General features: G+C 71.0%; 172 protein-coding genes, 1 tRNA gene, 1 other RNA gene and 4 pseudogenes. 79 read left to right on the top strand and 99 right to left on the bottom strand.

The features are described 5' to 3' along the window. A pseudogene (locus ACFU5K_RS00890) lies at positions 1 to 167 on the top strand (transposase); the annotation flags it as partial. 568 nt (positions 168 to 735) lie between these two features. Here the strand turns inward: ACFU5K_RS00890 and gdhA are convergent. The 5 genes from gdhA to ACFU5K_RS00865 all read right to left on the bottom strand — a co-directional run bounded on the left by gdhA (position 736) and on the right by ACFU5K_RS00865 (position 6,548). After that, positions 736 to 2,115, bottom strand: a complete 1,380-nt coding sequence (gene gdhA, locus ACFU5K_RS00885; protein ID WP_384055082.1) for an NADP-specific glutamate dehydrogenase — start codon at positions 2,113 to 2,115, stop codon at positions 736 to 738. 236 nt (positions 2,116 to 2,351) lie between these two features. After that, positions 2,352 to 3,035 carry an ABC transporter ATP-binding protein gene (locus ACFU5K_RS00880; RefSeq protein ID WP_384055079.1) on the bottom strand — a complete coding sequence of 228 codons (684 nt, stop codon included), beginning with the start codon at positions 3,033 to 3,035 and terminating at the stop codon, positions 2,352 to 2,354. A 40-nt stretch (positions 3,036 to 3,075) separates the two neighbouring features. After that, complete coding sequence (locus tag ACFU5K_RS00875; RefSeq protein WP_384055076.1) at positions 3,076 to 4,551, bottom strand: ABC transporter permease; 1,476 nt, start codon at positions 4,549 to 4,551, stop codon at positions 3,076 to 3,078. Positions 4,552 to 4,699: 148 nt separating this feature from the next. Next, the gene (locus tag ACFU5K_RS00870; protein ID WP_384055073.1) at positions 4,700 to 5,965 is read right to left on the bottom strand and encodes an Ig-like domain-containing protein; all 1,266 of its coding nucleotides are present in this window, start codon (positions 5,963 to 5,965) and stop codon (positions 4,700 to 4,702) included. A 181-nt stretch (positions 5,966 to 6,146) separates the two neighbouring features. Beyond that, complete coding sequence (locus ACFU5K_RS00865; protein ID WP_384055071.1) at positions 6,147 to 6,548, bottom strand: hypothetical protein; 402 nt, start codon at positions 6,546 to 6,548, stop codon at positions 6,147 to 6,149. Between the two features lie 108 nt (positions 6,549 to 6,656). Between ACFU5K_RS00865 and ACFU5K_RS00860 the strand changes: the two genes are divergently transcribed. Further along, positions 6,657 to 6,977: a hypothetical protein gene (locus tag ACFU5K_RS00860; RefSeq protein WP_384055068.1), complete on the top strand. Its 321-nt coding sequence runs from the start codon at positions 6,657 to 6,659 to the stop codon at positions 6,975 to 6,977. 179 nt (positions 6,978 to 7,156) lie between these two features. Here the strand turns inward: ACFU5K_RS00860 and ACFU5K_RS00855 are convergent, their stop codons facing one another. Continuing rightward, on the bottom strand, positions 7,157 to 7,591 hold the full coding sequence (locus ACFU5K_RS00855) for a MarR family winged helix-turn-helix transcriptional regulator (RefSeq protein WP_384055065.1): 435 nt from the start codon (positions 7,589 to 7,591) through the stop codon (positions 7,157 to 7,159). Between the two features lie 114 nt (positions 7,592 to 7,705). Here ACFU5K_RS00855 and ACFU5K_RS00850 point away from each other — a divergent pair, with 114 nt between their 5' ends. Together ACFU5K_RS00850 and ACFU5K_RS00845 are read left to right on the top strand one after the other, a co-directional pair. After that, positions 7,706 to 8,728, top strand: a complete 1,023-nt coding sequence (locus tag ACFU5K_RS00850) for an NADP-dependent oxidoreductase (RefSeq protein ID WP_384055063.1) — start codon at positions 7,706 to 7,708, stop codon at positions 8,726 to 8,728. Positions 8,729 to 8,817: 89 nt separating this feature from the next. Further along, entirely contained in the window at positions 8,818 to 9,246 is a 429-nt protein-coding gene (locus ACFU5K_RS00845) for an organic hydroperoxide resistance protein (RefSeq protein WP_384055060.1), read from the top strand. A 103-nt stretch (positions 9,247 to 9,349) separates the two neighbouring features. On the opposite strand, the gene ACFU5K_RS00840 is transcribed toward ACFU5K_RS00845, so the two are convergent. From ACFU5K_RS00840 to ACFU5K_RS00810, 7 genes are all read right to left on the bottom strand, one after another. Then, on the bottom strand, positions 9,350 to 10,507 hold the full coding sequence (locus ACFU5K_RS00840; RefSeq protein WP_384055058.1) for an aldose epimerase family protein: 1,158 nt from the start codon (positions 10,505 to 10,507) through the stop codon (positions 9,350 to 9,352). 28 nt (positions 10,508 to 10,535) lie between these two features. Further along, positions 10,536 to 11,780: a multiple monosaccharide ABC transporter permease gene (mmsB, locus tag ACFU5K_RS00835; protein WP_384055055.1), complete on the bottom strand. Its 1,245-nt coding sequence runs from the start codon at positions 11,778 to 11,780 to the stop codon at positions 10,536 to 10,538. Next, the gene (gene mmsA, locus ACFU5K_RS00830) at positions 11,777 to 13,327 is read right to left on the bottom strand and encodes a multiple monosaccharide ABC transporter ATP-binding protein (RefSeq protein ID WP_384055053.1); all 1,551 of its coding nucleotides are present in this window, start codon (positions 13,325 to 13,327) and stop codon (positions 11,777 to 11,779) included. The genes mmsB and mmsA overlap by 4 nt, the downstream gene beginning before the upstream one ends. Before the next feature lie 32 nt (positions 13,328 to 13,359). After that, entirely contained in the window at positions 13,360 to 14,469 is a 1,110-nt protein-coding gene (gene chvE / locus ACFU5K_RS00825; protein ID WP_384055051.1) for a multiple monosaccharide ABC transporter substrate-binding protein, read from the bottom strand. A 130-nt stretch (positions 14,470 to 14,599) separates the two neighbouring features. After that, the gene (locus ACFU5K_RS00820) at positions 14,600 to 15,583 is read right to left on the bottom strand and encodes a hypothetical protein (protein WP_384055048.1); all 984 of its coding nucleotides are present in this window, start codon (positions 15,581 to 15,583) and stop codon (positions 14,600 to 14,602) included. 107 nt (positions 15,584 to 15,690) lie between these two features. Continuing rightward, complete coding sequence (locus ACFU5K_RS00815; RefSeq protein WP_384055045.1) at positions 15,691 to 16,710, bottom strand: zinc-binding dehydrogenase; 1,020 nt, start codon at positions 16,708 to 16,710, stop codon at positions 15,691 to 15,693. Further along, entirely contained in the window at positions 16,707 to 17,861 is a 1,155-nt protein-coding gene (locus ACFU5K_RS00810; protein WP_384055043.1) for a mandelate racemase/muconate lactonizing enzyme family protein, read from the bottom strand. Before ACFU5K_RS00810 ends, ACFU5K_RS00815 begins: the two co-directional genes overlap by 4 nt. Before the next feature lie 111 nt (positions 17,862 to 17,972). On the opposite strand from ACFU5K_RS00810, the gene ACFU5K_RS00805 reads away from it, so the two are divergent. Beyond that, complete coding sequence (locus ACFU5K_RS00805; protein ID WP_384055040.1) at positions 17,973 to 18,761, top strand: EI24 domain-containing protein; 789 nt, start codon at positions 17,973 to 17,975, stop codon at positions 18,759 to 18,761. Positions 18,762 to 18,861: 100 nt separating this feature from the next. Here ACFU5K_RS00805 and ACFU5K_RS00800 read toward each other — a convergent pair whose 3' ends face one another. Beyond that, the gene (locus ACFU5K_RS00800) at positions 18,862 to 19,854 is read right to left on the bottom strand and encodes an aldose epimerase family protein (protein ID WP_384055037.1); all 993 of its coding nucleotides are present in this window, start codon (positions 19,852 to 19,854) and stop codon (positions 18,862 to 18,864) included. An 11-nt stretch (positions 19,855 to 19,865) separates the two neighbouring features. Then, positions 19,866 to 20,777 carry a GDSL-type esterase/lipase family protein gene (locus tag ACFU5K_RS00795; RefSeq protein WP_384055034.1) on the bottom strand — a complete coding sequence of 304 codons (912 nt, stop codon included), beginning with the start codon at positions 20,775 to 20,777 and terminating at the stop codon, positions 19,866 to 19,868. 363 nt (positions 20,778 to 21,140) lie between these two features. On the opposite strand from ACFU5K_RS00795, the gene ACFU5K_RS00790 reads away from it, so the two are divergent. Next, on the top strand, positions 21,141 to 21,635 hold the full coding sequence (locus ACFU5K_RS00790; protein ID WP_384055031.1) for a DUF3145 domain-containing protein: 495 nt from the start codon (positions 21,141 to 21,143) through the stop codon (positions 21,633 to 21,635). Between the two features lie 436 nt (positions 21,636 to 22,071). On the opposite strand, the gene fabF is transcribed toward ACFU5K_RS00790, so the two are convergent. The 5 genes from fabF to ACFU5K_RS00765 form a co-directional block, all read right to left on the bottom strand. Then, on the bottom strand, positions 22,072 to 23,334 hold the full coding sequence (gene fabF / locus ACFU5K_RS00785) for a beta-ketoacyl-ACP synthase II (protein WP_384055028.1): 1,263 nt from the start codon (positions 23,332 to 23,334) through the stop codon (positions 22,072 to 22,074). Positions 23,335 to 23,413: 79 nt separating this feature from the next. Continuing rightward, positions 23,414 to 23,662, bottom strand: a complete 249-nt coding sequence (locus tag ACFU5K_RS00780) for an acyl carrier protein (protein WP_384055025.1) — start codon at positions 23,660 to 23,662, stop codon at positions 23,414 to 23,416. A 63-nt stretch (positions 23,663 to 23,725) separates the two neighbouring features. Continuing rightward, positions 23,726 to 24,757, bottom strand: coding sequence for a ketoacyl-ACP synthase III (locus ACFU5K_RS00775; protein ID WP_147963269.1), 1,032 nt, complete (start codon positions 24,755 to 24,757; stop codon positions 23,726 to 23,728). A 13-nt stretch (positions 24,758 to 24,770) separates the two neighbouring features. After that, on the bottom strand, positions 24,771 to 25,685 hold the full coding sequence (locus ACFU5K_RS00770) for an ACP S-malonyltransferase (protein ID WP_384055096.1): 915 nt from the start codon (positions 25,683 to 25,685) through the stop codon (positions 24,771 to 24,773). Between the two features lie 89 nt (positions 25,686 to 25,774). After that, positions 25,775 to 26,974, bottom strand: a complete 1,200-nt coding sequence (locus tag ACFU5K_RS00765) for a PucR family transcriptional regulator (RefSeq protein WP_384055022.1) — start codon at positions 26,972 to 26,974, stop codon at positions 25,775 to 25,777. 78 nt (positions 26,975 to 27,052) lie between these two features. Here ACFU5K_RS00765 and ACFU5K_RS00760 point away from each other — a divergent pair, with 78 nt between their 5' ends. Next, a complete protein-coding gene (locus ACFU5K_RS00760) occupies positions 27,053 to 27,724 on the top strand; it encodes a pirin family protein (RefSeq protein WP_384055020.1) in 672 nt (223 codons plus the stop codon). 50 nt (positions 27,725 to 27,774) lie between these two features. On the opposite strand, the gene ACFU5K_RS00755 is transcribed toward ACFU5K_RS00760, so the two are convergent. Continuing rightward, complete coding sequence (locus ACFU5K_RS00755; protein WP_384055017.1) at positions 27,775 to 28,593, bottom strand: serine hydrolase domain-containing protein; 819 nt, start codon at positions 28,591 to 28,593, stop codon at positions 27,775 to 27,777. Between the two features lie 76 nt (positions 28,594 to 28,669). Here ACFU5K_RS00755 and ACFU5K_RS00750 point away from each other — a divergent pair, with 76 nt between their 5' ends. Together ACFU5K_RS00750 and ACFU5K_RS00745 are read left to right on the top strand one after the other, a co-directional pair. Next, positions 28,670 to 29,125: a MerR family transcriptional regulator gene (locus ACFU5K_RS00750; RefSeq protein ID WP_384055014.1), complete on the top strand. Its 456-nt coding sequence runs from the start codon at positions 28,670 to 28,672 to the stop codon at positions 29,123 to 29,125. A gap of 4 nt (positions 29,126 to 29,129) precedes the next feature. Further along, positions 29,130 to 30,146 carry an aldo/keto reductase gene (locus tag ACFU5K_RS00745; RefSeq protein ID WP_384055011.1) on the top strand — a complete coding sequence of 339 codons (1,017 nt, stop codon included), beginning with the start codon at positions 29,130 to 29,132 and terminating at the stop codon, positions 30,144 to 30,146. 68 nt (positions 30,147 to 30,214) lie between these two features. Here ACFU5K_RS00745 and ACFU5K_RS00740 read toward each other — a convergent pair whose 3' ends face one another. The 3 genes from ACFU5K_RS00740 to ACFU5K_RS00730 all read right to left on the bottom strand — a co-directional run bounded on the left by ACFU5K_RS00740 (position 30,215) and on the right by ACFU5K_RS00730 (position 33,349). Then, positions 30,215 to 31,129, bottom strand: a complete 915-nt coding sequence (locus ACFU5K_RS00740; protein ID WP_384055009.1) for a DUF4429 domain-containing protein — start codon at positions 31,127 to 31,129, stop codon at positions 30,215 to 30,217. A 97-nt stretch (positions 31,130 to 31,226) separates the two neighbouring features. Beyond that, the gene (locus ACFU5K_RS00735) at positions 31,227 to 32,447 is read right to left on the bottom strand and encodes an alpha/beta hydrolase (protein WP_384055006.1); all 1,221 of its coding nucleotides are present in this window, start codon (positions 32,445 to 32,447) and stop codon (positions 31,227 to 31,229) included. Between the two features lie 236 nt (positions 32,448 to 32,683). Beyond that, positions 32,684 to 33,349, bottom strand: coding sequence for a TetR family transcriptional regulator (locus ACFU5K_RS00730; protein ID WP_384055003.1), 666 nt, complete (start codon positions 33,347 to 33,349; stop codon positions 32,684 to 32,686). Between the two features lie 238 nt (positions 33,350 to 33,587). Here ACFU5K_RS00730 and ACFU5K_RS00725 point away from each other — a divergent pair, with 238 nt between their 5' ends. Together ACFU5K_RS00725 and ACFU5K_RS00720 are read left to right on the top strand one after the other, a co-directional pair. Continuing rightward, entirely contained in the window at positions 33,588 to 35,075 is a 1,488-nt protein-coding gene (locus tag ACFU5K_RS00725; RefSeq protein ID WP_384055093.1) for an MFS transporter, read from the top strand. Between the two features lie 208 nt (positions 35,076 to 35,283). Beyond that, on the top strand, positions 35,284 to 35,712 hold the full coding sequence (locus tag ACFU5K_RS00720) for a peptidase inhibitor family I36 protein (RefSeq protein ID WP_384055000.1): 429 nt from the start codon (positions 35,284 to 35,286) through the stop codon (positions 35,710 to 35,712). Between the two features lie 101 nt (positions 35,713 to 35,813). Here the strand turns inward: ACFU5K_RS00720 and aceE are convergent, their stop codons facing one another. Continuing rightward, positions 35,814 to 38,555 carry a pyruvate dehydrogenase (acetyl-transferring), homodimeric type gene (aceE, locus tag ACFU5K_RS00715; protein WP_384054997.1) on the bottom strand — a complete coding sequence of 914 codons (2,742 nt, stop codon included), beginning with the start codon at positions 38,553 to 38,555 and terminating at the stop codon, positions 35,814 to 35,816. A gap of 483 nt (positions 38,556 to 39,038) precedes the next feature. On the opposite strand from aceE, the gene ACFU5K_RS00710 reads away from it, so the two are divergent. From ACFU5K_RS00710 to ACFU5K_RS00685, 6 genes are all read left to right on the top strand, one after another. Then, on the top strand, positions 39,039 to 39,476 hold the full coding sequence (locus ACFU5K_RS00710; protein ID WP_056784969.1) for a DUF3052 domain-containing protein: 438 nt from the start codon (positions 39,039 to 39,041) through the stop codon (positions 39,474 to 39,476). Positions 39,477 to 39,643: 167 nt separating this feature from the next. Further along, a complete protein-coding gene (locus ACFU5K_RS00705; RefSeq protein ID WP_384054994.1) occupies positions 39,644 to 40,102 on the top strand; it encodes a peroxiredoxin in 459 nt (152 codons plus the stop codon). A 221-nt stretch (positions 40,103 to 40,323) separates the two neighbouring features. Further along, positions 40,324 to 40,899, top strand: a complete 576-nt coding sequence (locus ACFU5K_RS00700) for a TerD family protein (protein WP_329036966.1) — start codon at positions 40,324 to 40,326, stop codon at positions 40,897 to 40,899. Between the two features lie 148 nt (positions 40,900 to 41,047). Further along, positions 41,048 to 41,623: a TerD family protein gene (locus ACFU5K_RS00695; protein WP_014156474.1), complete on the top strand. Its 576-nt coding sequence runs from the start codon at positions 41,048 to 41,050 to the stop codon at positions 41,621 to 41,623. 70 nt (positions 41,624 to 41,693) lie between these two features. Next, positions 41,694 to 42,842, top strand: a complete 1,149-nt coding sequence (locus tag ACFU5K_RS00690) for a DUF475 domain-containing protein (protein ID WP_384054989.1) — start codon at positions 41,694 to 41,696, stop codon at positions 42,840 to 42,842. A gap of 158 nt (positions 42,843 to 43,000) precedes the next feature. Next, positions 43,001 to 43,735, top strand: a complete 735-nt coding sequence (locus ACFU5K_RS00685) for a Tellurium resistance (RefSeq protein WP_384054986.1) — start codon at positions 43,001 to 43,003, stop codon at positions 43,733 to 43,735. A 33-nt stretch (positions 43,736 to 43,768) separates the two neighbouring features. On the opposite strand, the gene ACFU5K_RS00680 is transcribed toward ACFU5K_RS00685, so the two are convergent. Next, positions 43,769 to 44,647 (bottom strand): TerD family protein, encoded by an 879-nt coding sequence (locus ACFU5K_RS00680; RefSeq protein ID WP_384054984.1) that lies wholly within the window; start codon positions 44,645 to 44,647, stop codon positions 43,769 to 43,771. A gap of 211 nt (positions 44,648 to 44,858) precedes the next feature. Between ACFU5K_RS00680 and ACFU5K_RS00675 the strand changes: the two genes are divergently transcribed. Genes ACFU5K_RS00675 through ACFU5K_RS00665 form a run of 3 tightly spaced genes read left to right on the top strand, consistent with a single transcriptional unit; the run spans position 44,859 to position 49,359 of the window. Beyond that, positions 44,859 to 46,019, top strand: coding sequence for an HpcH/HpaI aldolase/citrate lyase family protein (locus ACFU5K_RS00675; RefSeq protein ID WP_384054981.1), 1,161 nt, complete (start codon positions 44,859 to 44,861; stop codon positions 46,017 to 46,019). 8 nt (positions 46,020 to 46,027) lie between these two features. Further along, a complete protein-coding gene (locus tag ACFU5K_RS00670; protein WP_384054978.1) occupies positions 46,028 to 48,520 on the top strand; it encodes a phosphoribosyltransferase in 2,493 nt (830 codons plus the stop codon). Beyond that, the gene (locus tag ACFU5K_RS00665) at positions 48,517 to 49,359 is read left to right on the top strand and encodes an HAD family hydrolase (protein WP_384054974.1); all 843 of its coding nucleotides are present in this window, start codon (positions 48,517 to 48,519) and stop codon (positions 49,357 to 49,359) included. Before ACFU5K_RS00670 ends, ACFU5K_RS00665 begins: the two co-directional genes overlap by 4 nt. Before the next feature lie 22 nt (positions 49,360 to 49,381). On the opposite strand, the gene ACFU5K_RS00660 is transcribed toward ACFU5K_RS00665, so the two are convergent. From ACFU5K_RS00660 to ACFU5K_RS00645, 4 genes are all read right to left on the bottom strand, one after another. Then, a complete protein-coding gene (locus ACFU5K_RS00660) occupies positions 49,382 to 49,597 on the bottom strand; it encodes a zinc ribbon domain-containing protein (RefSeq protein ID WP_384054971.1) in 216 nt (71 codons plus the stop codon). A gap of 9 nt (positions 49,598 to 49,606) precedes the next feature. Then, positions 49,607 to 50,179: a DUF4383 domain-containing protein gene (locus tag ACFU5K_RS00655; protein ID WP_384054968.1), complete on the bottom strand. Its 573-nt coding sequence runs from the start codon at positions 50,177 to 50,179 to the stop codon at positions 49,607 to 49,609. A 218-nt stretch (positions 50,180 to 50,397) separates the two neighbouring features. After that, positions 50,398 to 51,768, bottom strand: coding sequence for a hypothetical protein (locus ACFU5K_RS00650; RefSeq protein ID WP_384054965.1), 1,371 nt, complete (start codon positions 51,766 to 51,768; stop codon positions 50,398 to 50,400). Positions 51,769 to 51,838: 70 nt separating this feature from the next. After that, positions 51,839 to 52,612 (bottom strand): DUF4097 family beta strand repeat-containing protein, encoded by a 774-nt coding sequence (locus ACFU5K_RS00645; protein ID WP_384054962.1) that lies wholly within the window; start codon positions 52,610 to 52,612, stop codon positions 51,839 to 51,841. 215 nt (positions 52,613 to 52,827) lie between these two features. Here ACFU5K_RS00645 and ACFU5K_RS00640 point away from each other — a divergent pair. Beyond that, positions 52,828 to 52,902, top strand: a tRNA-Val gene (locus ACFU5K_RS00640). Positions 52,903 to 53,272: 370 nt separating this feature from the next. Continuing rightward, positions 53,273 to 53,794, top strand: coding sequence for a DUF3592 domain-containing protein (locus ACFU5K_RS00635; RefSeq protein ID WP_384054959.1), 522 nt, complete (start codon positions 53,273 to 53,275; stop codon positions 53,792 to 53,794). A 463-nt stretch (positions 53,795 to 54,257) separates the two neighbouring features. Here ACFU5K_RS00635 and ACFU5K_RS00630 read toward each other — a convergent pair whose 3' ends face one another. Then, entirely contained in the window at positions 54,258 to 54,467 is a 210-nt protein-coding gene (locus tag ACFU5K_RS00630) for a hypothetical protein (protein ID WP_384054957.1), read from the bottom strand. Positions 54,468 to 54,674: 207 nt separating this feature from the next. On the opposite strand from ACFU5K_RS00630, the gene ACFU5K_RS00625 reads away from it, so the two are divergent. The 4 genes from ACFU5K_RS00625 to ACFU5K_RS00610 all read left to right on the top strand — a co-directional run bounded on the left by ACFU5K_RS00625 (position 54,675) and on the right by ACFU5K_RS00610 (position 57,159). Further along, positions 54,675 to 54,890, top strand: a complete 216-nt coding sequence (locus tag ACFU5K_RS00625) for a hypothetical protein (RefSeq protein ID WP_384054954.1) — start codon at positions 54,675 to 54,677, stop codon at positions 54,888 to 54,890. Positions 54,891 to 55,042: 152 nt separating this feature from the next. Next, a complete protein-coding gene (locus ACFU5K_RS00620; RefSeq protein WP_384054952.1) occupies positions 55,043 to 55,477 on the top strand; it encodes a hypothetical protein in 435 nt (144 codons plus the stop codon). 1 nt (position 55,478) lies between these two features. Beyond that, the gene (locus tag ACFU5K_RS00615) at positions 55,479 to 56,855 is read left to right on the top strand and encodes a DUF1254 domain-containing protein (RefSeq protein WP_384054949.1); all 1,377 of its coding nucleotides are present in this window, start codon (positions 55,479 to 55,481) and stop codon (positions 56,853 to 56,855) included. Between the two features lie 82 nt (positions 56,856 to 56,937). Further along, positions 56,938 to 57,159 (top strand): DUF2277 domain-containing protein, encoded by a 222-nt coding sequence (locus tag ACFU5K_RS00610; RefSeq protein ID WP_384054946.1) that lies wholly within the window; start codon positions 56,938 to 56,940, stop codon positions 57,157 to 57,159. Positions 57,160 to 57,176: 17 nt separating this feature from the next. Here the strand turns inward: ACFU5K_RS00610 and ACFU5K_RS00605 are convergent, their stop codons facing one another. From ACFU5K_RS00605 to ACFU5K_RS00590, 4 genes and pseudogenes are all read right to left on the bottom strand, one after another. Continuing rightward, on the bottom strand, positions 57,177 to 57,836 hold the full coding sequence (locus ACFU5K_RS00605; protein WP_384054943.1) for a DedA family protein: 660 nt from the start codon (positions 57,834 to 57,836) through the stop codon (positions 57,177 to 57,179). 245 nt (positions 57,837 to 58,081) lie between these two features. Next, complete coding sequence (locus tag ACFU5K_RS00600) at positions 58,082 to 58,360, bottom strand: DoxX family protein (RefSeq protein ID WP_384054940.1); 279 nt, start codon at positions 58,358 to 58,360, stop codon at positions 58,082 to 58,084. Between the two features lie 65 nt (positions 58,361 to 58,425). Next, a complete protein-coding gene (locus ACFU5K_RS00595; protein WP_384054937.1) occupies positions 58,426 to 60,102 on the bottom strand; it encodes an alkaline phosphatase D family protein in 1,677 nt (558 codons plus the stop codon). Between the two features lie 96 nt (positions 60,103 to 60,198). After that, positions 60,199 to 60,480: pseudogene (locus ACFU5K_RS00590) on the bottom strand (HNH endonuclease family protein); the annotation flags it as partial. A 14-nt stretch (positions 60,481 to 60,494) separates the two neighbouring features. Between ACFU5K_RS00590 and ACFU5K_RS00585 the strand changes: the two are divergent. Genes ACFU5K_RS00585 through ACFU5K_RS00575 form a run of 3 tightly spaced genes read left to right on the top strand, consistent with a single transcriptional unit; the run spans position 60,495 to position 64,298 of the window. Beyond that, complete coding sequence (locus tag ACFU5K_RS00585; RefSeq protein ID WP_384054934.1) at positions 60,495 to 61,652, top strand: tyrosine-type recombinase/integrase; 1,158 nt, start codon at positions 60,495 to 60,497, stop codon at positions 61,650 to 61,652. After that, entirely contained in the window at positions 61,642 to 63,894 is a 2,253-nt protein-coding gene (locus tag ACFU5K_RS00580; RefSeq protein WP_384054932.1) for a tyrosine-type recombinase/integrase, read from the top strand. Before ACFU5K_RS00585 ends, ACFU5K_RS00580 begins: the two co-directional genes overlap by 11 nt. Further along, a complete protein-coding gene (locus tag ACFU5K_RS00575) occupies positions 63,891 to 64,298 on the top strand; it encodes a DUF6262 family protein (RefSeq protein ID WP_384054929.1) in 408 nt (135 codons plus the stop codon). Before ACFU5K_RS00580 ends, ACFU5K_RS00575 begins: the two co-directional genes overlap by 4 nt. Positions 64,299 to 64,309: 11 nt before the next feature. On the opposite strand, the gene ACFU5K_RS00570 is transcribed toward ACFU5K_RS00575, so the two are convergent. From ACFU5K_RS00570 to ACFU5K_RS00555, 4 genes and pseudogenes are all read right to left on the bottom strand, one after another. Next, complete coding sequence (locus ACFU5K_RS00570; protein ID WP_384054927.1) at positions 64,310 to 65,755, bottom strand: hypothetical protein; 1,446 nt, start codon at positions 65,753 to 65,755, stop codon at positions 64,310 to 64,312. A 145-nt stretch (positions 65,756 to 65,900) separates the two neighbouring features. After that, positions 65,901 to 66,286, bottom strand: a pseudogene (locus ACFU5K_RS00565) (hypothetical protein); the annotation flags it as partial. Between the two features lie 661 nt (positions 66,287 to 66,947). Further along, positions 66,948 to 67,610, bottom strand: coding sequence for an HAD-IA family hydrolase (locus ACFU5K_RS00560; protein ID WP_384054924.1), 663 nt, complete (start codon positions 67,608 to 67,610; stop codon positions 66,948 to 66,950). 186 nt (positions 67,611 to 67,796) lie between these two features. After that, positions 67,797 to 68,765 (bottom strand): peptidoglycan-binding protein, encoded by a 969-nt coding sequence (locus ACFU5K_RS00555; protein ID WP_384054922.1) that lies wholly within the window; start codon positions 68,763 to 68,765, stop codon positions 67,797 to 67,799. 138 nt (positions 68,766 to 68,903) lie between these two features. On the opposite strand from ACFU5K_RS00555, the gene ACFU5K_RS00550 reads away from it, so the two are divergent. Further along, positions 68,904 to 70,949: a DHA2 family efflux MFS transporter permease subunit gene (locus tag ACFU5K_RS00550; RefSeq protein ID WP_384054920.1), complete on the top strand. Its 2,046-nt coding sequence runs from the start codon at positions 68,904 to 68,906 to the stop codon at positions 70,947 to 70,949. A 103-nt stretch (positions 70,950 to 71,052) separates the two neighbouring features. On the opposite strand, the gene ACFU5K_RS00545 is transcribed toward ACFU5K_RS00550, so the two are convergent. Then, positions 71,053 to 71,529, bottom strand: a complete 477-nt coding sequence (locus ACFU5K_RS00545; RefSeq protein ID WP_384054917.1) for a GNAT family N-acetyltransferase — start codon at positions 71,527 to 71,529, stop codon at positions 71,053 to 71,055. Between the two features lie 322 nt (positions 71,530 to 71,851). Here ACFU5K_RS00545 and ACFU5K_RS00540 point away from each other — a divergent pair, with 322 nt between their 5' ends. Then, positions 71,852 to 73,894: a bifunctional glycosyltransferase 87/phosphatase PAP2 family protein gene (locus ACFU5K_RS00540; RefSeq protein WP_384054914.1), complete on the top strand. Its 2,043-nt coding sequence runs from the start codon at positions 71,852 to 71,854 to the stop codon at positions 73,892 to 73,894. A gap of 25 nt (positions 73,895 to 73,919) precedes the next feature. Here ACFU5K_RS00540 and ACFU5K_RS00535 read toward each other — a convergent pair whose 3' ends face one another. The 5 genes from ACFU5K_RS00535 to ACFU5K_RS00515 are packed head-to-tail and all read right to left on the bottom strand — an operon-like array spanning position 73,920 to position 79,573. Next, complete coding sequence (locus ACFU5K_RS00535) at positions 73,920 to 74,774, bottom strand: ECF transporter S component (protein WP_384054911.1); 855 nt, start codon at positions 74,772 to 74,774, stop codon at positions 73,920 to 73,922. Then, complete coding sequence (locus ACFU5K_RS00530; protein WP_384054909.1) at positions 74,771 to 76,489, bottom strand: ABC transporter ATP-binding protein; 1,719 nt, start codon at positions 76,487 to 76,489, stop codon at positions 74,771 to 74,773. Before ACFU5K_RS00530 ends, ACFU5K_RS00535 begins: the two co-directional genes overlap by 4 nt. Continuing rightward, the gene (locus tag ACFU5K_RS00525; RefSeq protein ID WP_384054907.1) at positions 76,486 to 77,631 is read right to left on the bottom strand and encodes an energy-coupling factor transporter transmembrane protein EcfT; all 1,146 of its coding nucleotides are present in this window, start codon (positions 77,629 to 77,631) and stop codon (positions 76,486 to 76,488) included. The genes ACFU5K_RS00530 and ACFU5K_RS00525 overlap by 4 nt, the downstream gene beginning before the upstream one ends. After that, positions 77,628 to 78,317, bottom strand: coding sequence for an SCO2322 family protein (locus ACFU5K_RS00520; protein WP_384054904.1), 690 nt, complete (start codon positions 78,315 to 78,317; stop codon positions 77,628 to 77,630). Before ACFU5K_RS00520 ends, ACFU5K_RS00525 begins: the two co-directional genes overlap by 4 nt. Then, a complete protein-coding gene (locus ACFU5K_RS00515; protein ID WP_384054901.1) occupies positions 78,314 to 79,573 on the bottom strand; it encodes a prenyltransferase/squalene oxidase repeat-containing protein in 1,260 nt (419 codons plus the stop codon). The genes ACFU5K_RS00520 and ACFU5K_RS00515 overlap by 4 nt, the downstream gene beginning before the upstream one ends. Positions 79,574 to 79,840: 267 nt before the next feature. Here ACFU5K_RS00515 and ACFU5K_RS00510 point away from each other — a divergent pair, with 267 nt between their 5' ends. Further along, the gene (locus tag ACFU5K_RS00510) at positions 79,841 to 80,350 is read left to right on the top strand and encodes a hypothetical protein (protein ID WP_384054898.1); all 510 of its coding nucleotides are present in this window, start codon (positions 79,841 to 79,843) and stop codon (positions 80,348 to 80,350) included. Between the two features lie 207 nt (positions 80,351 to 80,557). On the opposite strand, the gene ACFU5K_RS00505 is transcribed toward ACFU5K_RS00510, so the two are convergent. Beyond that, on the bottom strand, positions 80,558 to 82,045 hold the full coding sequence (locus ACFU5K_RS00505) for a PHB depolymerase family esterase (RefSeq protein ID WP_384054895.1): 1,488 nt from the start codon (positions 82,043 to 82,045) through the stop codon (positions 80,558 to 80,560). 272 nt (positions 82,046 to 82,317) lie between these two features. On the opposite strand from ACFU5K_RS00505, the gene ACFU5K_RS00500 reads away from it, so the two are divergent. Together ACFU5K_RS00500 and ACFU5K_RS00495 are read left to right on the top strand one after the other, a co-directional pair. Further along, complete coding sequence (locus ACFU5K_RS00500; RefSeq protein ID WP_384054892.1) at positions 82,318 to 83,103, top strand: 3-hydroxybutyrate dehydrogenase; 786 nt, start codon at positions 82,318 to 82,320, stop codon at positions 83,101 to 83,103. Between the two features lie 39 nt (positions 83,104 to 83,142). Further along, on the top strand, positions 83,143 to 85,122 hold the full coding sequence (locus tag ACFU5K_RS00495; RefSeq protein ID WP_384054889.1) for a helix-turn-helix domain-containing protein: 1,980 nt from the start codon (positions 83,143 to 83,145) through the stop codon (positions 85,120 to 85,122). A 42-nt stretch (positions 85,123 to 85,164) separates the two neighbouring features. On the opposite strand, the gene ACFU5K_RS00490 is transcribed toward ACFU5K_RS00495, so the two are convergent. From ACFU5K_RS00490 to ACFU5K_RS00460, 7 genes are all read right to left on the bottom strand, one after another. Continuing rightward, on the bottom strand, positions 85,165 to 86,052 hold the full coding sequence (locus ACFU5K_RS00490) for an alpha/beta fold hydrolase (protein ID WP_384054886.1): 888 nt from the start codon (positions 86,050 to 86,052) through the stop codon (positions 85,165 to 85,167). Then, positions 86,049 to 87,137: a branched-chain amino acid ABC transporter permease gene (locus tag ACFU5K_RS00485; protein WP_384054883.1), complete on the bottom strand. Its 1,089-nt coding sequence runs from the start codon at positions 87,135 to 87,137 to the stop codon at positions 86,049 to 86,051. Before ACFU5K_RS00485 ends, ACFU5K_RS00490 begins: the two co-directional genes overlap by 4 nt. Beyond that, positions 87,134 to 88,021, bottom strand: a complete 888-nt coding sequence (locus ACFU5K_RS00480; protein ID WP_384054879.1) for a branched-chain amino acid ABC transporter permease — start codon at positions 88,019 to 88,021, stop codon at positions 87,134 to 87,136. The genes ACFU5K_RS00485 and ACFU5K_RS00480 overlap by 4 nt, the downstream gene beginning before the upstream one ends. Next, complete coding sequence (locus tag ACFU5K_RS00475) at positions 88,021 to 88,770, bottom strand: ABC transporter ATP-binding protein (RefSeq protein WP_384054876.1); 750 nt, start codon at positions 88,768 to 88,770, stop codon at positions 88,021 to 88,023. The genes ACFU5K_RS00480 and ACFU5K_RS00475 overlap by 1 nt, the downstream gene beginning before the upstream one ends. Next, complete coding sequence (locus ACFU5K_RS00470; RefSeq protein ID WP_384054873.1) at positions 88,767 to 89,558, bottom strand: ABC transporter ATP-binding protein; 792 nt, start codon at positions 89,556 to 89,558, stop codon at positions 88,767 to 88,769. The genes ACFU5K_RS00475 and ACFU5K_RS00470 overlap by 4 nt, the downstream gene beginning before the upstream one ends. Before the next feature lie 3 nt (positions 89,559 to 89,561). Then, positions 89,562 to 90,797, bottom strand: coding sequence for a substrate-binding domain-containing protein (locus ACFU5K_RS00465; RefSeq protein WP_384054870.1), 1,236 nt, complete (start codon positions 90,795 to 90,797; stop codon positions 89,562 to 89,564). Between the two features lie 127 nt (positions 90,798 to 90,924). Continuing rightward, positions 90,925 to 91,530, bottom strand: a complete 606-nt coding sequence (locus ACFU5K_RS00460; protein ID WP_384054867.1) for a TetR family transcriptional regulator — start codon at positions 91,528 to 91,530, stop codon at positions 90,925 to 90,927. A 232-nt stretch (positions 91,531 to 91,762) separates the two neighbouring features. Between ACFU5K_RS00460 and ACFU5K_RS00455 the strand changes: the two genes are divergently transcribed. The 3 genes from ACFU5K_RS00455 to ACFU5K_RS00445 are packed head-to-tail and all read left to right on the top strand — an operon-like array spanning position 91,763 to position 94,930. Then, a complete protein-coding gene (locus ACFU5K_RS00455; protein ID WP_384054864.1) occupies positions 91,763 to 93,076 on the top strand; it encodes a glycosyltransferase family 4 protein in 1,314 nt (437 codons plus the stop codon). 52 nt (positions 93,077 to 93,128) lie between these two features. After that, a complete protein-coding gene (locus ACFU5K_RS00450; RefSeq protein WP_384054861.1) occupies positions 93,129 to 93,860 on the top strand; it encodes a class I SAM-dependent methyltransferase in 732 nt (243 codons plus the stop codon). Then, complete coding sequence (locus ACFU5K_RS00445; RefSeq protein WP_384054858.1) at positions 93,857 to 94,930, top strand: prenyltransferase; 1,074 nt, start codon at positions 93,857 to 93,859, stop codon at positions 94,928 to 94,930. Before ACFU5K_RS00450 ends, ACFU5K_RS00445 begins: the two co-directional genes overlap by 4 nt. 115 nt (positions 94,931 to 95,045) lie before the next feature. Here ACFU5K_RS00445 and ACFU5K_RS00440 read toward each other — a convergent pair whose 3' ends face one another. Beyond that, positions 95,046 to 95,336 carry a hypothetical protein gene (locus tag ACFU5K_RS00440; protein WP_384054856.1) on the bottom strand — a complete coding sequence of 97 codons (291 nt, stop codon included), beginning with the start codon at positions 95,334 to 95,336 and terminating at the stop codon, positions 95,046 to 95,048. A gap of 135 nt (positions 95,337 to 95,471) precedes the next feature. Between ACFU5K_RS00440 and ACFU5K_RS00435 the strand changes: the two genes are divergently transcribed. After that, on the top strand, positions 95,472 to 96,251 hold the full coding sequence (locus ACFU5K_RS00435; protein WP_384054853.1) for a maleylpyruvate isomerase family mycothiol-dependent enzyme: 780 nt from the start codon (positions 95,472 to 95,474) through the stop codon (positions 96,249 to 96,251). 82 nt (positions 96,252 to 96,333) lie between these two features. On the opposite strand, the gene ACFU5K_RS00430 is transcribed toward ACFU5K_RS00435, so the two are convergent. The 4 genes from ACFU5K_RS00430 to ACFU5K_RS00415 all read right to left on the bottom strand — a co-directional run bounded on the left by ACFU5K_RS00430 (position 96,334) and on the right by ACFU5K_RS00415 (position 100,574). Then, complete coding sequence (locus tag ACFU5K_RS00430) at positions 96,334 to 97,164, bottom strand: hypothetical protein (protein ID WP_384054850.1); 831 nt, start codon at positions 97,162 to 97,164, stop codon at positions 96,334 to 96,336. Positions 97,165 to 97,349: 185 nt separating this feature from the next. Beyond that, on the bottom strand, positions 97,350 to 98,240 hold the full coding sequence (locus ACFU5K_RS00425) for an N-acetylmuramoyl-L-alanine amidase (protein ID WP_384054848.1): 891 nt from the start codon (positions 98,238 to 98,240) through the stop codon (positions 97,350 to 97,352). Positions 98,241 to 98,263: 23 nt separating this feature from the next. Then, positions 98,264 to 98,920 (bottom strand): class I SAM-dependent methyltransferase, encoded by a 657-nt coding sequence (locus tag ACFU5K_RS00420; RefSeq protein ID WP_384054845.1) that lies wholly within the window; start codon positions 98,918 to 98,920, stop codon positions 98,264 to 98,266. A 112-nt stretch (positions 98,921 to 99,032) separates the two neighbouring features. Further along, entirely contained in the window at positions 99,033 to 100,574 is a 1,542-nt protein-coding gene (locus ACFU5K_RS00415; RefSeq protein ID WP_384054842.1) for an MFS transporter, read from the bottom strand. A gap of 259 nt (positions 100,575 to 100,833) precedes the next feature. Between ACFU5K_RS00415 and ACFU5K_RS00410 the strand changes: the two genes are divergently transcribed. After that, positions 100,834 to 102,357, top strand: a complete 1,524-nt coding sequence (locus ACFU5K_RS00410; protein WP_384054840.1) for an MFS transporter — start codon at positions 100,834 to 100,836, stop codon at positions 102,355 to 102,357. A 3-nt stretch (positions 102,358 to 102,360) separates the two neighbouring features. Here ACFU5K_RS00410 and ACFU5K_RS00405 read toward each other — a convergent pair whose 3' ends face one another. From ACFU5K_RS00405 to ACFU5K_RS00385, 5 genes are all read right to left on the bottom strand, one after another. Continuing rightward, positions 102,361 to 102,993, bottom strand: coding sequence for a response regulator (locus tag ACFU5K_RS00405; RefSeq protein WP_384055090.1), 633 nt, complete (start codon positions 102,991 to 102,993; stop codon positions 102,361 to 102,363). 25 nt (positions 102,994 to 103,018) lie between these two features. Next, positions 103,019 to 104,230 carry a sensor histidine kinase gene (locus tag ACFU5K_RS00400; protein WP_384054837.1) on the bottom strand — a complete coding sequence of 404 codons (1,212 nt, stop codon included), beginning with the start codon at positions 104,228 to 104,230 and terminating at the stop codon, positions 103,019 to 103,021. Further along, on the bottom strand, positions 104,227 to 104,949 hold the full coding sequence (locus ACFU5K_RS00395) for an ABC transporter permease (RefSeq protein ID WP_384054834.1): 723 nt from the start codon (positions 104,947 to 104,949) through the stop codon (positions 104,227 to 104,229). Before ACFU5K_RS00395 ends, ACFU5K_RS00400 begins: the two co-directional genes overlap by 4 nt. Then, on the bottom strand, positions 104,949 to 105,914 hold the full coding sequence (locus ACFU5K_RS00390; RefSeq protein WP_384054831.1) for an ABC transporter ATP-binding protein: 966 nt from the start codon (positions 105,912 to 105,914) through the stop codon (positions 104,949 to 104,951). Before ACFU5K_RS00390 ends, ACFU5K_RS00395 begins: the two co-directional genes overlap by 1 nt. A 132-nt stretch (positions 105,915 to 106,046) precedes the next feature. After that, the gene (locus tag ACFU5K_RS00385; protein WP_384054829.1) at positions 106,047 to 107,522 is read right to left on the bottom strand and encodes a hypothetical protein; all 1,476 of its coding nucleotides are present in this window, start codon (positions 107,520 to 107,522) and stop codon (positions 106,047 to 106,049) included. A gap of 185 nt (positions 107,523 to 107,707) precedes the next feature. Between ACFU5K_RS00385 and ACFU5K_RS00380 the strand changes: the two genes are divergently transcribed. The 4 genes from ACFU5K_RS00380 to ACFU5K_RS00365 all read left to right on the top strand — a co-directional run bounded on the left by ACFU5K_RS00380 (position 107,708) and on the right by ACFU5K_RS00365 (position 111,648). Then, positions 107,708 to 108,748 (top strand): ABC transporter substrate-binding protein, encoded by a 1,041-nt coding sequence (locus ACFU5K_RS00380; protein ID WP_384054827.1) that lies wholly within the window; start codon positions 107,708 to 107,710, stop codon positions 108,746 to 108,748. Between the two features lie 85 nt (positions 108,749 to 108,833). Continuing rightward, positions 108,834 to 109,670, top strand: a complete 837-nt coding sequence (locus ACFU5K_RS00375; protein WP_384054824.1) for a Nif3-like dinuclear metal center hexameric protein — start codon at positions 108,834 to 108,836, stop codon at positions 109,668 to 109,670. After that, positions 109,667 to 110,410 (top strand): zinc ribbon domain-containing protein, encoded by a 744-nt coding sequence (locus ACFU5K_RS00370; protein ID WP_384055088.1) that lies wholly within the window; start codon positions 109,667 to 109,669, stop codon positions 110,408 to 110,410. The genes ACFU5K_RS00375 and ACFU5K_RS00370 overlap by 4 nt, the downstream gene beginning before the upstream one ends. Then, on the top strand, positions 110,410 to 111,648 hold the full coding sequence (locus ACFU5K_RS00365; protein ID WP_384054821.1) for a bifunctional RNase H/acid phosphatase: 1,239 nt from the start codon (positions 110,410 to 110,412) through the stop codon (positions 111,646 to 111,648). Before ACFU5K_RS00370 ends, ACFU5K_RS00365 begins: the two co-directional genes overlap by 1 nt. An 84-nt stretch (positions 111,649 to 111,732) precedes the next feature. Here the strand turns inward: ACFU5K_RS00365 and eda are convergent, their stop codons facing one another. Both eda and yaaA read right to left on the bottom strand, forming a co-directional pair. After that, a complete protein-coding gene (gene eda / locus ACFU5K_RS00360) occupies positions 111,733 to 112,380 on the bottom strand; it encodes a bifunctional 4-hydroxy-2-oxoglutarate aldolase/2-dehydro-3-deoxy-phosphogluconate aldolase (protein WP_384054819.1) in 648 nt (215 codons plus the stop codon). Between the two features lie 61 nt (positions 112,381 to 112,441). Then, complete coding sequence (yaaA, locus tag ACFU5K_RS00355; RefSeq protein ID WP_384054817.1) at positions 112,442 to 113,242, bottom strand: peroxide stress protein YaaA; 801 nt, start codon at positions 113,240 to 113,242, stop codon at positions 112,442 to 112,444. Between the two features lie 317 nt (positions 113,243 to 113,559). Between yaaA and rnpB the strand changes: the two genes are divergently transcribed. From rnpB to ACFU5K_RS00330, 5 genes are all read left to right on the top strand, one after another. Further along, positions 113,560 to 113,961: RNase P RNA component class A (gene rnpB / locus ACFU5K_RS00350), an RNA gene on the top strand. A 979-nt stretch (positions 113,962 to 114,940) separates the two neighbouring features. Next, positions 114,941 to 117,838 (top strand): S8 family serine peptidase, encoded by a 2,898-nt coding sequence (locus ACFU5K_RS00345; RefSeq protein WP_384054814.1) that lies wholly within the window; start codon positions 114,941 to 114,943, stop codon positions 117,836 to 117,838. Positions 117,839 to 118,008: 170 nt separating this feature from the next. Continuing rightward, entirely contained in the window at positions 118,009 to 118,518 is a 510-nt protein-coding gene (locus tag ACFU5K_RS00340; RefSeq protein ID WP_384054811.1) for a hypothetical protein, read from the top strand. A gap of 781 nt (positions 118,519 to 119,299) precedes the next feature. Next, the gene (locus tag ACFU5K_RS00335) at positions 119,300 to 120,136 is read left to right on the top strand and encodes an alpha/beta fold hydrolase (RefSeq protein ID WP_384054809.1); all 837 of its coding nucleotides are present in this window, start codon (positions 119,300 to 119,302) and stop codon (positions 120,134 to 120,136) included. A gap of 918 nt (positions 120,137 to 121,054) precedes the next feature. Beyond that, positions 121,055 to 124,816: a S8 family serine peptidase gene (locus ACFU5K_RS00330; protein WP_384054806.1), complete on the top strand. Its 3,762-nt coding sequence runs from the start codon at positions 121,055 to 121,057 to the stop codon at positions 124,814 to 124,816. A 178-nt stretch (positions 124,817 to 124,994) separates the two neighbouring features. On the opposite strand, the gene ACFU5K_RS00325 is transcribed toward ACFU5K_RS00330, so the two are convergent. From ACFU5K_RS00325 to ACFU5K_RS00295, 7 genes are all read right to left on the bottom strand, one after another. Continuing rightward, positions 124,995 to 126,914, bottom strand: a complete 1,920-nt coding sequence (locus ACFU5K_RS00325) for an FHA domain-containing protein (RefSeq protein WP_384054803.1) — start codon at positions 126,912 to 126,914, stop codon at positions 124,995 to 124,997. Between the two features lie 55 nt (positions 126,915 to 126,969). Next, positions 126,970 to 128,646, bottom strand: coding sequence for a protein kinase (locus ACFU5K_RS00320; RefSeq protein WP_384054800.1), 1,677 nt, complete (start codon positions 128,644 to 128,646; stop codon positions 126,970 to 126,972). A 228-nt stretch (positions 128,647 to 128,874) separates the two neighbouring features. Continuing rightward, positions 128,875 to 132,321, bottom strand: a complete 3,447-nt coding sequence (locus ACFU5K_RS00315) for a phosphodiester glycosidase family protein (RefSeq protein ID WP_384054798.1) — start codon at positions 132,319 to 132,321, stop codon at positions 128,875 to 128,877. 349 nt (positions 132,322 to 132,670) lie between these two features. Further along, positions 132,671 to 133,573: a glycosyltransferase family 2 protein gene (locus tag ACFU5K_RS00310; protein ID WP_384054796.1), complete on the bottom strand. Its 903-nt coding sequence runs from the start codon at positions 133,571 to 133,573 to the stop codon at positions 132,671 to 132,673. Positions 133,574 to 133,673: 100 nt separating this feature from the next. Beyond that, positions 133,674 to 133,847 carry a GNAT family N-acetyltransferase gene (locus ACFU5K_RS00305; protein WP_384054793.1) on the bottom strand — a complete coding sequence of 58 codons (174 nt, stop codon included), beginning with the start codon at positions 133,845 to 133,847 and terminating at the stop codon, positions 133,674 to 133,676. Between the two features lie 13 nt (positions 133,848 to 133,860). Beyond that, on the bottom strand, positions 133,861 to 134,715 hold the full coding sequence (locus ACFU5K_RS00300; protein ID WP_384054790.1) for a PhzF family phenazine biosynthesis protein: 855 nt from the start codon (positions 134,713 to 134,715) through the stop codon (positions 133,861 to 133,863). A gap of 129 nt (positions 134,716 to 134,844) precedes the next feature. Then, a complete protein-coding gene (locus ACFU5K_RS00295; protein ID WP_384054787.1) occupies positions 134,845 to 135,600 on the bottom strand; it encodes an SDR family oxidoreductase in 756 nt (251 codons plus the stop codon). A 143-nt stretch (positions 135,601 to 135,743) separates the two neighbouring features. Between ACFU5K_RS00295 and ACFU5K_RS00290 the strand changes: the two genes are divergently transcribed. After that, positions 135,744 to 137,411, top strand: a complete 1,668-nt coding sequence (locus ACFU5K_RS00290; protein WP_384054785.1) for an alkaline phosphatase D family protein — start codon at positions 135,744 to 135,746, stop codon at positions 137,409 to 137,411. 9 nt (positions 137,412 to 137,420) lie between these two features. Here ACFU5K_RS00290 and ACFU5K_RS00285 read toward each other — a convergent pair whose 3' ends face one another. After that, the gene (locus ACFU5K_RS00285; RefSeq protein ID WP_384054783.1) at positions 137,421 to 138,425 is read right to left on the bottom strand and encodes a Gfo/Idh/MocA family protein; all 1,005 of its coding nucleotides are present in this window, start codon (positions 138,423 to 138,425) and stop codon (positions 137,421 to 137,423) included. A gap of 84 nt (positions 138,426 to 138,509) precedes the next feature. Between ACFU5K_RS00285 and ACFU5K_RS00280 the strand changes: the two genes are divergently transcribed. Together ACFU5K_RS00280 and ACFU5K_RS00275 are read left to right on the top strand one after the other, a co-directional pair. Then, positions 138,510 to 139,811 (top strand): multidrug effflux MFS transporter, encoded by a 1,302-nt coding sequence (locus ACFU5K_RS00280; protein WP_384054780.1) that lies wholly within the window; start codon positions 138,510 to 138,512, stop codon positions 139,809 to 139,811. A gap of 323 nt (positions 139,812 to 140,134) precedes the next feature. Continuing rightward, positions 140,135 to 141,139: a small ribosomal subunit Rsm22 family protein gene (locus ACFU5K_RS00275; protein WP_384054778.1), complete on the top strand. Its 1,005-nt coding sequence runs from the start codon at positions 140,135 to 140,137 to the stop codon at positions 141,137 to 141,139. On the opposite strand, the gene ddaH is transcribed toward ACFU5K_RS00275, so the two are convergent. Further along, a complete protein-coding gene (gene ddaH / locus ACFU5K_RS00270) occupies positions 141,136 to 141,951 on the bottom strand; it encodes a dimethylargininase (RefSeq protein WP_384054775.1) in 816 nt (271 codons plus the stop codon). The genes ACFU5K_RS00275 and ddaH overlap by 4 nt on opposite strands. A gap of 183 nt (positions 141,952 to 142,134) precedes the next feature. Between ddaH and ACFU5K_RS00265 the strand changes: the two genes are divergently transcribed. Both ACFU5K_RS00265 and ACFU5K_RS00260 read left to right on the top strand, forming a co-directional pair. Then, a complete protein-coding gene (locus ACFU5K_RS00265) occupies positions 142,135 to 142,746 on the top strand; it encodes a TetR/AcrR family transcriptional regulator (RefSeq protein WP_384054773.1) in 612 nt (203 codons plus the stop codon). Positions 142,747 to 142,887: 141 nt separating this feature from the next. After that, entirely contained in the window at positions 142,888 to 143,631 is a 744-nt protein-coding gene (locus ACFU5K_RS00260; RefSeq protein ID WP_384054770.1) for a bifunctional DNA primase/polymerase, read from the top strand. Positions 143,632 to 143,668: 37 nt separating this feature from the next. Here the strand turns inward: ACFU5K_RS00260 and ACFU5K_RS00255 are convergent, their stop codons facing one another. Genes ACFU5K_RS00255 through efeO form a run of 4 tightly spaced genes read right to left on the bottom strand, consistent with a single transcriptional unit; the run spans position 143,669 to position 147,972 of the window. Next, positions 143,669 to 144,667: a hypothetical protein gene (locus ACFU5K_RS00255; RefSeq protein ID WP_384055085.1), complete on the bottom strand. Its 999-nt coding sequence runs from the start codon at positions 144,665 to 144,667 to the stop codon at positions 143,669 to 143,671. Beyond that, on the bottom strand, positions 144,555 to 145,523 hold the full coding sequence (efeU, locus tag ACFU5K_RS00250; RefSeq protein ID WP_384054767.1) for an iron uptake transporter permease EfeU: 969 nt from the start codon (positions 145,521 to 145,523) through the stop codon (positions 144,555 to 144,557). Before efeU ends, ACFU5K_RS00255 begins: the two co-directional genes overlap by 113 nt. Positions 145,524 to 145,563: 40 nt before the next feature. Further along, complete coding sequence (gene efeB / locus ACFU5K_RS00245) at positions 145,564 to 146,823, bottom strand: iron uptake transporter deferrochelatase/peroxidase subunit (RefSeq protein ID WP_384054764.1); 1,260 nt, start codon at positions 146,821 to 146,823, stop codon at positions 145,564 to 145,566. A gap of 12 nt (positions 146,824 to 146,835) precedes the next feature. Further along, complete coding sequence (efeO, locus tag ACFU5K_RS00240) at positions 146,836 to 147,972, bottom strand: iron uptake system protein EfeO (protein ID WP_384054761.1); 1,137 nt, start codon at positions 147,970 to 147,972, stop codon at positions 146,836 to 146,838. Between the two features lie 349 nt (positions 147,973 to 148,321). Here efeO and ACFU5K_RS00235 point away from each other — a divergent pair, with 349 nt between their 5' ends. After that, a complete protein-coding gene (locus tag ACFU5K_RS00235; protein WP_384054759.1) occupies positions 148,322 to 149,041 on the top strand; it encodes a PhzF family phenazine biosynthesis protein in 720 nt (239 codons plus the stop codon). 51 nt (positions 149,042 to 149,092) lie between these two features. Here the strand turns inward: ACFU5K_RS00235 and ACFU5K_RS00230 are convergent, their stop codons facing one another. Together ACFU5K_RS00230 and map are read right to left on the bottom strand one after the other, a co-directional pair. Beyond that, on the bottom strand, positions 149,093 to 149,758 hold the full coding sequence (locus tag ACFU5K_RS00230; RefSeq protein ID WP_384054756.1) for a heme oxygenase (biliverdin-producing): 666 nt from the start codon (positions 149,756 to 149,758) through the stop codon (positions 149,093 to 149,095). A 174-nt stretch (positions 149,759 to 149,932) separates the two neighbouring features. Continuing rightward, positions 149,933 to 150,790, bottom strand: coding sequence for a type I methionyl aminopeptidase (gene map / locus ACFU5K_RS00225; RefSeq protein WP_384054754.1), 858 nt, complete (start codon positions 150,788 to 150,790; stop codon positions 149,933 to 149,935). Positions 150,791 to 150,848: 58 nt separating this feature from the next. Here map and ACFU5K_RS00220 point away from each other — a divergent pair, with 58 nt between their 5' ends. Further along, entirely contained in the window at positions 150,849 to 151,082 is a 234-nt protein-coding gene (locus tag ACFU5K_RS00220) for a hypothetical protein (RefSeq protein ID WP_384054751.1), read from the top strand. On the opposite strand, the gene ACFU5K_RS00215 is transcribed toward ACFU5K_RS00220, so the two are convergent. Together ACFU5K_RS00215 and ACFU5K_RS00210 are read right to left on the bottom strand one after the other, a co-directional pair. Continuing rightward, positions 151,083 to 152,405: an MFS transporter gene (locus ACFU5K_RS00215; protein ID WP_384054748.1), complete on the bottom strand. Its 1,323-nt coding sequence runs from the start codon at positions 152,403 to 152,405 to the stop codon at positions 151,083 to 151,085. It abuts the gene before it with no gap. A 44-nt stretch (positions 152,406 to 152,449) separates the two neighbouring features. Further along, positions 152,450 to 153,052, bottom strand: a complete 603-nt coding sequence (locus tag ACFU5K_RS00210; RefSeq protein ID WP_384054745.1) for a hypothetical protein — start codon at positions 153,050 to 153,052, stop codon at positions 152,450 to 152,452. A gap of 152 nt (positions 153,053 to 153,204) precedes the next feature. On the opposite strand from ACFU5K_RS00210, the gene npdG reads away from it, so the two are divergent. Both npdG and ACFU5K_RS00200 read left to right on the top strand, forming a co-directional pair. Continuing rightward, entirely contained in the window at positions 153,205 to 153,915 is a 711-nt protein-coding gene (npdG, locus tag ACFU5K_RS00205) for an NADPH-dependent F420 reductase (protein WP_384054743.1), read from the top strand. Between the two features lie 79 nt (positions 153,916 to 153,994). Next, complete coding sequence (locus ACFU5K_RS00200) at positions 153,995 to 154,180, top strand: hypothetical protein (RefSeq protein ID WP_384054741.1); 186 nt, start codon at positions 153,995 to 153,997, stop codon at positions 154,178 to 154,180. A gap of 15 nt (positions 154,181 to 154,195) precedes the next feature. Here the strand turns inward: ACFU5K_RS00200 and ACFU5K_RS00195 are convergent, their stop codons facing one another. Next, positions 154,196 to 155,008 carry a site-2 protease family protein gene (locus ACFU5K_RS00195; protein WP_384054738.1) on the bottom strand — a complete coding sequence of 271 codons (813 nt, stop codon included), beginning with the start codon at positions 155,006 to 155,008 and terminating at the stop codon, positions 154,196 to 154,198. A gap of 135 nt (positions 155,009 to 155,143) precedes the next feature. Between ACFU5K_RS00195 and ACFU5K_RS00190 the strand changes: the two genes are divergently transcribed. Beyond that, positions 155,144 to 158,473: a BTAD domain-containing putative transcriptional regulator gene (locus tag ACFU5K_RS00190; RefSeq protein ID WP_384054735.1), complete on the top strand. Its 3,330-nt coding sequence runs from the start codon at positions 155,144 to 155,146 to the stop codon at positions 158,471 to 158,473. A gap of 3 nt (positions 158,474 to 158,476) precedes the next feature. Here ACFU5K_RS00190 and ACFU5K_RS00185 read toward each other — a convergent pair whose 3' ends face one another. The 3 genes from ACFU5K_RS00185 to panB all read right to left on the bottom strand — a co-directional run bounded on the left by ACFU5K_RS00185 (position 158,477) and on the right by panB (position 161,359). Then, complete coding sequence (locus ACFU5K_RS00185; protein WP_384054732.1) at positions 158,477 to 159,334, bottom strand: ABC transporter permease; 858 nt, start codon at positions 159,332 to 159,334, stop codon at positions 158,477 to 158,479. Continuing rightward, complete coding sequence (locus ACFU5K_RS00180; protein ID WP_384054729.1) at positions 159,331 to 160,341, bottom strand: ATP-binding cassette domain-containing protein; 1,011 nt, start codon at positions 160,339 to 160,341, stop codon at positions 159,331 to 159,333. The genes ACFU5K_RS00185 and ACFU5K_RS00180 overlap by 4 nt, the downstream gene beginning before the upstream one ends. A gap of 130 nt (positions 160,342 to 160,471) precedes the next feature. Continuing rightward, entirely contained in the window at positions 160,472 to 161,359 is an 888-nt protein-coding gene (gene panB / locus ACFU5K_RS00175; RefSeq protein ID WP_384054727.1) for a 3-methyl-2-oxobutanoate hydroxymethyltransferase, read from the bottom strand. A gap of 184 nt (positions 161,360 to 161,543) precedes the next feature. On the opposite strand from panB, the gene ACFU5K_RS00170 reads away from it, so the two are divergent. The 4 genes from ACFU5K_RS00170 (at position 161,544) to ACFU5K_RS00155 (ending at position 166,666) form a co-directional block, all read left to right on the top strand. After that, entirely contained in the window at positions 161,544 to 163,136 is a 1,593-nt protein-coding gene (locus ACFU5K_RS00170) for an MFS transporter (protein WP_384054725.1), read from the top strand. 101 nt (positions 163,137 to 163,237) lie between these two features. Further along, positions 163,238 to 163,948: a TetR/AcrR family transcriptional regulator gene (locus ACFU5K_RS00165; protein ID WP_384054722.1), complete on the top strand. Its 711-nt coding sequence runs from the start codon at positions 163,238 to 163,240 to the stop codon at positions 163,946 to 163,948. A gap of 156 nt (positions 163,949 to 164,104) precedes the next feature. After that, positions 164,105 to 165,124 carry an endonuclease/exonuclease/phosphatase family protein gene (locus ACFU5K_RS00160; RefSeq protein WP_384054719.1) on the top strand — a complete coding sequence of 340 codons (1,020 nt, stop codon included), beginning with the start codon at positions 164,105 to 164,107 and terminating at the stop codon, positions 165,122 to 165,124. Positions 165,125 to 165,436: 312 nt separating this feature from the next. Then, positions 165,437 to 166,666: an MFS transporter gene (locus tag ACFU5K_RS00155; protein WP_384054716.1), complete on the top strand. Its 1,230-nt coding sequence runs from the start codon at positions 165,437 to 165,439 to the stop codon at positions 166,664 to 166,666. A 127-nt stretch (positions 166,667 to 166,793) separates the two neighbouring features. On the opposite strand, the gene ACFU5K_RS00150 is transcribed toward ACFU5K_RS00155, so the two are convergent. The 5 genes from ACFU5K_RS00150 to ACFU5K_RS00130 form a co-directional block, all read right to left on the bottom strand. Next, a complete protein-coding gene (locus tag ACFU5K_RS00150; RefSeq protein ID WP_384054713.1) occupies positions 166,794 to 168,548 on the bottom strand; it encodes an NAD+ synthase in 1,755 nt (584 codons plus the stop codon). A gap of 91 nt (positions 168,549 to 168,639) precedes the next feature. Next, on the bottom strand, positions 168,640 to 170,208 hold the full coding sequence (locus ACFU5K_RS00145) for a multicopper oxidase family protein (protein ID WP_384054710.1): 1,569 nt from the start codon (positions 170,206 to 170,208) through the stop codon (positions 168,640 to 168,642). 116 nt (positions 170,209 to 170,324) lie between these two features. After that, positions 170,325 to 170,750 carry a CBS domain-containing protein gene (locus ACFU5K_RS00140; RefSeq protein WP_384054707.1) on the bottom strand — a complete coding sequence of 142 codons (426 nt, stop codon included), beginning with the start codon at positions 170,748 to 170,750 and terminating at the stop codon, positions 170,325 to 170,327. Positions 170,751 to 170,891: 141 nt separating this feature from the next. Continuing rightward, positions 170,892 to 171,635, bottom strand: a complete 744-nt coding sequence (locus ACFU5K_RS00135) for a DUF305 domain-containing protein (protein ID WP_384054704.1) — start codon at positions 171,633 to 171,635, stop codon at positions 170,892 to 170,894. Beyond that, positions 171,632 to 172,306, bottom strand: a complete 675-nt coding sequence (locus ACFU5K_RS00130; protein ID WP_384054702.1) for a DUF3105 domain-containing protein — start codon at positions 172,304 to 172,306, stop codon at positions 171,632 to 171,634. The genes ACFU5K_RS00135 and ACFU5K_RS00130 overlap by 4 nt, the downstream gene beginning before the upstream one ends. Before the next feature lie 245 nt (positions 172,307 to 172,551). Between ACFU5K_RS00130 and glnA the strand changes: the two genes are divergently transcribed. Next, a complete protein-coding gene (gene glnA / locus ACFU5K_RS00125) occupies positions 172,552 to 173,913 on the top strand; it encodes a type I glutamate--ammonia ligase (protein WP_384054699.1) in 1,362 nt (453 codons plus the stop codon). Positions 173,914 to 174,011: 98 nt separating this feature from the next. On the opposite strand, the gene ACFU5K_RS00120 is transcribed toward glnA, so the two are convergent. Beyond that, complete coding sequence (locus ACFU5K_RS00120) at positions 174,012 to 175,877, bottom strand: LamG-like jellyroll fold domain-containing protein (protein WP_384054697.1); 1,866 nt, start codon at positions 175,875 to 175,877, stop codon at positions 174,012 to 174,014. 306 nt (positions 175,878 to 176,183) lie between these two features. On the opposite strand from ACFU5K_RS00120, the gene ACFU5K_RS00115 reads away from it, so the two are divergent. Together ACFU5K_RS00115 and ACFU5K_RS00110 are read left to right on the top strand one after the other, a co-directional pair. After that, positions 176,184 to 177,041, top strand: a complete 858-nt coding sequence (locus ACFU5K_RS00115) for a putative protein N(5)-glutamine methyltransferase (protein ID WP_384054695.1) — start codon at positions 176,184 to 176,186, stop codon at positions 177,039 to 177,041. Positions 177,042 to 177,086: 45 nt separating this feature from the next. Beyond that, positions 177,087 to 180,083: a bifunctional [glutamine synthetase] adenylyltransferase/[glutamine synthetase]-adenylyl-L-tyrosine phosphorylase gene (locus ACFU5K_RS00110; protein WP_384054691.1), complete on the top strand. Its 2,997-nt coding sequence runs from the start codon at positions 177,087 to 177,089 to the stop codon at positions 180,081 to 180,083. Positions 180,084 to 180,128: 45 nt separating this feature from the next. On the opposite strand, the gene ACFU5K_RS00105 is transcribed toward ACFU5K_RS00110, so the two are convergent. Together ACFU5K_RS00105 and ACFU5K_RS00100 are read right to left on the bottom strand one after the other, a co-directional pair. Further along, positions 180,129 to 181,001, bottom strand: a complete 873-nt coding sequence (locus ACFU5K_RS00105) for a phosphatase PAP2 family protein (protein ID WP_384054688.1) — start codon at positions 180,999 to 181,001, stop codon at positions 180,129 to 180,131. 187 nt (positions 181,002 to 181,188) lie between these two features. Further along, positions 181,189 to 182,232: a LacI family DNA-binding transcriptional regulator gene (locus ACFU5K_RS00100; protein WP_384054685.1), complete on the bottom strand. Its 1,044-nt coding sequence runs from the start codon at positions 182,230 to 182,232 to the stop codon at positions 181,189 to 181,191. A 358-nt stretch (positions 182,233 to 182,590) separates the two neighbouring features. Between ACFU5K_RS00100 and ACFU5K_RS00095 the strand changes: the two genes are divergently transcribed. The 8 genes from ACFU5K_RS00095 (at position 182,591) to ACFU5K_RS00060 (ending at position 196,913) form a co-directional block, all read left to right on the top strand. Continuing rightward, positions 182,591 to 183,862: an extracellular solute-binding protein gene (locus tag ACFU5K_RS00095; protein WP_384054682.1), complete on the top strand. Its 1,272-nt coding sequence runs from the start codon at positions 182,591 to 182,593 to the stop codon at positions 183,860 to 183,862. Between the two features lie 21 nt (positions 183,863 to 183,883). Beyond that, positions 183,884 to 184,900, top strand: a complete 1,017-nt coding sequence (locus ACFU5K_RS00090; protein ID WP_384054679.1) for a carbohydrate ABC transporter permease — start codon at positions 183,884 to 183,886, stop codon at positions 184,898 to 184,900. Then, positions 184,897 to 185,775 (top strand): sugar ABC transporter permease, encoded by an 879-nt coding sequence (locus tag ACFU5K_RS00085; RefSeq protein WP_384054676.1) that lies wholly within the window; start codon positions 184,897 to 184,899, stop codon positions 185,773 to 185,775. The genes ACFU5K_RS00090 and ACFU5K_RS00085 overlap by 4 nt, the downstream gene beginning before the upstream one ends. Before the next feature lie 97 nt (positions 185,776 to 185,872). Beyond that, positions 185,873 to 187,549, top strand: a complete 1,677-nt coding sequence (locus ACFU5K_RS00080; RefSeq protein WP_384054674.1) for an alpha-amylase family glycosyl hydrolase — start codon at positions 185,873 to 185,875, stop codon at positions 187,547 to 187,549. Next, entirely contained in the window at positions 187,534 to 188,592 is a 1,059-nt protein-coding gene (locus tag ACFU5K_RS00075; protein WP_384054671.1) for a LacI family DNA-binding transcriptional regulator, read from the top strand. Before ACFU5K_RS00080 ends, ACFU5K_RS00075 begins: the two co-directional genes overlap by 16 nt. A gap of 692 nt (positions 188,593 to 189,284) precedes the next feature. Further along, positions 189,285 to 190,997 carry a carbohydrate-binding module family 20 domain-containing protein gene (locus ACFU5K_RS00070; protein WP_384054669.1) on the top strand — a complete coding sequence of 571 codons (1,713 nt, stop codon included), beginning with the start codon at positions 189,285 to 189,287 and terminating at the stop codon, positions 190,995 to 190,997. Between the two features lie 95 nt (positions 190,998 to 191,092). After that, complete coding sequence (pulA, locus tag ACFU5K_RS00065) at positions 191,093 to 196,399, top strand: pullulanase-type alpha-1,6-glucosidase (RefSeq protein WP_384054666.1); 5,307 nt, start codon at positions 191,093 to 191,095, stop codon at positions 196,397 to 196,399. 163 nt (positions 196,400 to 196,562) lie between these two features. After that, positions 196,563 to 196,913, top strand: a complete 351-nt coding sequence (locus ACFU5K_RS00060; RefSeq protein ID WP_384054664.1) for a 5-carboxymethyl-2-hydroxymuconate Delta-isomerase — start codon at positions 196,563 to 196,565, stop codon at positions 196,911 to 196,913. Positions 196,914 to 196,922: 9 nt separating this feature from the next. Here the strand turns inward: ACFU5K_RS00060 and ACFU5K_RS00055 are convergent, their stop codons facing one another. Further along, positions 196,923 to 197,048, bottom strand: coding sequence for a hypothetical protein (locus ACFU5K_RS00055; RefSeq protein ID WP_384054661.1), 126 nt, complete (start codon positions 197,046 to 197,048; stop codon positions 196,923 to 196,925). A gap of 10 nt (positions 197,049 to 197,058) precedes the next feature. Beyond that, a complete protein-coding gene (locus ACFU5K_RS00050; RefSeq protein ID WP_384054659.1) occupies positions 197,059 to 199,008 on the bottom strand; it encodes a hypothetical protein in 1,950 nt (649 codons plus the stop codon). Positions 199,009 to 199,118: 110 nt separating this feature from the next. Between ACFU5K_RS00050 and ACFU5K_RS00045 the strand changes: the two are divergent. Then, positions 199,119 to 199,595, top strand: a pseudogene (locus tag ACFU5K_RS00045) (hypothetical protein). 96 nt (positions 199,596 to 199,691) lie between these two features. On the opposite strand, the gene ACFU5K_RS00040 reads toward ACFU5K_RS00045, so the two are convergent. Both ACFU5K_RS00040 and glnII read right to left on the bottom strand, forming a co-directional pair. Further along, entirely contained in the window at positions 199,692 to 201,176 is a 1,485-nt protein-coding gene (locus ACFU5K_RS00040; protein ID WP_384054656.1) for a DUF1996 domain-containing protein, read from the bottom strand. A 342-nt stretch (positions 201,177 to 201,518) separates the two neighbouring features. Further along, positions 201,519 to 202,553 carry a glutamine synthetase gene (gene glnII, locus ACFU5K_RS00035; RefSeq protein ID WP_384054653.1) on the bottom strand — a complete coding sequence of 345 codons (1,035 nt, stop codon included), beginning with the start codon at positions 202,551 to 202,553 and terminating at the stop codon, positions 201,519 to 201,521. Between the two features lie 206 nt (positions 202,554 to 202,759). Between glnII and ACFU5K_RS00030 the strand changes: the two genes are divergently transcribed. Next, positions 202,760 to 203,689, top strand: coding sequence for a Gfo/Idh/MocA family protein (locus ACFU5K_RS00030; RefSeq protein WP_384054650.1), 930 nt, complete (start codon positions 202,760 to 202,762; stop codon positions 203,687 to 203,689). Between the two features lie 12 nt (positions 203,690 to 203,701). Here the strand turns inward: ACFU5K_RS00030 and ACFU5K_RS00025 are convergent, their stop codons facing one another. Then, positions 203,702 to 204,061, bottom strand: coding sequence for an arsenate reductase family protein (locus tag ACFU5K_RS00025; protein ID WP_384054647.1), 360 nt, complete (start codon positions 204,059 to 204,061; stop codon positions 203,702 to 203,704). Between the two features lie 119 nt (positions 204,062 to 204,180). Here ACFU5K_RS00025 and ACFU5K_RS00020 point away from each other — a divergent pair, with 119 nt between their 5' ends. The 4 genes from ACFU5K_RS00020 (at position 204,181) to ACFU5K_RS00005 (ending at position 208,332) form a co-directional block, all read left to right on the top strand. Then, entirely contained in the window at positions 204,181 to 204,450 is a 270-nt protein-coding gene (locus tag ACFU5K_RS00020; protein WP_384054645.1) for a hypothetical protein, read from the top strand. A 301-nt stretch (positions 204,451 to 204,751) separates the two neighbouring features. Next, the gene (locus ACFU5K_RS00015; protein ID WP_384054642.1) at positions 204,752 to 205,621 is read left to right on the top strand and encodes an arpA protein; all 870 of its coding nucleotides are present in this window, start codon (positions 204,752 to 204,754) and stop codon (positions 205,619 to 205,621) included. 52 nt (positions 205,622 to 205,673) lie between these two features. Next, positions 205,674 to 206,480: a class I SAM-dependent methyltransferase gene (locus tag ACFU5K_RS00010; protein ID WP_384054638.1), complete on the top strand. Its 807-nt coding sequence runs from the start codon at positions 205,674 to 205,676 to the stop codon at positions 206,478 to 206,480. Positions 206,481 to 206,520: 40 nt separating this feature from the next. Continuing rightward, entirely contained in the window at positions 206,521 to 208,332 is a 1,812-nt protein-coding gene (locus tag ACFU5K_RS00005) for a choline/carnitine O-acyltransferase (RefSeq protein ID WP_384054635.1), read from the top strand. The last annotated feature ends 42 nt before the right edge of the window (positions 208,333 to 208,374 follow it).

The following is a 208,374-nucleotide window of genomic DNA, read 5'->3' as shown; positions in this document are numbered from 1 at the left end:
ACCTCCGCCGGAAGGCGGCCCGTCCCACAGCCGCACCGAAACCGGGCAGGCCCGGCCCTGGGCGTCCGCCCGGCAGCCGCAACCAGCACAAGGCCCGCATCCAGGACGTCGGCAAAACCGTGAAACGCGCCGAAACGATCAAGGAACACGAACAGCAGCGAGGTTAAACGTCAAGCTAAGCTAAGAGCCGCACCGGAAGATATCCGGACCCTCTTTGCAGGTAGAGCCGTCGTTGCTGTGCTCTGAAGTCGGCGCATTCCCAGAGGGGAATACGCCGGGTTGAAGCGGGGGGGCGCAGAACGTGGACATCTTCGAAGCACGGAATCAGTTGGTTGCTGACTACCGCGCATCCACCTCTGGTTTCGTCTCCGTCCGTGACCCCAGGATCGCCGAACATGTGCAACGGGCACTCGACGAGGGCAGTCAGTGGCCCGAACCCTGGCTGTCACTCAATCCGGATTCTGCGACCGGCAGTGCGATCGGCGATGGCGAAAACGTGGGCTCCGGACAGGAACCGTGGCTGCCCGCTCCGACGACACTCGTCGCAGGAGCTTGCACCTCTACTGCGCCCGTTGGGACTGACCGGCTACTGGGTACAGGATTCCGGCCCCTGAACCACGGCGCCCGCCGGGGCCGGACCTCATTCGATCGAACGCACCCACGAGGAGTCCGGCCAACCCGGTGCGACTCGCGGGGAAGGCCCGGGGCGCCGCGTCGCGCCCCGGGCCGGGCGGATCAGATCAGGCCCTGCGCCAGCATCGCCTCGGCGACGATCTCGAAGCCCGCGATGTTCGCGCCCACCACGTAGTTGCCCGGGCTGCCGTACCTCTCGGCGGTCGTGTGGCAGGACTCGTGGATGTGGCGCATGATCTGCGCGAGTCGCTCCTCGGTGTGGGCGAAGGTCCAGGAGTCGCGCGAGGCGTTCTGCTGCATCTCCAGGGCGCTGGTGGCCACGCCGCCCGCGTTGGCCGCCTTGCCCGGTCCGAAGGCCACGCCCGCCTCCTGGAAGACGTGGACGGCCTCGGGGGTGGTGGGCATGTTGGCGCCCTCGGCGACCGCCTTCACCCCGTTGCGCACGAGGGCGAGGGCGTCGGCCTCGTGGAGCTCGTTCTGGGTGGCGCAGGGCAGGGCCACGTCCACGGGGACGCTCCAGACGCCCGTGCCCTCGACGTACTTCACGTGCTCGCCGCGCCGCTCGGCGTACTCGGAGACGCGGCCGCGGCCCCTCTCCTTGATCTCCTTGAGCACGTCGAGGTCGATGCCCTTCTCGTCTACGACGTAACCGGCGGAGTCCGAGCAGGTCACCACGGTCGCGCCCAGCTGCTGCGCCTTCTCGATGGCGTAGATGGCGACGTTCCCGGAGCCGGACACCGCGATCCGCTGCCCGTCGAGGGACTCGCCGCGCACGCGCAGCATCTCGGCGGTGAACAGCACGCAGCCGTATCCCGTGGCCTCGGTACGCGCCTGGGCGCCACCCCAGCCGAGGCCCTTGCCGGTGAGCACACCGGACTCGTAGCGGTTGGTGATCCGCTTGTACTGGCCGAAGAGGTAGCCGATCTCCCGGCCGCCGACGCCGATGTCACCGGCGGGGACGTCGGTGTACTCGCCCAGGTGGCGGTGGAGTTCGGTCATGAAGGACTGGCAGAAGCGCATCACCTCGGCGTCGGAGCGGCCCTTGGGGTCGAAGTCCGCGCCGCCCTTGCCGCCGCCGATCGGCATGCCGGTGAGGGCGTTCTTGAAGATCTGCTCGAAGCCCAGGAACTTCACGATCCCGAGATTGACCGAGGGGTGGAAGCGCAGTCCGCCCTTGTACGGGCCCAGCGAGCTGGAGAACTCGACCCGGAAGCCGCGGTTGACGTGGATGTCGCCGGAGTCGTCCGCCCACGGCACCCGGAAGATGAGCTGGCGTTCGGGTTCGCAGATCCGCTCGATGATGCGGGCGTCGACGAACTCGGACCGCCGCGCCAGCACGGGGCCGAGGGTTTCGAGGACCTCTCGTACCGCCTGGTGGAATTCGAGCTCCCCCTGGTTGCGCCGCAGGATCTCCGCGTAGAGCGGCTCGATGACACGGTTGACGGCGGTACGCGGGGCGAGGGAATCGGAACGGGCAGGCATCAGATCAAGACCTTCCGTGGGTGGACTCGTGCGCGTCGGCGCCCCCGGTCCCCCGGAGGCGCCTGCGGCCCGTGCGGGCCGTTGCACCCGGCAAGTCTCCCAGCGCGGCCCCGTGCCGCCCGGACGACATCCACATAGTGGCCACGGTTGTTGTCCCCGGAGCACCGCCGGGGTTCGCGGGTGGCGAACCTCACAGCCGATCAGGAGGGCTGTGAGGTCTTCGTGTCCGCCGTGGTTCAGGCAGCCGCGTTCTCCGTCACCGTCACCTTCCCCTTGCGGATGGTCGCGACTCTGGGCGCCTTGCGGGCGAGGGAGCTGTCATGAGTGACCATCACGAAGGTCAGCCCGTGCTCCTTCCACAGTCCGTCGAGCAGTTCCATGATCTCGTCGCGCATGGACTCGTCGAGGTTTCCGGTGGGTTCGTCGGCGAGCAGCACCTTGGGGCGCTTGACGAGCGCGCGGGCGATGGCGACGCGCTGCTGCTGTCCGCCGGACATCTCGCTCGGCAGATGGGTGGGCCGGTCGCCCAGGCCCACCGACTCCAGGGCCTCGGCGGCGCGTTCGCGCCGGGCCTTCGCACCGAGGCCAAGGGGTACGAGCGCGGTCTCGACGTTCTCCTGCGCGGTGAGCGTGGGGATCAGGTTGAAGCTCTGGAAGACGAAGCCGATGGACTCGGCGCGGACCTTGGTCAGCCGGGACTCGGGGAGTCCGGCCAGATCGACGCCGTCGAGCTCGATGGTGCCGGCGGTGGGCCGGTCGAGTCCGCCGAGCATCTGGAGGAGCGTGGACTTGCCCCCGCCGGTCGGCCCCTGGATGACGAGCCGTCCGCCGTCCTCGATGGTCAGGTCGACGCCGGCGAGCGCGTCGACGGGGTTCTTGCCGCGCATGTAGCGCTTGGTGACGCCCTTGAGCTGGTACACGTGGGACTCCTGCGTTACGTACGAGAGGGGATGGGCGGTACTACGCGACGCGTCGCAGCGCGTCGGCCGGGCGCAGCCGGGAGGCCCGCCAGCCGCCGAAGGCTCCCGCGATCAGCCCGCCGGCGACGGCCAGGGCGACGGCGACGAGGATCGTGGTGAGCGAGACCGGTGCGGTCAGCGCGATGTCGAGGGTCTTGGAGGCTGCCTGGCGGCCGGGGCCGCCCCCGCCCATGGGGCCGCCGCCCATGGGGCCGCCGCCGCCCATGGGGCCGCCGCCGCCCGAGGAGCCGAGCTGGGCGGTGAGGGTGGGGCTGATGGCGGTCACGGTGTAGGCGCCGGCGAGGCCCACCGCGATGCCAAGGACGCCGCCCATCAGGCCGTTGACGAGGGCTTCGCCGACGACCTGGCGGGTGACGCGTCCGCTCTTCCAGCCGAGGGCCTTGAGGGTGCCGAACTCCCGCACACGGCGGCTGACGGCGGAGGAGGTCAGCAGTCCCGCGACGAGGAACGCGGCGACCAGGACGGCGATGGAGAGCCACTTGCCCACGCTGGAGGCGAGATCGGAGGCGGTGGACAGGGAGCCGGACACCGTGTCGGCGAGGTCGGCGGAGGTGGTGACGGTCGTGCCGGAGATGTTCTTCTGGATGGCGGCCTTGACGGTGTCGATCTGCTGGGAGTCGGCGGCCTGGACGTAGACCGTGGTGACCTTGTCCTCGGAGTCGGCGACGGTCTGCGCCTGCTTCAGCGGGATGTAGACGTTGGCGGCCGCGTCACCGCTGTCCGCCGTGGAGATGCCCACGATCGTGTATTTGGTGCCGGAGATGGTGACGGTCTTGGCGACCGCGAGCGACTTCTCCTTGGCGTAGGCGGAGTCGACGACCGCGACCTTCGCGTCGGTCTCGGAGGTCTTGAAGGTCCGGCCCTCGGTGATCTTGGAGGAGGTCAGCGGCCCGAGGCCCTGCCGGGTGACGTCGGTGCCGTACACGGTGAAGGAGTTGACGTCGAAGGAGGCGCCGCCGCCCCGGACCTCGCCCTGTGGCCGGCCGTTCGGGCCACCGCCGGGCCCGCCCTGCCCGGTGGAGCCCTCCTCCTGCTTGAACTCGCCGCGCTTGAACTGGCCGTCGACCTTCACGACGGTCAGGCTCAGCCCGCCGACGGCGTCCGCGACGCCCGTCTGGTCGCCCACCTTGTCGACGGTGCTCGCGGCGAGTGTCTGGAAGCCCTGGACCATGACCCGGTCCGTGCTCTGGGTGGCGTCCTCGTCGTCCTTCGCGTCGAACTCGAACCGGCGCCGCTCGGTGCCGCCGGAGCCCGGTGCGGCGGCGGCCTTGGTCACCGTCATGTCCGTGCCCAGGCCGTACAGCGATTGGAGGACCTTGTCCTGGGCCTTGCTCATGCCCGAGGAGACCGAGCTGACGATGATGACCAGCGCGATGCCGAGGGCGAGCCCCGAGGCGACGACGAGCGCCGCCTTTCTGCGGCGGCGCAGCTCGCGCCGGAGGTAGGTGAAGAACATGGCGTGAAGGTATGGACCGGGTGTGATGAGGAGTTAAGTCTCCGATGAGAGCGGAATGAGAACACGGGCGGCGCGCATACGCCGAAGGCGGCGGTACCCGGATCATCCGGGTACCGCCGCCTTCGGGCGGGGAGGGGAATCGCTCCGATCAGGCCTCGGAGCCCGCCGTCCACTGGGCCCAGTCCATGTTCCAGCCGTTGAGGCCGTTGTCGGGGGCGATGGTCTTGTCGGGGGAGTTCTTGACCACGACCACGTCGCCGACGATGGAGTTGTTGTACAGCCAGGCCGCCGACGTGTTGGGGTCGCCCGCGCCCTTCGTGTCGGACAGGCCGATACAGCCGTGGCTGGTGTTCACGCTGCCGAAGATCGACTTCGCGCCCCAGTAGTTGCCGTGGATGAAGGTGCCCGACGTGGACAGCCGCATGGCGTGCGGCACGTCCTTGATGTCGTACTCGCCCTTACCGTCGTCGTCCGTGAAGCCGACGGTCGCACCGTCCATCCGGGTCTCCTTGAACTTCTCGGAGATGACCATCTGGCCGTTGTACGTCGGGTTGTCCGGGGATCCGGCGGAGATCGGGATCGTCTTGACCGTCTTGCCGTCACGGGTGACGGTCAGAATGTGCGACTTGGCGTCCACGGTCGAGACCTGGTTGCGGCCGACCTTGAAGGTGACCGTCTTCTGCTGGACGCCCATGACGCCGTCGGCACCCTCGACGCCGTCGAGAGCCAGCTTCAGGGTGACGGTGGAGCCACCCTGCCAGTAGTTCTCGGGACGCAGGTCCAGGCGCTGGTTGTTGAACCAGTGGCCGACGACCTCCTGGCCGCTGCTGGACGTCACCTTGATGCCGTCCTGGACGGCCTTCTTGTTGGTGATCGCCTTGTTGAAGTTGATCGAGACCGGCATGCCGACGCCGACGGTGGAACCGTCCTCGGGGGTGAAGTTCCCGATGAAGCTGTTCTCGGGCGAGACCGTGGTGAAGGAGCTGTTGGCGTGCGCCACGCGGTCCTTCGAGTCCGACGCGGCGGCGCTGACCTTGTACGTCGTCGAGCGCTCGAGCTGGCCGCTGGGCTTCCAGCTGGAGCCGTCGGCCGCGAGAGTGCCCTCGACGGCGTCACCCTCGGCCGTGGTCATGGTGACCTCGGTCAGCTTGCCCTTGGCGACGGTGACCAGCGCGGCGTTGTTGATGCTCGCGTTGGTGGCGCCGTTCTTCGGCGCGATCGTTATCTGCGCCTCGGAGGTGTCCTTGGCCGCCGCTTCGTCGACCTGCGCCTGTGACGTCTTCGAGCTGTCCGCGCTTGCGCCCGTGTTCCCGTCGTCGCTGCAGGCCGAAAGCACCAGCACGCCGCCGAGCAGTGCGGAGGCCGCCACCAGGCCCCGGCGCCGCTTGCTGTCCGTCATCACACGCTTCTCCATCGTTGCCGATTCCCCAAGATCCCCGGACGAGGCCGCCTGACGGCGAACATCCGTCAATGTTCCAAGAACACCGCGACCGGGTCTTCCGTTCCACATCCGTCGAGGATGTGGGGAACACCACTCATCGACGCGGTCGCGACCGCGGTGGTTCCCGTCACCCGTGAGGAGTGCCCCGCGAGCGTCAGCGTTCCGTGTTCCCGCCGCCTTCTTCGTCGTCCGTCTCATTGTCCTCGATCCCGTAGTGCGCCTCGTCCCCGTCCTCTCCGGCAGCCCAGTCCTCGGCGTCGGGGTCGTAGTCGATCGTCTCGCTGCTCCAGGAGGCCTGGGCGAGCTCGACCCCGGGTACCTGGCTGACCAGATCGAACGGATCGATCAACGAGGCGAGGGCTTCGGCTGCGTCTTCCCTGACCGTCTCCTCGGCATGCGTACGTTCCTCCGCCGAGTCGCCGGCGGAGGGGCCGGAGGCCGTGTAGTCGGCGGCGATGCTCTCCAGCGCCGTACCGGTCAGTGCGTCCGCGTCGCTGATCTCCAGCACCATCTCCACGCGAAGCCGAACAAATGAGGGTGTCTCCGATGCAGTCATACGCCGGAGCGTAAGGGTCCCGGGAGTCACGGCTTTCCTCCGACCCGCTGCTTTGCTTAGCATCGGCGCACGGGGCTAACTGATGGCTGTCGCAAGGGGATCGATTCTGTGTCCATCGCTCGTCGCACGCTGCTGACTTCCACAGCGGCAGGCACCCTGCTCTGTGCTCTCTGGTTCGTCCCGTCCGCCAACGCGACCGACGGATCAGGGCCGCGGAGCGCTTCCACCGGCTCGTCCGCCGGTTCCACCACCGGGGTCCGCCAGGCGTCCGCCGCGGGGGATCTCACCTCAGGCAGCACCCTCGCCGAGACCGGTACGGGCATCGACACCACGCCGTATCTCATCGGCGGCACGGCGCTGCTGTGCATCGGGGCGGGATTCGTCGCCCATTCGGTACGCCGGGGCGGCGCACCGGGCGCCGGCATCTGAGAGCCTGTCGGGTGGCCTTCGATCGGAAAGTGGGCGCGGTCCGGTGCGTGCGATTCCAAGGCGCCGGAGTGTCCTCGTAGCGGAGCTACTAGGGCATTTCGGCAACGCGGGAAGCGTGCGTGCCGGGGCGTGACCGCCCGATCAGAGGTCACCCGACAGGCTCTGAGGCCTTCCGTGCCTCAGTCCGTCTCGTCGCCGAGCATCCTGCGCAGCAGGTCGCGCAGTACGGTCCGCTCCGTCTCGGACAGCTCGGCGAGCGGCTCCCGGGCGAAGTCCAGGGCGTCCCGCAGCTGAGCTGCCGTCCGGACGCCCTCCTCGGTCGGGGCGGCGAGCTTCACCCGCCGGTCGGCCGGATCCGGGCGGCGCTCGACCAGGCCTCGGAGCTCCAGACGGTCGACTATGCCGGTGATGTTGGACGGTTCACACTTCAGCTTCCGGGCGACCTTGCGCATGGGCATCGGCTCCAGCGAGAGCAGCCCGAGCACCCGCGCCTGCGCGCCGGTGAGGGCGTGGGTGGCGGCAGCACGGTCGTACTCCTCGTGGTAGCGAGCCACGACGCCGCCGATGAGCTGGATGACGTCGAGGGTCACGGGGTCGGTGTGCGGGTCGGCCATGACACCCAGCGTAGCGAATTACTTGACAAGATGAAATAACGCGACGCATGGTTGTTTCATGTCCTGAAGCTTTCCGGCTTCCCGCACGTACGACATCGAGGAGAACCCGAGCCCATGTCTGCAGCACTTCCCACGTCCAGCCGTGAATGGCACCTCGTCGCCCGCCCGCACGGCTGGCCCGAGGCCAAGGATTTCGCGCTGCGCGAGGCGTCGGTGACCGCTCCCGGCGAGGGCCGCGTCCTCGTCCGCAACCTGCACTTCTCCGTCGACCCCTACATGCGCGGCCGCATGAACGACGTGAAGTCGTACGCCCCGCCCTTCAAGCTCGACCACCCGATGGAGGGCGGCGCGGTCGGTGAGGTCGTGGCGTCGAACGCCGAGGGCTTCGCCGTCGGCGACCACGTCCTGCACGGCCTCGGCTGGCGCGAGTACGCCGACGTCCCCGCCAAGCACGCGGTCAAGGTGGACGCCTCCCTGGCTCCGCTGTCGGCCTACCTCGGCGTACTGGGCATGACCGGGCTCACCGCCTACGCGGGCCTGTTCGACGTCGCCTCCTTCAAGGAGGGCGACGCCGTCTTCGTCTCCGGCGCGGCCGGTGCGGTCGGCAGCCAGGTCGGCCAGATGGCGAAGATCAAGGGCGCGTCCAGGGTCATCGGTTCGGCGGGCTCCGACGAGAAGGTCAAGCTCCTCGTCGAGGAGTACGGCTTCGACGCCGCCTTCAACTACAAGAACGGCCCCGTCAGGGAGCAGCTCGCCGAGGCCGCGCCCGACGGCATCGACGTCTACTTCGACAACGTCGGCGGCGAGCACCTGGAAGCCGCGATCTCCTCGCTCAACGTGCACGGCCGTGCCACCATCTGCGGGATGATCGCGCAGTACAACGCCACGGAGCCCACCCCGGGCCCGCGCAACCTCGCCCTCGTCATCGGCAAGCGCCTGCGCCTGCAGGGCATGCTCGTGGGCGACCATGCCGCGCTCCAGCCGCAGTTCGTCCAGGACGTGGCCGGGTGGCTGGCCTCGGGCGAGCTCAAGTACAACGAGACGAACGTCCAGGGCATCGAGAACGCCTACGACGCGTTCGTCGGTCTGCTCCGGGGCGAGAACACCGGAAAGATGATCGTTTCGCTGGACGCCTGACCCTCCCGGCCCGTCAACCGTTAGGCTCGGCCCAGGCCGTCGCGGTCGTGGGCGCGAGTCGCGGCGCATCAGCAGGAGGAATCACCGTTATGACCATCCAGCACATAGACGTTGCCTACACCGCCGTCGCCACCGCTTCGAGCGGCCGTGACGGCCGCGTCGCCTCCGACGACGGCAACCTCGACGTCGTCGTCAACCCGCCGAAGGCGATGGGCGGCAGCGGCGCGGGCACCAACCCCGAGCAGCTCTTCGCGGCCGGCTACAGCGCCTGCTTCCAGGGTGCGCTCGGTGTGGTCGCCCGCAACGAGAAGGCCGACATCTCCGGATCGACGGTGACCGCCTCGGTCTCCCTCGGCAAGACGGAGGCCGGCGGCTTCGGCCTGGAGGTCGCGATCAGCGCCTCCATCCCGAACGTCGACAAGGCCACCGCCCAGGCGCTCGTCGAGAAGGCGCACCAGGTGTGCCCCTACTCGAACGCCACCCGGGGCAACATCAAGGTCGAGCTGTCCGTCGGCTGACCTGACAGCCCGTTCGTACGGGTGCGGGGGCCGCACCCCGATCCACGTGGGGTGCGGCCCCCGGCCGTGACCGCGGCTCCTGTGGTGGGGGCCGCAAGCGCGCTCAGCGCGCCGAGAAGGCGTGCACCGTCGTCGAGCGGTAGGTGTCGCCGGGGCGCAGCACCGTCGAGGGGAACGACGGCTGGTTCGGTGAGTCCGGGAAGTGCTGGGACTCCAGGCAGAACGCGTCGCCCTGGCGGTAGACACGCCCCGAGGTGCCGGTGAGCGTGCCGTCCAGGAAGTTCCCGGAGTAGACCTGCATGCCCGGCTCGGTCGTGTACATCTTCATCACCCGGCCCGAACCGGGGTCCGTCACCGTCAGCGCGTACTCCGGGCGGGACGTGATCCCCTTGTCCAGCACGAAGTTGTGGTCGACACCCTGCCCGTGGCCGATCTGCTCGTGCGGGGTGCGGACGGCGTCGCCGATGGCGCGGGCCCTGCGGAAGTCGAAGGGCGTGCGTGCCACCGGGGCGAGCTCGCCCGTCGGGATGAGGGTCGCACCCACCGGGGTGTAGCGCGCCGCCGCCATCTCCAGCAGATGCCCGTCGACGCTGCCGCTGCCCTCGCCCGCCAGATTGAAATAGGTGTGGCTGGTCAGGTTGAGGACGGTCGCCCGGTCCGTCGTGGCCGTGTAGTCGATGCGCCACTCGCCCCTGGAGGTGAGGGCGTAGACGACACGGACGGCGAGGGCGCCCGGATAGCCGGCCTCGCCGTCCGGACTGGTCCGGGTCAGGACCAGCCCGACCTCACCCCGCGAGGTGAAGGGCTCGACGTGCCAGATCCGCTTGTCGAAGCCCTGGTCGCCGCCGTGGAGGCTGTTGGGGCCGTCGTTGAGAGGGAGTTGGTGGGTGACCCCGTCGAGGGTGAAGCGTCCCTCGGCGATGCGGTTGCCGTACCGGCCTATGAGGCCGCCGAAGTAGGGCGACTTCGCCACGTAGTCAGGCAGGCCGCCGAAGCCGAGCGCGATGTTCGCCGTACGCCCCCTGCGGTCGGGTGTCTCCAGCGACTGGATGACACCGCCCCAGGAGAGGACCTTCAGCCGGGTCCCTCCGTTGGCGAGGGTCCAGCGGTACACCTTCGTCCCGTCGGCGAGCGTGCCGAAGTGCTCCCGGAACGGGGTGCGTCCACCGGGCGTGGCGTGGGCGGTGGGAGTGCCCGCCGCCACCGCCAGCCCGGTGGCGGCCGTGGCCGCCAGAACGGTGCGTCTGCTGGTACCGGTCATGAGACAACTCCTTCTCGAAGGGGAAGTGTTACGAGCCGACCTTGCGTTTGTTCCAGACGTCGAAGCCGACCGCGGCCAGCAGGACGAAGCCCTTGATGACCTGCTGGTAGTCGGTGCCGATGCCGACGAGGTTCATGCCGTTGTTCAGCACACCCAGGACGAGACCACCGATGATCGCGCCGAGGACCGTGCCGACGCCGCCGCTCATCGAGGCACCGCCGATGAACGAGGCGGCGATGGCCTCCAGTTCGAAGTTGAGACCAGCCTTGGGCGAGGCCGCGTTGAAGCGGGCTGCGAAGACCAGACCCGCCACGGCCGCGAGCATGCCCATGTTCAGGAAGACCAGGAAGGTGACCTTCTTGTCCTTCACACCCGACAGCTTGGCCGCGGGCAGGTTGCCGCCGATGGCGTAGATGTGGCGGCCGATGATCGCGTTGCGCATCAGGTAGCCGAACCCGACGACGAGCACGCCGAGGATGAGCAGCACGACCGGGGCGCCCTTGTAGCTGGCGAGCAGCAGTGTGACGACGAGGACGGCCGAGACCAGGGCGACCAGCTTCAGCAGGAACAGCTTGGCCGGCAGCACGTCGAGCGCGAACTCCTGCTGCCGCTTGCGGTCACGGACCTCCTGGAACACCACGAAGGCGATCAGGGCGAAGCCGAGCAGCAGGGTGAGGTTGTGGTAGTTCGTGGTGGGGCCGACCTCGGGGAGGAAGCCGTTGGCGATCTCCTGCAGGTCCTTCGGGAAGGGGCCGAGCGTCTGGCCCTTCAGGAAGATCTCGGTCAGCCCGCGGAAGAGCAGCATCCCCGCGAGGGTCACGATGAACGACGGTATGCCGAGGTAGGCGATGAAGAAGCCCTGCACCGCACCGGCGACGGCACCGATGGCCAGGCACAGCACCACCGCGAGCGGCCAGGGAAGATCGTGTTCGACCATCAGTACGGCGGCCATCGCGCCGATGAACGCGGTCAGTGAGCCGACCGAGAGGTCGATGTGGCCCGCGATGATGACGAGCATCATGCCGATCGCGAGGATCAGGATGTAGCTGTTCTGCAGCACCAGGTTGGAGACGTTGCGCGGCAGCAGCAGGTCACCGTCCGACCACACCGCGAACAGCACCACGATCAGGCCGAGGGCCATCAGCATGCCGTACTGGCGCATGTTGCGGCGCATGCCGCCGAGCACCAGTTGCAGCAGGCCGTCGCCGGAGGCCGGCCCGCTCCTGCCGGGCGGCGCCGGGGCCGGGGTCTTGGCGGTCAGGTCCGTGCTCATCGGGATACCTCTTTGTCCTTCGTCATCTGACGCATCAGCGCTTCCTGCGAGGCCTCGGCCCGCGAGAACTCACCCGTCAGCCGTCCCGCGGCCATCGTGTAGATGCGGTCGCACATACCGAGCAGCTCCGGCAGCTCGGAGGAAATGAAGACGACCGCCTTGCCCTGGGCGGCCAGGTGGTCGATGACCGTGTAGATCTCGTACTTGGCGCCCACGTCGATGCCGCGTGTGGGCTCGTCCAGGATCAGCACCTCGGGACCCGCGAAGATCCACTTGCTGAGGACGACCTTCTGCTGGTTGCCGCCGGACAGCTTGCCCACCGGCTCGAAGACGGTCGGCGCCTTGATGTTCATGGACTTGCGGAAGTCCTCGGCGACCTGCCGCTCACCGTGCTCGTCGACCACACCGCGCCTGGCGACCTTGCCCAGGGCGGTCAGCGAGATGTTCCGGTTGATGGTGTCGATGAGGTTGAGGCCGTAGTGCTTGCGGTCCTCGGTGGCGTACGCGATGCCGTGCTTGACCGCCTCGGGGACGGACTTCGTACGTATCTCGGTGCCGTCCCGCAGGACGGTACCGCCCGCGTACCGGCCGTAGGAGCGGCCGAAGACGCTCATCGCCAGCTCGGTGCGGCCGGCGCCCATGAGCCCGGCGATCCCGACGATCTCGCCGCGCCGCACCTCGATCGAGACGTCGTCGACGACCTTGCGCTGCTGGTCGATGGGGTGGTGCACGGTCCAGTTGCGGATCTCCAGGGCGGGGGCGGCCCCCTCTTCCGGGTGGTGCGGGGTGCGCTCCGGGAACCGGTGCTCCAGGTCGCGGCCGACCATTCCGCTGATGATCCGGTCCTCGGTCGTCTCCGCCGCCTTCACGTCGAGCGTCTCGATGGAGCGCCCGTCGCGGATGATCGTGACCGAGTCGGCGACCCGGCGGATCTCGTTCAGCTTGTGCGAGATGATGATCGAGGTCATGCCCTGTTCCTTGAGCTGCAGGATCAGGTCGAGGAGCTTGCCGCTGTCCTCGTCGTTGAGTGCCGCCGTCGGCTCGTCGAGGATGAGCAGCTTCACCTTCTTCGACAGCGCCTTGGCTATCTCCACCAGCTGCTGCTTGCCCACGCCGATGTCGGCGACGCGGGTCTCCGGGTGCTCGTCCAGACCGACCCGGCGCAGCAGTTCGCCCGCGTGCCTGAGCGTGTCGTTCCAGTTGATGAGCCCGCGCCTGGCGTGCTCGTTGCCGAGGAAGATGTTCTCCGCGATGGAGAGGTACGGCACCAGCGCCAGTTCCTGGTGGATGATCACGATGCCGTGCTGTTCGCTCGCCCGGATGTCCTTGAACCGGCAGGTCGTGCCCTCGAAGAGGATGTCCCCTTCGTAGCTGCCGTGAGGATGGACGCCGGAGAGGACCTTCATCAAGGTCGACTTGCCGGCGCCGTTCTCTCCGCAGATGGCGTGGACCTCGCCCTGCCGGACGGTCAGTGTGACGTCCGAAAGCGCTTTGACGCCGGGGAAGGTTTTGACGATCGAGCGCATTTCCAGGACGGGTCCCGCCATGGTCTTGCCTTCCAATCCTTGAGGGGGCCCGGTTACTTGAGGTCGTTCTCGGTGTAGTAGCCGCCGTCGACGAGGACCTCCTTGTAGTTGGCCTTGTCGACGCTGACCGGCTGCAGCAGGAAGGCGGGGACGACCTTGGCGCCGTTGTTGTAGGACTTGGTGTCGTTGACCTCGGGCTTCTTGTCCTTCAGGACCGCGTCGACCATGTTCGACGCGACCTTGGCGAGCTCGCGCAGGTCCTTGTAGACGGTCTGGGTCTGCTCACCTGTGATGATCGACTTCACCGAGGCGACCTCGGCGTCCTGGCCCGTGACGACGGGCATCGGCTTGGCCTTGGTGCCGTAGCCGTCCGACTTCAGCGCGGAGAGGATGCCGATGGAGATGCCGTCGTACGGCGAGAGCACGGCGTCGACCCGGGCGCTGCGGTAGCTGGACGTCAGCAGGTCGTCCATGCGCTTCTGCGCGGTGCCGCCGTCCCAGCGCAGCGTGGTGACCTGGTTGAGGGCGGTCTGCTTGGACCTGACGACCAGCTCGCCCTTGTCCACGTACGGCTTGAGGACGTTCATCGCGCCCTGGAAGAAGTACTTGGTGTTGTTGTCGTCGTTGGACCCGGCGAACAGCTCGATACTGAAGGGGCCCTTCTTGCCGTCCGCCAGGCCGAGCTTGTCCACGATGTACGTGCCCTGCAGCTCGCCGACCTTCTCGTTGTCGAACGAGGCGTAGTAGTCGACGTTCGAAGAGCCGAGGATCAGCCGGTCGTAGGAGATCACCGGGATGTCGGCGTCCTTGGCCTGCTGCAGGACGTTGTTGAGGGACTTGTTGTCGATCGCGGCCACGATCAGGGCGTCCACACCCTGCGTGATCATGTTCTCGATCTGCGAGACCTGCTGGTCCGGGTCGTCCTCGCCGTAGGCGAGCTTGGTCTTGTACCCCTTGCCCTTCAGTTCCTTCACGACGTTGGCGCCGTCGGCGATCCAGCGCTCGGAGGACTTGGTCGGCATCGCGATGCCGATGGTGGCGCCGTCACTGCCTTCCTTGTTCTCGTCGCTGCCGCCCTCGCTGTTCTGGCCGCAGGCGGTCAGGGTGAGGGCGAGGGAGGCGGCGGAGGCGATGGCGGCAAGTGCGGCTCTGCGGTTGCGCATAGTCATCATCCTTGATGTGGGTGGGGGCGCGGTCCGGAGATGCCGGAACGCTGGAAACGGATCTACCGAGAAGGGGTGTGTGGGATTGTGCGCGGCTGTGTCGTCTTTTGGGGAGGCTGTTTCCGGAACGTTATGACGAGATCTCGAAGCGGTTGAGTGAGCCCGGCAGGCGGGTGCCGAGGGCGGCCATGCCTCCGTCCGCGCCGTGCCGCGCGAGCAGGTCCAGGGCGAGGCGACCGCGCCGCACCCGCTCCTTGGCGGTGGTCAGCGCCAGCTCCCGCAGGTGCTGGCCGTACGGGTAGATCCCGGGCGATTTGGAGAGGCCGAACTTCAGGTACAGCGGGGCGCCGCGCCGGATCAGTTCGGCGACCTCGTACATCCGCACATAGCCTCCGAGGTCGTCCGGAGCCTCGATGTAGACGTCCATCGGAGCCCCCGAGACCCGGCGGATCTCGGTGAACTGAGCAAGGGTCAGGTCGGACGGGACGTTGACCGAGTCGGCGCCCAGTCCCTCGAAGACGGCGTACGACGCCGGGTTCACGGGCCCGATCAGCGCCGACACCTTGAAGGTGGTGTCCGCGGGCAGGCCCCCCCGGTCGCGGAGCCGGTGCAGGGTCCACAGGACCCCCTCGTCGGCCACGAGGAGGCACTTCACCCCCAGCCCGGTCGCCCGCAGGGCGTCCTCGACGCAGCCGGCCAGGGCGTCGTGGCCGCGTGCGCGCAGGCCCGCGCCACCGGAGTCCGTGCGCACCGACGCGCCGGTGTCCCAGGTGCCCCGCGGTCCCGTGAACAGGCAGAGTTCGATGTCCCGTTCGGCGCAGCCCTCCACCATCTCGGTGATCTCGGCGTCGGTCAGCATCCAGATGCCGCTGCCCTGGCTGATGCGGTGAACGGGCACGTCGAGCCTGGCGGACTCCTTGAGTACGACGCCGAGGGCCTCCGGGCCCTCCACGGACGGCACCTCGGTGCGCCAGCTCCCGCCGTCGGGGAAGGAGTGCGGGGAGGCGTCGGCCGGGGAGAGCGGCGCCGGGCCGAGGCCCAGCGCGGGGAGCACGGCGTCGCCGGGACGGCGGGGGCCGGCTGTGCCGGGGGAGGGGGCAAGCGCGTCGTTCACGGAAGGTCCTTCATGTTCGGTATTTCGGACGACATTCGGATCTCGGTGTGTGCGCCGGTACGGAAGCGGTCAGGGCGCCGCCGTACCGGCGCACGGATCAGGGGCGGTCAGGGCCGCAGCAGTACCTTCCCGGTGTCCGGAGCCCCGGACCCCACCAGTGCCACGGCTTCGGCGAACCGGTCGAGCGGGAACTCGTGGGTGATCAGCGGTGCCGGATCGAGCAGCCCGGCCGTGAACGCCCGCACGGCGTGGGACCAGGCCGCCGACGGCGCCCCGAACACGCTGCGCACGGTGAGCTGGCTGAGCGACAGATGCACCGGGTCGATCCCCACGGCACCCGGGGTGAACATCCCGGTCAGCACGACCCGCCCCCCGCGGCGCGCCAGCAGGCACGCGTCCGCGGCGGTGGAAGGCGCCCCGGCCGTCTCCACGACCAGGTCATAGCGTCCCCGGACCTCCTCCGCTTCCTTGGGTCCGAGGGCCTGGTCCGCTCCGAAGTCCATTGCCCGGGAGGCACGTTGCTCCCTCGGGTCGATCACCGTGAGCTCGGCGGGCGACACCGCTGCCAGAAACTGGACCGCGAGCAGCCCGAGCGTGCCCGCGCCCAGCACGGCGATCCGCTCACCGGGCTCCGGGGCCCCGGCCCGCACCGCGGCCGCGATCACCGCGGCCGGTTCCAGCAGCGCGGCGGCCCGCAGGTCCGCGTCGTCGGCCAGCGGGTGGAGCAGCCGGGCGGGGACGACCACATGGTCGGCGAACGCGCCGGGCCGGGTGAACCCCGTCTCGTCGTAGCCCGTCGTGCACAGGGACGTCTCGCCGTACCGGCACCGCTCGCAGCGCCCGCAGGCCCGGAAGCCCTCGGCGACGGTGCGCCGTCCTTCCAGCGCGGGGTCGACGCCCTTGCCGACGGCGTCGACCGTCCCGGACCACTCGTGTCCCGGCACCACGGGGTAGCGCACATAATCCGGATCGCGGTGGCCGTCGTACAGCTCGCGGTCGCTCATGCAGATCCCGGCCGCGGCGACGCGCACCCGGACCTCGCCGGGACCCGGCTCCGGGACAGGCCCCTCGGACAGCCGGTGGCTGCCGGGCCGCTCGACGACCAACGAGCGTGACACGAGGCTCACTTGGGCTGCCTCTTCTCCCAGCCGTCCGCCCACAGGTCGAACCGCGCCTGCTGCTGCGGGAACTCCGCCGCCGCGTCCACGTCCAGCTCCACGCCGAGCCCGGGGGCGTCGGAGAGTTCGAAGCAGCCGGTGGCGGGGTCGACGGCGGGAGCGCCCTTGACGACCTTCTTGATGTCGGCGTCCGCGAAGTCGTTGAAGTGTTCGAGGATCTTGAAGTTGGGCGTGCAGCCGGCGACCTGGAGGCTGGCCGCGGTCAGCACCGAACCGCCCACGTTGTGCGGCGCGATCAGCGTGTAGTGGGTCTCCGCCGTCGCCGCGAGCTTGCGGGTCTCCAGGATGCCGCCGATGTGACCGACGTCCGGCTGGATGATGTCGGCCGCCTGGGACTCGAACAGCTCGCGGAACTCGATCCGGTCGTGGATGCGCTCACCGGTCGCGATCGGCAGGTCGACCTTCTCCGCGACCTTCGCGAGCGCCTTGAGGTTCTCCGGCGGCACCGGCTCCTCCAGCCAGGCCGGACGGAACGGCGCCATCTCGCGGGCGATCCGCACCGCCGTCGACGGGCTGAAACGTCCGTGCATCTCCAGCATCAGCTCGGTGTCGGGCCCGATGGCGTCCCGCACGGCCTCGATGAGGGACACCGCGTAGCGCGTCTCCTCCTGGCCGAGCTCGAAGTGGCCCGTACCGAAGGGGTCGATCTTCAGCGCCCGGTAACCGCGCTCCACGACGCCCTGCGCCGCCTTGTGGTACGCCTCCGGGGTCCGCTCCGTGGTGTACCAGCCGTTGGCGTACGCCTTGACCCGGTCGGTGACCTTCCCGCCGAGCAGCTGCCACACCGGGACGCCGAGCGCCTTGCCCTTGATGTCCCAGCAGGCCATCTCGACGACCGCGATGCCGGACATCACGATCTCCCCGGCCCGCCCGTAGTCGCCGTACTTCATCCGCTTGACGAGGTCCTCGACCGCGAACGGGTCGGACCCGGCGATGTGGTTGGCCGTGGCCTCCCGCAGATAGCCGAGCAGCGCGTCGGTGCGGCCCAGCATCCGGGTCTCACCGACACCGGTGAGGCCCTCGTCGGTGTGGACCTGGACGTAGGTGAGGTTCCGCCACGGCGTGCCGACGACATGCGTGCTGATTCCGGTGATGCGCACGGGTGTTGCCTCTCGTGGTGTTCGGTATTTCGTCACTCGTTCGAAATGCTGGCGTGACCGTAATGACGGGCCAGGGGCGGTGTCAATGGTTCGCGCAAGTACGCTGACGCCATGAGTGATCTCGGGGCGGGTTTCGGGTACTTGATAAAGGGGCAACGCTGGGCCTTCGGGCACGGCCGCTGGTTCGGCTTCGGTCTCCTGCCGGCGCTGATCACCCTCGTCGTCTACGCGGGCGCGCTCGTCGGACTCGGCTACGGTGCCGATGACTTCGCCGGATGGGTCACACCGTTCGCCGACGACTGGTCCTCGCCCTGGCGGGGTCTCCTGCGCAACACCCTGGTCGTCCTGGTCTTCGTACTCGGACTGTTCCTCGCGGTGATCACGTTCACCGCCGTGACCCTCCTGGTGGGCCAGCCGTTCTACGAGTCGCTCTCCGAGGAGGTCGACCGCAGCGAGGGCGGCGAGGTGCCCGAGTCGGGCCTGCCGCTCTGGCGGGAGCTCTGGATCTCCGCCCGCGACTCCGTCCGCATCCTGCTGCGCGTCGCGTTCTACGGGGTGCTGCTCTTCGCCCTCGGATTCGTCCCCGTCATCGGGCAGACCGTGATCCCCGCACTCGGCTTCTGCGTCACCGGCTACTTCCTCGCCGAGGAGCTCACCGCCGTCGCCCTCCAGCGCCGCGGCACGGTCCTGAAGGACCGGCTCGTGCTGCTGCGCGGCCGCCGGATGATGGTCCTCGGCTTCGGCGTCCCGCTCGCGCTCGCCTTCGTGGTCCCGCTCGTCGCCGTGTTCCTGATGCCGGGCGCCGTCGCCGGCGCGACGCTGCTGGTCCGCGACCTCACCGCGCCGCCACCCGCCGCCCCCGAGCCGGCGCCCGCCCCGCACTCGCTGCACAAGGGCTGAGAGCCTGTCGGGTGGCCCTCGATCGGAAAGCGGGCGCGGTCCGGTGCGTGACCGCCCGATCAGAGGTCACCCGACAGGCTCTGAGGCTCCGGCCGCGGCGTCAGCGCACGGAGAAGCCGTACACCGTCGTCGAGACGAACTCCTCGCCCGGACGCAGCACGGTGCTCGGGAACCCCGGGCGGTTCGGCGAGTCCGGGAAGTGCTGTGTCTCCAGCGCGATCCCGGCGCACGGCACGAACGGGTCACCGCCGAGGTGGTCGGCGGTGTACAGCTGGAGCCCCGGCTCCGTCGTACGGACCGTCAGCAGGCGCCCGGACGCGGGGTCGTGCAGCTCGGCCACCGGCTCCCCGCCGGTCTCCTCCAACACGAAGTTGGTGTCGTAGCCGGGACCCACCGGCTTCGGCTCCCGGAAGTCGAAACGGGTCCCCTCCACCGAAACGAACTCCCCCGTGGGGACCGACTCGGCGTCCGCCGGCGTGATCCGCCCGGCCGCCAGTCGCAGTTCGTGTCCCAGGGCGCTGCCGCTGTCCGCCCCGGCCAGGTTCCAGTAGCTGTGGTTCGTCAGGTTCAGCACGGTCGGCGCGTCCGTCGTCGCCCGGTAGCCGATCCGCAGCGCGCCGTCCACGTCCAGGGTGTAGGTCACGACGACCACGAGGCGTCCCGGGAAGCCCTCCTCGCCGTCCCGCGCGACCAAGGTGAGCCGCACACCGTCCGGCACCTCCTCGGAATCCCAGACGCGCCTGTCGAAGCCGCGCTCACCGCCGTGCAGCGTGTTGCGGCCCTCGTTCCGCGAGACCCGGTGCGTATGCCCGTCCAGGACGAAGGAGCCGCCCGCGATCCGGTTCGCGTACCGGCCGACCACGGCGCCGAAGTACGGACCCGCGTGCTTCTCGTACCCCGTGACGTCCGGCAGCCCCAGGACCACCTCCGCCCGGTCGCCGTCCCTGCCGGGCACCTCCACCGACTGCACCACGGCGCCGTACGTCAGCACACGCACCCGCGTGCCCTCGCGCTCCAGCGTCCAGCGCCGGACCGGCGTGCCGTCGGCGAGGGTGGAGAAGTCTTCACTGCGTACCGCTGTACCCGTCGTCACGATCAAGGACCTTACGCGGGCGGTCCGGACGCGGTGACATTGCGGTAAGCGATCTCGGCCAGCCTGGCCTGGCCGTTGCGGCCCGGATGGAACCAGTCCCACTCGCTGAGCTGCTTCCCGGTGAAGCGGTAGTCGAAGACCGCCCCGCCGTCGTCACGGCACAGCTCGTCCCCGGCGCAGACGTCCCGCAGCACCTCGTTGTACGCGACGACCCGCTTCCGCACCGCATCGCGCCGCGCGACGGCGGCCGCGCCCATGTCGTCCGCGTCGCTCAGCATCGACCGGCAGATCCCCAGCTTCCAGATCTGCTTGCCGAGCGGGTTCGCGCGCCCGGTCGACCAGAGCCGCTTGAGGTCCGGGACGCTGGAGACGTACAGCTGCGCCTTCGGGGCGGCGGCGCGCAACTGTCGGACCGAGGCTTCGAACGACGCCCGGAAATCCGCCACCGGGGTCATCAGCCGCACCGAGTCACGGCAGGCGTCGTTCGCGCCGATCATCACGGTGACGAGTGCGGGGTCCTCCTTCGCGGCCAGCGCCATCTGCTCCGGCAGCTGCGCCATCCTCGCGCCGGACACCGCGTGGTTCCAGCTGTGCGACGCCGCCTTCGAGGCCCCCAGAAGGCGTACGGCGAGGCTCCGCACCGAGGTGTCGGACCCGGTGGCCCAGGACACCTCCGGGCAGTCGGCCAGCACCGAGCAGGCGTCGAAGCCCCTCGTGATGGAGTCCCCGACGGCCGCGACGGATGCGGGGCTCGCGTCCCACGCAGGGGACGGGGAGGGGCTTCGCGGCCCCGCCGCGCTCGGAGCGGCTCCGCCCTGACCGGAGGACGAGCATCCCGCGAGCGCGACGCCCGCGACGAGCGCTACCGCCGTCAGAGTGGCCCCGCGGCCGCCGCCGCGGCGGCGTGTCGAACGCTCGGGCATGACTGTCTCCCCTCCGGCCACACGGGTGATTGTGCCCCTGGCACGACCGGACAGCCCCAGGTGGCGGGCCCGCGCGCCCTCGCGGGTGAATGCTGAGCGAATCACGGGCCCGGGACCGACGGTACGTCACACGCCCGGCCCCGGCGCACGGTAGCTTTTCCCCGTCGAACCAGTGGCGCCCGACCGGCCCGCGTATGAATCGGCGGGGCCCGGTAAGTTATCTCACGTCACATACTGTCCCTTTTCAGGAGATTAACTCCCGATGCTGTTTACTGAAGACAACCTCGGGAGCCGGCCGGGAAGAGGCGGTACGGGCGCGAGGCCGCTGGGGAAGGCGAACCTCGTCCCACACTGGAGGTCCCGGTGACGACACGTGGAGTCCTGTACGTTCACTCCGCACCGCGCGCGCTGTGCCCACACGTCGAATGGGCGGTAGCGGGTGTACTCGGTGTGCGGGTCCAGCTCGACTGGATCAGACAGCCGGCCTCGCCCGGCACATGGCGGTCCGAATTCTCGTGGAAGGGCCGCGCGGGTACGGCCTCGGAGCTGGCCTCCGCCCTCCGCGGCTGGGACATGCTGCGCTTCGAGGTGACGGCCGAGCCCTGCCCCACGGCCGAGGGCGAGCGCTACAGCTCCACGCCCGGCCTCGGCATCTTCCACGCCGTCACCGGCATGCACGGTGACATCCTGATCCCCGAGGACCGGCTGCGGGCAGCGCTGGCCCGGTCCCTGCGCGGCGAGTCGGACCTGGAGGCCGAGGTCGCGGGGCTCCTGGGCAAGCCGTGGGACGACGAGCTGGAGTCCTTCCGCCACGCGGGCGAGGGCGCGCCCGTGCGGTGGCTGCACCAGGTGGTGTGACGGGAGCCGCCGGCGGGCCCCGGCCTCGAGGCAGACGGTGCTGAAAGCTCGGCGGCCACGATCAGGTGCCCGTCGGCCAGCCTGAAGCGGGACCGGGAAATGTCGAACAAAGGCATACGCACGCACTTGGTAGTGGCTCAGGCCTGGGATTCGGCGCACCTCCGTGACCAGCGCGTTGGGCACGTCCCTGCCCGCCGGGTACACCACCCGGACTTCTTGCGCCCGACAGGCTGTTTCTCCTTCCAGGGCGCGAGCGTGAACGGGGTGATCGTCGTGTGCATGTCTTTCCTTCGGCTCCGGCCATGCGGTCGTTGGTGTTGTCCCGCGAGGCGGTCCGTCCCCCGGCCCTGGGCGACGGACCGCGCGCACATGCGCGAGGCCCGCCTCCCGGTTCGGGAAGCGGGCCTCGCGGCAGGATCAGCAGATGATCAGCGGGTCAGACCGAACGGAACGCCAGCACCACGTTGTGGCCGCCGAAGCCGAACGAGTTGTTGATCGCGGCGATCGAGCCCTCGGGCAGCGCCCGCGGCTCACCACGCACGATGTCGGCGTCGACGTCCGCGTCGAGGTCGTCGACGTTGATCGTGGGCGGCGCCATCCGGTTCCGCAGCGCCAGCACGGTCGCCACGGTCTCGATACCGCCCGCGCCACCCAGCAGGTGACCCGTCATCGACTTCGTGGCGGAGATGGCGACGTGGTCCAGGTCCTCGCCCAGCACCTGGCGCAGCGCCTTGATCTCGGCGATGTCGCCCTGGGGCGTGGACGTGGCGTGCGCGTTCAGGTGCACGACCTCGGACGGCTTCAGGTCCGTGGAGTCCAGCAGGTTGCGCATCGCGGCGGCGATCCCGCGCCCGCTGGGCTCGGGCTGCGCGATGTGGTGGGCGTCGGCCGAGAGCCCCTGGCCCAGCACCTCGCAGTAGACCTTGGCGCCCCGTGCGGCGGCGTGCTCCGCGGACTCCAGGATCACGACGCCGGCACCCTCGCCGAGGACGAAGCCGTCCCGGCCGGTGTCGTACGGACGTGAGGCCTTCTCGGGCTCGTCGTTGCTCTTGGACATCGCCATCATGTTGGCGAACGCCGCGATCGGCAGCGGATGGATCGCCGCCTCGGTGCCGCCTGCGACGACCACGTCGGCACGGCCGGTGCGGATCATCTCGACGGCGTAGCCGATGGCTTCGGCACCCGACGCGCAGGCGGAGACGGGCGTGTGGACGCCCGCCTGGGCGTTGACCTCCAGGCCGACGTTGGCAGCCGGGCCGTTGGGCATGAGCATGGGAACGGTGTGCGGGGAGACGCGGCGTACGCCCTTCTCCTTCAGCACGTCGTACTGGTCGAGCAGGGTGATCACGCCGCCGATGCCGGAGGCGATGACCGAGCCCAGGCGCTCGGGCCGGATCTTCTCGTCTTCACCGGCCTTGCCGGTGAAGCCGGCGTCCGCCCACGCCTCGCGGGCCGCGATCAGCGCGAACTGCGCCGAGCGGTCCAGCTTGCGGGCGAGCGGGCGAGGCAGAACCTCGCTCGGGTCGACGGCCGCGAGGGCGGCGATCCGGACAGGCAGTTCGGCGAAACGTTCGCCCTCGAGAGGCTTGACGCCGGAGCGACCGGCCATCAGACCTTCCCAGGTCGATGCGGAGTCGCCACCCAGCGGAGTGGTTGCGCCGATACCGGTGACGACCACGGTGCGATTGGTCGGGCTCACTGGAAAATCTTCTCCACGTGTAGAGGGTCGTGAATCAGCGGCGCCACCGCCGGGTGGCGACACACGGAACGGGCTGGGATCAGCCCTGGTGCTTCAGGATGTACTCGGCGGCGTCGCCGACCGTCTTGAGGTTCTTGACGTCCTCGTCGGGGATCTTGACGTCGAAGCGCTCTTCGGCGGCGACGACGACCTCGACCATGGACAGCGAGTCGACGTCCAGGTCGTCGGTGAAGGACTTGTCCAGCTGGACGTCCTCGACCGGGATACCGGCGATCTCGTTGACGATCTCGGCGAGACCGATGACGATCTCTTCCTGAGTGGCGGCCATGTTGGCGCTCCTTCGATGTGTTTCTGCAGGGTTCGGGCGTGCGGACCGAAAGGTCCGGTGTGCCTAGGGGAGGGTAACGACCGTCGCGGCGTAGACGAGACCCGCCCCGAAGCCGATGATGAGCGCCGTGTCGCCGCTCTTTGCCTGGCCGGTCGCCAGAAGCCGCTCCATAGCGAGCGGAATCGAGGCGGCCGACGTGTTGCCGGTGGTTTCCACGTCACGGGCGACCGTGACGTGCTCCGGCAGCTTGAGTGTCTTCACCATCGAGTCGATGATCCGCATGTTGGCCTGGTGCGGGATGAAGACATCCAGGTCTTCCGGCGAGATCCCGGCCGCTTCCAGCGCCTGCTGGGCGACCTTGGCCATCTCGAAGACGGCCCAGCGGAAGACCGCCTGGCCCTCCTGGGTGATGGCCGGGAACTTGACCTCGCCCCGCTCGTTGAGCGGCAGGTTCGAGACGTCGCCGATGTGGAAGTCGTTCCACGCCACGGTCTGCTTGATCGTCTCGGACTTGTCGCCCTCGGACCCCCAGACCGTGGGGCCGATGGCCGGGTCCTGTGACGGGCCGACCACGACCGCGCCCGCGCCGTCGCCGAAGAGGAAGGCCGTCGCGCGGTCCTCCAGGTCGGTGAGGTCGCTGAGCCGTTCGACGCCGATCACGAGTACGTATTCCGCCGAGCCCTCGACGATCATGCCCTTGGCGAGGGTGAGGCCGTAGCCGAAGCCCGCGCAGCCGGCCGAGATGTCGAAGGCGGCGGGCTTGCCCGCGCCGATCCGGTGCGCGATGTCGGTCGCGACGGCGGGGGTCTGCTTGAAGTGCGAGACGGTGGAGACGATGACTCCGCCGATCTGCTCGGGAGTGATCCCGGCGTCCGCGATCGCCTTGCCGGAGGCCTCCACGGACATCATCGACACGGTCTCCTCGTCGGAGGCCCAGTGCCGGGTGGCGATGCCGGAGCGGGAGCGGATCCACTCGTCGGACGAGTCGATCGTCTCGAGGATCACCTCGTTGGGCACGACACGGGTCGGGCGGTAGCCGCCGACACCCATGATCCGTGCGTACGGGGCGCCCTTGCTGGGCTTGATCTTCGACATGCTCGCGGGCTCCTTAGGCACCCGCGTGCTCGGAGATGAGCGCGCGGGCGGCGTCGAGGTCGTCGGGGGTCTTGAGCGCGAGGGTCTTCACACCGGGCAGCGCGCGCTTGGCGAGCCCGACCAGCGTGCCACCGGGCGCGGCCTCGACGACGGCCGTGACACCGAGGGCCTTGAAGGTCTCCATGCACAGGTCCCACCGGACCGGGTTGGCGACCTGGCCGACGAGCCGCGAGATGACCTCGTCGCCGGTGGCGACGGTCTTCCCGTCGGCGTTCGACACGTACGTCACCTTCGGGTCGGTGACCTTCAGGGAGGCGGCGGCCTCACGCAGCCTGTCCACGGCCGGAGCCATGTGGCGCGTGTGGAACGCGCCCGCCACCTTGAGGGGAACCACCCGGCGGACGCCTTCGGGCATGTCATCGACAAGGGCCGCGATCTGTGCGGCGGTGCCGGCGGCGACGATCTGCCCGCCGCCGTTGACGTTGGCCGGGGTGAGCCCCAGCTTCTCCAGGTGCGGCACCGTCACCTCGGGGTCGCCGCCGAGGAGCGCGGCCATGCCCGTCTCGGTGATCGCGGCGGCCTCGGCCATGCCGAGCCCCCGGGTGCGTACGAAACGGAGCGCCGCCTCGTCCTCGATGACGCCGGCGAGCGTGGCGGCGGTGATCTCACCGACGCTGTGGCCCGCGACGACATCGGGGGAGGCGTCCAGGGCGGCGGCCGAGAGGAGACCGGCGGCGACCAGCAGTGGCTGTGCCACCGCGGTGTCGCGGATCTCGTCCGCGTCCGCCTTCGTGCCGTAGTGGGCAAGGTCGAGCCCGATGGCCTCGGACCATCCCGCGATGCGGTCTGCGGCACCGGGGAGTTCGAGCCATGGAGTCAGGAAGCCGGGCGTCTGAGCGCCTTGGCCGGGAGCGACGAGTACGAGCACCCTCACACTCTCTCTTGTGGACGGCCCCGGACGCCCGTGGGGACAGGGACGAAGAACCGTCAGGGGAATTGTTGAAGTTCGACAAAAGTCTAGAGCTGGGAGCCTCCGTCGGCCAAGCGCCCCAGGATGAGGGCGATCCGCAGCGTGAACGCGGAACGCACGTCCGAGGGTGACCACCCGGTGACGTCGGTCACACGTCGCAGCCGGTAGCGCACGGTATTGGGGTGCACGAACAGCATCCTGGCAGCGCCCTCCAGACTGCTCGCCTGCTCGAGATACACACTCAACGTCTCCAGAAGTGCCGAACCCGCTTCTTCGAGCGGTCTGTAGATCTCCTCCACCAGCTGATCGCGTGCGGCGGGGTCACCCGCCATCGCGCGCTCCGGAAGGAGATCGTCCGACAACACGGGGCGCGGCGCGTCCTGCCACGCCGAACAAGCTTTGAGACCGGCCGCGGCCGCCTGCGCGGACCGGGTGGCCGCGAGCAGGTCCGGCACCACCGGCCCGGCGACGACGGGACCGGCCGCGTACGGGCCGATCAGCGACTTTGCCACGTTCAGCGGGTTGTCGCTGCCACCGGCGATCACGACCAGGCGGTGGCCGAGCACGCCTGTCAGGACCTGGAGCTTCGCGTGCCTCGCGGCCCGCCGGATGGCCTCCACGGTGAGCTCGCTGTCGCCTTCGGGGGCGGTGCCGAGCACGACGCAGACGTGCTCGGGGGAGTTCCAGCCGAGCGCGGCCGCGCGGGAGACGGCGCCCTCGTCCGCCTCGCCGGACAGCACCGCGTTCACGACCAGCGACTCCAGCCGGGCGTCCCACGCACCACGGGCCTCGGCGGCCTGTGCGTACACCTGGGCGGTGGCGAAGGCGATCTCGCGCGCGTAGACGAGCAGGGCCTCGCGCAGCACCGACTCGTCGCCCGGTGCCGCGACCTCGTCGATCGCGGCCTCCATGACCTCGATCGTCGTACGCACCATCTCCACGGTCTGGCGCAGGGTGATGGCCCTGGTCAGCTCACGTGGCGCGGTGCCGAACACGTCGGTGGAGATCGCCTGCGGCGTCTCCGGGTGGCGGAACCACTCCGTGAACGCGGCGATGCCGGCCTGGGCGACCAGGCCGATCCAGGACCGGTTCTCCGGGGGCATCGCCCGGTACCACGGCAGAGCCTCGTCCATGCGGGCGATGGCGTTGGCTGCCAGCCTGCCGGAGGACTGCTCCAGGCGTTTCAGGGTCGCGGCGTGGAGATGGGCGTCGTTCGCGGCGGGCTGCTCAGGATCGGGTCGGGGCACGCACACAAGACTGCCTTATCGGGACACGGACCCGGAGGGGTGGGGCGGCCGACCGCTCGCCGGGGATACCGTGGGGGCGTGATGGACGTACGCCGCTCCGGGGACCGCTTCCGCGGCGGGGACCCGGCCACGGGTGACTCCGCGGGCATCGAGACGCTGCACGCATTCTCCTTCGGGCGGTTCTACGAACCGGACAATCTGCGGTTCGGGCCGATCCTGGCATGCAACGAGGAGCGCCTCGCCCCCGGCGCGGGCTTCGACGAGCATCCGCACAGCCACACCGAGATCGTGACCTGGGTGGTGGAGGGCGAGCTCACCCACCGGGACTCGGCCGCGCACGCCACCACCGTACGGGCCGGTGACGTCCAGCACCTCAGCTCGGCCGGAGGGGTGCGTCACGTCGAACGCAACGACGGGGTGGGCCCGCTGACGTTCATTCAGACGTGGCTGGCGCCCCTGGAGCCCGGCGGGGAGCCCGCGTACACCCACGTCGCCGGGATAGCGGACTCCACCCCGTACGCCCTTCCCGAGGCGGGTGCGATGCTCCACGTCCGCCGCCAGTCCGCGGGCGAACGCACCGCCGTACCCGACGCGGTGGGCGTCTACGCCCATGTCGTACGGGGGCGGGTGCTCCTCGGGGGTGAGGAGCTGGGCCCCGGCGACTCGGCGCGGATCACCGGGTCGAGCGGGCTGGAACTGGAGGCGCTGGAGCAGGCCGAGACCCTGGTCTGGGAGCTCGCCGCGGTGTGAGGGCCGGGACCGGTTCGATCCCCTCTCGCGAGCCCGGCCGGCCCCGCTCCTCAGCGGGAGGCGAGTTCCGCCAGGACCGCGTCGGTGAACGGCGGCCAGACCTCGGCCGCCCACGGTCCGAAGGCCCGGTCCGTCAGTGCGACGCAGGCCGCGCCGGCCGCCGGGTCGATCCACAGGAAGGTGCCGGACTGGCCGAAGTGCCCGAAGGTGGCGGGGGAGGACGAGGACCCGGTCCAGTGCGGGGTCTTTGAGTCGCGGATCTCGAAGCCCAGCCCCCAGTCGTTGGGGTTCTGGTGTCCGTAGCCCGGGAGCACGCCCTTCAGGCCGGGGTGGACGACGCGCTGCGCGGCCAGCACCGTACGCGGGTCGAGGAGCCGCGGGGCCTGCACCTCCGCGGCGAAGCGCGCCAGGTCGTCCACGGTCGAGACGCCGTCCTTGGCGGGGGAGGCCTCCAGCGTCGTGGCCGACATGCCCAGCGGTTCCAGCACCGCCAGGCGCACGTACTCGGGGAACGGGATCTCGGTCGCCTTCGCGATGTGGTCGCCGAGCACCTCGAAACCCGCGTTCGAGTACAGCCGCCGGGTGCCGGGCGCCGCCGTCACACGGTGTTCGTCGAAGGCGAGGCCGCTCGTGTGCGCGAGGAGGTGGCGGACCGTGGAGCCCTCGGGGCCGGCCGGCTCGTCCAGCTCGACGGCGCCCTCCTCGTACGCCACCAGCGCCGCGTACGCCGCGAGCGGCTTGCTGACCGAGGCCAGCGGGAAGCGGTGCGAGGTGGGGCCGTGGGCGCCCACCGTGGTGCCGTCCGCGCGGACCACGGCGGCTGCCGCGGTGGGTACGGGCCAGTTCTCGATCATCGCGAGGCTCTGCATGCGTACGAGCCTAAACGCAGGACGCCACCCGACCGCGCTTGCCTGGAGTGCACTCCAAGGTTCTAGCGTGGGGGGTATGACGGTGATGGAGAGCACTTCGGCACGGACGGACACCTGCGCTTCCGCCCCCAAGGCGCACCCACGCCCCGCGGGGCAGGACCGCTACACCATCAGCGAGGTCGTCGCTCTCAGCGGGCTCACCGCCCACACGCTGCGCTGGTACGAGCGGATCGGGCTGATGGCGCACGTCGACCGCTCGCACACGGGCCAGCGCCGTTTCACCAACCGGGACCTGGACTGGCTGGCCTTCGTGGGCAAGCTCAGGCTGACCGGAATGCCGGTCGCCGACATGGTCAGGTACGCGGAACTGGTCCGCGAGGGCGAGCACACCTTCGCCGAACGGCAGGAGCTGCTGGAGGCCACCCGCCGTGACGTGAGGGAGCGGATCTCCGAGCTCCAGGGCACGCTCGCCGTACTCGACTTCAAGATCGACTTTTATGGCGGCGCCCGCGCGGCGTCGGAAAGGGCCTGACGACATGACCGACACCGGAAAGATCGCCACGACGACGCTGGGGACCGACGGCCCGCGGATCGGCGTGCAGGGCCTCGGCTGCATGGGGATCAGCGAGTTCTACGGGGAGACCGACGAGGCGGCGGCCCGGGACACCCTGGAAGCCGCCCTGGAGTCGGGCGTCACCCTCTTCGACACCGCCGACGTCTACGGCCGCGGTGCCAACGAGACCTTCCTCGCGCCGTTCGCCGGCGCGCACCGCGACGAGGTCACGCTGGCCACGAAGTTCGCCATAGAGCGGACCGACGACCCGCGCCACCGCGGGGTGCGCAACGACCCGGCGTACATCCGTGAGGCGGTCGAGGCCAGCCTGCGGCGGCTGGAAACCGACGTCATCGACCTCTACTACATGCACCGCCGCGATCCACACGTGCCGCTCGCCGACTCGGTGGGCGCGATGGCCGAGCTGGTGCGGCAGGGCAAGGTCAAGCAGATCGGGCTGAGCGAGGTGACCGGGGCGGAACTGCGCGAGGCGTACGCCGTGCATCCGATCGCCGCCCTGCAGTCCGAGTGGTCCCTCTTCAGCCGCGACGTGGAACGCAGCGCCGTTCCCGCCGCCGCCGAGCTCGGGGTGACGGTCGTCCCGTACTCGCCGCTCGGCCGCGGTTTCCTGACCGGCGCCTTCGCGGACGCGCGCAAGGAACTGGCGAAGGGCGACTTCCGCCGGTACCAGCCCCGCTTCACCGGCGAGAACGCGAAGTCGAACGCCGCGCTGCTGGAGCCGTTGCACAAGATCGCGGCCGCCCACGGCGCGACCGCCGCTCAGGTGGCCCTCGCCTGGGTGCAGCAGCGGGCCCAGGTCCACGGCCTGACCGTGGTGCCCATCCCCGGCACCCGCAAGCGCAGCCGTCTGCTGGAGAACGTCGGGGCGACCCGGCTGCACCTGACCGGGCAGGAACTCGACGTGCTGGAGCCCATCGCGGGACAGGTGGCGGGGGACAGGTACCCGGACATGAGCAGCACGGCCACCGCGCGCGAGTAGCCGGCCCGGGCGCTCGGTACACGTCGCGCGGCCGGGGAGTCCGTGACTCCCGAAGCCCGCCGGGCGCTCTACAACTCGGCGAGCAGTTCCGTCTTCTTCGCGGTGTACTCGGCGTCCGTGACCAGACCCGCCCGGTGGAGATCTCCGAGGTGGCGCATCCGCTCCGCGATGTCCGCCGGGTCGCGCCGGCCGCCCACCGGAACGGGGGCCGTCGCGACCGGTACCGACTGGGTCCGGCGGACTGACTCCAGTACCGCAGCGGCGAACGGCAGCGACTCGTGGACCTGCCCGTACCCCAGGCCGAACACCACGGAGGCGGGATCCTGGTCCGGCTGCACGCGCTGCGCGGCCGGGTGCGGCGGCGCGTCCGCTCCGGGGGCGCCGGCGTCGGCATCCGCAAGGGCGCCGCGCGGCACCAGCCGGAGATACCCCTCGAACGCCTCCGGGGACCGCCACTCGATCCCGCCCAGGTCCGCCACCGGGAACGTCTGGTCGCCCGCCTTCCACTTGGCGCTCGACGCGCCCGTCCAGTACCAGCGGAAGGAGACCAGGGTCCCGTCGAAGCCTGCCCGGCCGTCGTACGCCTTGAAGTGCATGGGCGCCTCGGGGGCCGTCACCATGAAGCGCTCGGCGGGCCGGGACGCCTCGGGGCCCAGCAGGGCGCGCAGTTCGTCGGCGTAGTAGTCGGCGAGCGTCTCGCGCTCGGCGGGCAGCACCAGGCGGTAGGGGTCACAGCCCTCCTTGAGCTGCCCTGCCGCGGCCTCCAGCAGCGGATCGGCACCCGGTCTCGGCACCGCGTGCAGAACCACCGTGCCCCGCTTGCCAGGGGTCAGCGACACCGACGACAACGCCGTGAACGGAATGCGGCGTTCACGCAGGCTCTGCAAGAGCCTCGGCGTGCGGATCCCCCGTTGGAAGCGGATGAGCAAGAAGTCCGTTTCGAACTCCCAGGTGGCATGAATTCCGGCCAGCACATCACCCATGTGCCTCATCGTATGTGGCACGGCCCCGCACGTCCCCCCTCGGTACAGGCGAAATCGGGCAGGCCGTTCGCCGTCTCTACGCGCGTCAGACGTGTTTCTACGCGCGTCGGCCGTCCGCGTCACCGGAAATCTCCCGGTGGCACGCCTGATCGCTGCGTGCGCAACTGACCGAGTCATAAGCGCCCACGCCGATCGCGGCGAAGTTGTCGAGACTCTCCGTGCCCGGCTCGAAGTAGCCGCTGTGCCCGGTCGCGCCGCTCGCGGACACGATCCGCGCACCGAAGTCCGGATCGACCGGATCGGCGCCGTGTCCCAGTCCGCCGACCGCCAGGTTGGGCACATCGGCGATCCAGTCGCCGCTGTCCCGCATCGCCCAGATCCTCGCCCGGGTGTGGAGCGCGGCCGCATTGTCCGCGCGCATCCCCGGGCTTCCCGCGACCGCGATGTCGGACACCCTGGACGGCAGGTCGCGGGCGGCCACTCCGCACAGCACGGAACCGTAGCTGTGGCAGACCAGCGTGACGTCCGAGAGCCCTGGCAGCCCGCTCACCAGTGCGTTCAGTCGCTCCGCACCCTCCTTGGCGAGTCCTCCCAGCACCGCGTCCATGCCGATGCCGGCGGGCGCCGTGTAATCGGCCCAGGCGATGACCGCCGTACGGGATCCGGGGCGCGCCGAGCGCTCCGCGCCGTACAGCGACCGCGCCATGCCGACGGGTGCCGCGTTCTCCTTGAGGCCGGTGCGTTCCAGGGTCAGCAGATTCGTGTCCACCCCGGGCACCACGACCGAGACCCGGTCGGCCCGGTCGAGGTCACCGAAGACCTCGGCCGCCCGGCCGCGGCCCGCGGGGTCGAAGGCGAGGATCTGGCGGTCCCCCGCGAGGAGCGAACGGAAGCGCTCCAGCCGGAGCACGGCCTGCCGGCGCCCGTCCGGCGAGAGCCGCACGTCCTTCGCGCGCTGCTGCTCCGAGGTCTCCGCCTCCGCCAGTGCGTGCCGGTTGGCCCGGTAGCGCAGGGCGGCCGGCGCGCCGTTCAGATTCCCCACCACGAGCGGGTACTTGTCGGCGAGGGCCACCTGCTGGCCCGCCGTGAGCGTCGCGAAGAAGTGGGCCAGCTGGTAGGCGGGGGCTTCGGCGTCCGGGAGCGCGTGACCGGCTATGCGGTCCTTCGCCCAGGAAGCGAGCGCGATCTCGCGCGGCGCGGCTGCGTGCTGGTGACGCACGGCGGTCCATCCGGTGGTCGCCAGCATCACGAACACGACCGCGATGGCGAGCAGCGCGCGCCATGCGGTGAGCGTGGGAGAGGAGTCGAAGGAAGTCACTGCGCCCCACCCTAGGAGACGCGCACCCGAGGCCGTCGCAGGGGTGACACGGATCACGCACCCGAGGGGAATTGACTACCCGTCTCTCACGCTCCGTGCGCACCGGACGCACACTCAGGCGCATCGAGCGACTCCCGTATGTCCGAAAGGACGGAAATGTTCCGGGCGTTGTGATTTCGGCCATGCCGGCCCGGTGAGGCGTCTGGCACGTGTGTGCGGTTCGGGTAAGGAAAGTCCTACGCGGCGCGCCACTTCTCCGAGAGCGCAGGTCCGAGGTGATCCAGGTGGAGCTCGGTCAGTTCCCTGAGTGCTTCCACGCTGGTGTCCTGCCTGCCGCTCCACAGCTGTCCGGTCAGCCGCATGACACCCGAGAACGCCGCGACGGCCACCCGCGGGCGAGGATCCGTCTCCGGGTCCAGGCCCTCACGCTCCGCGATCACCAGTGCGGTCTGACCTTCCAGGCCGACGCTCCGCCGCATGTGGGCGGCGAGCAGTGCCGGGGTCGATTCGATCATCCGGTAAGTGCGCATCTGGAGTTCGACCGTCACCTCGCTCCCGGCTGCCTCGGAGATGGTGTTCCAGGCGATCAGGATCGAGCGGCGCATTGCCTCCAAAGGGGTCTCCGCGGCGGGCCGTTGACGGAGTTCGTCGAGGAAACGTGCCTCGATCGCGTCCTGGACGGCGAAGACGGCCGCCTCCTTGGTGGCGAAGTAGCGGAAGAAGGTGCGCTGGGAGACCTCGACGGCGTCGGCGATCTCGTCGACGGTGGTCCGGTCGTACCCCTGGGCGGTGAAGAGCTTGAGGGCGGCCCGCAACAGGGCCTCGCGGGTGCGCTGCTTCTTGCGCTCGCGCAATCCGGCCGGGGCTCCCGGGGCGGGGCCCGATGTCTGCCTGCGTGTCACGTGCTGGACCTCTTTCCACTGCTTTGCGCAGATCAGCCTACCTGTGAGCTACGTGACGGTTACTGTCGTGTGAATTGGTTTGTCGACTGTCAGTGGCTGACATAATCTCCTGCGCATGACTAGTCAGACCACTGTCGAAAAGGCGCCGCGGGAGCCTGCGGACACTCTCGTCCCCGCACCGGCGAAAGGGTTGCGCGGCCACCCCTGGCTGACGCTCTTCGCGGTCGCCATCGGCGTGATGATGGTGGCGCTCGACGGCACGATCGTCGCGATCGCCAACCCCGTCATCCAGCAGGACCTGGGCGCCTCGCTCGCCGACGTCCAGTGGATCACCAACGGCTACATGCTCGCCCTCGCGGTCTCCCTGATCACCGCGGGCAAGCTCGGTGACCGGTTCGGCCACCGCCAGACGTTCCTGATAGGGATCGCCGGATTCGCCGCCGCGTCGGCGGCCATCGGCCTCTCCGACAGCGTGCTCCTGGTGATCGTCTTCCGCGTGCTGCAGGGCCTGTTCGGCGCGCTGCTGATGCCTGCGGCACTGGGCCTGCTGCGGGCGACCTTCCCCGCCGAGAAGCTGAACATGGCGATCGGCATCTGGGGCATGGTCATCGGCGCCTCGACCGCGGGCGGACCCATCCTCGGCGGGGTGCTCGTGGAGCACGTCAGCTGGCAGTCCGTGTTCTTCATCAATGTGCCCGTCGGTGTGATCGCGCTCGTCTTCGGGCTCGTGATCCTCAGGGACCACCGCGCGGCCAACGCGCCGAGGTCCTTCGACATCGGCGGCATCGTCCTGCTGTCCCTGGCGATGTTCTGCCTGATCTGGTCACTGATCAAGGGCTCCGAATGGGGCTGGGGAGACCCGAAGACCCTCGGCTTCCTGGGCGCCTCGCTGGTCCTGTTCGGCGTGTTCGCGCTCGCCCAGAAGAACGTCCGAGAGCCGCTGATCCCCCTCGCCATGTTCCGCTCCGTGCCGCTGTCGGCCGGTGTGGTCCTGATGGTGCTGATGGCCTTCGCCTTCATGGGCGGCCTGTTCTTCGTCACCTTCTACCTGCAGAACGTCCACGGCATGAGCCCGGTCGACAGCGGTCTGCACCTGCTGCCGCTGACCGGGATGATGATCGTCGGCTCGCCGCTCGCCGGAGCCGCCATCACCAGGTACGGCCCCCGCGTACCGCTCGTCGGCGGAATGGTGTCCGTCGCCGTCGCCATGTTCGGCATGTCGCAGCTGACCGTCGTCACCGGCACCCTGACCATGTCGCTCTGGTTCGCTCTCCTCGGCTTCGGCCTCGCGCCGGTGATGGTCGGGGCCACCGAGGTCATCGTGGGCAACGCGCCGATGGAGCTCTCCGGTGTCGCGGGCGGGCTCCAGCAGGCGGCCATGCAGGTCGGCGGCAGCCTCGGCACCGCCGTCCTGGGCGCCGTCATGGCCTCTCAGGTCGACGCGAAGCTGGGCGACAACTGGAAGGCCGCGGAACTCCCGCCGGTCACCCCGGCCCAGCTGGACCAGGCGTCCTCCGCCATCAAGGTCGGCATGCCGCCGATCGCCCCGGGCACCCCGCCGGAGATCGCCGCGAAGATCTCGGACGTCGCCCATGACACGTTCGTGTCGGGTATGAGTTCCGCCTTCATGGTCGCCGGCATCGTCGCCGTGGTCGCGGCACTGGTCGCCACCCTGACCAAGCGCGGTACGAACGCCGAGGCAGGCGTGGGCGCAGGCCACATCTGACTCCGTGTCATGTGCCGGCCCGCGCCGGTCGGTCCCGGTTCGCTCCGCGTCAACACGGCGCACCCGACAGCCCCGCCGGAAGGTCCCGGCGGGGCTGTCGCCTATCAGGGTGGTCCATGGCACGGCCCCTTCCCGGCCCGCGGTCCCGCAGGTCAGAGTGCGGACATGCGAGCCGCCCGGCTCGCTCGACCACGGGGGTTGATTCACCATGCGTACGACCGTTCTCGCCGCCACCCTGGCGGCCACCGCGTTCGTCCCGGCCACGGCCCTGGCCTCGGGCGCCGCGCCCGCCGTCCCTCCCGGCCCCGCGGGGCACCAGCGTGCCCGCAGCGCGCCCCAGGCCGCACCCACCGGGCTCGCGCCGTGCGGTGCGGGCCAGCTCTGCCCCTGGACCAAGCCCGGCTTCTCGGGGGCCACGCAGGCCCACGAGCTGGCCACCGTCGACATCGAGAGCTGTGTCCCGCTCCCGGCCGGCCGTCATGCCCAGGCACTCGTGAACCGGACCGGACGCCCCGTCACCACCTATCAGTCGGGGGAGTGCGCCGAGACCGGCGAGTTCGAGACCTACCCCGGCAGCGGCACGTGGGTGCCCCGGTCGCCCTACACGGTGCGGGCGTTCAAGATCTGGGAGAGCTGACCGGGGCCGCGTAGGGGAGCGGTCCGGCGCGCGGGTGACGCAACGCCGGAGGGCGGCTGAGCCGTGAAGCCCCGCCGCCCTCCGGTCCCCCGCCAGGGGTGCTACGCGTCGCCGCCTGCCGGGCCGGGACCCGCCGCGGCCACGTCAAGCAGCTCGTACCGGTCGAGCGCCGTCTTCAGTGCCGAACGGTCGATCTTGCCTTCCTTGGCCAGCTCGGTGAGCACCGCCAGCACGATCGACTGCGCGTCGATGTGGAAGAAGCGCCGGGCCGCACCACGGGTGTCCGCGAAGCCGAAGCCGTCGGCGCCCAGCGACTGGTACGCGCCGGGGATCCAGCGCGCGATCTGGTCCGGCACGGAACGCATCCAGTCCGAGACCGCGACGAACGGGCCCTGGGAGCCGGACAGCTTCTCCGTCACGTAGGGGACGCGCTGTTCCTCCTCCGGGTGGAGCAGGTTGTGGCGCTCCACCTCCACGGCTTCCCGGCGCAGCTCGTTCCAGGAGGTCGCCGACCAGACGTCCGCCTTCACGTTCCACTCGTCGGCGAGGATCCGCTGCGCCTCGATCGCCCACGGGACCGCGACACCGGACGCCAGGATCTGGGCCGGGATCTGGCCCTTCTCGCCGGCGCGGTAGCGGTGCACACCCTTGAGGATGCCCTCGACATCCACGTCGGCGGGCTCGGCGGGGTGCTGGATCGGCTCGTTGTAGACGGTGAGGTAGTAGAAGACGTCCTCGTTCTCGTCGGGGGCGCCGCCGTACATCCGGCGCAGACCGTCCTTCACGATGTGCGCGATCTCGTATCCGAACGCCGGGTCGTAGGACACACAGGCGGGGTTGGTCGACGCGAGGAGCTGCGAGTGGCCGTCCGCGTGCTGGAGACCCTCACCCGTCAGCGTCGTACGGCCGGCCGTCGCGCCCAGTACGAAGCCCCGCGAGAGCTGATCGGCCATCTGCCAGAACTGGTCACCGGTGCGCTGGAAACCGAACATCGAGTAGAAGACGTACACCGGGATCAGCGGCTCGCCGTGCGTGGCGTACGCGGAGCCCGCGGCGATCAGTGAGGCGGTGCAGCCCGCCTCGGAGATGCCGTCGTGCAGCATCTGACCGGTCGGCGACTCCTTGTACGCAAGGAGGAGCTCGCGGTCCACCGACTCGTACTGCTGGCCGAGCGGGTTGTAGATCTTCGCACTCGGGAAGAACGCGTCCATGCCGAAGGTGCGGTACTCGTCGGGGGCGATCAGCACGAAACGCTTGCCGATCTCCTTGTCCCGCATGAGGTCCTTCAGGATACGGACGAACGCCATGGTCGTGGCGATGGACTGCTGGCCCGAACCCTTCTTCGCGGTCGCGTACGCCTTGTCATCGGGAAGCGGCAGCGGCTTCGCTCGCACCACCCGGGTCGGGACGTAGCCGCCCAGGCCCTGGCGGCGGTCGTGCATGTACTGGATCTCCTCCGAGTCGCGGCCCGGGTGGTAGTACGGCGGGTTGCCGTCCTCGAGCTGCTTGTCCGCGATCGGGATGTGCAGGCGGTCACGGAAGCGCTTGAGGTCGCCCGCCGTGAGCTTCTTCATCTGGTGGGTCGCGTTGCGGCCCTCGAAGTTCGGCCCGAGGGTCCAGCCCTTGACCGTCTGCGCCAGGATCACTGTCGGCTGGCCCTTGTGGGCCTTGGCCGCCGCGTACGCCGCGTAGACCTTGCGGTGGTCGTGGCCGCCGCGCCCGAGGTGCAGGATCTGCTGGTCGGACATGTCCTTGACCATGTCGCGCAGCCGCGGGTCGTCACCGAAGAAGTGGTCGCGGATGTACGCGCCGGTCTCGGTGGCGTACGTCTGGAACTGGCCGTCCGGGGTCGTGTTCAGCTTGTTGACCAGGATGCCCGTGCGGTCCTGTGCCAGCAGCGGGTCCCAGGAGCGGTCCCAGACCAGCTTGATGACGTTCCAGCCGGCGCCACGGAACTGGGACTCCAGCTCCTGGATGATCTTGCCGTTGCCGCGTACCGGACCGTCCAGGCGTTGCAGGTTGCAGTTCACCACGAAGGTGAGGTTGTCCAGGCCCTCGCGCGCGGCGATGGAGAGCTGACCGAGCGACTCGGGCTCGTCCATCTCGCCGTCGCCGAGGTAGGCCCAGACGTGCGAGTCGGAGGTGTCGGCGATGCCGCGTGCCTCCATGTAGCGGTTCATCCGCGCCTGGTAGATCGCACCGAGCGGGCCGAGGCCCATCGAGACGGTCGGGAACTCCCAGAAGTCCGGCATCGACCGCGGGTGAGGGTAGCTGGACAGCGCGTGCCCGGCCTTGGACTTCTCCTGGCGGAAGCCGTCGAGCTGCGCCTCGCTGAGCCGGTCCAGCAGGAACGCGCGGGCGTAGATGCCCGGGGACGCGTGCCCCTGGAAGAAGATCTGGTCGCCGCCGCGGCCGTCGTCCTTGCCGCGGAAGAAGTGGTTGAAGCCCACGTCGTACAGCGAGGCGGACGAAGCGAAGGTGGCGATGTGGCCGCCGACCCCGATCCCGGGACGCTGGGCGCGGGAGACCATCACCGCTGCGTTCCACCGGGTCGCGTTGAGGACCTTGCGCTCGATTTCCTCGTCGCCGGGGAAGAAGGGCTCGTCCTTCGTGGCGATGGTGTTGACGTAGTCGGTGCTGCGCATCTCCGGCACGGCGACGCGCCTCTCGCGCGCGCGCTCGATGAGTCGGAGCATCAGGTAGCGGGCACGCTCACGGCCCCGCTCGTCGACGGCGGCGTCGAGGGAGTCCAGCCATTCCTGGGTCTCTTCTGGATCGAAGTCCGGGACCTGGCTCGGAAGGCCGCCAATGATGATCGGGTTGCGATCTGATCCGGAAGCCACGCTGTTCCTTCGCTGTTCGGTGGTGCTCTTCAGGGCCTGGTTGCGGGGAACGTACCCCCGTGACGGCTGCTGTACGCCGCTTCCATCGTGTACCGCGAGGACCTAAACGTCATCTCTACTGTGGGGTAACACAAAGTTCGCGGAAGCCGTGTCCGGGGCATGAGTATCAGCACCGCTGGGGACGGTCCGGCTCAAACCGCAACCATACGCCCGACCCGGCCAAGCGTTCCCAAAGCCCGTTCGAATCCGAATGGCGGAGCGAAACGGCATAAGCTGAGGAAGGACGCAAAGGGTCCGGACACCTTTTCCGGGCCCGTAGGAGACATGCCGGAGACGGCGGCGACGTGGCAGGGAACGTCACCGTTTAGGCGGTCTCGGACGCCGGGTACTTGCGCGATTCGCTGAGCCCGTGTGGACTACGGCCAATGCCCCGCGCACGCGCGTGGCTGAAGCATTTTCCGAAACATGATCAGGAGGCAACCCGTGAGCGCGACCGCGGACCACGCGGAGGAACGGACCAACACGGCCGCGAGGCTTGGGTTCGAACCCGGACAGGTGGTCCAGGAGATCGGCTACGACGACGACGTCGAGCAGGAGCTCCGTGAGGGCATTGAGGCCACAATCGGCCAGGAACTCGTCGACGAGGACTACGACGACGTCGCCGACGTCGTCCTGCTCTGGTTCCGTGACGAGGACGGCGACCTTACGGACGCGCTGGTGGATGCCATCGGTCTGATCGAGGACGGTGGGGCGGTCTGGCTGCTGACGCCCAAGACCGGCCGCGACGGATACGTCGAACCGAGCGATATCAACGAGGCTGCCCAGACAGCTGGTCTCGCCCAGACCAAGAGCATCAGCGCGGGCAAGGACTGGACGGGCAGCCGTCTGGTCACTCCCAAGGGGGCCAAGGCCAAGCGCTGAGGGCTCTTCCAACACCACCGGGGCCCCCGGCGGCATCACGCCGCCGGGGGTCTTCGTGCGGGCCGGGCGGGGCCTGCGCGTGTCCGGCTGGGCCGCTGCGTAGGGTGGGTGTCACCCGGACGGCCCATGCCGGGGAAGTGGTGACGCCGGTGAAGGGATGCGTAGACATGGCGGTCGAGGTCGGTACAGAGGCTCCGGACTTCGAGCTGAAGGACAACCACGGGCGGACCGTGAGGCTCGCCGACTTCCGTGGCGAGAAGAACGTGGTGCTGCTCTTCTACCCGTTCGCCTTCACCGGCGTCTGCACGGGCGAGCTCTGCGCGCTCCGCGACGAGCTGCCGAGGTTCGAGAACGACGACACCCAGTTGCTCGCCGTCTCCAACGACTCGATCCACACGCTGCGCGTCTTCGCCGAGCAGGAAGGGCTCGAGTACCCGCTGCTCTCGGACTTCTGGCCGCACGGGGCGGCATCGCGGGCCTACGGCGTCTTCGACGAGGAGAAGGGCTGCGCGGTGCGCGGCACCTTCGTCATCGACAAGGAGGGCGTGGTCCGCTGGACCGTCGTCAACGGCCTTCCGGACGCGCGTGACCTGAACGACTACATCAAGGCGCTCGACTCGCTCTGATCCGCGGAGCCCCCGCCCGCCCGCCCGGTGCGGGGTCCGGGGCCCGTGATGTGCGGGATCCCGGGTTTGCGACCTCCCGGATCCGGGGATCTCCTGGCGGCGACCGGCCAAAAGCCTGTTTTGGCAGGGAACCGGTCACTAGGATCCAATCGTTGATCCGATGCCAACGCACGACGGGGGTGCTGGTGTCTGCCGGCCCTCTCAAAACTTTTGGAGGACTCGTGGGAGTCAGCCTCAGCAAGGGCGGCAACGTCTCGCTGACCAAGGCCGCGCCGAACCTGACAGCGGTCATCGTCGGTCTGGGCTGGGATGCCCGTACGACCACCGGCGGTGACTTCGACCTCGATGCCAGCGCACTGCTGACGAACACCGAGGGCAAGGTCGGCAGCGACGGGAATTTCGTCTTCTTCAACAACCTCAAGAGCCCCGACGGATCCGTCGAGCACACCGGTGACAACCTCACCGGTGAGGGCGAGGGCGACGACGAGGTCATCAAGGTCAACCTCGCCGGTGTCCCGGCCGACGTCGACAAGATCGTCTTCCCGGTGTCGATCTACGAGGCAGAGACCCGCCAGCAGAGCTTCGGCCAGGTGCGCAACGCCTACATCCGCGTGGTGAACCAGGCGGACAACAGCGAACTCGCCCGCTACGACCTCAGCGAGGACGCCTCGACGGAGACCGCGATGGTCTTCGGCGAGCTCTACCGCAACGGCGCGGAGTGGAAGTTCCGTGCCATCGGCCAGGGGTACGCCTCGGGTCTGCGCGGTATCGCGCAGGACTTCGGCGTCAACGTCTGATTCCGGCCCGGAGAGACTCCGGGCCCTTCGGCTCCATCGCGTCCGGCGTCGCACCACGTGCGGCGCCGGACGCGCTAGGCAGAGCGCCCCGCGTCCGGCGGCGCCGTGCCGCTGGAGAGACCGTCCATCGACTCGGGGAGGACACACCATGGGCGTCACGCTCGCCAAGGGAGGCAATGTCTCCCTCTCCAAGGCCGCACCCAACCTCACGCAGGTGCTGGTCGGGCTCGGCTGGGACGCACGATCCACGACGGGAGCCGACTTCGACCTCGACGCCAGCGCGCTGCTGTGCCAGTCGGGCCGGGTTCTCGGCGACGAGTGGTTCGTGTTCTACAACAACCTCACCAGCCCCGACGGATCCGTCGAGCACACCGGTGACAACCTCACGGGTGAGGGTGACGGCGACGACGAGTCCGTCATCGTGAACCTGACGCAGGTGCCCGCGCACTGCGACAAGATTCTTTTCCCGGTCTCGATCCATGAAGCCGACAATCGTGGGCAGACCTTCGGGCAGGTCAGCAATGCCTTCATCCGCGTGGTGAACCAGGCGGACGGTCAGGAACTGGCACGGTACGACCTCACCGAGGACGCTTCGACGGAGACGGCGATGATCTTCGGTGAGCTCTATCGGTACGGCGGGGAGTGGAAATTCCGTGCAGTGGGGCAGGGGTACGCGTCAGGGCTTCGGGGCATCGCTCTAGACTTCGGGGTCAACGTTTCGTAAAGCCGCGCACGGCGCGGGGGAGCCCCGTGCACACCGGGGGAGACCCGTTACACACACGATGGGGTAGCCAGTGCTTCTGAAAACCTTCGGCTGGTCGATCGCGTTCACCGCGCTCGGTCTGGTCGCAGCGGTGTTCTACGGGGGGTGGCAGGCGTTCGGCGTCGTCGCGATCCTGTCGGTCCTCGAGATCTCGCTGTCCTTCGACAACGCGGTGATCAACGCCGGGATCCTGAAGAAGATGAATGCCTTCTGGCAGAGGATCTTCCTCACCATCGGTGTCCTCATCGCCGTCTTCGGTATGCGGCTGGTCTTCCCCGTCGTGATCGTCGCCATCAGCGCCAAGCTGGGTCCGATCGAGGCCGTCGACCTCTCGTTCAACGACCCTGACATGTACAAGGAACTGGTCACGGACGCCCATCCGTCGATCGCCGCGTTCGGTGGAATGTTCCTGCTCATGATCTTCCTCGACTTCATCTTCGAGGACCGTGACATCCAGTGGCTGCGCTGGATCGAGCGTCCGCTCGCCAAGCTCGGCAAGGTCGACATGCTGTCGGTCTGCGTCGCGCTCATCGTGCTGCTGATCAGCGCGCTCACGTTCGCGACCCACGCCCACCAGCACGGCGGCGGGCACGCCGACAAGACGTCGACCGTGCTGCTCTCCGGTATCGCCGGCCTGATCACCTATCTCGTGGTCGGCGGCCTGTCCGGATTCTTCGAGGACAAGCTCGAGGCGGAGGAGGAGCGCGAGCAGGAGGCGGAGGAAGAAGCCAGGAAGTCCGGGAAGCCGGTGGCCGCGGTGGTGCTGGCCGGCAAGGCCGCGTTCTTCATGTTCCTCTACCTCGAGGTCCTCGACGCGTCCTTCTCGTTCGACGGCGTCATCGGGGCCTTCGCCATCACCAACGAGATCGTGCTGATGGCCCTCGGCCTCGGTATCGGTGCCCTGTACGTCCGTTCGCTCACCGTGTACCTGGTGCGTCAGGGCACCCTGGACGACTACGTCTACCTGGAGCACGGCGCGCACTACGCGATCGGCGCCCTGTCGATCATCCTGCTCGTCACCATCCAGTACGAGATCAACGAGATCATCACCGGTCTCGTCGGCGTCGTCCTGATCGCCTGGTCCTTCTGGTCCTCGATCCGGCGCAACAAGGCGATCGAAGCGGCCGGCGGCGACGGCGACGGCTCCGATTCCAAGGCGGAAGTCTCCTCCGGGGTGTGACCCGGTAGGGAATGAGGAACGCTCTCTCTGCGGGGCGGCCATGTCGGCGGTTTCGGGAACACCCGGAACCGGCCCGTCGGCCGCCCCGCAGTGACGTGCGGGGCGCGCGGGCGGAATTGCGCCGGCTCGGGAAGCACTACGGATACATGGGGGTTGGGATGGCGTTCTGGGACGGCCTGTTTCCGCGGCGGGCAGCACAGTTCGAGTCGGGTAACTCCGCGACGAACTCCATCCTGCTCTCCAGGCGCAACGCGACGATCTCGCTGATCAAGCAGGGCGCGCTGTCCGGCAATCTGCGCGTCAACCTGTCGTGGCGCATGCGTACCTCGGACATCGGCGGGAGGTCGCAGCAGAGCGGCCGGTTGCTCCGCCCGCTGAAGCTCTTCAAGCCCGACGTGGTCCAGGCCCACACCCAGGGCATGGTCAACGTGGACCTCGACCTGGGCTGCATGTACGAACTCGCGGACGGCACCAAGGGCGTGGTGCAGCCGCTGGGCAACCTCATCGGTGACCTGAACTCGGCGCCGTACATCCGGCTCAGCGGGGACGACCGGTTCGGGGCGCCCTCCGGCGAGACCGTCTACGTGAACCTCGACAAGCGTGACGAGATCAAGCGACTGTTGTTCTTCGTGTACATCTACGACCAGACCCCGGCCTTCGACCGCACGCACGCGAAGGTGACGCTCTACCCGGGCAACGGTCCGCGCATCGAGATCGAGCTCGACGAGCGCGCCCCGCAGGCCCGCTCGTGCGCGGTGTTCACCGTGGACAACACCAAGGGCGAGCTGGTCGTGCGGCGCGAGGTCAAGTTCGTCTACGGCTTCCAGTCGGAGCTGGACCGCATGTACGGCTTCGGTATGCAGTGGGGACGCGGCTACAAGACGCGGGCCTGAGTGGGCGCCGTCAAGGGCGACCGCGGCGCCGGTTCAGGACCGGAGGAACTGCGGACCCTGCGGGGGCAGCACGAAGTTCGGGTCGGCCGCGTGCGCCGCCGCTGCCGCGGGCTGCGGGTAGCCGTACGCCGGCTGGGCGGCGGGCTGCGGGTATCCGTAAGCGGGCTGGGCGGCCGTGGAGGGCTGCGGGTATCCGTAGGAGCCCTGGGACGCCGCGGCCGGCTGCGGGTAGCCGTACGCGGGCTGCTGGTGCTGCACCGTGGCCTGGCTGTCGGGCTCGGGTGCGCCCGCCTCCGGCAGGGTATGGCCGGACGCGGATGGGTCGCTCCCGGCGGCGGTCCCGGGCTCGGCAGCCGCCTCGGCCTCGTCCACCGAGATCCCGAAGGCGGTGGCCAGTCCCACGAGACCCGTGGGGTAGCCCTGGCCCACGGCGCGGAACTTCCAGCCCTCGCCGCGCCTGTAGAGCTCGCCGCAGATGACCGCCGTCTCCTCGCCGGTCTCGGCCCGAACGTCGAAGACCGCCAGCGGCTCACCGTCCGCCGAGGCCGCGTCGTACAGCGATATCCGCAGGTCGTGCACGCGTTCGAACGCGGCCTCGTCGCAGGACGCCGCGATGACCACCTGGTCCACGGACGGGTCGAGTGCGGAGAGGTCAGCCTCGATCGTGTCCGTGAGCCCGTCGGGGGAGCTGCGCTTGGGCAGTCGCCGCACGAGACCGGAAGGGTGCCGCGGCTGGTTGTAGAAGACGAAGTCCTCGTCGGAACGCACCCGACCGGAGGAACCGAGCAGAAGCGCGGAGGCGTCCACGTCCGGCACACCGGCGCCCGGGGTCCAGCGCAGCACGGCCCGTACGGCCATGGCGTCGAGAGGGACGTTCGAGCCCTTCAGCATCGCGTGCGTCATGGCGGTCATCCTGCCTGCTGGTGGGGCACCCGGACAACGCGGGGGTACGAACCAGTAGGCCAGGCCGGTCTCGCACAGGGCACGAAGGCGCGCCGCGCGGGGTACGCGATACACCGGGGTTACCCGAAGTTCATATGCGCGGGGAACCGGCGACACCCGTCCGAACGTACTATTACCGGCCATACGATGTCCGGTCTATCTGGCAGTACGGGGGAACCACATGCGTCATTTCGGGCACATCTCGCCCGCTGTCCGAGAGGGCCTGTTCTTCAGGCAGCCGTGCGCGTTCACCGCCGGCTCCTCGGCCCAGGTGCTGTCCGCGGCCCTGGGAGCCACTCTCTACAGCCCTGCCACGCGGCCCAGGCTGGCCGACGACGTCATCAAACAGGTGAGCCAGGGCGTCGTCTCCATGGTGCTCTGCCTGGAGGATTCCATCGACGACGCCGAAGTGGTGGACGCCGAGGCCAACCTCGTCCGGCAGTTCGCCGACCTCGAGGAGCGGGCCGCCGACGTGCCTCTGCTCTTCATCAGGGTCCGTGATCCGCAGCAGATCTCCGACCTCGTGCGCCGGCTCGGCAGCTCTGTCCGGTTGTTGTCCGGATTCGTACTTCCGAAATTCACGGAGGAGCGTGGCGAGCTGTTCCTCGAAGCCCTCACCGAGGCCGAGGCGGGCAGCGGGCGCCGACTGTTCGCCATGCCCGTCCTCGAGTCGCCGGAACTGCTGCACCTGGAGACCAGGGGCGAGACCCTCCGGGGTATCGCCCGCACGGTCGACAAGTACCGCGAGCGGATCCTCGCGCTCCGGCTCGGGGTCACCGATTTCTGCTCCGCCTACGGACTGCGCCGCGCGCCGGACATGACGGCGTACGACGTCCAGATCGTCAGCGCGGTCATCGGCGACGTCGTCAACGTCCTCGGCAGGGCGGACGGGTCCGGTTTCACCATCACCGGACCCGTGTGGGAGTACTTCCGGCTGCAGGAGCGGATGTTCAAACCCCAGCTGCGCCGCAGCCCCTTCGCAGGGCAGGCCGAGAAACTGCGCACCGCCCTCATCGAGCACGACCTCGACGGGCTGCTGCGCGAGATCGAGCTGGACCGGGCCAACGGACTGCTCGGCAAGACCTGCATCCACCCCTCCCACGTGCTGCCCGTGCACGCGCTGTCCGTCGTCAGTCACGAGGAGTACAGCGACGCCCGGGACATCCTGCGGCCCGAGCGGGGCGGCGGCGGGGTGCTGCGCTCCACATACACGAACAAAATGAACGAAGTGAAACCGCACCGCGCCTGGGCGGAACGGACCCTGCAGCGGGCCGAGGTCTTCGGCGTGGCACGGGAGGACGTCGGCTTCGTGGAACTCCTGGCCGCAGGCGTGACGGACTGATCGCGGACATGGCCGAGCACATACCGGAAGAAGAGGCAGTGGACGTGGAGTGGTCGGGTAACTGGGTCGCACAGCGGCTCGGGGTCGAGCTCGTCGGCGACGGGGAACTCCGGGAGCTGCTGGGTCTCGCCCTGCGTCGCAACCCGAAGCGGGCCCATCTGCTCGTGTCGAACGTCCTGGGCAAGCACGTTCCCCAGCGGCCGTCCGTCGTGTACGGGACCGGCTTCGAGCTGGGCGAACGGGTGCGGAACCTGCTCGGTGAGGCGGAGGCCCGCCGAGCGGTCGTCCTCGGTTACGCGGAGACGGCGACCGGACTCGGCCACGCCGTCGCCGACGGGCTCGGGACAGCCCCGTACCTCCACTCGACCCGCCGGCCCGTCGCCGGTGTCGCCCAGGCCGGGGGCTTCGAGGAGTCGCACTCCCACGCCACGTCCCACCTGCTGCTGCCCGAGGACCCCGGCCTGCTCAGGAACACCGCGGACGGTGCGCCGCTGGTCCTGGTCGACGACGAGTTCTCCACCGGCAACACCGTGCTCAACACCATCCGGGCCCTGCACGCGCGCTACCCGCGGGACCGCTACGTCATCGTGGCGCTGGTCGACATGCGCTCCGAGGCCGACCAGGGGAGGCTCGCCGGGTTCGCCGCCGAGATCGGCGCCCGCGTCGACCTGATCGCCCGCGCCCGGGGCACCGTGCTCCTCCCGGACGGCGTCCTGGAGAAGGGCCGGAGCCTCGTCGCCGCGCACGAGACCGCCGGGCACGGCACCGTCGAGCACGAGACCCCCGCTCCGAGGACCGAGCCGGTGCGCGTCGGCCTCGACTGGCCGGCCGGCGTGCCCGACGGCGGACGCCACGGCTTCACCCCCGCCCACCGTGCGGCCCTGGAAGCCGCACTGCCGGCCATGGCAGGGCGCATCGCCGGCGCGCTGGGCGATGCCCGCAGCGTGCTCGTCCTGGGCTTCGAGGAGCTGATGTACGCGCCGCTGCGGCTCGGCACCGCGCTGGAGGACGCCACCACCGCCGACGTGCGCTACTCCACCACGACCCGCTCACCCGTCCTCGCCGTCGACGACCCCGGCTACGCGATACGCAGCCGCCTCGTCTTCCCGGCACACGACGATCCCGCCGACGGCCCCGGCGACCGCTACGCGTACAACGTCGAGGGCGGCGGATTCGACGCCGTCGTAGCCGTCGTCGACTCCACCGCGGACACTCCTGCCCTGCACGCCCCCGGTGGTCTGCTGGCCAGGCTCGCCGGACACACCGGCCGGGTGCTGCTCGCGGTCGTCCCCTCGTACGTCCCGTCGCCGACCCCCCACAGGCAGGAAGCCGCCATGCTGCCCGAACCCCTCCGGGGCCCCGCCTTCTCCTCCTACGCGGCCAAAGACGTCGGCTGGCTGCTTCAGGACCTCTCGGACACGGTTCTGGAGGCCCCGACCGAGGAGCGCGAGGAGGCGATCCAGAGCGGTGGCGCGCACTACGCCGAGTCGCTGCCCGTCGAGTACCAGCCCACCCCGCAGTACCAGGACCTGTTCAAGGCCGCCTTGGAGGCCTCGGCGGCCCGCATCGCCCGCGCCGTCGGCACGGTCACCGAGACGATCCTCGCGGAATCCCCCTCCTCCCGGCCGGGTTCGGGAGACAGGACACCCGTCCTCGTCTCCCTCGCCCGGGCCGGCACGCCCGTCGGCGTCCTGATGCGCCGATGGGCCCTCCACCGGCACGGACTCGACCTGCCGCACTACGCCGTCTCCATCGTCCGGGGCCGCGGCATCGACGCCAACGCCCTGCGCTGGCTGGCCGCCCACCACGACCCGGCCGACGTCGTCTTCGTCGACGGCTGGACGGGGAAGGGGGCCATCACGCGTGAACTCGCCGCCGCACTGGAGGAGTTCGGAGGCTTCAACCCGGAGATCGCCGTCCTGGCCGACCCGGGCGGCTGTGTCCGGACCTACGGCACGCGCGAGGACTTCCTCATTCCGTCGGCCTGCCTCAACTCCACGGTGTCCGGGCTGATCTCCCGCACCGTCCTGCGCTCCGACCTGGTCGGCCCCCACGACTTCCACGGTGCGAAGTTCTACCGCGAACTCGCGGACTCCGACGTCTCCGGCCTGTTCCTCGACAAGGTCGTCGCCCGCTTCGACGAGGTCGCCGACGCGGTGGACGCCGAGGCCAAGGAGATGCTCGGCGCGGACCGCGCCCCCACCTGGGAGGGCTGGGCCGCCGTCGAGCGGATCAGCGAGGAGTACGGCATCCACGACGTGAACCTGGTCAAGCCCGGTGTCGGCGAGACGACCCGGGTGCTGCTGCGCCGGGTGCCCTGGAAGATCCTCGCGAAGCGAGGGGCCGGCGCCGACCTCGACCACGTACGCCTGCTCGCCGAACAACGCGGTGTCCCCGTCGAGGAGGTCGACGAACTCCCCTACACGTGCGTCGGGTTGATCCACCCCAAGTACACCCGTGGCGCGACCGGCGCCGACGGGACGGCGGTGACGGCGAAGTGACCGAAGCCGGGAACACACCCGTCACGCTGGTCGCCAGTGACCTCGACCGCACACTCATCTACTCCGCGGCGTCCCTCCAGCTCGACATGCCGGACGAGCGCGCGCCCCGCCTGCTCTGCGTGGAGGTCTACGGCCGGGCGCCCCTCTCCTACATGACGGAGACGGCCGCCGCCCTGATCGACGAACTGGCCCGCACCACGGTGTTCGTACCGACCACCACCCGGACCCGGGAGCAGTACGGCCGTATCCACCTGCCCGGCCCCGCCCCCCGGTTCGCCATCTGCGCCAACGGCGGGCACATCCTGGTCGACGGCGTCTCCGACCCCGAATGGCGGGATCGGGTCACCCGCCGGCTCGCCGACGAATGCGCCTCACTCGCCGAGGTCCGTGCCCACCTCCAGGCGACGAGCCACCCCTCCTGGCTGCTCAAGGAACGGGTCGCCGAAGATCTCTTCGCCTACCTCGTCGTCGACCGCGGCGCGCTGCCCGAGGGCTGGATCAAGGAACTGGCGGACTGGGCCGACCCCAAGGGCTGGACCGTCTCCCTCCAGGGCCGCAAGATCTACGCCGTACCGAAGCCGCTCACCAAGAGTTCCGCGATGCACGAGGTGGCACGCCGCTGCGGCGCCACGAAGACCCTCGCCGCCGGGGACTCGCTCCTGGACGCCGACCTGCTGCTCGCGGCCGACCACGCCTGGCGCCCGGGCCACGGCGAACTCGCCGACAGCGGCTGGGGCGCGCCCAACACCGAAGTACTCAGGGAACGGGGCGCCGCGGCCGGCGAGGAGATCCTGCGCCGCTTCCTGCGCGCCAGTGACCCGGTGCGGGCGGGTCGCTGAGCGCCCCGGGGACCGGCCTTTGTCAGCCGCAGCAGCCGCCGCCGCAGCACCCGCCTCCGCCGCCCGACGGGGCGGGAGCGGCGGTTGCGGCGGATCCGCCCACGGCCACGGTCGAGAGCAGTTTCACGGTGTCCTCGTGCCCGGACGGGCAGGAGGCCGGAGCGGAGGACTCGGCCATCGGGCGGCTGACTTCGAACGTCTCGCCGCAGGGGCGGCAGCGGTACTCGTAACGAGGCATGGCTCCAGATTAGAGCCTCTTACCGTTCGTGACCTCGGGCATCGGAGTGCGGCGGCGGCGCTGCTCCGTCGAGGCCCGTTCGGGGTGACGGGCCCGCCAGTACGGATTGTCGTGCGGCAGGCCGCCACTGACCCTCCCGTACATGCCGAACATCATCAGCAGCACCCCGACCACGAAGCTGAACAGCACGTTCGGCATCTCGAAGGCCAGGAAGTTGGCACTCGAGTCCAGCAGCGCCAGATTCACGAAGCCGCTGAGGATGAAGGCGATGCCGATGAACATGTTCAGGGTCGACGCGAAGTTCCCGCCGATGACCATGCCGATGAACAGCAGCAGCCCCACGCAGATGGACAGGATGCTCAGCGCGCCGTTGGTGTTGAGGCCGGCCACCGTGTCACCGCCGGTGTCGAAGATGCCGATACGGTCGATGAGCCCCAGGATGCCGAAAACGACGAGCACGAGGCCCATCAGCCCCGCCCCCGCCCGGTAGAAGCGGCTGAGCTGGTGGTCGACGGGCAGATGTTCGTCCAGCCGGGTGGCCTTGCGGCGCCAGCCGGCGGGATGCAGGACGTTTGTGGCCATACCGGCCTCCTTCAGGCCGCATGCGGCCACCGGGACGCGTCAGCGGAAGCCGCTGCGTACCTCCAGGGTCGGCCCACCCGCGGCCGAGGACAAATCGGACGGTCGCGGGTGGAGCCGAGTGCCGCCCCGGAAAGGGTGTCCTCGGGTGAGGGACGCGGACCGGCGGGCGGGGGTGGTCGGGCGGGAGAGGGGGGGAGGGAAGCGGGAGGGAGACGCGGTCAGGCGCCGCCTCCGCCCAGCTCCTCGCGGATCGCTGAGACCACCCGGGTCGCCGTCTGACGTACCGCCTCGGTCTCGGTCAGGAAGTGCCAGTAGTCGGGATGGCGCCCGTCCAGACCGGTGATCGCCTGCTCCAGCCGGGCCACGGCATCGTCCAGCGGGCGGGCATGGCGCGGATCGGGCGTGTTGCGCCCGGTCATGGCCAGGCGCTGGGCGTCCCTCAGGGCGAACCGGGTGCGGTCGATCTCGGCCTGCGGATTCTTGGCCACCGCGTCGAGCCGCCGCAACCGGTCACCCGCGGCGGACACGGCCTCGTCCGTCGTGTTGAGCAGCGCCCGGACCGTGCTCAGCCGGGAGGTCGCATCCGCCCAGCGCTGCCCGGAACGCGCCTCGGCGGCCTCCGCCAGCTTCGCCTCGGCCTGCCGGACATTGACCGCCGCCTGTTCGGGAACCGGCTGCAGGTCCTGCCAGCAGGCTGCGGAGAAGCGTCGGCGGAGCTCGCTGAGCACCGGCTCGACCTGACCGGCGCGTGTCGTCAGTGCCTGGGCGCGGGTGCGGAGTGACACGAGCCTGCGGTCGATCTCCGCGGCGTGCTCCGGGAGACGGTCCGCCTCCGCGCGAACCGCCTCGGCATCGCGCCGGACCTGGTCCGCGCGCTGAAGGGTCTCGGCGACACCGTGGCGCCCGGCGCCCTGATTGAGCTTGGTCAGCTCCGGGGCGAGGGCGGCCAGACGGGCGGCCAGATCATCGGCGCGCAGTCCTGAGGCGCGTACGGTGTCCAGGGCCTCGCTCGCGGCGAGCAACGCCTGACGCGCCCGCTCCACGGCCGGGGCCAGACGCGCCAGCTGGGTCTCCGCGCTGTTCAGCAGCGTCCCGAGTCCGTCGGCGAACCGGTCGAGCTCGCCCTTGACCCGCACGAGCTCGTCCTTGGCCCGGGTCAGCTGTGCCTTCGCTCCGGCCGCGGCCGAGGGCTCCAGGTCGTCCCGGTCGAGGTCGTACGCGTCCACCGCGGTGATGTAGGTGTGGCTCACCTCGTCGATCCGGCGCCCCAGCGCTGCGAAGTCCTCCGCCACCTTGCGGGCGCGGGGCGAACTGTCGACGGCGGTGATCGTCTCGATAGAGATCAGCAGATCCCGCTGGGCGGTGTCGAGCTCGTAGAAGGCGGAGGCCGCCGCATCCTTCGCAGCCTGGGCGTCGGCCCGCTGATTCTCCCCGCGGCCCCCGAACCAGCGCCGGGTCCCGCCGCCCGCGAACGCGCCCGGCAGGGCCGCGGCGATCAGCGGCACCGGCAGCAGCACCAGCATCAGGACGTCCTTGACGGCGGAACCAACACTCGCATTCGCCTGCGGCCGCGTGTGTGTCGCCGTCACATCCCTCTCCCGTGCCGATTCGCCCTGCCCGGTTCATTCTCGCACCAGTAAGGACGAACACACGGGCCGGTTAGTTCGCGCTTCGGACGGTGACTTCACCGTTGTCGCTGCGCGCCCTCACCACGTGCTCGCTGCTGTCGCTGCGGGGCACCTTCACGGAGACGTCACCGTTGTCGGCCCTGGCGGACACCGCGTACGTGTCCGTCCCGCCGGGGAGGTCGATGTCGATGCGCCCGTTGCCACTGACGGTGTCCACCAGATCCGGCACGGCGGCGAAGCCGAGCTGGATCGACCCGTTGTCCGCCTGCGCGACCACGGAGCCCCCCGAGACCCGCTCGGCCGAGACGGAGCCGTTGTCGCTCCGGAGCTCCAGCGGCCCGGAGGCGTCGCGCACGTCGATACCGCCGTTGGCGGCGGAGATCTCCAGCCGGGTCGTGAAGCCGGCCGCGGTGACCTCACCGTTGTCGCCCTCGACGGAGAGGGCGACCCCGCGCGGCACCTTGACCTGGTGCCGCGCCGCACAGTTGCTGATCATCGCGCTGCACTTCACGCGGAGCGTCATCTTGTCCCCTTCGAGCCTCCACACGGGATCAGGCCCGCTGCCCAGGAAGACCCACCCGTCCACGTGGCGGGTGACTTCGATCCGGTCCACATCGGCGGGCACGAGTTCCAGGGTCGAGTTGGAGGCGTCGATGGTCAGATTGTTCCCGCTGAGGGCGAAGGACTTGTGCTCGGCCGGGGCGCCCTCCGCGTCCGCACTTCCGCAGCCGCTGAGTGCCGTGACAAGGAGGACGGTCCCGCCGAGGGCCACGAGTGCCGTGGTGCGTCGTGTACGGATGGTCATGATCGAGTCCCCCTGAGAGCGCTGCCGATGTGGCTCCACCGTATGAAAGCACCGCCCCCGGAACGATCCGGACCCCTACCGTCTCCGGGGTGGGGCTAGCCCCCGTACCGCCCGCCGACCGTGCGCTCGTACCGAGGGCGGCCCCGTCGGCGCCGGGGCGGAGAAGCGGATTGCTGCGGAGGGGCCCGGGCCATGTAACCTGTTGGCTCATCCGCGGGTGCGTAGCTCAGGGGTAGAGCGCTGCTCTTACAAAGCAGATGTCGGCGGTTCGAAACCGTCCGCGCCCACCAACAGGAAGCACGACGAAGGCCCAGGTCACCGGTACAGAACCGGGCGCCTGGGCCTTGTTCGTTCTTCTTGGATCCGGGCGGGGGAGTGGCGGCGCGCCGCATACGTTCCAGATGCGTTGCCGACGCGCCGAGAGGTACGGGGCCGTGATCAGTTGCCTCGTAGCAGTTCCTGCCCAAAGCCGCTCAGCCGCCCTTCGTTGCCGACAACTGGCAGCCGGACCGTGTCCGATGTGCCGAACCATGACGTGGTGCCAGCTCGGCGCATTTCGGCACCCTGTTCAGCAACACGGATACGAGGTGCGGTCCACGTGCGTGATGTGGCGCACCTCCTCAACGCGAGCTGAGACGGATGGTGAGGGTCCTGAACGGCGTGTCGGACGTAAGTGCCTCCAACGCGCATCGGCGGGCGGGTGGCCTGGGGCCTCGCACGTCCCTGCTGATCTCGTTGGTGCTCACGCTGTTGCTGGGCGCGCTGTCGGCGCTGGTGATGCTTCCGGCGGCCCAGCAACTCGGCTCTCTCCAGGACGGCGAGCGGGCTCGTGCGACGTTGCACACGAGCGGCGCCTGTATGGCGGGCCACTGTCAGGTCAAGTTCGAGGCCGGTGGGCGGACCGTGGTGGCGGATCTGCCGGTGGGCAGCGGCGGCGGCAGGAGCTCTGCAGGCTCCCCGCTCACCGTCCGGTACAAGGGGGACGATCCACAGGTGGTGGTCCGTGAAGAGGATGTCGGGGGCGGCGGGGCAGCCGCACTGGCGGTGATGTCGGGCGGGGGCGCCTTGTTCTTCCTGATCATCTCGGTCACCGCAGCCATATCCGTGGTGCGGCAGCGGCGCGCGGGGCCGAGCCCTGGAGCGGAATCGTCCAGCCGCCCCGGCCGCAGCCCGTCCCTTTGACCACTGACGGGCGTCGCAGTCCTCTCGTCGCAGCAAACCCGACCCTCCACAGTGGCCCCGGCTCTGTTCAGGCCATGATGCGGCGGGTCCAGACCTCCTCGAAGTCCGCTGTGGTGAGCCCCCGGCGGGCGCACACTGTCTCGGCGTCGGCCATGCGCTCGGCCGTCACGCGTCGTGCGTACGGCATGCGCTCCCGCAGGACGGCGCGAATCTCGGTCCATTCCGGTCACGGCCACCCGCCAGCCGAGGGACATGGCCGGTTCGACCAGGCCGGTCCGCAACTGCTCGACCCCGTCGGTCGCCGCACCCACGACCGCCAGAACTCCACGGCTGCCCGTACTCATGCCTTCGCCACCCTCGCTCCGTCCGTACCGTCGCGTGAGCAGTACAGCAGAGGATGTCCGCGTCCCGAGCGGCCGGCCGTGGTCCCATCGCCTCGCACGGCCCGGTCGTGCGGCGGCACTCACGAGTAGAAGCCCTCCCAGTACGCCTCATGACCGCACGTGAAGTCGTCGGGGCGTTCGGCGCGCAACACCTCGTACCGGGCGACGAAGACTTTCAGCGCCCCATGGAGTGAGCAGCCGAGGCGCTCCCGGATCACCGTGATCCCGCGGAAGATCCGACGAGCGACGATCTCGTCGTCGGCGCCGTCGAAAGCCGAACCATCGGTCATGCCCGTGATCGAAGCCGACCCTGGCCCCGGCCGCAACGGAATTGCCGCCGCGGCACCGAGCGCGAAGTTCCCATCGCCCCGCGACCACTCCCCTTCGGGCGGTCACAGGACGTGGCCGGACAGAGGAAGTCTCCCCGTTCCCGGCAAGCAGGTACGCGACGGCGGCTCCGGGATGCGAGTGGGCGGGGCACGGGGGACGGTGGAGGCATGTCCGGACATCCGCCCGTGATCGTCTATCCGCCCTCGTCGACGGGAGGGCGGCGCGTCACGGTGCACGGCCGGATCGTCGGGCTGGCGCACGGGCGCGGGGAGGTCGCTTCCCTTCTGCGGCAGTCAGGACTCGCCCCAGGGGCCGACGACATCGACCTCGACCAGCCGGAGTTGATCGAGTGGCGGGGCGGAGACCTCGACACCTGGAGGTGAGCTCCGCGAACCGCACCGGCACGAGGCCCCGTGAACGACAAGGCGGTATCACCCGGACGGGCGTCTCCGGCTCGTCCCGGGGGAGTGCTTCGCACAGGGTCGGTCCTGTCCGTCGACGCGCCGGGCACGTCCGTCTGCCGAGTGGAGGATTCATGGCTCAGTCAGCTCCCGCCCCCGGAAGCGCCCGGCCCACGGGCGGCGGACACGGAGGCGCCTGGGCAGCCGGCGGAACGATGTTCGCCGGTGTCCTGCTGCTCGTCGACGGTCTCCTGTCCGTCTTCAAGGGCATCACGGGCATCGCCACGGACGACGTCTACGCGGTCGTCGACAACTACACGTTCGCGTTCAACGTGACGTCGTGGGGATGGATCCACCTTGTCCTGGGAGTGATCCTCGTGATCGTCGGCATCGGCATCCTGAGGGGTGCCGCCTGGGCCCGTGGCGCGGGTGTCGGCCTCGCCGCCCTGAACATCATCGCCAACTTCATCTGGCTGCCCTACCAGCCGGTGTGGGCGGTCGTCTCGATCGCGATCGACGCCTTCGTGATCTGGGCCCTGTGCACGGACCGCCCGAAGGAGGCCTACTGACGTGAACCGTCAGACGTACGCCCCGGCGGAGGGTGCGACGGCCCTGGCCGCGGACGCGTACGTCTACGGCTCGCCGCTGGTCCAACGGCTGTCGGAGGTCCGGGCCTGCCTCCAGGAGGGCTGCGGGGCACCGGCACCCGCGTCCTTCAACGCCTTCGCCCACGCGGACGGGCCGGCCACGCCCGGTACCCACGCGCCCTGCGCGCCCGCCGACCTCGTCGACGCCCTCGCGCACCTCGACCTCTCCGGCGGGCCGGTGCGGCTCCACGTCCCGGACACCGGCGGTGCGTACTTCGTCCTGCGGTTCGTGGATGCCTGGAGCAACGTCTTCGCCTATCTGGGCTCCCGGGCCACGGGTACGGCGGAGGGGGACTGGCTGGTAGTGCCGCCCGGATGGGCCGGCACCGTGCCTGGGGGACTGTCCGGGGTGATCGACGCGCCCACGTCCGTCGTGTCCCTCGTCGGCGCTCTCGCCTGCGACGGGCCCGGTGACATGCCGCGGATCCGATCGCTGCAGCAGGAGCTCACCCTCACGCACCTGGGGGACTCCGCCCACCGGACCAGGCTCCCCGCGGCGGAGTCCGGGGTGCCCGGCGCCCTGCGCTTCTTCGAGGAGCTGAGGGTGTGGATGGGTGACTACCCGCCCGCCGCGGCCGATCGCGCCTACCAGGACCGCTTCCAGCCGCTCGGTCTCCTGGAGGAGGGCGTCTCGCCGTACGTCTCGGTCCCGCCCGGACTCGTGCGCGCGCTGACGCGGGGACTCGCGCTTGGCCGGTCGCGGGTGGATGAGGCCCTGCGGTCGGCGGAGGCGGGCGGCCCGCAGGGCGCCTGGCACACCGAACCGCACCTGCGCGACTACAACCTCGACCACTTCGGTGTGGGCACGATCGGCCCGCCGGAATGGCAGGTCCCCGACCGTGAGGCCTCGTACCTGCTCAGAGCGGTGGCGGCGCGGTGGCGCGGACAGTCGTCCCACGGCTACGAGGCCGTCCAGGCCCACACATCGCACGACTCCCGGGGGCGCCCCCTCGACGGAGCGCACAGGTACGCGCTCCGCCTCGTGAAGCCGCCGCCGGCCGGGGCGTTCTGGTCCGTGACGGTCTACGACAGCCCCGGCGGCCACCTGGTCCCGAACTCCGAGGAGCGCTACGCGGTCGGGAGCCGGACTCCCGGGCTGGTGTACGGCGCGGACGGCTCGCTGACCCTGCACATGTCCGCTCAGCGGCCCACGGAAGCCGCCGGGGCGGCGAACTGGCTGCCGGTGCCGGCAGGCGCCTTCCGTCCCGTGATGCGTCTGCACCTTCCCGGGCAGGACGTTCTCGACGGGAGTTACGTCATCCCGCCGGTCGAGCGGCTGCCGGACGGTCCGGGGCAGTAGCTCCCGGTGGCTCGGTGCCTCCACGGACCGTCGCGCCATCGTCGAGGGGCGCAGTGTCAGTGCCGCGCGTCACACTGGAGTCATGTGCCGCAGTATCAAGACGCTTCGACCGCCCGCCATCCCCGAAGAGGCGACCGAGGAGGAGATGAGAGCCGCCGCCCTGCAGTACGTGCGCAAGGTGTCGGGCTTCCGCGCGCCCGCGGCGCACAACCAGGAGGTCTTCGACCGTGCCGTGGAGGAGATCGCAGAGGCGACCCGGCGACTGCTGGACGAGCTCGAGGTGAGGGGCGCCGCGCGGGTCTGACCGCGGGAGCCGAGCCCTCAGGTCCCGGCAGGAGCTCCCGGGGCCGGGACCGCCGCAGGGTGCTGGGGGCGCCGGATCACGACTGCCGCGAGCCCGCCCGCGACGAACAGGGCGAGGACCGAGACGGCTGTGCCGAGCCAGCCGGCGCCCAGCCACTGACCGCCGAAGTAGCCCAGACCGACGCTGTAGACCGCCCAGGCGACACCGGCCACGGCCGACCAGGGCAGGAATTCCTTCGCCTTGCGGTGGGCCGCGCCCGCGCCGAGGGAGACCACGGAACGGCCGGCCGGCGCGAAGCGCGCGATGACGACGAGTGCCCCTCCGCCACGGCTCAGCGCCGTACCGAGGCGCTCCTGTGCGGAGGTGAGGCGCCGGGAGCGGGCGATGGCCCGCTCCAGGCGGTCTCCGCCGCGCCAGGCGAGCCGGTAGGCGACGAGATCGCCGAGCACCGAGGCGGTGGCCGCGCACAGGGTCAGGACCAGGAGCGACGGAACGTGCCCGGTGGCTTCGCCGGCGGCCGCGGTGACCGTCGTCGTGCTGGCGGCCGCTGCGGTGGCAGCGGCGATCACGAGAACACCGCTGGGGAGGACGGGCAGGAAGACGTCCAGGAGCACCGAGACGGCGACCACCGCGTAGATCCATGGGCTGCCTGTCAGCGCGCCCATACTCTCCAGCACTACTACTCCCCGTTCCCGGTTCTCCGTGTCAACGCCGCGGCGTCGCAGGGGAGCGGCAGGAGCGGCAGGCTCAGCTGTACAGCGTACGCCTGCCATTCACCAGGCATTCGCCGATGTGTGGTTGTTGTTGTGCAGGTCACGTGGGCTTCGGCGGGGCTCGGTGCGCCCGTCGTCCCGTGGCCCGCGCCGCGTGCGCCCCGGACCCCTCGGCAGGCGGGGGTCCGGGGCGCACGCGGCGCGAGTGCTCAGACCGAGACGGGCCTGGCCTTCTCGGGCCGCGGTCCGCTCACCCGTACGGTTCCGGCCCGGGAGGAGAGCAGCCGGTCCAGAGCGACGGCGCCGGGCCCGGTGAAGACGATCAGGTACGCGTACGCCATCGATCCGGAGGTGATGAGGGCGGCGGCACGGGTGCCGAGGCCGAGTGCCACCAGGGTGCCGCCGACGAGCTGTATGACGGAGGCGTTCAGGCGTACGGACAGGGGTGGGCTCCTTCGGTTTGGGGACGTGAACCGAGCGGGGCCCATCAGGTCAGGAATGCCTCATTAGTGCTTACAAGTTCAACATTCGGTCGTTTGGCTGAAAGTAGCCGTCACTCTTCCGAGGTGAGAGTGCACTCCAAGACGGTCTCCAGCTGGGCTCCGGCGGGGCTGGATGTGGCCTGAACCAATGTCAGAGTCGCTTTCCGGCCATGCAGGGTAAGGCTCATCAGCTGATTGCCGAACCAGGGGCCGCCCGTCCTGCGCCACGGCATGGGCGGGGCGCCCGTGCGTCCGTGGGCCGCGAACGCCCGCCCGAGCCACCGGCCCGCCCGGCTCCAGCCGAAGCGGAAGCCGAGGCGGATCGACGCCGGGACGGAGTTGTGGACGGGGGAGCAGGTCAGCTGCAGGACGTGCGCGGTGGGAGTGCCGGCAGGAGTGGAGGCGGGCCACCGGGGCTCGGCGATGTACGCATGGTGCACATCGCCCGAGAGCACGCAGACCGTCGCGGGAGCCCCGGATCCCGTGCCCGCCTCCCGCAGCAGCTCCGACAGCCGGCGGTAGGACTCCGGGAAGGCCGCCCAATGCTCCAGGTCACCGGCGCGGCGGACTTTCTCCCCGAGGCGCGCCCAGCGTCCGCCCCGCTCGCCGCGGCAGAGTGCCGCGTTCCAGGTCTCCGCGTCGTGGATCAGGGGCGGCAGCAGCCACGGCAGCGAGGTGCCGATCAGGAGATGGTCGTAGGCGTCACGGCGGTCGAGCACCTCCCCGCGCAGCCAGCGGGCCTCCTCGTCGCGGAGCATCGACCGCTCCTGTTCGTCGAGGACGCGGGCCGCCCGGGTGTCGACCATGACCAGCCGCACTCGGCCGAAGACGCGACGGTAGCTCCAGCGGGTCCGGGCGGGGTCGGCGTCGGACGCGGCCGCGTGCTCGCGCAGGGTCTCGGTGCCGTCGGGAACCGAGCGCACGTCCGCGTAGACCGGGTCGGCCTCCAGTGCCTCGGGGGAGAGGTTGCCGAGGTGCTGGTATACCCAGTACGACATGAGCCCGCTGACGATCCGCTCGTGCCACCACGGTGTGGCGCGCATGTCCCGGACCCAGGCGGCACTGGTGTTCCAGTCGTCCACGACGTCGTGGTCGTCGAAGATCATGCAACTGGGGACCGTGGAGAGCAGCCACCGCACCTCCGGGTCGCGCCAGGACTCGTCGTAGAGGTGGGTGTACTCCTCGTAGTCCGCGACCTCCGCCCCCGGCGCCTCCTTCAGGTCGCGGCGGGCGGCGATGCGCCGCTGGATGGCCTGCGACGTCTCGTCCGCGTACACCTGGTCCCCGAGCAGCAGGAGGACGTCGGGGCGCGTCGCCCCGGGGTCGGCGGCGAGACGCGCGGCCAGTGTGTCCAGCGCGTCGGGGCCGACCGGGTCGTGGCCGTCGGCGGGGGGAGCGGCCCAGCGGCAGGAGCCGAAGGCGACCCGCACCGGACCCGCCTCGTCCGGCTGCGGTACGGCGGGGGTGCTGATGGTGCTCGGCGGGAAGCCGGAGTCCTCGGGCGGCCATACGCGGCGTCCGTCGAGCAGTACCTCATAGGCCGTCTCCGAGCCGGGTGTCAGGCCGCCCACCACGACCAGGGCGTAGTGGTGGCCCTGTACGGCGAACGTGGGGGAACTGCCCGCCGCGCCGTCCGCGCAGCGGACCTCCGCCGTACAGGGCCTGGTCGTCTCCACCCACACGGTCGCCCGTGAGCCCGTCTCCCAGTCGACGTACCGCAGCAGTGGTCCCAGGCGTAGCCCGCTCATGCGTGCCCTCCTCGCGTCGCGTGACCGATGGCTCCGAAGGGTACGGAACGACGGAGGAGGGCGGGACCCGGCCGCCCCGGACAGGGGCGGGGAGGGTCAGCAGCCGTTCAGTACGGACTGCAGGGCGCTCTTCTCGGTGGAGTCGACGCTGAGGCCGTAGTAGTGCTTCACGTGCACCCAGGCGCGCGCGTAGGTGCAGCGGTACGCCGTGCGCGACGGGAGCCACTCGCCGGGGTCCTGGTCGCTCTTGGACTGGTTGACGTTGTCGGTGACCGCGATGAGCTGAGGACGGGTCAGGGCATTGGCGAAGGACTGTCGCTGGGCGGTGGTCCAGCCGCTGGCCCCGGACCGCCAGGCCTCGGCGAGCGGGACCATGTGTTATCCGCACCCGGGTGGCGACCGGGGCCGGGCCGACGTGGACGGTGGTCGCGGGTGACTACCGGGTCGCGGAGCCGGTCGAGCAGTATCTGGAGTACTTGCGGGGGACGGACAGGTCGCCGAACACGATCAAGAGCTACGCCCGGGGTCTGGCGCTGTGGTGGTCGTTCCTGGAACGGCGCTCGCAGGCATGGGACGCGGTCGGCGTGACGGAACTCGGAACGTTCATAGGGCAGTTGCGGCGCGGTGGGGTCGCGGAGGAAGTCGTCCCGCTGCGCGCCGCGGAGCGGGCGGCCGACGCGACGGTGGCGAGCCGGATGCGGGCGGTGCTGGGCTTCTACCGTTACCAGGCCGCGCGTGGGGTTGAGGTCGCGGGCCGTCTGTACGAGACGGTGCATGCCCGGTCGGGCAGCTATCTGCCGTTCCTGGAGCATGTGGCCCGCAAGCACGGGCGGCGTTCTAGTGTGGTGAAAGTAAGGGTCCGGGCGAAGCCCGTCCCTGTCATTCTGCCTGGGCAGATGACGTCACTTCGGGAGTCGGAGGCGACCTGGGACGCGGCTGGCGCGGTCTGGTCGGGCGAACTGCGATACCGCCTGCTGTGGACCCTGCTGGAGGAGACCGGGCTCCGGCTCGGTGAGGCCCTCGGCCTGCGGCACCGCGACTGGAAGACCGGCACGGGCACGACCGCTCAGGTCGAGGTCGTCCACCGTGAGGACCACCCGCACGGCCTGCGGGCCAAGAGCGGTCACCGCCGCGTCTTCGTCGGCTCGATGCTGGACCGCCTTTACGGCGACTGGGTCTGGGCCCTGTGCGAGTTCGGCGCCGATGTCGAACTGGACGACTGGGACGACGCGTACATCTTCTGCAACCTGCACCGCGGACGCCGGTTCGCGCCGCTCAGGGCGGAGAGCGTCTACAAGCACCTGGCCGCGCGGAAGCAGCACGTCCCCGGCCTGCCGCCGGACATGACCCCGCACTGGTACCGGCACACCCACGCCACTGCCCTGCTGCTGTCGGGTGTGCCCATGCACGTGGTCAGCCGGAGGCTCGGCCACGCGGACATCCAGACCACGATCAACACGTACGCCCATGTGACCGAGGACGCCGAGCTGCGCGCGTGTGCGGACTGGCAGAAGATCACGCAAGCCTGGGGATGCCGTCATGAAAGCTGAGCTGATCGTCCATCCGGTGGCCGAGACGGCGGCCGTTCCCTCGCCGCGTACTCCGGAGCGTAGGCGGCAGGACAAGCGGGACCCGCGCCTGTCCGTGGCCCGATTTTTCAGTGAGGAGAAGGCGCGGCGCCTCTGGGAGAGCCTGCCGGAGGAGCACCGGCAGGACCATTTCGACTCGGTCAACATGCCGGAGGACTACGGCATGGCTTTCACCAAGCAGACCATCGACCGGGAGAAGGGCTGGTATTCCCAGGCGGTCAGCTTCCGGGGTCTGCCCGAGCCCATGATCTGGGAACTGGCCTGGTGCGTCCATCAGCAGGTCGCCGAGGGATACGCAATCACCACCGTGCGGTTCCAGGAGCTCAGGCGGGGCTTGGTCCTCGCGATCGAACACGGCGGACCGCGGGCACGTTCCGCGAGATCGCTGACGGCGCTCTCCCACGAGGAGTGGGCGCGCGAAGTGCAGCGTGCGGTCATGCGAACCGACGCGTCGCGGAACGCGAGGCTCGTCACGCACGTGCTGAACAGCGTCAAGCATCTCCAGGACCGCCTGGCCCATGCCTACCACGACGGCGAGTGGTGGCGGCTGGACGTGTGGAACCCCAGTCTGGACCGGCGCGTCCCACAGCGCGAGCACGAGCCCTGGGGCCGGTCCGTGGCCAACTTCAGCCAGCTCACGACGGACTGGTTCCGGGAGGCCGCGAAGTGGTGGCTTTCGGTGCAGCTGTCGACGGAGCGGTACGTGTGGTCGTCGGTGAAGAGCCGGCTCGACCACCTGAAGTGGTTCCAGTGGTACATCGACCAGGTCGGCTGCTGCGGCCCTCAGCTCGTCGAGTCCCCGGATCAGCTCCGGACCTGGTTGCGCGGATTCGTGGACTCCCTCAACAGACACATCACGATGACCGGCCCGAACAAGGGCGGCCGGCTCTCCAAGAACAGCCGCCGCAGCACTCTGGTGACCATCGAGGCGTTCTACCGCTGGATGTACGACAACCGTGCCGAGGCCGTCACGGTGCTCGGGGACCGGCGCTGGGGCGGTCTCGGGATGCACCACTGTGTGCTGTTCCGGCTTGAGGACAAGCCACGGCTCACCAACCAGCCGCCGGACGACATGGCCCTGGATGACGAGGTGATCAGCAAGATCGCCGCAGGTTCCGAAGCGCTCGCGGCCCCCACGGCCGAGGGCGGACTTGACGACCGGCAGGCCTTCCACGCGCTCATGCTGCTGATTCGGACCGGCCGGCGTATGAACGAGGTCCTGATGATGGACTTCGAACCGCTGCTACCGCTCCTGACCGTGAACAAGCAAGAGGACAAGGAGCCGGACGGCTTCGTGGCTCGGCTCGCCTATCAGCAGACGAAGATCACCGGTGGTGACCCGCCGACGATCCCGGTCGACCAGGAAATCGTCGACATCATCCGTCTCCAGCAGCAGTGGGCCCGCGAGTTCATCACCGCCCAAGGCGCCCCGGCGGGAACGGACCCGCGCTATCTCTTCTTGCAGACCAGGAACAACCGGCTCGGCAAGAGGCCGTACGCGTCGGCGACCTTCCACAGCCGACTCGGCGCGCTGACCAAGACTCTGGCGATCACCGACAGCGTGGGCCGTCCCGTCAAGATCTCCAAGACCCACACCTTCAGGCACACCCGGGCGACCGACCTGATCAACGCCGGCGTCCCGATCCACGTTGTCATGCGCTACCTGGGACACATCACCCCGGCCATGACCATGCACTACGCCAAGACCTTGGCGGTGACGGCCGAGCGCGAGTTCCTCCGCTACAAGAAGGTCACGGCCGACGGCCGGACCGCCGAGGTGAACCCGAGTGACCTCTACGACCTCCTCCACCTCGACCAGCGCGCCGACCGGGTGCTGCCCAACGGCTGGTGCATGCTCCCGCCCAGACAGGTCTGTTCCAAGGGCAACGCCTGCCTGACCTGCGACAAGTTCGTCACCGACGCCAGTCATCGTGATGAACTCCAGCACCAGCTCAAGCAGTCCGAAGCCCTGATCGCCCGGCGTCAGACCCAGTTCACCGCCCGCCATGGTGAGCCGATGGGCGAGGACAACATCTGGCTCTCCGGCCGTCTCGCCGAAACCAGCGCCCTGACGAAGGTCCTCGTCGCCCTGGACCAAGTCAGCGTCCATGAGGACGGACAGTTTCGGGCGGTTCGAGGGGCAGGCGCGGCCGACCGGTCCGGACCGCTGCCCACCGCACACCAACAGGAGCCGACCACATGACGCCGCTGCCCGAGCATCTTCGCCAGGCCACCTGCGCCCGAACGCAGGAAGCCGAGAATCGGGCCCGTGCCGCCCTCGCCGAGCTGGCCAAGGCAGGCAAGCCCATCAGCTTCACCGCTGTGGCCCGCCAGGCCGGGGTGAGCACCGACTTCCTCTACCGCAGCCCGGACCTGCGCAGCCGGATCGAGCGGCACCGAACGAAAGCCGGGATGGCACCGTCGGCGGCTGTGGACCTCGCGGGCGACTCATCGACATCGGCCGCCGTGAGAGCACTCAGTGCCCGCCTCACCCGACAGCAGCAGGTCCACCACGAGGAGGTGACGAGGCTCCGCAGGACCCTGGAAGCCGCGCACGGCGAGAACCTCGATCTCCGTCGGCGCCTGGCCCGCTACGAAGCGGATTGACCACACAGGGGTCAGTTCACTGACGCACTCCAGCCGTCTCTGGCCGAGATGAGCAAGGCTCCCCGGTGCAGGTCGAGGCTGCAGGCGGCAGTGGGCTTCCCCACCTGGACGAGCGAGCCGGGGCCCTGGAACGCATCGGTGCGAAGGCGGAAGGCATTCGGGTCGGTGCAGCTGACGGTGCGCAGCCGCCAGGGCGCCGAGGAGTCCTCGCCAGGCCGGGGCGGAAGGGCGAGTTGAAGCTGCGCGGACGCCGGACGTTCCGAGCGGTAGCCGGTGTGCTCTGCTGTCCATGCGGCCATGGTGAGAACTGCCAGCGCGGGCGCACCCGACGCCGCTGTGGTGTCTGCGAGCGAGGTAAGAGGTCCATCGGCGGCCTGGGGTACCCCGAGGAGATCCGGGCGACCTGCATGCGCCTTAAGGATTCCTGCGAACCAACGGGAGAGTTCCGGACCACCCTGGTCGGCCCAGGTCCGGATCAATTCACGAAATGCTGCTTCGCGGTTGCCGGAGCCGCGTCGGGATCCCGCGTCCAGAATCGCTTCACCTGCTCGGGAGAACGCCCGGCACAAGGCGAGCACAGGGATACGATCGGCGCGCTCGGCGTATCGCACCGAGCGGAGCTCCCACATGGCGTGGCGCAGAAGGACGGCGGCAGCACGAGCGTCGGCACCCAGGCTCTCGGTCGGTGGTTGGCGTAGGCGGCTCGATGGGCCGTTTCGGGGCGGGGTGGCGGCGTCAGCACGCCGACCGGCAGACGACAGGTGCCATGAACGATCGTCAATGCGGAATTCGCCGGCCCTGGCGCGGAGTCGGCCACCCGTGCCCAGGGATATCGCTATCTCCGGTGCAGCGGCGTCCATGATCACTCCCCGCCTGTCGGAGAGGTCGAAGGTTGCGCTCGTCATGTCATCCAGCCACACGTCCAGGAGTGCAGGTGGCGTACCCTCCTCGACGGCGAACCTGCGGTCGGCATCAAGCTGGAGGAAAGCGGTCAGACGAGCCCCGGCACGCTCTACTTGGAGGTGACGGACGGATGCCGTCGCCAGATCGTAGTCGGGGACCAGATCGTCCACTCTCTGCCCGGCGAGTGGAACCTGCGGTGCCATGACGTGTCCGCGGTAGTCGCGTCCAGGAGTGCTCGGCTTGGCCGGCGGCAGGAGTGACTGAACGTCGTACCCGGCAATCTCGGCCTGCTCGGTCATCCATCTGCGTCGTCGCTCACTGAGACCGGCCATCCACTCCAGAGCGATCACCGCCCGTCGATCGCGTTCACCAGCCCCGGACGCGCTTACAGCCCAGAAAAGCGGGAACAGGTTGTTGTCCCACACATCTGCTGCCGCGCGAATTGCTTCCCGGTCGAACCAGCGGACGTCCCCCGCAGCTTTCGCGATCTGCTTCAGCGAGCGGTCCAACAGTGCCGCCAGCACGGACATGGCCGACGCACTGGAGATCGGCATGTGCGACGCATCTGACGGTGGAGGGGCGGGGCTGGCCATACCGCGATCGTTGCACATCCCTGCAAGGCTCATGAAAAAATGTCAGCGGCATGCCGCTGACGCTATGAGCTGCCTTCTTGTCAGCTCAGTACGTCGCGGGTACAGATACCACGTGGTCGATGTCCAGGTCGGAGGCGGCGGTCCAGGTGGCGCCGTCGTACTCCGAGTACCAACTGCCGCTCGTCGCGGCGCAGGTGGAGCTCTGGACCACGCCGGTGCCGTCGCGCTTGAGCACGACTTCGCGGGTGTTGCAGGATCCGGACTGGGTGATCCAGTGCGGGAACTTGTCGCGGCTGTAGCCGGAGGAGGAACCCTCGGCGGAGACTGTGAGCCGGCCCAGGTAGGTGCGGGCGGTCGAGGCGCTGACCGGGGTGGGCATCGCGGCCTGCGCGGCCGGGGCGGTGAGGAGCCCGGAGGAGGCGGCGAGTGCGGCCGAGGCGACGACGAAGCTATGCGGCGCCCGTAGCTGCGACGCGCGTAGATACCGGACATGCGAACTCCCTTGATGTGGGGGAACCTTGGCAGGCGACCTGTGGAGCCAGGCCATCGTGGCGGCGCCTGGTTTCGGTGGGGTGGTCGCCAGGTAACAGAGTGGCGACATGCGCACGTCACATCAAGAGGTGGGGTGATCGTTCTGACGTCCCGTCCGAAGTCCGTTCGGAAAAGAGGACTGATGGGCCGGCGGTTCGGCAGCGGGCGTGAACGGTGCGCGACGGCCTCCGGGGCCGCCGCGCGTGCTGCCGCCGGTCACTCCCGCGCCCGGCGTCGTGCTCGCCCTACTCCCGGTGTCCGCCGCGCCGTGGTCGCTGGACCTCCCCCTCGTCGGCAGGTCCCGTGAGATCGCCGTGGCCGGGCCGCGGTCCGGCTCGCCGGTGTATCCCTGCTCATCGGCCGGCTGGTTCACTCCCCGGGTCCCTGCTGGGTTTCCTGGCACTGATGTTCGTCGTCGCGGTGCGCACGCCAGGGCACCGGATCACCGGCAACCACATCTGGTGGTGGGCGGCGCTGGGTCTGCCGGACGGGGACGTCCGGTGGAGGCCGCCCGCCCGGCGGCCCGAGCGCTCCGGAGCCGTCGTACCCCGAATCGTCGTACGCGAATCGTCGTACGCGAATCGTCGTACGCGGAGGTCGTGCGGGCGCGGGAGCCGGTTGGTCAGCGGGCGTCGATGTGCAGCAGGATCCTGCCGTCCGGGCCGGCTTCCACCCGGAGCTGCGTCAGGTCGTCCACGTGGGCGTCGGGGGAGAGGGCGGCCGCGCGGGGGCCGATGCCCACGACGCGCATGCCGGCCGCCCGGCCCGCGGCGATGCCGGCCTCGGAGTCCTCGAAGACGACGCAGTCCGCCGGGGCGAAGCCGAGTTCGGCCGCGCCCTTGAGGAAGCCCTCAGGGTCCGGCTTGCTGGCGCCGACCAGCTCCGCCGTGACCCGGGTCGCGGGCATCGGCAGGGCGGCGGCCGTCATCCTGGCCTGCGCGAGTGCCTCGTCTGCCGAGGTCACCAGCGCGTGCGGCAGGGTGGCGATGGACGCCATGAAGGCGGGCGCCCCGGCGACGGGGACCACGCCCTCGGTGTCGGCGGTCTCCTCGGCGAGCATGATGCGGTTCTCGGCGTAGTTCTGCTCCATCGGGCGGTCCGGCAGCAGGGCGGCCATCGTCGCGTAGCCCTGGCGGCCGTGGACGACCTTGAGGGCCGCCACCGGGTCGAGGCCCTGCGCGACCGCCCAGCGGCGCCAGCAGCGCTCGACCACCGCGTCGGAGTTCACGAGGGTGCCGTCCATGTCCAACAGGAGGGCGCGGGCTTCGAGGACGGTGGCCTGCATCGGCATGCTCCAGAGCGCGGGGGATCAGCTCACAGCTGCGGGTGAAGAAAACAAGTAGCCCCGCCCGCCGGTCAGGGAGAACGGGCGGAGGCTACTTTGTTCCTTCACGATACAAAAACAGCTGTCGAAACGCCAATCCCGGTGGACCGGGGCGCCACGCAAGGGTGCCCCGGACGCCGTGGGCCGTCAGGGGTGGCGTCCCTGGCCGGTCGTCCGCGACTCCAGGGCCCGGCGGGTCTCCGGACCGTAGACGCCCGAAGGGTCACCCTGGGCCGACACCCACCTCTGGAACTCCGCGACGGCCTGCTCCACCCGGTCCGAGTACTGGGCGTCGTCCGGGCCCCGGTAGACCCAGATCTCCTGCAGGCGTCGCTGGAGTTCCGCCACCTCCGCGCCGCTGTCGCCGCGCCGCAGCGTGCTGTCGGGCACCTGGGCGGGCGGTGCCGCCGCGATCGTGGTGGGTGCCGACGTCGCGGACGCCGAGGGCGCAGGGGTCGTCGGCGCGGAGGTGGCGGAACGGGACGCGGAGGGACTCCTCGACGGGGTGGGGGACGCCGACGGCGACGCGGACGCCGAGCGGGACGATGTGGCCGAGGGCGACGCCGACGGCGATCCCGACACGGACGCCGCCGGTGCTCCCGAGGCCTCCTGGATCTTCGCCGAGACCTCGGGCCGGGCCGTGTCGTCACCACCGCGGTCCTCGAACAGGCCGCCCGCGAACGCGGCAGTGCCCACCACGGCCGCCACGGCCGCACCGGCCGCGAACACGGCGAACGGCCGTCGGCGGCGCGGCTGTACGGGATCGGGGCCGTCGCCCGCGTAGGCCGCGGCGCTGCGCCGGCGGGTCTCGTCCACGGCGTCGGGCAGCGGGCCTGGCAGTGCCTGCGGCGCCGTGGCCTGGGCGCCGTCCAGGAACAGCGGCATCGTCGTCTCGGCGGCGGGGACGTCGTGGTCCCGCGGGTCGTCGCTGTTCAGCGTCACGTACGGCCGGATCCGCAGCGGGTCGAAGTCCTCGGCCGCCGCTGTCTCCGCCGACCGGGCGGCCCGTCCGTCCTCCCCGGCCGGCCTGGAGGCCGTGCGGTCACCGCAGGCGCACCCCGCCCCGGGTCTCGCACCCTGCTCGCCGCCGCACTCCGGACACATATGGCCGGTCATGGTGGGTTCCCCTCCCCTTTGAACTGCCTGCGATTATGCAGGTCGCCGCGGAGAAGCCCAACGGCCGCACCGCTGCTCGGCAGGCCATAACGGCATGTTGCGGCCAGGATGGGGTGAAGCGGACCCGAGGAGATGCCCATGGCCCAGCAGCTGAGCCCGCCGCCCCTTGCTCCGGGTGAGGGGCGGTCGCGGCGTAGTGTCCTGGTGTCCATCGGTGCCCTGCTCCTCGGTCTGCTGCTTGCCGCACTCGATCAGACCATCGTCTCCACCGCCCTGCCGACGATCGTCAGCGAGCTGGGCGGCCTGGAGCACCTTTCCTGGGTCGTCACCGCGTACATCCTGGCGGCGACGGCCGCGACGCCGCTCTGGGGCAAGCTCGGCGACCAGTACGGACGCAAGAAGCTCTTCCTCACGGCCATCGTCATCTTCCTCATCGGCTCCGCCCTCTGCGGGGTGGCCGGGAACCTGCCGCAACTGATCGGCTTCCGCGCGCTGCAGGGACTCGGTGGCGGCGGGCTGATCGTGCTGTCGACGGCGATCGTCGGCGACATCGTCGCACCGCGCGAACGCGGCAAGTACCAGGGTCTGTTCGGTGCGGTGTTCGGTGTGACCAGCGTGCTCGGCCCCCTCCTCGGCGGCTTCTTCACCGAGCACCTCAGCTGGCGCTGGGTCTTCTACATCAACCTGCCCATCGGTGTCGTCGCACTCGTGGTCATCGCGGCGGTCCTGCACATCCCCGTCCGGCGCACCAAGCACACCATCGACTACCTGGGCACCCTGCTCATCGCCGCGGCCGCCACCTCACTGGTCCTCGCCGCCTCACTCGGCGGCACCACGTGGGCCTGGGGATCCGCGCAGATCATCGGTCTCGCGGTCCTCGCCGTCGTGCTGCTCGTCGCGTTCGTCGCGGCGGAGCACCGGGCGGCCGAACCCGTCCTGCCGCTCAAGCTGTTCCGGATCAGGACATTCACGCTCGTCGCCGCGATCAGTCTGGTCGTCGGCTTCGCCATGTTCGGCGCGCTCGCCTATCTGCCGACGTTCCTCCAGATCGTGCACGGCATCAGCCCGACGCTGTCCGGTGTCCACCTGCTGCCGATGGTCCTCGGCCTGCTGCTCACCTCGACCGTCTCCGGCCAGATCGTCAGCCGTACGGGCCGGTGGAAGGTCTTCCCGATCGCCGGGACCGCCGTCGCCGCGGTCGGCCTGCTGCTGCTCGGCCGGCTGTCCGAGACCAGCTCCACATGGACGACGAGCCTGTGCTTCTTCGTCTTCGGAGCCGGGCTCGGCATGGTCATCCAGGTGCTGGTGGTGACGGTGCAGAACGCCGTCACGTACGAGGACCTCGGTGTCGCCACGTCCGGGGCGACGTTCTTCCGGTCGATCGGCGGATCGTTCGGCGTGGCCATCTTCGGCACCATCTTCGCCAACGGGCTGACCGGCCAGCTCGAGCAGGCACTCAGCGGACGCTCCCTCCCGGCCGGTGTCGACATCGAGTCGCTCTCCGCCGACCCGCGGGCCATCGACCGGCTCCCAGCGGACCTGCGTCCGTCCGTCCTCGGCGCGTACTCGACCTCGATCACCGACGTCTTCCTCTACGCCGCGCCCGTCGTCCTGGTCGCGTTCGTCCTCGCCTGGTTCCTCAAGGAGGACCCGCTGCGGGGCTCGGTGACCGCGCCCGACGTGAGCGAGACCCTGGCCACGAACCCGGTGGAGCGTTCCTCCTACGACGAGTGCGCCCGTGCCCTCTCGGTGCTCGCGAGCCGTGAGGGCCGCCGGGAGATCTACGAGAAGATCACCGCCAAGGCCGGATACGACCTCCAGCCCGCCGCGAGCTGGCTCCTGCTGCGCATCAAGCGGCACGGCACCGTCGAGCCCTCCCTGCTCGCGGACGTCGCCCCCGTGCCGCTACGGGTGATCACCTCCGCCGCCCGGCAGATCGAGGAGCGCGGTCTGGCCCGGCGGGAAGGCATGCAGCTGGTGCTCACCGAGCCGGGCGCGGAGGCGGTGGTGCGGCTGTCGCATGCCCGCGAGGAGTCGCTGGCCGAACTGCTCGGCGACTGGTGGGGCCCCGACCGGCCCACCGACCTGGTCCGTCTCGTGACGGAGCTGACGGCCGAGGTGAGCGGGTCGAGCAAGGAACGGCCGCACATGCCCGAACCGCGTCGCGACCACTGGGCCGGCTGACCGGCCCGCCCCGGCGAGGAGGACGACTCGCCCTGCCGCGGAACAGGCGGGCGAGGCCCGTTACGCGGAACGTGCGTACAGGGCGTCAGCCGACCCGCGGTTCTCACAGCTCCTTGGCGAACCAGTGTTCCGCGTAAGGGCCCTGGTTGAACGCCGGGACCTCGCGGTAGCCGTGCTTCGCGTACAGCCCGCGGGCCTCGACCAGGTCGTTGCGTGTGTCGAGCCTGATCCGCCGCACCCCCAGCGCTCGCGCCGCGCTCTCGATGCCCTCGAGCAGCAGCCCGCCACCGCCCGTGGAGCGGAACCCGGGGCGCACGTACACCCGGGTCAGCTCGGCCGTCCCCTCGTCGGCCAGGAGCAGACCCGCGCAGCTCGCCGGCTTGCCGTCGTACCGGCCCACCAGGAACTCCCCGGTGGGCGGTGTGAGCAGCTCGACGCCGTCGTTCGTCAGACCCTCGTCGATCTCGGCGCCGGTGGCCGGGCGGCCCCAGTAGCGGCTAGCCACCTCGTCGTAGTAGTCCCGGCGCAGCAGGAGCGCTTCGGGGCCGGCGAAGTGTTCGGGGGCCACGGTCCAGGTCATGGGGGCCATTGTCGTCATGGCACGTTCGGATGACGAACCATTAACGCCTGCCGGGGGCCGCGATGACGTGGCGCACCCCTGGACGCCGACGAGGCGGCCTTCGCCGTGTTGCGGTTCACCCCGCGCACAGACGTGCCGGCCGGCGGTCCGGGTGTCGCGCGCGGCGTCCGGCAGGCCCTTTTTGCGCGTTCTTTCGGCACATTCGTAGTGACAGTCAGGCGAAGAGGGGGTTGATTGTGTCTACCTCATAGGGCAATGCAAGGCTTCATCCGCACATACCCGGCTGAGGGGACAGTGCACGAACTGGGAGGATCGGCGCAGCGTGACAAATGCTGAGCACAGTGTGCGGGGGGACGCGGCGGCGGGTCCGGGGACGAGGGCCGCAGCGGCCCGGGCCGTCCTATGGGCAGTCGTCGCCGCCCTGGCGGTACGGCAGGTCGCGGTGGTGCTGCGCAGGCCGCCCGGTGAGCGCCTCACCGACTTCGAGACCTGGAGCGGTGCGACCGGGGTCCTGCACATGGCAGGTTCCCTCTACGACCCCGGCCGGTTCACCGGGACACCCTTCGCCGGGCTGGTGCTGAAGCCGCTGACGGCCTCCGCCGAGGACGCCCTCGGCGTCGCCTGGACCTTCGGGTCGCTGCTGCTCGTCGTGGCGCTGGGATTCGTCGCCGTCCGCGCCCTGCCCGCCCCGGTGAGCAGGCGCACCGCGTTCTTGGCGGCCCCCATCGCGATCGCGCTGCTCATGGTGTCGCTGCCCGTCCGCAACACCCTGTTCCTCGGTCAGACCAGCATCCTGCCCGTCCTGCTGGTACTCCTCGCCTGTTTCGTCGCACGGGGTGAGCGGCTTCCCGGCGTGCTGACCGGAATCGCGGCGGCCTTCCAGCCCGCCGTCCTGATCTTCGCCGTGCTGTTCTGGCTGACCGGCAGACGCAGGGCCGCCGCCACCGGAGGTGCCACCTTCGCCGCCTGTACGGCGCTGGCCTGGGCGGTGATGCCGCAGGACTCCTGGTCGTACTGGGTGCACCACCTCGCGGGCGCGGGGCTGGGGGAGCGGCCCGACAGCCTGGCCAATCAGTCCCTGCACGGCGCTCTGCTCCGCTTCGGCCTCCAGGGGCCGCTTGAGATCGCGCTGTTCCTCGCCCTGGCCGCCGCCGTCACCTTCCTCGGGCTCCGCCGAGCGGTGCGCTACGCCCAGGACGGTCAACTCCTCCTGGCCGTCGCCGTCACGGGCTGCGTCGCCGTGGCCGTGTCGCCGACCGCCTGGCAGCACCAGTTGCTCTGGGTACTCCTCGCCGTCGTGGGCCGCGTCGGCACGCGGGCCTCGGACCGGCTCGTCTGGCCGGCCGTGGTGGTGCTCGTGCTCACCCTGCCGGGGAAGATGCTGCTGCCGAACGTCGGCGCGCTCCTGCCCGTACGCGACAACGTGCTGCTCGTCGCGGCGCTCGGCGCGGCCTGCGTGGCGCCGTTCCTGTCCCGGACCTCACCCCACTGGTCCCGCCCGGTCCCGACGGACCACGCCCGACCGGTGGAACCGCGCTTCGCGTGGGTGCCCCTGCTCCCGTTCTGGCGCCGTGTGCTCAGCAGGCCCAACCTGCTGCTGGAACTCCTGCTCATCAGGGTCGTCTACTCGGCGTACGCGAAGGTCCGGCTGGCGGCGACCGCCGGACGTCCCACCGCGGAGGAGCACGGCCGGCAGATCCACGCCGCCGAGCGGTGGCTGCACATCGACATCGAGCACTGGGCCAACCACACGGTCGTCGGCATCCCGTGGCTGCGCGACTTCTTCGACTACTACTACTCGACGTTCCACTTCATCGTGCCGCTCACGATCCTCGGGGTGCTGTACGTGCGCCGGCCCTCGGACTACCGCTGGGTCCGCAGCTCCATCGGCTTCGCGACGATCCTGGCGCTGTTCGGCTTCTGGCTCTATCCGCTGGCCCCTCCGCGCCTGATGCCGGGGCTCGGCTTCATCGACACGGTCCACGGCGTGCAGGACCTCGACAGCCCCGACTTCGGGGCGCTGACCGCGGTGACCAACCAGTACGCTGCCATGCCCTCCCTGCACTTCGGCTGGTCACTCTGGTGCGGTGTGGTGATCCTGCTCCTCGCCCCGAAGGTGTGGATGAAGGTCCTGGGCATGCTGCATCCGCTGTTCACGGTCTCCACGATCGTGGCCACGGGAAACCACTGGGTGCTGGACGCGGTCGGCGGTGCGGCCGTGGTCGCCGCCGGATTCGGCCTGACCTACGTCCTGTGCGGACCACGGCGGCTGCGATCCGGTGCCGGGACGGATGAGCCATCGGGCCGCCAGCCCGCGGACACCGCCGCGCCAACGGCCCCCGAACCCGCCGGCAGCAAGGTGTAGCCGCCTCCGGACGCCGGGGTGGACCTCAGCCCCCGGCCTCCCGCACGCCGCCCGCCACCGCTTCCGCTGACGGTTCCTCAAAGGCCGGCCGCGCGTCGAATGCCGCGCGGCGGGTCGCCCGGCGCAGGGCGCGCAGGAGCGTGGGGCCGACGGCGAGGGTCAGCGCCACGGTGAGCACGGCCCGGCCCAGGTCCCAGCCGAGCGAGGTCGCGGTGCAGTACGCGAGGAAGCGGACCAGGTTCTCGTGCAGCGGGTCGCCCGCGACGAAGGAGATGCCGGAGCCGAGCCCCGGCACGATCGTCCAGCCGTACAGGTTCATCACCGTGCCGTAGGCGAACGCCGCGACGAAACCGTAGGCGGCGAGCATCAGCAGCTCACCCCTGCCCCGCAGCCGGTCCGGGCCGGGCAGGAGACCCGCGCCCATCGTGAACCAGCCCATCGACAGCATCTGGAACGGCATCCACGGTCCGACCCCGCCCGTCAGCAGCGCCGAGGCGAACATCGTCACCGAGCCGAGCACGAAGCCGAAACCGGGGCCCAGCACCCGCCCGCTCAGCACCATCAGGAAGAACATCGGCTCCAGGCCGGCCGTCCCCGCGCCCAGCGGACGCAGCGCCGCCCCCACGGCGGCCAGAACTCCCAGCATCGCGACCGCCTTGGCGTCCAGACCGGAGTCGGCGATCGTCGCGACGACCACACCGACCAGCAGCACGAGGAGCACGGCGAACAGCCACGGCGCGTCCTCGGCGTGGGCCAGACCGGAATCCGCCCCTGCCAGCAGCGGCCAGCCGAACGCGACCAGGCCTACCGCGCTGATCAGGACGAGCGCGGCGACCGCCCGGGGGCCGAGCCGGACCACGCGCGCCGATCCGGCGCTCACGACGGACCGTCCAGCGCGGCACGCACCTGTGCCACGGTCAGCCACGCCTGGGGCGCCAGGATCTTCGCGGTCTGCGGGGCGAAGGCGGGGGAGGAGACGACGACCTGACGGGTCGGGCCGTCCGCGACGACCTCCCCGTCCGCGAGGATCACCACCCGGTGCGCCAGATCGGCGGCCAGCTCCACGTCGTGGGTGGCCAGCACGATGGCATGGCCGCCGGCGGCCAGCCGGCGCAGCACCCCCACCAGCCGGGCCTTCGCCGCGTAGTCGAGGCCGCGCGTCGGCTCGTCCAGCAGGAGCAGCGGAGGCCGGGCGGTCAGTACCAGGGCGAGGGCCAGCGCCAGCCGCTGCCCTTCGGACAGATCGCGGGGGTGGACGTCGTCCGGCACACCGGGCAGCAGTTCGGAGACCAGCGCGCGGCAGGTGCCCCGGGGCGCGCCCGCGTCGGAGTCCGCCGCCGCACACTCGGCCGCCACCGTGTCCGCGTACAGCAGATCGCGTGGTTCCTGCGGTACGAGACCTACCCGGCGCACCATGTCGCGGGGCGGGGTACGGGACGGGCGCACCCCGCCGACGAGCACCGATCCCGTCGTGGGCTCGGTCGTCCCGACGAGGGTGGTGAGCAGGGTGGACTTGCCCGCGCCGTTGCGGCCCATCAGGGCCACGGTCTCGCCGGGCGCGAAGGAGAGCGTCACCCCGCGCAGCGCCTGGACCCTCCCGCGCCGGACCCCGAGTCCCTCGGCCCGGGTGACCGGATCGCCGGGGAGAGGGCCCGCCGCGGCCCCGGGCGCGCGACGGCCGAGCAGACGGTCCAGGAGTCCGGGGCGTGCAGGGGCGGGGGCGGGCAGCGGGACGACGACGGCGGAGGTCACCGGCCCGGCGGGCGACGGCGGTTCGACGCCGGACAGCCGCTCGCGCAGGTCCGCGGCCCTGCGCCGCGCGTCGCGCACCGACAGCGGCAGCGGGACCCAGCCCACCAGCCGGCCCAGGTCCACCACCGGCGGCCGGACCGGCGAGAGGGCCATGACCTCGGCGGGCGGTCCCATCAGCGGGGCCGCGCCGGGCGATGGCAGCAGGAGGACCTGGTCGGCGTACTGCACGACACGCTCCAGCCGGTGTTCGGCCATCAGCACCGTCGTGCCCAGGTCGTGCACCAGCCGCTGGAGCACCGCGAGGACGTCCTCGGCGGCCGCCGGGTCGAGGGCGGACGTCGGCTCGTCCAGGACCAGCACGCGGGGGTGCGGGGTGAGGACCGAGCCGATCGCGACCCGCTGCCGCTGGCCCCCGGAGAGCGTGGCGATCGGCCGGTCGCGCAGTTCGGCCAGGCCCAGCAGGTCCAGCGTCTCCTCGACCCGCCGCCGCATGACGTCCGGGGCGAGGCCGAGCGACTCCATGCCGTACGCCAGCTCGTCCTCCACGGTGTCGGTGACGAAGTGGGCGAGCGGGTCCTGGCCCACCGTGCCCACCAGATCGGCGAGTTCACGCGGCTTGTGGGTGCGGGTGTCACGGCCGCCGACCGTGACCCGGCCGGTCAGCGCCCCGCCCGTGAAGTGCGGCACGAGACCGGACACCGCGCCCAGCAGGGTCGACTTGCCGACCCCGGACGGGCCGACGACCAGCACGAGTTCGCCCTCGGGCACCGTGAGGTCGACGCCGGACAGGGTGGGGTGCGCGGAACCCTCGTACCGCACCGAGACCTGCTCGAACCGGATCACGCGCTCTCCTTGGAGTCCGAGGGCGAAGCGGGCAGCGGCGCCACGACGGCGGGAAGCAGCCCGATCAGTACGGCGGCGGCGGGCCACAGCGGAAGGACGGGAGCCGTCAGCGGTACGACACCGGGGTGCAGGGCGTCCGGCGCCGCGGCGGCCGCCCAGATCATCGACGCCGCCACGGCCACGCCGGAGCCCGCGACCAGCCAGGCACGTATGTCCCAGCGGTCGGGCCGGTAGCGGGTGCGGACCGAGCGGCGCCCGCCGAGCCGGAGCCCGGCCATCGCCGCGGCCAGCCCGGCCAGCAGCAGCGGCAGTCCGTACACCGCGCCCTGAGCGGCCAGGAGTCCGTAGGTCCCCGCGCACACCCCCAGCAGCCCGCCGAGGGTGAGCACATGAGTGGTGCGCCGGACGGCGGGCGGGACCTGGGCGGTGCGCCCGTACCCCCGCGCGTCCATCGACGCCGCCACGGCCACCGACCGCTCCAGCGCACCCTCCAGCACCGGCAGCCCGATCTGGAGCACCGCCCCGATCCCGCCGGTGGGGCGGCCGCGCAGCCGGCGGGCCGTCCGCAGCCGTGCCACGTCGGCGACCATGTTCGGCGCGAACGTCATGGCGACGACGACGGCGACCCCCACCTCGTACAGGGCGCCCGGGAGCGACTTCAGCAGGCGCGCGGGGTTGGCCAGCGAGTTCGCCGCGCCGACGCAGATCAGCAGGGTGGCCAGCTTCGCCCCGTCGTACAGCGCGAAGACCAGCTGTTCGGCGGTGACCCGGCCGCCCAGCCTGACGCCCTGCGCCCAGCCGGGCAGCGGCACCTCCGGCAGCGAGAACAGCGCGTGCGTGCCCGGCACCGGGGAGCCGAGGACGACGGAGAAGACCAGCCGCACCGCGACGACGAACAGCCCGAGCCGGATGAACGCCCCGTACGAGCGGGCCCACGGCGCGTCCGTGCGGCGCGCCGCCACGACATAGCCCGCCACGCCCACCAGCAGACCGAGCAGCAGCGGATTGGAGGTGCGGGACGCGGCGGTCGCCAGGCCCAGCGCCCACAGCCACCACGCCCCCGCCGGCGACGCGTTGGCGCGGGTGGCACCCGGGGCGCGCAGGGCAGGGCGGAGCCGGGCGGGGCCGGTGGAGCGGGTCATCGGCGGCGGCGGGCCTGAAGCACTGCGGCGAGACCCAGCACGAGCACGGCGCCCACCCCGGTGAGCACTCCCGCCGACGGGCCGCCGCTGTCACCGTCACCGGAACCGGCCGCGCCCGCGTCCTCGTTGGCGGCGGACGGCTCGGCCGCACCGGTCGCCTCGTCCGAGCCGCGGTCCGCGACCTGCTCACCGCAGCCCGAACGCGGATAGCCCGAGATCGCACAGAGCATCGCGGCACTGTCGTACCTCAGCGGCTTCGCCACCGAGGCCAGCGCCTCCGCGGCGCTCGCGTCCGGTGCCACCTGGGCGCACGCGGCGCGCAGGGCGGACGGCTTCTCACCGTCGGGCGCGTCCGCCGGGGTACCCGGGTCGATGACGACGGCGACCCGCTTGAGTCCGTCCTTCGCCGGGGTGGCCGCGCAGACCGTCCCGAAGTCCGGGGCGCGGCGCGGCCGGGCCGAGTCCTGGGAGTCCTCGCTCACCGAGAAGCGGAAGCCCTGTACCGCGCCGTCGTCCGGGCGGACCAGGGACGGCCCCTGCGTGGCGTAGGTCCAGCCCTTGCCGCCGTCGCCCTCCCAGAAGGACCAGTAGCGGTAACCGGCGGCCTGAGCACCGCCCGCGCCGAGCACGGTCAGCACGGCACCGACGAGCAGGAGCAGCGCCGCCGTGCCCAGCGGACGCCTCACGGCTGCTGGTTCTTCCGGCGGCCGCTCAGCAGGAAACCGATGCCCGCGCCGAAGGCGAGCCCGATGCCGATGATCCACCAGAGGCCGATCCCGCCGTCGTCGCTGCTCGTGTCCGCGGGCTGCTCCGGCGCTGTGGCCGTCGGCGAGGGCACGGCGGTGGCGGCGGGGGCCGGACCTGTGGCGTTGAGCTGCTTCACCAGGTCGACGCCGCCGAAGTCACGCGCGTTCGTACCGGTCGCGTGGGCGGCCAGCACCAGCTGGGCGGAGGCGGCGGGGCCGCCCTCCCGGGCCCAGCCCTGAGCGTTCTTCTCCAGGTAGGCGACCGCCTTGGCGGCCTTGTCCTTGTGGCCGGATGCCGCCAGCGCCACGACGGCGTCCGCCGTGTTGCCGAAGTCCGGCTGCGGGGCGGAGTCCTCGGCGCCCGGCATGGGCGGCAGGTCCAGATGACCCGAAGCGGCGAGGGCGCCGGCGAGGTAGTGGGCGCCGTTCTGTGCCGACTGTTCCGGCGTCAGGCCAGTGCCCTCGGTGCAGACGGGGGCCTTCACCGCGTTGGAGTTGCCCGCGGCCATGCCCTTGCCCATCGCGCCGATCACCGCGGCCGCCGTGGCGTCCGCGTTGGCGTTGAGCTTGCCGTCCTTGTCCGGCTGGTAGGCGAACGCCCCGCCGTCCTCGCCACCGCAGGGCAGCGCGAAGGACTGCAGCGCGGTGTACGGCGTCTTCCCGCCGTCCTTGGTGAGGCCGGCCAGCGGCACGCCCGCCCTGGCCAGGGCGCCCGTCACCACGGCGGTGGAGTTGGCGTCGCTCGGGCTGCCGGGGTTGTATCCCCAGCCGCCGTCCTCGTTCTGCACGGACTTCAGCCAGCTGACCCCGTTGTCCACGACCTCGCGGTGCGCGGCCAGCTCGACCAGCGCCTGGACCGCCGCCGCCGTGGCGTTGGTGTCCGCGACGGTCTTCGCGTCGCAGGGCTTCGAGGCGTCGCGGTAGGAGGCGAAGGCCCCGCTCGCGCACTGCTGGCCCACCAGCCAGTCCACCGACTTCACGGCCGGGGTCACCAGCTCGATCCGCTGGGCGAGGAAGGCCATCGACTGGCGCCACACCCCGTCGTACGTCGGGTCCTTGGTCCCGTACAGCCCCGCCGGGAGGGCGGGCGCCGAGGGGGAGGGGGTGGGACTCGGTGCGGCGAGCGCCGTCGGGGCGGCCGCTCCACAGAGCACGGCGGTGATCGCGAGCGCTGCCGCGCGGCGGCGTACGGACATGACGGACTGGGCCTCTCGAACGGGTGTCCCCTGCCGGGCGGAACCGGGCGCGCGGGAAAGGTCCGGCGCCGGATTCGCACCGGCTTCCCCCTGTACGGGCAGGATGACGAGTCACTCACTCTACCGGGGCGGTCCGCGCCCCCTCCGGGCGGACGGCCGCATCCCCTGGCCGTGAGGGCTTCCCAGCAGGTCAGAGCCCGTGCCAGACTCCGGCGGGGTCACATGGGCGCCCGCCCGTGGGCAGGAACGACCGGGTGGGAAGCATCAGTGCGCACAAGAGGTACGGCGGCCGCGGCCGCCGCTGTGGCCGGATTCATGACGATGACGGGCTGCGGCATCGTCGGGGACAGTGAGGCCGTGCCGACGGCCTCCCCGGTGCCCATACTCCCGTACACCAAGGAGACGGCGACCGCGGAGATAGTGTCCCTCGCCCGGGCCGGCGGACTCCCGGACGGGGACACCTCCGCGTCCGGGCTGCCGAAGGGCGACTGGCAGAAGTGCGTGGCGCCCTGGATGGGCGAGGCGCCGGCGACCGAGGCCGCCGGCGCGTTCGACGCGACGGTGATGCGGTTGCGGCAGCACGACTGGGAGATCGTCTCCAGTCACGCCGAGAAGGACGTGACCTACCGCACCCTCGCCAAGCGGGGCTGGAAGCTCTTCGCCAGGCACTACACGATGAAGGGCTTCGGCCCCGACCAGATCGTGTCCCTCACCGCCGTCGAGGACGGCTGCGATCTGCCCGGGCAGATCAGGGGCGACTACGAGGACCCGGCCTGAGAGCCTGTCGGGTGACCTCTGATCGGGCGGTCACGCCCCGGCACGCACGCTTCCCGCGTTGCCGAAATGCCCTAGTAGCTCCGCTACGAGGACACTCCGGCGCCTTGGAGCACGCACCGGACCGCGCCCACTTTCCGATCGAAGGCCACCCGACAGGCTCTGAGAGCCCGAGCGGTCAGGCGCGGCAGTCCGAGTCGGCCGAGCCCGTCAGGCCTGACAGCCCGAGTCCGCGATCACGAAGTAACCGGTGGGCGACTCCCGGAGCGTGTGGGTGACAAACACGTTGTAGAGCCCCATGTTCTGCTCCGAACCGTTCGCATAGACATAACCGCCCGATGTGTGCGCCCGGCCCGCCGTGACGTGCGCGTAGTTCGTGGCGGTGAAGCACCGGGCGGGCGCGGTGCCGCCCGACGTCGTCGCGGTGACAGCCGCGGAGGCGGCCCCCGCGGTACCCCCCGAGTCGGCGGCGGACACGGTGTAGCGGTAGGAGGTGCCGGCCTTCAGACCGGTGTCCGTGTACGAGGCGGAGGTGGTCGTGGCCACCTTGGCGCCGTCGCGGTACACGAGGTAGGAGGCCGCCGACCCGACGGTGTTCCACGTCAGCGACGCGCTGCTGTCCGTGACCCCGGCGACCTTCAGCCCGGTGGGGGCGGGGAGCCCGTTCCCACCGCCGGGCGTGTCCTTGTCCAGCCCCCAGAACACGCCCGTGTGGTACGTCGAGCAGATGGTGTTCAGGAAGTACGCGGCCGTCGACCCGCACTGCTCCGTGCCCGAACCCGGGCCCACGGGCAGGCCGTGCCCCATGCCGGACACCGAGAAGGTCTCCACCGCGGGCTGCCCGGACGCGTCGTTGTAGACGCTCCGGGTGGTGCTGCCCGGCAGGCTCTGGGTGCTGGACGGGGTCTGGCCGATCCCCCAGACGTCGGTCCATTGGTCGCGCAGTGCCGTGGCGTTGGCGGGGTAGACCGTGTAGTCGGAAGTGCCCTGCCAGATCGCGACCCTGGGCCACGGGCCGGTCCAGCCCGGGTAGGAGCCGCGGACCTTGTCGCCCCACTGCGCGGGCGTCAGCTTCTGGGGCCCGGTCTGACATCCGGAGGCGGCCGCCTGGCTGGTGGCACACTGCGCGGGCAGCCCCGACGCCACGGAGCCGCCCGCGAAGACGTCCGGGTAGGCGGCCAGCAGGTCGGCGGTCATCCCGCCGCCCGCCGAGAGCCCGGTGACGTAGACGCGGCGGCCGTCGGAGCCGTACGTCTGCTTCGCGTACTCGACCATCTGCACGACGGACGCGGCCTCGCCCCTGCCCCGGGTGCTGTCGGCGGGGTCGAACCAGCCGAAGCACGACAGCGCGTTGTTCGCCGATGTGGTCTGCGGGAAGACCACGTCGAAGCCCCACAGGTCGGCGTACTTGGGCCAGCCGGAGTTGGTGTAGTAGGCGTTCGCCGTCTGGGTGCAGCCGTGCAGGGCGACGACCAGCGGCCGCCCCGCGGGCACGTTGTCGGGCGTGTACGCGAACATCTGCAGGTTGCCGGGGTTCGAGCCGAAGCCGGTGACCTGCTGGAGGCCGGCGGCGGCCGTGTCCGCGGGAGCGGCGGAAGCGGGGGCGGGGTTCACGGCGAGCAGCGCCAGGACGGCGAGGGGAGCGGCGCGGCGCAGCAGGCGTCGCAGGAGCGGCGGGCGGGGGTTCGGTGGGCGCACGGTGGGGCCTCCCTGGTCGGACGTGCGGATGCTGCCGGAACCTATGAGCCGGGGGCGGCGCCGCCCATGTGGCAGGCGGCCACCCGCCGCCCGCCGCTGTGTGCGGCGCTCCCCTTGCGCCGGTCTCCGCCCCACGGGCACGGCCCGGAGCGCCCGGCCGCCCGCTCCTGGCCCGTACGCCCGCACCATGTACGCCGCCACCATGCCGTCGCCCGGGGGTGTGTGCACTGACCCCGTGTGATGCAGGCGGCTACGTCCTTACGGTGACGCCCATGCAGACTTCCCGGACCCCGCAGTACGAACCTCCCGCCCCCTCCCCCCTCGCCGGGCGCACCGCCCTGGTCACCGGGGCCGCGAGCGGCATCGGACTCGCCTGCGCACAGGCGCTCGCCGCCGCCGGTGCGCACGTGCACGTGGTGGACAAGGAGGGTGAGGCCGCCAGGAGTCTGGCCGAGAGGATCGGCGGGACGGCCTGGGTGGCCGACCTCTCCGTGGCCGAGGCGGTGGACGCGCTGCCCGCCGACGCCGACATCGTCGTCAACAACGCGGGACTCCAGCACGTGGCCCCCGTGCACGAGTTCCCCCCGGACCGCTTCACACTGATCCACCGCGTCATGGTGGAAGCACCGTTCCGCATCTTGCGCCGTACGCTCCCGGGGATGTACGAACGCGGCTGGGGCCGCGTGGTCAACATCTCGTCCGTACACGGGCTGCGCGCCAGTCCCTACAAGTCGGCCTACGTCTCGGCCAAGCACGCACTGGAGGGGCTCAGCAAAGTGGTCGCACTCGAAGCGGCGCCGCACGGCGTGACGAGCAACTGCGTCAATCCCGGCTACGTCCGCACACCGCTGGTCGAGAACCAGATCGCGGACCAGGCCCGCAGCCACGGCATCTCCGAGCAGGAGGTGGTCGGCAAGGTGCTCCTGGAGCGCAGCGCCCTCAAGTCCCTGATCGAGCCGGACGACGTGGCCGGTGCCGTCCTGTGGCTGTGCGGCCCGGGAACGTCCCACATCACCGGAAGCTCGCTGGCCATGGACGGCGGCTGGACCGCCAACTGACACCCGACCGCCCGCAAGCCGGAAGAACGATGTCCGCCCATGTCTGAACCCTCCCCCTCCGCCGCGCCCCTGATGGCCCGCCTCCTCGACCTGCTGGCCGACGACGCCCCGGCCGAGGAACTGGGCGCCGTCACCTCACGGGCGCGGGCCGCCGGCGTGCCCGCCGCCGAACTGGCCGAGGTGGAGAGGGCGGCCGCCACCGCGCTGCGGATCAGGAGCGCCCTGCGCCAGCACCGGCGCAGGGAACTCCAGCTCACCGCGCTCTTCGACACGGCGGGCGACCTGGCCGCCTCCAGGGACCTGGACGACGTCCTCAAGGCGATCGTACGGCGGGCCAGGATGCTGCTGGGCACCGACACCGCCTACCTCACGCTCCCCGACGAGGAGGCCGGGGACACCTACATGAGGGTGACCGACGGGTCGGTGTCCGTGCTGTTCCAGCGACTCCGGCTCGAACTGGGCGAAGGCCTCGGCGGGCTCGTGGCGCAGACCGCGAGTCCTTACGCGACCCCCGACTACCGCACGGACGAACGCTTCCGCCACACCTCCAACATCAACGCCGGTGTGCTGGACGAAGGACTCGTCGCGATCCTCGGCGTCCCCCTGCTGCTCGGCTCCAGCCGCGGCGGCACGGGCAAGGTCATCGGCGTGCTCTTCGCGGCCGACCGCGCGGCGCGGGTCTTCAGCCCCGACGAGGTGGCCCTGCTCTGCTCGCTCGCCGCGCACGCCGCGATCGCCATCGACACCGCCCGGGCCCTGGACGACACCAGGAGCGCGCTGGCGGAGCTCGCCGGGGCGAACGCCGAACTGGCCGAGGCGAACGCCGCCGTACGCGCGCACTCGGCGGCCATGCAGCGGGCCGAGGAGGCCCACGACCGGCTCACCGACCTGGTGCTCCGCGGCGGTGACGTGAGCGACGTCGCCGTGTCGGTCGCCGGGCTGCTGGAGTGGCCCTTGACCATCCACGACCCGGGCGGGCGCCCACTCGCCGCCGTGCGGCCCGACGGCTCGGGGTTCGCCGCCGACAGCATGGACGCGGGCTGGCTCGACGGGGCCGCCGAGGAGTCCCGTCGCGGGGCGAGGGCGGTGCAGCGCGACGACCGGTGGATCTGCGCCGTCCTGGCGGGCCAGGAACTCCTCGCCAGCCTCGTGCTGCACCGGCCGGACCGGCTCGACGACTCCGACCGGCGGCTCTTCGAACGCGCCGCCGTCGTCACCGGCCTCCTCCTGCTGCTGCGCCGCACGGTCGCCGAGACCGAGAACCGGATACGGGGCGAGCTGATCAGTGACCTGCTCGGCGACCCGGAGCGCGACCCCGCCGGACTGGTGGAGCGCGGCCGGCGACTGGGCATCGACCTCGACCGGCCCCACCTGCTGCTGGTGGCGGAGGCCGCCGCCCGCGAGAAGCTCGGCGGCGCGGCCATGCGGTATCTCTTCGGCGGCGACATCCACGGGGTGAGCGCCGAGCACGCGGGCACGGTCGTGCTGCTGATCGACTGCGAAGGCCGCTCCACCGCCGATGCCGGGGACGCCGCGCGTGCGGCGGCGGCGCAGCTCGGACACCTCGTCCAGGCCCCTGTGACCGTCGCCGGGACGGGCCCCGCCCAAGGCGCCCGCGCACTCGCCGCCGCCTACGCGGAGGCCGCCCGCTGCCTGCGGGCCATGCGTGTGCTGGGACGGGAGGGCGAGGGCGCCTGCGTCGACGAACTCGGCTTCCTGGGCGTCGTGCTGGGCAACGCGAAGGACGTGGACGGCTTCGTGACCGCCGTGCTGGGCCCCCTCCTCCGGTACGACGAGCGGCGCGGCACCCATCTCGTACGGACGCTCCGGGCCTACTTCGGCGCGGGCGGCAGCCTCATCCGCGCCAAGGACGAACTGCACGTGCACGTCAACACGGTGGTGCAGCGCCTCGACCGCATCCAGGTGCTGCTCGGCCGCGACTGGAACGAGCCCGACCGGGCCCTGGAGCTGCAGCTCGCCCTGAGACTGCATCTGCTGTCGGGCGGCCGGGACGGCTGAGGCAGTACCCGCCCGGCCCGGACGGGAACTGCCGCCACACGGTCAGCGTGCCGCCTCCAGCAGGGACCGGGCCACCTCAGCGGCCCCCTTGTCGCCCGTCAGCACGGTGTAGTGGTTGACCCCGTCGACGCACAAGGCCCGGACGCCGGTGCCGGGCTGCCCCGCCGCCGCGAGCCGGGCCTCGTCGTACAGCCCCTGCTCCTCGTTCATCAGCCCGCGCTCCGCCCACAACAGCACCGCCGGGTGCGGGAGTTCGTGTGCGGCCTTGAGCACCTCGTCCTGGAACAGCCCCACGCCGTCCGTGCGCACCGCCTCCAGGAGGCAGCTGGAGCGCATCGCGGGCTCCTCGCCCGTCAGGTCCCGCTGGATGTAGGCGTCCACCTCCGGCGACCACGCGTCGCCGCCGAACGCGGGGTGGGCCTCCCAGAACGACCGGTAGGCGTCCCGGTCGGTGAACGTCATCGACAGGCGGTCCATGGCCGGGCCGATCACCGCCGTCATCAGCTCGTCGGCCGAGAGGTGGGTGGGCGCGGGGAAACCGAACCCGCCGTCGACCAGGACCAGTTCGCCGAAGCGCTCCGGGTGGCGTACGGCGGCGAGCGCCGCGACGAACGCGCCCATGGAGTGGCCGGCCAGCACCACCCCGTCGAGCCCCAGCCATTCGGCGAGGACGGCGGCGTCGTCCGCGTGCGCGGCGATGCCGTACGGACCGGGCAGTCCCGCACTGGCGGCCCGGCCGCGCAGGTCTGGGGCGACCAGGGTGGCGCGGCCGTCCAGGTGACGGGCGACCGCGGCCCACGAGAGCGCGTTGGCCGTGATGCCGTGCAGAGCCACGATCACGGGAGCGGCTCCCGGGTCACGGGCGGGCCAGCGCAGCGCGGCCATCTCGCCCCCCGCCACAGGGACGCGTATCTCCTCGTACGGGATCATCGTTTCTCCTCACGGGACCGGCGCAGACGGGACGGCAGGCGGGCCAGGCCGCCCGGCAGCAGGTGTACCACGGCCACGAACAGCACCCCGAGCAGGAACAGCGGCTGGGAGAGCGGCACGCGCAGGACCGCGGGCAGGTCGGCCACGGCGCCCGACCCCGCCAGGTCGCCGAGCCGGTGGTCGGCCCAGGTGTAGAGGATGCCGCCGACCATCGGGCCCCAGCGGGTGCCCGATCCGCCGAGCACCACCATCACGAGCAGCGACAGGGTGAAGTCCGAGGTCGTGGTCTGGGGGGTCGAGCCGCCGGTGAGCAGCAGGTGCACGAGCCCGCCGACCGCCGCCAGGGCCCCGGCCAGCACGAAGGCCGTCAGCTTGAAGCCGTACGGCTTCAGGCCCAGCACCTCGACCCGGCGCTCGTTCTCCTTGATGCCCTCCCAGACACGGCCGGTGGGTGAGCGCACCGCCCACCGGACCACGGCCAGGGTGAGGACGAGGTAGGCGAGGGTGATCCAGTAGAGGTTCGCGGTGTTGTCGATTCCGACCAGCCAGGACGGCAGGAGCTCGGCCGGGGCGGCCCGGCCCTCCTCACCGCCGGTGAGGCCGCCCGGGTTGCGTGAGACGAGGATCGAGCCGGCCTGGGCGAAGGCGAGCGTCACCATCGAGAAGCCGATGCCGGTGACCCGCAGGCTCACCGACCCCAGGACGAGGGCGAGCGCGACGCCGAAGCACAGTCCCAGCACGGCCGCGAGCGCGAACGGCAGCCCGGCCTCCAGCAGGAGCATGTTCGTGGCGTAGCTGCCCGCCGCGAAGTACAGGGCGTGCCCGAAGGAGAGCAGACCCGTCCGGCCGAGCAGCAGGTCGTACCCCGTGGCGAGGGCGCCGAACAGCAGGCAGGTGGCGAGGAGTTGCAGGGACCCCGGGCTGCCGAGAGGGCCGTCCAGCAGACCGGGCACGGGGAGCGCGCTGTAGGGCGCGACGGCCAGCAGCACGAGGACACCGGCCGGCCACCAGTGCAGCAGCCGGGTCCTGGGCGGCGCCGGCGCGGTGGTGACCGCGGCGGGTGCGGGTGTGGTGGCGGTGCTCACGCGAGCCTCCCGGTCAGTCCGCGCGGCCGGATCAGCAGCAGCGCGGCGAGCAGGACGACGACCGCCAGGTCGCCGAGGCCCGCTGCGGTGTAGTAGTTGGCGAACTGCTGGACCAGGCCGATGACGACGGCCGCCACTGCGGCGCCGGTCACCGAGCCCATGCCGCCGGTGACCACGACGACGAACGCGAAGATCAGCAGCGAGGTGCCCTGCCGGGGGTCGACCGACCCGAAGTACAGCCCGCCGAGCGCCCCGCCGAGCGCGGCCACGCAGCCGCCGATCGCGAAGACCAGGGTGAACGCCTTGCGGACGTCGATGCCCAGCGCCGTCACCATCGCGCGGTCCTCGACCCCGGCCCGTACGACGAGGCCGTGCCGGGTCCGGCCGAGGAACACCCGCAGCGCGACGAGGACGAGGAGCGCCGCCGCGATCAGCACCAGCCGGTTGACGGGCACTTCGGCGCCCAGCAGCCCGAAGGTGCCGGACAGGGCCTCGGGCCCCGGGAACGTCCGGGCGTCCGAACCCCAGATGCCGGACAGCAGGGCGGGCACGGCGAGACCCACTCCGACCGTCGCGAGCACCTGCTCGCGCGGCCGGGTGTAGAGCGGGCGGACGACGGCCAGTTCGAGGACCACGGCGGCCAGCGTGCCCACCGCCGTACCGAACAGGACGGCCAGGGCGAAGCCCCAGCCGCCGGGCCCCGCGCCCGGCAGATTGCCGGACGCGGCCCACCAGGTGCCGTACGCACCGATGGAGAGCAGCGCCCCGTGGGCGAAGTTGAGCACGTCCATCAGGCCGAATATCAGCGAGAGGCCCGACGCGATGAGGAAGTAGAGCGCCCCCAGACCGAGTCCGGTCATGGTGAGCAGCACGATGGTGGACATCAGGAATCCGCCTCCGCGGTGTGTGTGGCGAGCGGGCCGCGGCCCACGCCGAGCAGTTCGCGCGTGGCCCGCGCGTCGCCCAGCAGCGCGGCCGCGTCGCCCCGGTGGGCCGTCCTGCCGTCGGCGAGCACCACACACCGCAGGGCGAGCCGGCGTACGACGGCGAGGTTCTGCTCGACCAGGAGGACGGGGACCGCCTCGGCGGCGCGCTCCAGGACCTGGGCCACCTCGGTGACCACCTTGGGCGCCAGGCCCTTGGTCGGCTCGTCGGCGATGATCAGCCGGTTGCCGTTGAGCAGGGTCCGCCCGATGGCCACCATCTGCTGCTGGCCGCCGGACAGGGTGCCGGCCAACTGCGCCTCACGACGCTTCAGTTCGGGGAAGAGTTCATGGACCAGGCCGTACGCCGGCCCGTCCGCGCCGCGGCGTTCCGCCAGGCGCAGGTTCTCGGCGACCGTGAGGCCCGCGAAGATCCCCCGGTCCTCGGGGGCGTAACCGATGCCGCGGCGGACCAGGGTGTGGGTGGCCATCCCCACGGTCTCCTCGCCGTCGAGGCGCACGCTCCCCGCGCGCGGCACGAGACCGAGGATGCCGCGCACGGTCGTGGTCTTGCCCGCCCCGTTGCGGCCGAGCAGCGCGGTCACGCCGTGACGCGCCACCTCCAGGTCCACACCGTGCAGGATGTGCCGGCCGCCGATGAGTACACGCAGGTCCCGCACGGCGAGCAGGGCGGGTTCGGGTGTCGTCACAGTCCCTCCCCGAGGTAGGCCTGCTGGACGACCGGGTCGGCCGTCACCGCCCCGGGGGTGTCCAGGGCCAGCAGGCTGCCGTGGTGCATCACCGCGAGCCGGTCCGCGAGACCCAGCAGGACGTCCATGTGGTGCTCGACCATGAGCACGGTGCGGCCCTCCTCCCGGTGCAGGGTGCGGATCAGCTCGGTGAGGACCGGCACCTCCTCGGCGCTCACCCCGGCCATCGGCTCGTCGAGCAGCATCAGCCGGGGCTCGCCCACCAGCAGCACCGCGAGCTCCAGCTTCCGCTTCTCACCGTGCGAGAGCTCGGCCGCCGTGGCCCCGGCGCGGTGGCCGAGCCCGGTGCGCTCCAGCACCCCGGCCACCTCGGCGGGGTAGGAGGAGGCCCGCCGCCACAGCCGGTGCGATCCGCCGTGTGCGGCCTGCGCTGCCAGCCTCACGTGCTCGGCCACCGTCATTCCCGGCCAGAGGCTGGAGGTCTGGAACGTGCGGCCGATCCCGCGCCGCGCCCGGGTGTGCACGGGCGTGTCCGTCAGGTCCGTGCCGTCCAGCGTGAGGGTGCCCGCGGTGGGCCGGACGATCCCGCTGATCAGGTTGAACAGGGAGGTCTTGCCCGCCCCGTTGGGACCGATGAAGGCGAGGAACTCGCCCTCCCGGACATCGAGGGTGACGTCCTCGACGATGGTCGCTCCGCCGATTCGCCAGCCCAGGCCGTCCAGTCGAAGCACCGGGGCGCCGGTGCGCGTCCCCTCGTCCCGCGCGGTGGCGGAGCCGGTCGCCGTCACGGGTCAGCCCGCCGACGGCTTCACGGGCGGTGCCACCGAGTCGGCCGGCTGAGTGCTGACCAGCTCGGGCAGGGCGGTGGCGCCGGCGCCCTTCAGCCTGGCCACGAACATCGGCTGCACCAGCGCGTGGTCCTCGGCCCGGATCTGCTCCTTGCCCTTCACCCCGTCGAAGCTCCAGCCCTCCAGGGCCTTCACCATGGCGGCGGTGTCGGTGGCGCCGCCCTCCTCGACCGCGCGCACCACCATCTGCGCCGCGGTGAAGCCGTCGGGGGTGAACAGGTCGGGGGTGCCGCCCGCCTTCTCGACGCGGTCGAGCATGGCCTTCTCCACGGCGTTGCCACCGCCCGCGCCGGGGAAGTAGTGCGCCAGGAAGGAGACCTTCGCGCCCGCCTTCCCGAACACGGGGTACGAGGCGGTGCCGGCCAGACCCGTGACGACCTTGCCGGCCTTCAGCACGCCCTGCTGGTCCAGCGCCGTCCACAGGGCGGGTGCGGTCGCACCGGCCCAGGCGACGAAGACCAGGTCGGGCCCGCCGGCCTTGACCTGCCGGGCGAAGGGCGTCAGGTCGGTGGCGCTGGGCGGGGCCAGGACCGATCCCACCGTCGCCCCCCGGGCGCCCAGGACCGCCTTGACGGCCGCGACGTTGGCCTGCCCGAAGGTGGAGTCCTGCGCGAGGACGGTGACCTTCTTGCCCTTGGGGTCCCCGAGCATGGTGCCCGCGGTGAGGATGTCCTGGTAGGACTGCCGGCCCGAGCGGAAGGTGTAGTCGTTGACCCCGGTCAGGGCGTCCGTGGCGGCCGGGCCGTTGACATACAGCACCTTGTTCTGGGCGGCGAGCGGGGCCATCTGGAGGGCCACGCCGGAGTCGGTGGTGCCCGCCAGCACCTTGTAGCCCTTGCCGATCAGGTTCTTCGCCGCGGACACCGCCTTGCCGGGGTCCCCCGCGTCGTCCTGCTCGGTGACCTCGATCCGGTGGCCGCCCGCCTTGCCGGTGCCCTTCGTGGCGTAGTCGAGGCCCGCCATGAACCCGTCGCGGTACTGCTTGCCGTAGGCGGCGAGGAGCCCCGTACGGGAGTAGACGAGGCCCACCTTCACGCTGTCGTCGCCGCCCTTGCCGGACGAGGTCTCGCTGCCCGCCTGCCCGGCTGCGGTGCAGCCCGCCATGAGCAGACCCGCGGCGCAGAGCGCGGTCGCGGTCAGGGTTCTTCTCCGTACGGTGCCTACGGCTCTGCGACGCATGATGACCGGCTCCTCGGCGTGGTTCGGGTGATGTCGGCCGACCGTACGAACACCGGGGCGCCGTCGACATGGTGCAGGGCACCTCACCTCGGCGGGTGCCGGTGTGCGTGCCGCACATGGGCACGCCTCAGCGCGCGTCCGCCGTGCGGCCGATCAGCCCGCACACCGTCTCGATGTCCCCTTTCACCTGGGCGATCGACTCACGCCCCGAAAGCCAGGTGATCAGGGCCGAGTGCCAGGTGTGCCCGATGACGCGCACCACGGACAACTGCTCCTGCGTCGGGTCCTCCACCCCCATGGCGTCCAGCACGATCGCGGTGGTCAGCCTGGACACGGCATCGACCTCCGGGCTCACCCCGCGATCGGCGAAGGTCAGCGCCCGCACCATGGCGTCGGCCAGATGCGGATCGCGCTGGAGCGCGCGGAAGGCGCGCATCAGGGTCTCGGCGACCCGCCGGCCGGCGTCGTCGCCCGCGGGTGGGCGCCTGCGCAGGGTGATCTGCAACTTCTGGAGCTGGTCGTGCATCACCGCGACCAGGAGATGGACCTTGGAGGGGAAGTAGCGGTACAGCGTGCCCAGGGCGACCCCGGCGGCGTCGGCGACCTCGCGCATCTGCACCGCCTCGAAGCCGCCCCGTCCGGCCAGCTGGGCGCCGGCCTGGAGGATGCGGCGGCGGCGGGCCTCCTGGCGATCCGTCAGGGGACTGGCTGCAGGCCTGGCTTCCGCTGTCATCTGCCCCGTCCAAGAAGGGAGAACCGGTTACCTGTCCGGCCGGCCGCCGGTTTCCGGGCGCACACGGACGGCCAGGGCGGCCGTCGTGGCGTGAATCACCTGATCCGGCCGTCACACAGACGCTACCTGCCGGTAGATTCGGTGCCTGTTGAACGAACGAGTCTGAAACTTGTTCTAGATTAGCGCGACCGGTTACGCTCCGGCGAAAACGCAGTGACGAAGGGGGCCGAGTGTGACCGCTGAGGCCATAGAGACAGGCCCCTTCGCGGGCGGTGGCGTGTCGGGTGCCGACGGTGACCGGCCGTTGCGTATCGCACTCCTGACCTACAAGGGCAACCCCTTCTGCGGCGGCCAGGGCGTCTACGTCCGCCACCTCGGCCGTGAACTCGCCCGGCTCGGCCACAGCGTCGAGGTGATCGGCGCGCAGCCCTACCCCGTACTCGACGAGGGTGTCCCGCTCACCGAGCTGCCGAGCCTGGACCTCTACCGCCAGCCCGACCCGTTCCGCACCCCCGGACGCGGTGAGTACCGGGACTGGATCGACGCCGCCGAGGTCGCCACCATGTGGACCGGTGGCTTCCCGGAGCCGCTCACCTTCAGTCTGCGGGCGCGCCGCCATCTCCTCGCCCGGCGCGGCGACTTCGACGTCGTGCACGACAACCAGACGCTCGGCTACGGCCTGCTGGGCGACCTCGGCGCCCCCCTCGTCACCACGATCCACCACCCCATCACGGTGGACCGGCAACTCGACCTGGGGGCCGCCGAGTCCAGGCGGCGGCGCCTCTCCGTGCGCCGCTGGTACGCCTTCACGCGGATGCAGAAGCGGGTCGCCCGCCGCCTGCCGTCCGTCCTCACCGTCTCCGGCTCCTCCCAGCAGGAGATCGTCGAGCACCTCGGAGTGCGCCGGGACCGCGTCCACGTCGTGCACATCGGGGCCGACACCGACCTCTGGTCGCCCGACCCGTCGGTCGCCGAGATCCCCGGGCGGATCGTCACCACCTCCAGTGCCGACGTCCCGCTCAAGGGCCTCGTGCACCTCGTCGAGGCACTCGCCAAGCTCCGGACCGAGAACCCGCGCGCGCACCTCGTGGTCGTCGGCAAGCGGGCCGAGGACGGGCCCGTCGCCCAGGCCATCGAGCGCTACGGGCTGAGGGACGCGGTGGAGTTCGTCAAGGGCATCAGCGACGCCGAACTCGTCGACCTGGTCCGCAGCGCCGAAGTCTCCTGCGTCCCCTCGCTGTACGAGGGCTTCTCGCTGCCCGCGGCCGAGGCCATGGCCACCGGTACCCCGCTGGTCGCCACCACCGGCGGCGCGATCCCCGAGGTCACGGGGCCCGACGGGCAGACCTGCCTCGCCGTGCCGCCCGGCGACGCGGGCGCCCTCGCCGCCGCGCTCGGCCGGCTCCTCGGAGACAGTGAACTCCGCGCCCGCCTCGGCCAGGCGGGCCGCGCCCGGGTGCTGGCCAACTTCACCTGGGCCCGCGCCGCTCTCGGCACCGTCGACCTGTACCGTCAGTCGATCGCCGCCCGGGGAGCCCGCAGGTGAGCGCCCCCGCGGCTCCCGGAACCCGTACCTCCGACCTCGAAGGCAGGCCCTCGTGCTGACCGTCGACTTCACCCGCTTCCCGCTCGCCGCCGGCGACCGGGTGCTCGATCTGGGCTGCGGCGCCGGCCGGCACGCCTTCGAGTGCTACCGGCGCGGTGCCCAGGTGGTGGCCCTCGACCAGAACGCCGAGGAGATCCGCGAGGTCGCGAAGTGGTTCGCCGCGATGAAGGAGGCCGGGGAGGCCCCCGAGGGCGCGACCGCGACCGCGATGGAGGGCGACGCGCTCAACCTGCCCTTCCCCGACGAGTCCTTCGACGTGGTGATCATCTCCGAGGTCATGGAGCACATCCCCGACGACAAGGGCGTACTCGCCGAGATGGTCCGCGTGCTGAGGCCCGGCGGCCGGATCGCGGTCACCGTGCCCCGCTACGGCCCCGAGAAGGTCTGCTGGGCCCTCTCCGACGCGTACCACGAGGTCGAGGGCGGTCACATCCGGATCTACAAGGCGGACCAGCTGCTCGGCCGCATCCGCGAGGCGGGACTCAAGCCCTACGGCACCCACCACGCGCACGCCCTGCACAGCCCCTACTGGTGGCTGAAGTGCGCCTTCGGGGTGGACAACGAGAAGGCCCTTCCGGTGCGCGCTTACCACAAGCTCCTCGTCTGGGACATCATGAAGAAGCCCCTGGCCACCCGGGTCGCCGAGCAGCTGCTCAACCCGGTCGTCGGCAAGAGCTTCGTGGCGTACGCGACCAAGCCGCACCTTCCCAGGGCCGAGGCGTGAGCACACCCGAGCAGACCGAACACCTGGTCCTGCCGGGCGTCCTCACCGCCGCACAGGCCGCCGAGACGGTGGCCGCGCTGCTCGCCGTGCAGCGGGAGGACGGGGCGCTGCCCTGGTTCCGCGGTCATCACCTCGACCCCTGGGACCACACCGAGGCCGCCATGGCCCTCGACGCGGCAGGCGAGCACGAGGCCGCCGCCCGGGCCTACGAGTGGCTGGCCCGCAACCAGAACGACGACGGCTCCTGGTACGCCGCGTACCAGGACGGTGACCCGTACCGGCCCACCGACCTCGGACGCGAGAGCAACTTCTGCGCGTACGTGGCCGTCGGCGTCTGGCACCACTACCTGGCCACCGGCGACGACGCCTTCGTCGACCGGATGTGGCCGACGGTCTACGCGGCGACGGAGTTCGTGCTGCGGCTCCAGCAGCCCGGCGGGCAGATCGGCTGGAAGCGCGAGGCGGACGGCACGCCCGTCACCGACGCCCTGCTGACCGGCTCCTCCTCGGTCCACCAGGCGCTGCGCTGCGCTCTGGCCCTGGCCGAGCAGCGTGAGGAACCGCAGCCCGACTGGGAGCTGGCGGCCGGGGCGCTCGGCCACGCGATCCGCAGCCACCCCGAGCGCTTCCTGGACAAGAGCCGCTACTCGATGGACTGGTACTACCCGGTCCTCGGCGGCGCGGTCACCGGCGCCGAGGCGACGCGGAGGATCCAGGAGGGCTGGGACCGCTTCGTGGTCCCCGGACTCGGAGTGCGCTGCGTGCTGCCCAACCCCTGGGTGACGGGCGGGGAGAGCTGCGAACTCGCCCTGGCCCTCTGGGTGACTGGGGAGTCGGACCGGGCGCTGGAGGTCCTCCAGTCCATCCAGCACCTGCGTGCCGAGGGCGGCCTGTACTGGACCGGATACGTCTTCGAGGGCGAGAAGGCCATCTGGCCGGAGGAGCTCACCACCTGGACGGCCGGCTCCCTGCTCCTCGCGGTGGCCGCGCTCGGCGGGGACGAGGCGACCACCGCGGTCTTCAGCGGCGAGCGCCTGCCGGCGGGACTCGAACCGGACTGCTGCCACTGAGGGTTACTCCACCGGGGCCCGGTCGTTCCGGGCTCGTGGCGACATGAGCCCTGGCCTCTCGTGGGGACCGGGTCCTGCTCGGTCTGCACGAGAGGCCAGGGCCGCCGGCCACGGGTCAGCGACGGACCCGGCCCGCCACGGCGTGCCCGATGAAGAGGTAGACGACGGCGGCCAGACCGTAGCCGGCGACGACTCGCGCCCAGGCCTTGTCGAAGGTGAACAGGTCGTACGACCATCCGGCCAGCCAGTTGGCCGAGTCGTGGACGAACTGCACCAGTTCGTTGCCACGGTTGGCATCGAGCAGGTACATCAGGATCCACAGGATGAGGATGAACGCCATGACGTCCGCGATGATGGCTATGACCCGCGCGGCGGTACTGCTTCCTGAGCCTCTTCTTGTTGACATGCACTCCTGATTGCCACTCCGCCATGGGTGAAACCCGTACGGCGGGCACCGGGTGGCGGGCCCTCCCGCCTGACCGGCTGACGACCGGCCGGAAATCCGGCTGAACCTGCTCGGCCCAGCCCTTAGGGTGCGGGGATGAGCCCTCTTACGCACGCGCGCTACTGCGAGGAAATCCTTTTCCAGACCGACCTGTTGAGAGATCTCGTCAAGGATGCGGACCTGACCGCGCGGGTCCCCACCTGCCCCGACTGGAACCTGCGCGAGCTGGTCGTCCACGTCGGCGGCGCGCACCGCTGGACCGGTGAGATCGTGCGCACCCGGGCTGCCGGCGAACTCCCGGACGACGGGGTGCCCGGCAGCGACGGCCCGGCCTCCGGCGACGCGGCCGCACTGGACGCCTGGCTCGCCGAGGGTGCCGCCGCGACCGTCGACGCCCTGCGTGAGGCCGGTCCGGACACGGAGGTCTGGACGTGGGCGTGGGAGCGCCGCACCGCCTTCTGGGCCCGCCGCATGGCCCACGAGACCGCGGTGCACCGGGCGGACGCCGCGGCGGCCGTGGGCCAGGACTTCGAGGTGGCGCCGGACCTGGCCGCCGACACGATCACCGAGTGGCTGCAGATCGTCTCCTTCGCCCAGGCCGAAGGAGACCCCGAAGCGGCCGAACTCCGGGGAGGCGGAAGGTCATTGCACCTGCACGCCACGGACGCGCCGGACGCGGAATGGCTGATCGAGTTCGGCGAGGACGGCTTCACCTGGCGCCATGCCCACGCGAAGGCGACGGTGGCTCTGCGCGGCCCGCTGACCGAGCTGATGCTCGCGTTCAACCGCCGGCGTAAGCCGGACGAGGGCGGGTTGGAAGTGCTGGGCGACCGGGGTCTGCTGGACTTCTGGCTGGAGAGGTCGTCGTTCGGCTGAGAAGCCCGTCCGGGCCGGGACCACCGGTCCGGGAACGGCAGCGGCCCCCGCCCGGAGGCGGGGGCCACTTGCTCGCGACGGATCAGCCGCGCTGGATGCCCGTGGTGTCCTGGAGCAGGCCACGACGGCCGTCCTGCGTTTGGGCGATGAGCCCGGGACCACGCTGCTCGACCGCGAGGTACCACGTGCCGGGGGCGAGTTCCGCGATCGGGCCGGAGGCGCCGTCCTCGCCGAACAGCGGGCGTGCGACCGGCACCGCGAACCAGAACGGCGTGAAGTCACCCGCCGGTGCTCCACCGTCCTGGTGTGCCTGCGGAGCGGCAGCCTGGTGCTGCTCCGGCTGACCGGGCTGCGCCTGCTGCGCGCCGTAGGGCTGCGGCTGGCCCGGCTGCCCGCCGAACTGCTGCTGGCCCGGGTAGCCGTACCCCTGGCCCGGCTGCTGGCCGTACGCCGCCTGTACGCCCTGCGCCGCAGGACGGGGAGCGCCCATGAGAGGGGCCTTCAGCGCGGGGACCAGCGGAGTGGCGACCGCCGCGCCGGCCAGCACGAGGGCGGCGAGCAGGCCGAGGATCAGGCCGGCGCCCGCGTCGGGGACGTCGATGATCGTCCAGAACGCCGTCCACAAGGAGAAGACGGTGAACGCGGCGCCGAACTGGCCGAGTTCGAAACCGGCGATCTTGCGGCCCGGCATGGCGCGGCTGACGATCAGCAGCGCTGCGCCGATGATGCCGGCCACGTAGATGCCCATCAGTACGGAGAGCGAGTCCCAGGCGTTGGCGTTCACGCTGAAGCCGGAACAGTCCACGCCCGAGGGGCAGTCGAAGCCGGAGAGGTCGAGGAAAGAGGCGATGAACAGCACGACCGCTGCTCCGATCACCACGCCGTCGCCTCGAGAGAGGGAGCGGATATTCACGTGAAGGTCCTTAGTCGGTCGTCTCGTCGGGGCGGTCGTCGATGCCGCCGGAACGGCGGGCGCGGTGCGATGCTCGGCGGCGGCTCCCCATCGTACGGATGAATCTATCGTCTGCCGGGGCGGGTTGTGAGGCTGCCGGACCTCGGACCGGCTATCCCCCCGATGTCGCCACCATCACCGCATAACTACCTCTTCAGATAGCTGCTGACACCCCCGGCGATGCCGAGAGCCGCTTTCTGACGCCAGTCCCCGCTGGTGAGCAGAGCGGCGTCCTCAGGATCACGCATATTGCCGCATTCGATGAACACTTTGGGCACGGTCGACAGATTCAGGCCGCCGAGATCCTTGCGGGTGTCCAGTCCGGTATCCCCGCCGATGTAATTGGAGGCGGCACTTCCGGTAACGCGTACGAAATTCCCGGCGATCCGTTCGCCCAGTTCGCGCGACGGGGTGACGATCTTCGAGGTGTCCGCGCCGCCTCCGCGCACCGCGGCGGGCAGGATGACGTGGAAGCCGCGATTGCCGCGCGCCGAACCGTCCGCGTGCACGGAGACGACGGCGTCGGCCCCGGCCTCGTTGCCGATCCGGGCCCGCTCGTCGATGCACGGGCCGTACGGGCGGTCGCCGTCCTGGGTGAGGACCACCTTCGCGCCCTGCTTCTCCAGCAGTGTGCGCAGCCGGCGCGAGACGTCCAGGGTGAACCGGGCCTCCGGGTACCCCGAGTCGGTGGCCGTGCCCGTGGTGTCGCACTCCTTGCGCGCGGTGCCGATGTCCACCTGGCGGCCGATCTCCCGCGTGTGGTCGCGGTTCCCCGGATTGTGCCCCGGGTCGATCACCACGGTGCGCCCGCTGAGGGGGCCGCGCGGCAAGGGCTTGCCGGACCTCGGCGCCGCGGACGGACTCGCGGACCGCTTCGGGGGAGCGGACGCCGCGGAGCCCCCGCCCGGCGCCGGCCCTCCGTCACCCCCGCATCCCGCGACGGTCAGACACACACAGGCGAGGCCGGCGGCGGCGAACACGGTCGTACGGCGCGAGCCCGGGCGCGGGGTGGAGGAGGCGAAGTCGTCGTGGAGCACGTCGGGATGCTATCCGTGCCCGCTCAGATCCCCGGTCCCGTACGCCGCAGGACCCGCAGTGAGTCCGTCACCGAGATCTCGGTGAACGCCCCTGAGGTCAGGGCGCGTTGCTGGACCCGGTAAGGGGCCTGCCCGCCGTCCGCAGGGTCGGGGAAGACGTCGTGGATCACGAGCAGGCCGCCGTCGGCGACCTTCGGGGCCCAGCCCTCGTAGTCGCCGTTCGCGTGCTCGTCGGTGTGCCCGCCGTCGATGAAGACGAAGCCGAGAGGGCCGCCCCACAGCGCCGCCACCTGCGGGGAGCGGCCGACGAGCGCCACCACGTGCTCCTCCAGGCCCGCTTCGTGCAGGGTCCGGCGGAAGGTGGGCAGCGTGTCCATCAGCCCGAGGGCGGGATCCACCTCGGACGGGTCGTGGTACTCCCAGCCCGGCTGCTGCTCCTCGCTGCCGCGGTGGTGGTCGACGGTGAGCGCCGTCACGCCCGAGGCGCGGGCCGCGGCCGCGAGCAGGATCGTCGACCGTCCGCAGTACGTACCGACCTCCAGGAGCGGAAGGCCGAGGGATGCGGCCTCCACGGCCGCGGTGTACAGGACCAGGCCCTCATGGACCGGCATGAAGCCCTTGGCGGCCTCGAAGGCGGCGAGAACATCCGGCTCGGGTCGGACGGCGGACTCGGCGGCCACGGGGTTCCTCCTGGTGGGGCGGTGGATCGGACGGCCGCCCCATCGTGCCGTACGCCACCGCCGCCCTGACCGGCGGGGCGTACGGGCGGCACGCACCAGGGTGGCCCGTCGGTCAGGTGGCCGAGGTCCGCAGCTCCCCGGCGACGGCCGGGGCCACCGCCCGGGCGGGCCCCGCGGACGCCGCCCCGGAGACCGCGTCGCCCGCGCTGCCGGCCAGCAGCACCGGCCGCGCGGGCCGCTGGGCCGGAAGGAACGCGGCCAGCACCAGGCCGATCAGCACCGCACCCGTGGCGATCATGAACGAGATCCTGAACCCCTCCATGGTGGGTATGTTCACCGAGCCCACCCGCGTCGAGGTGTTGGCCAGCACCATCCCGATCACCGCGCTGGACAGCGATGTGCCGATCGACCGCATCAGTGTGTTCAGGCCGTTCGCCGCACCCGTCTCCGACGCGTCGACGGCACCGACGATCAGCGCCGGCAGCGAGGAGTAGGCGAGTCCGATCCCGGCTCCGAGCACCACCGCGATCACGACGGTCTGCCAGGCGGCGCTCATCAGGCCGAGTCCCGCGCCGTAACCGATCGCGATGATCACCATGCCGAGGAGCAGGGAGATCTTGGGACCGCGGCGGGCCGAGATCCTGGCGTACAGCGGGGCCACGAGCATCATCGTGAGACCCAGCGGCGCCACGCAGAGCCCGGCGACGACCATCGACCGTCCCAGACCGTAACCGGTCGACGCGGGCAGCTGGAGCAACTGGGGGAGAACCAGCGAGACGGCGTAGAACGCCACACCGACCATGACCGACACGAGGTTGGTGAGCAGCACCTCGCGGCGCGCGCTGGTGCGCAGGTCGACGAGCGGGGTCTTGCTGCGCAGCTCGAACAGTCCCCACAGCACCAGGATCACCACGGCCGCGGCGATCAGACCCAGGGTCAGGGGTGAGGTCCACCCCCAGGACGCGCCCTTGGTCACCGGGACGAGCAGGCTGACCAGGCCGAGGGAGAGCCCCAGCGCGCCGACCAGGTCGAAGCGCCCGGTGGCGCGCAGCGGGGGCTCCGGCACGACGGCGACGGTCATCGCCATGGCCAGCACCCCCAGGGCGGCCGAACCGAGGAACAGGGTGTGCCAGTCGGCGTGCTGCGCCACGAGCGCGGCGCCGGGCAGCGCGAGTCCTCCGCCCACACCTATGGAAGAGCTCATCAGCGCCATGGCGGAGCCGAGCTTCTCGCGCGGCAGCACGTCGCGCATGATGCCGATGCCGAGCGGGATGGCGCCCAAGGCGAATCCCTGCAGCGCCCGGCCGACGATCATGATCACGAGGTCGTCGGTGGAGGCGCAGATCAGTGAGCCGACCACCATCACGGCGAGGCTGGCGAGCAGCATGCGCCGCTTGCCGTACAGGTCACCGAGCCGCCCCATGATCGGGGTTGCGACCGCGCCGGCGAGCAGGGTGGCCGTCAACACCCAGGTCGCGTTGGACGGGTCGGTGTGCAGGAGGGTCGGCAGGTCCTTGATGACGGGGACGAGCAGGGTCTGCATCACCGCGACGGTGATGCCCGCGAAGGCGAGTACGGGGACGACGCCGCCCCGGCTCCGGTGCGGACCGGGGAGGCGCTCCCCGGCCGGCTGTTCGTCCGTCGTCCGTCGCATGCGTGTGTCCTCCGGGCAGGGAAAAGGGAAAGGCGGGGTGGAGCGTGCGGGGGTGCGCCGAGGGCGGCACCCACCGCCAAGTGTGTGCATAGTGAACGCTTCCGCATGCGCTCCGTATTCCGGTGAACACGGAGTGACGAAACGGGAGTCGTCGGCAGGTTCCGGTCCGTGCGGCCGGAACCGGAGCGGGTCCTACGTCCTCCGGCCGGGCGCGACCGGGACCCGAAACCGATGTACGGGGCACGTGCAGCCTGCGAGTATGACATCCATGGCTGACGACTGCCCACCCGCACGGCTGCCCGCCCGGTCGCGGACCCGCACCTGGGCCGTGGTCGCGGCCGCCTGCACCGGCCAGTTCCTGGTCGTCCTCGACGTGTCCGTGGTCAATGTGGCGCTGCCGTCCATGCGCGGCGACCTCGGCCTGAGCGCCTCCGGGCTGCAGTGGGTCGTCAACGCCTACGCGATCGCCTTCGCCGGTTTCATGCTGCTGGGCGGGCGGGCCGCGGACATCTGCGGCCGCAAGCGGATATTCATGACCGGCCTCGGTCTCTTCACCGCGGCCTCGCTCGCCGGCGGATTCGCCCAGGAGGGCTGGCAACTGCTCGCCGCCCGCGCCGCGCAGGGGCTCGGCGCGGCGGTGCTCTCCCCGGCCACGCTCACCCTCCTCACCGCGGCGGTCCCCGAAGGCCCCGCGCGGACCCGGGCGATCGGCACCTGGATGGCGGTCGGCGCGGGCGGCGGAGCGGCCGGCGGGCTCGTCGGCGGGGTGCTGACGGACGCACTCTCCTGGCGCTGGGTCCTCCTCATCAACGTGCCGATCGGCGCCCTCGTGCTCGCCGGTGCCGCGCTGTGGCTCGCCGAGGGCCGGGCGGGCGGCCGGCGCCGGGTCGACCTGCCGGGCGCGGTGCTCGTCACGGCGGGACTGGCCACGACGGCGTACGGCATCGTGCAGACCGAGGCCGCGGGCTGGGCGGCCGCCGGCACCCTGGTGCCGCTGTCCGCCGGGCTCGCGCTGCTCGGGCTCTTCGTCCGGGTGGAGGCGACGGCCGCGGCCCCGCTGATGCCGCTGCGGGTGCTCGGTGTGCGGGCCGTCTCGGCGGCGAACGTATCGATGCTGCTGCTGGGTTCGGCGACCTTCGGCATGTGGTACTTCATGACCGTCTACGCCCAGAACGTCCTGGGGTACACGCCCCTGCAAGCCGGGTTCGCCCTCGTCCCGAGCTCGGTCGCCGTCTTCGTCGCGGCGAAGGCGGCGCCCGGGATCATGGCGCGGACCGGCGCCAAGCCCCTGACCGTGGCGGGCTTCCTGATCGCCGCCGCCGGCTTCACCTGGCAGTCCACGATGGGCGTGCACGGTTCCTACCTCACCGCGGTCTGCCTCCCCGGCGTGCTGATGATGACCGGGTCCGGGCTGGCCTCCACCCCGCTGGCCTCGCTCGCCACCTCGGGCGCGGCGCCCGGCGACGCCGGGCTCGTCTCCGGGCTGATCAACACGTCCCGCACGATGGGCGGCGCACTGGGCCTCGCCGTGCTCTCCACGGTCGCCGCGGCCCGCACCGCGGGCTCCGGCGGAGCGGCGGACATCACCGCCGGATACGCCCTGGCCTTCCGTACGTCCGCGGTGGTGCTGGTGGCCGGAGCGGTGATGACGCTCCTGTGGCTGCCGGGTCAGCCGGGACAGCCGGGAAGGCGGGGGAGCGGCCCGGCCGGGGCGCCCACCCGCAAGCGGGCGGACGCGCCGCACACCGGCGCGACGGCCGGGAAGGGCCTGGACAAGGCGTAGGTCTCAGAGCCAGCCCTGCTGCCGGGCCGCACGCACCGCCTCCATACGGTTGCGGGTGGCGGTCTTGCCGATGGCCGACGACAGGTAGTTCCGTACGGTCGACGCCGACAGGTTCAGCTTCGTCGCGATGTCCGCGACGGTGGCACCGTCCACGGACGCGTTCAGCACGTCCCGCTCCCGCGCGGTCAGCGGACTGGGGCCCGCGCCCAGGGCCGCCGCGGCCAGCGCCGGGTCGATCACCCTCTCGCCGGTCAGTACCCGCCGGATCGCCTTCGCCAGATCCCCGACCGGGCCGTCCTTCACCAGGAATCCGGCGGCCCCGGCCTCCATGGCCCGCCGCAGATAGCCCGGTCTGCCGAACGTCGTCAGGATCAGCACCCTGCACTCCGGCACCTCATCGCGCAGGTCCGCCGCCGCGTCCAGACCGCTCCGGCCGGGGAGCTCGATGTCCAGCAGCGCCACGTCGGGGCGCGAGACGAGCGCCGACTCCACGATCCGGTCCCCGGCGTCGACCTGGGACACCACCTCGAAGTCCGGCTCCATACCCAACAGCAGGGCGAGCGCGCTGCGCATCATGCCCTGGTCCTCGGCGAGCAGGATCCGGACGGACCTGGCCGGGCGGTGGTCCTGCGGCATCTCGTTCACGGGCTCAGGGTAGGGCTCAGCACCCGTCCGGCCGGGCGTGACCCGGCCGCGCGTCGTCCGCGGGGAGCCGCGCCGTCACCACGAAACCGCCGTGCGGACCGGGGCCCGACTCCAGCGAGCCGCCCACCGCGGCGAGCCGTTCCGACAGCCCCTTCAGACCGGTCCCGTCGGCCCGCCCCGTGTCCGGCGACGGGCCAGTGCCGTCGTCGGTGACCGTCAGCCGGACCTGTTCCGAGGTGGAGTCGAGCGCGAACTCGCAGTGCGTCGCGCCGCTGTGGCGTACGACGTTGGTCACCGCCTCCCTCGCCACCCAGCCCAGCAGCGCCTCGCTTCCGGGGCCGGGCGGCGGGCCCGAGCGCCGCACCACCGGCTGGACACCGGCCGCCGTCAGTACCGACTCGGCCCGCCCCAGCTCGGTGGCGAGGCTCCCCTCCCGGTAGCCGGTCACCGCCTCACGGACCTCGGTGAGGGCCTGGCGCCCCACGGACTCGATGTCACGGACCTGTTCGAGCGCTGCGTCCACGTCCAGGGGCGCGAGTCTGCGGGCGGCCTCCGACTTCACCACGATCACGGAGAGGGTGTGACCGAGCAGGTCGTGCAGGTCCCTGGAGAAGCGCAGCCGCTCCTGCTCCACGGCGCTGCGGGCCAGCTCCTGCCGGGTGGCACGGAGTTCCATCACCGTCTCCGACAGGATGAGGAGCGCCGCGGTCACACCCCCCGAGATCACCGTCCCGTAGCCGATGGTCCAGGGCTCCGAGACGTGGTCGCCGCGCCAGGCGGCGATGAGCCCGGCGCACCCGGCGAGCAGGAGCAGCCCGGCGCCGAGCGCCCGGCCCCGCAGGATCGTGCCGCAGGCCAGCGACAGCAGCGGGAAGAAGAGCAGCCACCCGCCCCCGTAACCGACCGCCAGCCCGAAGGTGATCACGGCCATCGCGGCCAGCAGCACGTACGAGGTGGCGCTCTCTCGTCTCCTGCGGTCGAATCCCCTGAACACCACGGCGATGTAGAGGGTGTTGAAGGCGAAGAGTCCGATGCCGCCGACCCAGGGGTTCGGCGACTCGCCCTGCCAGAGGTTGGAGAACGCGCCGAGGCCCAGCAGCAGGCAGGGAAGCAGGGCGTACGGCCCGGGAGGCCCGGGACGGCGGTTCTCGGGACGGCGGATCCGGGGACGGCGGATCCGGGGACGGCGGTTCTCTCTTCCCGTATCGGTCACGGTCGCTCCGATCATTCGGTCCGGGCGGACCGACGGTAGGAGATCATGGCGTACCCCCCGAACACGAGCATCCATCCGGCCAGGGCCGCTACCGGCCCCGCCGCCGGCGCGTGCCCGGCGATGGTCGCCCTGCCGAGTTCCGCGAAGCCGTGTGCGGGCGTGAGTTCCCCGACGGTGCGCAGCCAGCCGGGGAACTCCGTGAGCGGGAACCACAGGCCGCCCAGGACGCCGAAACCCATCAGACAGGCCACGTTGACCACCCCTGTGCCCTGCGGGGAGAGCCGGTAGCCGTTTCCGATCCCGAGCAGGGTGAAGGGCAGCGAGCCGGCCCACAGCAGCAGGGCCAGCGCGGCCCACTGCCACACCGCGAGCCGCACGCCGTTGACCAGCCCGCCGGCCAGCAGCACGGCCAGGACCGCCGGCAGGACGGTCACGACGCCGCTGACCGCCCGCCCCGCCACGGCGCGGCCCGGGTCCAGCGGTGTGATCCGCAACTGCCGCAGCCAGCCGAGGGACTTGTCGGACGCGATGCCCGTGCCGATCGCCATCGCGGACCCGAGGGCCCCGTAGGCCGCCATTCCGACCATGGACGCGGCCTTCCAGTCGGTGTAGTCGCCGGCCCCGCCGAGGTTGGTGAAGAGCAGGTACATCATGACCGGCATGCCCGCCCCGAAGACGAGGAATGTACGGTCGCGCAGGGTCCGGCGGACCTCCAGGACGATGTAGGCGAACATCAGACGGCCTCCTTCGGCTGCTCGTCGCGGCGGGTGGTACCGGCCGCTCCTTCGGGTGAGGTCAGGGCCAGGAACGCGTCCTCCAGCGTCGCGCCGGCGACCCGGAGGCCCCGTACCGCCCCGAGCGCGGCCAGCGCCGTCACGGTCGCGTCCGAGTCGTCGCTGCGCAGCGAGGCACGCCCGCCGCGCACGTCGACACCCACCACCCCCGGCAGCAGCTCCAGTCCTCCGGCCGGGCAGCCCGCCAGGTCGACGGACACCACGCTGCCGCCCGCCGCCCGCCTGATCTCCTCACCTGTGCCGTCGGCCACGATCCTGCCGCGGTCCAGGACCACGATCCGGTCGGCGTGTTCGTCGGCCTCCTCGAGGTGATGGGTGGAGAACAGGAGGGTGTTGCCGCGTGCCGTGAACGCCCGCATGGAGTCCCAGAACGCGCGGCGCGCCTCCACGTCCAGCGCGGCGGTCGGCTCGTCGAGCACGACCAGACCGGGATCGCCCGCCAGCGCGACGGCGAAGCGCACGCGCTGCACCTGGCCGCCGGAGAGCTTGTCGACCCGCCGGTCCGCGTACTCCGTCACCCCCGCGAGCGCGGCGGCCTCGGCCACGGGCAGCGGCCGCGGGTACGTGGACGCGACGAAGGCGATCAGTTCACGCACCGTCACCCGGGGGATCGGCCGCCCGTCCTGCAGCATCGCGCCGACCAGCCCGGCGCGCACCGCGCCGCGGGGGGTGCGGCCGAGGAGCCGCACGCTGCCCGAGTCGGGATCGTTCAGCCCCAGAAGCAGGCTGATTGCGGTGGACTTGCCCGCACCGTTGCGGCCCAGCAATGCGACACTCTCGCCGCGCCCGATCGTCAGGTCGATGCCGTCGACGGCCCGCACGGTGCGGGCCGCCTTCCCGAACGTCTTGACCACCGCGGTGAAGACCGCCGCGGGCCCGGTCGTGGTCCCCGTCGTCTGCGTCATACCCACGACGTTACGGAGCCGGCCACCGTCCCGGCAGGGGCGCATGTACGGACTGGGCCGTGACAAATGTCCTGGCTCCGGGCCGAGTTGGGGCCGACGGGCCGGGGATGCGGCGTGAGCCGCCCCGGACCTTCAGCCGGCCGCCGTGCTGCCCGTGAGCGGGGCCTGGCCGAGCGGGACGGGCTTGCGCACTCCAGGAGGTGCGGGCGCCGCGGACGGTTGCGCTCCGCTCGTGATCAGCTGAGGCGGCTCCTCCGCCGGGGCCTGTACCACCGCCACCCCGCAGGGCGCCCCGGGCTGCGCGTACGGCAGGTGCAGCGTGCCCTCGCGGCTCCAGAACCCGGCGCCGGCCAGCCAGCCCTCCGGCGCCGCGACGTGGTGCACGCGCCGTCCCGCCGGGCGCCAGAGCCCCACCCAGCTGCCGCCCGGCCCGTCGAGCCGCAGGGCGACCGCGCAGTTCTCCGGCATCAGCATCTGCCCTGGCTGCACGGCGATCGGCGTCACGGCCACGTCCGCCGGATGCAGGCACTCGGGGAACCGCACCGGCAGAAAACTGCCCAGCACCCCCCAGCCGATGCGGTCGTGGCCCGGTGCGTCGGAGCGGATCAGCAGCAGTCCGCTGTCGGCGTCCGCGAGCAGCAGCCGGTCGTCGCTGCCCGGTGCGATCTGCAGCAGCGGCGTCACCTCGCCGCCCCGCCCCAGGTCGACGGCGACGGCCTTCACCGGCCCGCCGCCGGGCAGCTGCCGGTCCAGGGCCAGGAGCCGTCCCTCACGGTCCAGCCACGCGCCGCCGGAACACTGCCCGGCCACGTCCGCGACGTGTTCGGGGCCGAAGGGCCCGCCCGCCACCAGCCAGACGCCGGTGGACAGCTCGCCGGGCACCAGGGCGTAGGCACTCGTGCCGTCCGGATGCGGCGGGAGCAGGGTGAGGTCCTCGCACTCAAGGGCGCCCAGGGGGACTTCACCGGTCGCGGGACCCGTCGGGTAGAGCAGCGAGAAGGTGTGCCGGTCCGCCACCCGGCGCCGGATCAGGACCCGCCCGTCCGAGAGCGGCAGTACGTCGGAGTCCGCCTCCTCCGGCTGGCCGAGGGGGAGCGGTACGGCGTAGGGCTCAGGACCGAGGGTCCAGCGCTCAGGGAACCAGGCGGGGTCCGCGGCCTCCGTGTCGGCCGCTGTGAGGCGGGCGGCGTACGAGTGGTCGGCGGCAATGGTGAGCACCGGGGGGACCACGCGCGGGAGCGCCTCGGCCGATTCCGCTCCGCCGCCCGGGAGCCCGGGTGGGAAGGCCGGCACCGGAGGCACCTGGGGAAGGGGATGAAGGGGCACCTCGGCCGACGCGTCCCGGGCACCCTCACCGTCGGGTCCGCCCGGCGGGGTGGTCCCGGCGAAACCCGCGGACGCCAGGGCCGGTCCGGGCGCGGCCCCGCCGCCAGGACCGGTGCCGGACGCGTCCATTCTGAGTGGATCGGCGCCCTGTTCGGACGTACCCGCGGCGCGGGGTCTCTCCGACTCGGCCGGCCCGGCCGCGTCCACGGTCCCGGGTGCGGGTTCCGTCGTCGCGGCCCCGGCGGCCCCCGCGGCGTTGTTCTCGATGGCACAGGCAGTCATGGTTCGGTCACCTCCGGCAACCGAAGCTAGGTTCGCACTCCCCACCGGACAACGCGAGCCCCGGCACTTCACACATAAGGGTGTCGATGTTCGGATTCGCCTGCGAACGCGGGTGTCGCCGTGCTCCGCGCGAGGGTCTAAGGTTAGGCATCCCTAAGTTCGTACGTCCTGAACTGGAGCACACCATGTCCCTCGGACGCCGCGGCACCGCCGCCGCCTGTCTCGCGGTCGCCGCCGCGCTCACCCTCTCCGCGTGCGGGGGCGAGGATGCCTCCGGCGGTTCCGCCACCGGCGACGCGGGCGCCGACAAGAAGGCCTCCGTCGCCACGGGCGGCAAGGACTTCGGGGACGCGGCGAAGAAGACCGCCGGCTACGGCACGGACTCCGGGGCGGGCGTGTTCCCCCGCACCATCACCCATGCCATGGGGAAGACGAAGCTCACGTCGAAGCCCGAGCGGGTGGTGGTGCTGGACGTCGGTGAGTTCGACAACGTCGTCTCACTCGGTGTGAAGCCCGTCGGCTACGCCCCCTCCGAGGGCGACGCCGCCATCCCGTCGTACCTGAAGAAGGAGGCCGGGAACCCGGTCAGCGTCGGCACGATCAACAGCCTCAACCTGGAGGCCATCGCCGGCCTGAAGCCGGACCTGATCCTCGGCAGCCAGCTGCGCGCCGCGGACAAGTACGACGAGCTCTCCAAGATCGCGCCCACCGTGTTCTCCATCCGTCCGGGCTTCACCTGGAAGGAGAACTACCTCCTCAACGCCGCCGCGCTCGACAGGACCGCGAAGGCGAAGTCCGAACTCGCCGCCTACGAGGCGAAGGCGGACAAGCTCGGCGAGGACATCGGCCCGGACAAGCCGACCATCTCGATGGTCCGCTACCTGCCGGACAAGATCCGTCTCTACGCCAAGGACTCCTTCATCGGCACCATCCTCGAGGACGTCGGCCTCCCGCGGCCGAAGAACCAGCAGATCGACGACCTGGCGGCGGAGATCAGCCCCGAGAACATCGACCAGGCCGACGCCGACTGGATCTTCACCGGGGTCTACGGCGACGCGAAGGCCACCAAGCGCGACACCGCCCGCGCCAACCCGCTGTGGAAGAACCTCGCCGCGGTCAAGGCGGGGCACGCCAAGGACGTCTCCGACGAGACTTGGTACCTCGGCCTGGGCGTCATCTCCGCGAACCTCGTCCTCGACGACCTCCGCGCCGACCTCGTCAAGTAACGATCCGTGACGCGCCCCCGGTCCGCCCGCGCGGGTCCCGGCGGCCAGGGGCGGCGGGGTGCGGGGGGCAGGTAGCCTTTCCCCCGTGCCCCGTCTGTCTGAAGTCATCGCCGAGCTCGACGCCCTCTGGCCCCCCGAGCGCGCCGAGGGATGGGACGCCGTCGGCACGGTCTGCGGCGACCCCGGAGCGCAGACCGACCGGGTCCTCTTCGCCGTCGACCCGGTCCATGCGGTCGTCGACGAGGCCCGCACCCTCGGTGCCCAGCTGATCGTCACCCACCACCCGCTCTATCTGCGCGGCACGACGACGGTCGCGGCCACCACCTTCAAGGGCCGGGTCGTGCACGACCTCATCAAGCACGACATCGCCCTGCACGTGGCGCACACCAACGCGGACACCGCCGACCCCGGCGTCTCCGACGCCCTCGCCGGAGCCCTGGACCTGCGGGTCACCGGCCCGCTCCTCCCGGACCCCACCGACCCCGCGGGGCGCCGGGGCCTCGGCCGGATCTGCGAGCTCGACCACCCCGAGACCCTCCGCGAGTTCGCCGCCCGCGCCGCCGCCCGGCTGCCCGCCACCGCGCAGGGCATCAGGCTGGCCGGCGATCCCGACGCCGTCGTGCGGCGGGTCGCGGTGAGCGGCGGCTCCGGCGACAGCCTCCTCGACGCCGTACGCGCGGCGGGCGTGGAGGCCTTCCTCACCGCGGACCTCCGCCACCACCCGGCCTCCGAGGCCGTCCAGCACTCGCCGCTCGGCCTCGTCGATGCCGCACACTGGGCCACCGAACGGCCCTGGTGCGAGCAGGCCGCCGCGCAGCTCGACGCACTTTCCGACCGCCACGGATGGGACCTGCGGGTCCATGTCTCGAAGCAGGTCACCGACCCCTGGACCACCCACCACTCTTCTGGAGCCCCCAACTGAACGCCGCGCCCGCCGACCAGATCCGACTCCTCGAAGTCCAGGCACTCGACGTACGCCTGTCGCAGCTCTCCCACAAGCGGACCTCGCTGCCCGAGCACGCCGAGATCGACTCGCTCAACAACGACCTCGCCCAGCTGCGCGACCTGCTCGTCGCCTCGCAGACCGAGGAGAGCGACACCACCCGCGAGCAGACAAAGGCGGAGCAGGACGTCGACCAGGTGCGTCAGCGCGCCGTCCGCGACCAGCAGCGGCTCGACTCCGGCGCGGTCTCATCGCCGAAGGACCTGGAGAGCCTGCAGCGCGAGATCACCTCGCTGGCCAAGCGCCAGGGTGACCTGGAGGACGTCGTCCTGGAGATCATGGAGCGCCGCGAGTCCGCCCAGGAGCGCGTCACCGAGCTGACCGAGCGCGTGCGCGCGGTCCAGGCCAAGGTGGACGACGCGACCGCCCGGAGGGACGCCGCCACCCAGGAGATCGACGGCGACGCCGCCACGGTGGGCAAGGACCGCGAGGTCGTGGCGGGGTCGGTCCCCGCCGACCTGCTCAAGCTGTACGACAAGCTGCGCGCCCAGCAGGGCGGCGTCGGCGCGGCCAGGCTCTACCAGCGCCGCTGCGAGGGCTGCCGCCTGGAGCTGAACATCACCGAGGTCAACGACGTCAAGGCCGCGTCCCCCGACACGGTGCTCCGCTGCGAGAACTGCCACCGCATCCTCGTCCGTACGTCGGAGTCGGGCCTGTAATGTCCGCTCCCCACCAGCTGGTCGTCGAGGCCGACGGAGGCTCCCGGGGCAACCCGGGGCCCGCCGGGTACGGCGCGGTCGTCCTCGACCCGGTCACCGGCGGGACGCTCGCCGAGGCCGCCGAGTACATCGGCGTCGCGACGAACAACGTCGCCGAGTACAAGGGACTGATCGCCGGTCTGAAGGCGGCCAAGGCCCTGTTCCCGGACGCCGACGTGCGGGTGCACGTCCGGATGGACTCCAAGCTGGTGGTCGAGCAGATGTCGGGCCGCTGGAAGATCAAGCACCCCGACATGAAGCCGCTCGCCGCCGAGGCGGCGGGCATCCTGCCCGCCTCCTCCGTCACCTACGAGTGGATCCCGCGCGCCGAGAACAAGCACGCCGACCGGCTCGCCAACGAGGCGATGGACGCGGGCAGGCGGGGCGAGCGGTGGGACCGGGCGTCGTCGACGGCCGACCTGGACACCGGGCGCCCGGCCGCTGTGCCCGAGCCCCCGGCCGGCCCTCCCGGCGACCCGGTCGCGGGTGCGGCGAAGGTCCGCGCTGCGATGACCGCCGCCCGCCCGGCCGAGGCGGCCGTTCCGCAGACGGGCTGGGGGAGCGCCCCCGAACTGGGAGCGCCCGCCACCTTCGTCCTGCTCCGGCACGGCGAGACGGCCCTGACCCCGGAGAAGCGGTTCTCCGGCAGCGGTGGCACCGACCCGGAGCTCTCGGCCACCGGCCGTCGCCAGGCCGCCTGCGCGGCCGAAGCCTTCGCCACCCGGGGCATCGTCCAGGAGATCATCAGTTCGCCGATGCGCCGCTGCCGGGAGACGGCCGCTGCCGTCGCCGACCGCCTCGGGCTGGAGGTCCGCATCGATGAGGGCCTGCGCGAGACGGACTTCGGCGTCTGGGAGGGGCTCACCTTCGCCGAGGTGCGCGAGCGGTACGGCTCCGACCTGACCGCGTGGCTCGCGTCCCCCGACGTGGCACCCACGGGCGGCGGTGAGAGCTTCGCGGAGGTCGCCGAAAGGGTCTCGGCCGCCCGCGACCGGCTCGTCGCCCGCTACACGGGCCGCACCGCGCTCCTGGTCACCCACGTCACCCCGATCAAGACGCTGGTCCGGCTCGCGCTGGACGCCCCGCCGGAGTCGCTGTTCCGCATGGAACTCTCGCCGGCCTCCGTGTCGACCGTGGCGTACTACGCGGACGGGAACCCGTCGCTGAGGGTGCTCAACGACACCTCGCACCTGCGCTGAGATCGGTGCCAGGACCCGGTCCACCGGCGTCCTCGGCTTCGCGGCGGGGCTGCTGCGTCCAGACCGTGCGCTGAGCCGGGGAGCTCAGCCGCAGCCCAGCGCCGACGCCTCGGCGGCCAGCCGTTCCACCCGCGCCCAGTCCTTCGCCGCGACCGCGGCGCCCGGCACCATCCAGCTGCCGCCGACACAGCCGACGTTGGCGAGTGCCAGGTACGACGGTGCCGAGGCGAGCGAGATGCCGCCCGTCGGGCAGAACCGGGCGTGGGGCAGCGGGGCGGACAGAGCCTTCAGGTAGGCGGTGCCACCGGCCGCCTCGGCCGGGAAGAACTTCATCTCCGTGACACCGCGCTCCAGTAGCGAGACCACCTCGGACGTCGTCGAGACCCCGGGCAGGAACGGCACGCCGGAAGCCTTCATCGCCTCCAGCAGGCCGCCCGTCCAGCCGGGGCTGACCAGGAAGCGGGCCCCGGCGGCCACCGTTGCGGTGACATGTGCGGGGGAGATCACCGTGCCCGCGCCCACGACGGCGCCGGGCACCTCCGAGGCGATGGCCCGTATCGCGTCGAGGGCGGCCGGAGTGCGCAGGGTGACCTCGATGGCGGGCAGCCCGCCGGCGACGAGCGCGCGGGCCAGCGGCACCGCGTCGGCCGCGTCCTCCAGGACGACGACGGGGACGACAGGGGCGAGGTCCAGGACGGAGGTGGACACGACGGCGGGCGCGGAGGAGGTCATGGGCTCATCCTGCCGCGAGAACAGCAGCATGCGCAATGAACGTTGCGCATGCTGCAACGAGTCAATGGATCTCGGTCACCACGACGTCGATGGCCCACGGACGGCCCGCCCGTCCCGGTGCCTGCGCCTCCACGACGTATCCGAGGTCGCGGAGCACCTCGACCAGCTGGGCGGGGCTCTTCGGGCGGGCGCCGGCCACCAGCAGGTCGCGGACCATCCGGCCCTTCGTCGCCTTGTTGAAGTGGCTGACCACGGACCGCTTCTCGACCCCGCCCACCATCTGGGACTGGAGGACGCGCACGCTCGCCGTCCGCCCGGCGATCTCGCCCGTGGGCTTCCACGCCCCGGCGTACGCCGAGGACCGCAGGTCCAGCACCAGCCCGTCCCCGGCCGCCTCCGGCATGACCTCGGCCATCGGGGCGCGCCAGTACGCGTTCAGGGCGCCGAGTCCGGGCAGCTTCACGCCCATCGAGCAGCGGTACGACGGGATGCGGTCGCCGGTCCGGACCGCGCCCCAGAGCCCGGAGAAGACCAGAAGCGACTTGCCGGCCCGCCGCCGGGCCGCCGCGTCCAGCGTGGCCAGGCCGAGCGCGTCGTACAGCACACCCGTGTAGATCTCCCCGGCCGGGCGGGTGCCTGCCGTGCGCAGCTCCCCGTTCTTCGCCACCTCGCCGCGCAGACCCTCGCTCAGTCCAAGCACATCGCGGGCCTTCTCCTCGTCGGCCACGCACAGTTCGACCAGCTCGTCGAGGACCGCGGCACGGGCCTCGGAAAGGCCGGGCAGAGACAGCGACTCCAGCTTCAGCGGTGCCCCGCGCCCCGATGCGGCCTTACCTTCGGAGGGCGGCAACAACACGAGCACGGAATTCTCCTTCGGACGCGGCACAGGGCCCCTGACACGCGGGAACCCCGCAGCAAGGGTACGGCGACCCGCGACACACGGGCCGCCCCGATCCGGACGCCGACCGCACCGCCCCCGGCCCGGACGGCGAACCGCACGGCTTCCCGCCCGCCGTGCTGGCCGAGGCCGGGGAGGGCTCCCGATGTGTCGGCCCACGGGATGGCGGTCCTGGAGCTGGGTGGCCGGTCCCCCCGGGGGCGGATCCGTCGGCCGTCCGGGAGGCCGGCATAGCGGCCTTCGCCGGCCGCGCCGCCGGGTAACATGGTCACCACGGCAGACGAGCCGGGCGGACGGCCGCGTGAGGATCCCCGGATCCTCCCGAGGAACGTCCGGGCTCCACAGGGCAGGGTGGTGGCTAACGGCCACCCGGGGTGACCCGCGGGACAGTGCCACAGAAAACAGACCGCCCGGGACTCCGGTCCCGGGTAAGGGTGAAACGGTGGTGTAAGAGACCACCAGCGCCTGAGGCGACTCAGGCGGCTAGGTAAACCCCACCCGGAGCAAGGTCAAGAGGGGCCGTCGCAAGACGGTTCTGCGCGAACGACCGAGGGCGGCTCGCCCGAGTTCGCGGGTAGACCGCACGAGACCGGCAGCAATGCCGGTCCTAGATGGATGGCCGTCTCCCCGGCCGCCGCGAGGCAACCGGGAGACAGAACCCGGCGTACAGCCCGACTCGTCTGCCGCCACCTGCGGCTTTGCCTGGGAAAGGGCCTCCGACCTGCGTCGGAGGCCCTTTCTGGTCTTTCGGTGGTTGCCGTGTTACGCGGCTGAAAGTCTCTCGGACAGTGCTGAAAGTCCCTGAAAGCTGGGCGTGTGGGTCTCCAACACCACGTCGAGGCGCGACAAGCTCACGGCGGAACAACTTGCCGCCCTTGCCGCGCTCGGACTGGAATGCGCGGGGGCGTAGAGGCCACTCGGGCTGTTGTGCGTCGGTGGAGGCCTTGGGCGCGGACGCGCGCGAGTCTCCGGCCAGGGCGTCGCGCTGTCGTGGCCGGAGCAGCCGACGCCTCCGCGAAGAGGTCGTGAGTCGCGCTCCGGTCTGCCGCTGATCAGTGCCACTCGCCCGTACGCCTCGTAGCGCTCGCGGCCGTCCTCGCTCTGCACCAGATCGCCTGCGAGCTCCTGCTTGGTGCAGCGTGCGAGATCCTCGTGGGAAGCGAGCCACCTCCTGAGGATCATGGCCATGAGCTCCGTCTTGGAGTGGTCGCGCATCAGAGTGTTCCTCCGCTGGGGGGAGCTCGTTGGCGAGCTCGGACGTGCCGGCTTCAACCGCTTTGCGGTGCTGTGCGGTTCAACGCCGTGCGGGCTGGTTCCGTGATCACGACGGGACCGCAGACGGGCGTTCTTCCTCCCACCGCGACAGCAGCGGCCAGGTGGACACGTCGGGTATCCCGTCCCCAGGTGTGACACCTCTGTCGCGACGTGGTCGGCGCAAGGTGTGTGAAAGAGCGTCACATGTCGCCCAGGCGTACGTGATGTATGTCGCAACAGATCGTCACAGCAAAGTGATCTTTTCTTAACCGATCGAGGGTTGAGTGATGGCCGTTCGTAACTTCACCTCATGGAAGGAGACTCGTGGCCACGAACGCGAGCCTTCGAAGACGACGCCGATTCGTTCGAGCGTCGATAGTCACCGTATTCGCCACGCTGTGTGCCGGCTTGGGGAACGCTGGGTCGGCCACGGCGCAGGCCGGCGCTCCCCTGCCGAAACTGAGTCTGGGTCAGTACAGCCATGCCCGGGTCCCCCTCACGGGTGGTGGCGCGCTGCACTCGGATGCGCAGTCCGAGGCCCTCGACGGGCAGTACGTGGTGCGGCTGCGCGAGGCGCCCGTCGCCTCGTACGCGGGCGGCGTCAAGGGTCTCGAGGCGACCAGGCCGGCGGCCGGGAAACGGATCCAGCCGCATTCGGACGCGGCGGAGGGGTATCGGCAGCACCTGGGTCAGGCGCAGCGTGACGTGCTTGCCGACTTCGGTGTCCGGGCGCAGCAGACCTACACGACCGCCTTCAACGGGTTCGCGGCCAAGCTGACCGGTGCTCAGGCCGGCAAGCTGGCAGGCGACTCGCGGATCGCGGCCGTTACACCGGTCCGTCTGGTCAAAGCCGACGCCGCGCCCCTGGCCGCGTCACAGGCGCCTCATGCCGAAGAGGCGGTGGCGCAGAAGGCTGCGCCGTCCAAGCCCCAGCCGGTCCATGGCTCGGACGTGGTCATCGGCGTGATCGATACTGGAATCTGGCCGGAGAGCGCCTCTTTCGCCACCACGATGGCGCCGCCCGCGGGCTGGCACGGCACCTGCCAGGCGGATGGGGACTTCCCCGCTTCTGCGTGCAACGGCAAGATCGTCGGAGCGCGGTACTTCGCCGACGGCTGGCTCAGTGCGTACGGTTCGCTTCCCGACGGCGAGGTCCTCTCGGCGCGCGACATGATCGGACACGGCACCCACACCGCGTCGACCGCGGCCGGTCTGCCCGTCAAGCACGCGATGGTGCTCGGGCAGGACTACGGGGCGATCTCCGGGGTGGCACCCGACGCGCGGATCTCCGTCTACAAGGCGCTTTGGGGCGGTTCGGGCTCGGAGGCCGACATCCTCGCGGCGATCGACGCGGCGGTGGCCGACGGTGTCCAGGTGATCAACTACTCGATCGGCTCGTCGATGGGGGACTATCAGCCGAACAGCCCGATCGGGGACGCCTTCCTCAACGCGTATCTCGCCGGAGTCTTCGTCGCGGCCTCAGCGGGCAACGACGGCATGTCCGGGATGATCAGCAACGCCGAGCCGTGGGTGACCACGGTGGGGGCGTCTGTTGAGCGGTCCCATGAGGCGACCGTGCGCCTGGGCGACGGCACCCGCATCGTCGGCACGTCTATGGACCGGCTGCCGTCGCACAGCCGTAAGCCGATCGTATTCGCCGACCAGGCCGGTTCGCTCGACGACGGCGCGCAGTTCTGCCAGTCCGGGAGCCTCGACCCCGCCAAGGTCAAGGGCAGAATCGTGGCCTGCGACTTCTTCGACCCGGCCAACGCGGTCGCGGAGGTCAAGGCCGCAGGTGGTGTCGGCGTCGTGCTCTTCCAGTCGACCGGCAACGTCCGGCTCAACGTGATCCACGGCTTCCCGACCGTGTACCTGTGGAGCGCCGAGCAGGCGGGCAAGCTCTTCAACTACCTGTGGGCGCACCGCAGCGATGGGACCGCGTCGCTGTCGGCGGGCGGGGACGGCAGCAGCCTCGTGGGACTGCCCAGTGTGGCCGGTCTCTCGTCCTACGGGCCCGACCAGACGCACACCGGGCTGCAGAAGCCCGACCTCGTCGCTGACGGGATCGACGTGGTCGCGGCGGTGTCACCTGCGGCCGGTGGGCGGCTCTTCGACGCGTATTCGGGCACCTCGATGGCGGCCCCGCACGTGGCCGGCATGGCCGCGGAACTGCGAGCCGGGCACCCGAAGTGGTCGCCTGGCGCGACCGCCTCGGCACTGCGCACCACCGCCGCCGACACCCGGGGCACGACCAGCCCGCTGCGCCAGGGATCCGGGCTGCCCCGGCCGGCGTCCGCCGACGATCCCGGCCTGGTGATCGAGCCCTCCACCGCTGAGCTCACCGCGTTTGCGGCCGCGACAACGCCGGACGGCAAGGAGATCAACCTGCCGTCGATCGCGCTGCGCGAGTACGACGGCACCAAGCCGGTGAAGCTCACGCGCCGGCTGACCAACGTCGGCACCCGGACCGAGAGGTACACCACACGGGTCGACGGGCTCGCCGGGATGAAGGTGACCCTCACCCCGCGAACGTTCTCGGTGAAACCCGGCGCCACCGCGACGGTGACCATCACGCTGGAACGCGGCACCGCCACCTGGGACCGCTACACGACCGGCTCACTGACCTTCACCAGCCCCAAGCATCGGGTGCGACTGACCGTTGCGGGCCGGCCGTGGGGCTTCACACCGCGGCCGTACGACGACACCGGGATAGAGTTCGGCCGCACCGGAGGACAGGGCCAGGGGTCTCTCGAGCCCGGCTTCACCGGCCCGCTCACGGGGCGCACCACCGGGTACACGCCGGTGGCCTGGACGGACAAGAAGCTCACGACCTCCGTCAGCGGCGGCGTCTTCTCCCCCGACGGAGTGGGCACCCAAGGCACGAGAATCGTGGTCCCGCCCGGCACGGCAGGACTGATCGTGCAAACGGCCTCGGACGACCCCAGCACGAACCTCGATCTCTACCTTTACAAGGACGGCAAGCTGATCGACCGGAGCTGGGCGTCGTGGCACAGCAACGAGCGCAGCGTCCGGTTCTTCCCGGAACCAGGCATCTACACCGCCTACGTGCACGCCCGATCGGCGGCTTCCCCCAACATCCCCTACCAGCTCGGGGTGACCGTGGTCCCCAAGAAGGCCAACCGTCACAACGCCACACTGACGACACCGTCGAGTGTGCAGCGCGGCGGGTCCTCCCAGGTGACCCTGAACCCGGTCGGCCCGCAGCCGGACGTCGAGCAATGGGCGTACACCGAATTCCGCACCGGCCGAACCTCCATACCCGGCCTGCTGATCAGCTCCCGCTGAGCCACAGCCCGGCCTGCTGATCGGCCCAGGCCGAAGAGCCAGGGGCCGGCCCTCCCGAGGCAGAGGCCGGCCCCACAGCAGGACCACCGCACACCATTTCGAACTGCAGAGGTTGAACCGTTCCGGGGCGGTGTTCCACGCGAGCGCGCCGGGGTCTCACGCCGCCGCCCATGTCGGTGATGAACCCGCAGGTGGATGAGTTCCGTTGGAGGAGTGAGGCAGCACTCTCCTCCTCGGATCCGATGCCACGTCACTCGGGCCCGCAAGGAATGACGCGAAGGAAGAAGATGGATCTGAAAGGCTTTGGCCGGGCGACTTCGGTCGTGGCTGCGGTAGCCGCGGTAGGTGTGGGTACAGGCCTTGCGGCACCGGTGTCCGCTTCGGCTGCAACCCAGACCGCTGCCCTGGCCACGTACACACCCCCCGGGGAGAGGTACGAGGCGCAGGTCGACAATAACCCGGGCAATGGGGCAACGAGCTGGATGTGGCTCGCCGACTACAACTGGCGTGACCAGACTGACGCGGTTGCCAAGGTTGTATTCGTCGACGGCACGACAGCGAAATACGGACCTGTGGGGAAGGGTACCCTCACTGGAAGCCTGCCCAAGAAGGTCAGCCACTTCCAAGTGTGCGGTTTCTACACCTACATCACTGGCTGCGGCTCCTGGGTCTACCTCTAAACGGTTACCTCACCACGGCTGACCAACCGCCACCCGGTGAGGGCGTCCGTCGGGCACTCACTCCGGCGGCCGCCCTCAGGCATTCCCGGCAGACCCCGGCCGGCACGGCTCCGAGCGGTGCGCCCCCGCGCGTCCTGGCCGCAGGCCGGTCCGGCTACCCGCAGATCTGCTGACCGCACCGGCGGCCTGTGGCACCCGCGCGGTCCTGGACGCCGCCTTCGGCCCCCGCAGCAACGGCGAGACCGTCTACGGCAGGCGGCTGATGCGCTCGCCGCACGCCGGCATGATCGTGTTACTGGACCGGGGCTTCTCCTCGAACACGTTGCTGAGCGCCTACCAGATTCCGCGAATCGCGATCGCCGACGCACGGATATGACCGGCCTGTACCCGGAGATCAGGCGGTGTTGGCGCGGTTGCCCGGCGAAAGGGTGTGTCCCCGCGCGGTCTGCGGGGTGCCGGACCCAGTCATCTGACTTAGCGCGCTGCCCGCGCGAGCACACTGCGTGACTGCCGGGAGCGATTCCCCGCCGTCGCCATGTGCCCGCACGCAGGGGCCGTTACCAAGGCAGTGGGCTCTGCATCCGGCAGAACGTCAGGACACCCCTCCGAGCGGGAGGACGCGATTGAGTCATTAGACGGTTACCTGAGCGGGCCCGCACGCGCGATTCTGTACGGGCCGGGGCGGCACACCGCCGTCCCGTCCCAGTGGCACGCCGAGGCGCGGTGCCGGCCATGGGCCGGCACTCAGTACATCGGTGTAGCCCCGTCCGAAAGGGTCAGCATGCCGTTCATCACCGTCGGCCAGGAGAACACCACCGACATCGAGCTGTACTACGAAGACCATGGGACAGGGCAGCCGGTCGTCCTCATTCACGGCTTCCCGCTCGACGGGCACTCGTGGGAGAAGCAGTCGGCGGCCCTGCTGGCGTCCGGCTACCGCGTCATCACCTACGACCGGCGTGGCTTCGGCCAGTCCAGCCAGCCCGCCACGGGCTACGACTACGACACGTTCACCGCCGATCTCAACACCGTGCTGGAAAGCCTCGATGTGCGCGACGCCGTGCTCGTCGGCTTCTCCATGGGCACCGGCGAGGCGGCCCGCTACCTGGGGACCTACGGGTCGGCGCGCATCGCCAAGGTCGCCTTCCTCGGCTCCCTGGAGCCGATGCTGCTCAAGAGCGACGACAATCCGGCCGGCGCGGCGACCGCGGACTTCTTCCAGGGGGTCTCCGACGCGGTGAAGGCCGACCGGTTCGCCTACTACACCGCGTTCTACCAGGACTTCTACAACCTGGACGAGAACCTGGGCGAGCGCATCAGCGAGGAGGCCGTCCGCAACAGCTGGAACACTGCCGCGGGCGGTGGCGCGCATGCCGCCGCCGCCGCTCCGCTGACCTGGGGCACCGACTTCCGCCAGGACATTCCCCGGATCGACGTTCCGGTGCTCATCCTGCACGGCACCGGCGACCGGATCCTGCCGGTCGAGTCCACCGCCCGCCTTTTCCACCAGGCCCTGCCCTCCGCCGACTACGTCGAGATCGAGGGAGCACCGCACGGGCTGCTGTGGACACACGCGGACGAGGTGAACAAGGCGCTGCTGGAGTTCCTGGCCAAGTAGGCATCCCGGCGCGAGCGCGGCAGGCTCCTTGTCGCCCTCGCGCCGCCCGCCCGCACACTGGGCCTGTCGCACCGCAGACGCCCTTCTCCCTCGGGCCGGTTCCGATGTCCGGTGCCGGCCGAGCTCGCGGGCAAGGGCAACACCATGGGACCGGAACTCCGTGGGGCGCGATGGCGGCGCTGACCAACACGATCCTGCTGCGGGTCCGCGGCTGACGGCAGAAGGCGGCCTGACGGCCGAGGCGCGCGGAACCCGGGTGCGGCACTCCCTCCGCCGGACACCGGAAGGCGGGGCGCGCGACAGCCTCCCGGCATGGCTCCGGCTCCCGTACACATGTCAGCCGTGCCACTCCGAAACGTGTCAGTCCCTTCCCGAGTGCGGCACACATGTCGTAGCTCGTCCGTCGCACTCGGAGCCGTCGCACGCAACTCCCCGCTGCCAGAGTGCCCGGCGGCTGGAAGCGCGAGAGGCGGCACGACGGATGATCGGGTTTCGACCGAGCGGTGATGTCGCTCCCCATGGGCGGGGCGATACTGCGGGGACTTCGATGTCCGACCGCCCGACCCGGCCGCGTCGGAGCAGTCGGCGGACGGGCATGTGCCCCAGGACACCGCATCGGGCACCGGATCGGTCGGTCGACCGTCGACACCTCGGATCGACGTCGCACCGGCCATCTCGGGCAGGCCGGGCGCGCACCGCCCTGCTCGCGATCGCGAGCAGACATGGCACGGATGACGGCCGCCCTGATCACGCCGCCGGGCAGACCCAGGGCTCATCACACGTTTGAACGTGGCGGGTTCAGGCCAGGTCTCGTGTGCATGGCGGTATCGATCCCCATCTGTCCGAGAGGACCGCACCCGCCTGTCTCGGCATCACCGTTCTACGGAAACGATTCCGCACACCTGGTTGGAGTTCCCCTTGCCCCTGCTCACATCCCGCAGACGCGGTTTCACAGCGCTCGTTGCCGCCCTGGCGGCGGTGGTGCCGACGTCCGCGCACGCCGCCGTGCCGGCGCCGTCTGGTGCGACCAGCACCTTCACGGCCGCCGGGACGCCCAGCGCGCAGGGTGGCACGGACACCTCCCGCACCGTCACTCTGATCACCGGCGACAGGGTCACTGTCACCTACACCGGCGGTCACACCACCGCCACCGTGAGCGGCCCGACCGGCGGGACCGTCGGCGCCCACATCATGACCCAGGGCAAGGACCTCTTAGTCTACCCGGACTCGGCGCTGCCCTACCTGGCGTCGGGCGCGCTCGACCCGCGCCTCTTCGACGTCACCGAACTCATCGCGGACGGCTACGACGACGCCCGCAGCGACCACCTGCCGCTGATCGTGTCGTACACGGACACCGCGTTCCGCTCGCGCGCGACGGCGGTGCCGAAGGGTGGCCGCCGGACCCGCGAACTCAACAGTGTCCAGGGGGCCGCCGTGTCCGAGGAGCACGCCGCCGCACCTGTCTTCTGGGCCTCTCTCACCGGCGCGCCGGACGCCGGCTCCCCCGCTGCTCCCACGAAGTCGCGCGGCGCCGCTCCCGGCCTCACCGGCGGGATTGGCAAGGTGTGGCTGGACGGGAAGGCCAAGGCGGCCTTGGCTGACAGCACCGCGCAGATCGGCGCACCGCAGGTGTGGCAGGGCGGCGGCACCGGACAGGGCGTGGACATCGCCGTGCTGGACAGCGGCATCGATGCTGGGCACCCGGACTTCGGCGGCCGGATCGCCGCGACCGTCGGCTTCGTCCCCGGCGAGGACGCCACCGACCGGTTCGGCCACGGCACACACGTCGCCTCGACCGTCGGGGGCACCGGCGCCGCCTCGGGCGGCAAGGAGAAGGGCGTCGCCCCCGGCGCCGCACTGCACATCGCCAAGGTGCTCGCCGACGACGGGACCGGCCAGGAGTCGTGGATCCTCGCCGGGATGGAGTGGGCCGCGCGGGATCAGCACGCCAAGGTCGTCAACATGAGCCTGGGCGGACGCCCTTCGGACGGATCGGATCCCCTCAGCCAGGCGGTGAACCGGCTCAGTGCCGAGACGGGGGCGTTGTTCGTGACTGTCGCGGGCAACGACGGCTCCGATCCGTACACCGTCAACTCGCCCGGGGCGGCGGACGCGGCCCTGACGGTGGGCGCGGTGGACGGCTCGGACCGGCTGACGAGCTGGTCCGGCCGCGGCCCGCGGCTGGGCGACAGCGCGCTCAAGCCCGACCTCACCGCTCCCGGCGTGGACATCCTGGCTGCCCGCTCCCAGTACATCTCCGAGGGCGAGGGCTACTACATGACCGACAGCGGAACGTCGATGGCGGCCCCTCATGTCGCCGGAGCCGCCGCCCTGCTGGCGCAGGTGCACCCAGACTGGACCGGGCAGCAGCTCAAGGACGCCCTCCTCAGCACCACGGCGCCTACCCCGCGGTACAGCGCGTACGCCGCCGGCAGCGGCCGGGCGGACGTCGCAGCGGCCGTGCACGGCACGGTGTTCGCCACCGGTTCCGTCTTCGCCCCGGCCCACTGGCCGTACCCGACGAGCGGGACGGTCCGCAAGGACGTCACGTACACCAACACCGGCACCGGCCCGGTGACCTTGCGCCTGGCGGTCGACGCTCCCGGCTCCCCGGCCGGCCTGTTCACCGTGACCGACCCCCAGGTGACGGTGCCCGCACGGGGCACCGCCACCGTGGGCGTACTGACCCACCTCGACGTGGCGGCCGACGACACCGGCTACAGTGCCCGGCTCAACGCCTCGGACGCGAGCGGCACGCTGCGGGCCCACACCGTCGTCGGCTCGCGCAAGGAGAGCCGGAAGGTCCAACTGTCCCTCATGACGAAGGGTCCCGACGGTGCCGGCCTGGCTGGCACGCTGGTGCTCAAGGACATCGCCCGCGACACTTTCCCGAAGGTCCTGGCCGTGGACGCTTCCGGCCGACTGGAACTGCCGGTACAACCGAGCACCTACGCGGCCTGGCTGTACGCCGACGTGCCGGGCATGGATGGACCGCACTCGCTCGGCCGGGCGATCGTCGCAGACCAGGAGATCGTTGTGGGCGGTGACCGGAGCGTCGTCCTAGACGGCTCCGACCTGCGCAAGGTCGAGGCGATCACTCCGAAGACGAGCGTCAACAGCTATGTCCGGGTGGACCAGTCCCGCTCTTACGGTGACCTCGTGCCGTTCCACGACACCTACCAGCTGGAGCCCTGGACGTACGACAGCCTCTGGGCCACTCCGACACCGAAGGTGACGCAGGGCGCCTACACCTTCACGGCACGCTGGCGGCAGGTGCAGTCGCCGCTCACCGTGTCCGCGGGCTCCCACACCTTCGGCAGTGTGCTCATGCAGAGCATGTCACCCGCCCTCCCGGCAGGCAGGGGCAGCTTCCGGGCGGTCGAAGCCGGCGACGGTTCTGCCGCCGCCTTCGCCGGAGTGAAGGTCCGCGGCCGGGTCGCGGTGGTCCGCCGCAACGACGCTGTGGCTCCGGCCGACCAGGCTGCCGCGGCCGCGGCGGCGGACGCCCGGCTCCTGCTGATCGTCAACGACGGGTACGGGCCCCTGGACGCCTGGTCCGACCTCCCGGACGGCGCCCCGCTGCCGGTGGCGTCCCTCGGCACGGACGAAGGCCGCGCTCTGCTCGCCCGTTTCCGGCACAAAGGGACGACCACCCTGAAACTGGCCTCCCATCCCCATCCCGACTACCTGTACGACCTGGTCATCCACCAAGACGGATCGATCCCCCGCAACCTCTCCCATCGACCGGGCCCCGGCGACCTCGCGCGCATCGAGGAGACCGTCCAGGACACCCGGCAAGGTGAGGCGAACGACCTGCGCTACGACCTGTCGCCCGACGAGACCTGGGTGGTGGGCTCTCCCGCCACGACAGTCCGCGCACAGGGCACCTACACCGCGTGGATCACGGCCGGCTCGGACGCCGTCTGGCTCGACCTGCTGGCGGTGCCCGACCTGACCGAGGTCGGCGGGGCGCGCAGCTACAAGCGGCGCAGCACCAGCCGGGCGAGCTGGTTCGCCCCCGTCCAGCACCCCCGGCTGCTGCAGGACAGTCTGCTGGCGAACGCGCCCAACCGGGTGGGCGACTTCATCGGTCTCTACGGGCTGCCCGCCTACGGGGACGCCGGCGGCCACGCGGGCACCGCCTTCGACAGCGGATCCACCGTCCACGCCTCCCTCTACCAGGGCAGCACCCTGCTCGCCGACGGAGACGACCTGATCAATTCCGACGTCTCCCCGGCCACGCTCCCGTACCGGCTGGTGGAGGACACCACCCGGGATGTCCCCGGCCGCCCCTACTCGACCCGTACACACACCGAGTGGGACTTCACCTCAGGACACTTGAGCCCTACGACCAAAGAGAGCCTGCCGCTCGTCCAACTCGACTACGCGGTCCCCACGGACCTCTCCGGAAAGGCACGGCGCCGGGCCGGCATCACGGTCATCCCCTCGCAATCGGTCGGCACATCCGCGGGCCGGTTCCGCACCGTCGCCCTGGATCTCTCCTACGACGACGGAGTGACCTGGACGCATACGCCCCCGTCCCACAAGGTCTCCACGGGCTGGCACTTCACTCTCAACGCCCCCGCGGAGGCCCGCTTCGTCACACTACGAGCTACGGCCCAGGACACCGCGGGCAACAACGTCGTACAGACCGTCGTCCGGGCGTTCGGCCTGAAGTAACCACTCGCTGAAACGAATTCCGCGCATGTGCCCCGTACCGGTGTGTCCACGGTTCGGGGCACACTGCTGTGCTGGCGCGGAACGCGCGGGCGCGCTGCGCGCAGGACAGCCGCCCGAGGGCGGCGGAGGCGGCGGACGTCATGCGGCGTTCGGCGCACCGGGGCCCCGCGCCGGGCTCTCAGGCCGGCACGCGGGGGTCCGGGGGCCGAGGACCGGCGGGGGCGGGGACGAAGACCGGGGCGTCCTGCTGGTAGAAGATGTCGATGTCCGCCTCCTCGCCACCGACGATCAGCGTGTCCCACGCACCGCTCTCCTGGAGTGTGCGCAGAGTGGCGGGTGCCAGCGCGGAGAGATGGGCCCGCAGTTCCTCGTCGTCGGGCAGCCCCGGCAGGCGGGCGGCGAGGCGGTCGCGGATCGCCCTCATTCGCTCCAGAAGGCTCTCCAGGTCCGCCGCCGACCGCGCCGGTACGGCGGCGCCGGACGCAGCCGTACCGTCCATGCTGCTCTCGATGATGTCCTTGATCGCTCGGGTCACGCCTCGCTCGTCCGTCGTGACCATCGCGTTCCATGCGCGGCTCTTGTGGCGGTACTGGAGCATCGACATCGCCGCCTCGTGACGGATGAAGTCCGCGTCGCGCAGCGGCCGGCCCCGCCAGCCGCGGCTGAGGGTACGGGCCAGGGAGACGGCCGAGGCGAGGCCACTGTTCAGGCCCCGGCCGGGCCAGAAGTGAATGGCGTTGGCCGCGTCGCCCAGCAGGAACCCGTACGTCCCGGGGCGGTCGCCGGTCGGGCGAACGAGCTGGGCGGTGAACCGGGGCCGCTGCACCATGTCCAGCCGGAACGACGTGACCGCGCTGAGGTCGTCCTCGGCCACGCCGAACAGCCGCAGCCCTTCCTGGATCCGCTTCCACAGCGGCGAACCGCGCAGCAGCGCCGGCAGGAAGAGCGTGCCGTGGGTCGGGCAGACGAACTCGTTCTCCTCCTGACGGCTCATGACGCACGGCCGGGCCGCGATGCACTCCTCGAAGACCTGCCGCACCGGGTCGATGCCGATGACGTTGCGCGCCTCCTCGCGGGTCAGCCGCATGTTCAGGAAGCCCTCGCCGCGTAGCGAGTTGAGCAGGAAGCGGTTCTGCGCCACGGTCAGCAGGACGCTCATGGGATCCGAGAGCCGGGACTTGACCCGCAGTCCCAGCACCACGTCCTGAAGGTGCTCGCCGTCGAGGGAGTAGATGGAGGCGTCGGCCGCGCCGAAGCGGTCCGCGAAGTGCTCGCGGGTGCGCGAGCGACCACCCTCGCAGATCACCAGCACGTGGTCGCGGGCGATGAGGTGTTCGCTCTGGGCCGGATCGAACCGCTCGGGCACCAGCCGGATCCCCGACTTGCCGTTGGCCAGCTCCAGCAGCCGGTCCTCGATGTGGGCGATCCGGATGTTGCGAGGTGGCCGCCCGCTCACGGAGTCGGGGCCGAGCGGCCACATCTCGGAGAACTGGCCGTCCCCGAACACCGCCGTCCGCATCTCCTCCGTCAGCGCCAGGTACTGCCGGCTCTGGACGGTGACGACCTGCTGCCGGCGGACGTTGCCGTGGGACTCGTCCTTCCAGACCACCCTTGTGCCGCTGCGGACCCACCGGCCGTCGTGGACGGTGACGGACACCCGACCGCGCAGGGACTCCTCCAACAGCAGGGCGAAGGCGAGCCCGACCGGGCCACCACCGCTCACCGTGACGCGCAGCACGCTGGGATCCGTCGTGGCGTCGGCGCGTGGCAGAGCGAGCCGGGAGAGGTCCATGACCGTCTCCAGGGCCTCCTGCGTCTCGAACAGAAACGTCTCGTCACCGATACGTATCGTGTCCCCGGGCATCAGCTTCTGCCGGGTCACGCGCTCGTCGTTGACATACGTGCCGTTCCTGCTGTCCCGGTCGTGGAGCACGTATGCGTCGTCCTCGGCGAGGATCTCGGCGTGCCGTCGGGAAGCGCTGACACTGACGATGACGACATCGCTGTCACTCTTGCGTCCGAAGGTCAACGGAGCGTCGCCGAGAACCACGCTCTGACCGGCGAAGGGACCGGTGCGTCCCACGATGACCGACAACATGGCTACTCCTTTGGGAAAGCTGGATCAGTTGAAGTATCTACGACATATCGTCAGGTCACTCACCGCCTGGACCGCATGTCACCGAGAACGGCACAGAATTGGACTTGGCGTCGAACGGGGACCGGATCTCCACCGCCATGGCACTGCGCAGCGTCCCCTCCCGCGCGTAGGTCGACAGCCGTACGGTCTCCTGCTTGGTGGCCGGGTCGCCCTCCCGGAAGGTCAGGGTCCGCCACTGCCGATCGATCACCGACCCGTTCTCCGAGACCCACCGGTAGGAGACCTGGAAGGGGGACCGAGCCGTGAACGTCGCGGTGAACCAGGGCGCCCGGTCCTCCCCCGGAGGGCAGCTTCCCTCGTACGTTGTCGCGCCGCCCGCCACTGTCACCGACACGGGCTGCGCGGCGCTCTTGCCGCTCTCCTTCCCGCTGTCCTCTCCGCCGCCGCCCCCACCCACGAGCACGTAGGTGAGACCCCCGCCCAGCAGGACCAGTACGGCCGCTACGGCGCCGATCAGATACGCGGTACGGCGGCTGCGGCGTGCCGGTACGGGTGCGGCGCCGACAGCGTCTCCGAAGCCGGGTCCAGACGCGGCGATCACGGGCCCGAATCCTGGACCGGCAGGAGGGGGGCCGACGGGCGGCGCCGGTGCCGCCACCGTCGCGGCGGGCTCTGCCGAGACGGACGGTGAGCCCGGCTCCGTCGGCGTTCCGGGGGCGGCGACCGGGGCGGTCGCGGCCTGCGTCGGCGCGGTCCGTTCCTGCCCGGGTGCGGCGGGGGGCGGTTCCTCCGCCGCCGTGACGGCCCACGAGGGGGCTTCCGAGGCGGAGGTGGTGGCCGAGGACAGGGTGGCACCGGCGGCGGTGTCGGCCTCCGACGGGGGCGCCGGCTCCCCAGCGGCCAGGCTCAGGTGCCGCCCGGCCTCCTCGGCTGTCATCCGTTCCGCGGGGTCTTTGCGCGTCAGGCCCTCGATGACCGGTCCGAGCGGCCCCGCGCGGTGCGGCGGCGGCAGTTCGTCGTCGACGACGGCGCGCAGCGTCGCGAGAGCCGTCGTCCGACGGAACGGTGAACGGCCCTGCACCGCCGTGTACAGAAGCGCGCCCAGCGACCAGAGGTCGGAAGCGGTACCCGGCGTACGGCCCAACGCCCGCTCCGGCGCGACGTACTCGGGCGAACCGACGATCTCGCCGGTCAACGTCAGCGCCGTGTCCCCCTCCACCGTGGCTATCCCGAAGTCGGTCAGCACGATGCGGCCATCGTCCGCGAGCAGGATATTGGCGGGCTTCACGTCGCGGTGGAGCACCCCCTCGCCGTGTGCCGCGCGAAGCGCCGCCAGCACCTCGGCACCAATACGCGCGACCTCCCGCGGTGGCAGGGCACCCCGGGCGCCGAGCGCATCGGCCAGCGAACGGCCGCGGACAAGTTCCATCACGATCCACGGCCGGCCGTCGAAGGTGGCCACGTCGTGGACGGTCACCACACCACGGGCGTTGATCCGCGCCGCCGCCCACGCCTCCCGCTCCAGCCGCGCGTACATCCCCGCGCTGCGCCCAGCCGGCGAATCCGCCGCAGCCCGCACCTCCTTGACGGCCACCTCGCGGTGCAGCACCTGGTCGCGCGCGCGCCAGACCGTGCCCATTCCCCCCTCACCGAGTACGGACAGCAGTCGGTACCGACCGGCGACCAGCCGTTCGCCACCGGCGTCGGGTGAGGACGCGTCCTGGTTCTGCATGGGTCAGCTCCCTGTCTCCGTGTAATGCCAGGGACAGTATGAAGAACGCCGTGAACCATATGTGACGGTGTCCAGCGGGTTTGTCGGCGGTCGCCACAACCACGGACGCGGGCGCGCTATCGGTGGACACGCCCCAAGGGCGTGAGCCGGTCCGCCCGTCGCCCGCGCACAGCGTCCAGGGCCCCCGACGGCAGGGCCCTGGACGCTGTTTCCCGCGTGGGGATCAGGTCACCGTACGACGACCCGGGTGCTGCCGGTGATGCCGCCGGAGGTCACCGAGAGGGTGACGGTGCCGGAGCGGTGGGCGGTCACCGTCCCGGTGGACGTGTCCACCGAGGCGACCTTCGGATCGCTGGAGGACCACACGTGTGAGGCGGGGTCCGCGACCGGGATGGTCAGCGGCGCGATGTTGTCGCCGGCGATCTGGTCGCCGGTCGCGGTCAGGGTGAGGTGATCCCCCCTGCTTACCGGGTCCTTGGGCCCCCGGACGTTGATCGAGGCCAGTGCCGGCTCGACGGTGTACTGCAGGTCGCCGTCGTCGCCGATCCGGATCAGTCCGAAGTGGTAGATGCCGCCCCGGTCGGCCGGGGCGTAGGCCGGCATGCCGAGGTCGGCGAAGGTGAACTGCGGAATGCCGCCCTTCTCCGCGGTGGTGGCGTGGCCCTCGGGGTCGAGGATCTGCTCGGCGAAGCCGCGGGCGTGGCCGTACATCATGATCACGTGCTGCTTCGGATGCGTCTGCTGGTAGCGCTGCACCAGCCGCAGGTACATACGCGCCTCCCAGCGGTCCGTGAACTGGCTGTTCGCGGCAGGGTGCGGGTCATAGGCGGGCATGTGCGTGACGACCAGGACGTCCTTGGCGGTGGTGTCGGTCAACTGCTGGACCAGCCAGGGGTACTGGGTGCCCTCCGGGTCCTGGAAGGGGTCCGAGGACTGCAGGCTGCCGTGCGAGTTGTCGGTGACGATCAGCCGGGCGGCGCCCATGCCGTAGGCGTAGTGGGTGTCGCCGAAGGTGTCGCTGTAGTTGCCGTTCTCGGCGTCCGCTCCCTGGGTGATCTCGTGGTTGCCCACGATGTCGCGCGCGGGCACCCCGAGGGCGTCCATCTTGGACTTGGCGAACCGCAGGTCGGCGAGCTTGCCGTCGTCGGGCATGTCACCGAGGAACTGAGCGGCGTCCGGGCGGGCCTGCGAGGTGAGCGTGGGCAGCCGCTTCGCGATGGAGTCCATCACGTTGCCGCTGACCGACCCGGGGTCGGAGGCGAGCAGGTGGGCGTCGTCGCCGGTGAGCAGGGTGCTGCCGCGCCGGGCGAAGTCCGCGGAGTCCTCCTCGTGGGAGAGCCACTTCGGGTTGTCCGGTACTGCCTTGTACTCGGGCACGGTGACCGGCCTCGGCGAGTACAGCGCCTGCAGGCCGGCGATGTTGAGCGAGCCGCTGTAGGCGGTGCTGGGGCTGATGGCCAGGAAGTCGACGAAGCCGATGGTCAGCGGGAACTGCATGCCGGCCGGCAACTGCGCGACCGCCAGGTGCCAGTCCTTCCAGGTGACGTACGTCGGGTACAGCGTGGTCGCGGTGCCGTTGACGTCGACATAGCGCTCGGCCAGCTCGATGCCGTTGCCGTCGCCCTTGATCCACATGCCGATGGCGGTGGGGACCTGCCCGTTGTCCGTTTCGGTCTTCAGGGTGACGTTCGGGGTGAGCACGAGCTGTTTGACGCCGGAGGCGGCCGGCATCGAGTAGTCGAGCCGCAGCGAGGCCGACTCGGTGGAGCCCGGCGGCAGGGCTCCCGCCTCGGCGGTGAGGGTGGCCGGTTGACCGGTGGTGTTGTTGCTCAGCCGCCAGCGGTCGAGGCTGCTCATCGGATCGATGACCTTGGACACGCTGCCGACGGCGATCGACGTGGTGCCGGTGGCGCCCGCGACCGTGGCACTCACCTCGGCGAGGCCGCTGTCGTCGGCGCTCGCGGTGAACAGGCCGTGTGCGTCGACACCGCCCAGGCCCTCGGGAGTGATCTTCCAGTGGGCCGCCTCGGCGGGTATCCGCACCTGGGCACCGCCCCTGGCCGTCGCCGAGAGCGTCAGCTGCTGGGTGGCGCCGTTGTCGAGGTCGGCCTGGTCCGGGGAGACCGTGAGGCTCTCCAGCTTGCTGACGACCTCCAACTTCTCGGACGTGACGGCCCTGCCGTCCCAGGCGATGACGCGGCCGGTGCCGGCCCTGCGCGGAGTGAGCCTGCCGTCCTTGTAGGTGGCAAGGCTCGCGGGCTCGACGCGGACGTGGACCTGGCCGGCCGCCGGGTTGGCGAACCGGTCAACGGCGTACACCGGGACCGGGACGGAGCCGCCTGGGACGGTGGTGACCGTCTCGCCGCCGTTGACGACGACCTTGGCGGCTGTACCGGCCTCCTTGGCCGTGGAGTAGAAGAAGATGCCGTTCGCGACCGGGCGCTCGGTGTTGCCAGGCAGGTCGGACGGTGTGTTGACGAGTCCGGCCCGGTCCGCGCCGGGGGCACGGCTGACCATGGTGGTGGAGCCGCCGCCGTCGAAGAGCAGCGCGGTCCAGGCACCGTGGGCGACCAGGTAGCCCGCGGCCTGTTCCGGGGTCACGCCAAAGGCGGTGTCCGCGCCGCCGTGGCCGTCGATGGCGACCACGACGGCGTGCTTGCCGTCCTTGGTGATGCCGACGGCTGTCTCCGGGTTGGCGCCGCTCGGCGGCGTGCCGGTCGGGTCCTTGTAGACCTTGCCGTCCTTGACCAGGGTGTCGACGCCACTGATCAACTGGGTGACATCGTTGTCAGGAGTGAGATGAGTGCCGATGCCGACAGTGTCGCCCGGGCGGAGCGTGTCGGTGAGCCACTGGCCACCGGCGCCTGCGCCGAGCAGACCGGTCTGATCGGCGGCCAGGCGGGGCACGGTGGTGACGCCGCCGCTGACCTGGTCGACGACGAAACCGTCGTCGGTCGAGTGACCGACCACCAGCGTGGACGCCTTGGCCAGGCCCGGCGTCTCGCCGAGGTCCGAGGTGACCTCGGTGATGCCGCCGGCCACCGCGTCGTCCACGGTGTTCACCGAGGTGAGCGCGTGGGTCGAGGAACCGGCGGTGATCGTGCCGGAGAAGGTCTCGGGGCCCATCACCAGGGCACCGTCGGGCTTGACGCCGAGCTGGGAGGCGAAGCCCGGCTTGGGGCTCTTCAGGAGGTGCCCGTCGGTCATGATGCCGCCGAGGGGGCGTCCGCTGCCGTGGATCTCGAAGTAGTCGCCGTTGACACCCGCCACCGCGTGGGTGCGGTGGGCCATGGACGACGGTGTCTCGTCCGCGGGGTTGGTGAGGGTGTTCCCGGCCTCGGCCACGCCGACCCTGAGGTTGGGGTCGGTGAGGTCGGCCTGGAGCACCTGGATGTGCTGCCGGCCACCCACGGTGTCGTAGGTCTCGCTGTGGTGCGTCAGGCCGCGGGTGACGGTCTCGGACGGGGTACTGCTCCGGTCCACGACCAGCGGCCAATTGTCCGGGGTGTCCGGGAGCCAGTCCCGGGAGGCAGTGTGGCCGTGACCGTGGCCGGTCGCGGCCGCGGTGTCGGCCGAACCCGCTCCCGTCACGGCGCCGACGATCGCCAGCGCCACCGCGGTCACCGCCGTGCGGCGCACGGCGGTGACCGGGGATCTCTTCGCGCGAAATGTCATGGGTGTTTCGTCCTTGCGGTTGTGCGCGCCGGTGGCCCCGACACGCCACGACCACCGCACACCCGCTCGGGAAACCGCGGGTTGCCGTTCCGTAAGGGGCGGATGACCATTCAGGGTGCCCTGGCGTCCGGTTCAGGAACAAGCGGGAAGCCTTCGGCTTCGGTCGCTGCCGGTGGCCATGGCCCCGGGACCCCGGCGGTCGCCCTGGGCGCCGTCCCACGTGCCGGGCACCGCACCGGCAGAACTGCGGGCAGTCGGGCGTGCGCCACATCTGGGAGGGGCGGCCCCCCCCCCATGACCGGGACACACGGGGGCCAACCCGTCCACCATTCCCGCTGGCAGGCCGCGGTCAGATGACCGGCGGGCGGCCCAGACGGGTCATCCGCCACACCGTCCGCCAGCGCATCGGCCTGCGTACGCCGCACGGCGTGCGCATCCCCTCCGCGAAGCCGGATGCCCAGGCACGCAGCCCGGAGACCGAGCGGGTACGCAGGACGGTGAGCAGGATCCAGGTCCCGAGGTACACGGGGACCAGGGGGAGGGGCAGATGGCGGCGGGCCAGCCAGACGCGGTTGCGGGCGGTCATGCGGTAGTAGACCGCGTGCCGGGCCGGGGACGTCTTGGGGTGCTGGAGCAGCAGCGAGGGTTCGTAGAGGATCTTCCAGTCCGCGTCGAGCGCCCGCCAGGACAGGTCCGTCTCCTCGTGCGTGAAGAAGAACTCCGCCGGCCAGTGCCCGGTCCCGGCGAGCATCTCCATGGAGAGCGCGTGGCCGCCGCCGAGGAACGCGGTGACCGGTCCACTGCGCATCGGGTCCTTGGCGCGAAGGCGCGGGACGTGCCGGCGCTGGGTCTCGCCGCGCTCGTCGGCGATCCGGAAGCCCACGATGCCGAGCCTCGGGTCGTCCGCGTACAGCCCCTGGACCGTACGGAAGACGTCCTTGTCCACCAGGAGTCCGTCGTCGTCCAGCTCGATCACCACGTCCACGTCACCGAAGCCGGCGAGGGCCGTCAGCGCCTCGTTGCGGCCGCCGGGGCAGCCCAGGTTCTCGTCGAGCTCCAGCAGGGTCACCCCGCCGGTGAGATCCGTCAGGCCGGGGAAGGCGGTGTAGTCGGGGAGCGGCGAACCGTTGCCCACGACGACCACGCGGGTGGGCCGCACATCCTGCATGGCCACCGACGCCAGCAGCGCCTCGACCTGCTGCGGGCGGTCACCCATGGTCACGACCGATACGCCGATGCGTGGTACGGACAAGGTGTGTCACTCCTGGCTGTTCGGTTGCCGCGGCAGCGTGTTTCGGCCGCGGTGCCCGCGATCGTAACGTCCGGTCGTTCAGCTTCCCGTGGGCGGGCTGTCACCGGAGGGACGGTCGTCGTTCAGCCGGGCGCATGAGCATGTCCCGGCGGCGGCCCCCGATCTCCTGCCAGCCGCGCAGCAGTCCCTCACAGCGGTATCCGGCGCTCTCGGCGGTGCGCACCGAAGCGGTGTTCCACGGCTCGATGAGGAGCTGCGCGCGTGGGATGCGCAACTCATGAGGTGGTTCAGCCGATACGGGCACCCGTCCCGCTCACCCTGATCCGCGGGTCGCCCGGGCGGAGCCCGACCGTGAGGGTGCCGGGGCGGCCCATGTCGGCGCCCTGGTGGAGGGTGAGCACCGCGTCCTCCGGGACGAGGCCGAGCTCGCGCGCGTACGCCCCGAAGGCGGCCGCCGCGGCGCCCGTCGCCGGGTCCTCGACCACGCCGCCGACCGGGAACGGGTCGCGGACGTGGAAGACGGTCCCCGACTCGCGCCAGACCAGCTGAACGGTCGTCAGGTCAAGCCGGTGCATGAGCGCTTCCAGGCGGTCGAAGTCGTACGACAGGTCCGCGAGCCGCTCGCGCGTCGCTGCGGACAGCACCAGGTGGCGGGCGCCCGCGTAGGCGATGCGGGGCGGCAGGGCGGGGTCCAGGTCGACGGCGGGCCAGGACAGGGCGGACAGGGCCTCGGCCAGATCGCCTGGGGCGACGTCCGTGACGTGCGGTTCGACGCTGGTGAGGGTGGCGCGCAGTTCCTCGCCCTCGCGGGTGACGGTGACCGGGACCGTACCCGCGGCGGTGGCGAGGAGCAGGTCGCCCGGACCGTCGCGCTCAGCCAGTGCGATGGCGGCGGCGACCGTGGCGTGACCGCAGAAGGGGACCTCGGCCCTGGGGCTGAAGTAGCGGATGGTGTAACGGCCGAGGCCGTCCGCGGCGGTGAGGAACGCCGACTCGCTGTAGTTCAGTTCCGCGGCGACGGCGAGCATCCCCGCGTCGTCCAGGCCGGAGGCGTCCAGGACGACACCGGCGGGGTTGCCGCCGTCCGGATCGGCGGAGAAGGCGGTGTAACGGAGGACCTCGGCGCGCGGGAGTGGGCTCATGTTCAGGCTCAACCGGACGGCTCCGGCGCCCATTCCCGGTCCGCGCCCCTCGCGGCGGTGCGGGAGTGCCCGCGGGGAGGGCGTCCCCCGGGCGGGCCCCGAGCCGGTCCCGAGGTGGAAGCGAATCGGTCACCCCCGGCCCACGTACGGCATCGCCGTGGCCAGCACCGTCGCGAACTGCACATTGGCCTCCAACGGCAGCTCCGCCATGTGCAGGACCGTCCGTGCCACGTCCGCCGCCGCCATCACGGGCTCGGCGGCCACCTCGCCGTTGGCCTGGAGGATCCCCGCGCTCATCCGCTGCGTCATGTCGGTCGCGGCGTTGCCGATGTCGATCTGGCCGCAGGCGATGCGGTACGGCCGCCCGTCCAGCGACAGCGACTTCGTCAGACCGGTCACCGCGTGCTTCGTCGCCGTGTAGGCGATCGAGTGCGGGCGCGGGGCGTGTGCGGAGACAGAGCCGTTGTTGATGATCCGGCCGCCCTGCGGGTCCTGCTCCTTCATCAGGCGGTACGCCGCCTGGGCGCACAGGAAGGCCCCCGTCAGATTGACGTCCACCACGGCCCGCCAGTCCTCGTGGGCGAGGTCCTCCACCGGCGTCGAACCCGGCCCGAACGTACCCGCGTTGTTGAAGAGCAGATCGAGACGGCCGAACCGTTCCCGTACGGCGGCGAAGAGCGCCGCCACCCCGTCCGGATCGGTCACATCGGTCGGCAGGCACATCGTGCGGCCCGGTCCGGACGCAGCGGCCGCCTCCTCCAGGGCCGACGCCCGCCGGCCCGCCAGAGCCACCGTCCACCCCGCGCCCGAGAGTGCCAGCGCGACCGCCCTCCCGATCCCCGATCCCGCACCTGTGACGACCGCGATTCCCTGCTCAGCGTTCATGGCCCGGCAGCGTACGGGAGGGTTTGCACCGTGCCGGCGTCCGGTGCTCATCGCACCGCCATTCGGATGTTGCGTACGTGCCCACGGGACGTTGTCCGCGCGGTCTCGAATGCCTCTGGCAACATCCAGCAGGGGAGGGGCATATGACACCCGCACAGATCAGCGCCACGCCCGTACAGCAGGGGCACTCCGAAGAGTTCCGTGCCGCCGCGAGGCACCTCGGGTCGGGAGTGGGCCGCCGCCGCTTCCTCACCGTCACCGGTGCGGCCGCGGCACTCGCGTTCGCCGCGAACCTGCCCACGGCCGGTGTCGCGAGCGCCGCCGAGCTCGACGCCCGGAAGATCACCGAGGATCCCTTCACGCTCGGCGTCGCCTCGGGCGACCCGCTGCCCGACTCCGTGCTGCTGTGGACCAGACTCGCGCCCCGACCCTACGAGGCGGACGGCGGGCTGCCCGCAGAGCGTGTCGAGGTCCACTGGGAGATCGCCCGCGACGAGCGCTTCCGGCGCACGGTCCGGCGCGGCTCGGCCACCGCGCACCCGGAGTTCGGCCACAGCGTGCACGTCGACGTCAAGGGCCTCGACGACGACCGGACGTTCTACTACCGCTTCCGTACCGGCAAGTGGATCAGCCCCACCGGCCGCACCCGCACCGCGCCCTCCGCAGGTGCGCGCAACAGCTCGCTGAACCTGGCCGCGGTCTCCTGCCAGGCCTACCACGACGGCTACTTCACCGCCTACAAGCACCTGGCGGCCGAGGACGTCGACGTGGTCTTCCACCTCGGCGACTACCTCTACGAGTACGCGGTCACGGCGGTCGGCGGAGCCCGCAACCAGACCGGCCTCGTCCTGCCCGACCACTTCAACCGGGAGACGCTCACGCTGGACGACTACCGCATGCGGTACGGCCTCTACAAGTCGGACCCCGACCTGCGTGCCGCCCACGCAGCGCACCCCTTCGTCGTCACCTGGGACGACCACGAGACGGAGAACAACTACGCCGGCGACACCCCGGAGAACGACGTCCCGCCGGAGGAGTTCCTGCTGCGCAGGGCCGCCGCCTACCGCGCCTACTGGGAGAACCAGCCGCTGCGCACCCCGCAGCGCCCCACCGGACCCGACATGCGGCTCTACCGCCGGCTGCGGTTCGGGCGGCTCGCCCAGTTCGACATCCTCGACACCCGCCAGTACCGCAGCAACCAGGCATACGGTGACGGCTGGAAGGTGCCCGGACCGGAGTCCGAGGACCCGTCGCGCACCATGACGGGCGCCGCCCAGGAGCGCTGGCTGATCGACGGCTGGAAGCGCTCGGACGCCCTCTGGAACGTCGTACCCCAGCAGGTGACCTTCGCCCAGCGCCGCGACGTGCCGACCGACGCCTTCAAGCTGTCCATGGACTCCTGGGACGGCTACCCGGCATCCCGGCAGCGGATCATGGACGGCGTGGAGGCCGCCGGGATCGACAACCTGATGGTCCTCACCGGTGACGTGCACGTCGCCTACGGCTTCGACCTGAAGAAGGACTTCAACGACCCCGCGTCGAGGACCCTGGGCACCGAGATCGTGGCCACCTCGATCACCAGCGGCAAGGACGGCTCCGAGAAGCCGGCCAACTACGCCAAGCAGATGGCGGCCAACCCGCACCTGAAGTTCTACAACGGCCGCCGCGGCTACGTCGTCGTCGGCCTCGGCAAGGAGGAGGCGCGCGCCGACTTCCATACGGTGTCGGCGGTCACCACCCCCGGTGCGCCCGTCAGCACGGCCGCGTCCTTCGTGACCGAGGCCGGGAACCCGGGGCTCACCCCGGCGTAGCCCTTCGGGTCAGACCCGGTCCGCGGGATAGCGGACGCCGACGCGCTCACGCACCGCGTCGAGCGTCCGCATCACGGCGAGCGAGCCCTCCAGCGGCACCAGCGGGGACTCCTTCTCGCCCGCCAGCAAGGCCCGCGTCACCTCGGCGGCTTCGAACTGCATGCCCGAAAGCCCCTGCGGGCCCGGGCCGGTGGTGAACTTCTCCGGCTCCCGGCCGGGCCGGTGCAGGACGAAGCTGTCCGGGTGGAAGAAGCCCTGCGGGAAGTCGATGCGTCCCGCCGTGCCGGTCACCGACGCGACTGTCGGCAGGTCCCCGACGATCGAGCAGCTCAGCAGCGCGGTGGCACCCGACTCCCAGCCCAGCAGCATCCCGGTGTTCAGGTCGACGCCCTCGGGCGACAGCAGCGCGTCCGCCTGGACCCGGTCCGGCTCGCCCAGCAGCAGGTGTGCGAAGGACACCGGATAGACCCCGAGGTCCAGGAGAGCGCCGCCGCCCAGTGCGGGATCGCGCAGGCGGTGTCCGGCCCCGAAGGTGCCCGCGAACCCGAAGTCGGCCTGCACCGTGCGGATCTCGCCGACCGCCCCGTCCCGCACCAGCTCGGTCATCCGGCGGATGAGCGGATTGCAGTACGTCCACATCGCTTCCATCAGGAACAGCCCGCGCTCCCGGGCCAGGTCCATCAGTTCCCGGGCCTCGCGCTCGTTGAGCGTGAACGCCTTCTCGCACAGCACGTGCTTGCCGGCCTCCAGGGCGAGGCCGGCGGCCTCCCTGTGCGCGGAGTGCGGGGTGGCCACGTAGACCACGTCGACCGACTCGTCGGCGACGAGCTCCGCCCAGCTGCCGTACGCCCGACCGATCCCGAACCGTTCGGCGAAGGCCTTCGCCGAGGCCTCGGTGCGCGAGGCGACCGCCACGATCTCTGCCCTCGGGTCCTTCATGGCCAGCAGGTCCGCCGTGAACGTCGCGGCTATGCCGCCCGTGGCCAGAATTCCCCAACGCACAGTCCCGCTCATGCCCGCCCGCCCTCACAGAAAAGGTTTCGACCACTACGACTGACCTGAGAGCATAGATGCGGTTTCAACGAAGCGGAGACGACGATGCCGGACAGCGGCGTGAGCCGGGCCCAGCAAGAACAGCACCCGTACATACCGACCACCGAAAGCGCCGCGCCAGGCCTCTCCACCCCCGCCGCACGGCGGGTCGGACTCCTGGTCACCCTGGTCCTGGGCGGTCTCACCGCGCTGCCGCCCCTCTCCATGGACATGTACCTCCCGGCGCTGCCGGCGGTCACCGACTCCCTGCAGGCGCCGGCCGCCACCGTTCAGCTCACGCTGACCGCCTGCCTCACCGGCATGGCACTGGGCCAGCTCGTGGTCGGCCCCATGAGCGACCGCTGGGGCCGCCGCCGGCCGCTGCTCCTCGGCATGATCGTCTACGTCGTCGCCACCGCGATCTGCGCCCTGGCCCCCACCGCGGAACTCCTCATCGGCTTCCGCCTGCTTCAGGGCCTGGCCGGCGCGGCGGGCATCGTGATCTCGCGAGCCGTCGTGCGCGACCTCTTCGACGGCATGGAGATGGCCCGCTTCTTCTCCACGCTGATGCTGATCTCCGGAGTGGCCCCGGTCATCGCCCCGGTGATCGGCGGCCAGGTCCTCCGGTTCACCGACTGGCGTGGGATCTTCGTCGTCCTCGTCGCCGTCGGCGCGGCGCTCACCTTCGTCGTCTGGAAGTTCCTCCACGAGACCCTCCCGCCGGCGGAGCGGCACACCGGTGGCATCACGGACGCCCTGCGCACCATGCGCGGGCTGCTCGCCGACCGGGTGTTCACCGGCTACATGGTCGCGGGCAGCCTCGCCTTCGCCGCGCTCTTCGCCTACGTGAGCGCGTCGCCCTTCGTCGTCCAGGAGATCTACGGGGCATCGCCGCAGACCTTCAGCCTGCTCTTCGGCATCAACTCCATCGGGCTGATCACCGTCGGCCAGATCAACGGCAAGGTGCTGGTCGGCCGGATCAGCCTGGACAAGGCGCTCGGCTTCGGACTCGCGGTCATCTCCCTCGCCGCGATCGCCCTGCTGCTGATGACCTCCGGCGTCTTCGGCGACGTCGGACTCCTGCCGGTCGCCGCCGGGCTGTTCGTCCTGATGTCCTGCATGGGCCTCGCGATGCCCAACACCAACTCCCAGGCCCTGATGCGGACGAAGCACGCGGCCGGGTCCGCCTCCGCACTGCTGGGCACCTCCCAGTTCCTCATCGGCGCCATCGCCTCGCCGCTCGTCGGGATCGCGGGCGAGGCGACCGCCGTACCCATGGCCGTGGTGCAGGTGGTCTGCGCGCTGTCCGCCACCGCGTGCTTCCTGCTGCTCTGCCGGCCGTGGCGAGGCGGCGGCCTCCCCGGCTGAACGGTGGACCGCCGCCCGAGGTGCGGACGGTCCGGGCGTACGGGAAGGGACACCGTCCACCGTCTCTGACAGGAGTGGGCCATGAGCCCCGAAGAATCCGCCGGCCGCACCCCCGCACCGGCCGGGACGCTCACGTACGCCCCGGCCGGTGCGACGTGCCCGGGCGAACGGGAATGGCGCGGCGGCACCCGGGGACACCGCCGTTTTCCAGTAACAACGGGCCGGTGCTTGGACAGCAGTCCGGTCATGCAGCCGTTCCGTCCCGGTTGTGTGCCGGAACACCGGGCTGCGTGACCCGGGTGTGCTGCGCCTACAATTCGGCGGTGAACGACACCATCCCCACCGCGGAGACCCTGCGCGCGGCGCTGTCAGCCCTGCTGGACGGCCTGCCGCCGACACAGGCCGCGCAGGCGGTCGAGCGGCTGATCGCCAGTTACCGCGGGACCACTCCCACCGACGCGCCGGTGCTCCGGGACCGCTCGGACGTCGCCGCGTACGCCGCGTACCGGATGCCCGCGACCTTCGAGGCCGTACGGTCCTGCCTCGACGCGTTCCGCGAGGCCGCCCCGGGGTGGACCCCCGCCACGCACACGGACATCGGCGGCGGTACGGGTGCGGCGACCTGGGCGGTCGCCGGGGCGTGGGACGGGCCGCGGACCACGGTGCTGGACTGGGCCGAGCCGGCCCTCGCGCTCGGCCGCGAGCTGGCCGAGGCGTCCGGCATTCCCGGTCTGCGCACCGCGGCCTGGCAGCGGGCGCGGATCGGCACGGCGCTCGACCTCGCACCCACCGACCTGGTGACGGTGTCGTACGTACTCAAGGAGCTCAGGCCCGAGGACCGGGTCGCGCTGGTGGACGCCGCGGCGGCCGCCGCCCAGGCGGTGCTCGTCGTCGAGCCCGGCACCCCCGACGGCTACGCCCGCGTCATCGAGGCACGCGACCGGCTGATCGCCGCGGGGATGGGCGTCGCGGCGCCCTGCCCGCACGACGGCACCTGCCCCATCGAGCCCGGCACCGACTGGTGCCACTTCTCGGCGCGGGTCAGCCGGTCGTCGCTGCACCGCCAGGTCAAGGGCGGCACGCTCAGCCACGAGGACGAGAAGTTCAGCTACGTGGTCGCGACACGCTTCCCCACCGAGCCCGCCCCGGCCCGGGTCACGCGCAGGCCGCAGATCCGCAAGGGTCAGGTGCTGCTGGAGCTCTGCACCCGGGAGGAGGGCCTGCGGCGCGCCACCGTCACCAAGCGGCACGGCACGCTCTACCGGGCCGCCCGGGACACCGGGTGGGGCGACGCGTGGCCGCCGCCCGGGATCGACGAGCAGCCCTAGGGCCGCAGCTCCTGGGTGCAGCACTTCACGCTGCCACCGCCCTTGAGCAGCTCGCTCAGATCCATCGGAAGCGGCTCGAAGCCCCGGTCGCGCAGCGGGTCGAAGAGCCCCACGGCGCCCTGCGGCAGCAGCACGTGCCGCCCGTCGCTGACCGCGTTGAGACCGAACGCCGCGGCGTCCGCCTCCTGGGCGATCAGTGCGTCGGGGAAGAGCCGGGCCAGCACCGAGCGGCTGCCGGGCGAGAAGGCCCCGGGGTAGTACATGATCTCGTCGGCCGCGTCGTCGAGCACGCACAGCGCGGTGTCCAGGTGGTAGTAGCGCGGGTCCACCAGGTCGAGGCCGATCACCGGGCGCCCGAAGAACTCCTGCGCCTCGCCGTGGGAGAGCGGGCTGGACCGGAAGCCCCGCCCGGCCAGGACGTACGAGGAGGTCACGGCGAAGTCGCCCTCGCCCTCGTTGACATGGGCCGGTTCGTGGATATCGGTGAAGCCGTTGGACCGGAACCACTCGCGGTGCGCCTCGGCCTCCGCGAACCGCTCGCGGTAGGCGAACAGGGCACCCAGGACGCGCCCGCCGACGACCGTCGCCCCGTTGGCGGCGAACACCATGTCGGGCAGGTCGGGGCGCGGGGTGAGGAGCTCGACGGTGTGGCCGAGCGCCCGGTAGCGGTCACGCAGGTCCTCCCACTGGGTGTTGGCCAGGGGAAGGTCCACGGGTTTCGAAGGGTCCATCCACGGGTTGATGGAGTACGTGACCTCGAAGTGGGCCGGGGCGCACATCAGGTAGCGACGAGGGGTGGCGTCACGGGTCATGCGGGCTCCTACGAACGGCGGCCTGGGCCGCGGAACGGCGGGATACGCACGGGGTGTGTGCGTGAGCTCATGGTGCGCCTCCGCCGGGCCGTTGCGCTGTGATCCGTTCGGGTGGTTCGCGTGGGCCGACGGGGTGAACCGCAAGACGATACGTATCGGACCGCAGAGCTCTAGGCTGGCCCGATGGCACCCCAGAAGACTCCCGACTCCAGCCGCCGTAGCGACCGCTCACGCCGTGCGATCTACGACGCCGCGCTCGCCCTGGTCGGCGAGGCGGGATACGCGAGTACGACGATCGAGGGCATCGCCACCCGGGCGGGGGTCGGCAAGCAGACCATCTACCGGTGGTGGCCCTCCAAGGCGGCCGTGCTCATGGAGGCGTTCCTCGACATGGCCGCCCGGCAGGCGGACGGCGCCGGGAAACCCGCGATCCCGGACACCGGAGACCTGGCCGCCGATCTCAGGAACGTCCTACGGGCCACCGTCGACGAGCTGAACGACCCGGCGACCGAGGCGCCCACACGGGCCCTGACCGCTGAAGGGGTCATCGATCCGGCGCTGGCCGCCCGGTTCGTGGAGAATCTGCTCGAACCTCAGCTCCAGTTGTATGTCACACGTCTTCGCGCCGCGCAGGAGGCCGGAGACGTCCGCGACGACATCGATCCGCGCGTCGCCCTGGAGCTCCTCGTGGCCCCGCTGACCCACCGCTGGCTGCTGAGAACCCTTCCGCTGACCCACGAGTACGCCGACGCCGTGGTCGACCACGCCCTGCGGGGACTCACTCCCAGGCCCTGAAGCGATCATCTATTCCGTGACATTCGCCACGAGTCGTCACGCCTCCGCACGGCTTTCCGGGCACCCCGCTCGGGAACTTCGGCCACCCGAGGAGCAGGATGGTGGGACGATGGAGAGGAAACCGCTGAGGTGAGGGGATAGATGGGCGCCGATTCCGGCCGCTATCGCGGCACAGAGGGCAGGATTTCCCAGTGGTTGCGCAGGCGGCCGAAACCACGGCCGGAGGCCGACGACGCGGCCCGGCTGGGACTGCTCCTGGCCGTCGCCGAAGCAGGAATGCCCATCTCACCCGCAGCCCATCCCTCGGGGTACCGATGTTCGTGCGAACGCGTCGGCTGTCCCACTCCGGCGCGGCACCCCGTCTCGTTCGCCTGGCAGACGCAGTCCACGACGGACCGCGACCAGATCGAGCGCTGGGCGGCCGGCCAGCCGCTTGCCAACTTCATCACCGCGACCGGTCTCGTCCACGACGTCCTCGACGTACCCCTGACCGCCGGGCGCGCCGCTCTGGAGCGGCTCACCGACGCCGGGGTCGACGTGGGGCCGGTCGCGCAGTCCGGGAACGACCGGATGCTCTTCTTCACCGCCACCCGCGGCACCCCCGACGACGAGGACGAGTGGTGGCCCTGCGAGTTGGACTGCCACCCCGAGACCATGGACGAGCATCCGGGTCTGCGCTGGCACTGCCGCGGCAGCTACGTCCTCCTGCCGCCCGCACGGCTCCCCGGTGAGCTGGACGTGCACTGGGTCCGCGGCCCCGAGAACCCCCTGCCCGATCCGCTGACCCTGCTGGAGACGCTCACCGACGCGTGCGCGCAGTACGCGGACACGGCCGACGAGAGCGAACTCGCCCACGACGCGGTGGCCTGGCCGCTCAGCCGCTGACGGATCCGCCGGCCCGGGGTCGCCCCGGGGCCGGCGGTCAGGAACCCTGCGCCGCGATCAGACCCGGCAGCCGGTTCAGCACCCGTACCCCGCCGCCCGTGTCCCCGGGATCTCCCGCGCCCTTCTTCGGCACGTAGACGAGCTGGCTGGAGACCCGCTCCTTGGTGAGGGTGCTCTTCACCTCGCCGGTCAGCAGCGCCTTCACGTCCGCCGTGACCGTCGGGCGCAGGCCCTCGGCCGCGGTCTGCCGTTCGAAGTGCCTGCTGCTGAAGAAGACCAGCGCGCCGCCGTCCTCCGTCGTCAGGCCCAGCGGCGCGAACGTCCCGGAATCCAGCGCCTGGTCGACGTACTGGTACGAGAAACCCGCCCTGCGGGTGTTCTTCCGCGCGTCCCGCCAGCCCGAGGTCGTCGCACCCGGGGCGAAGACGTCCGGCGTGCCCGTCCGGAGGAAGCCGGTGTAGGTGGCGCTGAGCTGCGCCGGAGGAGTGGAGAGTGCGGCGTCCGTGTCCGCGGAGGGCACGGGCTGGGCCCAGCCGTCGGCGCTCAGACGGAACTTCGGCACCTCGGACGACGCCACGACCGCCAGGTAGGCGACCTTCCACGTCGCGTCCGGCCCGGTACGCACGAACGCCAGCAGCCAGCGGGTGTCCGCCTTCCCGCCGTCCTGGTCGCGGTCGGAGTCGGTGTCCGCGAGGAACCAGCGCGGCCAGCCCGCCTTCTGGGGAATGGTGTACGAGGCGTCCGTCAGCTCCAGCGGTTTGTGGGCCGCGTTGCCGCCGGGGTTGTTCTTCCCGCGCGCGGCCAGGCCCGCCTGGTTGATCGCACCGAGCGAACCGGTGACCCGGTCCGCGTCCAGCGCCGGATCGTACGCCTTGTCCGCCTTGTTGTACGCGACGGTGAAGTCCTCCAGGGCCTTCGCGGCCTCAGACCTCGTCGCCCCCGGCACGACTGCCAGTTCGCCGTGCACCGTCACGCAGCCGCTCGCCGTCACGCTCAGCACCGTCGCCGTCGCGAGCCCCGCCGCCAGTCGACCCAGCCTTGTCATCCGTTGCCTTCTGCGCCTTCTGATCCGTCGTCCGCACTGACCGCCTGAACCCTACCGGGGCGAGGAACAGCGCGAGTGCGGGGACGAGATACAGCGCCCACACCGTGACCTGGAGAACGGTCGGGTCGGCCTGGAAGTTGAGGACGCCCTTGAGGAGCGTGCCGTACCAGCTGTCCGGCGGGATCGTGGCCGTGACGTCGAACGCCTTGTCCTGGAGGCCTCCGAGGAAGCGGGCCTCCTGCAGATCGTGTACGCCGTAGGCGAGTACACCCGCCGCCACGACCACGAGCATGCCGCCCGTCCAGGTGAAGAACCGCGACAGGTTGATCTTCAGTGCGCCCCGGTAGAACAGCCAGCTCAGCGCGATCGCGGTCGCGATGCCCGACAGGACCCCGATCAGCGGCGACGAGGAGCCCTCGCCGCTCGCGCGCACCGACGCCCAGACGAACAGGGCGGTCTCCAGGCCCTCACGGCCCACCGCCAGGAAGGCGGTGGCCACCAGCGCGCCGGTTCCCATGGCGAGAGCCGAGTCGAGCTTGTCGTGCAGCTCCTTCTTCAGATGCCGCGCGGTACGCCGCATCCAGAACACCATCCAGGTCACCAGCCCGACGGCGATGACCGACAGCGAACCGCCCAGCGCCTCCTGCGCCTCGAACGTCAGCTCCTGAGAACCGAATTCGAGCGCGGCGCCGAAGGCCAGCGAGATGGCGCAGGCGATGGCGATGCCGGTCCACACCGGGCGCAGTGCGTCGCGGCGCCCGGTCTTGACCAGGTAGGCGATGAGGATGCAGACGACCAGTCCCGCCTCCAGCCCCTCGCGCAGGCCGATCAGGTAGTTGCCGAACATGCGGGTCCTTCCACGGTCTCGGTCAGGAGAACGGTACCGGTCATGAGAACAGCGCCCGGCCCCACCAGTCGTCCCCGTCGCGGACGCCCGGCGGGACGGCGAAGACCGCCGAACCCACGTGCTGGATGTACTCGTTGAGCGCGTCGGAGCCCGCGAGGCTGCGCTGCACGGGGATGAATCCCTTGCGGACGTCCCGCTGGTAGGCGAGGAAGAACAGCCCCGCGTCCAGCCTGCCCAGGCCGTCCGTGCCGTCGGTGAAGGAGTAGCCGCGGCGCAGGATCGTCGCACCGCCGTTGGTGTCAGGGTGGGCCAGACGTACGTGCGCGGTGGGCAGCATGGCCTTGAGGAACGGCTCGTCGCGCTCCTTGGCCTTGCCGACCGGCGCGCCTTCGCCCTTGTCCCGGCCGAAGATGTCCTCCTGCTCCCGCAACGGCGCGCGGTCCCAGGTCTCGATGTGCATCCGGATGCGCCGGGCGACCAGGTAGGACCCGCCCGCCATCCACCCGGCACCGTCCGTCCCGGTGGCCCACACGTGCTTCCTCAGAGCCGCCGCGTCCGTACCCGAGATGTTCCGGGTGCCGTCCTTGAAGCCCATCATGTTGCGCGGGGTCTGGGCGCCGGGCGTCGTCGAGGACGTCTTGCCGAACCCGAGCTGCGACCAGCGGATCGCGGTCCGCCCCATGCCGATCCTGGCGAGGTTGCGGATGGCGTGCACGGCGACCTGGGGGTCGTCGGCGCAGGCCTGGACGCACAGATCGCCGCCGCTGCGGGCGGAGTCGAGGTTGTCGCCGGGGAACTTCGGCAGGTCCACGAGTGCTTCGGGCCGCCGGTCCTCGATGCCGAAGCGGTTCGCTGCGAACAGGGAGGGGCCGAAGCCCAGGGTCAGCGTGAGCCGGGAGGGCCTGAGCCCCAGAGCCTCGCCCGTGTCGTCCGGCGGGGCCTCCTCGGCGCCGCCGTACGCCCCCTCGCCCACGGCCCGTCCGGCGGTCATCCGCTCGGCCGCCCGGGTCCACTCCTTGAGCAGCGCGACCAGTTCCGCCCGGTCCGTCGTCGTCACGTCGAACGAGGCGAAGTGCAGCCTGTCCTGGACGGCGGTGGCGATGCCCGCCTGGTGCGCCCCGTGGAAGGGCACGGCGCCGCCGCTTTCCGGCGCCGGATCCGCGTCCTGACCCGAGCGCGCGGCGGCGACCGCGCCGCCTGCCGCCACGGCGCCGAGCGCCAGCCCGGCACCGCCCCAGCCGAGCAGCGCCCGGCGCGAGGGGGCGGCGCCCGATTCCTTGTTCCCGGTGTCCCCGGCCATGTTCCGCTCCCCTTACTTCGTGACCGCGGCGGCCAGCTTGGACAGCGGCTCGGCGAGCGCGTTGACCGCGTCGGAGAGCTCCTTGCGGTCCGCCTTGCCGACCTTGTCGTACGAGGTGAAGTCGTAGGACGCCTTGTCCGAGCGGTACTTGTCCAGCAGCGTGTTCAGCGCCGCGAACTGCTTGTCCAGGGAGGCGGTCAGCGCCGCGTCGTTCTTCGATGCGATCGGCTTGAGGAGGGTGTAGGACTGCTCGGCGCCCTCGACGTTCGCCTTGAAGTCGACGAGGTCGGTGTGGCTGTAGCGCTCCTCCTCACCGGTGACCTTGCCGGTGGCGACCTCGTCGAGGAGTTCCTTGGCACCGTTGGCCATCGAGGTGGGGGTGATGTCGGCCCGGCCGACACGCTTCTGCCAGTCCAGCAGGTCCTTGTAGAGAACGGGCGCGAGGGCCTTCTCCTCGGCACCGAGCTTCCCGTCCTGCCACAGCGCCTTCTCCAGACGGTGCCAGCCGGTCCACTTCTGGCCGTCCTCGAGGCCGTCCTCGCGGACGTCGACCTTCGGGTCGATGTCACCGAAGGACTCGGCCACCGGCTCGGTGCGCTCCCAGCCGATCCGGGAGTCGGCGTACGCCTTCTTCGCCGCCTCGACGTCGCCCGCGGCAACGGCGTCCGTGAAGACCTTCACCTTCGGCAGCGTCTCGTCGGCCTGTGCCTGCACGTAGGTGCGGTAGCCGGCGACGGCCTCGTCCATCTCGGGGCTGCGCGCGGCGGCCTCGCCTCCGGTGACCTCGACCGTCTGGCTGATGCCCTTGCCCTTCATGCCGGGCTTGCAGACGATCTCGTACGAGCCGGCCTTGATCTCGGCCGTGATCTTCGCCCTGGTGCCCGGGCCGATGTTCTCGCGCTCGGTGACGATCCGGTCGTCCGGGAACAGGACGTAGACCTCGGTGACCTTGGACCCCTTGTTCTCCACGGCGAGCTCGACGTGGCCCGCCGGGATCTTCTTGGACGACACCGCGCACGAGTCGTCCTTGGCCACGACCTGGACGGCGCCGTCTCCCTTGCCGTCGCTCTTCTCGGCGCAGCCCGTCACGGCGGTCAGTGCGGCCACCGTGGCGACAGCGGTGACGACGGAGGTACGAAGGGCTCGCATGCGGGGCTCCACAAGGTGAAAAGAGCGAAGGACGGTACGGACGAAAGTAGGTGAGGTGGCCCTAACTTAACCGTGCCTTACCTCACCGATACCCCTCTTTCGCGTGATTCAGGTCTCACTGCGGGAGAATGGGCACGACCGGATCGCAGTCGCCCCATGGGTAACCCATGGGATGGTAAAGGGGAGGTCAAGTAATCCCTTTCGGTGCGACGAGGTCTCGGCGTGTCCCCGGCGGCACGTACCGCCAGGGGCACCCAGCTCGCCGGAGTGGTGATCGCCGGCGTCTTCGCCGCACCGTCTGATCCCCGTGCCCGCGGCACCCAGGCGCGGACGGTGCTTGAATGCGTGCGTGAACGACTTCGACGTACCCGAGGGCATCGACGTACTGCGCGTGTTCTGCGACCCGGACGGCCGCCATGGCAATGCGCTCGGGGTTGTACGGGACGGGCGCGGATACCCCGACGATGATTCCCGGCAGGCGCTCGCGCGGAAGCTGGGCTTCAGCGAGACCGTCTTCGTGGACGATCCCGAGCGAGGTGTCCTGGACATCCGCACCCCGGAACTCCGGCTGCCGTTCGCCGGGTATCCGCTCGTGGGGGCGGCCTGGCTGCTGGACCTGGAGATCCTCGAGCTGCCCGTCGGGGACGTTATGGCGCGCCAGGACGGTGAGTTCACCTGGATCACGGCCCGCCCGGAGTGGGTGCCGCCCAGGACATTCGAACAGTACGACTCGGTAGCGGAGGTCGACGCGCTGACCGGGCCACCGCCCGGCGAGGGATGGCTCTACGTCTGGGCATGGGAGGACGAGGCGGCCGGGCGCGTACGGGCGCGCGGCTTCCCGCGGCGCCATGACGAGCGCGGCGGCGGCGGCTGCTGCTGCGGAGCCGGGGCCTGTCCCGGGGGGATCGTCGAGGACGAGGCGACCGGTGCCGCCGCCCTGCTGCTGAGTGCCCGGCTCGGCCGGGCGCTCAACATCACGCAGGGGCGCGGCTCGCAGATCCTGACAGCGCCTGCTCCCGACGGCATGGTGGAGGTCGGGGGACGCGTCCTTCTCGCGGTGGCGTCCTGACGGGGGCTTCGCAGGGTGCCCCGTTCCCGCAGTGACAGGCGCCCGGCGCCGCTACGCGCTGAGCGGGAAGGCCCGGCCGAGCTCGTGGAAGAGGGCGGTGTTCAGAGTGAACGCGCGCCTGCACTCATCGATGATGCGCTGCTTCTCCAGGTCGTCGGCGTCCACCGCGTCCAGCAGCCGCCGGTAGTCACGCTTGAAGGCGGCCGGGTTGGGGATCTGCTCGAAGACGTAGAACCGCACCCCGTCGCCCTTGCGCTCGAAGCCCCAGGTCCTCTCCGCGGTGCCGCGGATGATCTGGCCGCCCGAGAGGTCCCCGAGGTAGCGGGTGTAGTGGTGGGCCACGTATCCGCCGGGCCACTCCCGGGCGCACTTTGCGACCCGTGCCGCATAGGCCGCGGTGGCGGGCAGCGGCTCCAGGCCGTCCCTCCACCCCCCACCGCAGAGGTGGATGAGGTCGCGCTCCAGCTCGGCCGCGCGCATCAGCTCGGGCCGGATGAAGGGTCCGGCTACCGGGTCCTCGCGCAGCGATGGCGCATCGTCCTCCAGTGCGCGGTAGACGAACCACAGCTGTTGCGTGTAGCGCGTGTACGCGTCCATCCCGAGCCGTCCGCCCAGCATGTCGCCCATGAAGGCCGAGGTCTCGGCCTCCGTGTGCTGCCGTTGCGAGGCGGTGCGGATGAGGGCCGAGAAGGGAGTGATGGTGGCGGTCGAGTCCAAGGCGGGCCTCCGGGGACCGAGGGGGCGGGAAGTCCGGACGGATACGCACGTACCGGCAGCAGCGGTTCGCGCCGCCGCGCGCCGATACGCCGATCCTCTTAGGTTTACCTAAGTCAACGGGTTCCCGACTCTGTGTCGGTAAAACCCCCGGCCCCGTGAGACGGTCCCGGGGTCCTACGGGAGCGTCAGGATGTCCGCGCCCGTCTCCGTCACCACCAGTGTGTGCTCGAACTGGGCCGTGCGCCTGCGGTCCTTCGTTACCACGGTCCAGCCGTCGTCCCACATGTCGTAGTCGTGGGACCCGAGCGTCAGCATCGGCTCGATGGTGAACGTCATTCCCGGCTGCATCACGGTCGTCGCGTGCGGGCTGTCGTAGTGCGGGACGATGAGGCCGGAGTGGAACGAGGTGTTGATCCCGTGCCCGGTGAAGTCCCGCACCACGCCGTAGCCGAACCGCTTGGCGTACGACTCGATGACGCGCCCGATCACATTGATCTGCCGGCCGGGGCGCACCGACTTGATGGCGCGGTTCAGCGACTCCCTGGTGCGCTCCACCAGGAGCCGTGACTCCTCGTCGACGTCCCCGCAGAGGTAGGTGGCGTTGTTGTCGCCGTGCACCCCGTTGATGTACGCCGTGACGTCGAGGTTCACGATGTCCCCGTCGCGCAGCACCGTGGAGTCGGGGATGCCGTGGCAGATGACCTCGTTGAGCGAGGTGCAGAGCGACTTCGGGAACCCGCGGTAACCCAGGGTCGACGGGTACGCCCCGTGATCCACCATGAACTCGTGCGCGACGCGGTCGAGTTCGTCGGTGGTGACCCCGGGGGCGATGTGCTTGGCGGCCTCCTCCATCGCCTGGGCCGCGATGCGGCCCGCGATCCGCATGCGTTCCACGGTGTCGGAGTCCTGGACCTCCGGCCCCGTGTACGGCGTGGGCGCGGGCTTGCCCACGTACTCGGGACGCCGGATGTTTCCGGGAACGGAGCGGACGGGAGTGATCTCCCCTGGTACGAGAAGCGACTGGCCAGACATGCCAGCGAGTCTAACCAGCGGTCTCGGGGCACCATGGCAGAGAGGAAAGGATCCGTCGATGGCCCTGTTCAAGAAGCGCACGGTGGGCAAACCGGGCGAATGGTTCTACTGCCTGGAGCACAAGAAGGTCGAGGAAGGGCCCGAGTGCCCGGCCAAGGACCGCTTCGGCCCGTACACCTCCCGCGAGGAGGCGCAGCACGCGATGGACACGGCGCGGGAGCGGAACCTCGAGTGGGAGAACGACCCGAAGTGGCACGACCGCACGGGAGAGGCCCCGGACGAGAGGCCCTAGCTAGGGCAGGACGCCCGGCTCCGCGGCAGGCAGCGCGGGCTTTGTGCCGGGCAGCTCCTCGGCCGGCACGGCACCCGCCGCCCGCCTGCGGTGCGCGTCCTCGTCCGTCGCGGAGTCGTAGGTGAGGAGCTTCGGCAGCGCCACAGCCAGCAGTGCCACCGAGGCGGCACACGCCACCCCGCCCGTCCCCACCGCGGAGCGGGCCCCCGTCCAGCCGGCCATCGCGCCGGCCCGGACCTGCCCCAGCTGAGGGCCGACACTGTACGAGAGCACCTCGATCCCGGCGAGCCGCCCCCGCAGCTCGTCCGGGATCGTCTGGTTCCAGATGGTCGACCGGCCGAGCCCGCTGAGCATGTCGCCCGCTCCCGCGACGGCGAGGCAGACCAGGACCAGCCAGATGTTCTGGAACCAGCCGGCCGCCGCGATGGCGAGTCCCCAGCCGGCCGCGCCGCCCACGACGAACAGCCCGTGCCGGCGAACGCGTGAGGTCCAGCCGCTGGTCAGCCCCAGTGCGAGCGAGCCAACCGATCCGGCGGCGTACATCAGCCCCAGGGCCCACTCGACGTCCAGGTCGTCCGCGAGGAAGGGGAATACCGCGTTCGGGAAGGCGAAGAACATCGCGGCGAGGTCGATCGCGTACGTCCCGAGCAGCACCGGGCGGCTCCACGCGTAGCGCGCGCCTTCGGCGATCCCGCGCAAGGACGGCTTGTCGGCGTCATGGGCCGGCGGCGCGGGCGAGAGCCGCAGGCACAGCAGTACCGAGACGGCGAACGTGACGACGGTGAAGGCATAGGCGGTGGCATGCCCCGCGTAGGCGACCACCACCCCGGCCAGCGAGGGTCCGGCGATGGCGCCGACCTGCCAGCGCAGCGAGTTGAGCGCGGCAGCCGCGGTCTGCTGGTCGTGCGGCACGATCCTGGCCATCAGGGAGTCCAGGGCCGGCCGCTGCAGCCCGGCCAGCGCGGACACCCCGCCCGCCACCACGTAAAGCGGCCAGAGCGCGGGTTCCGGGGCGAGCGCGTTGACCAGCAGGACCACGGCGAGCAGCCCGAGCCCCGCCTCGGTGCCCAGGATGACCCTGCGGCGGTCGGCGGAATCGGCCAGTGCCCCGCCGTACAGCCCGAAGACGACCAGCGGCACGAGCTCCACAGCTCCCATCGCCCCTACGGCGAGCGGCGAGCCGGTGAGGTGCTTGATCTGCAGCGGCAGCGCGATCAGGGCCATGAAGCTGCCGAAGTAGGTCACCAGTCCCTGGACCCACAGCAGCCGGAAGTCGGCGGAGGAACGCCAGGGGGAGAGGTCGGGCAGCAGGCGGGAGGTCACGAGGGATCATGGTCCGTCCCCGGGCTCGCTGCGGCAACCTGTTTTCACCACCGGGCCGGCGGGGGAGCCGTCAGCTGGTCGGCCAGCCGGGACATCCGGTCCCGGAACGACCTCCGGCCGCGCGGGGTGACCGCCACGTTCTCCCCGGCCGCCGCGCTCACCAGATGCTGCATCGTGTCGAGGTCCACCTCGTCCTCGACCGAGACGGTCAGCGCCTCGTGGGCGAGGCCCCGCACCTCCGGGTCGCCGCCGTCCAGCGAGAGCACGGTCGCCCCCGCCCGGCGCGCGTCGTGCACGCGCTCCAGCAGTCCGGCGTCCGGCCGCGCGGGCGCGACCAGGAGCAGCGTCTCGCCGCGCCCGGCCGCCTCGATCCGGCCGAGTCCGACGGCCAGGTGCGCGGGATCGTCCGGCTCCACCCGGTGGCGTACGAGCGTGGGCCTGAGCTGGGGCAGCCCGGACCACGTCGACTCGTCCGCGAGGTGAGCGGCCATGTGCCACGGCTCGTAGACCTCGGTCCCCACGAGCAGCAGACCGCCACGCCGGGGGACCACCGAAGACCGCAGCGCGCGGGCGAACACCCGGGCGGCCGAGGGCCATTGCGTCCCGGCGAGTACCTCGCGCAGCAGGGCGACACGTACCGCGTCCATGGTCCGGAATCATGCACGCCGAAGGGTGCGGGGTGTCGGCCGAACGCGGTAATCCACCCGGACGGGGCGTCGCGGCCCGTCGGCGGTGCCACGTCGTGGAGGTGGCCCGGGTGACGGTTCCCGGCCCGCTACCTGGCAGTAGGGTCGGCGCCATGACTACGAATGACAGTGGCAGCGCCCCCAAGCCCCCCGCCAAGGACCCGTGGGACCTTCCCGACGTGTCCGGCCTGACGGTCGGTGTGCTCGGCGGGACCGGCCCCCAGGGCCGCGGACTCGCCTACCGCTTCGCCCGCGCCGGGCAGAAGGTGGTCATCGGCTCACGCGCCGCCGACCGCGCGGAGGCCGCCGCAGCCGAACTGGGCCTCGGTGTCGAGGGTGCGGACAACGCGGAGTGCGTGCGCCGCAGCGATGTCGTGATCGTCGCCGTACCGTGGGACGGCCACGCCGGGACGCTCGAGTCCCTGCGCGAGGAGCTCGCCGGGAAGCTCGTCGTCGACTGCGTCAACCCGCTGGGTTTCGACAAGAAGGGTGCCTACGCACTGAAGCCCGAGGAGGGCAGCGCCGCCGAGCAGGCGGCCGCCCTCCTGCCGGACTCCCGGGTCACCGCGGCCTTCCACCACCTGTCGGCGGTGCTGCTCCAGGACGAGACGATCGAGGAGATCGACACCGACGTCATGGTGCTGGGCGAGGCCCGCGCCGACACCGACACCGTGCAGGCGCTCGCGAGCCGTATCCCCGGCATGCGCGGGGTCTTCGCCGGCCGGCTGCGCAACGCGCACCAGGTCGAGTCCCTGGTGGCGAACCTGATCTCCGTCAACCGCCGCTACAAGGCACACGCGGGCCTGCGCACCACCGACGTGTGAGCCCGCGCCGGAGCCGAACCGGGCATGAGGGACACTGAAGGGGACCGCGCACCACCCCCGGACAGGAGCACCAGCCCTCATGCCCCGCCTCGCTCTCTACTCCCTGGCCGTCTGCGTCCTCGCCGTCGCCGCGGCCGTGGTCGCCTTCGTCCAGGGCAGTTTCCTCGGCATCGTCTGGGTGCTGCTGGCCGGCCTCTCGTCGAACATGACCTGGTTCTACCTGCGCAAGCACAAGGCGGAGGCCCGCGCCCGGGCCGCCGGCTGACCGTGCACGAGGCCGTCAGCGGATCATCGCGCAGCCCGGGTCCTGGCCGCCGAACCACTCCTGCCAGAAGCGGTAGGCGTCGAGGCCGCAGTAGGTCTCGACCTCGCTCACTCCCAGGCCCCGCAGCAGTGCGTCCACCGCGTCGAAGAAGACCCCGTTGACCTCGGGGATCCACAGGAGGGCGAAGACGGCGATCAGCCCGAAGGGCGCGAACGGCTCCACCTGGCGCCGGATGCCGTGGGACAGCCAGGGCTCGATCACGCCGTAGCCGTCGAGACCGGGCACCGGCAGGAAGTTCAGGATCGCCGCCGTCACCTGGAGCAGCGCGAGGAACGCCAGCGCGAGCCGGAAGGAGAGCGGGACGCCGTCCAGGGCGTCCAGCCAGAACGGCGCCGTGCAGACGACGGCGAACAGGACGTTCGTCAGCGGGCCGGCTGCCGAGATCAGGCTGTGCCTCCAACGCCCGCTGATCCGCCCCCGCTCGATGTAGACCGCCCCGCCCGGCAGGCCGATGCCGCCCATGATGACGAAGAGCACGGGCAGCACGATGCTCAGCAGGGCGTGGGTGTACTTGAGCGGGTTGAGGGTCAGGTAGCCCTTCGCCCCGATCGAGATGTCGCCGCTGTGGAGCGCGGTGCGCGCGTGGGCGTACTCGTGGAGACAGAGCGAGACGATCCAGGCAGCCGTGACGAACAGGAAGACGGCGAAGCCGGTCTGCTCGGCGAAATCGGTCCACACCGCCCAGCCCGAGACGGCCGTGACGGCGACGATCCCGAGGAAGATCGGACTGACCCGCCGGTCGCTGGGACGACGGAACGCGGTGGTCATCGAAGCACTCCTGAGCGCTGGGCCGCGACTGCGCGGCACGGGACGGGCCCCCGACCTTACGGGTGACACGGCGGGAACGTCCCGCAGCCAGGTGGTAGTTCCACGGGGACCACGGCCGTCACGGACAATGGGCGCGTGCACTACGGCATCCTCGGTACCACCCGCGCCCTCCGGGCCGACGGCACGGCCGTCAACCTCGGCGGGGCGCGGCTGCGCGCCCTGCTCACCGTGCTCGCCCTGCGCCCGGGCCGCACGGTCCCGGCCGGGACCCTCGTCGACGAGGTGTGGGACGGCGACCCGCCCGCCGACGCCGTGGGCGCACTGCAGGCACTCGTGGGCAGGCTCAGACGGGCCCTCGGCCCGGCCGCCGTCGAATCCGCGGAGAGCGGCTACCGGCTCGCCGCCGATCCCGGGTCCGTCGACCTGTACCGCTTCGAGCGGCTGGCGGGCGACGGCGCGCGGGCCGTGGAGGAGAGCGACCCGGTGAAGGCCGTCGCCGTCCTTGACGACGCCCTCGCGCTGTGGCGCGGGCCCGCGCTCGCAGACCTGCCCGACCGTGCCGTGGCGGCCGCCCGCTGGGACGCCAGACGCCTCGACGCACGCCGGATCCGTATCGAGGCCGTCCTCGCCCTGGGCCGCGCCGAGGAGGTGCTGCCGGAACTCGCCGGGCTCTGCGCCGCCCACCCGCTCGACGAACCCCTGCAGGTCCTGCGCATCAGGGCGTTGAGGGACGCCGGACGTGCCGCGCAGGCCCTTACCGCGTACGACGAGGTCCGCACCCTGTTCGCCGAACGGCTCGGCACCGATCCCGGCCCGGCACTGCGCGCCCTGCACGCGGACCTGCTGCGCCAAGGCCCGCCGGCCCCGGCCACCCGGGCCGTCACCATGCCCGTACGGCAGGGAAACCTGCGGGCCAGGCTCACGAGCTTCGTCGGGCGCGAGGCGGACATCGCCGCGTTGCGCGGCGACCTCGCCGGGTCCCGGCTGGTCACTCTCCTCGGCCCCGGAGGAGCCGGAAAGACCCGGCTCTCCCAGGAGGCCGCGGAGAGCGCCGCCGAGTCCTGGCCCGACGGCGTCTGGCTGGCCGAACTCGCCCCGGTCGACGACCCCGAAGCGGTCCCCGAAGCCGTGCTCAGCGCGCTCGGCGCACGTGAGACCGTGCTGCGGGGCGCGGGTGCCGAAGGGCTCCGCGCCGTGGAGAGGGGATCCGAAGGCGGGGCCGGCGACGCGTTCGCCCGCCTTACCGAGCACTGTTCCGGACGCCGCATGCTCCTGCTGCTCGACAACTGCGAGCACGTGATCGCGGCCGCCGCCCGACTCGCCGAACACCTGCTGGCCCGCTGCCCCGGCCTCACCGTCCTCGCGACGAGCCGTGAGCCCCTCGGCGTCCCGGGCGAGTTGCTGCGGCCCGTCGACCCGCTGCCCGACCCCATGGCCCTGCGCCTGCTCGCCGAGCGCGGCGCCGCGGCCAGGCCGGGCTTCCGGGTCGACTCCGACGCGGAGACGGCGGCGGCCTGCGCCGAGATCTGCCGGCGCCTCGACGGGCTCCCGCTCGCCATCGAACTGGCCGCGGCCCGGCTGCGGATGCTCGGCCCGCGCCAGATCGCGGACCGTCTCGACGACCGGTTCCGCCTGCTGACCAGCGGAAGCCGTACCGTACTGCCGCGCCAGCAGACCCTGCGCGCCGTCGTCGACTGGTCGTGGGACCTCCTCGACGACGACGAGCGTGCCGCACTGCGCAGGATGTCGGTGTTCGCGGGAGGATGCGACCTCGCCGCGGCGGAGGAGGTCTGCTGCCTGCCCGGGGCGGCGCCGGCCGACGCCCGTGACGTCGCGCTGCTCCTCGGTTCCCTGGTCGACAAGTCCCTGGTGGTCGCCGCCCCGGGCGACGACGGCGACATGCGCTACCGGCTCCTGGAGACCGTGGCCGAATACGCAACGGAGCGCCTCGGTGAGGCGGGAGAGCGGTCCGCCGCCGAACGCCGGCACCTCGTCCATTACCGGGAACTGGCCCGCACCACCGACCCGGAACTCCGTGGCCCCCGCCAACTGGCGGCGATCCAGAGGTTCGAGCGCGAGTACGAGAACCTGCGCACCGCGCTGCGCCGAGCGACGGCCGCGCGTGACGAGCACGAAGCGCTCTGCCTCGTGCTGTCCCTCGCCTGGTACTGGCAGATGCGTGACCTGCGCGCCGACGCCCGGCACTGGTCCGAGGCCGTCGGCGCCCTCAGCCCCGACCCCTTCGGTGAGTCCGCCGAGCCCGTACCCTCCCTGTTCGAGCGCTGCACGGACCGGCCACCGCCGATGGAGGCCGAGCGTCTGAAGGAGGCGCGGCGCGGAGTGCGGCTGGTCGAGCTGGCCAGCCTGGACCACACGGCGGACGACTGGACGGCCGACGAAGGCCAGGCGCGGCTGCGGGTGATCGCCCGTACCTACCGGGTGGGCCAGCCGCAGACCTGCCGGATGCCGGGTGCCCTCTGGCTGTTCGCCGTCATATTCACCGGCGAGCCCGACCAGTTGCGTCACCTCACGAACGAGACGGTGCGCGCCTGCCGGGAGTTCGGATTCGAGTGGGAGCTCGCCGCCGCCCTCCAGCTTCGGGCCAACGTGCTGGCCAACCGGCCCGAATGGACGGGCGAGGCCAGGCAGGACGCGGACGAGAGCCTGGACATCTTCCTCCGCATCGGTGACGTCTGGGGCGTCGCGGAGGCGTACTCCTCCCGCGGCGAGGCCAACGAGCGGGCGGGCCGCAACGAGGCGGCTGCCGAGGACTTCCTCGCCGCGGTCGGCTACGCGGAGCAGCTCGGCGCGCCGTCACAGGTGGCGCTGCTACGGGCCCGGTACGCCTCCGCGCTCTGCGAGACCGGCCGGCCGGAGGAGGGGGAAGGCATCCTGCGCGAGGTGCTCGCGGAGAGCCGCACCCTGGGGAACGAGGCCCGGCCCGCCGCCCGGCTCTACCTCTCCCAGCTGCTGGGCCGGACCGGCCGCGTCGCAGAGGCGCGGGAGCAGCTCATACTGCTGCGCGCCGAGTTCGGCTCGGAGACGGTGGCGATCTTCGACGGCTTCGTCGTGGGCCTGCTCGCCTGGCTGGACAACGTCGAGGGCCGTCACGCCGAAGCGCTGGCCGGGGCCCTGCGCGCGCTGGGCAGCTCGCGGAGCTCGATGGCGCTGATGGTGGCGCCACAGATGACCTCCGCCCATCTGGTCACCCTCGCCCGGGCCGTCGCCGGGCTGGGAGGTGAGCACAGCGGCCGGGATTCGGCGATGCTGCTCGGCCTCCAGGCGGCGCTGCTGCCGAAGGGGCACGTACCGGCCTCGACGGAGCGTCAGAACCTGGCCGACGCGGAGCTCGTCGTCAGGGCGCTGCTGGTGGACGAGTCCGCCTACGAGGCCGCGTACGCCGAAGGCGGCGGCCTCCTTCTGGAGGAGGCCACCGCCCTGGTGCGCGCGTACGGGAACGAGTAGGCGTCAGGACGTCTTGCGGAACTTCGACACCGCGAGCGGCGCCATCACACCGGTGATGACCACGGTCCAGCCGAGCGTCACCCACACCGAGTGGGCGAGCGGGCCGCCCATCATGAGGGCGCGGGCGGCGTCGGCCAGGTTGGACAGCGGGTTGTAGTCGGTGAACGTCTGGAGCCATCCGGGCATCGTTCCGGTCGGGGCGAAGATGGAGGACCCGAACTGGAGCGGCATCAGCACGAGTATCCCCATCCCCTGGACCGACTGAGCGGTCTTCATGGTCAGTCCGAGCAGGATGAAGATCCACATGATCGCGGCGCCGAAGGTGGCCGAGAGTGCGATGGCCCCGATCATCCCGAGCACCGACTCCTGAAGCTCCATGCCGAGCGCGAAGCCCATGCCCAGCAGGATCAGCGTGGCGACCATCATCCGGCCGAGCTCGACCACGATCTTCGCGATGAGCACCGAGGAGCGGGCGATCGGCATCGTGCGGAACCGGTCCATGACCCCCTTGCGGAAGTCGTCGTTGACACCCGAACCGACCGCCATGGCGATGTTCATGCCCATCATCGCCATCAGGCCCGGGATCAGGTAGTTGAGGTACTCCTGCCTGCCGCCGCCCATGCTGCCGCCCACCGAGCCGCCGAAGACGTACACGAACAGCAGCGTGAAGATGACCGGCATCAGGAGTGCGTCGAACATCGACTCCGGATCCTTCTTGATCTGGAGCAGGTTGCGCCGCACCAGTGCCCCGATGTGGCGCAGGTTGTTCCGCAGCCCGATCCGGCCCTCGTCGTGGAGCTCCGCGGCCGGTGCGGACGCGGGGGTACCGGTGGGGGTGGGCGTCAGAGTCGTCGTGCTCATGCCGCGACCTCCTGGGGGATCGAGTCGGTGACGGTGGCCTTGTCGCCCGTGATGGCGAGGAACACCTCGTCCAGGCTGGGCAGCGCGGTGGCGACGTGGGCGAGGGAGAACCCGCGGGTGCCGAGCAGGCCGATCACGGCGGTCAGCTGCTCGTCGCTGAGGATCGGCACGTACAGCAGCCCTTCGTCCGGGACCCCCTGGGCGCCTGCGACGCCGTCGAGCCCGGCATCCCGTACCGCCTGTGCCATCGCGGCCAGTTCGGCGGGGTCGGAGGGCCGGATCTGCAAGGTGCGGCCGCCGACCTTGGCCTTGAGCTCGTCCACCCCGCCCCGGGCGATGATCTTTCCGCGGTCGATGACGGTGAGTTCACTTGCGAGCTGTTCCGCCTCTTCCATGTACTGCGTGGTGAGGAGCACGGTCGCTCCCTCCGCCACCATCCGCTGCACCTCGTCCCAGACCTCGTTGCGGGTACGCGGGTCGAGACCGGTCGTCGGCTCGTCCAGGTAGAGGACGGCCGGGCTGCCGATCATGGATGCGGCCAGGTCCAGCCGGCGCCGCATGCCGCCGGAGTAGTCCATCGCGGCCTTCCTGGCCGCGTCGGTGAGCGAGAAGCGCTCCAGCAGTTCGTCGGCGCGGGAGCGGGCCTTCTTGCGCGGCAGGTCGAGCAGCCGGCCGATCATGTAGAGGTTCTCCCAGCCGGACAGCTTCTCGTCCACCGAGGCGTACTGCCCGGTCAGGCCGATGGTCCGGCGCAGCTGGCGGGGCTGCGTCACCACGTCGTAGCCCGCCACGACCGCGTGCCCGGCGTCGGGCAGGATCAGGGTGGACAGAGAGCGTACGAGGGTGGTCTTGCCTGCGCCGTTGGGCCCGAGGACGCCGAGGACGGTGCCCTCGCGTACGTCGAGGTCCACCCCGTCCAGCGCCTTGGTCGTGCCGTAGTGCTTGACCAGCCCCCGTACCTCGACGGCGTTCGCGCCGCCCCTGAGGTTCTTGTCGTGTCGCTTCATGGACACATGACACCAGCCCGCACCGACAAGTCACCGACATGTCGCCGACAGCGGGCCCACCGAAGGCGACAGCCCGCCGATGGGGGGAAGTCGGCGGGCTGTCGGTGGTGCGGCAGTGGTCGGCGGGGCGTCAGTGGAAGGTGTGCTCCGCCGCCGGGAACGTACCGCCGACGACCTCTTCGGCGTACTCCTTGGCGGCGTCGGCGAGCACCTTGCGCAGGTTCGCGTACTGCTTGGTGAAGCGCGGCACCTTGCCGCCGGTCAGTCCGACCATGTCGGTGTAGACCAGCACCTGGGCGTCCGTGTCGGGCCCGGCGCCGATGCCGACGGTCGGGATGTGGAGCGTACGGGTGACCTCGGCGGCCAGCTCGGCCGGTACGAGCTCGAGGACGACGGCGAACGCGCCCGCGTCCTGCACCGCCTTGGCGTCGCGCAGGAGCTGCTGGGCGGCCTCCTCGCCGCGGCCCTGCACCCGGTAGCCCATGGAGTTGACGGACTGAGGCGTCAGGCCGATGTGGCCCATGACGGGGATCCCGGCCTCGACCAGGAGGCGGATCTGCTCGTGCGAGCGCTCGCCGCCCTCCAGCTTGACCGCGCCGACGCCGGCGTCCTTGATCAGCCGGGTGGCGTTGCGCAGGGCCTGGACCGGGCCCTCCTGGTACGACCCGAAGGGCAGGTCCGCGACGATGAGGGCGCGCTTGGTGCCCCGCACGACCGCGGCGGAGAGGATGGCCATCTCGTCCATGGTGACGGGCACCGTGGTCTCGTAACCGAGGTGGACGTTGCCCATGGAGTCGCCGACGAGCATGACCGGGATGCCGGCGTCGTCGAAGACGGACGCGGTCATCGCGTCGTAGGCGGTGAGCATCGGCCACTTCTCGCCCCGCTCGGTGGCGGCGGCGATGTCGTGGACGGTGATGCGGCGGGTGCTCGCGCCCCCGTACAGCGCCTTTCCGGCGCCGGGGGTGGGACTCGCGGGGGGTGTGGCGGACTGGTTCTGCGCAGCCTGAAGCGACATGGCCAACGGCTCCTTCGTCATCTCGTGGCGCCCTGACGGCGTCCCCGGATCCCTTCCATGGTGGCATCCCGCGGCCGTTCCCGGGAAGTGGGCCCACCGGGCCACCGGGAACAGTGCGTGTCGGCCGGGTAAATTCTTTCCAATACGAGACGGTCTCGTATTGGAAATCGGCTAGAGTCCTGCCATGTCCATACCGTCCGGCGCCCCTGCCGCCGCGCCCCGTGTCCCCGAAGCGGTCCACCGCCGCCGCTGGGCCATCCTCGGCGTCCTCATGTTCAGCCTGCTCATCGTCGTTCTGGACAACTCGATCCTGAACGTCGCGGTCAAGACGATCGCCAGCCCCGCGCCGACCGGTATCGGCGCCACCCAGAGCGAGCTCGAGTGGGCCATCAACTCCTACACGCTCGTCTTCGCCGGGCTGCTCTTCACCGCCGGGCTGCTCGGCGACCGCATCGGCCGCAAGAAGGTCCTGCTCGCCGGCATCCTGGTCTTCGGCACCGGCTCCGGCCTGGCCGCGCTCTCCACCTCACCAGGCGAGCTCATCACCTGGCGTGCGCTGATGGGCTTCGGTGCGGCGTTCGTGATGCCGGCCACCCTCGCCGTCCTGATGAACGTCTTCGAGCGCGACGAGCAGCCCAAGGCCATCGGCATCTGGGCCGGCGGCGTCGGGCTCGGCATCGCCATCGGCCCGATCACCGGCGGGGTGCTCCTGGAGCACTTCTGGTGGGGCTCGATCTTCCTGGTCAACGTGCCCGTGGTGATCGTCGCCCTGATCGCCATGGCCCTGCTCGTCCCCGACTCCCGCGACCCGAACCCCGGCCGGGTCGACCCGCTCGGGGTCGTCCTGTCCATCGTGGGCCTGGTCCTGCTGGTGTACGGCATCATCCGCGGCGGCGAACTCGCCTCCTTCACCGATGTCACCGTCCTCGTTCCGCTGATCGGCGGCCTGCTGGTCCTGACGGGCTTCGTCTGGCACGAGAAGCGCAGCAGTCACCCGTCCATCGACATCTCCTACTTCCGCAAGCCCGCCTTCTCGGCCGCCGTCGCGGCCATCGCGCTGGTCTTCTTCGCGCTGATGGGCGTCACGTTCTTCTCCGCCTTCTACCTGCAGAGCGTGCGCGGGTACTCCGCGCTGGAGTCCGGTCTGCTGATCCTGCCGCTCGCCGTCGCGCAGATGATCTTCGCGCCGCGCGCCCGCCTGGTCGTCGACCGCTTCGGCGCCCGCGCCGTCTGCACCGTCGGCATGCTCCTGGTCGCCGCAGGTCTCGCGGCCTTCGCCCTCTTCGAGGCGGACACCCCGCTCTGGATGCTGTGCCTGGTCTTCTTCGTCCAGGGAACGGGCATGGCCCACATCATGCCGCCGGTCACCGTCGCGGTGATGCAGGCGCTGCCACGGGAGCGGGCCGGTTCCGGCTCCGCCATCAACAACACGTTCCGCCAGGTCGGCGGGGCGCTGGGCATCGCCGTGCTCGGCTCGGTGCTCTCCACGGTCTACCGCAGCGACATGGAGGGGCATCTCGGCGGCGTACCGGCCGGTGCGCGGGACGCCGCGGGGGAGTCCATCGAGGCGACCCTGGGCGTCGCGGAGAAGCTCGGCCCGGCAGGCAGGCCGCTGATCGCCGCGGCGCACGACGCGTTCATCGGCGCGATGCACGTCACCGCTCTCGGCTCCGCGGCCGTCGCCCTGGTCGGCGCGGCCGTCGTGGCCGCCTTCCTGCCCGGCAGGCCGCCGGCCGTCGCGCCCGTGGCCGGCGAGGAGCGGGTGCTGCAGTCCTGATCTCCCGCCGGCCGGCGGTCGCTGAGCGTCCGCCGGTCGGCGAGAATCGAGACTGACGGTCAAGAGCGAACGGCGGAACGGCGCAGCGAGAGGCGGCCCACGTGCGGCAGGCGGCACAGAACCCGGGGCAGGACCCGGAGCGGGACGGGCCCCAGGACCCGTCCGCCCCCAGCCCGGCCCCGGAGGTCCGCCGCGGCCGCCCACGCAGCGCGGCCGTGGAGCGGGCCATCCTGGACGCCGTCGTGGAGCTCCTGGAGGCGGGCGAGACGCTGGACGGCCTGTCCATCGAGCGGATCGCCCGCACCGCCGGCGTCGGCAAGGCCACCATCTACCGCCGTTGGAGCGGCAAGGAGGAGATCTTCGTCGACGTCCTGCGCGACATCGAGCCCGCCGAGCCCACCGTCTCCGGCACCGCGGGCCTCGACGACCTGCGGGTGCTTCTGGAATCGATGCGTACGCGCGGTCTCGCCCAGCGCTCCTCGACCCTCCTGCACAACGTGTTCGTGCAGATGAAGAAGCACCCCAGGCTGTGGACCGAGTACCAGAGCACCGTCATCGCGCCGCGCCGCGCCGCCATGCTGGCCGCCGTGCGGCGGGCCGTGGACGCGGGGGAACTCCGCGGCGACCTCGACGTGGACTTCATGGACGACCTGTTCCTTGGCCCCATGCTCGTACGCACCGTCCACCGTCCCGACGCGCCCCTGCCGGAGGACCTCGCGGACCGCATCATCCTGATCCTTCTCCAAGGGCTCGCGCCCAGGCCGGCGAATCCGCAGGTCACGGGCGCCGGGGCGGCGGCGGCCGCAATGTGATCGTTCTGTCATAAGCCGTACGGGCCGGAACCCGCCGCACCGCTACCGTCGTCCTGATGGCAGTACGGCCGTCGTCGGCGGCACGAATGGCGTCACCCATCGCCTAGGGTCGTGAGGCGCGGTGATGTGTACGGCAAGGCAGTGAGGACGAGCGCGATGGTGCAGGCGTACAAGGCGGACACCGAGAGCCCCGGCGCGGGTTCGCAGCCGGTCTCCCGTTTCGGGGCGCTGCGCAGATTCGCGTCGGACCCCGGCATCTGGCGACGGGGCATCATTCTCGCGCTCTGCTCGGTCGTCCTGACGCTCGTGTTGGTCCTCCACGCCGACATCCCCAACACCGTCGGCAACCTGGGCAGTCTCATCGAGACCTTCCTGCCCTGGTTCGGCCTCATGGTGCCGGTGCTGCTGGCCTTCGGCCTGCTCCGGCGCTCGGCCACGGCGGTGATCGCGCTGGTCCTGCCCGTCGCGGTCTGGCTCAATCTCTTCGGCGGCCTGCTGTTCAGCGACAAGTCGGGCTCCGGGGGCGACCTCACCGTCGCGACGCACAACGTCAACGCGGGCAACCCCGACCCCGCTGGAACCGCCCGGCAGGTCGCCCGCTCGGGCGCGGACGTGGTCGCCCTGCAGGAACTGCCCAGCGGCAAGGTGTCGGCCTACGAGGACGCGCTCGCCGAACGCTACCCGCACCACTCCGTGCAGGGCACCGTAGGACTGTGGAGCAAGTACCCGGTGTCGGAGTCCAGGCCCGTCGACATCAAGCTCGGCTGGACCCGCGCGATGCGCGCCACGGTCACCACGCCCGAAGGCCCGGTGAAGGTCTACGTCGCCCACCTGCCCTCCGTGCGGGTCAAGCTCAACGCGGGCTTCACGGCCAATCAGCGCGACGCCAGCGCGGACGCGCTCGGCGAGGCGATCGCCCACGAACCCGTGGAACGGGTCGTCCTGCTCGGAGACCTGAACGGCACGATGAACGACCGCTCGCTGCACGCGGTCACCTCCCAGATGCGCTCCACACAGGGCGCCGCCGGCGACGGATTCGGCTTCAGCTGGCCGGCCTCCTTCCCGATGGCGCGGATCGACCAGATCATGGTCAGGGGGGTCGAACCCCTCGCGTCCTGGACCCTCCCCGCCACGGCCAGCGATCACCTCCCCATCGCCGCCCGCGTCGAGTTGTGAGTGCCGCGCCCTGACGACGGGTACGCCCGCGTTCGCTCGTGACCCAAAGGCCGCCCGCACGGCCGAACTGCGCCTGCGCACAAGGAGACCGGGCCGCCGGCGGGGGTTTCCACGGCGTGTGCGGCCCGCCGAGTGATGCCCACATCACACCTCGGCGCAACGGGTCGTTCACCTCCAGGCACGAAACGTCTGAGAGACTTTGTTCCGACGGGATACATAATCCGTCCCGGCAACGAAGCCGACGCTCCCGCCACCACGCCGCCGCCTCCCGCACTCCACGGACCGGGTGGCCACCCCCGAAAGGTCCCCACCATGCCCCTGGCCCTGCTCGCCCTCGCTGTGAGCGCCTTCGGCATCGGCACCACCGAGTTCGTGATGATGGGCCTGCTGCCCAACGTCGCGGACGATCTGGGAACGTCCGTCCCCACCGCCGGCTACCTCGTCTCGGCGTACGCGATCGGCGTCGTCCTCGGTGCCCCCCTGCTCACCGGTCTCGGCTCCCGGATCCCGCGCAAGCGGATGCTCCTGCTGCTGATGGCCGTCTTCACCGTCGGCAACGCCGCCTCCGCGTTCGCGCCCGACTTCGGCTGGCTCATGGCCGGCCGGTTCCTGGCGGGGCTGCCGCACGGTGCGTTCTTCGGCGTCGGCGCCGTCGTCGCCGCCCGCCTCGTGCCGGACGGGCGGCAGGCCCGCGCCGTCGCCACGATGTTCCTGGGGCTGACCGTCGCCAACATCATCGGTGTGCCGGCGGCGACCCTGCTCGGGCAGCACCTCGGCTGGCGCGCGACCTTCATCGTGGTCGCGCTGATCGGCCTCGGCGCCATGGCCGCGCTCGCCCGTCTCGTCCCGCGGATCCCCGTCGATGCGCACCAGAACGTCCGCCGCGAGCTCAGCGCGCTGGGCAACCGGCAGGTGCTGCTCGGCCTGCTCACCGCGGTCCTGGGCTTCGCGGGTGTCTTCGCCGTCTACTCCTACCTGTCCTCGATGACGACCGAGGCGATGGGCTTCGGCGAGTCCTCGGTCACGCTGGTGCTCGCGCTCTTCGGTATCGGGATGACCCTGGGCGCCCTCGCGGCCGGACCGCTGACCGACCGGGCGCTGCGGCCCACCCTGTACGGCTCGCTGGGTGCCCTGGCCGTCGTCCTCGTCGTCTTCCCCTTCGCGGCCCACGTGCAGTGGGCGGCGCTGGTCATGGTGGTGCTGCTCGGCGGCATCGGCTTCATGACCACCACGCCGCTGCAGATGCTCGTGATGAACAAGGCCAAGGACGCGCCCACGCTTGCCTCGGCCTCCAACCACTCCGCCTTCAACCTCGCCAACGCCGGTGGGGCCTGGCTCGGCGGTGTGGCCATCGCGGCGGGCTGGGGCTGGACCTCCCCGGCCTTCGTCGGTGCCGTCCTGGCGGTCGCCGGCCTCGGGGTGGCGGCCACGGCCGGTTTCCTCGACCGCACCCCCGGCGAGTCCCGGGTGGTGGCCTCCGGCGCCTTCGCCGCCGAGACCGGGGTGCGCGAGACGGCCGGGGCGCGCGCCTCCGGGGCCTGAGTGCCTGTCGGGTGACCTCTGATCGGTCGGACACCCGACAGGCGCTGAGCGACGCGAGGCTTCACGCCCTTCGGTCCACAGGCCCGCGCACCCGGTGTCACCCGAAACCGGTGCGCGGGTGTGCGTGTCAGCTCGACTCGCGCCACTTGTTGGTGATCGGGAGCCTGCGGTCCTTGCCGAAGCCCTTCGGTGAGATCTTCGTGCCCGGCGGGTACTGCCGGCGCTTGTACTCCGCCGTGTCCACCATCCGCAGCGTCCTCGTCACCAGGGCGTCGTCGAACCCGGCCGCCACGATCGCGTCCCTGCCCTGGTCCCGGTCGACGTACATCTCCAGGATCCGGTCCAGTACGTCGTAGTCCGGCAGCGAGTCCGTGTCCACCTGGCCCGGGCGCAGTTCGGCGCTCGGCGGCTTGGTGATCGAGGCCTCGGGGATCGGCGGGACCTGCCCGCGCTCCTCGGCGGCCCGGTTGCGCCACCTCGCCAGGCGGAAGACCGACGTCTTGTACACGTCCTTGATCGGTCCGTAGGCACCGACCGAGTCCCCGTACAGGGTGGAATAACCCACCGCAAGCTCGGACTTGTTGCCCGGGGCCAGCACGATCTGGCCCTCCTGGTTGGACAGGGCCATCAGCATCGTGCCGCGCAGCCGCGACTGGAGGTTCTCCTCGGCCAGGCCGGTGAGTGCCAGCGATCCCATGTAGGCGTCGAACATCGGCTCGATCGGTACGGTGCGGAAGTTGAGCCCCGTACGCCGGGCGAGTTCGGCGGCGTCGCCCTTGGAGTGCTCCGAGGAGTACTTCGACGGCATCGAGACTCCGTACACGTGCGCGGCGCCGAGCGCGTCGCAGGCGATCGCCGCGACCAGCGCCGAGTCGATACCGCCGGAGAGCCCGATCAGCACGCTGCTGAAACCGTTCTTCGCAGCGTACGCGCGCAGTCCCACGACCAGCGCCGAGTACAGCTCCTCGTCGTCGTCCAGCCGTTCGGCGTAGCCGCCTGTCAGCTCGGCCTCGTAGGAGGGGAGCGGCTCCTCGCTCAGCACCACGTGGTCGATCCGCAGTCCGTCGGCGACGGTCCCCGACGGCGCCCCGGCCGACGCGGCCGGGAGATCCAGGTCAAGGATGACGCTGCCCTCGGCGAACTGGGGTGCGCGGGCGATGACTTCGCCGTCCTTGTCGACGACGATCGAGTCGCCGTCGAAGACCAGCTCGTCCTGGCCGCCGATCATCGCCAGGTACGCCGTTGTGCAGCCGGCCTCCTGGGCGCGCCTGCGGACCAGTTCGAGCCGGGTGTCGTCCTTGTCCCGTTCGTACGGTGAGGCGTTGATCGACAGCAGCAGACCGGCCCCTGCTGCGCGCGCCGCCGGGACGCGGCCGCCGTCCTGCCAGAGGTCCTCGCAGATCGCGAGCGCCACGTCGATGCCGTGGACCCTCACGACGGGCATCGAGTCACCGGGTACGAAGTACCGGAACTCGTCGAACACGCCGTAGTTGGGCAGGTGGTGCTTGGCGAAGTTCAACGCGATCCGGCCGCGGTGCAGCACCGCGGCCGCGTTGCGCGGGGAACCCGCGGGCTGCCCGTAACGCACGGCTGTGTGCTCCGAGCGGTCCAGGTAGCCGACGACGACCGGCAGTTCGCCGAAACCCTCGTCGACCAGGCGGGAGGCGAGCGTGCGCAGCGCCTCCCGCGACGCCTCGACGAAGGACGAGCGCAGGGCCAGGTCCTCGACGGGGTAGCCGGTCAGCACCATCTCGGGGAACGCCACCAGGTGAGCGCCCTGCTCGGCGGCGTGGCGGGTCCAGCGGACGATCGACTCGGCGTTGCCGGAGATGTCACCGACGGTCGCGTCGATCTGGTTCAGTGCGAGACGTAGTTGAGGCACGGAACCAGTGTAATCGTCTGACTGACGCGATGTCCTGGCAAGCCGCGTCCTCGCTGCCGCGCCGCCGCGCGGAGACGAGGTTCCGGGTGGCTCAGCGGAGGTAGCCGAGCACCGTCATCATGCCCGCCTCCGCGTGATACACGTTGTGGCAGTGCAGCATCCACAGGCCGGGGTTGTCGGCGTCCAGGTCCACCGTCAGCGAGCGGCCGGGCAGGACCGCGGCGGTGTCCTTGCGGGCGCCGAGGGCCGTACCGGCCAGGGCGAAGGTGTGGCCGTGCAGATGGATCGGATGCCACATCGATGTGCGGTTGGTGAAGACCAGCCGCACACGCTCCCCGGCCTTGACGGGCTGACGCACCGCCGGGTCGTAGGGCTTGCCGTCGAAGGACCAGTTGTACGCGTCCATGGAACCCGACAGCGTCATGCGCACGGTCCGGTCGGGCTCGCGGTCCGCCAGTGCCACCGACTCGTCCGCGACCAGCCGGTCGGCGGTGACGAGCTCGCCGTCCAGCTCCGAGGGCCGGGCGTCGGCGGGCGGGATCTCTCCCGACGCCGTCCTCAGCACGGCCAGCGCCTGCGCCTCCTTGCCCTCGGCGAGCGCGGTGAGCGGGAACACCCCGTCCCCGGCGGTCACCAGCACGTCGTACCGCTCGCCCATCGCCAGCAGCAGGGTGTCGGTCTCGGTGTGCCGCACCGGGTAGCCGTCCGTGTGCGTCACGGTCATCCGGTGGCCGCCGAGCGCGAGCCGGAACGCCGTGTCCCCGCCCGCATTGATGACGCGCAGCCGGATGCGGTCCCCGGGCCTGGCCTCGAAGACCGAGGGGTCGCTCGCCCTGCGGCCGTTGACGAGGTAGTACGGATACGCGACGTCGCCGGCGTGGCCGCCGAGCAGGTCGCTGCTCGCGCCGACCAGGAGCCGTGAGGGGACGTCGCCGCCGGGGGCTGCCGTACGCCGGCGCCCCGTCTTCGCCTTGTGGCCCGCGGCGTCGTGACTGCTGCCCCGGCCCTTGGTCAGTTCGTCGAGGACCGCGTCGGGGGTGGAGCCGTCCACCCCGTCGAGCCAGTCGTCGAGGACGACCACCCATTCCTTGTCGTAGGCGAGTGGTTCTCTCGGGTCCTCGACGATGAGGGGCGCGTACAGCCCGCGGTCGAGCTGGACGCCCGAGTGCGGGTGGAGCCAGTGCGTACCCGGGTGGGACACGGCGAAGCGGTAGGTGAAGTCCGTCCCGGGCTCGATCGCCTTCTGGGTCAGGCCGGGGACGCCGTCCATGTCGTTGCGCAGCGCGAGGCCGTGCCAGTGCATGGAGGTCGACTGTGCCAGGCGGTTGGCGAGGGTGAGCTCCAGGTGGTCGCCCGCGGTGACCCGGACGGCCTGGCCGGGCAGCCGGTCACCGTAGGACCAGGTGGGGACGGTGAGGCCGCCGCCCAGGTCCAGGCCGGAGGCGCCGGCGGTCAGAGAGACCTTCCGCAGGGGGCCGGTGCCCCGCTTGGCCTCGGCGTCCGCGACCTCCGGGCCGTCGGGGGTGACGTAGGTGTCGGCGGCCCGCGCGGGCGAGGCGGCGCGGTGCGGGGCGGCGTAGGACCTGGTGGCGAGGGCCGCTGTGCCCGCCAGGGCGAGGCTGGAGCCGAGCACGGTGCGGCGACTGGGCATTTCAGACATATTGCGCACCGTACCCTCGCCGGGTATACGGATGGCGCCCCGACACCCGACCGGCCCGGGACCCCACGCCAAGGGCGGGGGGAACCGGGCCGGGACGCGTCGCGACGGGACCTCGGTCAGGAGCGGGCGTAGACCTTCTCGGCCCAGCCCGCGATCTGCTCGTCGGAGAGATGGCGGGCCAGATCGGCCTCGCTGATCATCCCGATGAGCCTCTTGTCCTCGATGACCGGAAGCCGGCGGATGCGGTGACTCTGCATCTCGTCGAGCACGGCGTCGACACCCGCGCCCGCGTCGATCCAGCGGGGGGTACCGTCACAGAGCTCGCCCGCTGTCACCTCCGAGGGGTCGTGCCCCGACGCCACGCACTTGATCACGATGTCGCGGTCGGTGATGATCCCGACCATCCTGTCCTGCTCGCCGTTGGCGGAAACGGGGAGCGCCCCCACCTCGTGGTCCCGCATCATCTGCGCCGCGCGGTCGAGCGTCTCGTGGGCGGGGATCCAGTGGGTCCCGCTGCTCATGATGTCCTTGGCGGTGGTCATGTGATTTCCTCCCGCGTGCCGGTGGGCATGCCTTACGACCCCGAGCCACCACCATTGTGGTGGGCCCGCCCGGCGTACGCGACCGCTGGCGGATCACCCGGGCGGGTGTACGCCGCGTACGGGTGCCGACGCTGCCGCGACTCACGCGCGGGGCGCGGCCCCCCTCTCCCGGAGCATGTCCGCCATCAGGTCAAGTTCGGACCGCTGTGCCTCCACCATGCCCCGGGCGAGCCGCCTCTCCGCCGGAACCGTGCACCGCTCGGCGCAGCCCTCGGCCATGGCGACGCCCCCCTTGTGGTGATCGGTCATCAACTGCAGGAAGAGGATCTCGGCCTTCCGCCCGTCGGCCTCACCCAGCCGCTTCAACTCGGTCCGGGTGGCCATGCCGGGCATGAGGGCCCCGTCATGATCCATATCCATATCCATATCCATGCCCGGCCCGCCCGCCATGTCCCGCATGCCCGCCATGCCGTCCGCGCCGTGTCCGTCGCCGCCGTGCCCATGACCGTCCGCACCGCCGGACATCCACGCCATCGGTCCCTGGCCGTCCGGGGCCGTCTTGGGCAGCTCCCACAGGTCCAGCCAGCCCAGCAGCATGCCCCGCTGATTGGCCTGGGTGTTGGCGATGTCGTACGCGAGACGCCGTACGTCCTCGTCACCGGTCACGTCCCGGACCACGAAGGACATCTCCACGGCCTGCTGGTGGTGAACGGCCATGTCCCGGGCGAAACCCGCGTCCGCCGAGTCCGCGGCGGGCGTACGGGGTGCGGGTGCCGCCCTGTCGCCCCGCGCGGAGGCGACCGTCGCCGCGCCGGCGAACAGCAGGGCGAGGCCCACGGCGGAGCCGGCCGCCCACCGGACACGACGGGTGCGCGAGGGGCTCACCCGTCGACCCCGCCCGTGCAGGGGGCCCCGGGCTCGGGCGTCTGCGCACCCTGGACGTACTTCGCGAAGAACCGGGCCACCCGGGGGTCGTCCGCGCTGTCCACCGTGACCTGCTTGCCCCAGGCGCTGAGCATGATGGCCCCGGCCTGACCCTCGTACGGGGACATCAGGGAGTAGGGAGTGCTCCGGACGCGCGACGCGAGCTTGCCGATGTCGCCCCCGGAGGCCTTGCCGGTGTGCGTCACCCAGACCGCACCGTGTTCCAGCGCGTGCACGGCGTTGACGTTCGGAACGGTCTTCTCGTATACGACGCCGTCGCAGTTCAGCCAGGCCGGGTTGTGGTCCCCGCCGACCGGTGGCTCCATCGGGTACTTCACCGCGGTCGTGACGTGGTTGCGGGTCAGCTTCTTCGCGTCCCACGTCTTCTCGCCCGCGATCGGCTCGGCGGCGAGGTCCTTCCTGTCCCGCTCGGTCTGCTTGGAGTCCTGGGCCCGGCTCTCCCCGACCCGCTCCTTCGCCTCGGACTTCTCCAGCAGCATGTACGACCCGAAACCGATCAGACCTGCCACGACGACGGCACTCACGCCTATGGCGACGACCCGGTTGCGGCGGTCACGCGCGCGGTCGGCACTGCGCATCTGCTCCATGCGGGTCCTGCGGTCGAAGCTCATGTCGTCGGGTCCTTCTGCCAAGGGGTCGGGAGGGACGGTGGGATAGAGCGGGTGATCCGGTGCGCGCGGGGCCGTGGGGAGCCCTCCTGCCCCTTGCACACCATGGGCGCCGATCGTAGTGGGTGCTCGCGTGCTCTCTCTCACACCGTGTGCGTAATGTGGGTGAAATCCCGGGTCGTGATACTGAGGTGTCCCCCTACCCCGGGCGGTGGTGCACGGACCGTCTGAACTGCAAGGATGTGGCTATGGACAAGCAGCAGGAATTCGTCCTCAGGACGCTTGAGGAGCGTGACATCCGCTTCGTAAGGCTGTGGTTCACCGACGTTCTCGGTTACCTCAAGTCCGTCGCCGTGGCCCCGGCCGAGCTGGAGCAGGCCTTCGACGAGGGCATCGGCTTCGACGGCTCCGCCATCGAGGGCTTCGCCCGTGTATACGAATCGGACATGATCGCCAAGCCGGACCCCGGCACGTTCCAGATCCTCCCGTGGCGCGCGGAGGCTCCGGGAACGGCGCGGATGTTCTGCGACATCCTGATGCCGGACGGCTCGCCCTCCTTCGCCGACCCGCGCTACGTCCTCAAGCGCATCCTGGCCAAGACCTCCGACCTGGGCTTCACCTTCTACACGCACCCGGAGATCGAGTTCTTCCTGCTGAAGAACAAGCCGGTCGACGGCAGCCGCCCGACCCCGGCCGACAGCTCCGGCTATTTCGACCACACCCCGCAGAACGTCGGCATGGACTTCCGCCGCCAGGCGATCACCATGCTCGAGTCGATGGGCATCTCGGTCGAGTTCAGCCACCACGAGGGCGCCCCCGGCCAGCAGGAGATCGACCTCCGGTACGCGGACGCGCTGTCCACCGCCGACAACATCATGACCTTCCGCCTGGTCATGAAGCAGGTCGCACTGGAGCAGGGCGTGCAGGCGACCTTCATGCCGAAGCCTTTCTCGGAGTACCCGGGCTCCGGCATGCACACCCACCTCTCCCTCTTCGAGGGCGACCGCAACGCCTTCTACGAGTCGGGCGCCGAGTACCAGCTCTCCAAGGTCGGCCGCTCCTTCATCGCGGGCCTGCTCAAGCACGCCGCGGAGATCTCCGCCGTGACGAACCAGTGGGTCAACTCCTACAAGCGCATCTGGGGCGGTTCCTCCCGCTCCGCGGGAGCCGGTGGCGAGGCCCCCTCGTACATCTGCTGGGGCCACAACAACCGCTCCGCACTGATCCGCGTCCCGATGTACAAGCCCGGCAAGACCGGCTCGGCCCGCGTCGAGGTCCGCTCCATCGACTCCGGCGCCAACCCCTACCTGACGTACGCCGTCCTGCTCGCGGCGGGCCTCAAGGGCATCGAGGAGGGCTACGAACTCCCGGCCGGCGCCGACGACGACGTCTGGGCACTGTCCGACTCGGAGCGCCGCGCGATGGGCATCGAGCCGCTCCCGCAGAACCTGGGCGAGGCCATCTCGCTGATGGAGAAGAGCGAGCTGGTCGCCGAGACACTGGGCGAGCACGTCTTCGACTTCTTCCTGCGCAACAAGAAGCAGGAGTGGGAGGAGTACCGCAGCGAGGTTTCGGCCTTCGAGCTGAAGGCACTGCTGCCGGTGCTGTAGTAGCAGGTCAGCGCCGGTAGGGCGCTTGGGCGTGGCTTCGGGCCGACGGTGTCTTGCCGTCGGCCCGAAGCCGTTTCCCGCTTCCGTCCGGCCGCCTTCTAACGGGCGTTCATGAACTCAGTCGGCTTCAGTGCGCGTTCGTTGCTCCGGACATCGCCGATCCAGCCGTGCAGAAGCTGGTCGAGCTTGCCGCCGTACTCGTAGCCCCCGAGCAGCCAGGGGAGTCCGAGACTGGTGAGGCCGGAGTTGCGGGTGGAGGGGTTGCGGGCCACGGGGCAGCCGTCGACGTACATGACGGTGTGGCGGCCGTCGTTGACGACGGCGACGTGCCACCACGTGTCGAGCGGCAGCGAGTGGCCCCAGTTGCTGACCGACACGTCGAGGTTCTCGGGGTAGACACACCACTGGAGCTCACGGCCGCCGGAGAGGCTGAGCGTCGCGACGGGTTCGTCGGGGTCGTTCTTGAGTTTGCCCGCCTCGCGTGCGAGGCCCCAGCGGCTGATGAGCGCGGCCCAGCCGTTGCGGCCGTCCTCCCAGTCGGCGGGCAGCTTGAAGAACGCCTCGAAGGTGTAACCGGACCTGAAGGTAGCCGAGTTGATCGGGGCGCGGTCACCGGTGGTGAGGTGCGCCCCGCGCAGCGGTGTCTTGTCGCCGGCGAAGTACAGACTGGCGTGGCCGGGCTGGTCGGGATGGTGCTCGGCGGACCACGTGAGGGCGGTCGCCGGGTCGGAGCCGGGGGCGACGACCTTGGTGAGGTCGTTGCCGCGCCCGGTCAGGTCGCGGACCCGGTCGGTGTCGTGGGAGGCGTCGAAGCGCCAGTACGCGACCGTGCCGGGGATGAGCATCCGCGAGGCCGGACGGGAGGGGCGTGCCCGGACCGGCGCGAAGTCGGCGAAGCGCTCCTCGAAGTCGATGTCGACGGCGAAGCGGTCCTGCGGGCCGGTCAGTTCGACCTCCTCGCGCTCCAGTGCGTTCAGGCCCTCGCCGACGCGGCCGAGGATCCAGGGGGAGAGGGTCTCGACGTCGATGGTGTTGCGGGCCAGGTCGAAGCGGTAGAGCCGGATCATCGCGGCGCCGCCGTAGTAGCGGTCCTGGTAGTTGGTGATGTGCAAGTGGGTGTCGTTGCCCGCCGCGTTGGCGCGGGCGGTGCGGGCCGGCGGCCAGTAGTGCCCGTTCAGGGTGAGGAAGATCTGGTCCGTGCTGTTGATCAGCTCGTCCCACAACTCCTGTCCGTGGTCGGAGAGCTGGGCCTCGTCGCCGTAGGTGTCCGCGTAGACGAGCTCGTGGGTGGTGAGGATCACCGGCGTGCCGGGGTGCCTGGCGATGACGTCCTTGGCCCAGGCGATGCTGCCCGGTGACGGCCGCCAGTCCAGGGAGAGCACCATCCACTCGCGGCCGGCCGCCCGGAAGAGGTGGTACGTGTTGTAGCCGCCCGGGCTGGCGCCGCCGAAGCCTGGCGAGTGACGGAAGCGGTGCGGACCGAAGACGTCCAGGTAGGGCGAGTCGCCCCGCGTGTCATCGGTGGAGGAGCCGATGTCGTGGTTGCCCGCGACGACGCTGTAGGGGACTCCCTTGCGGTCCAGGACGCGGAACGCCTCGTCGGCGGCTGCGAATTCCCCCGCCTTGCCGTTCTGGGTGATGTCGCCCAGATGTGCCATGAAGACGATGTTCTCGTCCTTGGCGTGGTCCAGGAGATACCGGAACGTCGCCTCGACGGGGGCCGGGTGGATGCTCTCGTCGTCGAAGAGGAACTGCGTGTCCGGCATCACGACCATGGTGAACCGCGAGTCGTCGGTGTCGGGGCGCCACGAGCCGTTGTTCCCCGTGGCCTCCTCGGCCGACGCCGTCGCTGCCGTCGCGGCCAGCCCCGCGAAGGCGGCTCCCGCGAGTCCCGCGCCCACGAGCATGGACCGACGGCTCAAGCCGAGCTGAGGCCCATCCGGTATGTGGTGTGTGTCGCACATGGTGAACCCGCTTCATGAACAATCCGGCAATGTCGGTCGGACGCTACGTGCGGAGGGCGAGCTCCGGCCCAATCGCGGGAGAAGGACGGGTGAATGGTGCGAAGACCCATGCTTGCGCCGCCGTTCAGGGTCACCGCCTCGTCCGGGGGTCGGGTAGTCTGACCCCTCCCGAGACCGGGACCGACCAAGGAGGTGAGACCCATCAACGCTGTCGCAGGACGGGTGCTCACCTCTCGTCGTCGCCGGCCCCACGGGGTCTGAGCGGCCGCGGAGCGCCCATCGGTTTCCCCCGAAAGGCTCCGCCCCATGCAGGAATCCCCGCTACCGCTCGCCCTCTCCACGATCGTCACCACGCTGCGCGCCGCCGGCTGTGTCTTCGCCGAGGACGAGGCCGAACTCCTTCTCTCCACGGCCGACGGGCCCACCGAACTCGCCGCCATGGTCGACCGCCGTGCGGCCGGCCTGCCGCTCGAACACGTGCTCGGCTGGGCCGAGTTCTGCGGGCTGCGGATCGCCGTGGACCCAGGGGTCTTCGTGCCCCGGCGGCGCACCGAGTTCCTCGTCCGGCAGGCCCTCGCTCTCGCCCCGGAGCGGGCGGTCGTCGTCGACCTCTGCTGCGGTTCGGGCGCGCTGGGCGCCGCCTTGACCGCCTCTCTGCCCGGGGCCCGACTGCACGCCGCCGACGTCGAACCCGCCGCCGTGCGCTGCGCGCGGCGCAACGTGGGCGATCGGGGGACGGTCTACGAGGGTGACCTCTTCGCGCCCCTGCCGCGCTCTCTGCGCGGTCACGTCGACATCCTCCTCGCCAACGTCCCGTACGTGCCGACCGGTGATGTCGCGCTGCTGCCCCCGGAGGCGCGCATCCATGAGCCGCGCGTCGCGCTCGACGGCGGTGGCGACGGGCTCGACGTCATGAGGCGGGTGGTCGCGGAGGCGACGGACTGGCTGGCCCCGGGAGGCAGCCTGCTGGTCGAGACCAGTGAGCGGCAGGCGGCAAGCGCCGAGGCGGCCCTGGGCGGCAGCGGGCTGATGTCACGCGTCGTCGTCTCCGAGGAGCTGTACGCCACCGTCGTCATCGGGACCCGGCCGCATCGGCCGTCCCGGGGGAGGCGCGGAGGAAGCCAGGGCTGCGCCCCCTCTCCGTATCCACCTGCACAGGGCTAGGCTCGAAGGGCGGATATGTGTGGTCGGCTGGCAGGAGAACACGGGATGACGACGGTGCCGGGACGCAGGAGCAGTACGTTCACCCGACTGCTGCGGCACGGTTTCACCGATCCGTCCGCCGCCGAGAGACTGCTGGATCTGCCCGAGCTCTCCTCCGTACGGGCCGATCCGGTCCTCTTCGACGCGCTCGGGGCCACCGCGGACCCCGATCTGGCGCTGAACAGCCTCGTACGGCTCGTGGAGGCCGAGGCGCCCGAGGAGCGGCAGGTCCTCCTGGACACCCTCGTCGCGGCCAAGCCGCTGAGGGACCGGCTCCTCGGCGCTCTCGGTGCCTCGGAGGCGCTGGGCGACCATCTCGCACGGCATCCGCACGACTGGCACGCGCTCGTCACGTACGAGGCCACCGATCTGCACCCCGGGGTCCTCGAGTTCGAGCGCATGCTCGACGACGTCGTGGATCCGGATTCGCTGCGGGTCGCCTATCGCAGGTCACTCCTGTCCATCGCGGCCCGTGACGTGTGCGGGACGACGGACGTCGCCCAGGTCGCCGCCGAGCTGGCCGACCTGGCGACGGCGACCCTGCGGGCGGCGCTCGCCATTGCGTGCGCCGCCGCCCCGGCCGACGCCGCGCAGTGCCGGCTGGCCGTCATCGCGATGGGCAAGTGCGGCGGACACGAGCTGAACTACGTGTCCGACGTCGACGTGATCTTCGTGGGCGAGCCCGCCATGGGTGCGGAGGAGAGCAGCGCCATACAGGCCGCCTCCCGCCTCGCCGCCCACATGATGCGGGTCTGCTCCGACACCACCGTCGAGGGCACGATCTGGCCCGTTGACGCCAACCTCCGCCCGGAGGGCCGCAACGGGCCACTGGTGCGGACCCTGTCCTCCCACCTCGCCTACTACCAGCGCTGGGCCAAGACCTGGGAGTTCCAGGCCCTGCTGAAGGCCCGGCCGGTGGCCGGCGACCCCGACCTGGGCGCGGAGTACGTCGCGGCCGTGTCACCACTGGTGTGGCAGGCCGCCGAGCGGGAGAACTTCGTCGGCGACGTCCAGAAGATGCGCCGCCGCGTCGTCGACAACATCCCCGTCGACCGGGTCGACCGCGAGCTCAAGCTCGGCCCCGGCGGGCTCCGGGACGTCGAGTTCGCCGTACAGCTGCTGCAGCTCGTCCACGGCCGCAGCGACAACACCCTGCACTCCGGGTCCACGCTGGAGGCGCTGCGCGCCCTCGCGGACGGCGGCTACGTCGGCAGGGCCGACGCCGCCCAGCTGGACGAGGCCTACCGCTTCCTGCGCGCCATGGAGCACCGGATCCAGCTCTACCGGCTGCGCCGCACGCACCTGGTCCCCGAGGACGAGGCCGACCTGCGGCGGCTCGGGCGCTCGCTGGGGCTGCGCACGGATCCGGTCGCCGAACTCAACCGGGCGTGGCGCCGGCACGCGTCCGTGGTGCGGCGGCTGCACGAGAAGCTCTTCTACCGGCCGCTCCTTGACGCGGTCGCCCAGCTCGCCCCCGGTGAGAGCAGGCTCAGCCCCAAGGCCGCCGTCGTACGCCTCGAAGCCCTGGGCTACGCCGACCCCGCCGCGGCGCTCAGACACCTGGAGGCCCTGTCGTCCGGGGTGTCCCGCAAGGCCGCCATCCAGCGCACGCTGCTGCCGGTGCTGCTCGGCTGGTTCGCGGACTCCGCCGACCCGGACGCGGGCCTCCTCGGCTTCCGGCAGGTCTCCGACGCGCTCGGCAAGACCCCCTGGTACCTGCGCCTCCTGCGGGACGAGGGTGCCGCCGCCGAGAACCTCGCCCGGGTCCTGTCCGCCGGGCGGCTCGCCCCCGATCTGCTCATGCGCGCCCCGGAGGCCGTCGCCATCCTCGGCGACCCCGAAGGGCTCCGGCCGCGCCACCGTGAACACCTGGAGCAGGAGGTGCTCGCCGCCGTCGGCCGGGCGCAGGGCGCCGAAGCGGCGGTCGCGGTGGCGCGGGGGGTGCGGCGGCGGGAGCTGTTCCGTACGACGGCGGCCGACCTCATCGGCTCTTACGGCACCGAGGACAACCCGGCGGAGCCCGATCCCGGTGCACTGGTGGACCGGGTCGGCTCCGCGGTCACCGATCTGAACGCCGCCACGCTCTCCGGGGCCCTGCGCGCCGCGGTACGTGCCCGGTGGGGGGACACCCTGCCGACCCGGTTCGCGGTCATCGGGATGGGCCGCTTCGGCGGGCACGAGCTGGGTTACGGCTCGGACGCCGACGTCCTGTTCGTGCACCAGCCCCGGGAAGGGGTCGCCGACGAGGAGGCGACGCGGGCCGCCAACACCGTCATCACGGAGATGCGCAGACTGCTGGAACTGCCGACCGCCGATCCGCCGCTCCTCATCGACGCCGACCTCCGCCCGGAGGGCAAGAGCGGCCCCCTGGTGCGCACCCTGAAGTCGTACGAGGCGTACTACCGGCGCTGGTCGCTGGTCTGGGAGAGCCAGGCACTGCTCCGCGCCGAGCCGATGGCAGGGGACCTTGATCTCGGCCGGGCCTTCGTCGAGCTGATCGACCCGATGAGGTACCCGGTGGAGGGGCTCGGGGACGACGCCGTGCGGGACATCCGGCGGCTCAAGGCGCGGATGGAGTCCGAACGTATGCCGCGCGGGGCCGACCCGACGCTCCACACCAAGCTGGGACGGGGCGGGCTGAGCGACGTCGAGTGGACGGTGCAGCTGATGCAGATGCAGCACGGCTGGGCCGAATCCGGGCTGCGGACCACACGTACCCGGGAGGCTCTCGCCGCGGCGTGCGCGGCCGGTCTGATCCCGGCCGAGGAGGCGCAGACGCTGGACGAGGCGTGGGTCCTGGCCTCACGGGTGCGCAACGCGGTGATGCTGGTGCGGGGGCGGCCGGGCGACACCTTCCCCTCGAACCCGCGCGAGCTGACGGCGGTCGGGCGCTACCTCGGATACGAGCCGGGGCACGTCGGGGACATGCTGGACGACTACCGGCGTATCACCCGACGGGCGCGGGCCGTGGTCGAGGAGAGGTTCTACGGCGCGGCCGGCTGAGAGGCACACGGCCCGCGGGCCGGGACGGGCCGCCGCCCGGAGGGCTCAGGCCTTCTCGGCGGCGCTCGCCGAGGTGGCCCGCTCGGCGGCGCTCGCCGAGGTGGCCCGCGGACGCAGCGGCGGGCGGGGGTTCCGGCACAGCGCGCGCAGCCGCCCGCCGCGGACGGCGACTCCTTGCGGAAGGCGGTGCGGTAGCGTTCCGTACCAGGCGTACGAGAGCGCCAGGCCGAAGCTCAGGCACACCATGCCGCCGACCGCGTCCAGCCAGAAGTGGTTCGCGGTCGCCACGATCACGACCAGTGTGGCCATCGGGTAGAGCAGTCCCAGGATGCGCGCCCAGGGTGCTGAGGCCAGGGCGAAGATGGTCAGACCGCACCACAGGGACCAGCCGATGTGCATGGACGGCATCGCCGCGTACTGGTTGGACATGTGCTTGAAGTTGCCCGAGGCCATCGAACCCCAGGTGTGGTGCAGCATCACGGTGTCGAAGAACCCCCCGCCGCTCATCAGCCGGGGAGGGGCCAGCGGGAAGAGGTAGTAGCCGAGCAGCGCCACCGCCGTGGTCGCGAAGAGGACGAGCCGGGTGGCCGCGTAGCGGCCGGGATGGCGGCGGAACAGCCAGATGAGCACGCCGATCGTCACGACGAAGTGCAGCGTCGCGTAGTAGTAGTTCATCGACACGATCAGCCATGTCACCGAATTGATGCCGTGGTTGACCGACTCCTCGAAGGCGAGCCCCAGGCTGTGCTCGATGGACCAGATCCAGTCGGCGTTCCTGAGAGCCGCGTCCTTCTGCTCGGGCACGGCGTTGCGCACCAGCGAGTACAGCCAGTAACTGACCGCGATCAGCAGGATCTCGAACCAGAGGCGTGGCCGGCGCGGGGCCCGGAGGGCTGTGAGCGAGAAGCGGGTACGCATGTGTGACCGGCTGATCGCTCGCGTGGAACCGGACACCGTCCCTCCGTCCGCTACGGGTGACGGGGTGACCGCCGTGCGGTCTTCCTGTGTGGTCACGTGCGATTCACCCATAGGCGCAGAGTCTGCCAGATACGTCCCCCTCCGCCCGATGATCCTACGGTCGGGTTCCGGTCGCACGTTCTGTTCCTCACGGGCGGGGGCGGGTTGCCGCGGAGGGTCCCGGCCCGGAGGCCGTCGAACCGCGTACGACCAGCTCGGGCATGAACACGAACTCGCTGTGCGGTGCGGGCGTGCCGCCGATCTCCTCCAGCAGCGTGCGCACGGCGGCCTGACCCATCGCGGTCACCGGCTGACGGATCGTGGTCAGCGGCGGATCGGTGAACGCTATGAGTGGCGAGTCGTCGTAGCCCACCACGGAGAGGTCCCTGGGGACCTCCATCGACAGCCGGCGTGCCGCCCGGATCGCACCGAGCGCCATCATGTCGCTCGCGCACACCACCGCGGTGCAACCGCGTTCCATCAGGGCCGAGGCAGCCGCCTGACCGCCCTCCAGCGTGTACAGGGAGTGCTGGATCAACTCCTCCACGGCGTCGGCCGTGAGGTTCAGCTGCTCCTGCATCGTGGCGTGAAACCCCTCTATCTTGCGGAGCACCGGCACGAAGCGCTTGGGTCCGACGGCCAGGCCGATGCGCTGGTGACCGAGAGCCACCAGGTGCGTCACCGCGAGCCGCATCGCGGCCCGGTCGTCGGGTGAGATGAACGGCGCCTGCACCTTGGGTGAGAAGCCGTTGACCAGTACGAATGGAACGCCCTGGACCCGCAGTTGTTCGTAGCGCTGCATGTCGGCCGAGGTGTCGGCGTGCAGTCCCGAGACGAAGATGATGCCCGAGACCCCGCGGTCGACGAGCATCTCGGTGAGCTCGTCCTCGGTGGAGCCGCCCGGGGTCTGGGTCGCCAGCACCGGCGTGTAGCCCTGCCTGGTCAGCGCCTGGCCGATCACCTGGGCCAGGGCCGGGAAGATCGGGTTCTCCAACTCGGGTGTGATCAGGCCGACCAGACCCGCGCTGCGCCGGCGCAGTCGCACAGGGCGTTCGTAGCCGAGTACGTCGAGCGCCGCGAGGACGGATTCGCGGGTGGCCGCTGCGACACCGGGCTTGCCGTTCAGTACGCGGCTGACCGTCGCTTCGCTGACCCCCGCCTGAGTTGCGATATCGGCAAGCCGTGCGGTCATGAGGGGACTGTACCGGGCGCGTGTCGGATTGCCCACCATGCGCAGGATTCGGGCAGTCCGACCCGGTCGGCCGCACCTCCCGGGCTCTTGACGGCAATTTCTTGCAAGAGCTTGCGGGCGGCGATCGCCCGCCGTGAGCCGATCTTCCTACCGGTCACCGCACGGGCCTGGCCAGGCATGGGCAGGGCTTCGGCGAATCCGTCAAGAGGCTTGACGGCAACCTTGAGGACACGTCAATGTAACGATCACCGGTGCTTGCGGAAATCTTCCGCAAAGTCTTTCGGTCATCTTTCATCCTTGTTACGTTCACGTCGACCCGGCGCCGCGACGGAGCGGTACGGCAGTTGAAGGAGTTCAGATGCGACGTGGCATAACGGCCACCGCCCTGGTCGCGGCCCTGGCGCTCGCGGCGACCGCCTGCGGCAGCGACGACAAGTCCGGCGGCAGCAAGAGCTCGGGCGAGCTCTCCGGCACGGTGACGTGGTGGGACACCTCGACCGTCGGCAGTGAGGACAAGGTCTTCAAGAAGCTCGCCGAGGGTTTCGAGAAGAAGCACCCGAAGGTCGACGTCAAGTACGTCAACGTCCCCTTCGGTGAGGCACAGAACAAGTTCAAGAACGCCGCCCAGGCCGGTGCCGGTGCCCCGGACGTCATCCGGTCCGAGGTCGCCTGGACCCCCGAGTTCGCCGACCTCGGCTACCTCGCCCCGCTGGACGGCACCGCCGCGCTGAAGGACCAGGACGACTTCCTGGAGCAGGCCGCCGCGTCCACCAAGTACAAGGACAAGACCTACGCGGTCCCGCAGGTCATCGACTCCATGGGCATCTTCTACAATAAGAAGATCTTCGCGGACGCCGGTGTCGAGGTGCCCAAGAACATCGCCGACCTCAAGACCGTCTCCAAGAAGATCAAGGACAAGACCGGCAAGACCGGTCTCTACCTCCGCGGCGACGACGCGTACTGGTTCCTCTCCTTCCTCTACGGCGAGGGCGGCGACCTGGTCGACGCCTCCTCCAAGTCCGTCACCGTGGACAAGCCCGAGGGCGTCAAGGCCTTCAAGACGGTCAAGGACCTCGTCGACTCCGGCGCCGCGAAGACCGACGCCACCGACGGCTGGGAGAACATGCAGTCGTCGTTCAAGGACGGCAAGGTCGCGATGATGATCAACGGCCCGTGGGCCGTCACCGACACCCTGACCGGCAAGGAGTTCACCGACAAGGCGAACCTCGGCATCTCCCCGGTGCCGGCCGGCTCGGCCGGACAGGGCGCCCCGCAGGGCGGCCACAACCTCGCCGTCTACGCGGGCTCCAAGAACCTGGACGCCTCCTACGCCTTCGTCGAGTACATGACCTCGGTGCAGTCCCAGGCGCAGACCGCCGGTGAGCTGAACCTGCTCCCGACCCGCACCTCGGCGTACGCCAAGCAGCAGGCCGTGGACAGCGAGATCGTGCAGTTCTTCAAGCCCGTCGTCGAGACCGCCGTCGAGCGTCCCTGGATCCCGGAGACCGGCAGCCTCTTCGCGCCGCTCGTCACCGAGTACACCAAGGTGCTCACCGGCCAGACCACGCCGGAGAAGGCCGCCTCGACGACCGGCGACTCCTACCGCAAGCTCCTCAAGGGCTGGAAGTAACTCAGGAAGGCAGGCCGGCTGATGGCTGTCCACACCAGCCAGTCGGTGGCGAAGGCCGCGGGCGACGTCGTCGCCCGCGGCCGGAGCCGCGGTACTGGTCAATCCGCTCCACCGAGCAAGCTCCGGCGGGCCATGTCGGTCCACTGGTACGCCTGGACCATGGTCGCTCCGGTCGTGATCGTGATCGGCGTGATCATCGGCTACCCGCTGGTCCGCGGCATCTACCTGTCGCTGACCGACGCGAACGAGCGCAACGTCGCACGGTCCATCGGTGTCAACGAACTGCCCGCCACCTACGAGTTCGTGGGAGTCGACAACTACGTCGACGCGCTGACGGGTACCCAGTTCCTCGGCACGCTCGGCTGGACGCTGGTGTGGACGGTCTCCTGCGTGGGCATCACGTTCTGCCTGGGCATGGGCCTCGCCAACATCCTCAACCGCCGCATCGCCGGACGCTCCGCCTACCGCATGGCCCTGATCCTGCCCTGGGCCATCCCCGGCTTCGTCTCCGTGTTCGCCTGGCGCTTCCTCTACAACGAGGACCGCGGGCTGCTCAACAAGATCCTCGGCGGCGCCGGGATCGACGGCATACCGTGGCTGAACGACCCCACGTGGGCCAAGTTCTCGGTCATCGCCGTCAACGTCTGGCTGGGCGTGCCGTTCATGATGGTCGCCCTCCTCGGCGGACTGCAGTCGATCCCCTCGGAGCACTACGAGGCCGCAGAGATGGACGGCGCCACCGCCTGGCAGCGCTTCCGGCACATCACCCTGCCCGGGCTGCGCCCCGTGTCCACGACGGTGATCCTGCTCTCCACCATCTGGACCTTCAACATGTTCCCGGTGATCTTCCTGCTGACCCGCGGCGGACCCGGTGAGGCCACGCAGATCCTGGTGACGCAGGCGTACAAGTTCTCGTTCGAGATCAGCCCGCGCGACTTCGCGCAGTCCTCCACCTGGGGCGTGCTGATCCTCGTACTCCTGATGCTCTTCGCCATGGTGTACCGGCGAGTGCTCCGCACGCAGGGAGACAACTGGTGACCACCGTCACGGCAACCTCCGGCCGGCACGGCGCCCGCAAGGTCCGCCGCCGCGGCGACCGCTCGCCGGCCGCCTCCGTCGCACTGCACCTCACCCTGATCATCGCGTCGGTGATCGCGGTCTTCCCGGTGCTGTGGGTCCTGCTGACCTCGCTGAAGCCCGCCAGGTTCGCGACGACGACGGACTTCTTCAGAGAGACGACGTTCGAGAACTACACGAACCTGATCAAGGACACCGAGTTCCTGAGCTGGTTCGGCAACTCGGTGGTCGTCGCGGGACTCTCCACCGTCATCGGTGTCTTCGTCTCCGCCACCACCGGCTACGCCGTCAGCCGCTTCCGCTTCCCCGGCAAGCGCGGACTGATGTGGACGCTGCTGATCACCCAGATGTTCCCGGTCGCCGTCCTGATCGTGCCGATCTACAACATCATGTCGACCATCGGACTGCTCAACCAGCCCGCCGGCCTCGTCATCACCTACCTCACCATCTCGGTGCCGTTCTGCGCCTGGATGATGAAGGGCTTCTTCGACACGATCCCGCAGGAGATCGACGAGTCGGGGCAGGTCGACGGCCTCACCCCGTTCGGCACGTTCTGGCGGCTCATCCTGCCGCTCGCCAAGCCCGGCCTCGCCGTCACCGCCTTCTACTCCTTCATCACCGCCTGGGGAGAGGTGGCGTACGCGTCCGCCTTCATGGTCGGCGACGAGAACCTCACGCTCGCCGGCGGACTGCAGAAGTTCGTCAACCAGTACGGCGCCCAGTGGGGCCCGATGACCGCGGCGTCCGTGCTCATCGCCATCCCGGCCGCGCTGGTCTTCCTCTTCGCGCAGAAGCACCTCGTCACCGGCGTGTCCGCCGGAGCCGTCAAGGGCTGACGCGCCCAGTCCGCACGACCGCACGCAACGTCACGGCGGCGCCGGATCCCCGACCCGGTCCCGGCGCCGCCCCCCACCCAGACACCCCAGGGACGACATGACCCAGCACCTCGCTGCCCCCTCCACCGGCACGTCCGACGACGGCCCGGGCCACCGCACCGGCTGGTGGCAGGACGCGGTGATCTACCAGGTCTACCCACGGAGCTTCGCCGACGGCAACGGCGACGGCATGGGCGACCTCGCGGGTGTCACCGCCCGGCTCCCGTACCTCCGGGACCTCGGCGTCGGCGCCGTCTGGCTCAGCCCCTTCTACGCCTCGCCGCAGGCCGACGCCGGGTACGACGTCGCCGACTACCGGGCGATCGACCCGATGTTCGGCACGCTGCACGACGCCGACGCGCTGATCCGCGAGGCCCACGGCCTGGGGCTGCGCATCATCGTCGACCTGGTGCCCAACCACTCCTCCGACCAGCACGAGTGGTTCAAGCGCGCCGTCACCGAGGGCCCCGGCTCCGCCCTGCGCGAGCGCTACCACTTCCGCCCCGGAAAGGGCCTCGACGGCGAACTCCCGCCGAACGACTGGGAGTCCATCTTCGGCGGACCCGCGTGGACCCGTACCACCGACCCGGACGGCACGCCGGGCGACTGGTACCTGCACCTCTTCGCGCCCGAGCAGCCCGACTTCAACTGGGAGCACCCCGCCGTCGCGGACGAGTTCCGCTCGATCCTGCGCTTCTGGCTCGACATGGGCGTCGACGGCTTCCGCGTCGACGTCGCCCACGGCCTGGTCAAGGCCGAGGGACTGCCCGACCTCGGGTCGCACGACCAGCTGAAGCTGCTGGGCAACGATGTCATGCCGTTCTTCGACCAGGATGGTGTGCACGAGATCTACCGCAGCTGGCGCACCATCCTGGACGAGTACCCCGGCGACCGCATTCTCGTCGCCGAGGCGTGGACGCCCACCGTCGAGCGCACGGCCAACTACGTGCGTCCCGACGAGATGCACCAGGCCTTCAACTTCCAGTACCTCTCCACTGCCTGGGACGCCGCCGAGCTGCGCGCCGTCATCGACACCTCGCTCGACGCGATGCGTCCAGTGGGCGCCCCCACCACCTGGGTGCTGTCCAACCACGACGTCACCCGGCACGCCACCCGCTTCGCCAATCCGGCGGGACTGGGCACCCAGATCCGCACCCCCGGTGACCGCGAGCTCGGGCTGCGCAGGGCGCGCGCCGCCACCCTGCTCATGCTCGCCCTGCCCGGCTCCGCCTACGTCTACCAGGGCGAGGAGCTCGGCCTCCCCGACGTCACCGACCTGCCCGACGAGGTACGTCAGGACCCGTCGTTCTTCCGGGCCGAGGGCCAGGACGGCTTCCGCGACGGCTGCCGCGTGCCGATCCCGTGGACCCGCGGGGGCAGCTCCTACGGCTTCGGCAGCGGCGGCAGCTGGCTGCCCCAGCCCGACAGCTGGGGCGAGCTGTCCGTCGAGGCGCAGAGCGGCAAGGAGGGCTCCACGCTGGAGCTGTACCGCGCCGCGATCGCCACCCGCCGCGAGCACCCCGGACTCGGCGCCGGCACGGACGTGCGCTGGCTGGACGCCCCCGAAGGCGTACTCGCCCTGGGCCGGCCCGGCTTCGTCTGCACCGTCAACACCACGGGCGCGCCCGTACGGATCACCGCCCCCGGCGTCCTGCTGCTCGCCAGCGGCCGTGTGAGCGTCGACGGCGACACGGTCGACCTGCCCGCCGACACCACGGTGTGGTGGACGGTGTGACCCTCCCCCCGCCCAGGACCGGGCCGGCGCTGCGGCTCTCCGACATCGCCGGCCAGGCGGCCGTCAGCGAGGCGACCGTCAGCCGCGTCCTGAACGGGAAACCGGGCGTCGCGGACACCACGCGTCAGCGGGTGCTCGCGGCGCTCGACATCCTCGGCTACGAACGCCCCGTACGGCTGCGACAGCGCAGCGCCGGGCTGATCGGGCTGGTGACGCCCGAACTCACCAACCCGATCTTCCCCGCGTTCGCGCAGTCCGTGGAGCAGGTGCTCGCGGGACACGGCTACACGCCCGTGCTCTGCACCCAGCTCCCCGGCGGCGCCACCGAGGACGAGCTGGTCGAACAGCTCGTCGAACGCGGCGTCGGCGGGATCGTCTTCCTGTCCGGGCTCCACGCCGACACCTCGGCCGACCCGGCGAGGTACGCCGCGCTCAGCGACCGCGGCGTGCCGTTCGTCCTGATCAACGGCTACAACGAGCGCATCAGCGCTCCGTTCGTCTCGCCGGACGACCAGGCCGCGGTCCGGATGGCCGTCGGGCACCTCGCCGAACTCGGTCACCGGCGGATCGGTCTGGCCATCGGGCCGCAGCGCTACGTGCCTTCCCGGCGCAAGCGCGACGGCTTCGTGGAAGCGGCGGTCTCGGTGCTGGAGATGGACCGGGAGGAGGCCGAACTCCTGGTCTGCTCCACGCTGTTCAGCGTCGAGGGCGGACAGGTCGCGGCCGGCGCGCTGCTCGACCGCGGCTGCACGGGCATCGTGTGCGGCAGCGACCTGATGGCGCTCGGCGTGGTCAGGGCGGCCCGGGGGAGGGGGCTCGACGTCCCGCGTGACGTCTCCGTCGTCGGCTTCGACGACTCCCAGCTCATCGCCTTCACCGACCCGCCCCTGACCACGGTGCGCCAGCCGGTGCAGGCGATGGCGGCGGCGGCAGTGGGCGCGCTGCTGGAGGAGATCGGCGGAAGTCCCGTACAGCGCACGGAGTACGTGTTCCAGCCGGAGCTCGTGGTCCGGGGGTCCACCGCGGCGGCGCGCGGCGTCTGAGGCGGCGCGTCAGCGGGGGAGTGCGGGGCCGGGTCCGGAGGGGGGACCCGGCCCCGTCGGTTCTGTCGGGTCCGCCGCCGGGCGGTGGACCCGCTCCGGTCGGTACGGCCGCTGGCTCGGTAGGGACTTCGGACACTCCGCGGACTCGAGCACGAAGGCTTGGCGGAGGTTGTGACCGAATTACCAACAGGGTCGTATGCGGAGACCTCCGCCGACGGGTGACCGCGCTGCCCGCGAGCTGGTGAAGGCCGTCAGCCATAGGTGCGGGCCCGGTACGCGTAGAGCGCTAGGGGGCAGGCCAGGAGGGGCCCGGACGTCGGCCCAGGACGAGCCGGCGGGGAAGCGACGTCGGGGCCCCTCCACGGCGTGACCGGCCCGGCCGGCCGGGCGCGTGGGGTCCGGCGGACCGGACCCCCGGCCGGCCGGACCGGAGTCGGGATGAACTTAACAGTCCCGAAATATCTTGCGTAAGTACTTGCAGGAAGAAATCTCCGAGATTTCGGTGATGTGAGCGGGGGGTAATCGCTTCATGTCCAGGGGGTTGACCGGGGCAGGTCAGGATCGTACGGTCTGCTGCACCCCAGCTTTTGCATCCTTGCTGCAAGAACCTTCATGAGCCTTGAGGGCACGGCGCGTTGCCACGTGAGGCTGCTCCGCCATCCCCGCACTTCCCCCACCGCAGGAGGAAAGTCATGGCACGCAGATCTCTGTCTGCCGCGCTGGCCCTCGCCACGAGCGCAGCCGTCCTCGCCATCCCCACCGGCCTGGGCGCCGCCGGTACCGCCCAAGCGGCGCCGCCCGGCGGGAAGGACGTCACCGCGGTGATGTTCGAGTGGAAATTCGCCTCGGTGGCGAAGGCCTGCATGGACAGCCTCGGGCCCGCCGGGTACGGCTTCGTCCAGGTCTCCCCGCCCCAGGAGCACATCCAGGGCGGCCAGTGGTGGACCTCGTACCAACCCGTCAGCTACAAGATCGCCGGCCGCCTCGGTGACCGAGCGGCCTTCGCGAACATGGTCGCCACCTGTCACGGCGCGGGCGTCAAGGTCATCGCGGACTCGGTCATCAATCACATGTCCGCCGGTTCGGGCACCGGCACCGGGGGGTCCTCGTACGGCAAGTACGACTACCCGGGCACCTACTCCGTCAACGACATGAACGACTGCCAGGCTCAGATATCCAACTACGGTGACCGGGCCAACGTACAGAACTGCGAACTGGTCGGCCTGGCGGACCTGGACACCGGTGAGGACTACGTACGCGGCAGGATCGCCGGCTACCTCAACGACCTGCTGTCCCTGGGTGTCGACGGCTTCCGTATCGACGCCGCCAAGCACATGCCGGCCGGAGACCTCGCGAACATCAAGTCCAGGCTGAGCAACACCGGCGTGTACTGGAAGCACGAAGCGATCTACGGAGCCGGCGAGGCCGTGTCGCCCTCGGAATACCTCGGCAGCGGCGACGTCCAGGAGTTCCGCTACGCCCGCAGCCTCAAGCAGGTCTTCAACAACGAGAACCTCGCCTACCTGAAGAACTTCGGCGAGGGCTGGGGCTTCATGGAGTCCGGGAAGTCCGCGGTCTTCGTCGACAACCACGACACCGAGCGCGGCGGTGACACGCTGAACTACAAGGACGGCGCCAAGTACACCCTGGCGAGCGTCTTCATGCTGGCCCACCCCTACGGCTCCCCGGACGTCCACTCCGGCTACGAGTGGTCCGACAAGGACGCCGGCCCGCCCAACGGCGGTCAGGTAAACGCCTGTTACAGCGACGGCTGGAAGTGCCAGCACGCCTGGCGCGAGATCTCCTCCATGGTCGGCTTCCGCAACACCGCCCGCGGCCAGGGCGTCTCGAACTGGTGGGACAACGGCGGCGACCAGATCGCCTTCGGCCGCGGCTCCAAGGCGTACGTCGCGATCAACCACGAGGGCTCCCCGCTGACCCGGACCTTCCAGACGTCACTGCCCGCCGGTGACTACTGCGACGTCCAGTCCGGCAAGGGCGTCACCGTCAACGGCTCAGGGCAGTTCACCGCCACCCTGGGCTCGGGCACGGCCGTGGCCCTGCACGCCGGCGCCCGGACCTGCACTGCCCCTGACCCCGGCGCCGGCCAGTCCGGCGCCTCCTTCGGCGTCAACGCCACCACCCAGCCCGGCCAGAACATCTACGTCACAGGAAGCCAGGCGGCCCTGGGCAACTGGGCGCCCGGCAGCGCGCTGAAGCTCGACCCGGCGACTTACCCCGTGTGGAAGCTCGACGTCGCCCTGCCCGCCGGGACCTCGTTCGCGTACAAGTACCTCCGCAAGGACGCGAGCGGCAACGTCACCTGGGAGAGCGGCGCCAACCGCACCGCCGCCGTGCCGTCCTCCGGCAAGGTCACGCTGACCGCCGACGTCTGGCGCAGCTGACGCAATCGACCGCGGGCCGGGGACGCGAGGGTGAGCGTCCCCGGCCCGCGCTTCGCTACACCGCCCGTTCCCCGAAAGCCGAGGAGTACCCGCCCGTGTCCCGAACCACCCTCCGCCGGGGAGCCGTCGCCGCACTGTGCGCGGCGCTGCTGCCCGTCGTACCGGCGGCGTCCGCGTCCGCCGCGCCCAGACCTCCGTCCCCGCCCTCGGACGCGAAACTCGCGAAGGAGCCCGGCAGGCACGACCTGACCCGCGAGCAGTTCTACTTCGTGCTGCCCGACCGGTTCGCCGACGGAGACACCTCCAACGACCGGGGCGGTCTCACCGGCTCGCGGCTGGAGACCGGCTACGACCCCACGGACAAGGGGTTCTACCAGGGCGGCGACCTCAAAGGCCTCACCCAGCGGCTCGACTACATCAAGGGTCTCGGCACCACGGCGATCTGGCTCGCCCCCATCTTCAAGAACCGGCCCGTGCAGGGAACGGGTGACAACGCCTCGGCCGGCTACCACGGCTACTGGATCACCGACTTCACCCAGGTCGACCCGCACTTCGGGACCAACGCCGATCTCACGAAGCTGATCGACAAGGCCCACGGCAAGGGCATGAAGGTCTTCTTCGACGTCATCACCAACCACACGGCCGACACCGTCGACTACGCCGAGAAGAAGTACGGCTACAAGCCCAAGGGCGCCTTCCCGTACCTCGACGAGGAAGGCCGGCCGTTCGACGATGCCCAGGGCATCGCGAAGGTGGACGCCGACTCCTTCCCGTACACCCCGGAGAACAAGGGGAAGAAGGTCCCGGCCTGGCTCAACGACACCACGATGTACCACAACCGGGGCGACTCGACCTACGCCGGCGAGTCCACCGAGTACGGCGACTTCTCCGGCCTGGACGACCTGTGGACCGAGCGGCCCGAGGTCGTCTCCGGCATGGAGAAGATCTACGAGAAGTGGGTCCGCGACTTCGACATCGACGGCTTCCGCATCGACACCGTCAAGCACGTCGACCTGGACTTCTGGACCCGGTGGGCGACCGCCCTCGACGGCTACGCCGCGAAGCACGGCCGGGACGACTTCTTCATGTTCGGCGAGGTCTACTCCGCCGACACCGCGATCACCTCGCCGTACGTGACCCGGGGCAGGCTCGACGCGACGCTCGACTTCCCCTTCCAGGAAGCGGCACGGCAGTACGCCTCCCAGGGCGCCCCGGCCTCGAAGCTCGCCGCCGTCTACGCGGACGACTACCGCTACACCAGCGACAAGGCCAACGCCTACGAGCAGGTGACCTTCCTCGGCAACCACGACATGGGCCGCGTCGGGACCTTCCTGAAGCAGGACAACCCGGAGGCAGGCGACGCCGAACTCCTGGACCGCGCCCGCCTCGCCGGCGAGCTGATGTTCCTCGGCCGCGGCAACCCGGTGGTCTACTACGGCGACGAGCAGGGCTACACCGGAGCGGGCGGAGACAAGGACGCCCGGCAGACGCTCTTCGCCTCGAAGACCGCCGACTACCTCGACGACGATCAGATCGGCACCGACCGCACGCACGCGTCCGACGCGTACGACACCACCCACCCGCTCTACCGGTCCGTAGCAGCCCTCTCGAAGCTCACCCGGGAGCACCCGGCCCTGCGCGACGGCACCCAGACCGAGCGCTACTCCGAGGGCTCCGTCCACGCCTTCTCGCGTACGGACAGCAGGAAGCCGTACGAGTACGTCGTCGCCTCCAACAACTCCACCCAGGCGAGGACGGTCGAGCTGCCAACCGAGTCGGCGGGCATGAACTTCCGTACGCTGTACGGAGGTTCCGGAACAGTTCGCAGCGCCGCCGACAAGACCGTCAAGGTCACCGTGCCCGCGCTCTCCAGCATCGTGCTCCGCGCCGACAAGCCGCTCGCCGCTCCCGCCACCAAGCCCTCGATCACCCTGAAGGCCCCGGCGGCGGGAGGCACCGGCACCGTCGAGATCGCCGCCGACGTGGACGGAGGAGACCTGAACCGGGTCGTGTTCGCCGCGCAGACCGGCAACGGGAAGTGGACCACCCTGGGCTCCGCCGACCACGCCCCGTACAAGGTCACCCAGCACCTCGACGGCTCGGTGAAGGCCGGCACCGCGCTGCGCTACAAGGCCGTGGTCGTCGACCGGGCCGGACGCACCACCGGCGCCCTCGCCTCCACGACCGCCGGCCAGGCCCCGCCCGCCCCGAAGCCCGTCGCCGTCGACCGCGACCAGGCCGTCGTCCACTACAAGCGGGCGGACGGCGACTACGAGGGCTGGCAGCTGAAGTCCGGTGACGTGACCGCCGACTTCGTCGGGCGCGACGCCTACGGCGCCTTCGCCTGGATCGACCTGGACGAAGACGCCTCCTTTGTGCCGTACACGGTGGAGAAGAACGGCACGGCCGACGGGCCCGAGCGGACCGTCGACCTCGCGAGGACCGGCCAGGTCTGGATCGAGCAGGGCAAGGACGAACAGTCCGCCGAGGCCCCCGAAGCCCCTCCCCAGGACACCTCCAAGGCGGTCCTGCACTACCACCGGGCCGACGGTGACTACGCCGGGTGGGGGCTGCACACCTGGACCGGGGCCGCCGCGCCCACGGACTGGGCCAGGCCGCTGGAGCCGGTGAAGACCGATGCCTACGGCGTGACCTTCGAGGTGCCGCTCACCGACGGCGCCACCTCGCTGAGCTACATCCTCCACAAGGGTGACCAGAAGGACCTCCCCAGCGACCAGTCCCTCGACATCGCCTCGTACGGCCACGAGGTCTGGATGCTCGGCGGGAAGCCGAGCTACCTGCTGCCGCAGACGGGCGGTGCGCCGACGCCCGACCTCACCAAGGCCGAGGCCCAGTGGATCGACGCGAACACCGTCGTCTGGAAGGTGAAGGCCACCGACGCCACCAGCCAGCAGCTCGTGTACGCGAGGAACGGAGGGATCTCCGTCGTCGACGGGGCGCTGTCCGACGAGGGCCGGTGGCTCCGCCTCGGCGCCACGGAACTCACCGGCGCGCAGAAGGCGAAGTACCCGCACCTCAAGGACTACCCGGCCTTCACCGTCGACACCCGGGACCGGGACAGGATCCGGGAGTCCCTGCGCGGTCAGCTGATCGCCACGCAGCGCGCGGCCAACGGCGCCCTGCTCGCCGCCACCGGCGTACAGACGGCCGGAGTGCTGGACGAGCTGTACGGCAAGGCCGCGAGCGGCGCCGCCCTCGGCCCGGTCTTCCGCAAGGGCAGCCCCACGCTCTCCGTCTGGGCACCCACCGCCCGCACGGTCGCGCTCGAACTCGACGGCCGCACCGTCCCGATGCGCCGTGACGACCGCACCGGCGTGTGGTCGGTCACCGGCAAGAAGTCCTGGGCGGGCAAGTCCTACCGCTACGTCGTCCAGGTCTGGGCCCCCACCGTCCAGAAACTGGTCACCAACAAGGTCACCGACCCCTACTCCACCGCCCTGACCGCCGACTCCGCCCGCAGCCTCGTCGTCGACCTCGACGACCCGGCGCTGGCACCGCGCGGATGGTCCGGCCTGAAGAAGCCCGCCGCCGTCCCGCTGCGCAACGCGCAGATCCAGGAGTTGCACGTCCGCGACTTCTCGATCACGGACTCCACGTCGAAGCACCCCGGCGAGTACCTCGCCTTCACCGACACCCGGTCCGACGGCATGAAGCACCTCAAGGAGCTCGCCGCTTCCGGCACCAGCTACGTGCACCTGCTGCCTGTCTTCGACATCGGGACCATCCCGGAGAAGAAGTCCGACCGGCAGCAGCCCGCCTGCGACCTGTCCGTCTACGCCCCCGACTCCGAGGAGCAGCAGGCCTGCGTCGTGAAGGCAGCGGCCAAGGACGGCTTCAACTGGGGCTACGACCCCCTCCACTACACGGTCCCCGAGGGCGGTTACGCCTCCGACCCGGACGGCACGAAGCGCACCGTCGAATTCCGGCAGATGGTCCAGGGGCTCAACGGCGCCGGACTGCGGACCGTCATGGACGTCGTCTACAACCACACCGTCGCCGCCGGTCAGGACGACAAGTCCGTCCTCGACAGGATCGTGCCCGGCTACTACCAGCGGCTCCTTCAGGACGGCACCGTCGCCACCTCGACCTGCTGCGCCAACACCGCGACCGAGAACACCATGATGGGCAAGCTCGTCGTGGACTCGATCGTCACCTGGGCCAAGGAGTACAAGGTCGACGGCTTCCGCTTCGACCTGATGGGACACCACCCCAAGGCCAACATCCTCGCCGTCCGCAAAGCGCTGGACGAGCTGACCGTCGCCAGGGACGGCGTCGACGGGAAGAAGATCATCCTGTACGGCGAGGGCTGGAACTTCGGTGAGATCGCCGACGACGCCCGCTTCGTCCAGGCCACCCAGAAGAACATGGCCGGCACCGGCATCGCCACCTTCTCCGACCGGGCCCGCGACGCCGTGCGCGGTGGCGGCCCCTTCGACGAGGACCCCAGGGTCCAGGGCTTCGCCTCCGGCCTCTACACCGACCCCAACACCTCACCCGCCAACGGCACCGAGGCCGAGCAGAAGGCCCGGCTCCTCCACTACCAGGACCTGATCAAGGTCGGCCTCACCGGCAACCTCGCCGACTACACCTTCACCGACACCCGGGGGCGTGAGGTCAAGGGCTCCGGCGTCGACTACAACGGGGCCCCCGCCGGATACGCGGCGACGCCCGGCGACGCCCTCGCCTACGCCGACGCCCACGACAACGAGACGCTCTACGACGCACTCGCCTTCAAGCTCCCGGCCGGCACCCCGGCCGCCGACCGGGCCCGCATGCAGGTGCTGGCCATGGCGACGGCTGCGCTGTCCCAGGGGCCCGCGCTCTCCCAGGCGGGCACGGACCTGCTGCGCTCCAAGTCGCTTGACCGCAACTCCTACGACAGTGGCGACTGGTTCAACGCGCTGCACTGGGACTGCCGCAAGGGCAACGGCTTCGGCCGGGGGCTTCCGCCCGCCGCCGACAACAAGGACAAATGGTCCTACGGGAAGCCGCTGCTGAGCTCCGCCGCGCTCACCCCCGGATGCGCGGAGATCACGGGCGCGTCCGCCGCCTACCAGGACCTGCTCACCATCCGGACCACGGAGAAGGACTTCGGCCTCACCACAGCGGCCCAGGTGCAGGACGCCCTGTCCTTCCCGCTCTCCGGCAAGGACGAGACACCCGGCGTGATCACCATGCGGCTGGGCAAGCTCGTCGTCGTCATGAACGCCACCCCGGGGACCCTCGGCCAGGCCCTCCCCGGGCTGGCCGGAAAGCCCTACGCCCTGCACCCCGTCCAGGCGGCGGGGGCCGACCCCACGGTCAGGAAGGCCGCGTACGAAAGGAAGTCGGGCAGCTTCACCGTGCCGGGACGCACGGTCGCCGTGTTCCTGGCGCGCTGACGATCCGCACCGGCCGGTCCCGTCTCCGCCCCCCAGGGGTCCGGAGGCGGGACCGGCTGGTCCCGCCTCCCGGATCCCACCGGCCAGGACCGCCTTGTGCCACCGGGACGATCGGGGAAAGCTGAGATCCGACAGTCCCACCGCACGCACCCAGGAGCGCTTGATGCCGCAGATCACCGTCGACTACTCCGCCGAGCTCGACGACGGCTTCGACCGCCGCGGCTTCGCCCTCGCCCTGCACCCGCTGGTCGCCGAGACCGTCACCACGAAGATCCCCGGCTGCAAGACCCGCTTCCGCCGCGTCGAGGAGTCGGTCGTGGGTGACGCCCCGGCGGGCGACGCGATCGTGCACGTCGAGGTCGCGCTGCTGGCCGGACGCACCGCCGAGCTCAAGGGGCGGCTGACCGCGGCGATCCTGGACCTGCTGGCCGGCCACCTGAAGGCCGCCGACGGCCTGGTCGTCCACACCTCGGCCGAGACCAGGGACCTCGACCCGTCCTTCGCCAAGAGCTAGAACGCCCGCTCAGGCCCGCCGCTGCGGCGGCACCACGGGAACGGCGGGCGCCAGGGTGGCGAAGCGTGAGAGCAACTCGTCGAAGGGGCCGTCCGCCGGCTCCTGTGCGAAGACCCGCAGCATGATCCCGGCCATCTCCCGGTCGTCAGCGAAGAGCGCCCACCCGGCTGCCGTCCACCAGGATCCCCGCCAGCCGTGCCCGGTCGCCCTGGACGGCCGGCAGCGCCATCAGCCGGCCGTCGGTCCGGCCCCGCACTCCGCCCGCCGCCATCAGAGAGGCGAACTGCCGGGAGCCCGCAGCCAGTACGTACCACCGTCCGCCGTCCGACTTCCACAGCACGCCCGCCAGCACCCGGGGCCGGCGTATCCCGCAGTCCGGCGTGTCCTCGGCGCGGGCCGCGACCGCACCGGGGGCCCCGGCCCCGCCCGACAGCTCCGGCGGGGCCTGGAACTGTGCCAGAACCCGGCTCCCCCTGCCCCGCCAGGTGTCCGCCCTGGTACACAGCCACTGTGCGGCCCCCTCGCCCTCGGGGAGCTGCTGTCTCGCGTACGCCCAGGAGTTCACCGACCGGACTCCGTTGGACCGCAGTGCCGGGAGCAGGCACGCCGTGCGCGCCCAGCTCTCCCGCTCGCCCCGGCCCGAGACGTCGTGCGGAACTGACGGCGCCCCCGACGTGAGCCGGGCGGGGGTGAGTTCACCGAGATCCGTCATGAGCCGCGCGGCCGTGCCGTCCCGCACCTCCAGCGCCTGCCACGACCGGCAGTCCACCCGGCCGCCCTCCTTCGGCTCCGGCACCGCCATCGGGTCCGTGACCCCGTGCCCGTCGAGAGCCAGCGGCCGGGGCCGCCGAAGCGGTGCGAGCAGATCGCGTACGGAGGCCTTGCGCACCCAGGGCGCCGTCAGATAGCGGATCCGCCCGTCCCTGCGCTGCACCACCAGCGCACTGGCCGCCACCGCGTCCGCACCGTCCACCCGGGCGAAGTCCAGGGCCGCGCCCCCGGCCGGATCGGCGTTGCGCGGTTCGGCGTAGCGCACCACGCGCAGACCGTCGTGGAACAGCACCACCGACGCCGGGCCCACCTCACCGGCGTAGAGCAGCTGCGGAGGGCCCATCGGGGGGCCGTCCGGCGTCCCGGGCGTCGCGGACGCGGTCACCGCGGGTCCCGGCCGCGCCCAGGCGGCGAGTGCGCGGCGCAGCAGCCGGGTGTCCCCGGTCCGGTCGCCGCGCGTCGGCCAGACGGTGAAGTCCATGCGCTCCGACCCCCGCCACAGCCCGGCCGGCACCCTGCGCAACGCGGCGGGGTCCAGGGCGCGCTGGGCGGAGTGGTGACGGGAGTAGAGCGGTGCGGAGGCGGGGCCCGGTCCGCCCAGGCCGTCTCCCGGGGCGAGCAGCAGAGTCCCGCAGACCAGCACCGCCCCGAGCCCTGCCAGGACGGCCCGCCCGCGCCGCCCGCGGCGGGCCGCGTCGGTGGGCCTGACCTGGAGGGAGCACGGGTCGAACTCGGGCGAGGCCAGCAGGGTGTACGGCGCGGTGAGCGCGTCGGCCTCCAGCAGCGCGGCCCGCGGATCCGCGACGCCCACGGCTTCGAGCACCCCGCATACCTCCGCGTCGTCGAGCCCCTCGAGCCCCCGCAGGACGTGCGCGGCGCGGGACGGCCCCGACACCCCGGCCAGGGCCTGCTCCAGGGCCAGTTCGTCCGCCCCGCACGAGTGCGGGAACAGCCGCAGCCCCCACACCTGCGGGACCAGCGGCGGGAACTGCGCCCGCCGGGGCCGGGCGAACCGCAGCAGGGGCAGCCCGGCCTCCAGCGCGGAGCGCACGACCCGGAGCCGTACGTACGCGTACGCGTGACGCGGGTCGGCTGCCTCTCCGGCGGCCAGGGCCCGCTGGGCCAGCCAGTGGGCCGACATGACACGGCGGTTGCGGCCCAGTGAGGGGGCCAGCACGAGGTAGGCGACCCGGACCAGGCGTGCGTAGTGCTCGGCGGGCGCGGGCGCGGGCGCGGGCGCGGGCGCGGCCTCGGTCCGGTCCGAGGCGGCCGGATTCGCGAACGGGCGGCCGGCGGTCGGCGGTACTGCTCGCATCGGGGGCATGTTCAGCAGAACGAGCGATTGGTGCGATGGTCACTCCGGCACGTGCGCCCCCTGGAGCGGGTTGCATGGTTTCCCCGCGCCGTGCGATACCACCGGGGCACGATGGCCGGATGGTGCAGCAGCAGGTATGGCGACGAGTACGGGCCCCCCGGGCCGCCGCGGCCGTGCTGGCGGGGTTCGCCCTGCTCACCGCCTGCGGCGGGGGAGCGGACGGCGACGACGGGCCCGCCGTACCGGCGACCGCCGAGGGGACACTGGAGCAGCTGGCCTCGAAGGCGGACTGCGATCCCGACCTCCAGACGGACGCGGAGGAACTCCGCTAGGCCAACTGTAAGACCGCGGACGGGCGATATGTGCTGGCCACGTTCGCCACCGACCGTGGCCAGCGGGAGTGGATCAACGAGGCCAATGACTACGGCGGTTCCTACCTGGTCGGCCGGAAGTGGGTCGCCGTCGGCGACCCGAGGGTGGTCGCGGCGCTGCGCGGCCGGCTCGGGGGGACGGTGGAGACCGCCGCGCCGCACCACTCGGGGAACAGTGGCAGTGGGGGGAGCGAGGGCGGGCACTCCGGTCACCACGGGAGCTGACCGCGCAGGTTCGGGGGCCGGCCGCGGGGCCCCGTCCGGGTCACGCCGGGCTCATGGCCCGGTCCGGACGGGGCCCCGGGCGGCGGGGACACCGCGTCAGCCGCACTTGCGGGCGCCGTTGATGCAGCTCACCACCTTCCTCATCAGCTTGTCGTCGAAGACGTTGATGAAGTCGCCGTGATCGGTGACCGGCTTGTGCAGCTGTTCCGGGAAGGAGTCCACGGCGAAGCCGGGGCCGGGCGGGACGTCGTACACGATGCGCTGCACGAGCTGCGGGATGGCCCGGAAGCCGCTGGGGCACCGCCCGTCGTCCTGCGCGAACGCCACATGGGTGCGGTGGTTGGCGCTGTCGGTGTTCCGGCCGTCCCAGCAGCTCTGGAAGGCGAAGGAGCGCACCACCTGGCTGCCTTCGGGGCAGATCGGGTACTTGTCCTTGAGCTGCCTGTTCTCGAATCCGGTGCAGCTCCAGGAGGCGTTCGCGTTGGCGTCGCCGTTGGTGAGTGACTTGGCGTCCCCGGTGATGATGCGCAGGAAGCGCGGCATCGCCGTGACCTTGCCGGCGGGGGAGCCCACGAACTTCAGCGTGACCTGGGAAGGGGTCTGTATCTCCCCGGTGTTCTGGTCCTTCCCGCCGCCGTCCGCCGCGACGTCGTTCTCGTCCTGGCCGTTCTGCAGGCGCAGCACGGGCCAGTAGTAGGTGGATCTGTCGCCGCGGTTCCGGCAGGTCGTCTCGCCTGCCGCCAGGTCGTCGTCGCCGGCGAACGCGTCCGTGGCCTGGTTCCCGACGTAGTCGTGCATGTGGTGGGCGCCGTTGCTCACGCCCGGGGCCGCGATGACGTTGTCGGGGTTGAACTTGCCGTTCTCGTTGCGGCCGCAGGACGTGGTGAACGTGCCGCGCGAGGCTCCCCTGCGGAGGCGGGGACGGTCGACGTTGGGCTGGACCGACTCGATGTCGACGAAGTCGGAGGCCTCGGGACCGTTGCCCTGCTGCCCCTGGTCCCCTCCCTGGTCGCCCCCGTCCTGGCCCTGGTCCGCGCCCTCCCCGGGATCCTGGCCTTCGGCCTGGCCGTCCCCTCCGCCTTCGCCCTGGCCGCCACCGGCCTCGTCGTCCGCGCGCAGGCTGCACCCGGCGAGACCGTCCAGTCCCTGCGGGCGGTCACCCGCCACCCGCTCCACGGCCATCCCGATGCGGTCCAGGCTGGCCGCCCGCTTGCTCCGCAGCGGGTCCAGAACCGCGTTCCGGGCCAGATCCGGATCGCGGGAGATCTGCTCCCTGCGGTCCGCGAACTGCTGGTACGCGTCGGTGATCTGCGTATCCATGGCTGCCAGTTCGCGATCGACCTCCGGCCGCGCCTGTTCCGGTACGTCGGGAAGGGCTGTTCCCGCGTCGGGGCAGTCAATGGTGGACATCTGGCGAGCCGCCGTCCGGGCCTGCCCGGGAGGCGAGCCGGAACCGCTCTCGCCCGCACTCGCGTAGACGTTGACGGCGACCAGCCCACCTCCACCCAGGATCAGCGCGGCCGAGGCGACGATCGCCCGGTTGGCCAGCGTCGAACGTTTCTTGCGCGATGTGCGTCCCATGGAACTCCTCCGCTTCGGTGCTTCGAGTCAGAAGCGTGACGTCCCATACGGGCGGGGTGCACCGCCCGTTCAGTCAGCCGCGGAATTCGTCGGACGATCACGCCCGCAACGGCCGTCCCCCGACGACGGGAGACCCCGGGGGACAGAAGCAGAGATCGCGGCTGTGCATCAGAGTCCTCTCACCCGTCGGTACGGACCCCGTGCCGGCTGCCTCACCCCTCGCGTCCGCACCGCCCGTCCTACGGCCACGCAGAGGGTCAGGGCACGCCGGAAGGGGCGTCCGCGGGCGGACGCCCCTTCGATGACCGGGCCGATGGGCCGGACCCGGCCACCCGGCGGGGATCAGACCTGGTCGGCCTTCTCCAGCGCGGTGCAGCAGGTGTCGACGATCAGCCGCGTGACGACGTACGGGTCGACGTTGGCGTTCGGACGGCGGTCCTCGATGTAGCCCTTCCGGTCCTGCTCGACCTGCCACGGGATGCGGACCGAGGCGCCGCGGTCGGAGACGCCGTAGCTGTACTCGTTCCACGGGGCGGTCTCGTGCAGGCCGGTCAGACGGTCGTCGATGCCCGCGCCGTAGTGCTTGACGTGGTCCATCGGCTTCGAGCCCTCACCGAGCGACTCGGCCGCGGTGATGATCGCGTCGTAGCCCTCGCGCATCGCCTTCGTGGAGAAGTTGGTGTGCGCGCCCGCGCCGTTCCAGTCGCCCTTGACCGGCTTCGGGTCCAGCGTCGCGGAGACGTCGAAGTCCTCGGCGGTGCGGTAGAGCAGCCAGCGCGCGATCCACAGGTGGTCGGAGACCTCCAGCGGGGAGACCGGTCCGACCTGGAACTCCCACTGGCCGGGCATGACCTCGGCGTTGATGCCGGAGATGGCCAGACCCGCCTTCAGGCAGTTGTCGAGGTGCTTCTCGACGATCTCGCGGCCGAAGATCTCGTCGGAGCCCACACCGCAGTAGTAGCCGCCCTGAGCGGCCGGGAAGCCGCCCTCGGGGAAGCCCAGCGGGCGGTGCCCGTCGAAGAAGGTGTACTCCTGCTCGATGCCGAAGACCGGCTCCTGGCCCGCGAACCGCTCGGCGACCGGGCGCAGCTCCGCGCGGGTGTTGGACGCGTGCGGCGTCATGTCGATGTCGAAGACCTCGCACAGGACGAGGATGTCCTCGCCGCCGCGGATCGGGTCCGGACACGTGAAGACCGGCTTCAGCACCCGGTCGGAGGCGTGGCCCTCGGCCTGGTTGGTGCTCGAACCGTCGAAGCCCCAGATGGGCAGCTCCGTCACGCCCCCGGACGGACTTCCGGACATGATCTTCGTCTTGGAGCGGAGCTTGGCGGTCGGCTCGGTGCCGTCGATCCAGATGTACTCAGCCTTGAACGTCACGGACGCCATCCTTTGCGGGTGCTGCGGTCTGTCGTGCGCAGCTTCGCAAGCCGCGATTTCCCGGCCGTTGCCCGTGTGTGAACCACGCGTTACCGGAGTTTCCCCCTGGTGTCGCACGGCAGGCCGACACCGCCCGGGTGCCCTTTGCCTCCGTCGCACCCGATACCGGTGCGCACCGTACGACCAGGTCCGGGCACACTTGCGGCATGACCACACACGCCGCCTCCGGCGGCCCGCTGCGCATCGGCCTCGTCGGCGCGGGCCCCTGGGCCCGCATGACCCACGCCCCCGCGCTCGCCTCCCATCCCGGCGTCGAGCTGAGCGGTGTCTGGGGGCGGCGCCCCGAAGCCGCGAAGGCGCTGGCCGCCGCACACGGGACCGGGGCCTTCACGGGGGAAGAGGGCCTGGACGCACTCCTGGCCGCGAGCGACGCGGTCGCCTTCGCCGTACCGCCGGACGTGCAGGCGCCGCTCGCCGCGCGTGCGGCCGCCGCCGGATGCCACCTGCTGCTGGACAAGCCGGCCGCGACCACGGTCGCGGGCGCGCGCGAGGTCGCCGAGGCGGCAGGACGGGCCGGGGTCGCCTCCGTGGTCTTCTGCACCATGCGTTTCGACGCTGGCACCGCCGCCTGGATCGCCGAACAGGCCGCGGCAGGAGGCTGGTTCACGGCACGGGCCATGTGGATCGGCGCGCTGTTCAAACCGGGCGCCGCCAACGAGTTCGGCGCGTCGCCCTGGCGCCGGGAGAAGGGCGGCCTGTGGGACGTCGGCCCGCACGCGCTCTCGGTCCTCGTCCCGGTGCTGGGCGAGGTGACGGAGGTGACCGCGGTCCGCGGACCGGCGGATGCCGCACATCTGCTCCTGCGGCACGCGTCCGGTGCGTCGAGCACGGTGACGCTCGCGCTGGACGCGCCGGAGGGAGCGACCGGGACCGAGCTGGAGCTCCGGGGCGAGGCCGGCGTGTCCTGCCTGCCCGCGGACGGGGTGGACGCCCGCGACGCCTTCCGGCTCGCCGTGGACGCGCTCGCGGAGGCGGCGCGTACGGGTGTGGCACACCCCTGCGACGTACGGTTCGGGCTGCGGCTCACCGAGGTGCTCGCCCAGGCCGAGGCGCAGCTCGGGCCGGTGCGCGGCTGATCCGACAGGCTCTCAGCGTCCGAGCGCGTCCCGGACGGCCTCGTCGGTCCTTGCCACCACGGCGGTGCCGTCCTCGGCGGTGATGATGGGGCGCTGGATCAGCTTCGGGTGCCCGGCCAGCGCCGTGATCCACCGCTCGCGCGAACCGGGCTCCCTCGGCCACTCCTTGATCCCCAGCTCCACGGCCTCGGCCTCCCCGGTGCGCGTGATGTCCCACGGCTCCAGCCCGAGACGGCCGAGCACGTCCCGGATCTCCTCGGGGGAGGGCACGTCCTCCAGGTAGCGGCGGACGGTGTAGTCGGCGCCCTCGGCGTCGAGCAGACTCAGCGCGCCGCGGCACTTGGAACAGGCGGGATTGATCCAGATCTCCATGGGGCCCAGGGTACGGGAGTAAGCCCTGAAATAGCCTCTGGCCAGGGGCGATTGTCAGTGCGGGGCAGTAAAATGGAGGGAGTTCGTGAGGGTTCCACCACCGTGCCAGGAGGTTGCCGATGGCCGTCGCCACAGTCACGACCGAGCCGCTCCACAAGCCACTGCGCAAGAAGCCGCTCCCCGCGGGCCGGCCCCGCGAGTGGTACGTCTCGCACAACCGTCGCCTGAAGGCCATGCGCCTGGCGATCGCCCTGCTCGACACCGGTGTCTACCAGCCGTCGAGCGCCGACAACGACCGGATACGCACGATCGCCGACCGTCTTGCCATCCACCCGCCGTCCGACACCACCTGCCGCATGGTCCGCGCCCTGATCCGCTACGGCCGCTGACCCGGTCTCCCGTGCCCCCGGACCCGTCCGGGGGCACGGGAGCGCGACGGGGCCGCGGGCTCGGCTCCGTATACGGCCTTGACGGGCGGAGGTGGCCGCTGCGGCCATGCCTCCCGGACGGCCGCCGCAGGTTCGCCGCCGAACGGCCTGACGTCTCCTCGGCCACGCCAGGCTGATCCACACGCCGTCCGAAAGTGTGACGTGTCACAGACATTTCGGCAGTGCTGTGGGAACTTCAACTCTGCTACTCATCAGTTGAGTTGACGACGTCCAGTCCCGACGTGCGCGTGGAGAGGGTCGAATGAGCACTCTGCAAGCCATCACGCTCGACCAGGTGGTCGACACGGACCGCTACCCCCTGTCGGACCCGGAGAGCACCGGACGCGGCGACGTGGTGGCGCGGGCGCGGAGCGAACTGGCCTCGGTCGGCTGCACCGTACTGACCGACTTCATCAGGCCCGCGCTCCACGAGGTCCTGCGACAGGAGTGCGCCGCCATCGCCCCGCAGGCGTACTTCGACGTCGAGACGGTGAACGTCTACAACATCGACGTGGACGCCGATCTGCCCGGTGACCACCCCGGGCGGCGTACCTTCGAGCGCGGCAACGCGTTCGTCGCCCGCGACCGGGTGCCCGCCGGCTCCCTCATCAGCAGGCTCTACACCCACGAGCTGTTCCAGCGCTTCGTGGCCGACTGCTTCGCGCTGCCCGGCCTGCGCGAGCTCGCCGACCCGCTGTCCGGACTCGTACTCAACGTCGTGCGCCCGGGGATGGAGCACCCCTGGCACTTCGACACGAACGAGTACACGGTCAGCATGCTGACCCAGGGGGCCGAGGACGGCGGCGACTTCGAGTACTGCCCGAACATCAGGTCCGCCGACGACGAACGCTTCGACGACGTCCGGGACGTCCTGGACGGCCGCGGCGGGCCGATGACCCGCCACCTCCCGCTGAGACCGGGCGACCTGCAACTGTTCATGGGCCGCTACTCGCTGCACCGGGTCAGCCCCGTGCGGGGCGGCCGGGCCCGCCACAGCGCGATCTTCGCCTACAGCGAGCGCCCCGGCGTCATCGGGAGCGTCGCGAGAACCAGGCAGCTCTTCGGCCGCGTGCTGCCCGAGCACCTGGCCGCGGAGGGCCGGGCCGTGCGGGGTGACCGACTGCTGGACTGAAGGACTTCTCCCGACCAGGGCCCAGCCACGCGATCCACCAAGGAGAAGACCCTTGCGCCTCGACGCGACCGGAAAAGTCTCGCTGGACCACATCTACACCGCACCCGATCCCCGGACGTACTTCCAGGAACTGCGCCCCCTCGGCTACTGCGTCCCCCAACTCGCCAAGCCGTACTTCGAGAAGCTCGTCAAGGAGTACCGGGAGACCGAACAGGTCGCCGCCCCCCGGGTGCTGGACATCGGCTGCTCGTACGGGATCAACGCGGCCCTGCTGAAATACGACCTCACGATGGACGATCTCTACGCGCGCTACGACGGCACCGGGCCCACCACCCGCGCCGGGCTCCTGGCGTGCGACCAGGACCTCTCCCGCTCCCGGAGTCCGGCGAACAGCGTGCGGTTCACCGGCCTGGACGCCTCCACCAGCGCCCTGGCCTACGCGCGCGACGCCGGCTTCCTCGACGACACCGTCCACGCCGACCTGGAGACGTACGACCCCACCCCGGAGCAGCGCGGCCGGCTCGCCGGCACGGACCTGGTGATCTCCACCGGCTGCATCGGGTACGTCACCCAACGCACGCTTGTCCGTGTCGTCCAGGCGCAGGACGGGCGCCTCCCCTGGATGGCGCACTTCGTCCTGCGCATGTTCCCCTTCGACCCCGTCGAGCAGGCCCTGGCGGAACTGGGTTACCGCACGATCAAGGTCGACGGGGTCTTCAGGCAGCGGCGGTTCGCAGGACCCCAGGAACAGCGACGGGTCCTGGACGGCATGGCCGCGGCCGAGGTGGACGCGAGCGGGCTGGAGGAGGATGGCTGGCTCTACGCCCAGCTCCACCTCTCCACGCCCCGGCACCGGTAGAAACCCTTTCCCGCCCCCACTCACCGAGAAGAGAGCCGCATTGAACGTCAGTCAGGAAGCAGCAGCCGGAGCGACCTTCGCGCGTGAAAGCAGTCTGCCGAAGGTGCCGCTGCCCACACTCGAGGCGAGCTGCGAGAGGTTCCTCGCCTGGTGCGCCCCCTTGCTGACCGAGGAGGAGCGGACGGCCACCGAGGCCGAGGTCGCCGCCTTCCTGCGGCCAGGCGGCCCCGGCCGGACGCTGCACGCGGCGCTGGAGGAGTACGACGCGACGGAGGGGGTGCACAGCTGGCTCGACACCTTCTGGCCGTATCGCTACCTCGGCCGCCGGGACCGCATCGCGCTCAACGCCAACTTCTTCTTCCTCTTCCAGGACACCGGCGAGGGACAGCTCGACCGCGCGGCCGGACTCGTCGCCGGGGCGCTCCACCACAAGCGGCGGCTCGACGAGGGGCTCGTGGCTCCGGTGGAGCAGCGCGGGGTTCCGCAGTCCATGGTGCAGAACAAGTACCTCTTCTCCACCACCCGTATCCCCGGTGTGCCGCTGGACACCGTGCGCGCCCCGTACAGCGAGCAGGCGCCCGGGCCGTCGACGGCCCGGCACATCGTCGTGTTCTTCCGCGGCACCATGTTCCGGCTGGACGTCATCGGCCCGGACGGCGTCCCCCACAGCCTCGACGAGATCGAGGCGGGGCTGCGCGCGGTGACCAAGGCCGACGTCCATACGGCGCAGGAGGACAGGGCAGGACATCTCACCACCATGGCGCGTCCCGAATGGGCGGCCGCGCGGCAGGAGCTGCTGGCCCTGGGCCCCGGCAACGCCCGGACGCTGGACGACATCGAGACCGCCCTGTTCTGCGTCTGCCTGGAGGACTTCGCACCCGAGGACACCCAGCAGACCTGCGACGAGCTGCTGCACGGAGACCGGGGCAACCGGTGGTTCGACAAGGCCGTCTCCTTCGTCGTCTACGCGGACGGCCGGGCCGGCATCAACGTCGAGCACTGCGAGCTGGACGGGACGACCGTCCTCAGCTTCACCGACGCGCTGCTGGACACCTCGCCCGAGGAGCACTCCCGCCGCTCCGGCGCCCGTCCCCAGGGGCAGCCGGTCCCGCAGCCGCTCACCTTCGAACTGGACGGGCCCCTGAGGTCCCGGGTGCGCGCCGCCGCCGACGCGTTCGCCGCGTACGGGCGGGACACCGCCACCACCACGGTGTCCTTCGAGGACTTCGGCAGTACGGCCGCCAAGGCGCTCGGGGTGTCCCCCGACGCCTTCGTGCAGGCCGCGTACCAACTGGCCCACCAGCGCGCCAAGGGTCATCTGGGGGCGACGTACGAGTCGATCGCCACCCGGCAGTTCCGCCACGGCCGGACCGAGGCGATGCGCGTGGTGACCCCCGAGATGCCGGCCTTCGTCGCCGCGATGGAGGACCCCGGGGCGGGCCGCGACGCCCGCCGCGCCGCCTTCCGGGAAGCCGCCGCGGCCCATGTCGCCCGGGCGAAGGAGTGCCAGGCCGGCGAGGCGCCCGAGCAGCACCTCTGGGAGCTGGAACTGATCCAGCGCCGCCGGGGCGAGGAGCTCGGCGTGGACGAACAGCCCTCCCTGTACCGCTCCCCGGGCTGGCTGATCATGCGGGACGACTACCTGAGCACGAGCTCGGCGCCGTCGGAGAACATCCAGTACTTCGGCTTCGGCTCCACGAGCAGCCGCTGCATCGGCGTGGCCTACGTCCTGCTGCCGCAGCGGTTCAACCTCTACCTGAGCACCCCGCGCACGGTCGCCGACCAGATGGACGCCTTCGCCGACCGGCTCCGCGAGGCGGTGACGGAACTGCGGGAACTGCTGGCGGACTGACAGCCGCCGGACAGGCCGAAGGGCCGGCGTCCCGCACAGGAC

The sequence above is a fragment of the Streptomyces sp. NPDC057428 genome, assembly GCF_042803195.1.
In the GTDB taxonomy this organism is placed as follows: Bacteria; Actinomycetota; Actinomycetes; order Streptomycetales; family Streptomycetaceae; genus Streptomyces.
Note: the sequence above shows the minus strand (reverse complement) of the source record. Positions and strands in the feature narration are given on the sequence as shown.

Bases quoted from the DNA above. Each gene is read 5' to 3' on its own strand.
- gdhA (WP_384055082.1), bottom strand. From the start codon at position 2,115: ATGCCTGCCCGTTCCGATTCCCTCGCCCCGCGTACCGCCGTCAACCGT.
- ACFU5K_RS00875 (WP_384055076.1), bottom strand. From the start codon at position 4,551: ATGTTCTTCACCTACCTCCGGCGCGAGCTGCGCCGCCGCAGAAAGGCG.
- ACFU5K_RS00870 (WP_384055073.1), bottom strand. From the start codon at position 5,965: ATGGAGAAGCGTGTGATGACGGACAGCAAGCGGCGCCGGGGCCTGGTG.
- ACFU5K_RS00865 (WP_384055071.1), bottom strand. From the start codon at position 6,548: ATGACTGCATCGGAGACACCCTCATTTGTTCGGCTTCGCGTGGAGATG.
- ACFU5K_RS00855 (WP_384055065.1), bottom strand. From the start codon at position 7,591: ATGGCCGACCCGCACACCGACCCCGTGACCCTCGACGTCATCCAGCTC.
- ACFU5K_RS00850 (WP_384055063.1), top strand. From the start codon at position 7,706: ATGTCTGCAGCACTTCCCACGTCCAGCCGTGAATGGCACCTCGTCGCC.
- ACFU5K_RS00845 (WP_384055060.1), top strand. From the start codon at position 8,818: ATGACCATCCAGCACATAGACGTTGCCTACACCGCCGTCGCCACCGCT.
- ACFU5K_RS00840 (WP_384055058.1), bottom strand. From the start codon at position 10,507: ATGACCGGTACCAGCAGACGCACCGTTCTGGCGGCCACGGCCGCCACC.
- mmsB (WP_384055055.1), bottom strand. From the start codon at position 11,780: ATGAGCACGGACCTGACCGCCAAGACCCCGGCCCCGGCGCCGCCCGGC.
- mmsA (WP_384055053.1), bottom strand. From the start codon at position 13,327: ATGGCGGGACCCGTCCTGGAAATGCGCTCGATCGTCAAAACCTTCCCC.
- chvE (WP_384055051.1), bottom strand. From the start codon at position 14,469: ATGCGCAACCGCAGAGCCGCACTTGCCGCCATCGCCTCCGCCGCCTCC.
- ACFU5K_RS00805 (WP_384055040.1), top strand. From the start codon at position 17,973: ATGAGTGATCTCGGGGCGGGTTTCGGGTACTTGATAAAGGGGCAACGC.
- ACFU5K_RS00795 (WP_384055034.1), bottom strand. From the start codon at position 20,777: ATGCCCGAGCGTTCGACACGCCGCCGCGGCGGCGGCCGCGGGGCCACT.
- ACFU5K_RS00780 (WP_384055025.1), bottom strand. From the start codon at position 23,662: ATGGCCGCCACTCAGGAAGAGATCGTCATCGGTCTCGCCGAGATCGTC.
- ACFU5K_RS00775 (WP_147963269.1), bottom strand. From the start codon at position 24,757: ATGTCGAAGATCAAGCCCAGCAAGGGCGCCCCGTACGCACGGATCATG.
- ACFU5K_RS00755 (WP_384055017.1), bottom strand. From the start codon at position 28,593: ATGCAGAGCCTCGCGATGATCGAGAACTGGCCCGTACCCACCGCGGCA.
- ACFU5K_RS00750 (WP_384055014.1), top strand. From the start codon at position 28,670: ATGACGGTGATGGAGAGCACTTCGGCACGGACGGACACCTGCGCTTCC.
- ACFU5K_RS00745 (WP_384055011.1), top strand. From the start codon at position 29,130: ATGACCGACACCGGAAAGATCGCCACGACGACGCTGGGGACCGACGGC.
- ACFU5K_RS00740 (WP_384055009.1), bottom strand. From the start codon at position 31,129: ATGGGTGATGTGCTGGCCGGAATTCATGCCACCTGGGAGTTCGAAACG.
- ACFU5K_RS00725 (WP_384055093.1), top strand. From the start codon at position 33,588: ATGATGGTGGCGCTCGACGGCACGATCGTCGCGATCGCCAACCCCGTC.
- ACFU5K_RS00720 (WP_384055000.1), top strand. From the start codon at position 35,284: ATGCGTACGACCGTTCTCGCCGCCACCCTGGCGGCCACCGCGTTCGTC.
- ACFU5K_RS00705 (WP_384054994.1), top strand. From the start codon at position 39,644: ATGGCGGTCGAGGTCGGTACAGAGGCTCCGGACTTCGAGCTGAAGGAC.
- ACFU5K_RS00695 (WP_014156474.1), top strand. From the start codon at position 41,048: ATGGGCGTCACGCTCGCCAAGGGAGGCAATGTCTCCCTCTCCAAGGCC.
- ACFU5K_RS00685 (WP_384054986.1), top strand. From the start codon at position 43,001: ATGGCGTTCTGGGACGGCCTGTTTCCGCGGCGGGCAGCACAGTTCGAG.
- ACFU5K_RS00680 (WP_384054984.1), bottom strand. From the start codon at position 44,647: ATGACCGCCATGACGCACGCGATGCTGAAGGGCTCGAACGTCCCTCTC.
- ACFU5K_RS00675 (WP_384054981.1), top strand. From the start codon at position 44,859: ATGCGTCATTTCGGGCACATCTCGCCCGCTGTCCGAGAGGGCCTGTTC.
- ACFU5K_RS00670 (WP_384054978.1), top strand. From the start codon at position 46,028: ATGGCCGAGCACATACCGGAAGAAGAGGCAGTGGACGTGGAGTGGTCG.
- ACFU5K_RS00660 (WP_384054971.1), bottom strand. From the start codon at position 49,597: ATGCCTCGTTACGAGTACCGCTGCCGCCCCTGCGGCGAGACGTTCGAA.
- ACFU5K_RS00655 (WP_384054968.1), bottom strand. From the start codon at position 50,179: ATGGCCACAAACGTCCTGCATCCCGCCGGCTGGCGCCGCAAGGCCACC.
- ACFU5K_RS00645 (WP_384054962.1), bottom strand. From the start codon at position 52,612: ATGACCATCCGTACACGACGCACCACGGCACTCGTGGCCCTCGGCGGG.
- ACFU5K_RS00630 (WP_384054957.1), bottom strand. From the start codon at position 54,467: ATGACCGATGGTTCGGCTTTCGACGGCGCCGACGACGAGATCGTCGCT.
- ACFU5K_RS00625 (WP_384054954.1), top strand. From the start codon at position 54,675: ATGTCCGGACATCCGCCCGTGATCGTCTATCCGCCCTCGTCGACGGGA.
- ACFU5K_RS00620 (WP_384054952.1), top strand. From the start codon at position 55,043: ATGGCTCAGTCAGCTCCCGCCCCCGGAAGCGCCCGGCCCACGGGCGGC.
- ACFU5K_RS00610 (WP_384054946.1), top strand. From the start codon at position 56,938: ATGTGCCGCAGTATCAAGACGCTTCGACCGCCCGCCATCCCCGAAGAG.
- ACFU5K_RS00600 (WP_384054940.1), bottom strand. From the start codon at position 58,360: ATGGGCCCCGCTCGGTTCACGTCCCCAAACCGAAGGAGCCCACCCCTG.
- ACFU5K_RS00595 (WP_384054937.1), bottom strand. From the start codon at position 60,102: ATGAGCGGGCTACGCCTGGGACCACTGCTGCGGTACGTCGACTGGGAG.
- ACFU5K_RS00580 (WP_384054932.1), top strand. From the start codon at position 61,642: ATGAAAGCTGAGCTGATCGTCCATCCGGTGGCCGAGACGGCGGCCGTT.
- ACFU5K_RS00575 (WP_384054929.1), top strand. From the start codon at position 63,891: ATGACGCCGCTGCCCGAGCATCTTCGCCAGGCCACCTGCGCCCGAACG.
- ACFU5K_RS00570 (WP_384054927.1), bottom strand. From the start codon at position 65,755: ATGCCGATCTCCAGTGCGTCGGCCATGTCCGTGCTGGCGGCACTGTTG.
- ACFU5K_RS00560 (WP_384054924.1), bottom strand. From the start codon at position 67,610: ATGCAGGCCACCGTCCTCGAAGCCCGCGCCCTCCTGTTGGACATGGAC.
- ACFU5K_RS00555 (WP_384054922.1), bottom strand. From the start codon at position 68,765: ATGACCGGCCATATGTGTCCGGAGTGCGGCGGCGAGCAGGGTGCGAGA.
- ACFU5K_RS00550 (WP_384054920.1), top strand. From the start codon at position 68,904: ATGGCCCAGCAGCTGAGCCCGCCGCCCCTTGCTCCGGGTGAGGGGCGG.
- ACFU5K_RS00545 (WP_384054917.1), bottom strand. From the start codon at position 71,529: ATGACCTGGACCGTGGCCCCCGAACACTTCGCCGGCCCCGAAGCGCTC.
- ACFU5K_RS00525 (WP_384054907.1), bottom strand. From the start codon at position 77,631: ATGACCCGCTCCACCGGCCCCGCCCGGCTCCGCCCTGCCCTGCGCGCC.
- ACFU5K_RS00515 (WP_384054901.1), bottom strand. From the start codon at position 79,573: ATGTCCGTACGCCGCCGCGCGGCAGCGCTCGCGATCACCGCCGTGCTC.
- ACFU5K_RS00500 (WP_384054892.1), top strand. From the start codon at position 82,318: ATGCAGACTTCCCGGACCCCGCAGTACGAACCTCCCGCCCCCTCCCCC.
- ACFU5K_RS00495 (WP_384054889.1), top strand. From the start codon at position 83,143: ATGTCTGAACCCTCCCCCTCCGCCGCGCCCCTGATGGCCCGCCTCCTC.
- ACFU5K_RS00490 (WP_384054886.1), bottom strand. From the start codon at position 86,052: ATGATCCCGTACGAGGAGATACGCGTCCCTGTGGCGGGGGGCGAGATG.
- ACFU5K_RS00480 (WP_384054879.1), bottom strand. From the start codon at position 88,021: ATGTCCACCATCGTGCTGCTCACCATGACCGGACTCGGTCTGGGGGCG.
- ACFU5K_RS00465 (WP_384054870.1), bottom strand. From the start codon at position 90,797: ATGCGTCGCAGAGCCGTAGGCACCGTACGGAGAAGAACCCTGACCGCG.
- ACFU5K_RS00460 (WP_384054867.1), bottom strand. From the start codon at position 91,530: ATGACAGCGGAAGCCAGGCCTGCAGCCAGTCCCCTGACGGATCGCCAG.
- ACFU5K_RS00440 (WP_384054856.1), bottom strand. From the start codon at position 95,336: ATGTCAACAAGAAGAGGCTCAGGAAGCAGTACCGCCGCGCGGGTCATA.
- ACFU5K_RS00435 (WP_384054853.1), top strand. From the start codon at position 95,472: ATGAGCCCTCTTACGCACGCGCGCTACTGCGAGGAAATCCTTTTCCAG.
- ACFU5K_RS00415 (WP_384054842.1), bottom strand. From the start codon at position 100,574: ATGCGACGGACGACGGACGAACAGCCGGCCGGGGAGCGCCTCCCCGGT.
- ACFU5K_RS00410 (WP_384054840.1), top strand. From the start codon at position 100,834: ATGACATCCATGGCTGACGACTGCCCACCCGCACGGCTGCCCGCCCGG.
- ACFU5K_RS00405 (WP_384055090.1), bottom strand. From the start codon at position 102,993: ATGCCGCAGGACCACCGCCCGGCCAGGTCCGTCCGGATCCTGCTCGCC.
- ACFU5K_RS00400 (WP_384054837.1), bottom strand. From the start codon at position 104,230: ATGATCGGAGCGACCGTGACCGATACGGGAAGAGAGAACCGCCGTCCC.
- ACFU5K_RS00395 (WP_384054834.1), bottom strand. From the start codon at position 104,949: ATGTTCGCCTACATCGTCCTGGAGGTCCGCCGGACCCTGCGCGACCGT.
- ACFU5K_RS00390 (WP_384054831.1), bottom strand. From the start codon at position 105,914: ATGACGCAGACGACGGGGACCACGACCGGGCCCGCGGCGGTCTTCACC.
- ACFU5K_RS00385 (WP_384054829.1), bottom strand. From the start codon at position 107,522: ATGACTGCCTGTGCCATCGAGAACAACGCCGCGGGGGCCGCCGGGGCC.
- ACFU5K_RS00380 (WP_384054827.1), top strand. From the start codon at position 107,708: ATGTCCCTCGGACGCCGCGGCACCGCCGCCGCCTGTCTCGCGGTCGCC.
- ACFU5K_RS00365 (WP_384054821.1), top strand. From the start codon at position 110,410: ATGTCCGCTCCCCACCAGCTGGTCGTCGAGGCCGACGGAGGCTCCCGG.
- eda (WP_384054819.1), bottom strand. From the start codon at position 112,380: ATGACCTCCTCCGCGCCCGCCGTCGTGTCCACCTCCGTCCTGGACCTC.
- ACFU5K_RS00340 (WP_384054811.1), top strand. From the start codon at position 118,009: ATGTCGGTGATGAACCCGCAGGTGGATGAGTTCCGTTGGAGGAGTGAG.
- ACFU5K_RS00335 (WP_384054809.1), top strand. From the start codon at position 119,300: ATGCCGTTCATCACCGTCGGCCAGGAGAACACCACCGACATCGAGCTG.
- ACFU5K_RS00325 (WP_384054803.1), bottom strand. From the start codon at position 126,914: ATGTTGTCGGTCATCGTGGGACGCACCGGTCCCTTCGCCGGTCAGAGC.
- ACFU5K_RS00320 (WP_384054800.1), bottom strand. From the start codon at position 128,646: ATGCAGAACCAGGACGCGTCCTCACCCGACGCCGGTGGCGAACGGCTG.
- ACFU5K_RS00315 (WP_384054798.1), bottom strand. From the start codon at position 132,321: ATGACATTTCGCGCGAAGAGATCCCCGGTCACCGCCGTGCGCCGCACG.
- ACFU5K_RS00300 (WP_384054790.1), bottom strand. From the start codon at position 134,715: ATGAGCCCACTCCCGCGCGCCGAGGTCCTCCGTTACACCGCCTTCTCC.
- ACFU5K_RS00295 (WP_384054787.1), bottom strand. From the start codon at position 135,600: ATGAACGCTGAGCAGGGAATCGCGGTCGTCACAGGTGCGGGATCGGGG.
- ACFU5K_RS00290 (WP_384054785.1), top strand. From the start codon at position 135,744: ATGACACCCGCACAGATCAGCGCCACGCCCGTACAGCAGGGGCACTCC.
- ACFU5K_RS00285 (WP_384054783.1), bottom strand. From the start codon at position 138,425: ATGAGCGGGACTGTGCGTTGGGGAATTCTGGCCACGGGCGGCATAGCC.
- ACFU5K_RS00280 (WP_384054780.1), top strand. From the start codon at position 138,510: ATGCCGGACAGCGGCGTGAGCCGGGCCCAGCAAGAACAGCACCCGTAC.
- ddaH (WP_384054775.1), bottom strand. From the start codon at position 141,951: ATGACCCGTGACGCCACCCCTCGTCGCTACCTGATGTGCGCCCCGGCC.
- ACFU5K_RS00265 (WP_384054773.1), top strand. From the start codon at position 142,135: ATGGCACCCCAGAAGACTCCCGACTCCAGCCGCCGTAGCGACCGCTCA.
- ACFU5K_RS00260 (WP_384054770.1), top strand. From the start codon at position 142,888: ATGGGCGCCGATTCCGGCCGCTATCGCGGCACAGAGGGCAGGATTTCC.
- efeU (WP_384054767.1), bottom strand. From the start codon at position 145,523: ATGTTCGGCAACTACCTGATCGGCCTGCGCGAGGGGCTGGAGGCGGGA.
- efeB (WP_384054764.1), bottom strand. From the start codon at position 146,823: ATGGCCGGGGACACCGGGAACAAGGAATCGGGCGCCGCCCCCTCGCGC.
- efeO (WP_384054761.1), bottom strand. From the start codon at position 147,972: ATGCGAGCCCTTCGTACCTCCGTCGTCACCGCTGTCGCCACGGTGGCC.
- map (WP_384054754.1), bottom strand. From the start codon at position 150,790: ATGTCTGGCCAGTCGCTTCTCGTACCAGGGGAGATCACTCCCGTCCGC.
- ACFU5K_RS00220 (WP_384054751.1), top strand. From the start codon at position 150,849: ATGGCCCTGTTCAAGAAGCGCACGGTGGGCAAACCGGGCGAATGGTTC.
- ACFU5K_RS00210 (WP_384054745.1), bottom strand. From the start codon at position 153,052: ATGGACGCGGTACGTGTCGCCCTGCTGCGCGAGGTACTCGCCGGGACG.
- npdG (WP_384054743.1), top strand. From the start codon at position 153,205: ATGACTACGAATGACAGTGGCAGCGCCCCCAAGCCCCCCGCCAAGGAC.
- ACFU5K_RS00200 (WP_384054741.1), top strand. From the start codon at position 153,995: ATGCCCCGCCTCGCTCTCTACTCCCTGGCCGTCTGCGTCCTCGCCGTC.
- ACFU5K_RS00195 (WP_384054738.1), bottom strand. From the start codon at position 155,008: ATGACCACCGCGTTCCGTCGTCCCAGCGACCGGCGGGTCAGTCCGATC.
- ACFU5K_RS00185 (WP_384054732.1), bottom strand. From the start codon at position 159,334: ATGAGCACGACGACTCTGACGCCCACCCCCACCGGTACCCCCGCGTCC.
- ACFU5K_RS00180 (WP_384054729.1), bottom strand. From the start codon at position 160,341: ATGAAGCGACACGACAAGAACCTCAGGGGCGGCGCGAACGCCGTCGAG.
- panB (WP_384054727.1), bottom strand. From the start codon at position 161,359: ATGTCGCTTCAGGCTGCGCAGAACCAGTCCGCCACACCCCCCGCGAGT.
- ACFU5K_RS00170 (WP_384054725.1), top strand. From the start codon at position 161,544: ATGTCCATACCGTCCGGCGCCCCTGCCGCCGCGCCCCGTGTCCCCGAA.
- ACFU5K_RS00160 (WP_384054719.1), top strand. From the start codon at position 164,105: ATGGTGCAGGCGTACAAGGCGGACACCGAGAGCCCCGGCGCGGGTTCG.
- ACFU5K_RS00155 (WP_384054716.1), top strand. From the start codon at position 165,437: ATGCCCCTGGCCCTGCTCGCCCTCGCTGTGAGCGCCTTCGGCATCGGC.
- ACFU5K_RS00145 (WP_384054710.1), bottom strand. From the start codon at position 170,208: ATGTCTGAAATGCCCAGTCGCCGCACCGTGCTCGGCTCCAGCCTCGCC.
- ACFU5K_RS00140 (WP_384054707.1), bottom strand. From the start codon at position 170,750: ATGACCACCGCCAAGGACATCATGAGCAGCGGGACCCACTGGATCCCC.
- ACFU5K_RS00130 (WP_384054702.1), bottom strand. From the start codon at position 172,306: ATGAGCTTCGACCGCAGGACCCGCATGGAGCAGATGCGCAGTGCCGAC.
- glnA (WP_384054699.1), top strand. From the start codon at position 172,552: ATGGACAAGCAGCAGGAATTCGTCCTCAGGACGCTTGAGGAGCGTGAC.
- ACFU5K_RS00120 (WP_384054697.1), bottom strand. From the start codon at position 175,877: ATGTGCGACACACACCACATACCGGATGGGCCTCAGCTCGGCTTGAGC.
- ACFU5K_RS00115 (WP_384054695.1), top strand. From the start codon at position 176,184: ATGCAGGAATCCCCGCTACCGCTCGCCCTCTCCACGATCGTCACCACG.
- ACFU5K_RS00110 (WP_384054691.1), top strand. From the start codon at position 177,087: ATGACGACGGTGCCGGGACGCAGGAGCAGTACGTTCACCCGACTGCTG.
- ACFU5K_RS00105 (WP_384054688.1), bottom strand. From the start codon at position 181,001: ATGCGTACCCGCTTCTCGCTCACAGCCCTCCGGGCCCCGCGCCGGCCA.
- ACFU5K_RS00100 (WP_384054685.1), bottom strand. From the start codon at position 182,232: ATGACCGCACGGCTTGCCGATATCGCAACTCAGGCGGGGGTCAGCGAA.
- ACFU5K_RS00095 (WP_384054682.1), top strand. From the start codon at position 182,591: ATGCGACGTGGCATAACGGCCACCGCCCTGGTCGCGGCCCTGGCGCTC.
- ACFU5K_RS00090 (WP_384054679.1), top strand. From the start codon at position 183,884: ATGGCTGTCCACACCAGCCAGTCGGTGGCGAAGGCCGCGGGCGACGTC.
- ACFU5K_RS00080 (WP_384054674.1), top strand. From the start codon at position 185,873: ATGACCCAGCACCTCGCTGCCCCCTCCACCGGCACGTCCGACGACGGC.
- ACFU5K_RS00070 (WP_384054669.1), top strand. From the start codon at position 189,285: ATGGCACGCAGATCTCTGTCTGCCGCGCTGGCCCTCGCCACGAGCGCA.
- ACFU5K_RS00060 (WP_384054664.1), top strand. From the start codon at position 196,563: ATGCCGCAGATCACCGTCGACTACTCCGCCGAGCTCGACGACGGCTTC.
- ACFU5K_RS00055 (WP_384054661.1), bottom strand. From the start codon at position 197,048: ATGGCCGGGATCATGCTGCGGGTCTTCGCACAGGAGCCGGCGGACGGC.
- ACFU5K_RS00050 (WP_384054659.1), bottom strand. From the start codon at position 199,008: ATGCCCCCGATGCGAGCAGTACCGCCGACCGCCGGCCGCCCGTTCGCG.
- ACFU5K_RS00040 (WP_384054656.1), bottom strand. From the start codon at position 201,176: ATGGGACGCACATCGCGCAAGAAACGTTCGACGCTGGCCAACCGGGCG.
- ACFU5K_RS00030 (WP_384054650.1), top strand. From the start codon at position 202,760: ATGACCACACACGCCGCCTCCGGCGGCCCGCTGCGCATCGGCCTCGTC.
- ACFU5K_RS00025 (WP_384054647.1), bottom strand. From the start codon at position 204,061: ATGGAGATCTGGATCAATCCCGCCTGTTCCAAGTGCCGCGGCGCGCTG.
- ACFU5K_RS00020 (WP_384054645.1), top strand. From the start codon at position 204,181: ATGGCCGTCGCCACAGTCACGACCGAGCCGCTCCACAAGCCACTGCGC.
- ACFU5K_RS00015 (WP_384054642.1), top strand. From the start codon at position 204,752: ATGAGCACTCTGCAAGCCATCACGCTCGACCAGGTGGTCGACACGGAC.